This window comes from Vogesella lacus (genome assembly GCF_979366295.1).
The window spans coordinates 1-226,442 of record NZ_CEETQT010000008.1; the positions used below are offsets into that span (position 1 = coordinate 1).

General features: G+C 58.5%; 216 protein-coding genes and 5 tRNA genes (1 of these 221 running past the window's edge). 88 read left to right on the forward strand and 133 right to left on the reverse strand.

Going from position 1 to position 226,442, the window contains the following annotated elements:
* Positions 1–257 precede the first annotated feature (257 nt).
* The 16 genes from ACZ9W6_RS11150 to ACZ9W6_RS11225 all read right to left on the reverse strand — a co-directional run bounded on the left by ACZ9W6_RS11150 (position 258) and on the right by ACZ9W6_RS11225 (position 12,376).
* Positions 258–725: a hypothetical protein gene (locus tag ACZ9W6_RS11150; RefSeq protein ID WP_465191222.1), complete on the reverse strand. Its 468-nt coding sequence runs from the start codon at positions 723–725 to the stop codon at positions 258–260.
* Positions 726–856: 131 nt separating this feature from the next.
* Positions 857–2,341, reverse strand: a complete 1,485-nt coding sequence (locus tag ACZ9W6_RS11155) for a carboxypeptidase M32 (RefSeq protein WP_465191223.1) — start codon at positions 2,339–2,341, stop codon at positions 857–859.
* A 71-nt stretch (positions 2,342–2,412) separates the two neighbouring features.
* Complete coding sequence (locus ACZ9W6_RS11160) at positions 2,413–3,060, reverse strand: hypothetical protein (RefSeq protein ID WP_465191224.1); 648 nt, start codon at positions 3,058–3,060, stop codon at positions 2,413–2,415.
* Positions 3,061–3,082: 22 nt separating this feature from the next.
* Positions 3,083–4,153 carry a malate/lactate/ureidoglycolate dehydrogenase gene (locus tag ACZ9W6_RS11165; protein ID WP_465191225.1) on the reverse strand — a complete coding sequence of 357 codons (1,071 nt, stop codon included), beginning with the start codon at positions 4,151–4,153 and terminating at the stop codon, positions 3,083–3,085.
* A gap of 71 nt (positions 4,154–4,224) precedes the next feature.
* Positions 4,225–5,340 (reverse strand): bifunctional diaminohydroxyphosphoribosylaminopyrimidine deaminase/5-amino-6-(5-phosphoribosylamino)uracil reductase RibD, encoded by a 1,116-nt coding sequence (ribD, locus tag ACZ9W6_RS11170; RefSeq protein WP_465191226.1) that lies wholly within the window; start codon positions 5,338–5,340, stop codon positions 4,225–4,227.
* Positions 5,337–5,867 (reverse strand): GNAT family N-acetyltransferase, encoded by a 531-nt coding sequence (locus ACZ9W6_RS11175; protein WP_465191228.1) that lies wholly within the window; start codon positions 5,865–5,867, stop codon positions 5,337–5,339. Before ACZ9W6_RS11175 ends, ribD begins: the two co-directional genes overlap by 4 nt.
* A complete protein-coding gene (locus tag ACZ9W6_RS11180) occupies positions 5,858–6,400 on the reverse strand; it encodes a GNAT family N-acetyltransferase (protein WP_465191229.1) in 543 nt (180 codons plus the stop codon). Before ACZ9W6_RS11180 ends, ACZ9W6_RS11175 begins: the two co-directional genes overlap by 10 nt.
* A gap of 119 nt (positions 6,401–6,519) precedes the next feature.
* Entirely contained in the window at positions 6,520–6,972 is a 453-nt protein-coding gene (gene nrdR / locus ACZ9W6_RS11185) for a transcriptional regulator NrdR (RefSeq protein WP_465191230.1), read from the reverse strand.
* Positions 6,973–7,113: 141 nt separating this feature from the next.
* On the reverse strand, positions 7,114–8,358 hold the full coding sequence (glyA, locus tag ACZ9W6_RS11190; RefSeq protein WP_465191232.1) for a serine hydroxymethyltransferase: 1,245 nt from the start codon (positions 8,356–8,358) through the stop codon (positions 7,114–7,116).
* 159 nt (positions 8,359–8,517) lie between these two features.
* Positions 8,518–9,624: a hypothetical protein gene (locus ACZ9W6_RS11195; RefSeq protein WP_465191233.1), complete on the reverse strand. Its 1,107-nt coding sequence runs from the start codon at positions 9,622–9,624 to the stop codon at positions 8,518–8,520.
* A 642-nt stretch (positions 9,625–10,266) separates the two neighbouring features.
* Positions 10,267–10,716, reverse strand: a complete 450-nt coding sequence (gene rplI / locus ACZ9W6_RS11200) for a 50S ribosomal protein L9 (protein WP_465191234.1) — start codon at positions 10,714–10,716, stop codon at positions 10,267–10,269.
* A 21-nt stretch (positions 10,717–10,737) separates the two neighbouring features.
* Positions 10,738–10,965, reverse strand: coding sequence for a 30S ribosomal protein S18 (gene rpsR, locus ACZ9W6_RS11205; RefSeq protein ID WP_465191235.1), 228 nt, complete (start codon positions 10,963–10,965; stop codon positions 10,738–10,740).
* A gap of 4 nt (positions 10,966–10,969) precedes the next feature.
* The gene (gene priB / locus ACZ9W6_RS11210; RefSeq protein WP_465191237.1) at positions 10,970–11,269 is read right to left on the reverse strand and encodes a primosomal replication protein N; all 300 of its coding nucleotides are present in this window, start codon (positions 11,267–11,269) and stop codon (positions 10,970–10,972) included.
* 15 nt (positions 11,270–11,284) lie between these two features.
* Complete coding sequence (rpsF, locus tag ACZ9W6_RS11215; protein WP_465191238.1) at positions 11,285–11,659, reverse strand: 30S ribosomal protein S6; 375 nt, start codon at positions 11,657–11,659, stop codon at positions 11,285–11,287.
* 124 nt (positions 11,660–11,783) lie between these two features.
* Positions 11,784–11,984, reverse strand: coding sequence for a heavy-metal-associated domain-containing protein (locus ACZ9W6_RS11220; protein WP_465191239.1), 201 nt, complete (start codon positions 11,982–11,984; stop codon positions 11,784–11,786).
* 23 nt (positions 11,985–12,007) lie between these two features.
* Positions 12,008–12,376, reverse strand: coding sequence for a metal-sensitive transcriptional regulator (locus ACZ9W6_RS11225; RefSeq protein WP_465191240.1), 369 nt, complete (start codon positions 12,374–12,376; stop codon positions 12,008–12,010).
* A 26-nt stretch (positions 12,377–12,402) separates the two neighbouring features.
* Here ACZ9W6_RS11225 and ACZ9W6_RS11230 point away from each other — a divergent pair, with 26 nt between their 5' ends.
* Genes ACZ9W6_RS11230 through ACZ9W6_RS11240 form a run of 3 tightly spaced genes read left to right on the forward strand, consistent with a single transcriptional unit; the run spans position 12,403 to position 15,330 of the window.
* On the forward strand, positions 12,403–13,335 hold the full coding sequence (locus ACZ9W6_RS11230; protein WP_465191241.1) for an alpha/beta fold hydrolase: 933 nt from the start codon (positions 12,403–12,405) through the stop codon (positions 13,333–13,335).
* Positions 13,332–14,420: a pyridoxal phosphate-dependent aminotransferase gene (locus ACZ9W6_RS11235; protein WP_465191242.1), complete on the forward strand. Its 1,089-nt coding sequence runs from the start codon at positions 13,332–13,334 to the stop codon at positions 14,418–14,420. Before ACZ9W6_RS11230 ends, ACZ9W6_RS11235 begins: the two co-directional genes overlap by 4 nt.
* A gap of 55 nt (positions 14,421–14,475) precedes the next feature.
* Positions 14,476–15,330 (forward strand): HDOD domain-containing protein, encoded by an 855-nt coding sequence (locus ACZ9W6_RS11240; protein WP_465191243.1) that lies wholly within the window; start codon positions 14,476–14,478, stop codon positions 15,328–15,330.
* Positions 15,331–15,394: 64 nt separating this feature from the next.
* Here ACZ9W6_RS11240 and hslO read toward each other — a convergent pair whose 3' ends face one another.
* Together hslO and ACZ9W6_RS11250 are read right to left on the reverse strand one after the other, a co-directional pair.
* Positions 15,395–16,267: an Hsp33 family molecular chaperone HslO gene (gene hslO / locus ACZ9W6_RS11245; RefSeq protein ID WP_465191244.1), complete on the reverse strand. Its 873-nt coding sequence runs from the start codon at positions 16,265–16,267 to the stop codon at positions 15,395–15,397.
* A complete protein-coding gene (locus ACZ9W6_RS11250; protein WP_465191245.1) occupies positions 16,267–16,848 on the reverse strand; it encodes an MFS transporter in 582 nt (193 codons plus the stop codon). Before ACZ9W6_RS11250 ends, hslO begins: the two co-directional genes overlap by 1 nt.
* A 141-nt stretch (positions 16,849–16,989) precedes the next feature.
* Here ACZ9W6_RS11250 and ACZ9W6_RS11255 point away from each other — a divergent pair, with 141 nt between their 5' ends.
* On the forward strand, positions 16,990–17,799 hold the full coding sequence (locus tag ACZ9W6_RS11255; RefSeq protein WP_465191246.1) for a class II glutamine amidotransferase: 810 nt from the start codon (positions 16,990–16,992) through the stop codon (positions 17,797–17,799).
* A gap of 61 nt (positions 17,800–17,860) precedes the next feature.
* On the opposite strand, the gene ACZ9W6_RS11260 is transcribed toward ACZ9W6_RS11255, so the two are convergent.
* The 3 genes from ACZ9W6_RS11260 to radC form a co-directional block, all read right to left on the reverse strand.
* Entirely contained in the window at positions 17,861–18,235 is a 375-nt protein-coding gene (locus ACZ9W6_RS11260; RefSeq protein ID WP_465191247.1) for an oxidoreductase, read from the reverse strand.
* Between the two features lie 190 nt (positions 18,236–18,425).
* Positions 18,426–18,677 (reverse strand): hypothetical protein, encoded by a 252-nt coding sequence (locus tag ACZ9W6_RS11265; RefSeq protein WP_465191248.1) that lies wholly within the window; start codon positions 18,675–18,677, stop codon positions 18,426–18,428.
* Between the two features lie 79 nt (positions 18,678–18,756).
* Positions 18,757–19,431 (reverse strand): RadC family protein, encoded by a 675-nt coding sequence (gene radC / locus ACZ9W6_RS11270; RefSeq protein ID WP_465191249.1) that lies wholly within the window; start codon positions 19,429–19,431, stop codon positions 18,757–18,759.
* A 140-nt stretch (positions 19,432–19,571) separates the two neighbouring features.
* On the opposite strand from radC, the gene coaBC reads away from it, so the two are divergent.
* Entirely contained in the window at positions 19,572–20,747 is a 1,176-nt protein-coding gene (coaBC, locus tag ACZ9W6_RS11275) for a bifunctional phosphopantothenoylcysteine decarboxylase/phosphopantothenate--cysteine ligase CoaBC (RefSeq protein ID WP_465191250.1), read from the forward strand.
* A gap of 45 nt (positions 20,748–20,792) precedes the next feature.
* Positions 20,793–21,245: a dUTP diphosphatase gene (dut, locus tag ACZ9W6_RS11280; RefSeq protein WP_465191251.1), complete on the forward strand. Its 453-nt coding sequence runs from the start codon at positions 20,793–20,795 to the stop codon at positions 21,243–21,245.
* Between the two features lie 334 nt (positions 21,246–21,579).
* On the opposite strand, the gene ACZ9W6_RS11285 is transcribed toward dut, so the two are convergent.
* Positions 21,580–22,509: an isoaspartyl peptidase/L-asparaginase family protein gene (locus ACZ9W6_RS11285; RefSeq protein ID WP_465191252.1), complete on the reverse strand. Its 930-nt coding sequence runs from the start codon at positions 22,507–22,509 to the stop codon at positions 21,580–21,582.
* 185 nt (positions 22,510–22,694) lie between these two features.
* Positions 22,695–23,633 (reverse strand): GGDEF domain-containing response regulator, encoded by a 939-nt coding sequence (locus ACZ9W6_RS11290; protein WP_465191253.1) that lies wholly within the window; start codon positions 23,631–23,633, stop codon positions 22,695–22,697.
* Between the two features lie 361 nt (positions 23,634–23,994).
* On the opposite strand from ACZ9W6_RS11290, the gene ACZ9W6_RS11295 reads away from it, so the two are divergent.
* Together ACZ9W6_RS11295 and ACZ9W6_RS11300 are read left to right on the forward strand one after the other, a co-directional pair.
* Entirely contained in the window at positions 23,995–26,469 is a 2,475-nt protein-coding gene (locus tag ACZ9W6_RS11295) for a two-component system response regulator (protein WP_465191254.1), read from the forward strand.
* Positions 26,470–26,486: 17 nt separating this feature from the next.
* Positions 26,487–31,364, forward strand: a complete 4,878-nt coding sequence (locus ACZ9W6_RS11300; RefSeq protein ID WP_465191255.1) for a PAS domain S-box protein — start codon at positions 26,487–26,489, stop codon at positions 31,362–31,364.
* A 142-nt stretch (positions 31,365–31,506) separates the two neighbouring features.
* Here ACZ9W6_RS11300 and ACZ9W6_RS11305 read toward each other — a convergent pair whose 3' ends face one another.
* The 5 genes from ACZ9W6_RS11305 to ACZ9W6_RS11325 all read right to left on the reverse strand — a co-directional run bounded on the left by ACZ9W6_RS11305 (position 31,507) and on the right by ACZ9W6_RS11325 (position 40,999).
* The gene (locus ACZ9W6_RS11305; protein ID WP_465191256.1) at positions 31,507–34,374 is read right to left on the reverse strand and encodes an adenosylcobalamin-dependent ribonucleoside-diphosphate reductase; all 2,868 of its coding nucleotides are present in this window, start codon (positions 34,372–34,374) and stop codon (positions 31,507–31,509) included.
* Between the two features lie 179 nt (positions 34,375–34,553).
* Positions 34,554–35,300: a substrate-binding periplasmic protein gene (locus ACZ9W6_RS11310; protein WP_465191257.1), complete on the reverse strand. Its 747-nt coding sequence runs from the start codon at positions 35,298–35,300 to the stop codon at positions 34,554–34,556.
* A 9-nt stretch (positions 35,301–35,309) separates the two neighbouring features.
* Complete coding sequence (locus ACZ9W6_RS11315) at positions 35,310–36,920, reverse strand: methyl-accepting chemotaxis protein (RefSeq protein ID WP_465191258.1); 1,611 nt, start codon at positions 36,918–36,920, stop codon at positions 35,310–35,312.
* 297 nt (positions 36,921–37,217) lie between these two features.
* Positions 37,218–37,646 carry a GNAT family N-acetyltransferase gene (locus ACZ9W6_RS11320; RefSeq protein WP_465191259.1) on the reverse strand — a complete coding sequence of 143 codons (429 nt, stop codon included), beginning with the start codon at positions 37,644–37,646 and terminating at the stop codon, positions 37,218–37,220.
* Between the two features lie 8 nt (positions 37,647–37,654).
* Complete coding sequence (locus tag ACZ9W6_RS11325; protein WP_465191260.1) at positions 37,655–40,999, reverse strand: DUF748 domain-containing protein; 3,345 nt, start codon at positions 40,997–40,999, stop codon at positions 37,655–37,657.
* 200 nt (positions 41,000–41,199) lie between these two features.
* On the opposite strand from ACZ9W6_RS11325, the gene ACZ9W6_RS11330 reads away from it, so the two are divergent.
* Positions 41,200–41,358 (forward strand): hypothetical protein, encoded by a 159-nt coding sequence (locus ACZ9W6_RS11330; protein ID WP_465191262.1) that lies wholly within the window; start codon positions 41,200–41,202, stop codon positions 41,356–41,358.
* A 9-nt stretch (positions 41,359–41,367) separates the two neighbouring features.
* Positions 41,368–42,708 carry a glutamine synthetase family protein gene (locus ACZ9W6_RS11335; RefSeq protein WP_465191263.1) on the forward strand — a complete coding sequence of 447 codons (1,341 nt, stop codon included), beginning with the start codon at positions 41,368–41,370 and terminating at the stop codon, positions 42,706–42,708.
* Between the two features lie 67 nt (positions 42,709–42,775).
* Here the strand turns inward: ACZ9W6_RS11335 and rimO are convergent, their stop codons facing one another.
* Positions 42,776–44,095 carry a 30S ribosomal protein S12 methylthiotransferase RimO gene (gene rimO, locus ACZ9W6_RS11340; RefSeq protein ID WP_465191264.1) on the reverse strand — a complete coding sequence of 440 codons (1,320 nt, stop codon included), beginning with the start codon at positions 44,093–44,095 and terminating at the stop codon, positions 42,776–42,778.
* Between the two features lie 120 nt (positions 44,096–44,215).
* The gene (gene phaR, locus ACZ9W6_RS11345) at positions 44,216–44,788 is read right to left on the reverse strand and encodes a polyhydroxyalkanoate synthesis repressor PhaR (RefSeq protein ID WP_465191265.1); all 573 of its coding nucleotides are present in this window, start codon (positions 44,786–44,788) and stop codon (positions 44,216–44,218) included.
* 230 nt (positions 44,789–45,018) lie between these two features.
* Between phaR and ACZ9W6_RS11350 the strand changes: the two genes are divergently transcribed.
* Together ACZ9W6_RS11350 and ACZ9W6_RS11355 are read left to right on the forward strand one after the other, a co-directional pair.
* Positions 45,019–45,576, forward strand: coding sequence for a phasin family protein (locus tag ACZ9W6_RS11350; RefSeq protein WP_465191266.1), 558 nt, complete (start codon positions 45,019–45,021; stop codon positions 45,574–45,576).
* Positions 45,577–45,684: 108 nt separating this feature from the next.
* The gene (locus tag ACZ9W6_RS11355) at positions 45,685–46,812 is read left to right on the forward strand and encodes a M14 family metallopeptidase (protein ID WP_465191267.1); all 1,128 of its coding nucleotides are present in this window, start codon (positions 45,685–45,687) and stop codon (positions 46,810–46,812) included.
* 63 nt (positions 46,813–46,875) lie between these two features.
* Here ACZ9W6_RS11355 and ACZ9W6_RS11360 read toward each other — a convergent pair whose 3' ends face one another.
* From ACZ9W6_RS11360 to ygfZ, 3 genes are all read right to left on the reverse strand, one after another.
* Positions 46,876–48,549, reverse strand: a complete 1,674-nt coding sequence (locus ACZ9W6_RS11360; protein ID WP_465191268.1) for a hypothetical protein — start codon at positions 48,547–48,549, stop codon at positions 46,876–46,878.
* 133 nt (positions 48,550–48,682) lie between these two features.
* Entirely contained in the window at positions 48,683–49,012 is a 330-nt protein-coding gene (locus ACZ9W6_RS11365) for an H-NS histone family protein (protein ID WP_465191269.1), read from the reverse strand.
* Between the two features lie 59 nt (positions 49,013–49,071).
* Complete coding sequence (ygfZ, locus tag ACZ9W6_RS11370; protein WP_465191270.1) at positions 49,072–50,058, reverse strand: CAF17-like 4Fe-4S cluster assembly/insertion protein YgfZ; 987 nt, start codon at positions 50,056–50,058, stop codon at positions 49,072–49,074.
* Between the two features lie 61 nt (positions 50,059–50,119).
* Here ygfZ and ACZ9W6_RS11375 point away from each other — a divergent pair, with 61 nt between their 5' ends.
* The gene (locus tag ACZ9W6_RS11375) at positions 50,120–50,953 is read left to right on the forward strand and encodes a DMT family transporter (protein WP_465191271.1); all 834 of its coding nucleotides are present in this window, start codon (positions 50,120–50,122) and stop codon (positions 50,951–50,953) included.
* Positions 50,954–50,966: 13 nt separating this feature from the next.
* Here the strand turns inward: ACZ9W6_RS11375 and ACZ9W6_RS11380 are convergent, their stop codons facing one another.
* Both ACZ9W6_RS11380 and ACZ9W6_RS11385 read right to left on the reverse strand, forming a co-directional pair.
* Entirely contained in the window at positions 50,967–51,413 is a 447-nt protein-coding gene (locus ACZ9W6_RS11380; RefSeq protein ID WP_465191272.1) for a hypothetical protein, read from the reverse strand.
* 41 nt (positions 51,414–51,454) lie between these two features.
* On the reverse strand, positions 51,455–52,333 hold the full coding sequence (locus tag ACZ9W6_RS11385) for a LysR family transcriptional regulator (RefSeq protein ID WP_465191273.1): 879 nt from the start codon (positions 52,331–52,333) through the stop codon (positions 51,455–51,457).
* Positions 52,334–52,634: 301 nt separating this feature from the next.
* On the opposite strand from ACZ9W6_RS11385, the gene ACZ9W6_RS11390 reads away from it, so the two are divergent.
* The 4 genes from ACZ9W6_RS11390 (at position 52,635) to mnmC (ending at position 58,775) form a co-directional block, all read left to right on the forward strand.
* On the forward strand, positions 52,635–52,943 hold the full coding sequence (locus tag ACZ9W6_RS11390) for a DUF485 domain-containing protein (RefSeq protein ID WP_465191274.1): 309 nt from the start codon (positions 52,635–52,637) through the stop codon (positions 52,941–52,943).
* Entirely contained in the window at positions 52,940–54,619 is a 1,680-nt protein-coding gene (locus ACZ9W6_RS11395; protein ID WP_465191275.1) for a cation acetate symporter, read from the forward strand. The genes ACZ9W6_RS11390 and ACZ9W6_RS11395 overlap by 4 nt, the downstream gene beginning before the upstream one ends.
* A gap of 80 nt (positions 54,620–54,699) precedes the next feature.
* Positions 54,700–56,670, forward strand: coding sequence for an acetate--CoA ligase (gene acs, locus ACZ9W6_RS11400; RefSeq protein ID WP_465191276.1), 1,971 nt, complete (start codon positions 54,700–54,702; stop codon positions 56,668–56,670).
* A 101-nt stretch (positions 56,671–56,771) separates the two neighbouring features.
* Positions 56,772–58,775 carry a bifunctional tRNA (5-methylaminomethyl-2-thiouridine)(34)-methyltransferase MnmC2/FAD-dependent 5-carboxymethylaminomethyl-2-thiouridine(34) oxidoreductase MnmC1 gene (gene mnmC, locus ACZ9W6_RS11405; protein ID WP_465191277.1) on the forward strand — a complete coding sequence of 668 codons (2,004 nt, stop codon included), beginning with the start codon at positions 56,772–56,774 and terminating at the stop codon, positions 58,773–58,775.
* Here the strand turns inward: mnmC and ACZ9W6_RS11410 are convergent.
* Entirely contained in the window at positions 58,764–59,552 is a 789-nt protein-coding gene (locus ACZ9W6_RS11410) for an alpha/beta fold hydrolase (RefSeq protein WP_465191278.1), read from the reverse strand. The two genes, mnmC and ACZ9W6_RS11410, sit on opposite strands and share 12 nt — an antisense overlap.
* Before the next feature lie 93 nt (positions 59,553–59,645).
* Between ACZ9W6_RS11410 and dsbD the strand changes: the two genes are divergently transcribed.
* Positions 59,646–61,421, forward strand: coding sequence for a protein-disulfide reductase DsbD (gene dsbD, locus ACZ9W6_RS11415; RefSeq protein WP_465191279.1), 1,776 nt, complete (start codon positions 59,646–59,648; stop codon positions 61,419–61,421).
* Between the two features lie 57 nt (positions 61,422–61,478).
* Here the strand turns inward: dsbD and ACZ9W6_RS11420 are convergent, their stop codons facing one another.
* Complete coding sequence (locus ACZ9W6_RS11420; RefSeq protein WP_465191280.1) at positions 61,479–61,874, reverse strand: RidA family protein; 396 nt, start codon at positions 61,872–61,874, stop codon at positions 61,479–61,481.
* Positions 61,875–62,020: 146 nt separating this feature from the next.
* Between ACZ9W6_RS11420 and ACZ9W6_RS11425 the strand changes: the two genes are divergently transcribed.
* From ACZ9W6_RS11425 to ACZ9W6_RS11465, 9 genes are all read left to right on the forward strand, one after another.
* Positions 62,021–63,574 carry an ABC transporter substrate-binding protein gene (locus ACZ9W6_RS11425; RefSeq protein ID WP_465191281.1) on the forward strand — a complete coding sequence of 518 codons (1,554 nt, stop codon included), beginning with the start codon at positions 62,021–62,023 and terminating at the stop codon, positions 63,572–63,574.
* A gap of 82 nt (positions 63,575–63,656) precedes the next feature.
* Positions 63,657–64,598 (forward strand): ABC transporter permease, encoded by a 942-nt coding sequence (locus ACZ9W6_RS11430; protein WP_465191283.1) that lies wholly within the window; start codon positions 63,657–63,659, stop codon positions 64,596–64,598.
* On the forward strand, positions 64,598–65,431 hold the full coding sequence (locus ACZ9W6_RS11435; RefSeq protein WP_465191284.1) for an ABC transporter permease: 834 nt from the start codon (positions 64,598–64,600) through the stop codon (positions 65,429–65,431). The genes ACZ9W6_RS11430 and ACZ9W6_RS11435 overlap by 1 nt, the downstream gene beginning before the upstream one ends.
* A gap of 10 nt (positions 65,432–65,441) precedes the next feature.
* The gene (locus tag ACZ9W6_RS11440; protein WP_465191285.1) at positions 65,442–66,467 is read left to right on the forward strand and encodes an ABC transporter ATP-binding protein; all 1,026 of its coding nucleotides are present in this window, start codon (positions 65,442–65,444) and stop codon (positions 66,465–66,467) included.
* On the forward strand, positions 66,464–67,432 hold the full coding sequence (locus tag ACZ9W6_RS11445; protein ID WP_465191286.1) for an ABC transporter ATP-binding protein: 969 nt from the start codon (positions 66,464–66,466) through the stop codon (positions 67,430–67,432). Before ACZ9W6_RS11440 ends, ACZ9W6_RS11445 begins: the two co-directional genes overlap by 4 nt.
* Positions 67,429–68,688 (forward strand): alanine racemase, encoded by a 1,260-nt coding sequence (locus ACZ9W6_RS11450; protein ID WP_465191287.1) that lies wholly within the window; start codon positions 67,429–67,431, stop codon positions 68,686–68,688. The genes ACZ9W6_RS11445 and ACZ9W6_RS11450 overlap by 4 nt, the downstream gene beginning before the upstream one ends.
* A gap of 14 nt (positions 68,689–68,702) precedes the next feature.
* Positions 68,703–69,620, forward strand: coding sequence for a MurR/RpiR family transcriptional regulator (locus ACZ9W6_RS11455; protein WP_465191288.1), 918 nt, complete (start codon positions 68,703–68,705; stop codon positions 69,618–69,620).
* Positions 69,617–71,059 carry an N-acyl-D-amino-acid deacylase family protein gene (locus tag ACZ9W6_RS11460; protein ID WP_465191289.1) on the forward strand — a complete coding sequence of 481 codons (1,443 nt, stop codon included), beginning with the start codon at positions 69,617–69,619 and terminating at the stop codon, positions 71,057–71,059. The genes ACZ9W6_RS11455 and ACZ9W6_RS11460 overlap by 4 nt, the downstream gene beginning before the upstream one ends.
* Complete coding sequence (locus ACZ9W6_RS11465; RefSeq protein ID WP_465191290.1) at positions 71,059–71,982, forward strand: sugar kinase; 924 nt, start codon at positions 71,059–71,061, stop codon at positions 71,980–71,982. The genes ACZ9W6_RS11460 and ACZ9W6_RS11465 overlap by 1 nt, the downstream gene beginning before the upstream one ends.
* A 207-nt stretch (positions 71,983–72,189) precedes the next feature.
* Here the strand turns inward: ACZ9W6_RS11465 and rlmD are convergent, their stop codons facing one another.
* Positions 72,190–73,791: a 23S rRNA (uracil(1939)-C(5))-methyltransferase RlmD gene (gene rlmD, locus ACZ9W6_RS11470; RefSeq protein WP_465191292.1), complete on the reverse strand. Its 1,602-nt coding sequence runs from the start codon at positions 73,789–73,791 to the stop codon at positions 72,190–72,192.
* 132 nt (positions 73,792–73,923) lie between these two features.
* Here rlmD and ACZ9W6_RS11475 point away from each other — a divergent pair, with 132 nt between their 5' ends.
* From ACZ9W6_RS11475 to ACZ9W6_RS11490, 4 genes are all read left to right on the forward strand, one after another.
* The gene (locus ACZ9W6_RS11475; RefSeq protein WP_465191293.1) at positions 73,924–74,811 is read left to right on the forward strand and encodes a L,D-transpeptidase; all 888 of its coding nucleotides are present in this window, start codon (positions 73,924–73,926) and stop codon (positions 74,809–74,811) included.
* Positions 74,812–74,857: 46 nt separating this feature from the next.
* Positions 74,858–74,933: transfer RNA gene (locus ACZ9W6_RS11480), tRNA-Ala, on the forward strand.
* A gap of 7 nt (positions 74,934–74,940) precedes the next feature.
* Positions 74,941–75,016: transfer RNA gene (locus ACZ9W6_RS11485), tRNA-Glu, on the forward strand.
* A gap of 6 nt (positions 75,017–75,022) precedes the next feature.
* Positions 75,023–75,098 (forward strand) — tRNA-Ala (locus tag ACZ9W6_RS11490).
* A 65-nt stretch (positions 75,099–75,163) separates the two neighbouring features.
* On the opposite strand, the gene ACZ9W6_RS11495 is transcribed toward ACZ9W6_RS11490, so the two are convergent.
* From ACZ9W6_RS11495 to ACZ9W6_RS11505, 3 genes are all read right to left on the reverse strand, one after another.
* A complete protein-coding gene (locus ACZ9W6_RS11495) occupies positions 75,164–75,670 on the reverse strand; it encodes a hypothetical protein (protein WP_465191294.1) in 507 nt (168 codons plus the stop codon).
* 91 nt (positions 75,671–75,761) lie between these two features.
* Positions 75,762–76,352: a GTP cyclohydrolase II gene (gene ribA / locus ACZ9W6_RS11500; RefSeq protein WP_465191448.1), complete on the reverse strand. Its 591-nt coding sequence runs from the start codon at positions 76,350–76,352 to the stop codon at positions 75,762–75,764.
* Positions 76,353–76,433: 81 nt separating this feature from the next.
* Entirely contained in the window at positions 76,434–77,132 is a 699-nt protein-coding gene (locus ACZ9W6_RS11505; RefSeq protein ID WP_465191295.1) for a GAF domain-containing protein, read from the reverse strand.
* A 100-nt stretch (positions 77,133–77,232) separates the two neighbouring features.
* On the opposite strand from ACZ9W6_RS11505, the gene ACZ9W6_RS11510 reads away from it, so the two are divergent.
* Both ACZ9W6_RS11510 and ACZ9W6_RS11515 read left to right on the forward strand, forming a co-directional pair.
* Positions 77,233–77,901 (forward strand): HD domain-containing protein, encoded by a 669-nt coding sequence (locus ACZ9W6_RS11510; RefSeq protein WP_465191296.1) that lies wholly within the window; start codon positions 77,233–77,235, stop codon positions 77,899–77,901.
* Positions 77,902–77,994: 93 nt separating this feature from the next.
* Positions 77,995–78,906, forward strand: a complete 912-nt coding sequence (locus ACZ9W6_RS11515; RefSeq protein WP_465191297.1) for a glutaminase — start codon at positions 77,995–77,997, stop codon at positions 78,904–78,906.
* Positions 78,907–78,909: 3 nt separating this feature from the next.
* Here ACZ9W6_RS11515 and ACZ9W6_RS11520 read toward each other — a convergent pair whose 3' ends face one another.
* From ACZ9W6_RS11520 to uvrB, 20 genes are all read right to left on the reverse strand, one after another.
* A complete protein-coding gene (locus ACZ9W6_RS11520) occupies positions 78,910–79,587 on the reverse strand; it encodes a substrate-binding periplasmic protein (RefSeq protein WP_465191298.1) in 678 nt (225 codons plus the stop codon).
* A gap of 95 nt (positions 79,588–79,682) precedes the next feature.
* Positions 79,683–80,408, reverse strand: a complete 726-nt coding sequence (locus ACZ9W6_RS11525; protein ID WP_465191300.1) for a YebC/PmpR family DNA-binding transcriptional regulator — start codon at positions 80,406–80,408, stop codon at positions 79,683–79,685.
* A gap of 75 nt (positions 80,409–80,483) precedes the next feature.
* Complete coding sequence (gene fliR / locus ACZ9W6_RS11530) at positions 80,484–81,260, reverse strand: flagellar biosynthetic protein FliR (protein WP_465191301.1); 777 nt, start codon at positions 81,258–81,260, stop codon at positions 80,484–80,486.
* A gap of 1 nt (position 81,261) precedes the next feature.
* Positions 81,262–81,531, reverse strand: a complete 270-nt coding sequence (gene fliQ, locus ACZ9W6_RS11535) for a flagellar biosynthesis protein FliQ (protein WP_465191449.1) — start codon at positions 81,529–81,531, stop codon at positions 81,262–81,264.
* A gap of 5 nt (positions 81,532–81,536) precedes the next feature.
* Entirely contained in the window at positions 81,537–82,205 is a 669-nt protein-coding gene (gene fliP / locus ACZ9W6_RS11540) for a flagellar type III secretion system pore protein FliP (protein ID WP_465191450.1), read from the reverse strand.
* Positions 82,206–82,273: 68 nt separating this feature from the next.
* Positions 82,274–82,708 (reverse strand): flagellar biosynthetic protein FliO, encoded by a 435-nt coding sequence (gene fliO / locus ACZ9W6_RS11545; protein WP_465191302.1) that lies wholly within the window; start codon positions 82,706–82,708, stop codon positions 82,274–82,276.
* Complete coding sequence (gene fliN / locus ACZ9W6_RS11550) at positions 82,705–83,151, reverse strand: flagellar motor switch protein FliN (protein WP_465191303.1); 447 nt, start codon at positions 83,149–83,151, stop codon at positions 82,705–82,707. Before fliN ends, fliO begins: the two co-directional genes overlap by 4 nt.
* On the reverse strand, positions 83,144–84,163 hold the full coding sequence (fliM, locus tag ACZ9W6_RS11555) for a flagellar motor switch protein FliM (protein ID WP_465191304.1): 1,020 nt from the start codon (positions 84,161–84,163) through the stop codon (positions 83,144–83,146). The genes fliN and fliM overlap by 8 nt, the downstream gene beginning before the upstream one ends.
* A gap of 2 nt (positions 84,164–84,165) precedes the next feature.
* Positions 84,166–84,693 (reverse strand): flagellar basal body-associated FliL family protein, encoded by a 528-nt coding sequence (locus ACZ9W6_RS11560; RefSeq protein ID WP_465191306.1) that lies wholly within the window; start codon positions 84,691–84,693, stop codon positions 84,166–84,168.
* A 151-nt stretch (positions 84,694–84,844) separates the two neighbouring features.
* A complete protein-coding gene (locus ACZ9W6_RS11565; RefSeq protein WP_465191307.1) occupies positions 84,845–86,248 on the reverse strand; it encodes a flagellar hook-length control protein FliK in 1,404 nt (467 codons plus the stop codon).
* Between the two features lie 87 nt (positions 86,249–86,335).
* The gene (fliJ, locus tag ACZ9W6_RS11570; RefSeq protein WP_465191308.1) at positions 86,336–86,770 is read right to left on the reverse strand and encodes a flagellar export protein FliJ; all 435 of its coding nucleotides are present in this window, start codon (positions 86,768–86,770) and stop codon (positions 86,336–86,338) included.
* Between the two features lie 10 nt (positions 86,771–86,780).
* The gene (fliI, locus tag ACZ9W6_RS11575) at positions 86,781–88,172 is read right to left on the reverse strand and encodes a flagellar protein export ATPase FliI (RefSeq protein ID WP_465191309.1); all 1,392 of its coding nucleotides are present in this window, start codon (positions 88,170–88,172) and stop codon (positions 86,781–86,783) included.
* Positions 88,165–88,776 (reverse strand): FliH/SctL family protein, encoded by a 612-nt coding sequence (locus ACZ9W6_RS11580; protein WP_465191310.1) that lies wholly within the window; start codon positions 88,774–88,776, stop codon positions 88,165–88,167. Before ACZ9W6_RS11580 ends, fliI begins: the two co-directional genes overlap by 8 nt.
* A 169-nt stretch (positions 88,777–88,945) precedes the next feature.
* A complete protein-coding gene (gene fliG, locus ACZ9W6_RS11585) occupies positions 88,946–89,944 on the reverse strand; it encodes a flagellar motor switch protein FliG (protein ID WP_465191311.1) in 999 nt (332 codons plus the stop codon).
* Positions 89,937–91,667: a flagellar basal-body MS-ring/collar protein FliF gene (fliF, locus tag ACZ9W6_RS11590; protein WP_465191312.1), complete on the reverse strand. Its 1,731-nt coding sequence runs from the start codon at positions 91,665–91,667 to the stop codon at positions 89,937–89,939. Before fliF ends, fliG begins: the two co-directional genes overlap by 8 nt.
* 58 nt (positions 91,668–91,725) lie before the next feature.
* Positions 91,726–92,043, reverse strand: a complete 318-nt coding sequence (fliE, locus tag ACZ9W6_RS11595; protein ID WP_465191313.1) for a flagellar hook-basal body complex protein FliE — start codon at positions 92,041–92,043, stop codon at positions 91,726–91,728.
* A 34-nt stretch (positions 92,044–92,077) separates the two neighbouring features.
* The gene (locus ACZ9W6_RS11600) at positions 92,078–93,415 is read right to left on the reverse strand and encodes a sigma-54-dependent transcriptional regulator (protein ID WP_465191314.1); all 1,338 of its coding nucleotides are present in this window, start codon (positions 93,413–93,415) and stop codon (positions 92,078–92,080) included.
* Positions 93,416–93,440: 25 nt separating this feature from the next.
* A complete protein-coding gene (locus tag ACZ9W6_RS11605) occupies positions 93,441–94,130 on the reverse strand; it encodes a chemotaxis protein CheB (protein ID WP_465191315.1) in 690 nt (229 codons plus the stop codon).
* Between the two features lie 15 nt (positions 94,131–94,145).
* Positions 94,146–94,619: a low molecular weight protein-tyrosine-phosphatase gene (locus ACZ9W6_RS11610; protein ID WP_465191316.1), complete on the reverse strand. Its 474-nt coding sequence runs from the start codon at positions 94,617–94,619 to the stop codon at positions 94,146–94,148.
* 31 nt (positions 94,620–94,650) lie between these two features.
* Entirely contained in the window at positions 94,651–96,663 is a 2,013-nt protein-coding gene (uvrB, locus tag ACZ9W6_RS11615; RefSeq protein WP_465191317.1) for an excinuclease ABC subunit UvrB, read from the reverse strand.
* Positions 96,664–96,810: 147 nt separating this feature from the next.
* Here uvrB and ACZ9W6_RS11620 point away from each other — a divergent pair, with 147 nt between their 5' ends.
* Positions 96,811–97,665, forward strand: a complete 855-nt coding sequence (locus ACZ9W6_RS11620) for a serine hydrolase (RefSeq protein ID WP_465191318.1) — start codon at positions 96,811–96,813, stop codon at positions 97,663–97,665.
* A 63-nt stretch (positions 97,666–97,728) separates the two neighbouring features.
* Here ACZ9W6_RS11620 and ACZ9W6_RS11625 read toward each other — a convergent pair whose 3' ends face one another.
* From ACZ9W6_RS11625 to ACZ9W6_RS11645, 5 genes are all read right to left on the reverse strand, one after another.
* Entirely contained in the window at positions 97,729–98,775 is a 1,047-nt protein-coding gene (locus tag ACZ9W6_RS11625) for an ABC transporter ATP-binding protein (protein WP_465191319.1), read from the reverse strand.
* A complete protein-coding gene (locus ACZ9W6_RS11630; protein ID WP_465191320.1) occupies positions 98,775–100,385 on the reverse strand; it encodes an ABC transporter permease in 1,611 nt (536 codons plus the stop codon). The genes ACZ9W6_RS11625 and ACZ9W6_RS11630 overlap by 1 nt, the downstream gene beginning before the upstream one ends.
* A gap of 129 nt (positions 100,386–100,514) precedes the next feature.
* Positions 100,515–101,510, reverse strand: coding sequence for a Fe(3+) ABC transporter substrate-binding protein (locus ACZ9W6_RS11635; protein ID WP_465191321.1), 996 nt, complete (start codon positions 101,508–101,510; stop codon positions 100,515–100,517).
* A 131-nt stretch (positions 101,511–101,641) separates the two neighbouring features.
* A complete protein-coding gene (locus ACZ9W6_RS11640) occupies positions 101,642–102,904 on the reverse strand; it encodes a flagella assembly protein FlgT middle domain-containing protein (RefSeq protein ID WP_465191322.1) in 1,263 nt (420 codons plus the stop codon).
* Between the two features lie 19 nt (positions 102,905–102,923).
* Positions 102,924–103,655 carry an LPP20 family lipoprotein gene (locus ACZ9W6_RS11645; RefSeq protein WP_465191324.1) on the reverse strand — a complete coding sequence of 244 codons (732 nt, stop codon included), beginning with the start codon at positions 103,653–103,655 and terminating at the stop codon, positions 102,924–102,926.
* Between the two features lie 174 nt (positions 103,656–103,829).
* On the opposite strand from ACZ9W6_RS11645, the gene ACZ9W6_RS11650 reads away from it, so the two are divergent.
* From ACZ9W6_RS11650 to ACZ9W6_RS11665, 4 genes are all read left to right on the forward strand, one after another.
* On the forward strand, positions 103,830–104,393 hold the full coding sequence (locus ACZ9W6_RS11650) for a peptidylprolyl isomerase (protein WP_465191451.1): 564 nt from the start codon (positions 103,830–103,832) through the stop codon (positions 104,391–104,393).
* Between the two features lie 30 nt (positions 104,394–104,423).
* A complete protein-coding gene (locus tag ACZ9W6_RS11655) occupies positions 104,424–104,927 on the forward strand; it encodes a peptidylprolyl isomerase (RefSeq protein ID WP_465191326.1) in 504 nt (167 codons plus the stop codon).
* Between the two features lie 60 nt (positions 104,928–104,987).
* Positions 104,988–105,713, forward strand: coding sequence for a UDP-2,3-diacylglucosamine diphosphatase (locus ACZ9W6_RS11660; protein WP_465191327.1), 726 nt, complete (start codon positions 104,988–104,990; stop codon positions 105,711–105,713).
* Positions 105,714–105,848: 135 nt separating this feature from the next.
* Positions 105,849–107,543, forward strand: a complete 1,695-nt coding sequence (locus ACZ9W6_RS11665; RefSeq protein WP_465191329.1) for an L-lactate permease — start codon at positions 105,849–105,851, stop codon at positions 107,541–107,543.
* 81 nt (positions 107,544–107,624) lie between these two features.
* On the opposite strand, the gene ACZ9W6_RS11670 is transcribed toward ACZ9W6_RS11665, so the two are convergent.
* From ACZ9W6_RS11670 to ACZ9W6_RS11680, 3 genes are read right to left on the reverse strand one after another with little or no spacing between them, the layout of a single operon-like run.
* Positions 107,625–108,086, reverse strand: a complete 462-nt coding sequence (locus ACZ9W6_RS11670) for a SixA phosphatase family protein (protein ID WP_465191330.1) — start codon at positions 108,084–108,086, stop codon at positions 107,625–107,627.
* Between the two features lie 26 nt (positions 108,087–108,112).
* Complete coding sequence (locus tag ACZ9W6_RS11675; RefSeq protein WP_465191333.1) at positions 108,113–108,820, reverse strand: LrgB family protein; 708 nt, start codon at positions 108,818–108,820, stop codon at positions 108,113–108,115.
* Positions 108,813–109,175, reverse strand: a complete 363-nt coding sequence (locus tag ACZ9W6_RS11680) for a CidA/LrgA family protein (protein ID WP_465191335.1) — start codon at positions 109,173–109,175, stop codon at positions 108,813–108,815. The genes ACZ9W6_RS11675 and ACZ9W6_RS11680 overlap by 8 nt, the downstream gene beginning before the upstream one ends.
* Before the next feature lie 73 nt (positions 109,176–109,248).
* On the opposite strand from ACZ9W6_RS11680, the gene ACZ9W6_RS11685 reads away from it, so the two are divergent.
* The 3 genes from ACZ9W6_RS11685 to ACZ9W6_RS11695 are packed head-to-tail and all read left to right on the forward strand — an operon-like array spanning position 109,249 to position 110,991.
* Positions 109,249–109,794: a chorismate--pyruvate lyase family protein gene (locus ACZ9W6_RS11685; protein ID WP_465191337.1), complete on the forward strand. Its 546-nt coding sequence runs from the start codon at positions 109,249–109,251 to the stop codon at positions 109,792–109,794.
* Between the two features lie 8 nt (positions 109,795–109,802).
* Positions 109,803–110,663, forward strand: coding sequence for a 4-hydroxybenzoate octaprenyltransferase (gene ubiA / locus ACZ9W6_RS11690; RefSeq protein WP_465191452.1), 861 nt, complete (start codon positions 109,803–109,805; stop codon positions 110,661–110,663).
* 10 nt (positions 110,664–110,673) lie between these two features.
* A complete protein-coding gene (locus ACZ9W6_RS11695) occupies positions 110,674–110,991 on the forward strand; it encodes a DUF2322 family protein (protein ID WP_465191338.1) in 318 nt (105 codons plus the stop codon).
* Between the two features lie 70 nt (positions 110,992–111,061).
* On the opposite strand, the gene ACZ9W6_RS11700 is transcribed toward ACZ9W6_RS11695, so the two are convergent.
* From ACZ9W6_RS11700 to ACZ9W6_RS11735, 8 genes are all read right to left on the reverse strand, one after another.
* Positions 111,062–112,306, reverse strand: a complete 1,245-nt coding sequence (locus ACZ9W6_RS11700; protein WP_465191339.1) for a uracil-xanthine permease family protein — start codon at positions 112,304–112,306, stop codon at positions 111,062–111,064.
* A 41-nt stretch (positions 112,307–112,347) separates the two neighbouring features.
* Positions 112,348–112,986: a hypothetical protein gene (locus ACZ9W6_RS11705; protein ID WP_465191340.1), complete on the reverse strand. Its 639-nt coding sequence runs from the start codon at positions 112,984–112,986 to the stop codon at positions 112,348–112,350.
* A 55-nt stretch (positions 112,987–113,041) separates the two neighbouring features.
* Complete coding sequence (gene upp / locus ACZ9W6_RS11710; RefSeq protein WP_465191341.1) at positions 113,042–113,674, reverse strand: uracil phosphoribosyltransferase; 633 nt, start codon at positions 113,672–113,674, stop codon at positions 113,042–113,044.
* 201 nt (positions 113,675–113,875) lie between these two features.
* Positions 113,876–114,196 (reverse strand): Grx4 family monothiol glutaredoxin, encoded by a 321-nt coding sequence (gene grxD / locus ACZ9W6_RS11715; protein ID WP_465191342.1) that lies wholly within the window; start codon positions 114,194–114,196, stop codon positions 113,876–113,878.
* Between the two features lie 78 nt (positions 114,197–114,274).
* Positions 114,275–115,525 (reverse strand): RsmB/NOP family class I SAM-dependent RNA methyltransferase, encoded by a 1,251-nt coding sequence (locus tag ACZ9W6_RS11720; protein ID WP_465191453.1) that lies wholly within the window; start codon positions 115,523–115,525, stop codon positions 114,275–114,277.
* A gap of 18 nt (positions 115,526–115,543) precedes the next feature.
* Entirely contained in the window at positions 115,544–116,656 is a 1,113-nt protein-coding gene (locus ACZ9W6_RS11725; RefSeq protein ID WP_465191343.1) for a DUF3108 domain-containing protein, read from the reverse strand.
* Positions 116,657–116,664: 8 nt separating this feature from the next.
* The gene (gene purN / locus ACZ9W6_RS11730) at positions 116,665–117,294 is read right to left on the reverse strand and encodes a phosphoribosylglycinamide formyltransferase (RefSeq protein ID WP_465191344.1); all 630 of its coding nucleotides are present in this window, start codon (positions 117,292–117,294) and stop codon (positions 116,665–116,667) included.
* The gene (locus ACZ9W6_RS11735; RefSeq protein ID WP_465191345.1) at positions 117,291–117,515 is read right to left on the reverse strand and encodes a hypothetical protein; all 225 of its coding nucleotides are present in this window, start codon (positions 117,513–117,515) and stop codon (positions 117,291–117,293) included. Before ACZ9W6_RS11735 ends, purN begins: the two co-directional genes overlap by 4 nt.
* Before the next feature lie 179 nt (positions 117,516–117,694).
* On the opposite strand from ACZ9W6_RS11735, the gene ACZ9W6_RS11740 reads away from it, so the two are divergent.
* The 7 genes from ACZ9W6_RS11740 (at position 117,695) to ACZ9W6_RS11770 (ending at position 123,538) form a co-directional block, all read left to right on the forward strand.
* The gene (locus ACZ9W6_RS11740) at positions 117,695–118,771 is read left to right on the forward strand and encodes an AI-2E family transporter (RefSeq protein ID WP_465191346.1); all 1,077 of its coding nucleotides are present in this window, start codon (positions 117,695–117,697) and stop codon (positions 118,769–118,771) included.
* Between the two features lie 22 nt (positions 118,772–118,793).
* Positions 118,794–119,468 carry a DnaA regulatory inactivator Hda gene (gene hda / locus ACZ9W6_RS11745; protein WP_465191347.1) on the forward strand — a complete coding sequence of 225 codons (675 nt, stop codon included), beginning with the start codon at positions 118,794–118,796 and terminating at the stop codon, positions 119,466–119,468.
* The gene (locus tag ACZ9W6_RS11750) at positions 119,469–120,140 is read left to right on the forward strand and encodes a histidinol-phosphatase (RefSeq protein ID WP_465191348.1); all 672 of its coding nucleotides are present in this window, start codon (positions 119,469–119,471) and stop codon (positions 120,138–120,140) included.
* Positions 120,141–120,176: 36 nt separating this feature from the next.
* Complete coding sequence (locus ACZ9W6_RS11755; RefSeq protein WP_465191349.1) at positions 120,177–121,049, forward strand: ATP-binding protein; 873 nt, start codon at positions 120,177–120,179, stop codon at positions 121,047–121,049.
* A 165-nt stretch (positions 121,050–121,214) separates the two neighbouring features.
* Positions 121,215–122,075, forward strand: a complete 861-nt coding sequence (motA, locus tag ACZ9W6_RS11760) for a flagellar motor stator protein MotA (protein ID WP_465191350.1) — start codon at positions 121,215–121,217, stop codon at positions 122,073–122,075.
* Positions 122,076–122,159: 84 nt separating this feature from the next.
* Positions 122,160–123,104 (forward strand): Nudix family hydrolase, encoded by a 945-nt coding sequence (locus tag ACZ9W6_RS11765; RefSeq protein WP_465191351.1) that lies wholly within the window; start codon positions 122,160–122,162, stop codon positions 123,102–123,104.
* The gene (locus ACZ9W6_RS11770; RefSeq protein ID WP_465191352.1) at positions 123,101–123,538 is read left to right on the forward strand and encodes a hypothetical protein; all 438 of its coding nucleotides are present in this window, start codon (positions 123,101–123,103) and stop codon (positions 123,536–123,538) included. The genes ACZ9W6_RS11765 and ACZ9W6_RS11770 overlap by 4 nt, the downstream gene beginning before the upstream one ends.
* A gap of 384 nt (positions 123,539–123,922) precedes the next feature.
* Here the strand turns inward: ACZ9W6_RS11770 and ACZ9W6_RS11775 are convergent, their stop codons facing one another.
* Entirely contained in the window at positions 123,923–124,474 is a 552-nt protein-coding gene (locus ACZ9W6_RS11775) for a hydrolase (RefSeq protein WP_465191353.1), read from the reverse strand.
* Positions 124,475–124,609: 135 nt separating this feature from the next.
* Here ACZ9W6_RS11775 and ACZ9W6_RS11780 point away from each other — a divergent pair, with 135 nt between their 5' ends.
* Both ACZ9W6_RS11780 and ACZ9W6_RS11785 read left to right on the forward strand, forming a co-directional pair.
* Entirely contained in the window at positions 124,610–127,444 is a 2,835-nt protein-coding gene (locus ACZ9W6_RS11780) for an FAD-binding and (Fe-S)-binding domain-containing protein (protein ID WP_465191354.1), read from the forward strand.
* A 219-nt stretch (positions 127,445–127,663) separates the two neighbouring features.
* The gene (locus ACZ9W6_RS11785) at positions 127,664–128,734 is read left to right on the forward strand and encodes a GNAT family N-acetyltransferase (protein WP_465191355.1); all 1,071 of its coding nucleotides are present in this window, start codon (positions 127,664–127,666) and stop codon (positions 128,732–128,734) included.
* Positions 128,735–128,803: 69 nt separating this feature from the next.
* Here the strand turns inward: ACZ9W6_RS11785 and ACZ9W6_RS11790 are convergent, their stop codons facing one another.
* Genes ACZ9W6_RS11790 through ACZ9W6_RS11835 form a run of 10 tightly spaced genes read right to left on the reverse strand, consistent with a single transcriptional unit; the run spans position 128,804 to position 138,075 of the window.
* Positions 128,804–129,808: a recombination-associated protein RdgC gene (locus tag ACZ9W6_RS11790; RefSeq protein WP_465191356.1), complete on the reverse strand. Its 1,005-nt coding sequence runs from the start codon at positions 129,806–129,808 to the stop codon at positions 128,804–128,806.
* Between the two features lie 32 nt (positions 129,809–129,840).
* A complete protein-coding gene (locus ACZ9W6_RS11795) occupies positions 129,841–130,647 on the reverse strand; it encodes a uracil-DNA glycosylase (RefSeq protein ID WP_465191357.1) in 807 nt (268 codons plus the stop codon).
* Entirely contained in the window at positions 130,640–131,086 is a 447-nt protein-coding gene (gene rimI, locus ACZ9W6_RS11800; protein ID WP_465191358.1) for a ribosomal protein S18-alanine N-acetyltransferase, read from the reverse strand. The genes ACZ9W6_RS11795 and rimI overlap by 8 nt, the downstream gene beginning before the upstream one ends.
* Positions 131,083–131,724, reverse strand: coding sequence for a tRNA (adenosine(37)-N6)-threonylcarbamoyltransferase complex dimerization subunit type 1 TsaB (gene tsaB, locus ACZ9W6_RS11805; protein ID WP_465191359.1), 642 nt, complete (start codon positions 131,722–131,724; stop codon positions 131,083–131,085). The genes rimI and tsaB overlap by 4 nt, the downstream gene beginning before the upstream one ends.
* Positions 131,725–131,740: 16 nt before the next feature.
* Entirely contained in the window at positions 131,741–132,955 is a 1,215-nt protein-coding gene (locus tag ACZ9W6_RS11810; protein ID WP_465191360.1) for an EAL and HDOD domain-containing protein, read from the reverse strand.
* Positions 132,956–132,967: 12 nt separating this feature from the next.
* The gene (locus tag ACZ9W6_RS11815) at positions 132,968–134,890 is read right to left on the reverse strand and encodes a chemotaxis protein CheA (RefSeq protein WP_465191361.1); all 1,923 of its coding nucleotides are present in this window, start codon (positions 134,888–134,890) and stop codon (positions 132,968–132,970) included.
* A gap of 47 nt (positions 134,891–134,937) precedes the next feature.
* Positions 134,938–135,684, reverse strand: coding sequence for a protein phosphatase CheZ (gene cheZ / locus ACZ9W6_RS11820; protein WP_465191362.1), 747 nt, complete (start codon positions 135,682–135,684; stop codon positions 134,938–134,940).
* A 32-nt stretch (positions 135,685–135,716) separates the two neighbouring features.
* A complete protein-coding gene (gene cheY / locus ACZ9W6_RS11825; protein ID WP_465191363.1) occupies positions 135,717–136,112 on the reverse strand; it encodes a chemotaxis response regulator CheY in 396 nt (131 codons plus the stop codon).
* 42 nt (positions 136,113–136,154) lie between these two features.
* Entirely contained in the window at positions 136,155–137,090 is a 936-nt protein-coding gene (locus tag ACZ9W6_RS11830; protein WP_465191365.1) for a chemotaxis protein, read from the reverse strand.
* 43 nt (positions 137,091–137,133) lie between these two features.
* Positions 137,134–138,075: a chemotaxis protein gene (locus tag ACZ9W6_RS11835; RefSeq protein WP_465191366.1), complete on the reverse strand. Its 942-nt coding sequence runs from the start codon at positions 138,073–138,075 to the stop codon at positions 137,134–137,136.
* A 197-nt stretch (positions 138,076–138,272) separates the two neighbouring features.
* Between ACZ9W6_RS11835 and ACZ9W6_RS11840 the strand changes: the two genes are divergently transcribed.
* Genes ACZ9W6_RS11840 through dcd form a run of 3 tightly spaced genes read left to right on the forward strand, consistent with a single transcriptional unit; the run spans position 138,273 to position 140,333 of the window.
* A complete protein-coding gene (locus tag ACZ9W6_RS11840) occupies positions 138,273–139,433 on the forward strand; it encodes a sensor histidine kinase (protein WP_465191367.1) in 1,161 nt (386 codons plus the stop codon).
* 4 nt (positions 139,434–139,437) lie between these two features.
* A complete protein-coding gene (locus tag ACZ9W6_RS11845; protein WP_465191368.1) occupies positions 139,438–139,761 on the forward strand; it encodes an STAS domain-containing protein in 324 nt (107 codons plus the stop codon).
* 2 nt (positions 139,762–139,763) lie between these two features.
* Positions 139,764–140,333 (forward strand): dCTP deaminase, encoded by a 570-nt coding sequence (gene dcd / locus ACZ9W6_RS11850; RefSeq protein ID WP_465191369.1) that lies wholly within the window; start codon positions 139,764–139,766, stop codon positions 140,331–140,333.
* A 74-nt stretch (positions 140,334–140,407) separates the two neighbouring features.
* Here dcd and pabC read toward each other — a convergent pair whose 3' ends face one another.
* The 11 genes from pabC to ACZ9W6_RS11905 form a co-directional block, all read right to left on the reverse strand.
* Positions 140,408–141,211, reverse strand: a complete 804-nt coding sequence (gene pabC / locus ACZ9W6_RS11855) for an aminodeoxychorismate lyase (protein ID WP_465191370.1) — start codon at positions 141,209–141,211, stop codon at positions 140,408–140,410.
* Complete coding sequence (locus ACZ9W6_RS11860) at positions 141,205–141,660, reverse strand: GNAT family N-acetyltransferase (protein ID WP_465191371.1); 456 nt, start codon at positions 141,658–141,660, stop codon at positions 141,205–141,207. Before ACZ9W6_RS11860 ends, pabC begins: the two co-directional genes overlap by 7 nt.
* A gap of 13 nt (positions 141,661–141,673) precedes the next feature.
* Entirely contained in the window at positions 141,674–142,972 is a 1,299-nt protein-coding gene (locus tag ACZ9W6_RS11865) for an aminodeoxychorismate synthase component I (protein WP_465191372.1), read from the reverse strand.
* A 97-nt stretch (positions 142,973–143,069) separates the two neighbouring features.
* Complete coding sequence (fabF, locus tag ACZ9W6_RS11870) at positions 143,070–144,311, reverse strand: beta-ketoacyl-ACP synthase II (protein WP_465191373.1); 1,242 nt, start codon at positions 144,309–144,311, stop codon at positions 143,070–143,072.
* 156 nt (positions 144,312–144,467) lie between these two features.
* The gene (acpP, locus tag ACZ9W6_RS11875) at positions 144,468–144,707 is read right to left on the reverse strand and encodes an acyl carrier protein (protein ID WP_465191374.1); all 240 of its coding nucleotides are present in this window, start codon (positions 144,705–144,707) and stop codon (positions 144,468–144,470) included.
* A gap of 196 nt (positions 144,708–144,903) precedes the next feature.
* Positions 144,904–145,641 carry a 3-oxoacyl-ACP reductase FabG gene (gene fabG, locus ACZ9W6_RS11880; protein WP_465191375.1) on the reverse strand — a complete coding sequence of 246 codons (738 nt, stop codon included), beginning with the start codon at positions 145,639–145,641 and terminating at the stop codon, positions 144,904–144,906.
* A gap of 45 nt (positions 145,642–145,686) precedes the next feature.
* The gene (gene fabD / locus ACZ9W6_RS11885; protein WP_465191376.1) at positions 145,687–146,616 is read right to left on the reverse strand and encodes an ACP S-malonyltransferase; all 930 of its coding nucleotides are present in this window, start codon (positions 146,614–146,616) and stop codon (positions 145,687–145,689) included.
* A 105-nt stretch (positions 146,617–146,721) separates the two neighbouring features.
* Positions 146,722–147,681, reverse strand: coding sequence for a beta-ketoacyl-ACP synthase III (locus ACZ9W6_RS11890; protein WP_465191377.1), 960 nt, complete (start codon positions 147,679–147,681; stop codon positions 146,722–146,724).
* 10 nt (positions 147,682–147,691) lie between these two features.
* A complete protein-coding gene (plsX, locus tag ACZ9W6_RS11895; protein WP_465191378.1) occupies positions 147,692–148,726 on the reverse strand; it encodes a phosphate acyltransferase PlsX in 1,035 nt (344 codons plus the stop codon).
* Positions 148,727–148,789: 63 nt separating this feature from the next.
* The gene (gene rpmF / locus ACZ9W6_RS11900; RefSeq protein WP_465011832.1) at positions 148,790–148,969 is read right to left on the reverse strand and encodes a 50S ribosomal protein L32; all 180 of its coding nucleotides are present in this window, start codon (positions 148,967–148,969) and stop codon (positions 148,790–148,792) included.
* Positions 148,970–149,001: 32 nt separating this feature from the next.
* Positions 149,002–149,502: a YceD family protein gene (locus ACZ9W6_RS11905; protein ID WP_465191379.1), complete on the reverse strand. Its 501-nt coding sequence runs from the start codon at positions 149,500–149,502 to the stop codon at positions 149,002–149,004.
* Positions 149,503–149,626: 124 nt separating this feature from the next.
* On the opposite strand from ACZ9W6_RS11905, the gene ACZ9W6_RS11910 reads away from it, so the two are divergent.
* On the forward strand, positions 149,627–150,205 hold the full coding sequence (locus ACZ9W6_RS11910; protein ID WP_465191380.1) for a Maf family nucleotide pyrophosphatase: 579 nt from the start codon (positions 149,627–149,629) through the stop codon (positions 150,203–150,205).
* Positions 150,205–150,906, forward strand: coding sequence for an SAM-dependent methyltransferase (locus ACZ9W6_RS11915; protein ID WP_465191381.1), 702 nt, complete (start codon positions 150,205–150,207; stop codon positions 150,904–150,906). Before ACZ9W6_RS11910 ends, ACZ9W6_RS11915 begins: the two co-directional genes overlap by 1 nt.
* Positions 150,907–151,010: 104 nt before the next feature.
* Here ACZ9W6_RS11915 and ACZ9W6_RS11920 read toward each other — a convergent pair whose 3' ends face one another.
* The gene (locus ACZ9W6_RS11920; protein WP_465191382.1) at positions 151,011–151,868 is read right to left on the reverse strand and encodes a Rossmann-like and DUF2520 domain-containing protein; all 858 of its coding nucleotides are present in this window, start codon (positions 151,866–151,868) and stop codon (positions 151,011–151,013) included.
* A 69-nt stretch (positions 151,869–151,937) separates the two neighbouring features.
* On the opposite strand from ACZ9W6_RS11920, the gene ACZ9W6_RS11925 reads away from it, so the two are divergent.
* Positions 151,938–152,414 carry a LemA family protein gene (locus tag ACZ9W6_RS11925; RefSeq protein ID WP_465191383.1) on the forward strand — a complete coding sequence of 159 codons (477 nt, stop codon included), beginning with the start codon at positions 151,938–151,940 and terminating at the stop codon, positions 152,412–152,414.
* 9 nt (positions 152,415–152,423) lie between these two features.
* Here the strand turns inward: ACZ9W6_RS11925 and ACZ9W6_RS11930 are convergent, their stop codons facing one another.
* The gene (locus ACZ9W6_RS11930; protein ID WP_465191384.1) at positions 152,424–153,587 is read right to left on the reverse strand and encodes a pyridoxal phosphate-dependent aminotransferase; all 1,164 of its coding nucleotides are present in this window, start codon (positions 153,585–153,587) and stop codon (positions 152,424–152,426) included.
* A gap of 124 nt (positions 153,588–153,711) precedes the next feature.
* On the opposite strand from ACZ9W6_RS11930, the gene ACZ9W6_RS11935 reads away from it, so the two are divergent.
* Together ACZ9W6_RS11935 and ACZ9W6_RS11940 are read left to right on the forward strand one after the other, a co-directional pair.
* A tRNA-Ser gene (locus ACZ9W6_RS11935) sits at positions 153,712–153,801 on the forward strand.
* A 12-nt stretch (positions 153,802–153,813) separates the two neighbouring features.
* Positions 153,814–153,904, forward strand: a tRNA-Ser gene (locus ACZ9W6_RS11940).
* Between the two features lie 353 nt (positions 153,905–154,257).
* Here ACZ9W6_RS11940 and ACZ9W6_RS11945 read toward each other — a convergent pair.
* From ACZ9W6_RS11945 to ACZ9W6_RS11960, 4 genes are all read right to left on the reverse strand, one after another.
* Complete coding sequence (locus tag ACZ9W6_RS11945; RefSeq protein ID WP_465191385.1) at positions 154,258–155,925, reverse strand: ABC-F family ATP-binding cassette domain-containing protein; 1,668 nt, start codon at positions 155,923–155,925, stop codon at positions 154,258–154,260.
* A gap of 312 nt (positions 155,926–156,237) precedes the next feature.
* Positions 156,238–158,889, reverse strand: a complete 2,652-nt coding sequence (locus ACZ9W6_RS11950) for a bifunctional diguanylate cyclase/phosphodiesterase (protein ID WP_465191386.1) — start codon at positions 158,887–158,889, stop codon at positions 156,238–156,240.
* Between the two features lie 3 nt (positions 158,890–158,892).
* Positions 158,893–159,675 (reverse strand): ABC transporter substrate-binding protein, encoded by a 783-nt coding sequence (locus ACZ9W6_RS11955; RefSeq protein WP_465191387.1) that lies wholly within the window; start codon positions 159,673–159,675, stop codon positions 158,893–158,895.
* A 159-nt stretch (positions 159,676–159,834) separates the two neighbouring features.
* Entirely contained in the window at positions 159,835–160,758 is a 924-nt protein-coding gene (locus ACZ9W6_RS11960; RefSeq protein ID WP_465191388.1) for an alpha/beta fold hydrolase, read from the reverse strand.
* A gap of 151 nt (positions 160,759–160,909) precedes the next feature.
* Here ACZ9W6_RS11960 and ACZ9W6_RS11965 point away from each other — a divergent pair, with 151 nt between their 5' ends.
* From ACZ9W6_RS11965 to ACZ9W6_RS11980, 4 genes are all read left to right on the forward strand, one after another.
* Positions 160,910–162,370, forward strand: coding sequence for an AlkA N-terminal domain-containing protein (locus tag ACZ9W6_RS11965; protein ID WP_465191389.1), 1,461 nt, complete (start codon positions 160,910–160,912; stop codon positions 162,368–162,370).
* Positions 162,367–162,882 (forward strand): methylated-DNA--[protein]-cysteine S-methyltransferase, encoded by a 516-nt coding sequence (locus ACZ9W6_RS11970; protein ID WP_465191390.1) that lies wholly within the window; start codon positions 162,367–162,369, stop codon positions 162,880–162,882. The genes ACZ9W6_RS11965 and ACZ9W6_RS11970 overlap by 4 nt, the downstream gene beginning before the upstream one ends.
* Before the next feature lie 39 nt (positions 162,883–162,921).
* Positions 162,922–164,154 carry a DEAD/DEAH box helicase gene (locus ACZ9W6_RS11975; RefSeq protein WP_465191391.1) on the forward strand — a complete coding sequence of 411 codons (1,233 nt, stop codon included), beginning with the start codon at positions 162,922–162,924 and terminating at the stop codon, positions 164,152–164,154.
* Between the two features lie 140 nt (positions 164,155–164,294).
* Positions 164,295–165,560 carry a hypothetical protein gene (locus tag ACZ9W6_RS11980; protein ID WP_465191392.1) on the forward strand — a complete coding sequence of 422 codons (1,266 nt, stop codon included), beginning with the start codon at positions 164,295–164,297 and terminating at the stop codon, positions 165,558–165,560.
* A gap of 91 nt (positions 165,561–165,651) precedes the next feature.
* Here ACZ9W6_RS11980 and rlmF read toward each other — a convergent pair whose 3' ends face one another.
* The 7 genes from rlmF to ACZ9W6_RS12015 all read right to left on the reverse strand — a co-directional run bounded on the left by rlmF (position 165,652) and on the right by ACZ9W6_RS12015 (position 170,280).
* Positions 165,652–166,608, reverse strand: coding sequence for a 23S rRNA (adenine(1618)-N(6))-methyltransferase RlmF (gene rlmF / locus ACZ9W6_RS11985; RefSeq protein WP_465191393.1), 957 nt, complete (start codon positions 166,606–166,608; stop codon positions 165,652–165,654).
* Positions 166,609–166,684: 76 nt separating this feature from the next.
* Positions 166,685–167,623: a GlxA family transcriptional regulator gene (locus ACZ9W6_RS11990; protein WP_465191394.1), complete on the reverse strand. Its 939-nt coding sequence runs from the start codon at positions 167,621–167,623 to the stop codon at positions 166,685–166,687.
* An 18-nt stretch (positions 167,624–167,641) separates the two neighbouring features.
* On the reverse strand, positions 167,642–167,839 hold the full coding sequence (locus ACZ9W6_RS11995) for a DUF1737 domain-containing protein (RefSeq protein ID WP_465191395.1): 198 nt from the start codon (positions 167,837–167,839) through the stop codon (positions 167,642–167,644).
* 9 nt (positions 167,840–167,848) lie between these two features.
* Positions 167,849–168,307 (reverse strand): N-acetyltransferase family protein, encoded by a 459-nt coding sequence (locus ACZ9W6_RS12000; RefSeq protein WP_465191396.1) that lies wholly within the window; start codon positions 168,305–168,307, stop codon positions 167,849–167,851.
* Positions 168,308–168,369: 62 nt separating this feature from the next.
* Complete coding sequence (locus ACZ9W6_RS12005) at positions 168,370–169,263, reverse strand: EamA family transporter (RefSeq protein WP_465191397.1); 894 nt, start codon at positions 169,261–169,263, stop codon at positions 168,370–168,372.
* Between the two features lie 125 nt (positions 169,264–169,388).
* A complete protein-coding gene (locus ACZ9W6_RS12010; protein ID WP_465191398.1) occupies positions 169,389–169,697 on the reverse strand; it encodes a DUF1272 domain-containing protein in 309 nt (102 codons plus the stop codon).
* Between the two features lie 10 nt (positions 169,698–169,707).
* Positions 169,708–170,280 carry an isochorismatase family protein gene (locus ACZ9W6_RS12015; RefSeq protein WP_465191399.1) on the reverse strand — a complete coding sequence of 191 codons (573 nt, stop codon included), beginning with the start codon at positions 170,278–170,280 and terminating at the stop codon, positions 169,708–169,710.
* Positions 170,281–170,466: 186 nt separating this feature from the next.
* On the opposite strand from ACZ9W6_RS12015, the gene ACZ9W6_RS12020 reads away from it, so the two are divergent.
* From ACZ9W6_RS12020 to ACZ9W6_RS12035, 4 genes are all read left to right on the forward strand, one after another.
* Positions 170,467–171,219 carry a response regulator gene (locus tag ACZ9W6_RS12020; RefSeq protein WP_465191400.1) on the forward strand — a complete coding sequence of 251 codons (753 nt, stop codon included), beginning with the start codon at positions 170,467–170,469 and terminating at the stop codon, positions 171,217–171,219.
* A 3-nt stretch (positions 171,220–171,222) separates the two neighbouring features.
* Complete coding sequence (locus tag ACZ9W6_RS12025) at positions 171,223–172,308, forward strand: ATP-binding protein (protein WP_465191401.1); 1,086 nt, start codon at positions 171,223–171,225, stop codon at positions 172,306–172,308.
* A gap of 105 nt (positions 172,309–172,413) precedes the next feature.
* Complete coding sequence (locus tag ACZ9W6_RS12030) at positions 172,414–173,181, forward strand: EF-hand domain-containing protein (RefSeq protein WP_465191402.1); 768 nt, start codon at positions 172,414–172,416, stop codon at positions 173,179–173,181.
* 106 nt (positions 173,182–173,287) lie between these two features.
* Positions 173,288–173,707 carry a DUF411 domain-containing protein gene (locus tag ACZ9W6_RS12035; RefSeq protein WP_465191403.1) on the forward strand — a complete coding sequence of 140 codons (420 nt, stop codon included), beginning with the start codon at positions 173,288–173,290 and terminating at the stop codon, positions 173,705–173,707.
* 203 nt (positions 173,708–173,910) lie between these two features.
* Here ACZ9W6_RS12035 and ACZ9W6_RS12040 read toward each other — a convergent pair whose 3' ends face one another.
* Positions 173,911–175,437 carry a fumarate hydratase gene (locus ACZ9W6_RS12040; RefSeq protein ID WP_465191404.1) on the reverse strand — a complete coding sequence of 509 codons (1,527 nt, stop codon included), beginning with the start codon at positions 175,435–175,437 and terminating at the stop codon, positions 173,911–173,913.
* Positions 175,438–175,641: 204 nt separating this feature from the next.
* On the opposite strand from ACZ9W6_RS12040, the gene ACZ9W6_RS12045 reads away from it, so the two are divergent.
* Positions 175,642–176,484, forward strand: a complete 843-nt coding sequence (locus ACZ9W6_RS12045; RefSeq protein ID WP_465191405.1) for a substrate-binding periplasmic protein — start codon at positions 175,642–175,644, stop codon at positions 176,482–176,484.
* A gap of 24 nt (positions 176,485–176,508) precedes the next feature.
* On the opposite strand, the gene ACZ9W6_RS12050 is transcribed toward ACZ9W6_RS12045, so the two are convergent.
* Both ACZ9W6_RS12050 and ACZ9W6_RS12055 read right to left on the reverse strand, forming a co-directional pair.
* The gene (locus ACZ9W6_RS12050; RefSeq protein ID WP_465191406.1) at positions 176,509–177,633 is read right to left on the reverse strand and encodes a response regulator; all 1,125 of its coding nucleotides are present in this window, start codon (positions 177,631–177,633) and stop codon (positions 176,509–176,511) included.
* A 31-nt stretch (positions 177,634–177,664) separates the two neighbouring features.
* Entirely contained in the window at positions 177,665–182,266 is a 4,602-nt protein-coding gene (locus ACZ9W6_RS12055) for a PAS domain S-box protein (protein ID WP_465191407.1), read from the reverse strand.
* A gap of 157 nt (positions 182,267–182,423) precedes the next feature.
* Between ACZ9W6_RS12055 and ACZ9W6_RS12060 the strand changes: the two genes are divergently transcribed.
* Entirely contained in the window at positions 182,424–183,335 is a 912-nt protein-coding gene (locus tag ACZ9W6_RS12060) for a diacylglycerol/lipid kinase family protein (RefSeq protein WP_465191408.1), read from the forward strand.
* Between the two features lies 1 nt (position 183,336).
* On the opposite strand, the gene ACZ9W6_RS12065 is transcribed toward ACZ9W6_RS12060, so the two are convergent.
* The 8 genes from ACZ9W6_RS12065 to glyQ all read right to left on the reverse strand — a co-directional run bounded on the left by ACZ9W6_RS12065 (position 183,337) and on the right by glyQ (position 190,377).
* Positions 183,337–184,083, reverse strand: a complete 747-nt coding sequence (locus ACZ9W6_RS12065) for a substrate-binding periplasmic protein (RefSeq protein ID WP_465191409.1) — start codon at positions 184,081–184,083, stop codon at positions 183,337–183,339.
* A 154-nt stretch (positions 184,084–184,237) separates the two neighbouring features.
* Entirely contained in the window at positions 184,238–184,642 is a 405-nt protein-coding gene (gene gloA, locus ACZ9W6_RS12070) for a lactoylglutathione lyase (RefSeq protein WP_465191410.1), read from the reverse strand.
* Between the two features lie 205 nt (positions 184,643–184,847).
* Positions 184,848–185,546, reverse strand: coding sequence for a M48 family metallopeptidase (locus tag ACZ9W6_RS12075; protein WP_465191411.1), 699 nt, complete (start codon positions 185,544–185,546; stop codon positions 184,848–184,850).
* Positions 185,524–186,294, reverse strand: coding sequence for a lysophospholipid acyltransferase family protein (locus tag ACZ9W6_RS12080; RefSeq protein ID WP_465191412.1), 771 nt, complete (start codon positions 186,292–186,294; stop codon positions 185,524–185,526). The genes ACZ9W6_RS12075 and ACZ9W6_RS12080 overlap by 23 nt, the downstream gene beginning before the upstream one ends.
* Positions 186,295–186,843, reverse strand: a complete 549-nt coding sequence (gene gmhB / locus ACZ9W6_RS12085; protein ID WP_465191413.1) for a D-glycero-beta-D-manno-heptose 1,7-bisphosphate 7-phosphatase — start codon at positions 186,841–186,843, stop codon at positions 186,295–186,297.
* A gap of 103 nt (positions 186,844–186,946) precedes the next feature.
* Positions 186,947–189,010 (reverse strand): glycine--tRNA ligase subunit beta, encoded by a 2,064-nt coding sequence (gene glyS / locus ACZ9W6_RS12090; RefSeq protein ID WP_465191414.1) that lies wholly within the window; start codon positions 189,008–189,010, stop codon positions 186,947–186,949.
* Positions 189,011–189,012: 2 nt separating this feature from the next.
* Positions 189,013–189,483 (reverse strand): surface-adhesin E family protein, encoded by a 471-nt coding sequence (locus tag ACZ9W6_RS12095; RefSeq protein WP_465191415.1) that lies wholly within the window; start codon positions 189,481–189,483, stop codon positions 189,013–189,015.
* A 3-nt stretch (positions 189,484–189,486) separates the two neighbouring features.
* Complete coding sequence (gene glyQ, locus ACZ9W6_RS12100; protein WP_465191416.1) at positions 189,487–190,377, reverse strand: glycine--tRNA ligase subunit alpha; 891 nt, start codon at positions 190,375–190,377, stop codon at positions 189,487–189,489.
* A 238-nt stretch (positions 190,378–190,615) separates the two neighbouring features.
* On the opposite strand from glyQ, the gene ACZ9W6_RS12105 reads away from it, so the two are divergent.
* The 3 genes from ACZ9W6_RS12105 to ACZ9W6_RS12115 all read left to right on the forward strand — a co-directional run bounded on the left by ACZ9W6_RS12105 (position 190,616) and on the right by ACZ9W6_RS12115 (position 201,813).
* Positions 190,616–193,807, forward strand: a complete 3,192-nt coding sequence (locus ACZ9W6_RS12105) for an NAD(P)-binding protein (RefSeq protein WP_465191417.1) — start codon at positions 190,616–190,618, stop codon at positions 193,805–193,807.
* 82 nt (positions 193,808–193,889) lie between these two features.
* A complete protein-coding gene (locus ACZ9W6_RS12110) occupies positions 193,890–200,894 on the forward strand; it encodes a protein kinase domain-containing protein (protein ID WP_465191418.1) in 7,005 nt (2,334 codons plus the stop codon).
* Positions 200,863–201,813 (forward strand): GGDEF domain-containing protein, encoded by a 951-nt coding sequence (locus tag ACZ9W6_RS12115; RefSeq protein ID WP_465191419.1) that lies wholly within the window; start codon positions 200,863–200,865, stop codon positions 201,811–201,813. Before ACZ9W6_RS12110 ends, ACZ9W6_RS12115 begins: the two co-directional genes overlap by 32 nt.
* 49 nt (positions 201,814–201,862) lie before the next feature.
* Here ACZ9W6_RS12115 and tdh read toward each other — a convergent pair whose 3' ends face one another.
* Positions 201,863–202,891 carry an L-threonine 3-dehydrogenase gene (gene tdh / locus ACZ9W6_RS12120; protein ID WP_465191420.1) on the reverse strand — a complete coding sequence of 343 codons (1,029 nt, stop codon included), beginning with the start codon at positions 202,889–202,891 and terminating at the stop codon, positions 201,863–201,865.
* Positions 202,892–202,937: 46 nt separating this feature from the next.
* Entirely contained in the window at positions 202,938–204,143 is a 1,206-nt protein-coding gene (locus tag ACZ9W6_RS12125) for a glycine C-acetyltransferase (RefSeq protein ID WP_465191421.1), read from the reverse strand.
* Positions 204,144–204,287: 144 nt separating this feature from the next.
* Between ACZ9W6_RS12125 and ACZ9W6_RS12130 the strand changes: the two genes are divergently transcribed.
* A complete protein-coding gene (locus tag ACZ9W6_RS12130; RefSeq protein ID WP_465191422.1) occupies positions 204,288–204,494 on the forward strand; it encodes a hypothetical protein in 207 nt (68 codons plus the stop codon).
* Here ACZ9W6_RS12130 and ACZ9W6_RS12135 read toward each other — a convergent pair.
* The 3 genes from ACZ9W6_RS12135 to ACZ9W6_RS12145 form a co-directional block, all read right to left on the reverse strand.
* Positions 204,473–205,249: a hypothetical protein gene (locus ACZ9W6_RS12135; protein WP_465191423.1), complete on the reverse strand. Its 777-nt coding sequence runs from the start codon at positions 205,247–205,249 to the stop codon at positions 204,473–204,475. The two genes, ACZ9W6_RS12130 and ACZ9W6_RS12135, sit on opposite strands and share 22 nt — an antisense overlap.
* A gap of 118 nt (positions 205,250–205,367) precedes the next feature.
* Positions 205,368–206,324, reverse strand: a complete 957-nt coding sequence (locus ACZ9W6_RS12140; protein ID WP_465191424.1) for a hypothetical protein — start codon at positions 206,322–206,324, stop codon at positions 205,368–205,370.
* Between the two features lie 103 nt (positions 206,325–206,427).
* On the reverse strand, positions 206,428–207,297 hold the full coding sequence (locus ACZ9W6_RS12145) for a DMT family transporter (protein WP_465191425.1): 870 nt from the start codon (positions 207,295–207,297) through the stop codon (positions 206,428–206,430).
* 166 nt (positions 207,298–207,463) lie between these two features.
* Here ACZ9W6_RS12145 and ACZ9W6_RS12150 point away from each other — a divergent pair, with 166 nt between their 5' ends.
* Together ACZ9W6_RS12150 and ACZ9W6_RS12155 are read left to right on the forward strand one after the other, a co-directional pair.
* Positions 207,464–208,381, forward strand: coding sequence for a LysR family transcriptional regulator (locus ACZ9W6_RS12150; protein ID WP_465191426.1), 918 nt, complete (start codon positions 207,464–207,466; stop codon positions 208,379–208,381).
* A 64-nt stretch (positions 208,382–208,445) separates the two neighbouring features.
* Positions 208,446–209,678 carry a UbiH/UbiF/VisC/COQ6 family ubiquinone biosynthesis hydroxylase gene (locus tag ACZ9W6_RS12155; RefSeq protein ID WP_465191427.1) on the forward strand — a complete coding sequence of 411 codons (1,233 nt, stop codon included), beginning with the start codon at positions 208,446–208,448 and terminating at the stop codon, positions 209,676–209,678.
* Positions 209,679–209,781: 103 nt separating this feature from the next.
* Here ACZ9W6_RS12155 and rpmG read toward each other — a convergent pair whose 3' ends face one another.
* Both rpmG and rpmB read right to left on the reverse strand, forming a co-directional pair.
* Positions 209,782–209,937: a 50S ribosomal protein L33 gene (rpmG, locus tag ACZ9W6_RS12160; RefSeq protein WP_465011864.1), complete on the reverse strand. Its 156-nt coding sequence runs from the start codon at positions 209,935–209,937 to the stop codon at positions 209,782–209,784.
* A gap of 40 nt (positions 209,938–209,977) precedes the next feature.
* Positions 209,978–210,211 carry a 50S ribosomal protein L28 gene (gene rpmB, locus ACZ9W6_RS12165; RefSeq protein ID WP_026107616.1) on the reverse strand — a complete coding sequence of 78 codons (234 nt, stop codon included), beginning with the start codon at positions 210,209–210,211 and terminating at the stop codon, positions 209,978–209,980.
* Positions 210,212–210,571: 360 nt separating this feature from the next.
* Here rpmB and ACZ9W6_RS12170 point away from each other — a divergent pair, with 360 nt between their 5' ends.
* From ACZ9W6_RS12170 to ACZ9W6_RS12190, 5 genes are all read left to right on the forward strand, one after another.
* The gene (locus tag ACZ9W6_RS12170) at positions 210,572–212,212 is read left to right on the forward strand and encodes a CTP synthase (RefSeq protein WP_465191428.1); all 1,641 of its coding nucleotides are present in this window, start codon (positions 210,572–210,574) and stop codon (positions 212,210–212,212) included.
* A gap of 57 nt (positions 212,213–212,269) precedes the next feature.
* The gene (kdsA, locus tag ACZ9W6_RS12175; RefSeq protein WP_465191429.1) at positions 212,270–213,121 is read left to right on the forward strand and encodes a 3-deoxy-8-phosphooctulonate synthase; all 852 of its coding nucleotides are present in this window, start codon (positions 212,270–212,272) and stop codon (positions 213,119–213,121) included.
* Positions 213,122–213,208: 87 nt separating this feature from the next.
* Positions 213,209–214,492, forward strand: a complete 1,284-nt coding sequence (eno, locus tag ACZ9W6_RS12180) for a phosphopyruvate hydratase (RefSeq protein ID WP_465191430.1) — start codon at positions 213,209–213,211, stop codon at positions 214,490–214,492.
* Positions 214,493–214,495: 3 nt separating this feature from the next.
* Positions 214,496–214,789: a cell division protein FtsB gene (gene ftsB, locus ACZ9W6_RS12185; protein ID WP_465191431.1), complete on the forward strand. Its 294-nt coding sequence runs from the start codon at positions 214,496–214,498 to the stop codon at positions 214,787–214,789.
* Positions 214,790–214,867: 78 nt separating this feature from the next.
* A complete protein-coding gene (locus ACZ9W6_RS12190) occupies positions 214,868–216,661 on the forward strand; it encodes a GGDEF domain-containing protein (protein ID WP_465191432.1) in 1,794 nt (597 codons plus the stop codon).
* Between the two features lie 111 nt (positions 216,662–216,772).
* Here ACZ9W6_RS12190 and ACZ9W6_RS12195 read toward each other — a convergent pair whose 3' ends face one another.
* Complete coding sequence (locus ACZ9W6_RS12195) at positions 216,773–217,090, reverse strand: RnfH family protein (protein ID WP_465191433.1); 318 nt, start codon at positions 217,088–217,090, stop codon at positions 216,773–216,775.
* A complete protein-coding gene (locus ACZ9W6_RS12200; RefSeq protein WP_465191434.1) occupies positions 217,083–217,520 on the reverse strand; it encodes a type II toxin-antitoxin system RatA family toxin in 438 nt (145 codons plus the stop codon). Before ACZ9W6_RS12200 ends, ACZ9W6_RS12195 begins: the two co-directional genes overlap by 8 nt.
* Positions 217,521–217,651: 131 nt before the next feature.
* Between ACZ9W6_RS12200 and smpB the strand changes: the two genes are divergently transcribed.
* The 3 genes from smpB to guaA are packed head-to-tail and all read left to right on the forward strand — an operon-like array spanning position 217,652 to position 220,084.
* Positions 217,652–218,104: an SsrA-binding protein SmpB gene (gene smpB / locus ACZ9W6_RS12205; RefSeq protein ID WP_465191435.1), complete on the forward strand. Its 453-nt coding sequence runs from the start codon at positions 217,652–217,654 to the stop codon at positions 218,102–218,104.
* Positions 218,101–218,457: a hypothetical protein gene (locus tag ACZ9W6_RS12210; RefSeq protein WP_465191436.1), complete on the forward strand. Its 357-nt coding sequence runs from the start codon at positions 218,101–218,103 to the stop codon at positions 218,455–218,457. The genes smpB and ACZ9W6_RS12210 overlap by 4 nt, the downstream gene beginning before the upstream one ends.
* Positions 218,458–218,506: 49 nt before the next feature.
* Positions 218,507–220,084 (forward strand): glutamine-hydrolyzing GMP synthase, encoded by a 1,578-nt coding sequence (gene guaA / locus ACZ9W6_RS12215; protein WP_465191437.1) that lies wholly within the window; start codon positions 218,507–218,509, stop codon positions 220,082–220,084.
* A 44-nt stretch (positions 220,085–220,128) separates the two neighbouring features.
* Here the strand turns inward: guaA and ACZ9W6_RS12220 are convergent, their stop codons facing one another.
* Positions 220,129–222,792: a cation-translocating P-type ATPase gene (locus ACZ9W6_RS12220; protein WP_465191438.1), complete on the reverse strand. Its 2,664-nt coding sequence runs from the start codon at positions 222,790–222,792 to the stop codon at positions 220,129–220,131.
* Between the two features lie 333 nt (positions 222,793–223,125).
* On the opposite strand from ACZ9W6_RS12220, the gene ACZ9W6_RS12225 reads away from it, so the two are divergent.
* The 6 genes from ACZ9W6_RS12225 to ACZ9W6_RS12250 all read left to right on the forward strand — a co-directional run.
* Positions 223,126–223,380, forward strand: coding sequence for a BufA1 family periplasmic bufferin-type metallophore (locus ACZ9W6_RS12225; RefSeq protein WP_465191439.1), 255 nt, complete (start codon positions 223,126–223,128; stop codon positions 223,378–223,380).
* A 61-nt stretch (positions 223,381–223,441) separates the two neighbouring features.
* Complete coding sequence (gene bufB / locus ACZ9W6_RS12230; protein WP_465191440.1) at positions 223,442–224,281, forward strand: MNIO family bufferin maturase; 840 nt, start codon at positions 223,442–223,444, stop codon at positions 224,279–224,281.
* Positions 224,274–225,014, forward strand: coding sequence for an HvfC/BufC family peptide modification chaperone (locus ACZ9W6_RS12235; RefSeq protein ID WP_465191441.1), 741 nt, complete (start codon positions 224,274–224,276; stop codon positions 225,012–225,014). Before bufB ends, ACZ9W6_RS12235 begins: the two co-directional genes overlap by 8 nt.
* On the forward strand, positions 225,011–225,457 hold the full coding sequence (locus tag ACZ9W6_RS12240) for a DoxX family protein (RefSeq protein WP_465191442.1): 447 nt from the start codon (positions 225,011–225,013) through the stop codon (positions 225,455–225,457). Before ACZ9W6_RS12235 ends, ACZ9W6_RS12240 begins: the two co-directional genes overlap by 4 nt.
* Before the next feature lie 46 nt (positions 225,458–225,503).
* Positions 225,504–226,358, forward strand: a complete 855-nt coding sequence (serB, locus tag ACZ9W6_RS12245) for a phosphoserine phosphatase SerB (protein ID WP_465191443.1) — start codon at positions 225,504–225,506, stop codon at positions 226,356–226,358.
* A gap of 9 nt (positions 226,359–226,367) precedes the next feature.
* On the forward strand, positions 226,368–226,442 hold the start of the coding sequence (locus ACZ9W6_RS12250) for a PilZ domain-containing protein (protein ID WP_465191444.1). 435 nt of this gene lie beyond the right edge of the window; only the first 75 of its 510 coding nucleotides appear in the window; its start codon is at positions 226,368–226,370; the stop codon falls past the right edge of the window.

Here is a 226,442-nt window from a genome sequence, read left to right on the forward strand (position 1 = left end):
CTTGCAGTGCAAGTATTTGGCTTCGCCAGATACTTACACCTATCGGTTATTTGGTCTGTTAAAGAGCGGTGCTGACTGCTTGTTTCGTTTGCGTCGTCAGCTGAGGAGGCGAACTATACCCACCCCGCCCCAACCCGTCAACACCCCAAAACCAAAACAATCACACAAAGTGCACAAGTCTTTGATTACAAAGCACCCACAAATGCAAAAAAGTTGGCCGCAATCACTTGCGACCAACTTTTCATCAAGACAAACCATCAGGGCAAGGCCGGCATGTCGTACAGCATCAGCATGAAGCGGGTAAATACCGGGCTTGATGGCTTGGGCTGGTATTGCGGCCAACGTTTCAGCCAGCCCTGCAGATAGGCTTGCATGCGCCGCTGCGCCACTGCCGAATCGATAGCACCACTATCACGCGCCGCCGCCAGCTGGCGATACTGCCGGAAGACTTCATCATCCACCGGATTGCGGCCAACCATGGCCAGGCTTTTCGCTCGCAAGCGGTCAGCCACTTGCACGCGAGTCAACTCGCCGGCCGCAACCCGGGAGGACAGCTGACGAGCTTCGTCAAACAGCTGGCGCTCATATTGCAGCGAAGCAACTTTGCCTGTAGCCGGGCCTTCCACCTTTGTCCGCCCCCCAGTCCCTTCCAGCAAGGGAGAAACCACCGAGCAGGCCGACAGTGCCAAAGCCAAGGGCAAGAGATAGAGCCGCTTTGCCAACATACACACCTCCGATTACCGGCAGCCAACACTGCCACATGCCGGCAAACTACCAGCCACAAGCACAATGTCAATTACTTTTGCCAAAAACAAGCCCCGAAATCCATATCCCGGGGCTTGTTTTCAATGACGGATCAACCGTAGCGCGCCTGCAGATGCTGGCGGAAGTGCTGCGGGTTCAAGACCTCGCCAGTCGCATCCCGCACCAGCTCGGCCGTGGTCTTGCTGCTGGCCGGCAACCAGATATGCGTCGACAGCCAGTCAAAAATCCCTGCCAGATTACCGGCGGCAATTTGCTGATCCAGATCCGGCTGCTGCTGACGCAAGGTCGCAAAATATTGCGCGGCGTACATCGCACCCAAGGTATAGCTCGGGAAGTAACCGAAGCTGCCGTCCGTCCAGTGAATATCCTGCAGGCAACCATCGCGATAGTTACCACGCGTATCCACATCCAGATAGGCCTGCATCTTTTCATCCCACAATGCCGGAATATCCTCAGCCTCGATCTCGCCATCCATCAGCGCGCGCTCAATCTCGTAGCGCAGGATGACATGAGCCGGATATGTCAGCTCGTCGGCATCCACACGGATAAAGCCCGGTTCGACACGGTTGTACAATCGTGCAAGGTTGGCCGCATCAAAGGCCGACTGTTCGCCAAAATGCTTGCGCACCAACGGGGCAATCAGCTGCAGGAAGGCCGGGCTGCGACCCAGCTGCATTTCGAACGACAGGCTTTGGCTCTCGTGAATGCCCATCGAGCGCGCACGCCCAACCGGCAGATGCAGCCAGTTACGCGGCAAGCCCTGCTCGTAACGGGCATGGCCGGTTTCGTGCACGATGCCCATCAGGCTCTGGGTAAAATCCTGCTCGGTATAACGGGTGGTGATGCGCACATCCTCGGGCACGCCACCGCAGAATGGATGCATCGACACATCGAGTCGGCCGGCATCAAAATCAAAGCCCAGCAGCGCCATGATCTCCAGCCCCAAGGCCTTCTGCTTGTCGATGGCAAAAGTCCCTTCCGGCAGAATGACAGCCTCGCCAGCCTGCTTGTCCATCACCTGACGAATCAGGCCAGGCAGCCAGCTTTTGACGTCGCCGAAAATACGGTCAACTTCGGCGCTATTCATACCCGGCTCGTATTTGTCCATCAGCGCATCGTAAGGCGACACACCCTTGGCATCAGCCAGATAGCGCGCCTCTTCACGCGACAGGCGCACGACTTCGCGGAAGTTCTCCAGAAAGCCAGCCCAATCGTTGGCCGCACGCTGCTTGCGCCAGGCATGCTCGCAACGGCTACCCGCCAGTGCCTTGGCCTCGACCAGCGCCGCCGGCAGCAGATTGGCCGACTCCCAGTCACGACGCATCTCGCGCAGCGAGGCCTGTTGCGCCGGCGTCAGCGCCTCGGTGGCAGCTTGCTGCAAGGCAGCGGCCAGTGACGGCGCAGTCAGCTGCTCATGCATCAGCACCTGCAACTCGGCCAGCGCCGCACCACGCGCATCATTACCGGCCGGCGGCATCATGGTGGCCTGATCCCAGGCGGTAATCGAAAAAAGGTGACCCAGACGATACAGACGGGTGAAGGCCGATTCAGCCTGAAGATATGCTTGAGTGCTCATGATCGCTCGATTCGGTAGAAACAGGGTCGATCATGCCAGAAATTTCATGAAAATCGCAAATATCCGGCGCGCTATTGCGCGGCCAGCTGTTCGCGCTTGTCGGCTGCCGGAAATGTCATCCAGTAGTAGAAGAATTCGCGCGCAATGGTCAGAAAGATTTCACGCGCATAGCTGTCGGTGAGATGCATCAACAAGGCATCGACCGCCGTACGAAAGCTGTCCGGATGATGCTGCTGCTCGTGCAAGAGATAGAGCATGGGGCGCAGCAGCTCGCCCCGCTCGTTGAGCACTTCATCATCCGCACCCAGCTCGTACAGCTTGCCCAGATAAATGTCCAGCGAGGGTGGATAGGCGGTGAATTGCTCCTTGCTCATGCGCTGGCGCAGTTCATCAAACGAGGCCAGCACCGGCAAACGCACATGGTGGGTGGTGAAGCCGGAGCGCGCGTTCATCTCGGCCAGCTTCTGCAAATCCCCCAGCCAGAAATAGTAATACTCGCGCGCCGCCGTCATCGCGCCCGGCCGGTCTCCCGGCGGGCAAATCGACAAGAAGGCATTGATGGCGCTGCGATAGACATCGCGACTGCGCGGCTGGCCACGCAGGATTTGCACCAGCCGGCTCAGCAGACTGCGCCGGTAGGCGATGACCTCGCTGCTGGCACCTTTTTGCTCCAACAGGTGCACATAGGCTTCCAGCGCCTTCGATGCCATATCACTCACAATGTCTATCCTGCCAAACGATTCAAGCGGGCAGCGCCTGTAGCTGCGCCTCGGTCACACCGGCCTGACGGGCCGCTTCAAGAATAGCATGCCACTCGCCATCGGATATCTCGATGCCTGCGGCCAACCTTTGCGCCTCGCGCTGGCGCTCCGGCTCGCCCGCCAGCATCAGTGGCTGCTCACCCTCTGGCGCAGGCGAACTGCGAATGTAGTCGGCCATCGCGTCATACTCGCCGCGCAACCAGTCAACATCCGTCACCGCAGCCGGGTCGATAATGATGGCGGTCAGGTTATTGACGATACCACCCTCGCGCGCATTGCCTGGCTGCAAAGTACCACCCGCCGACAGCAAGCCAGCCAGAAACTCGATGGCCGTAATCAGTCCGCCGCCCTTGTGCAGGGCGATCGGCCGCAAGGCGCCTTTCGGTTCTTCATGCATCACCGCAGGCTGGTCTGTCGGCACGCCACCGGCATCCAGCATAACCTTGTCGTCGAAAGTCTTGCCTGCCAGATAAGCAACCCGCGTCTTGCCGTAAGCCACCATGCTGGTCGCAAAATCCAGAATGAAAGGCGGCTCCTGCTCGCCAGCCGGGAAGGCCACACAGAGAGGGTTGGTACCAAAGCGCGCAGCGGAGCCGCCAAACGGTGCAACCAGCGGCTGCGGAAAGTCGATCACGTTGACGAAGAACAAGCCAACCTTGCCGGCGGCTGCCACCTGCTCGCCATACTGGCCGATACGGCCCATATGGTGGCTGTTACGCACGGTCAGCAGCACAATGCCGGTGTCTTCCACCCGCTGCAGCGCTGCCGAAACCGCCTCGGGCACCACGCGCTGGCCATAGCCACGCTCACCGTCAAACTGCAGGATGGCGCCACTGTCATTCAAGAGCCAGGCTGGCTGATTGGGCTGCAGCGTACCTTGCTGCTTGCTCTGCACATAAAAAGGCAACATGCCGATACCGTGGCTGTCATGCCCCTTGAGGTTGGCCGCAAGCAGATGCTCGCTGACCACATCGGCTTCTTCTGCGGCAGACCCGAGGGCCAATAGCGTCAGGCGGGAAAGTGTACGCAATCGGGTGGCGCTGACCAGCATGCTTGCTCCATTCATGGCGGGATGAGGAGCCACATTCTAATCACGTCGGGCAGGCCTTGCCCATTGCTGGATCAAACTTCCGGCATCTGCGGCCGCAAAACCAGGCGCAGGTCGCGGCCAACCATGCGCGTATCCACAATCTGCAACGCTATCTTGTCCGCCAGTGAGCTTAGGGCCGGCCAGGCAAACAGCCCACGCGCATCCGCGCCGGCCAGCGAGGGTGCGAGGTAAAGCACGATCTCGTCAACGAGGCCTGCCTGCAGCAAAGCGCCATTCAGCCCGGCACCGGCCTCGACCATCAATTCGTTGATGCCCTGCTGCGCCAGTTGCTGCAGCAGACGTGGCAGATCCACCCTGCCCTGCGCATCCGGCAGCAGCGCCGTCTGCACCCCCCTGCCGGCATAGGCCGCCAACCGGTCAGCATCACCACTGGCTGTCGCCAGCAGGCTTGGCGCAGCATCCGTCTGGTAAATCGCCGCGTCAGGCGACGTCTGCAGCTGACCATCCACCACCACGCGCAAGGGCTGGCGCAGCACCGGCAGCTCGCGCACCGTCAGGCGCGAGTTGTCGGCCAACACGGTGCCACTGCCGGTGAGGATGGCATCGTGCGCCGCCCGCAGGTGCTGCACATCCAGTCTGGCTGCATCACCAGTGATCCACTGGCTGACACCGTTATTGAGCGCAGTCTTGCCATCCAGCGTTGCCGCGGCTTTCAGGGTAACGAAAGGTCGGCCGCGGCCAACCCGCGACAGAAAGCCGCGATGCACACGCTGCGCCTCGGCCTGCAGACAACCGGCCTGCGCCGGAATACCCGCAGCATTAAGCATGGCAATGCCGCGTCCGGCGACTTCGTGATACGGGTCCACCATTGCCGCCACTACACGGCCAAGCCTTTCTGCAATCAGCCGCTCGGCGCATGGCGGCGTGCGGCCGTAGTGACTGCAAGGCTCCAAGGTGACATAAGCCGTCGCCCCGACCGGCGTCAGGCCGCGCGCATAGCAGTCCTTGATTGCCTGGATTTCGGCATGATCCTGCCCGACGGCCAAAGTCGCGCCTTCACCGATGACCTCGCCATCCCGCACCAGCACACAGCCCACGCCGGGATTCGGCGTGGCACGGCGGGTGGCGGCTGCGGCCAACCTTAAAGCCTGCTGCATAAAACGGTGATCATCGGCGCTGAAGCTCATGCTTTTGCTTTCCAGTCAGTGGCAAGAAGCGCGAAGCGTGCCACATCCACATAGCCCTGCGCCAGCTTTTGCGCATCACGGGCAATGCCTTCGGCGACAAAACCCAGGCGCTCGGCCAGGGCGAGGCTGCGCTGATTGCTGATCGCCGCCTGCAGCTCGACCCGATGCAGGCCACCCTCACTGAAGGCAAAATCCAGCGCCGCACGCAGCGCCTGCTGCATCACGCCCCGGCCTTCAAACGCTTGCGCCAACCAGAAGCCAAGGTTGGCCGCAGCATTGGCACGATCCAGCGGCAACAGCGAGCAAGTCCCGGCCAGCTCGCCATCGACTTCGATCAACCAGTGATAGCCGCGACCGGTATGACGGGCAACCAGCATCTGCTGCAAGAAAAACTCGGTATCCACCGAGCTTTTGGCCTTGTCTACACTAGGCAACCAGCGGTCCAGCCGCTCGCGATTGGCATCCAGCAGGGCAAACAGGGCATCATTATCGCGCGGCGGGTCTGCCGGCCGTATGGTCACTTGCATGTCAGTTCTCTCCACTCGCTCGCCAACAGGCTGTATTGCCTGCCATCGTAATATTCACCGTGATAGCGCAGATATTGCCGCATTACACCCTCAAACTGGAAACCCAGCCGCTCGGCCACCGCACAACTGCGCAGGTTGGCCGCCGCCGCATCAATCACCACGCGGTTCAGCCCCTGCGGGCCAAAGGCCTCGGCCAGCAACAAGCGCACCGCCGCGCTGATCACGCCCTGCCCTTCAAAACGAGCCGACAGCCAGTAGCCGATGGCGGCACGATTGTTCAGGCGACAGATCGCATGCAGATCCATCACACCGGCAAACTCGCCATCCACCTCGATCAGCCAAACCTGGCTGGCGTTAGCCGCGCGCTGATCAATGGCGAACTGCAGAAAGGTGGCGCTATCAGCCTCGCTCTGGGTTTTGTCTACCCAAGGCAGCCAGCGGCGCAGACGCTCGCGCTCGGCATCAACACAGGCAAACATCTGCGCGGCAGCTGCCAGTGTCGGCAGTACCAGACAAACCGTACGGGAGGTCATGACATTTCTTTCAAATACTTGAAGTGCGGCCTGACAGATTAAGGTTGGCCGCAAAGGCATGTCAAATGCAAAAATGCCCGCAATTGCGGGCATTTAGCATGATTCCGGCAAAGATTCGCTTATTGCTTTTCGATTTCGCGAATAGCGTCAGAAAATTCGGCAATATCCTGAAAGCTCTTGTACACCGAGGCAAAGCGCACGTACGCCACCTTGTCCAGCTTGGCCAGCTCGTTCATCACCATCTCGCCAATCAAGCGACTCGGCACCTCGCGCTCGCCCAGCTGCAACAGACGCTGACAGATACGGTCAATCGCTTCATCCACCAGCGGCGTGGAGACTGGCCGTTTATGCAAGGCACGCATAAAGCTGGTGCGAACTTTCTCTTCGTCGAATTCGGTGCGATGCCCTCCGGACTTCACCACCTGCGGCATGCGCACATCCGCTGTCTCGAAGGTAGTAAAGCGCTTGTCACAACCGGTGCAGCGGCGGCGACGGCGAATGCTGTTGCCGTCCTCGCTGACGCGCGAGTCCACCACCTGGGTATCAACACAACCGCAGAACGGACATTTCATGACTTGGCTTCTGTACAAATGGCAATGCCGCCATGTTATCAGCTAAAACGCTGACGTGCAGCCATGCCACCGACAGCCAAGCCGGTGATCCACAACGCAAAAAAGGCGGCAAACGCCGCCTTTTTCAACCAGACTACCCGCTTACTTCTTGTAAACCGGGAAACGGTGGCACAGCTCGGTCGCCTCTTTGGCCACGCGTGCGAGTACCGCTTCGTCATTCGGGTTATCCAGCACGTCAGCCACCAGGTTGGCCACGATGCGGGCTTCTTCTTCCTTGAAGCCGCGAGTGGTGATCGCTGGCGAACCGATACGAATGCCGGAAGTCACGAACGGGCTTTCCGGGTCATTCGGGATGGCGTTCTTGTTGACCGTGATGTGCGCCTTGCCCAGTGCGGCATCAGCAGCCTTGCCGGTCAGGCCCTTGGCACGCAGATCCACCAGGAACACATGGCTCTCGGTACGGCCGGACACGATGCGCAGACCGCGCTCGATCAGGGTCTTGGCCATCACGTCGGCGTTCTTGATCACCTGAGCCTGGTATTCCTTGAATTCCGGCGTCAGCGCTTCTTTGAACGCAACTGCCTTGGCGGCAATCACGTGCATCAGCGGGCCGCCCTGCAGGGTCGGGAACACATTGCTGTTCAGGGACTTCTCGAACTCGGCCTTGGCCAGAATGATGCCGCCACGCGGACCACGCAGGGTCTTGTGGGTAGTGGAGGTCACGAAGTCGGCGTGTGGTACCGGGTTCGGATACAGGCCGGCAGCCACCAGACCGGCGTAGTGCGCCATGTCGACCATGAAGTAGGCACCGCACTTCTTGGCGATCTGACCCATGCGCTCAAAGTCGAAACGCAGGGCAAAAGCGGAAGCGCCACCGATGATCAGCTTCGGCTTGGTTTCCATCGCTACGCGCTCCATATCGTCGTAGTCGATTTCTTCGTTCTCGTTCAGACCATAAGCCACGATATTGAACAGCTTACCGGACAGGTTGGCCGGGGAACCGTGAGTCAGGTGACCACCATGACCCAGATTCATACCCATCACGGTATCGCCCGGCTTCAGGATGGAGAAGTAAACCGCCTGGTTAGCCTGCGAACCGGAGTGCGGCTGTACGTTGGCGTACTCGGCACCGAACAGCTGCTTCACACGGTCGATAGCCAGTTGCTCGACCACGTCTACATACTCACAGCCACCGTAGAAACGTTTGGCCGGGTAGCCTTCAGCGTACTTGTTGGTCAGCTGGGAGCCTTGCGCCTCCATGACAGCCGGGCTGGTATAGTTTTCCGAAGCGATCAGCTCGATATGATCTTCCTGACGCTGTACTTCGCCGGCAATTGCGGCAGCGAGTTCCGGGTCGTACTGGGCGATATTGATATCAGCAAACATCGTTGACTCTTCCATCTGAAGGGTTTGATTAAGGCTTATGGCGACCTTGGCACGGCCACGGTTTACGCCGACATATTCTAAACCATCCGTCACAAAGTCCGGATGAACAAATGGCAGGCCAACAATGAAGCAAATTCATGTTGCACCTGCCATTCGGGATTACTGTAGGGTTTGCACCTTGGCTGGCCACTCGTCAGCCGTCAGGAACAAGGGAATGCTGCCCACCATTTCCGGCTGGATGGTCGGCACCACTCGCACATCATTCAGTTGGCACTCGGTCATCAGCTGGCGCACAGCGGTTTCGATCTGGGCCACATCATCATGCGCTGCAAGCGGCCAGACAAAACCACCCCAGTCCTTGGCGTTACCATGGGCGGAAATCGTCAGATGCAACTCGTTATTGTCATGCGCCGACAAAATCGCCACCGGCTCCAGCCCCTGGCTACGCAGCTCGCGGATCTGGGTACTGGCAAACACCTGCATCGCCACTTCAAGACGTGCATGGTTGGCCGCAACCATAGCCTGCATCAAGGGCATAGGCGGACGCGGAATCGGGAACAGCGTTACACCATCCACCGCCAGCTGCTCGCCAATGAACTTCATCAATGGCATACCCCAGGCACCGACACTGCCACCAAGTTTGACCGGTGCTGCTGCACCCTCTTCCTGAATTGCCACCCCAAGCAGATAGCGCAAGAAAACGCCCTCGCCCTTGGCAGTAATGGCAGCAGCCGGCAGATTGGCCAGCAAGTCGCCGGCAGCATCCGGTTGACGCGCCTGCTGGAAAAGCTGCGCCGACGAGATATCGACAACGTGATCCGGATGAATCAGTTTGCCCGAGAACAGCACTTCCGCGCCCTCGGCAAACAAGCCATGCTGGCGGAACAAGGCATTCAGGGCAGCCTCATCAGCTATCGTCGCCGGCAAAGTCACCTGATTCTTGCTGCCGACAACCAGTACCAGCGGTACGGCAAAAACAATAGCGTGGCGGCCAACATCTGGTCGCTCGACGGCATCACGCAGCGCACTCCACAACTCACGATACTCGGTACTTGACGTCACCATCGCCAGCGCCACTGATAAAGAGAGCAATTCCTTGCGCTCAAGCATGCCCTGCAGCGCAGCGCGCAAGCCTTCACGCCACATCTGCCTGTCGTCTTCACTGGCAGCCGACAAAATGGACTGAACATGATGAATCAGCATATTGCTGGGGGCCGCCGCCGGATATTGGCGCGGATCAGGCAGAACTAGCGGAAATTGACTCATGGCGGGCAAGGACAGTCTGAGTGAAGCAAAGACGATATTGTCGCACAGCTTGCGACTTCGCGCAGTCTTGAGCGCCAAAGATGATCATCTGATCAAATTCGCGCAGAAATTTTCGATTAGCAACAGTCTGTATTCAAACTGCGACAATATTTTACATATTGCACACTTTGAAGATTGTATACATTGACACTTTTTTGCACAGAGAACATAATTCGCGCCGTTGGGATGCAGTGAATGCCTCTTGATAGTTTCTCCTCTATTTCTCCTTTGTAGACTTGGCGCGGGCATCAAACCCCGCGCATTTTTTTTGATATCATCAAGTTACACCACTCGGCAGCAAACACCTTTGCACGCCACACCAAAATCCCCTCCCGATCCAGCCTGCCAAATCAGCCCGTCCGACACTGCAGATATTTCATTTCAATAAATTTTCACATTCCAACATTTTGAAACAAAAAAAAGCGCCGAAAAATCGGCGCTGCAGCAATGCAAAAGAATCAGAAGAGAAAACGTCAGAACGACGCTTGCTCTGTGTTGGTCAGCAAGGCATGAATAAAGTTCACCTCGCCCGCAAATTAATTAGCTGCATTCCAGACATAAAAAAAGCCGCCCGAAGGCGGCTTTTTTGAGACGCAAGCCTGATTAGGCAGCGGCAACCACAACAATCTTGATTGCCACAACAACGTCGTGATGCAGAGCAACTTCGATGTCGTACTCGCCAGTAGCCTTGAACGGGCCATTTGGCAGACGAACTTCGAAACGCTTAACTTCAACGCCAGTAGCGGTGATAGCTTCAGCGATATCAACGTTGGTAACCGAACCAAACAGACGACCATCAACACCGGCCTTCTGGGAAACGGTGATAACAGCGTCGGTCAGCTTCTCGGCACGAACCTGAGCGTCAGCCAGAATGGCAGCCTGCTTGGCTTCCAGTTCAGCGCGACGAACTTCAAATTCTTTCAGGTTTGCTTCGGTAGCACGCTTGGCTTTGCCCTGAGGAATCAGGAAGTTACGCGCGTAACCGTTTTTAACATTTACCACATCACCCAGGATACCCAGGTTAGCGACTTGTTCGAGCAGAATGATTTGCATCTTGTCAGTCCTTTCCCGGTCTTAGTGCTGGTCGGTGTATGGCAGGAATGCCAGGAAGCGAGCACGCTTGATCGCTTCGGTCAGCTGACGCTGATAGCCAGCCTTGGTACCAGTGATACGAGCCGGGATGATTTTGCCGTTTTCAGCAATGAAGTCTTTCAGCAGGTCGACGGATTTGTAGTCGATGTGCTTGATACCTTCCGCAGTGAAGCGGCAGAACTTCTTGCGCTTGAAGAGTTGACGTGCCATTTGATTAACCTTTTACAAATTCAACGTGTTCGATATGCAGAACCAACCGCGGGTTACGCAAACTGCGCTGACAAAGAAACCCTTTGCAAGCCACCTGCTGCCCTTCGAGTTTTCCCGCCATCAAAGTGGCCAGATCACCCAACAGAACAGCCTGTATCTCGCAAACGACATCACGCTCAAGGCCTGATGATTTTTGCCTGGACTGATGCTTCAGCCAGACTTCAACCACCGCCAGACCAGCTGGCGTCCTGCGCAAAATTTCTTCGCGCTCGACAGTTGCCGTCAGTTCAAGTTGGTTCAGCAAGTAATTGCCCTGTTATCAGGCAGCCACTTCGCCTTCTGCAGCCGGCTGGTTTTCCAGCAGGCTCTTGGCCTTCTCATCCTTCAGCATCGGGGATGCCTCGATTACAGCACGAGTCATCTTGATGGTCAGGTGACGCAGAACGGCGTCGTTGAATTTGAAGGCGTGCTCGATCTCGGCCAGGGTTTCCGGGGTGCACTCAACGTTCATCAGAACGTAGTGAGCCTTGTGAACTTTCTGGATCGGGTAAGCCAGTTGACGACGACCCCAGTCTTCCAGACGGTGGATCTGGCCGCCAGCGTTCAGGACCATGCCCTTGTAACGCTCAACCATGGCGCCAACCTGTTCGCTCTGATCCGGATGGACGATGAACACGATTTCGTAGTGCCGCATGTGAACTCCTTTTGGCTAAAAGCCCTTTGTCATGCGCGATCAAAGGGCAAGGGTTAAAAGCTGAAGATTGTACGGACTAAACCACCCATCCGCAAGTCAATCCGGATCTTTGATAAAAAATGGCTTAGATAACATCAAAGCCAGCCGCTTCGATCGCGGCCCGCAATTGCTCTTCAGCAACAGACTCGTGACTGATTGCCACTTTCTTGGCTACCAGATCCACAGCAACATCCACCACGCCCGGCAAAGCTTTCAGCGCCTTGCTCACACCATTGGCACAACCACCGCAAGTCATGCCATCCACATTCAGTTCGGTCTGTTGCATTTCATTCTCCTATTCGATCCGGCTTAACGCATTTTCTTTAACAGCATCATGACTTCGGCAATGGCATTATCGCTATCGCCTTTAGCCACCGCCTTGGCCACACAACCCTTCAGATGACTCTCCAACAGTTGCTGGGCAACCGCATCAAGCGCAGAGCGCGCCGCCGCAATCTGCGTCAAGATATCCACGCAGTACCTGTCATCCGACACCATGCCTGCAATACCGCGCACTTGCCCTTCCAGCCTGGCCAACCGCTTTTGCAAGGCCTGCTTTTCAGGCTGCACGACCATCTTGTCGCAACACTCCAGCTCTTTCATGGCCAGCCCTCTCATTAATCGAAGTTCATAATACCCCCAAGGGGTATTGATGACAAGAAGGTCAGGCAACACCATGTTGCAAACAACCGGTCAACGCTGCCATGCCATCTCATTCCACCTCTTATCAACCACTGCGCGAGCCACTGAGCCAGCAGCTGACACTCAATAATCATCAGCACCACATCCGAATCTGGCCCAAAGAGCAGGCACCGACGCTGTTCATGCTGCACGGCTGGATGGACTGTGCCGACACCTTCCAGTTTGTCGCCGATCTGCTGCCAGACTGGCAGATCATTGCGCCGGACTGGCGTGGCTTTGGTCAGAGCGCATGGAATAGCGGCAGTTACTACAGCCCAGACTACCTTGCCGATCTTGATGCGCTGCTGGAACACTACTCCCCCGACGAGCCCGCCATGCTGTGCGGCCACAGCATGGGTGCCATGGTTGCAGGGCTATACGCCGGCATTCGCCCCGAACGCATTGCCAGACTGGCTCTGCTCGATGGCTTCGGACTATCCGACTGTCAGGCCGCACTCGCACCCTCTCGCTACGCACGCTGGCTAAATGAAAAACGTCACCAGACTGTCTTTCGCCGCTACCGTACGCCGGAGGAGTTCGCGGCAAAACTGCAAGTCAAAAACCCTGGAATGCCTGCCAGCCATGCCGGCTTTATGGCGCGGCAACTATTGATAGAGACAGGTGATGGCTGGGAGCAACGCGCCGACCCCAAGCACAAGATGGTAAATCCGGTGTTGTACCGGTTGGAAGAAGCTATGGCCTGCTGGCGCAGAATCTGCTGCGAGGTACTATGGGTGATGGCCGAACACCGCCACGAACACCCGTTGACGCAGCAGGTGTATGAAACCCTGCCGCAACGCAGAGCCTGTTTTAAGCGACTGCAGGAAACCACCTTGCCCGACTGTGGTCACATGCTGCAATGGGAGCAAGCCGCAAGGTTGGCCGCAGTGCTGGACAGCTTCTTCAGCACCGACCAATCGCCAGCCAGACAAACAGAACAAAGAGAATCACCATGACCCGATTTGCTTCGCACCTGCAGAAACACGACATCAACAACCCCTTCCCTGGTCTGTATCGACTGGAGAAGAACATCGGCCGGCAAATCGTTTCGCGTATCGGCTCGAATGAAAGCATTCCCGTACCCGCACACCCGATAGCCGGGCTGTCGACCAGCCAGCTGATGGATCTGGCGAGGCTTTACCCTGACCCTTACGCCACAGCCATCCGTCAACGAGCAGCGGCATTGAACCAGGTTGATGAGCAACAGGTGATTGTCGATGCCGGTGCCGACAGTCTGATCGGCCTATTTCTGCGTCTGCGGGTTAACGTTGGCGACAGCGTGGTTTGCACTGCCGGTACCTACCCGACTTTCCGCTATTTTGCCGAAGGCGTTGGTGCCATCGTGCACGAGGTTCCTTATCTGCAATCAGGCGCTGATCTATTCAATGATCTGGAAGCCCTGGCCGCAGCCGCCCGACAGCACAATGCCAGCCTTGTCTATCTGGCCAACCCTGACAACCCGACCGGCACCCTGCTATCGCCATCAGCCCTGGAAGCTTTCCGCGCAAAGCTGCCAGAACAGACTCTGCTGATCCTCGACGAAGCCTATATCGACTTCTGCACAGAACAACAGCCGTTCAAGCTGCTGCCCAATACCGCCCATCTGCGCACCCTGTCCAAGGCCTATGCACTGGCAGGTCTGCGTGTTGGCTATGCCTTGGCCGAGACAGCACTGATCAGCAAGGCAGACCAGATCCGGACCCAATATGGCGTATCCAGCGTCAGCCAGGCCGTTGCCATCGCTGCTCTGGATGATCCGCAATTTGCGGCCAACCTTATCGAGCAGACCCGCGACCTGCGCCTGCAGCTGCAAAACCTGCTCGAGAGCCACGGCCTGCATTGCATGCCCTCGCACACCAACTTCCTGTGCGTTCCGTACCCGAATGCCGAAATCACCTTGCAAATCCAGAAGAATTTGCTGGCTGAAGGCATTGCCGTTCATCGCCCGCCACACCCTGCCATGCAATCTGTTTTGCGTATCTCTGCGCATCCTGATGCGTGTCAAAGCAAGGTTATCGCGGCGCTGACAAATTTCTGCTGAACGATAAACTGTCGTCTAGAATCACTTTGCCAATAAACAAAAAATGAACGCCCCCATGAAGGTACCTCACTTTGATGCCGATACCACGGCGGAGCTGGTCAAGAATCTGGTCATCCCACCCAGACCAACCTTGCTGGACCAGCTGATCACCCTGCGCAGCAATCCTGATCTGAACCTTCAGGACGTCGCGGATCTGATCGCCACCGACCTCGGCCTGTCAGCCGCCATCCTGAAAGCTGCCAACAGCCCGGCTTTTGGTACTTCTCGTCGCCTGACCTCCGTTCAGCAGGCTGTCAGCCTGCTGGGTACCCGCAACATCATTACCCTGGTTACCGGCCTGCTGCTGCGCCTGTCACTGACATCAGAAACACCACCCGCCATCGAGCAGTTCTGGGATCGCACCATGCAGGAAGCTGCCATTGCTGCCGCACTGAGCGAGCAATTGCATATTCCGGGCGAAGAAAGCCAGACCTTTGCCATGTTCCGTAGCTGCGGCATTGCCGTGATGCTGATGCGCTATCCGAAGTACGAGCGCACACTGCGCCTTGCCTCGCAAGCCAAGGACAAGCAGATCAGCAAGATCGAACAGGAACTGCACAGCACCAGCCACGACGTTGTCGGCTATCTGGTTGCCCGCGCCTGGAATATGCCCGAAGAGTTCTGTCAGGCCATCTTGCTGCAACACCATACGGAACTGTTCGAACCAGGCAACAATCTGCTGACTCACGATTACAAGCTGCTGGTAGCGGTTGCCCGCGCCTCGCAATATGTGTGGCGCACCAGCACCGACCATAACGGCGACCCGGCCTGGCGCGACCGTGCCGACGAAATCTGTACCTATATGGGGATGAGCACCACCGAGTTTGATGACTGGGCGGACGAGATGCACAATCGCCTGCACGCCAGCTGAACAGCACCGTCGCGCAATAAAAAACGCCATGCAATGCATGGCGTTTTTTATTTCAGCTTGGCAATCAGTGACGCGACTCGCGCACCGATGTCATCACATCAAAATCGAACAAGCGGTTCACATCGTCCTCGTCGAACACATAACGTTGGCCGCAGTATTCGCAAGCAATCTCGATACTGCCTTGCTCAATCACCACTTCAGCAGCCTCCTGCCCGCCCAGCAACTTCAACATATCACCGACGCGCTCTTCGCTGCAGTTGCAGGCAAAGCTCAGCTGTTGTGGCTCGAAAACCCGCACCTGCAGTTCGTGGAACAGACGATGAAGAATATCCTGCGCCCCAAGACCCAACAATTCATCATCTCGCAGCGTCTCGCCCAGCACCGCTACTTCGTTCCAGCCTTCCGGATCGCCATGACCGTCAGGCAAGCGCTGCAGCAGCATGCCCGCAGACACCTCGTCATTGCAGGCCAGCTTCAGCCGCGTTTCAAGCTGCTCGGAACGCTGCATATAGTTTTCGATGATCTCGGCCACCGTATCGCCTTCCAGCGCCACAATGCCCTGCCACGGATCACCATCACGCGGCTCCAGCGTCAGCACACAGGTACCGCCCTCGCCCAGCAAGGCCGGCAGACCTGCGTCGGTGATGTCCTCATTGAAGCGTGCGGTCGCACGCACGGTACGATCATTGGTGCATTCAGCCACCGCCAGGCGCAAATCACCCTTGCCATGCAACTGCATGATCAGCGTGCCATCAAACTTGAGGTTGGCCGCAAGCAAGGCACAAGCCGCCACCATCTGCCCCAGCACCTGGCGCACCGGTGCCGGATAATTGTGGCGGGCTACCACCTGCTGCCACGCCCCGTCCAGGCGCACCATGGCGCCACGCGCCGGAATGCCGTCAAACAGGAAGCGTTGCAGGGTATCGGTCTCGGTCATTACTTGGAATCCTTCTCTTCAGAAACGGTATAAAGCGTCATCGGCAACGAGGAACTGGCATCAAACTCGCAACCGGCACGAATCGCCGCCTCGGCGATTTCGCGTGCGGACAAATCCTGCTCGTACAGTGCATGCATGGCTCCCATCGCAAACTTGCGACCGGAACCTATCGCCCAGTAGCGCGAAAACTCGTAAACCTCGCGCATCGGATACACCCCGAAAATGCCATGGCGGTTCGCCACCAGCACCATCATCTGGCTGGATTCGTAAGGATCATCCTCCTCTTCCTCAGGCCGTAGAAAGAACTGCTCCTTAAGCTTGGGATGAATCTTGCGAAAGGTCTCGAACAAGCCGGCACGGCTACTGAAGTCACGCGACTTCATGCCCTTGAGTGCCGCTTGCAAAACCAGATCATGCGCAGCCGAACCGGCAATGGCGAGGTGGTTTTCGCCAATACGGAAAATCTTGTCATGAAACACATCATAGGCAGCCGGCAAACGCTGGTCATCGCCAAAGGTGGTCTGGCTATCGGCAGCAATCACTACCTGCCCGTTCTTGCGTACCACTACGATTGTCGTCATGAAAGCTCCTCGCTACCGTAATCGCAAAGGTGGGGATTTTACTGGAAATCAAAAGCTTTGCATTATCTTGCCTTGGCGCAAATCGGCATCACATGAAACAATAAATACATCATCAACCGGACAAGACCAAACGGAATCCACATGTGCCAGCTGCTAGGCATGAACTGCAACACCCCGACCGACATCCTGTTCTCCTTCGAAGGCTTTCATCGCCGCGGCGGCCAGACCGACCATCATGCCGATGGCTGGGGCATTGCCTTTTTTGAAGGCAAAGGGGTTCGGCTGTTCCTTGATGACAAACCATCGGCAGACTCGCCGGTGGCCAACCTGGTGCGTCAATACCCGATCAAGTCAGAAAACGTGATTGCCCACATCCGCAAGGCCACACAAGGCATCGTCAATCTGGCCAACTGCCACCCTTTCCAGCGCGAGATCTGGGGGCAATACTGGATATTCGCCCACAACGGCGACCTGAAAGACTTTGCACCGGAAACCGGCTGTTATTACAACCCGGTAGGCTGCACCGACTCCGAAGCCGCGTTTTGCTATCTGATGGAGCAACTGCGCAAGCGCTGGTGCCAGCCACCCAGCGAGGACGAGCTGTTTGAATCCATCGCCACGCTGGCAGCCGAGCTACACCAGCACGGCACCTTCAATTTCATGCTGTCCAATGGTGACTGGTTGATCGTGCACGGCAGCAGCAATCTGCATTACATCGTGCGTCAGGCACCATTCCCGCAAGCACACTTGGTCGATGATGACGTGACTGTCGATTTCAACACGGTCACCACACCAAACGACCGCGTCGCCGTGATTGCCACCCTGCCACTGACCGATAACGAATGCTGGACAGCGATCCAATGCGGTCAGAGCGTGATGTTTCGCGGCGGCCAGGCTATCCGCAGCCAGCAGGGGCCAGTGCCCGCCCACAAGCAAGCCGAAAACAGTTAGCCCTGTTTCTGCAAATAAAAAAGGCAGCCTACGCTGCCTTTTTTATTTGCACCCAAAGCTGTCAATAACTGAGCTCGTCATGACGAGTCTGAACCAGATGACCAGCCGACAAAGACATCAACAGCAAGGCGATACGCTCGTGCATGATAACCGTGTGAGCATTACCACTGAACTGCATGAAGCGGCGCAGGTCTTCGCGCACCTTACGCGAACCGGTGAGGTCGATAATGATATCGACCGCCTCGCCCTGCTCGGCCAGTTCGATGAAGTTATCGGTTACCGGCACACCCGCTTCTTTCGCCAAGGCTACACCCGGCAGATCGAGATTGAGATCCGCCACCCCGACCAGCTCGACAAACGACGCAGCCAATAATTGTTTCAGCAATGGCGTGCCGGTTTCACCAGCGCCTACCAAGGCAATCTTGATCTTGTCCATACACCCCTCCGATATGGCAATGCTGCCAAATTGAAGAGAGGACTCTAACAACGCAGCCGCTGCGCATTTTTGTTCTGGATCAAATTAGTCATGACAAAAACAAACATGCAAAAACAGAATAAACTGCCAAACAATGACAAACAACAGCAATATCTCGCTGCAGATTCCCAGATGGAATTCCAGCAATCGATCAGTGCAGACTGCGCTCGGAAACAAAGCGGATATAGCCGACACTTTCCAGCCAGTAGCCACCGTCCTGCAGCGGCGTCGCATCTTCCAGTTCGGCTACGGTCAGGCTGAAATCGCTGCCATCCAGCTGGGCCTCCAGCGCGACATCATCCTCATCGGAGTAATCTTCCGAGGCATACATGAATTCGGGTTTGATCAGCTGATTGTTGATCTGGATATAGTCTGCATGATTCATGACACGAAGGATGCTCATGATGATCTCCTTGCTGTTAAGGCTATAGAAAAGCCAACCGTGTACACCATGCTGCTGTACACCGGCTTACAGCAGCAGACTACACCCAGCCACGCTCCGCGAGAGACTCGGCGTGACTGCCGGTCACGACAAAATGATCCAGTAAATTGATATCGACCAGAGCCAGCGCCTGCTTGAGTGTTTGTGTCAGCGCCCGGTCGGCTGCCGATGGCTCGGCGACGCCGGAGGGGTGGTTATGCGCCACAATCACTGCATTGGCATTGTGCTGCAAGGCACGCCGCACGATTTCGCGTGGATAAACCCGTGTTTCGGTCAAGGTGCCGCGAAATAGCTCTTCTGCCGCGAGTACCCGGTTCTGGGCATTCAGAAACAACACTACAAATACCTCTACATCCTTGTTACCGATCGCCAGGCGCAGATACTGCCTGACGGCTTGCGGACTGTTCAGCGTGTCAGCCAGCTGCATCTCCTCAGCCAGTACCCGCCTTGCCAACTCTTTTACAGCCATGAACTGTGCATACTTGGCCGGCCCCATGCCACTACCCTGACGAAAATCACCGGGAGCGGCTGACAGTAACTTGCCCAAGCTGCCAAACCGGCCGATCAACTCGCGCCCCATATCGACTGCCGAACAGCCCTTGATGCCGGTACGTAAAAAGATGGCGAGCAACTCGGCATCCGACAACACCTCGGGGCCGCGCTGGAGCAGCTTTTCACGCGGGCGTTCATTCTCCGGCCACTGGGCAATCGACATCGCAGACTCCTGATTGTGCTATAGCATCATTTTTAGCAGCTTTTTAATGACATATCACTATCTTGCAGATTGCGGCCAACTATCGCCCTGCCTGTTGGCCTCCGTTACAATCTGGGCTTTTCCTGCTGACGGATATTGCGATGCAAGCCAAACGCATTCTGCTGGGCATCACCGGTGGTGTAGCAGCCTACAAGGCAGCCGAACTGACGCGACTGCTGGTCAAGGCCGGCCATCATGTCGAAGTGGTCATGACCGAGGCAGCCACCCGTTTTGTCACGCCGCTGACCTTTCAGGCGCTGTCCGGCCACGCCGTGTTCAGCGATACCTGGGATGCGCGCCCCGACAACGCCATGGCCCATATCGAGATGTCGCGCCGCGCCGATGTATTCGTGATCGTGCCCGCCACCGCCGACATGATCTTCAAACTCGCGCATGGCGCTTGCGATGACCTGATCTCCACCATGGCCTCGGCGCGGACCTGCCCACTGGTAGTAGTGCCGGCGATGAATCGCCAGATGTGGGACAACCCGCCCAATCAGCGCAATATCGCCCAGCTGCAAAGTGATGGCGTGGCCGTCTGGGGCCCGGCACACGGCGTACAGGCCTGCGGCGAGACCGGCCCCGGCCGCATGCTGGAGCCGGAAGAAGTATTCGAGATGCTGCAAGGCTTTTTCGCCGCCAAACTACTGGCCGGCAAACGCGTGCTGCTGACTGCCGGCCCAACTTACGAGCCTATCGACACCGTGCGCGGCATCACCAATATCAGCTCGGGCAAGATGGGCTATGCACTGGCGCGCGCCTGCCGCGATGCCGGTGCCGACGTCACCCTCGTCAGCGGCCCAACCGCGCTGGCCGCGCCGCTGAATGTGCGCACCGTGCCGGTACAGTCTGCCGCCGACATGCAGCAGGCCGTACTGCACGAGGTTGGCCGCAGCGATATCTTCATCAGCGTGGCCGCGGTGGCCGACTATCGCGTGAAAAACCGCAGCGAGCACAAGATCAAGAAAGGCGATGCCGTACCGGTCATCAAGCTGGAAGAAAACCCCGACATCCTCGCCGGCATTGCCAGTCTGCCGGCCGCACCGTTCTGCGTCGGCTTTGCCGCAGAAAGCCAGAACCTGCTGGAGTTTGCCGACCAGAAGCGCCGCCGCAAGAAAGTGCCGCTGCTGGTGGCCAACCTCGCCCAGCACGCGATGGGCGCGGACGACAACGAAGTCATCCTGCTGGACGACCACGGCCAGCACCCGCTACCGCGTCAGGGCAAGGCCGAGATTGCGCGCGCGATTGTCGCCCACCTCGCCAGCCTGCTGCCCTGAACCACCCCGGCTGCCCTGCGGCCAACCCTGTATTGAAAGCCAGACATGAAACCCGTAATCGACGTACAGATCCTCGACACCCGCCTGAAAGACAACCTGCCAGCCTATGCCACCAGTGGCTCGGCCGGCCTCGACCTGCGCGCCTGCATTGATGCCGAGATGACCATCGCCCCCGGCCAGACCGTACTGGTCCCGACCGGCATGGCCATCCACCTGGCCGACCCCGGCCTTGCCGCAATGATCCTGCCGCGCTCCGGCCTCGGTCACAAACACGGCATCGTACTGGGCAACCTCACTGGCCTGATCGACTCCGACTATCAGGGCCAGCTGTTTGTCTCGGTGTGGAACCGTGGCAAGGAAGACTTCGTGCTGAAACCGCTGGAACGCATCGCCCAGATGATCATCGTGCCGGTAGTGCAAGTCGGCTTCAATATCGTTGACAGCTTCGAAAGCTCGGAGCGTGGCGAAGGCGGTTTCGGCAGCACCGGTCGTCAGTAAAACTGACACCGCATACCAAAGCGGGGCATGCCCCGCTTTTTTCAATTACCAGCCATAGTCACCAGCAATAGTCAAAACCAAATACCAATAAAAAAACAATCAATTTCACTACCCGCCAGCGGCCAACCATAATGCAGTCACACCACAGCGAGGACCGCATCATGAAACGATTTCTGCCCGACCGCATTTTGCTGGAAGACATCTGGGCCAATCTGATCTGGCTGCAATAAGCCATTACAGCGGCAGGGCTCAAGGCCGTACCTGCATCACCCAGGCCCGAACAAGAAAAAGGCGCGTCCAAGAACGCGCCTTTTGTCTGTCGCGAATCAGCCGCTTAGTCGCGGTAAATCGCCACCTCACGCCGGCCCGTGCCATCCACCATCGCCCGGTACATGCCTTCGCAATTGAACGGCATCGTCACATTACCCGCCGCATCCAGCGCAATCACGCCACCGGTGCCGCCCATCCGCACCAGCGTTTCGTTCACCACTGCGCCCGCCGCATCGCCGACACTCTGCCCGGCATAAGCCATGCGCGCCGCAATATCGTGCCCCACCGCCGCGCGCACAAAAAACTCGCCATGACCGGTGCCGGACACCGCACAACGCGTATCCGCCCACGTGCCCGCACCAATCACCGGCGTATCGCCAATGCGCCCCGCCCACTTCGCCGTGCGCCCACCGGTACTGGTGGCCGCCGCCAGATCGCCATTTGCATCCAGCGCCACCGCGCCCACCGTGCCATGCTTACGGTCTTCCGGCACATCGGCATCGGTGCCACCTGCGGCCAACCTTGCCTTCTCCAGCTGCAAAGCCTGCCAGCGCGATTCGGTATAAAAATAGTCCGCCTCCATCTGCGGCAAGCCCTGCGCCAGCGCAAACGCATCCGCCGCCGCATAACCCAGCGTCACATGCGGCGTGGCTTCCATCACGCGGCGCGCCACATCGACAGGGTTCTTGCTGCGCGTCAGCCCCGTCACACTACCGGCTGCCTGCTGGCGGCCATCCATCACTGCCGCTTCCAGTTCTTGCGTGCCATCCAGCGTATACACCGCGCCACGACCGGCATTGAACAGCGGATCATCCTCCAGCGCCCGCACCGACGCGCACACCGCATCCAGTGCACTGCCACCGGCCTGTAGAACCTGATAGCCCGCATCCAGCGCGGCATTCAGGCCGGCTGTGATGGCGGCTTCTTTTTCGGGGCTAAGATCAGTGCGGCGAATGGTGCCGGCACCACCGTGAATGGCAATCGCGATAGTCATGCTGTCTCTCATTTTTCGGGTAAATAAAAATGCTTGCGGCCAACCTTTCGATAAAAGGTTGGCCGCAAGCACCATAGCCTTATCGCCTCAGGCAGACAAGACGCCATGACTATGAAAATCGGCAGTACATCAAATAATTGATCAGACTCCACAGCCGCCGGCATTAACAGGCTGGTAATAGCTCACTAAAAACAGACGCAGGATTTTCCTGAATGCTTTGCCTTGTATAACTGCTTGTCAGCCAGCTCCACGAGCATGGTCTCGGTATTGCCATCGACCGGCACAACCGAGCCACAGCCAAGGCTGATGGTCACAATGGATGCAATATCAGAATTGCCATGCGGAATCTGCAACGCCCTGACATCTGCTTCCATACGCCGTGCCACCTGAATCGCACCAGACAGATCCGTATCGGGCAGCAGACAAACAAATTCCTCACCGCCAAACCGGGCAACACAATCATCTGGCCGGCACATATTGCCCCTCAAGGCCATGGCAACCTTTTGCAGGCACTCATCCCCGTGCAAATGACCGTGAAAGTCGTTGTAGCGCTTGAAATTATCCAGATCCACCATGATCACCGACAAGGGCTTCATGTCACGCTTGCAGCGCAACCACATGGCACTCAGACACTGATTAAAGAAGCGTCGGTTATTTACGCCGGTCAAACCATCAATCAATGCAATTTTTCGTAATAAATCATTCTGGAATTTTAATTTCAGATGTGCATTTACCCGATTACGCAAGGTAACCGTATTTACCGGTTTGCTGACAAAATCCACACACCCGGCCTCCCAGCATAAATTCTCATACTCAGGGGACTCATGTCCCGTCACAAAAATAACCGGAATATCCTGATTCACCGCATGCATCTGCATCTGCCGGCAAACCTCCAGTCCGTCCATACCAGGCATCTCGACATCCAGCAAAACCAGGTCAGGAAAAATTTTCCCGCACAAATCCAGCGCCTCCTTGCCGCTCCTGGCCATAAAAATATCATGATCGGCAGAAAAAATATTATGAATCAAATGGATGCTTGCAGGCTGATCATCAACAATCAAAAGTCGCGCCCTGTCCTTCTGCAAACCCAAAAACGGCTCTGCGCCATCAAAAAAGATGCTCATTGACACTCCCCGACTTGAATACAAAAACCATCCAGCGCTTACCCAGCCTAATACCGGATATTCCTGCCTCACAACAAGCTCGACACCCTGTCATTTATCTGTAACTTTAAATACAAACTAACAAATAGCATCAAACATAAAAAATGAAAAACTTTTATTTTCACAGCATTTGCTACGTTACAAAACAATGCATCGACCAACAGCGGGCAAGCATCTTTGACTTGAAATCAGGCCGATATGGCATATACCTTTTTTAGTGCATGTCTAACTTGCTGATATATTGACTAATTATTACCAGTACTTTTATAGCAGCTTCCCCTGCCCTCATCTAGAATGCATTTAACATGCAACGGGTGATGTGATGCTTGACGACTCTCTGATTCGAAAACCGGTCATCCTGATTGTCGATGACCAGACCAGCAATATCCGCATCCTGCGCGAAGCCATCTACGATCTGGGAGATGTGTACTTTGCGGTGGATGGTGATGCTGCTATTCGCCTGGCCCGCGACTGCCTGCCCGACGTTGTATTGCTTGATATCGAAATGCCGGGCATGGATGGTTTTGAGGTCTGCCGGACACTCAAGTCAGACCCCCAGCTCTCGCAAGTTGCCGTCATTTTTGTCACGGCCCACAGCAGCAGCCAGGAGGAGCTTCAGGCGCTGGCTTTTGGCGGTGTAGACTTTCTTTCCAAGCCGATCAATATTCCTGTAGCTCGCGCCCGCATCCAGACTCACCTGGCCCTGCGCCTGGAAACCCGCAAACTGGAACTTGCCCAGCGAGATCTGCAAGATGTACTGCATCACCTGCCCGCCTTTGTCGGCTATTGGCAAACCAATCTGTGCTGCGCCTTCAGCAACGGACAGTCTGCCGAATGGTTCGGCATTGATGCGGCCAACATGATAGGCCAGCAACTGATAGACGTACTCGGCCCGGCCTGTTTCGCCCGTATTGCCGAGCAGCTGAAACTGGTGCTGGCCGGGCAAGCCGTGTCGCAGGACATCGCCCTTGCACGCAACAGGCTGCCAGCAAGAGATGGCCTGCTGACACTGGTGCCACGGCTCATCGACAACCAATGCGCAGGCTTCATGATGTTGCTGGTCGACATTACCGACCGCAAGCGCTATGAAGCCGCCCTGTTTGAAGAAAAAGAACGCATCCGCGTGATGCTCAATTCGATTGGTGATGCCGTTATCGCCACCGATCAGCAGGGTATCGTGACCTTCATGAACCCGATTGCCGAAAGCCTGACCGGCTGGTCTGCACAAGAAGCTCTCGGGAATGCCATTGAACATGTCATGCCATTACGTGATGGCGGCAATGAGTTCACCCTGCAAAATCCGATCCGCCTTGCCTTGCAGGAAAACCGCGTCGTCGGCATGGCACTGAATTGCAAACTGCGCAGCCGTGACGGCATGCTGTTTGACGTTGAAGACTCGGCCTCACCCATCCGCAATCAGGAAGATCAAATCACCGGTGCCATCGTGGTCTTCCACGACGTGTCCGAAGCCCGCGCCATGGCAATCAAGATGACGCATCTGGCCTATCATGATGCCCTGACCAACCTGCCCAACCGCATGCTGCTGCAAGATCGCATTCTGCAAGCCATCCAGCAGTCAATGCGCAGTCAGCGACGAATCGCCATGGTGGTGGTTGATCTGGATAGTTTCAAAAGCATCAACGACACCGCCGGCCATGCGGTTGGCGATGCCTTGCTGCAACAGATTGCCCGCCGGCTCCAGGCAAGCTGCCGCAGTGTAGACACGGTCAGCCGGCAAGGCGGTGACGAGTTTGTCATGCTGCTACCCGAAATCAGCTCGCTGGATCAGGTCAGCGACATGGTTGGCCGCATGCTGGAGTTGATCTCCGAGCCGGTGCCAGTCAACAACACCCGCTACACCTTGAGCGCCTGCATCGGTATCAGCCTGTTTCCGGATGACAGTGACGATGCCGAAATGCTGTACCGGCACGCCGACTCGGCCATGTACACCGCCAAACAGGCTGGCCGCGGACAGTTCCGCTTTTTCTCGCAAGACATCGAGCACAGCATGCGTTCCCGCCATTTGCTGGAACAGCACATGCGTGACGCACTCGAAACACATATTTTCGAAATCCACTATCAGGCAAAGGTCGATGCCCGCCGTCAATGTATCGTCGGCGCTGAGGCACTGATTCGTTTGCGCCAAGACGACGGCAGCCTGATTTCTCCTGCCGATTTCATCCCGCTGGCAGAAGAAACCGGTCTGATTATCCCCATCGGTAAATTCGTCCTGAAACAGGCCTGCCAGGATGCCATGAGATGGCATGCCCTCGGCTACCCGATCAGCATCAGCGTCAATATTTCGGCCGTGCAGTTTGGTGACCCGCAGTTTTTGACCATGGTGCTGAACACGCTTAGCTGCACCGGCATCCGCCACGAGCTGCTGGAGCTCGAAATCACCGAGGGCGTGCTGGCGCAAGACATCAACAACACACAGCGTATCTTGCAGGAGCTGCGCAATCTTGGCGTCAGGATTGCCATTGATGATTTCGGCACCGGTTACTCAAGCCTGTCTTACCTGAAGCGGCTACCACTGGATGTGCTGAAGATAGACCAGAGTTTCGTAAACGATATGCTGCATAACAAGAATGACGAGGCCATTGTTGAAGCCATCATCAAGCTGGGCAGCACGCTGGACCTGGAGCTGGTAGCCGAAGGGGTAGAAAACAACCATCAGGTAGAGGCGCTGCTGGCCGCTGGCTGCCAGATCATGCAAGGCTATCTTTACTCCCGTCCGGTTCCGGCAACGCAGCTGGAACAACGCCTGCTACAAGATCCGCCCAAGCCAGAATATTGAACCTCAAGGGGATGTTCATGCTCAAGCACCCTCATATGACACTTGCCGGCAGGTACGGTGTCATCGTGCTGCTGCTCGGCAGTCTGGCCAGCGCCTTGCTGGCCTGGCAAGTCAATCAGGATAATCAGGCACGACTGACCTCCACCCTGCAGCAGACGCTGGAGAAAATGTCAGATCAGGTGCACGAGCGCTTCATGCAATACCAATACGGCCTGCGCGGCATGCGTGGCGTCGTGCTTACCGCCGGCGACCAATTAAGCTTCAGCAAGATCGAGCACTATATGCAAACCCGGGACCTGGCCAAAGAGTTTCGGGGCGCACGGGGTTTTGGCTACATCAAGCGGGTGCTGCCGAGTAACGAAGCCGCTTTTCTGCAACAGGCTCGGGCCGATCGGCAGCCCGGATTCCAGATCAGGGAGCTGGCACCAAGCAAGGCCGAACGTTTTGTCATCCAGTATATTTTCCCGCTGAGCGTCAACACCAAGGCTGTCGGTCTGGATATTGCCACCGAAGAACACCGGCGGACGGCTGCCATCGCGGCCATGACATCAGGCACACCACAATTGACCGCGCCAATCACCCTGGTGCAAGCCACCGGCAAGCCGATGCAATCCTTTCTGTTCCTGCTACCGGTCTATCGTGACGGTGCCACGCCGGCAACGGTCGAGGCACGCCGGCAAAAAGCCATAGGCTGGAGTTACGCCCCTCTGCTGATGGATGACGTACTGGGAGAGTTGCGCGGCAATCCGGACTATCTTCAACTGCAACTTAGCGACATTACCGACCCACAACAGCCCTTGCCATTCTATCTGCCCCAGCACGCCACCCGTGGCATGCCTTCGGCACAGCTGAGCCGAGCGATTTTTGGGCGCCAGTGGCAGATTCAGCTGTTTGCCGGACCGGCATTCATCCGCCAGCTCAATCTCACCTCACCCTTGCAGGTGTTCATCATCGGCAGTATCGCCAGCACCCTGCTTGCCGCTCTGCTGGCCACCATTCGTCTGAACCGGCTGCGGCGACGCGAATTTCAGGACCAGCAGGCCAGGTTGGCCGCAATTGTCTCCAGTTCGGCCGATGGCATTGTCGGATTCCAGAATGATGGCATCATTACCTCGTGGAACAGTGGCGCCGAAGCCCTGTTCGGTTTCCGGGCTGAGGAAGTCATCGGGCAGCGCGTCTCGGATATCCTGGTACCAGAGGTACTGCAAGCAGAGGAAGCATCCATTCTGCAACACATTCGGCAGGGCAAGCTGTTGCCAGGGCTGGAAACCCGGCGTCGGCACAAGAACGGCCAGTTGCTGGATGTTTCCCTTACCGCATCGCCCATTCTGGATGATCAGGGCAAAGTCATTGGCGGCTCGAAGACGCTGCGCGACATCAGTCGCCAAAAGCTGGCCGAAGCACAGATTCACGAACTCAACAGCAACCTTGAATCACAGGTACAAAACCGCACCCAGGAGCTCGCCCACGTCAACCAGATGCTGGAAAGCGTACTGCGCGCCGCCACCGAGATGGCCATCATCGCCACCGACCCACAGGGCAATATCACCTTGTTTAACCGGGGGGCCGAGCTGATGCTGGGCTATCAGGCGGCGGACGTATTACACAAAGCCAGCCCGACACAGATTCACCTTGCCAGCGAAATCAGCCAGCACAGCAGCATGCTGCAACTCGACCATCTGACGACCGTGTCGGCCTTTGATATCTTGGTCTATCTGGCAGACGTGCAAGGGGCTGAAGTCCGAGAGTGGACGTACTGCCGCAAGGATGGCAGCCAGTTTCCGGTCTCGGTTGCAGCTACGCCGATTCGGGATACGCACGGCCATAGCAGCGGCTACCTGTTCATCGCCATCGACATCAGCCAGCGCCTGCAAGCCCAACACCAGCTGGCGGCCAGCCTTGCCACCACCAAGGCCATTCTGGATACCGCCCCCAATCCGGTCCTCACCATCAATGCCCAGGGCGATATCCAGTCATTCAATCAGGCCGGCGAAGACATCTTCGGCTGGCCCGGTGAAGAGATTATCGGCCAGCCGCTGAATCAGCTGCTGCCGGGATTCTCCACCACAGAATACAGGCAGCTGCTGCAAGTGCTGACTGACAGTCATGCCGAGCATCACGCCCTGCGTCTGGAAGTCGAGGCTCAACGCAAGGATGGCAGCAGCTTTCCGGCTCAACTCAATCTTGGCATACACCTTTCTACCGAGGGGCAGGTTGCCGTCGCCGTTATTACCGACCTCTCTCCACTACGCCAGCAACAGGCCGAAGTACTGGCCACGCGAGATCAGCTGGCCATGGCGGCCAACGTTGCCGAGCTTGGGGTGTGGAGCTGGGTGCTTGCCGACAACAGCCTGCACTGGAATGACCGCATGTACGAAATGTACGGGTGGCCAAACAGCCTGCGGGAAGAAGGCCTCAACTACCAGCACTGGTATAGCCGCGTCCATCCGGACGACATCGCGGCCACCGAAAAATCCCTGCTGGATGCTGTAGCCGGCCATGGCAATTACGACCCGGTATTCCGGGTTGTCCGCCCGGATGGCAGCATCATCCATATCCAGGCTGGCGCGCAGATCGAGCGCGACAGCGAGGGCAATGTCCTGCGCGTTACCGGCATCAATCTGGACATCACCACCCAGCTCTTGCTGGAAGGACATCTGCGCGAGGCCAAGGACCGTGCGGATGCGGCCAGCGCCGCCAAGTCGTCCTTCCTCGCCAATATGAGCCACGAAATTCGTACCCCGATGAATGCCGTACTCGGCATGCTGCAGCTGATGAAGCAAACCCCGCTGTCCGCGCGCCAGCTTGACTACGTCAGCAAGGCCCAAGGGGCTGGCACTGCCCTGCTAGGCCTGCTGAATGACATTCTCGATTACTCCAAGATAGAGGCCGGCAAACTGCAGCTGGATGTGCATGCCTTTGCACTGGACAAGCTGCTGCACGACCTCGCCATCGTGCTGACCGGCAATCAGGGCGACAAAGACGTTGAAATCATGTTCGACGTCGACCCCAAGCTGCCACAACAACTGATGGGGGATGGCCTGCGCCTGCTGCAGATCCTGATCAACCTCACCGGCAATGCGCTCAAGTTCACCAGTCAGGGCGTGGTGCAACTGCAGGTATCGGCGGAGTCACAGGACGATGACAAGTTGCAATTGCGCTTTGCCGTCAAAGACACCGGCATCGGCATCAGTCCCGAGCAACAAACCCGCATCTTCGACGGCTTTACCCAAGCCGAAGCCTCCACCACGCGACGCTATGGCGGCTCCGGTCTGGGGCTGGTCATCAGCCAGCGGCTGGTACAACTGATGGGTGGCCAATTACAGCTGGAAAGCCAGCTGGGCCAAGGTAGCCGCTTCTGGTTTGACATCTGGCTACCGATCGCCGACAGCACGCCGCTGATCGCGCAAGCGCCGCTATCGACTCGAACCTTGCGCGTACTGGTGGTCGAAGACAACCCGCTGGTCGCCGAGCTCATCATCCACACCATTACCTCGCTGGGCTGGCAGACCCAACACATCAAGGGTGGCCTGGCCGCTGTTGGTGCCACGCTCCAGGCACAACAACAAGGCAACGATTTTGATGTCATCCTGATGGACTGGAAAATGCCCGACATGGACGGCCTGACCGCCGCCCGCCTGATCCGCGACAAGCTGCACTCGGACAAGCACCTCCCGCAAATCATCATGCTGACTGCGCACGATAAAGAGGTTTTGTCTACCCACTCGCTGCAGGAGCCTCCGCCCTATACAGACTTGCTGACCAAGCCCGTCACCCCCAGCCAGTTGCTGCAGGCCGTATCGCGAGCCTTGCAGGGTGCCTCGACGCCCCAGGTGGCTCTCCCCCAGCTGCCACAGCAACGCCTGCAAGGCATGCACATCCTGATTGTGGAAGACAATGCGCTGAACCGGCAGATCGCCGCCGAGCTGCTCAGCCATCAGGGCGCACGCATTGCCATGGCCGAGGGCGGGATATCCGGGGTGTCGCAAGTACTGAATGGCAGCGAACCATTCGATGCCGTGTTGATGGATGTGCAGATGCCGGATATTGATGGGCTGGAGGCCACCCGCAGGATTCGTGCCGATGCCCGCTTTGCCACACTACCCATCATCGCCATGACAGCCAATGCCTCGCAATCCGACCGGGCAGCCTGCCTTGATGCCGGCATGAACGAGCACATCGGCAAACCTGTCGATCTGGAACAACTGCTGAACGCCTTGCTGACCCATGGCAACAAGCCGGCAGCCAGCCGAGCCCCCGCAATGCCGCAAAATAACGAAGACAGCCCGCCAGAAGTCGAGCCGCTGGACAGCATCATGCGACGTTTTGGCGGTGCGCAGGAGGTATACCGCTCGGCCCTGAAGCAGTTCCGGCCCGAGCAACAGCAATTGCTCGACTCCCTGCAAAATGCCATCCAGGCTGATGACCTGACGCTTTGCTATCAGGTTTGTCACAGCATTAAAGGCAGCGCCGCAACCATGGGGGCAATCGCGCTGTCACGTCAGGCCGCTCTCTTCGAAAAGCAATGCCGTGCCGCTCAGGCCTTGCCACCCGAGGCCCTCAGCCTGCTGGCCGCGCTACTGCAGAATGCCGATCGTCTGCTGCAAGAGGCCTTACCTGCCAGCTTCGATCTCGACAATCAGGTCGGGCTTGCCTGGGATGACCAGGCGATGCTGCAGCAGCTGCAAACCATGCAGACCCTGCTGGCCCACAACAATATGCAGGTGCTGGATGTTCTCGACGCAATGCCAGAGCAAGCCCCCTCCGCCTATGCCAGCCAATACGAGAACTTGCGCCAGCAAATTCAGTGGCTGGACTTCAAGGCAGCCAGCCAGACCGCCGCAAGTCTGTACCAGACCATGCAAGACCGCCTCTCAGTAGGTGCTGCCAGCTAAAAACTGACAGATAACTGCTATTGCCTGCCTGAATCGACTGTGATCTTCCGGCAAACAAGACTGCGGCCAACCTTGGGTAAAGGTTGGCCGCAGTCGTTTTTACTCCCAGTCAGACTTCCCGACTCGGCAAATCAACCCGCCATCACCCGCACGCCCCCACATGGCCGCAGGCGGTGCAGAACTCGCAGCCGTCTTTCTTGATCACCGCGCGGTTGCCGCATTCGGGGCAGGCTTTGCCGGCCATCGTGCCATTGCCAAGATTCGCCGTAGCGCCATCAAACAGCTGGCCTTGCTCCGGCACCATCACGCCCATGTCTTCTACCGGCACGCCGTCTTCGCCGAGGATGCCCAGCATGGCGTAGCGGTGGATGACGAGGCGGGCGAGGTAGGCTTCGGTCGATGGCCAGCTTTGTGATTTGTCGCTGCCAGGTGTGCGGGCGAAGAAGTCGGCCTGCGGCTCGGCATAGCTCAGCAGTTTGCGCAGCTTCATGCCAATCCACGCCGGGTCGATCACGCGCATGTCGAGGCTGAGCATCTTGCACAGGCCATCGAGTTCGCGCGGGTAGTGACCGGCCAGCCACATCGAGTACGGGCGGCGCTGGCCGTTGGGCAACACCAGCTCCTTGAGGAACAGCACGCAGTCGTCACCGGTTTGCGGGTTTTTCACGTCCACCGACCAGCTGATGGTGCCGTCGGCACCGGATTTCGGCTCCTTGCGCGCAAACAGCGCGTCCATCACCGGCGTGGCCTCGCCTGTTGCCAAGGTCAGTGCGCCAAGTTGCTCGCTGCGAAAGCGCACCACGCGGCCGAGCGCGGCCGCCGCAGCGCTGCTGAAGCTCGCGCCATCGGCCAGCTCCAGCTGGTAGTGGCGGTCGCCACGGGTGGCGATCAGCGCATCGAGCTTGGCAGCAATCCAGCCTCGGTCGCGGCAGCGCATGTCCATCGACAGCGTCTTGGCAATCGCGCCAAGGCCGCGTGGCACGTCGCCGTTGACCCAACACTCGAAGGGCTGGGCGGCTTCGGCCGAGCCAGCTTCGATATGGCCGACCATCACGGCAAAGTCGCCCTCGCCGCCTTCCACCATGAATGTCCACGACGGGTTGCCTTGTTTGAGGCGCGGGCGGTGCGGCCATTTCAGGCTGGCGAGCGCCGGGCTCGGCGCGGTGTTGAGGGTGATGCGGCGGTCCGGGTCGCTCTGGTTGAGGTCTTGCGGCTCGGCAGGGTTGGCCGCAGCTGTTGGCGCAGGCTCGACCGACAGCACCGAACCCAGCACGCTATTGGGGCGGTAGGTGGTGATGCCCTTGAGGCCGGCGCGCCAGGCTTCAAGGTAGAGCGTTTCAAAATCGGCAAACGGGTAATCGGCCGGCACGTTGACGGTCTTGGAAATCGCGGTGTCGATGAAGGGCGCGACGGCGGCGACCATGCGCATGTGATCCAGTGCGCTCATTTGCAGGGCGCTGACAAAGTAATCGGGCAAGGCCTTGGTGTCGCCACCCTGCATGCGCCACACGCGGTAGGCGTGATCCTCGACCAGATATTCCTGCTGGCTGCCATCAGCCATGCGTTTCTTTCGCGTGTAAAACCACGAGAACGGCGGCTCGATGCCGTTGCTGGCGTTGTCGGCAAAGGCGAGCGAAATGGTGCCGGTCGGCGCAATCGACAGCAGGTGCGAGTTGCGGATGCCATGCTGGCGAATGCGCTTTTTGATGCTGTCCGGCAGCCGGCTGGCGCAATGCGGCGCGGCCAGATACTGCTCGGCATCAAACAATGGAAACGCGCCCTTCTCGATGGCCAGATCGACCGAAGCATCGTAAGCCGCATCGCGCATCGCCTCGCTGATGCTGGCGGCCAACCTTCGACCTTCCTCGCTGTCGTAGCGCACTTTCAGCATGATCAGCGCATCACCCAGGCCGGTGAAGCCGAGGCCGATACGGCGCTTGTTTTGCGCTTCCTGTTCCTGCTCCTTGAGCGGCCAGACGGTGAGGTCGAGCACATTGTCCAGCATGCGCACCGAGGCACGCACCACCTTGGCAAAGGCCTTGAAATCGAATGATGGCTTGTCGCCAAAGGGCTGACGCACGAAACGGGTGAGGTTGATCGAGCCCAGATCGCAGCAGCCGTAGTCGGGCAAGGGCTGCTCGCCGCACGGGTTGGTGGACTCGATAACTTCGCAATAAGACAGATTATTGTCGGCGTTGATCTTGCTCATGAACAGCACGCCCGGCTCGGCGTGGTCGTAGGTGCTGTGCATGATCTGCGCCCACAAGTCGCGTGCGCGTACTTTGCGATACACCCACAGGCCATCTGGCTGGCGCTCGCAATCTGGGAACACCTCGGCCGACGGCATCGCGCTGTGCGTCAACGGCCAGTCGCCATCGGCCTCGACTGCCTGCATGAAAGCATCGGACACGCCGACCGAGATATTGAAGTTGCGCAGATCACCCTGGTCTTTGGCGTGGATGAAGTCTTCGATGTCGGGGTGGCTCACGTCCAGCACGCCCATTTGTGCACCGCGGCGCGCCCCAGCCGATTCGACCGTCTCGCAACTGCGGTCAAACACACGCATATACGACACCGGGCCAGAGGCACGGCTATTGGTGCCTTTTACCAGCGCCCCCTTGGGGCGGATGCGGCTGAAGTTGTAGCCGACGCCGCCACCACGGCGCATGGTTTCGGCCGACTGCAACAGCGCCTGATAGATGCCGACCTTGCCGTTTTCGGTGTCGGCTACCGCATCGCCGACCGGCTGCACAAAGCAGTTGATCAGCGTGGCCTTGAGATCGGTGCCGGCAGCCGAGTTGATACGCCCGCCGGGGATGAAGCCGCCTTCGAGTGCCTCGAAGAACAGCGGCTCGAAGCGCGCCGAATCGGCCTCGAGTGCCGCCAGCGCCCGCGCCACGCGCAGTCTTACCTCGGCCACACTCTGCTCGCCGTTCTTGGCGTACTTTTCCAGCAGCACCTCGCGCGAGATGTCTTGCTCCATCCAACCCAAGCTCTTGTCCTGACCCATGCCAGCCTCACAATATCTAGTGAAACAAAAAGGAAATTACACTAGGTATAGATCAGCACAGTGTTGATGGCCATCAACAAATGCCGGCGACTACCTCTTGGGCGACCTCGGCCGCACCGGCACGGACTACCCCGCCAGCTCAGGCTGCTACCGCCATGACAGCAAGCCAGAATACTGCGTCAGGGCAGGTAGAGCGCCTTGAGTTCGTCGTACAAGGCCGACGCACGGATATCGGCGATCTGCCGGTTCCAGCGCTCGACCTCGCTGGCCGGCACGACGTGGGATACCGCGATATAGCTGTCGTTCTCCATCAACACCAGCCCGCTGCTGCGCAACAGCCCTGCCGGCACTTCGGCCACCCTGAGCTTGCCCGGATAGTCGGTGCGAATGATGGCGGCCAACCTTACCCGGCCCGCCTGCAGCATGCGCAGGCAGGCTTCATAACTGTTGCTGAGCTCGACGTGCTGAAAGCCCAGCTCACGCAAACGATGTTCATGCGAGCCGCCCCGCAGTGCGCACACCGGCTGCGGCAAGGCATCCTGCAGTGACTTGGCCCGCGAGGGCCGGTCAACACGCTCGTAAAGCAAGGTCTGGTCGCGAAACAGCGGGCCTATCCACTGGTAACGCCGCTCGCGCTCTGCGGTACGAAACAGGGTAAACAGCATCACCGGTGCATCCGTGGACAGCTGCTGCAAACCCCGTACCAGCGGAATCTCGCGCACCGGCTGCGGCAATGCCATTCTGGCCATCGCGGTTTGCACCAGCGCCAGACTGAAGGCGCGAAAACCACCGTGTGGCTGCGGCTGCAAACTGCCATCGGCCATCCCCCGCACTTCCTTGTCCAGGCTATGGGTATAGACCGCCAGCTCTTCCGCACCGGCAAACGGCACCAGCCACAAGGCCAGCCAGCAAACAAGCTGTTTCATGATGTGGCCTCAAGTCCGGAAGCGGTTAACCGCCTCGCGCAGCTGATTGGCCTGCCCCTGGATGCCATTCATCTGCTCGACGGCGTGCGAGGCCGAGGACAGCGCCTCATGCACCACGCCAGCCACTTGCTCGACACTGCCGGCGATGCTGGTGCCGGCCTTGCTCTGCTCCGACATGGCCTGCGCCACCGAGCGGATGCGATCCAGCGACTGATAAGCCCGTGAATTGATCGCCTGCAAGGCCACCGAACTCTGGTGCACACTGGCCACCCCGTCCTTGACGATGGGCGCGATGCCGGCCACCTGCCCCGTCACCATGCCGGTGTCACCCACCACACCCTGCACGATGGTGCTGATTTCATCGGTAGCGGTGGCCGTACGTTCGGCAAGCTTGCGCACCTCATCAGCCACCACGGCAAAGCCGCGGCCACTCTCGCCGGCACGCGCCGCCTCGATGGCGGCATTCAGCGCCAGCAGATTGGTCTGGTTGGCGATATCACGGATGGTCTCGGCTATGCCGCTGATATGGCGGGTGCGCTCGGACAGCGATTCGACCTGGCCACTGACTTCGCCAATCTCGTCGGCAATTCTTTCGATATGCTGGCTGGCCGCTGCAGTCATGCTGACGCCGCTGGCGGCTTCGTCCACCGTCTGGCGCGCGTCCTGCTCAGTCTCGTGGGCACTGGCGGTGACATGATCGATGCTGACCGACAGTTGTTCGATGGCTGCCGCTGCCGATGCGGTCGACTCACTGGCATGGTGCGACACCTGCTGCAGATGATGCATATGTGACTTGAGCTGCTCGCCGGAATCGGCAATGCGATGGCTGCCCTCGCGGATATCGTGAATGATGCCGGCAAGATTGCGCTGCATTGCGCGCATGCTGCCCAGCAGGCTGTGTTCCGGCCCTTGAACCTCGATGGTTTCGGTCAGATCCCCCTCGGCAATACGCCGTACCACACGCGAGGCATAAGCCGGATCGCCACCGAGCGAGCGCAAGATGCTGCGCGACAACAGCCAGGCCATGATGCCGACAGCGGCTATACCGATGACCACCAGCCCGAGCATCAGCCTCGCTTCAGCCCAGAACGATTCGTCAATGTCGTCAACAAAGAAGCCGGTACCGATCACCCAGCCCCAGGGCTCGGTACGCACTACGCCGTTGAGCTTGGGCACATCGTGATCAACACCGGGCTTGGCCGCGACCACATACACCAGGCCATAATGCTGTTTTTGCAAGGCCTCGGCATAGGTCTCGACCGAGGTACGCCCGTCCGGCCCCTTGCCGCCATCGTCCACCTTGCCGATGCGCTTGGTGGTCGGGTGGTAAAGCATCACATTGCCGCTGTCACGCACAAAGAAATAAATCTGCTTGCTGCGAATCTCGGCCAGGGTGGCCAAGGCCTGCCGTTTGGCCTCGGCTTCCAGCAGCTTGCCTTCCTGCACCAACTGATAACGGCTCTGGACGACATTCTCGGCCAGCTGCAACAGGCCGGTAATCTGGATTTCCTTTTCGCGCAGCAGATCCTGCTTTTTGAAATACAGTGACAAACTACCCAGTAACACCAGCCCGGCAAGGCTGATCAGTGTCAGGATCATCAATCGGGTCGCCAGTTTCATTGCCATATCCTCCCGCCCTAATTTGGCGTTGATTTTTTATGGCCCCTATCAAATCAATAACAACAACACTGCACCATTGGGGAGTTCGCCATCAGGGAAAACCCGATCGACCCTTGTCGGGCTGTTTGTTTACTTGGATATAGCGCAACAAGCCGATTGCGCGAGCAAAACAAAACGGGCCGCGCTGGCGACCCGTTTTGCCTGCATGACTGCGGTACTGATCAGCGACTACCGTCCTCTGGCTTTTATCCGCCGCCCGCATCCGCAGCTCGCGGCACCGGGCACCGTTGGCCGCACTCAGACATTGTCGCCACCGGCATGAATACAGGAATAGCGCCGGATATCCAGCCGCTCTTGCCAGCCTATCTTCTGCCAGAACTGCCGTGCGCCGGCATTATCGTTCAGCACCTCGATATGGCTTTTGGCAATGCCCTGCGCCAGCAGCCCATCCAGACAGGCATTCACCAGCTGACGCGCAATGCCGCGCTGGCGGTAGGCCGGCAATACCAAAAGATGCTGCAGATGACCGCGGCGGCCATCGTGCCCGGCCATCACACAGCCGACCAGCCGACCTTCGTCACAAACCACAAAACTCAGGCAGGGATTGCGCTGCAGATAGCGCTCTGTAGCCGCCGCCGAATCGGCATCACGTACACAGATACCCGGCGTCTGCTGCCACAGTGCCAGTACTGCCGGGTAATCTTTCATCGTCATTTCGCGCAGCATGGTGGCTCCTATTTCAGCTTGAGTTGCAGCGGAATACCGTCTTTCTCGGCCTTGACCTTGTCTGCATCCAGCAGGCTCAGCCTTGCGGCCAACATCGGCTCGCGTGCCAGCATCAGCGCACGCGCCGCCTCGCCACGCGCGGTAGCCAGTGCTGTCAGCTCGGCCGGTGTGACCTTGCCAGCCTGCAGCAGCTCCTTGCGCATCGCCGTCGCCCGTTCGGCCGTATCGGCCTCGGTTGCCACCCGTTTCAGCCAGGCAAAACGGCCAAACTGCGCGGCATAGACATTGCCCACCGCCTTGCGCACGGCAGCATCGGCCATATCGGGCTGCGGCACCGGCTCTTCCGTCTGCAACTTGTAGGCGGCGTCGCGCAAAATGGCGCGATCCACCCGCAAGCGCAGCAACTCGGCACCATCAAGTGCCTCATCATAACTGCCGCCAATGGCGAGACTCAGCTTGGGACGCTTTTGCAGCAGCTCGACCAGCTTTTGCAGTTTTTCCTGCTCGGGCGGCGCAATCCTCGCAAGACCGGCATCGCTATACACCGCATCAAAGCCTTCGCCGCCAAACAAGGCACGGAACGGCGCAGTGACGATCTTGACGAGGATATTGCGCAGCGCCTGCCACACCAGATGGCCATAGCTGAACTCCGGCTCGTCAAGGCTGCCGGCCACCGGCAGGCTCAGGTCAATGCGGCCGTCGCTGTCTTCCAGCAAGGCCACCGCCAGACGCAGCGGCAGCCGTGTACCCTGATAGTCGGCCACTTCCTCGCCCAGCTGGATGTGGTCTATCACCATGCGGTTTTCGCCGTGCAGCTGCCGGTCTTTCAGCACATAGCGCAGCTCGCTGCCCAGCCGGCCATCGGTGATCTGCCAGCCGGCAAAATTCATCGAGTACGGGTTCAGGCTGCCCAGCGGCACATTGCGGAAGTTCAGCGCCATATCCAGATTGCGGGTCGGGTCCAGCGGCGACAACACGCCGCGGATGCGCACATCGCCAAACTCGTCGACCAGCCCGTCCAGCGCCAGCGAGCCGGTGCGGCCCGGCCGGCTGGAGAGGCCCAGCACGCTACCTGACAGGCCGTGAATACGGCTGCCAAAGCTCGGTTTCAAGCCCAGATCGGCAAAGTCCAGCCGGGCATTGCGCACGCGAATCGCCCGGATATCGAACTGCGGCGCTGCCGTTGCGGTGCTCGTCGGCGCAGCCTTGCTGGCGGGCGCGGGAGGCGCTTTCAACAGTCGCGTCAGATTGGGCACGCGCTGCTCGTCGAGAATCAGCCGCAATCTGGGCGTGCGCAGGGTGATGTCAGCAATGCTGATGCGCGCCGGGTCAGCACGCAGGCCAGACACCGACAAGCCCTGCCAGCCCAGCAGCACCTCGCGCTCGTCCGGCTCATACAAGGCCAGCCGCTCGATACCGGCACGGCCATCCAGCCGCCATTTGCCGTCTTGCCAATTAAGCCCGAGATCGGCCGAGGCGCTGCCGCTGCCCATGCGCAGCACAGTCTTGTCCAGCGCATAGGGTGCCAGTGGCAGCAAAGGCAAGGCATCGATGCGCAAGCGACCGTCCAGATCCGACAGATTGGCCGCAAGCTTCAGCTCTGCAGCCAGACTACCCTGCCCCATGCGGGCCGCCACGTTCAGATCAAAACCCTGGCTGGCCGCAGGGGCCAGTTTCACCGCGATATCGTCAAGCGCCAACGCAACCGGCTTGGCCAGTGTGGCATCGCGCCAATCCAGCCGCCCGCCCTGCAGGCTCAGCTGCGGATACTCGAGCTGCCATGCTGGCGCGACTGTCTTTTCTGCTTTGTCTGCTTTGTCTGCTTTGTCTGCTTTGTCTGCTTTGTCTGCTTTGTCTGCTTTGTCTGCTTTGTCTGCTTTGTCTGCTTGGCCGTTGGCCGCAGGTCGTGGTTGCAAGGCTGCCAGCAAAGGCAGGCTGCCATCCGCCAACCGTTGCACACCGACGCGCAGGCCCTCAGCCTCGATATTGCCCGGCTTCAGCGTCAGCTTGCTGCCATCAATATCACTGGCGGCCAACTTGATGCCGGCAAGGTTCAGCCACTCTCCCAAGCCCTGACTGGCCAGACGAATGTCCTTGAAGGCCATGCTTAAGCCCTTGACCGCCCAGCCGCCATCCGCCGCCAGTGCAGCGGCAGCCTGCAGGCTATCGAGCTGCAGCGAGGCTGTCAGTGGCCGGGCAAAGCCGCGATGCTCGGCCTGCAGGCTCACGCCTTGTATCCGGAAGTCCGGCACCGTCACTTGCCAACCCGGCTCGGTCTTGCCGGCCTTGCCGGTAGCCGCTTTGGCAGCCGCCTTTTGCGCACTGGCAGGCGGCAAAGCCTGCAACCAGTCCGACTGACCGTTGGCCGCAATCTGCGTCGAGAGGCTGGCACCATCCAGCAATACTTTGCCCAGCTGCAGCTGGCGCTTGGCCAGATCAAAGCTGCCGTCGCGCAGACTCAGGCTTTGCACACTGAGCCGGCTTTGCCCGCCAGGCGCCTGCAGCAGCAGATGATCAAGGCTGGCAGCAAGGCCTTTGCCATGCAGCTGCCACTGCGCGCCACTGTAGTCAAACTGGTAAGGCAGGGTTAGCGACAGCGTGCCCTGCGGCGGCGTCAGGCGCACAAACGGATGAACATAGCCCCAGATGCTGGCCGGATGAAAGCCTTTTACCTGCAACACGCCCTGCGACTGCAAAGGCTGCAGGCCGATATTGCCACGCCAGTCCAGCCGCGTGCCGTCATCCAGTCGTGCGCTCAAGGCATAGCCGCCCGGCTTGGGCTCGGTACTCAGTTGCTGCAAATGCAGCGACAAGGGCAAGGCCTGCAGGCGGGTGTCTTCGGCCAGCTGGTCTTGCAGCATGATCTGGCCCTCGACAATTCGGATGTATTCCAGCAGCAGGTCGGGCAGCGCTTTGTCTTGCGGCTCGGCTGTTTGTGCCTTGGCCGGGCTGATATCGCTGACAAAGCGCGACCAGTTCCACTGCCCGCTAGCGTCACGCCGCACATTGACGACAGGCTGGCGCAGGCTGAATTCGGCCAGTTGCCAGCGCCCAAGCAGCAAGGCCCACAGTTCAGCATCCAGTGTCAGCCCGCTGGCCTGCAGCAAGGGCTGGCCATTACCTTCTTGTAGCGCAATGCGGCCAACGTCCAGCCGCATCTGCCACGGATTGATGCGCACATCCTGCAATTGCAACTGCCGGCCATGCTGGCGTGCCCAGTCAGCGGCGTGCTGCTGCAGCACGCCCGGTGCAACTGCCCACAGCAACAGCCATAACAGCAAGGTCAGCCCTGCCACCGCCAGTGGCAGCTTGTGCCACCAGCGCCACGACCGGGCTACCGTGGTTTCCTTCATCGAGTCTGTCATGTTTTTTTAAACAAGCCAGCCGGCTTGCTTCCTGAATTCTGTCGCGACATTTCCACAACCCAAGCTAAAAGCCTGATCACCAAACGCGCACTTATTTACCCGCCAGCCTGCGGCCAACTACCATCAGCTGTCAGCACTGACAATATGTTAAACACTTTGCCAGACCTTGTTTAAAGAAAGGAAAGACATTGCTTGCAGTTTTCCGGCAGCTCAAACGCCTGCCACTGCCTATCCGTATTTTTGACGCCCGCCTGGACGAAAACCAGACTTTTCTGATTCTCGCCCGTCGCCGTCACGCCCTGCTTAATCACGAACGCCGCCTGACTAGCTCTGGCGCGCATACCTGAGAGTGTCCCATGCATAATCCGCAATTGATAGAAAACTGGCTTAACGACCATCGCATTACCGAAATCGAATGCCTGATCCCGGACATGACCGGGCTGGCGCGCGGCAAGATCGTACCGCGTCACAAATACAATCCCGCCACCGGCCTGCGCCTGCCCGAGGCCGTGCTGTCGATGACGGTCACCGGCGACTACCCGGAAAAAGACTACACCTCGGTGGCCGATCCGGACATGAAGCTGATTCCGGACGCCAGCACCATCCGCCCGGTACCGTGGGCCAAAGAACCGACCGCCCAGATCATCCACGACTGCGTCAATTTTGACGGCACACCAGCCACCCTGTCGCCACGCAATGTCCTCAAGCGCATCCTGCAGCATTACAGCGATGCCGGCTGGCAAGCGATTGTCGCGCCGGAGATGGAGTTTTATCTGGTTGAAATCGAGCCGGACGAAGACATCCCGCTGCGCCCGCCGGTTGGCCGCACCAAGCGCACCGAGGCCGGCATGCAGAGTTTCAGCATCGACGCGGTCAACGAGTACGACAATATCTTCGACGAGATGTACGACTGGTGCGAAGCGCAAGGCCTGGCGCTTGATACGCTGATCCACGAAATGGGCACCGCGCAGATGGAGATCAATCTCGATCATGGCGAGCCGCTGGCACTGGCCGATCAGGTCTTCCTGTTCAAGCGCACGGTGCGCGAGGTGGCGATACGCCACAATATGTACGCAACCTTCATGGCCAAGCCGATGCAGGGTCAACCCGGCAGCGCCATGCATATTCACCAGAGCATCCTTGACAGCAAAACCGGGCAGAATCTGTTCAGCCTCGAAGACGGTAGCCCCTCACCGGCGTTTTTCCATTTTATCGGCGGCCTGCAAACCTATCTGCCGGCGGCCATGCCCTTCTTTGCGCCCTATGTGAACAGCTATCGCCGCCTGTCACGCTTTACCTCGGCACCGATCAACCTGAGCTGGGGCTACGACAACCGCACCTGCGGCTTGCGCGTACCACACTCCGGGCCGGAGGCACGGCGGGTAGAAAACCGCCTGGCCGGCGTGGATGTGAACCCTTATCTGGCGATTGCGGCCAGCCTCGCCTGCGGCTTTCTCGGCATGCAGGAACAGATCATGCCAAACGAACCGTTGAGTGGCAGTGCCTACGAGCAGCCACACCAGCTGCCGCGCCATCTTGATGACGCGATCGACAAGCTGATGGCCTGCAAACCGCTGGCCTCAATGTTTGGCGAGCATTTCATCGAGACTTACAGCGCAATCAAGGAGGCAGAGTATCGCGAATACTTTGATGTGATCAGCCCGTGGGAGCGCCGCTTCCTGCTGCTGCACGTCTGATTGCCTTGTTTGCAGCCAAGAAAAAAGCCACGCATTGCTGCGTGGCTTTTTTGCAGACAAAACGCGATCAGACGCGCTCGCCCCACAGATCGTGCTCGCTGGCGTCGACGATTTCGACCTCGACAAACTGGCCGGCTTCGAGGCCTTCAGCGTCCTCGATAAACACCAGACCATCAATCTCCGGCGCATCGGCATAGCTGCGGCAGATGGCCGTGCCTTCTTCGTCGATTTCGTCGACCAGCACGGTGTAGCGGCGACCGATACGTGCGGCCAACCTTGCGGCGGAGATTTCCGCCTGCAACTCCATGAAACGCTCTTTGCGCGCTTCCTTGACCTCTTCCGGCACCGGATCGGCCAGCTCGTTAGCCGCCGCGCCTTCGACCGGCGAATAGGTGAAACAGCCGACGCGATCAAGTTGCGCTTCGCGGATGAATTCGAGCAGCTCTTCGAAGTCTTCTTCAGTCTCGCCCGGGAAACCAACGATGAAGGTCGAACGGATTACCAGATCCGGACAGATTTCACGCCACTTCTTGATGCGGCCCAGCACGTTCTCGCTATTGGCCGGACGCTTCATCGCCTTCAGCACTTTCTGGCTGGCGTGCTGGAACGGGATGTCGAGGTAAGGCAGGATCTTGCCTTCTGCCATCAGCGGAATCACCTCGTCCACGCTCGGGTACGGGTAAACATAGTGCAGACGTACCCAGATGCCGTGCTTGCCCAGCTCTTCGCACAGCTCTTTCAGACGGGTCTTGACCGGACGACCGTTGTAGAAGCCCAGCTTGTATTTCTGGTCCACGCCGTAGGCGGAAGTATCCTGCGAAATGATCAGCAGCTCTTTCACACCGGCCTTGGCAAGGTTGGCCGCCTCGGCCAGGATACTTTCGATCGGACGGCTGTCCAGATCACCACGCATCGACGGGATGATGCAGAAGGTGCAACGATGGTTACAGCCTTCGGAAATCTTCACATAGGCGTAGTGCTTGGGCGTCAGGCGTACGCCGATATCGGGTACCAGATCGACAAACGGGTCATGCGGCTTTGGCAGGTACTGGTGCACGTGCTCCATCACTTCGTCGGTGGCGTGCGGGCCGGTAATGGCCAGCACCGACGGGTGTGCCTCTTTCACTACATCGCCCTTGGCACCCAGACAGCCGGTCACGATGACCTTACCGTTTTCGTTCAGTGCTTCGCCAATCGCGTCCAGCGACTCCTGCACGGCTGCATCGATAAAACCACAGGTGTTGACCACCACCAGATCGGCATCATCATAAGTACCGGTAATCTCATACCCCTCGGCGCGCAGACGAGTCAGAATCTGCTCGGAGTCCGAGCCGGCTTTGGGACAGCCGAGAGCGATGAAGCCTACTTTTGGTGCAACATACGACATGTGAGTGCAATCCTGTAAAGAACCATTAAATGCAGAAAGCCGGACGCTGCCCTAGCAACGCCCGGCCCAAATCGACTCGGATTATAGGTAAATCAGCGGCAGAAAAAAACTGCCAAGTCCTTATTTTTTCTCGTCTTGCGGCTTGCCGTCCTGCGCTGGCGGGTAAGCCGGAAAACCGAAACCGCTGAACATGGTGCGCGCCTGCTCCTGCATGCGCTGCTGCATGTCGATGAACATGCTGGTGCTCTGGTCCAGATAGCTGCTCATCATGTTCTGCATGGCTGGCCCCTGAAAGTTCAGGAAATCTCCCCACATCTTGGCATTCACCATCGGGTTGTCGCCATACAGCGTCTTGGCCTGATCCTGCATGCGCGCCTGCAATTGGGTAAACAGCTGCAGGTTTTTCTCGAGGAATGGCCCCATCATGCCCTGCATGGCCTGACCATAGAAACGGATGAACTGGGTCAGCACTTCGTAGCTGAACATCGGCGAGCCGCCGCTCTCCTCTTCCAGAATGATCTGCAGCAATACGCCACGCGTAATGTCATCGTGCGACTTGGCATCGACAACCTGGATATCCACATTATCCAGCACCAGCTGCTTCACATCCCCAAGCGTAATGTAGGAACTGGTCGCCGTATCGTACAAACGGCGATTTGGGTATTTTTTGATTACCCGCTTTTCTGTAGTCATCATCACTCCCGGCATTTTAGTTCTGTTGTGTGCCGCCACATTATCATAAATGCAACACGATAGAGCAAAACTTCTAGCCAGTTCTTTTTGCACTGCAGTAAAATTTCCTCGTCATTGTGCATCGCAGCAAGCAAACGCATTCAGCTGCGTAAAAACAAGCAGTTAACAAACGCCCGCTTGACGTTACACCTGAACCAATCCATCCATCACTAGCAGATGAGGGTAACATCATGATTAATGCAAACGAACAACTGAACAAGCTCGCCCTGAACAACCTGGACATCGTTTTGCGCGCCGCACAACTGTCCATCGACAGCGCCGAGCGTCTGGTCAAACTGAATCTGGAAATCTCCAAGCAGTCGCTGGAAGAAAGCGTGAAGCTGGCTCGCGAACTGCCTGCAGTCAAGACTCCGCAAGAAGCTTTTGCCCAGCTGAACAAGCTGGCGGTACAAGGCATCGAGCAAGCGGTAGCCAATTCCCGCAATGTTTACGAAATCGTGTCCGAAACCCAGACCGAACTGAGCAAGATCACCGAAGGCAACTTCAACGAGTTTCACAAAGCCGTTATCGGCAACATCGACCAGCTGAGCAAGAATGCACCAGCCGGCTCCGAGACTGCCGTTAATGCACTGAAGTCCAGCATTGCCGCCAGCACGGCCGCACTGAGCTCGCTGACCAAGGCTGCCCAACAGGTTGCCGAGTTTGCCGACTCCAGCGTCAAGGCTGCCAACAGCGCCACTGTTGACGCTGTCAAGGCCGCCAGCAAGCGTAGCGCACCAGCTGCCTGATCTGGCTTTCTGTAAAAAACCCGCCAGTCATCACTGGCGGGTTTTCCTTTTTATTGACCGGCAAGCCGCGATACAATAGCGCTTTAGCCTGAGACGGAAGTAAGCAGCATGAAAATCAGCAGCAATTTTGACGCTGGCCACATCGAAGTCGTCGCCATGAACAGCTTTGAGGATATCCAGCTGCGCATCCCCAAAGACAATGCCTCCGATTTTGCACAGTGGTTTTACTTCCGCCTGCAAGGCGCCGCTTACCAGTCCTGCAAACTGCGCTTTCTGAATCTGGCCGAAACTGCCTACCCGAAAAGCTGGGATGGCTATCAGGCGGTTGCTTCCTACGATCGTATCAACTGGTTCCGCGTACCGACCTTTGTGGAGGATGGCGAACTGATCATCGAGCACGTGCCACTGTCCGGCAGCATCTACTACGCCTACTTTGAGCCCTACTCTCACGAGCAACATCTGAATCTGGTCGGCATGGCGCAAAGCTCCGGCCTCTGCCAGGTTTCCGATCTTGGCAGCACAGTGCAGCAACGCGACATCAATCTGCTGACTATCGGCCATGAAGTTGAATCCGACCTGAAAATCTGGATCATCGCCCGCCAGCATCCCGGCGAGACCATGGCCGAGTGGTTTGTCGAAGGCCTGCTGAATCGCCTGCTTGATGCACAAGACCCGACCTCGCGCGCCCTGCTCGACAGAGCAACATTCTATGTTGTGCCCAATATGAACCCGGATGGCTCCATCCTTGGCAATTTGCGCACCAATGCCGCAGGCGCAAACCTCAACCGCGAATGGTTGACGCCATCACTGGAAACCAGTCCCGAAGTATTCCACGTTCGCCAGAAAATGCTGGAAACCGGCGTGGATCTGTTCCTCGACATTCACGGTGACGAAACCATTCCTTATGTCTTCGTGGCCGGCACCGAAGGCGTGCCATCCTACAACGCACACATTGCCGAACTGGAGCACCAGTTCAAGAACAATCTGCAGATTGCCTCCCCTGACTTCCAGGATGAGCATGGCTATGACAAGGATGCCCCTGGCGCAGCCAATCTGAGCATGGCAACCGCGTGGGTCGGCAACCAGTTCAACTGCCTTGCCTACACCCTGGAAATGCCGTTCAAGGATAATGACAACCTGCCGGACGATGACTTTGGCTGGAATGGCCAGCGCAGCCTGCGACTTGGTGAAGCAACTCTGAGTGCCATTTACGCTGTCAGTCACAAACTGCGCTAAATAAAACCAAATAAAAAAGCCCGACAACCGTCGGGCTTTTTTATTTGGTTCTTGCGGCCAACCTCAACTTAAAGAACGAATCAGCTCGATCTCCGCCTGACACCAATCGACCCCCTTGTCGATTACCTTGCCCAAGGCAATCAGAAAACCTTTGTTCTTGGCAAACATCTGCAAATGCTTGCCAGGAGCATAGCTCGACAAAGGAATAATCAAGGTATTGGTTTTAACGCCATTAAGGACAGTAGACACGAAAAGTGCAATCTCACCCTGATTCCACAGCATGGTCTGCGGCAATGTAGGATCAGCATGGCGACCATTTTCCGGACGAATGGAAGCCGCTACCGGCCGCGCCGTCAGCAGTTGCAAGCCAAGGTAAGTCTTGCCACCATCCAGCCTGCGCATACGTCTGACTATGCTCAAACCCCAAGCCAGTTGACCAGCTTCTCTGGTTGCAAGCAGCGTGCCCAGCGTCAACCACTCATCCTGACTGCTCGGTGCGTAAACACCAAAGCCTGTTTCGCTGCGATTATCGATTTCCCAGAGACAGGTATCAACCTGCAAAGCCTGTCTGGTAATGACATCCTGCTGAGGTAGCTTTTCTCTGCGCCGACTGGTAACGAAACCATAAATCCGGATTTCAGCAGCTTCTTCCACATTCGCAGGCGAGTCAGATGGCTTGCCCGACTGCAGGAGTGACTCTTCGTAGTCACGTACCAACTTATGAACACCCGCAAACGTGCGGCCAACCTCTAACTGAAGGTGCACTACCTGTACACGCTCTGCGCGGTCAAAACGGAAAGGCTTGACCGCCCACTCACGAGCAAGAAAACGAAGCAAAGCAACGTCCCCACCGACTGCAAAAAACTGCCTCAGCTGCGGAGGGTTGCTACCACCATCACACACCGCTATCCATACATTCAGCTGATCAATCATGTCCACCGTTGACCAGACACGCACGCCGAGGTGCTGAGGAACACCACGACTCCTTGCCGGCGCAACCGCCTGATGAATGTTGACCATGAAACTGCTCTCCCCATACAAATCCTTGGAAAGCGTCATCCGATTGGAAAGCAGCATGACCAGCTGGTAACCTGCTCGCAACTGTCGAGTCATCAGATTCCCGCTATTGAGCAGGGACATCATCAACAATGACAGATACAGGTCATGAATAGTCGTGACCGGCTCTTCGGGGTAGAGCATCACCGGAACGGCATCAATACCATGCTCTTCCGCGTAACGGAAAAGCTGGTTTACATTCCCCCACATTACTTCATCGAGACTGGCATGCCGGTAGAACTGGAAGATTGCATGCTCAATGAGATAATTCATCATCTTGCCGATGATCAGCGGCAGTTGCGGGCGCAACTTTGGCGCATCATCACCATCCGGATCAAAATTGATAAAGCGCTGCAATGCCGAAATGAATTGCTTGCCGTAAGGCAAGATCTGGCCACGAAGCTGAAACTCCAATCCCCCCTTAGCAGCAAGATACTGCGCACTGAGTTGTTCGTGAGCGGCTCGCCCCAGACGGTCAAGCTCCAGAATTGCCTCAAGTGTCTGCAACTGCGGGTGATCAATCTCGTTATTAAACCCGGCCAGCAAGGTCGTAATACGCTCATGCGCACCAACCCCTGCCTCGCGCACCATACGGGCATGCCAATCAGCAGCTGCTCTCGCATCAGCCAGAGGAGATGCAGGTTGCTTCCCGCCAAAAGAGAACAACTCCAGTTTCACCATAGTCAGCTCAAGAACCGCCCCCAATGCTCACAGCCTAATCATATCATCAGTTTTCAAATACATTGGCAATGAACACTTACCAAAAAAGTAAGGCGCTGCCGAAGCAGCGCCTTACTTTGCAAATCAGATCCGCTTAAACCCGCAATGCATCCAGATCAATACCGGAATCCAGCAAGGCCACAATCCATAGCGGTTTGCGACCACGACCAGTCCAAGTCAAGCTTTCGTCATTTGGATGACGATACTTGACCTCAACGGGCTTACGAGATGCGGCAACAACAACCGGCTTGCCACCCAGAACATCTTCAACGCTGAAGCCGTAAGCTTTCGCAATTTCAAGAATCTGCTTTTTTGCCTTTGCCTTTTCTTCAACTTCACGGCGTTTTACTTCAGCATCAACATCAGTCTTCAACTGCAGCAACTGCGAATAATCCAGATTAGCCAAGTCCATAAATAACTCCATATATAAAATCCTGATTCTGAAACCAAGATAGTCATTTACTTATTACTCGTCAAGCCGTCTTACTCAGACACACCATTATATGGCAGTGGCAACTGGACAAATCCTGCTCGCAATCCTGCCGAATTTATAACGTATGGATCAGCCTCCCAAGCTGCAGTTTGCATAACAAGTAATACCTCCACTCCACTCTTTACCTTGCAAGCCATAAGAATCTTGCCAATCGATTGACCATCAACATTACTGGCGAAAATCTCGTCACCAGCCACTACCGCGACCTCCTTAACCAGTGCACGGAACAGTCTGCGCTTTACCTTACCCAGATACTGGGTACGCGCAACGATTTCCTGCCCTGGATAACAGCCCTTTTTGAAACTGATAGCCCCTCCAAGCAAATCGAAATTTGCCATTTGGGGGACAAATGCCTCAAACGTGGCATCAGTAACCCATGGAATACCTCTATTAATCAAAGCAAGATCCGCCCAGGAACTATTCTTTAGCTCCCCTCCCAACAAAGGAAGTGTTTTACCCCCGCAGTAATCACAACGAAAGCCCAAACCGCCACTCAGGGCAATATCAACATGGCCAGAATCCTGATCAAGGATGGCAAATTCTTCAGCGACATCACCCACATACCAGAACGCCAAGCGAGCACTCTCCAGAGGGGTAATCTTTACCTTGGAGCGCATTACAAACATTGAGAGCCTTTTTACAAAGCGCTCCAGTAAATCTGTTCTGATTACCGCAACAAAGCTGTCACCAGTACGCCATATCAACAGGCTTGCCTGCATGCGCCCCTTGGCATTGGAGTATGTGGAAAGCTGAACATTACTCCCCCCCAAGCCGGCCACATCAGAAGATAGTTGGCCCTGCAGAAAAGCCTGAGCATCATCCCCGGTGATAGACAGTGCAGAAAACTGGGGGGTCAAAGCAAAAGCATTCTTGTCATCATACTCATCTGCATCGCTACCATTAACAAGCACGGTCATTGACTGAAGGTTAAATTCAGCTTGTTTTGCTTGCATGAAGTCACTAATCTCTTGATACATTCAGCAATTCCTTTTTCATAGCCATCTGCACCCCAAATGTCGATGCAATTCAATTTTTATAATGGAAAAGTCAAAAATCTACGCGGTTCTTACCATTTTGCTCTGGTCACTACTCGCTGCACTCGGTGCGTTTACCCAAAAAATTCCAACATTTCAGGTAACGGCTATTGCACTACTGATAGGGAGCTTGGTAAGCATACATAGGCTCAAGGAATGGGCCATTCCACCGACTACACTCCTTGTAGGCATATTTGGCATATTTGGCTATCACTACCTGCTTTTCAGTGCATTCCGAAATGCACCCGCCATGGAAGTGAACCTGCTCAACTATTTATGGCCGCTGCTTATTGTAATCCTCAGCCCATTATTTGGTAATGGCACGCTAAGATTCTCGCACATACTATCTGCAATCCTTGGTCTTTCAGGAGCAGTACTGATTGTTACCAATGGCGCACTTCAGATACCAGATAGCTTCCCATCCGGATACTATCTGGCCATTGCAGCCGCACTGACTTGGGCAGTTTACAGTCTTGCCTGCAAAAAACTGCCACAGTTTCCGGACGCAGCAATCGGCTGCTTTTGTTTTGCGTCAGGTGCCTTATCCCTTGGATTGCATCTGCTCACGGAAGAAACAGTATGGCCCGCACAGAATGAATGGCTTGCTTTGATAGCGATGGGGATTGGCCCGCTAGGACTAGCCTTTTTCTTCTGGAAAAAAGCTATGCAACTAGGGGACCCGAAACAGATCGGTGCCCTAGCCTACCTCGCCCCATTATTGTCGACCGTGATACTTGCACTAAGCGGCCAAGGTACACTTACTACCAACAGTATCCTGGCCGGCATTCTGATTTTATCGGGCGCAATAGGCGGGATGCTGGTGAATGAAAAGAAATGACTCAGACGCCTGCTCAGCGCCCCTGGCAGGCACTACGAGCATCCTTGACTGCCATCAGGGTCGCGTACGAGAAACGCGTCGAGGCAAAGTGACTGATCTGACGCGTCGCCCTTGATGCAATCAGATAGCCGGACATCCCCACGTCGACAGGCACCATACAGGCAGAAAGCGCAACTCCATCAGAAGGGACTTGCTCAATTTGCCTGATGAATCCTTTCTGTTGTGAGCATAACCACTTCTCAATCGCCAGCAGCAGATCAATCTGCGCATCTGCAGAGGCACGTACCAGCGAGAGGCCAGATAGCAGTTTCAGATCTCCCTCCATCCTGCTGTCAGTATCATTCTGAGAGAGTGAAAATGGTGGAAAACAGGATACTTCAAGATATTCCAGCTGCGCCTCATAGATACGGCGCTGACCTGATTGCAGTGCATCAAAACAATTCCAGAAGAGCTCGTTCATCAGCAAATACCATACAAGGATTGATCAGGAATTTGGCTATGCTACTGTTGCCATACCGATAACAATACCTGAAGCAGCGTATTGAGGATAGGATCCTCAGCCCGATCTGCCGGAAACACAAACTGCAGGTCAGCATGCTTCACCACATCAGGCAGCAAATCGACCTCGCCCTTGGCGGCGGCCACAAGCGCATCCTCTTCCCGCATCAAGGCCAGACCAACCCCTGCCTTGACCAACTCAGACGCAGCAAACAGATTGTCGCATTCGGCAACTTTCTTTGGCGCAATGTTCAACTCACGCCATAACTCGGAAACGATTTTGGACAAGCTGGAAAACTGGGAAATGCCCACCCAAGGCAAGCGCCCCAGGTCTTTGCTACTACCTGGTGCCACCCTGGCCATCCAGCCTGGGGGCAAGACAACCCTCAGGGGTAACGAGGTCAGGACGCGAGTATGGACATTGACATACGGATTCTTGCCCAGATAAAAACCCGCATCCAGCTCTTTCTTGCGAACTGCATTGAGGACATCACCGGTCACCCCCTGATGCAAACACACCTCCAGCAAGGGATACAATTCTGCAAGCTTAGCCACCCACGGCCCCACTCTTAATACATCAGGCGTCAAGGCAATGCCTACCTGAACCTTGCCCCCCATCGGACCTTTCAGCGACTTGGCGTGATCCAGCAACTGCCGCGCAGCTGCAAGAATTTCCTGAGCACGAGGAAGCAACTCCTGACCAGCCAAGGTCAGGATTACGCCCCCGGCCGTTCGCTCGAACAATGGCATGCCCACCTCTTCCTCTATAGCCTTGATCTGTGCGGTTACGGCGGGCTGGGATAAATGCAACAACTCTGCGGCTTGGGTCAGATGACCTTGCTGCGCGACCGTTACAAAGGTTCTCAGCTGATAAATTTCCATTCAGATCGATACCTTTCTGCCATCACCATGCAGTGAAAATTGAGTTTTTGCATTGTGTACAAGCACGCCGCCTCCGGCAAGACGCGATATCAATAAATACCAATAAACCATAATTATATGATGCATAAGAAATCCATATGATCACAAGCAACATATTGATGCAAAAGGATTTATCTGCAAAAAAACACGGTTCAAATTATCTGCATCAAAAAAAACGATTAGCCCCCCAGAACACCTCACTCTTAGAGTGCATGACAGCAAATGGCATTTGCCTACGCTATACAAAGGGAGGTTAGAGACAATGAACGACGATGTCCTGCAGAGGGTGCAAAGAAACCCCAAATTCCATGAACTGGTTCAGAAGCGCACCAGCCTGGGCTGGCGACTGAGCTTTGTGATGCTCGCAATCTACTACGGCTTCATCCTGCTGCTGGCCTTCTCGCCGGATACGCTCGGTCAGTCGCTCTCTGGCGGCACTACCACTGTCGGCATCCCTGTCGGCATCGCCATCATTCTCTCCGCATTCGGCCTGACCGGTATCTATGTACACAAGGCCAATACCGAGTTTGACCAGCTGAACCAACAAATCGTGGAAGAGGCCCAGCAATGACCATCAAAATTCAAAGGTTGGCCGCAGCACTGGCCATGACCCTGCCCGCAGCAGCGATGGCAGCTGGTGCGTTTGAAGGCGAAGCCGTAAAGCAAGCCACCAACTGGCATGCAATCATTATGTTCTTCATCTTCGTTGCCTTCACCATGGGCATTACCTACTGGGCATCGCGCCGCACTCGCTCTGCCAGTGACTTTTATACTGCAGGCGGTGGCATCAGCGGCTTCCAGAATGGCCTGGCGATTGCCGGCGACTACATGTCCGCAGCATCCTTCCTGGGTATTTCGGCACTGGTATTCGACAAAGGTTATGACGGCCTGATCTACTCGATCGGCTTCCTCGTTGGCTGGCCTGTCATCCTGTTCCTTGTTGCCGAACGCCTGCGTAACCTTGGCAAATTTACCTTTGCCGACGTTGCATCCTACCGTCTGCAACAGACCCCGGTTCGCACCTTTGCAGCCACCGGCACGCTGGTCGTTGTTGTCCTGTACCTGATTGCACAGATGGTTGGTGCCGGCAAACTGATCCAGTTGCTGTTCGGCATGGACTACTCCAGCGCAGTGGTTCTGGTAGGTGTCCTGATGGTGATGTACGTGACCTTTGGCGGCATGCTGGCCACCACCTGGGTTCAGATCATCAAGGCTATCATCCTGCTGTCGGGCGCGTCCTTCATGGCCTTCATGGTGCTGTCTCATGTCGGTTTCAGCCCAGAGAAAATGTTCCAGGAAGCCGTTGCCATCCACGCCAAAGGCGAAGCCATCATGGCTCCAGGCAAATCCGATCCGATTGATTCGATCTCTCTGGGTCTGGCTCTGATGTTCGGTACCGCCGGCCTGCCACACATTCTGATGCGCTTCTTCACCGTATCTGATGCCAAAGAAGCTCGTAAATCCGTTTTCTATGCAACCGGCTTCATCGGCTACTTCTACATCCTGACCTTCATCATCGGCTTCGGCGCGATCATGCTGCTGCTCAAGGATCCTAGCCTGATGGAAACCGTGACCAAAGGCGGCAAGGAAGTAACCCAGTTGATTGGCGGCAGCAATATGGCTGCGATCCATCTGTCCAAAGCTGTCGGTGGTGACCTGTTCCTCGGCTTTATCTCTGCAGTCGCATTTGCCACCATCCTGGCAGTAGTTGCTGGTCTGGCTCTGTCCGGTGCATCCGCCGTATCTCACGACATCTATGCATCGGTTATCAAGAAGGGCAAAGCCAACGAAGCTAGCGAAATGCGCGTTTCCAAGATCACCACCGTGATTCTGGGCGTACTGGCCATCATCCTGGGTCTGGTATTCGAGAAGCAGAACATTGCCTTCATGGTCGGCCTGGCATTCTCCATCGCCGCCTCGGCCAACTTCCCGGTACTGTTCCTGTCCATGTTCTGGAAAGGTCTGACTACTCGCGGTGCCGTTGTCGGTGGTTCGATTGGCCTGATTTCCGCTGTCGTTCTGATCATTCTTGGCCCAACTGTATGGGTTGACATCCTGAAGCATGAAGCTGCTCTGTTCCCGTACAAGAACCCAGCCATCTTCTCGATCAGCCTGGCCTTCTTCTTCACCTGGTTGATTTCGGTTCTGGACAAGTCCAAAGCTGCCGAAATCGAGAAACAGAAGTTTGATGCTCAGTTCGTTCGCTCCATGACCGGTATCGGTGCTGCAGGTGCTTCGCAACACTAAGCCAAACTAGGGCACAATAGCCGCACCCCATCGGGGTGCGGCTTTCTGCTGCTTGTTGTCATGATTCAGAAGGAAAAGACATGTCCACGCTTGACTCAATCCTGCGCGAAACGCGTAGCTTCCCCCCGGATGACGAGTTTCGCCGCAGAGCGGCGGTATCAGGAGCCGATGCCTACTACACCCTGTGCGAGCAAGCGGATGATCATTACTTGTCGTTCTGGGCAGAGCTGGCAAAAGAGCTGATCAGCTGGCACAAGCCTTTCTCTCGCGTACTGGACGACAGCAAGGCCCCCTTCTTCAAATGGTTCGACGATGGGGAACTAAATGTTTCCTACAACTGCCTTGACCGTCACCTTGCTGTCAACGGCAACAAGATCGCCCTGATTTTCGAAGCTGATGACGGCGAAGTTACCCGTATCACCTACTCCGAACTGCATCGCCGGGTTTGCCAGTTTGCCAACGGCCTGAAGTCACTGGGTATCAGCAAGGGTGATCGCGTCATCATTTACCTGCCTATGGGCATCGAAGCCATTGTCGCCATGCAGGCTTGTGCCCGCATCGGCGCAATTCACTCGGTGGTCTTTGGCGGCTTCTCATCCGGCGCGGTCAGAGACCGCATCATCGATGCCGGCGCCAAAGTCGTCATCACCGCCAATGAAGGACTGCGCGGCGGCAAAGTCATTCCACTGAAGAGCATGGTCGACGAGGCACTGAATAGTGCCAGCTGCAGCTCCGTCATCAATACCATTGTTTACCAGCGCACCAATAATGATGCCAGCCAATGGCATGATCAGCGTGACATCTGGTGGCACAAGCTGATCGCAGATCAGCCCGACCAATGCGAACCGGAATGGATGAATGCCGAAGACCCGCTCTTCATCCTCTACACCTCAGGCTCAACCGGCAAACCCAAAGGCATCCAGCACAGTAGCGCTGGCTATTTGCTGGGTGCGCTGAACAGCTTCCGCTGGGTTTTCGATTACAAGCCCAATGATGTTTTCTGGTGTACTGCCGACGTCGGCTGGGTGACCGGCCATTCCTATGTCTGCTATGGCCCGCTCGGCATGGGAGCCACCCAGCTGATTTATGAAGGCGTACCGACCTATCCGGATGCTGCGCGACTATGGCGCATGATAGACCGCCACAAGGTTTCCATTTTTTATACCGCACCGACTGCCATCCGCACCCTGATCAAGCTCGGGGCCTTCTTGCCGTCTGAGCACGACTTGTCCAGCCTGCGCTTGCTGGGCACCGTCGGTGAGTCCATCAACCCCGAGGCATGGATGTGGTATTACGAGATGGTTGGCCGCAGCCGCTGTCCGATTGTCGACACCTGGTGGCAAACCGAGACCGGCTCCGTGATGATCTCGCCACTACCCGGTGCCATTGCGACCAAGCCAGGCTCGTGCACCCTGCCGCTACCCGGCATCATGGCCGATATCGTTGATGAGTCGGGGGCACCGGTCGAACCTGGCAAGGGCGGTTTTCTGGTTATCAAGAAGCCTTTCCCGTCGCAAGCCAGAACCATCTGGAACGACCCACAGCGCTTCAAATCCACTTACTTTCCCGAAGAGTTCAACGGCAAATACTATCTTTCAGGCGACTCGGCCAATCGCGATGAAAACGGCTATTTCTGGATCATGGGCCGCATCGACGATGTCCTGAATGTCTCCGGCCACCGCCTCGGGACGATGGAGATCGAATCAGCCCTAGTGGCCAACCCGCTGGTCGCCGAAGCTGCCGTTGTCGGCAAGCCGCACGATATCAAGGGCGAGTCCGTTGTTGCCTTCGTGGTGCTCAAAGGAGAAAGACCCCAAGGCGACGAGGCCAAAGCGATTGCCGCCGAACTGAAAAACTGGGTGGCCCACGAGATTGGCAAGCTCGCCATGCCGGACGATATCCGCTTTGGTGAAAATCTGCCCAAAACCCGCTCGGGCAAGATCATGCGTCGCCTCTTGCGGGCAATTGCGCGTGGTGAAGAGATCTCCCAGGATGTTTCCACGCTGGAGAACCCGCAAATCCTTGGCCAGCTGCAGGAAACTTCCAGCTAGAGCCGTACAGATTTGATCTGTCGTCTTGCCAGTAATCGTCTGCTGCCGCAAAATTTTCGTTTTTCCTCCAGCCCCTGCTACGGGGCCAAAGGCTGCAGCAGATGACCCGCATTGCCCAACCCGCCGCCCTTGACTGGCAAGACGGCCAACCCGTTTCCACCACCTATCAGGACGTCTACTTCTCGGTCGCCGGTGGGCTGGATGAAACCCGCCACGTCTTCATCAAGCACAATCAACTCCCCGAGCGTTTTGCCGCCCTGCCTGCGGCGGGTAGTTTCTGCATCGCCGAAACCGGCTTTGGCACCGGCCTCAATTTTCTGCTGACGTGGCAGGTGTTTCTGCAGACTGCCCCCCCCGATGCACGGCTGAACTTTGTCAGCACGGAAAAGCACCCGCTCTCTGCCGAAGACATGCAACGTGCCTTGGCCATGTGGCCGCAGTTGCAGGCGCAAAGCAGCCAGCTACTGGCCCAGTACGATGCGCTTGCCCCCGGCTGGCATCGTTTTGTCCTTGAAAACAGCCGTATCATCCTGACGCTGCTGATCGGCGATGCACTGGAAACCCTGCCACAGCTGCATGCACAGGTCGACGCCTGGTTTCTCGATGGCTTTTCCCCATCCAAAAACCCCGAAATGTGGCAGCCCGAGCTGTTTCAGCAAATGGCCAGACTCGGCCACCACGGCACCACTTTCGCTACCTTCACCTGCGCCGGTGCGGTCAGACGCGGCCTGCAGGCAGCGGGTTTTGCCGTCAGCAAGGTTCCCGGTCACGGCATCAAACGTGAAATGAGTTGCGGCCAACTTGTCCAGTTAGCTGAACAAGGCTGGCAAGCACCCTGGCTGCAGCAGCCTTCGTCGCACAGCGGCGAGCGCAGCGCCATCGTGGTCGGTGCCGGCATTGCCGGTGCCAGCGCCGCCCACAGTCTGGCACTGCGCGGCTGGTCGGTAACCGTCATTGACCGTCACCCATTGCCTGCTCGCGAAGCCTCCGGCAATCCACAAGGCATTCTTTACACCAAGCTGTCTGCCCATCTGACCCCGCTGACCCGATTGGTGCTGTCAGGCTATGCCTACTCCCTGCGCGCACTGGGGCAACACTTGGCAGATGACGGCATCAGCTGGCAGCGCTGCGGCGTGCTGCAGCTGGCAGATAGCGAAGACGAGCTGAAACGCCAGCAAGGTCTGGCTGCACTGGGGCTGCCCACTGACATTCTGCAGGCTGTTGATGCGCAAGAAGCCAGCGAGCTAGCTGGCCTGCCGCTGTCACAGTCCGGCCTGTACTTCCCGCAAGGTGGCTGGCTGAATCCGCCAAGCCTGGTTGGCAAGCTGCTGGATCACCCGAATATCAGTCTGCGACTGGGCAAGACAATCACCGAGCTGAGCCAGAATCATGAAGACGACAGCTGGCTGGCCATGCATCACGACGAAGCGCTGGCCATCGGCAGTATCGTAGTACTGGCTGCGGCCAACGATACCCTTGCGTTTGATGCCACCGCCCATCTGCCGCTCAAACGCATTCGCGGCCAGATCAGTGAAGTGGCTGCCACGGCCGCCAGTAGCCAGCTGAAAACCGTGCTGTGCGGTGAAGGTTATATTGCCCCCGCCCGTCACGATCGCCACACGCTGGGTGCTACCTTCAAGTTTGATCACAACGACTTGCAGACTCATCCGGCCGAACATCGCGAGAACCTCGACATGCTTTCTCGCATGGCACCGGCACTGGCTGCGGGCCTCAGCAATGACGAAGCGGCCTGCCAGGGACGCGCGGCCGAGCGCTGCACCAGCCCCGACTATCTGCCCTTGCTGGGCGGCGTTGCGCGCCGGCAGCAGTTTGTCGAGCACTATCGCGAGTTGAGCCGCGATGCCAGCCTGCAGCTGGATGCCGCCATGCCGTGGATCAAGGGTCTGTATACCAGCACGGCCCACGGCTCGCGCGGCATGGTAACCGCGCCGCTTGCCGGTGAAGTCTTGGCCAGCCTGCTAGAGGGCGAGCCGATGCCGCTACCCACCGACCTGCTCAATGCGCTCAGCCCCAATCGTTTCATGCTGCGCGAGCTGGTCAGACAAAAACGGCAAAAAGCGGACAAGGCCGCGTCAGCGACTTAATAGCTCCTGAATGAAGCTGGCAGTCGCCACTGGCGACTCCAGCGGAAACAGGTGTGAACCGGGAAAGGTATGAATACGCATGCCGAACGCCTTGCGCATGAAGGCCAGATCGCTCGCCTGCAGCACATCGCTGTGTTCGCCGGCCAGAAAATCGGTTGGCACGCGCAGCTTGCCGCGATAGCGCGGGAAGGAGTGCGGCAGGGTGTTGTAGATGGCATTCTCGGCCTGCGGGCGGAACTTCAGCTGGCGATCGCCGTCTGCCATCAGAACCGTGCCGTGGCGCGCATAGTCGGCCAGACAGTCCGGATCGAAACGCGCAAACATTGGCTTGCGCGCGAAGTAGTCGTATACCGCCTGCTCGGATGCCCATCGGTCACGCCGCTTCAGTGTATTACCGCCCGGCGTTACCCTACTGATAAAACCCATACGCTTGGCCAGCCAGATTCCGGCCGAACGCGCCGGCCCCATCAAGGGCGAATCAAGAATGATCAGCCGCGAAAACAACTGCGGCTCGCGAATGGCGGCAAAAAACAGGATGAAACCACCGAGCGAATGACCGACACCGACTACCGGCTGCTGATAGCGGGCACGCAAGTAATCAAGGGTTTCATCGACCAGATGCGGCCAACAGTCCGTCACCGGATAGCGGCTGTCATGGCCGATACAATCGAGATAGCTGACCTGATTGCCTTGCGCCTGCCAGACCTCGAACATCTTGCGATAGATCGAAGCAGGAAAACTGTTAGCATGCGCAAAATGAATGATATGACCTGACATAGTCTCGCTCTTTCAGCCCAAGCCTGATATTCAAGCGTTTGCTTGGTAAGCCAGCATTGTGATGCACTACCCAGCCTAGGACAAGCCGCAACCGTGACACCCTCTTCAATTCGACACCTGTTCCAGCAACTGCTGCTGGTTTTCAGCCTGCTTTTCATCGCCCAAACGGCCAGCGCCCTGAATGCCGAAGATCTGCTGCCACCAGAAAAAGCGTTTGCGCTGCAAGCCGAACGCCAGGGCGGTCAAGTGGTTTTGACGCTGGAGGTGGCTGACGGTTACTACCTGTATCGCGATCGCAGCAAGTTCAGCACTGATCCGGCCGGCCTGCTCAGCGGCTCTCCGCTGCCTCCCGGCAAGATGAAGGATGACCCTTACTTCGGTCGTCTGGCGGTCTATCTGCCGGGCACGACTCAGATCACCCTGCCCTTGCAAGCTACTGCGCCAGAGAAATTCAAGCTCGAAGTAGTGATGCAAGGCTGTGCCGATGCCGGCCTGTGCTATCCGCCCTACACCTATCGCTTTGATATCGGCAGCCGCAGCAGTGCCAGCAACTGGCTGCAGGCACTGGCCCCCTCACCAGCTACACAGACAGACTCGTCACCTGCTGCGGCCAACCTCGCCAGCACCCTGCTGACCTTTTTCGTCGCCGGCCTCGGCCTCGCGTTTACCGCCTGCATGTATCCGCTGCTGCCCATCGTGTCCTCACTGATTGCCGGCCAGGGCCAGCACATCACCCGTCGTCGTGGCTTCATGCTGTCGTTCAGCTATGTGCAGGGTTTGGCGGTCTGCTACACCATTATCGGCATCATCGCCGGCCTCACCGGCAGTCTGCTCAGTGTCTGGCTGCAACAGCCGGTCGTCATCCTGTCCGCCAGTGCCCTGATGGTGGTGCTCGCACTGTCGATGTTCGGCCTGTTCAGCCTGCAGCTGCCGGCCAGCTGGCAAACCCGTATTGCCGACAGCAGCAATCGCCTCAGCGGCGGCAAAATCGCCACCGTCTTCGGCATGGGCGCCTTGTCTGCCCTGCTGATCGGCCCCTGCATCGCGCCGCCACTGGTGGTCGCGCTCGGTTATATCGGCCAGCAAGGCAATGCCGTGCTCGGCGGCCTGGCGCTGTACGCGATGGCACTGGGCCTAGGCACGCCGCTGATCCTGCTTGGCACCCTCGGCGGCCAACTGCTGCCCAAGGCTGGCCAGTGGATGAACCGCATCAAGGCGGTATTCGGCACCATCATGCTGGCCGTCGCCATCTGGTTGGCCGCGCCCTTTGTCCCGGCCTGGCTCGCCATGCTGGCCTGGGCGGCACTGGCGGCCGGCAGCGCCGTCTTTCTGGGGGCTTTCGAACCGCTGCCCGGCAACGCACGCAGCATCCACAAGCTGGCCAAGGCACTGGGCCTGATGCTGGCACTAGCCGCTGCCATCCAGCTGATCGGCATTTTCAGCGGTGCCAGCTCCGCCCGTCAGCCACTGGCGCAGCTATTGGGTAGCAGTGCTGCTGCCGGCAATAGCGAACTGGCCTGGCGCAAGGTAGGCAGCCCCGCCGAATTGCAGCAGGCGCTACAGGCCGCCGCCGGCAAGCCGGTGATGCTGGATTTTTACGCCGACTGGTGCGTAGCCTGTATCGAGATGGAACAAACCACCTTCCGTGACCCGCAAGTGCGCGCTGCCTTTGCCGACATGGTGCTGCTGAAAGCCGATGTCACCGCCAACAACAGCGAACACCAGGCCCTGCTCAAGCAATTCGGCCTCTACGGCCCGCCCGGCATGATTTTCTACAACCGCCAGGGTAAGGAAAGTCACCGCCTGATCGGCTACACCGCGACAGACGAATTCCTGCCGCCACTGCAAAAGCTGCTGAGCGGCGTCTGACGCTAGCAACCAAGGTTGGCCGCAAGCAGCAATGCTTGCGGCCATGCGCTTATCAGATCACGACGATTGACGCGGCTTATACGCTGTCACATCAATCTCGACTCGCGCATCAATCATCAGCCGTGACTCCACGGTTGAGCGCGCCGGCTTGTTGCCGGTGAAATGCTCCATATAGATGCGATTGAAGGTGGGAAAATCCCTGGCATCCTGCAGCCAGACACTCACCTTGCACACATCCGCCAGACTGCAGCCCGCCAAAGCCAGCGCCTTTTCCACATTACGGAAAACCTGACGGGTTTGCGCCTCGATATGACCGGCCACAATTTCCCCCTTTTCATCTACCGGCACCTGGCCGGAAACGAAGACAAAATCACCAGCGCGCACTGCCGGTGACAAAGGGCGTGGCTGCTGATCGGAAGCAAGCGGCGGATTGCCAAGAAACTCTAAAGACATGATGAAACTCCTTCAGGTGACGGTGTTGTAATCATGCCTTTTGTGAAATTTATTTTCAACACAGCATCTTAAAATCCGCTTTACAGTACAAAAAACGCACAATAAGATGAATTTCATGAAAATAAATTCCACAAGGAGAGACCACCATGATGCAGAGCCCAACCACCCGCCGTCACCTTCTCGCTGTCTCGATCGCCGCCTGTAGCCTGCTGGCCTTACCTGCCGGTTCGGTTTTTGCCGCCCCGGGCAGCGCCCTGAATCTGGCCATGGTGGCCGAGCCGCAAACGCTAGATCCGATGGCTTCCACCGCCGACCTGGTGGCCACCATCATGCAGCACGTATACGAGCCGCTGTACACCTTTGACGCCAAGTGGCAGATCGTCCCCCTGCTGGCCGACTCACTGCCCAAGGTCTCGGAAGATGGCAAGCAGTACACCATCACCTTGCGTAAAGGCGTGATGCTGCACAATGGCCGCGAGCTGAATGCTGAAGACGTGATTGCCAGCCTGAAACGCTGGATGGAAATGGCACCGCGCGGCAAGAATGTGGCAGCCGAGCTGGCAAGCCTGAACAGCAAAGGCGATTACAGTATCGAGATTGTGCTGAAGCAGCCTTATGCCCCGTTGCTGGCGCAACTGGCATTGCCTAGTGGCATGGCCGCCATCATGGCCAAAGAAAGCATTGCCAACCCGCTGACCCAGTTTGTCGGCACCGGACCCTACAAGTTTGCCGAACGCAAGCCAGACCAATACGTACTACTGACGCGCTTTGACAAATACAGCGCCCGAAAAGAGGGCGCAAACGGTTATGGCGGCAAACGCAACGCCATGGTTAACGAGCTGCGCTTTATCCCGGTACCGAATGCCAATACCCGGGTAGAGGGTGCACTGGCAGGACAATATCACTTCGCTGACTTGCTGCCGGTTGATGCCCTGCCACGCCTCGAAAAAGCGCGTGACAAGACAGTTCCCGCTCTTAACAAGTCCTTCGGCTTCCCTTATCTGGTACTCAACACCAAAGAAGGCAGCATGGCCAAGCCAGCCGTACGCCAGGCCTTGCAAACTGCACTGAACCAGAGTGATATGTTGGCCGCAGGCTTCGGCAACCCGCAGTTTTACACCGCCGAGGGCAATCACTTCCCCAAAGGCACGCCGTTCTACTCGACAGCCGGTCTTAACAAGTACCGGCAAAACAACCCGGCACAAGCCCGAAGCATGGCCGCTGCTGCCGGCTATCAGGGCGAACCGGTGCGTATCCTGACCAGTCGCCAGTACGACTTTCACTACAATATGGCGCTGATCATGGCGGAGCAGCTGAAAAAGGCCGGCTTCAAGCCTGACCTGAACGTGGTCGACTGGGCGACCCTGGTACAGCGTCGTAACGACAGCAAGCTGTGGGATATCTACATTACCCACTCGCCTCTCTTCCCCGAGCCTATGCTTTCGCCACCACAGCTGGGTAATGGTGCGCCAGGCTGGTGGAGCACCCCGGCCAAGCAAGCCGCGCTGGATACATTCAACGAACAGACCGACCCGGCCAAACGCGCCGCCGCCTGGGGCCGTGTGCAACAGACTGTCTACGACGAAGTGCCTTACATCCAGGTTGGCAAGTTCAGCAGCCTGTCCTCCCGCTCGCCCAAGCTGGAAGGCTTTACCGCCTCCACCTGGCCGTTCTTCTGGAACGTCAAGCTCAAGCCCTGATTTCCCCGACTGACAGACAAACCCGCTGCCCTGCCCGGCAGCGGGCAGGGATTACTTTGCTTGATTTCAGAGGTAGGCAGTAATGCAGCGTTATCTTTTAAGCCGGCTTGTCGGCATGTTCATCGTGATGAGTATTGTCGCGGTGCTGGTTTTCCTGCTGACCCGTGCCGCACCGGGTGACCCGATTGCGGTGTTGCTGGGCGACCAGGCCACCGCCGCGGATATTGACCGGGTACGGCAACAATACGGGCTGGATCAGCCTTTACCGGTGCAGTTTCTGTACTGGTTGAAAGAGCTGTTCAGCGGCAATCTCGGCGATTCCATCTTCTTGCAACGTCCGGTTACCCAGGCACTGTGGGAACGCGCCGAGCCGACCGCCCTGCTGGCACTGATGGGGGTTGGCATTGCCACCTTGATCGGCGTGCCTTGCGGTGTGATTGGTGCGGTGTTCCGTGGCCGTCTGCTTGACCAGTTTTTTACCGCGCTGGCCATGCTGGGCGCCAGTATCCCGAGCTTCTGGCTGGGCATTGTGCTGATTCAGGTTTTTGCCGTGTCGCTGGGCTGGTTTCCGGTATCCGGTTATGGCGAACCCGGCGCGCCACTGGCCGAGCGCATGCACACCCTCATTCTGCCCGCCACGGTACTGGGCTTGCTTAATTCCGCACTGATCATCCGCTTTACCCGCGCCTCGATGCTGGATGTGCTGGGTGAAGACTATGTGCGCACCGCCCGCGCCAAAGGCCTGACCGAGCGCGTAGTCATTCTCAAGCATGCCTTGCGCAATGCCCTGGTGCCGGTGGTCACCGTGATTGGTCTGACGCTGGCGCTGATGATAGGCGGCGCGGTGGTCACCGAGACGGTCTTCGGCCTGCCCGGCGTCGGCAACCTGGTGGTCAATGCCGTACTGCGCCGTGATTACCCGGTAATACAGGGCGCGCTACTGGTGATTGCTGCCATCTATGTGCTGGTGAACTTCATGGTTGACCTGCTTTACACCCTGATCGATCCGCGAGTGAAATACTGATGAAGCTGTTTCTGCAAAAACTGTTCCGGCGGCAGATCGTTCTTCTGGCCAGCGCATTGTTGCTGATCGTGGTGATGACAACGTTGGCCGCACCGTGGCTGACGCCATTTGCCCCGAACGACACCGCCATCCTGTCGCGCCTGCAAAGCGCTGGTGGCGAACACTGGCTGGGCACCGACGAGCTGGGTCGTGATGTGTTCAGCCGTATTGCCTTTGGCGGCCGTTACTCGCTGGGGATTGCGGCGGCCACCGCGCTGCTGGCGATTGCCTTTGGCACGCTGATGGGCTTGCTGGCGGGCTTTTTCCGCCAGCTTGATGCGCCACTGATGCGTCTGGTAGATGCCATGATGTCGCTGCCGGATATTCTGCTGGCGATTGCACTGGTCGCCATTCTGGGGGCGTCTGCGGCCAACGTGGTGCTGGCGCTGGTGATTGTCTACACACCACGCGTGGCACGGGTAGTGCGCGCCTCGACACTGGTATTGCGCGAGCTGCTGTTTGTCGAAGCCGCGCGGGCGCTGGGCATTCCACTGTGGCGCGTGCTGCTGCGCCACATCCTGCCCAATCTGGTATCGCCGATTCTGGTGCAAAGCTCCTTTATCTTTGCCTACGCCATTCTGGCCGAAGCCGCGCTGAGCTTTCTGGGCGTGGGCGTGCCACCGGAAATCCCGACCTGGGGCACCATGGTGGCTGGCAGCCAGCAATATGCGCACCAGACGCTGGGCGTGGTGCTCTACCCCGGCATGGCCATCATCATTACCGCGCTATCGCTACAGATTCTGGGTGACGGCATCCGTGACCTGCTTGATCCGCGCCTGAAAAAGTCGCTGTAAGGAAAGCCCGATGACACACAAACCAAGACTGCAAGTACGCCAGCTGGGCACGGCTTTTCATACCGATGACGGCACCATCCATTCGGTGGCCGATGTCAGCTTTGACATCCAGCCGGGTAAAACCACAGCGCTGGTCGGTGAATCCGGCTCCGGCAAATCCGTGACCAGCCTCACACTGATGCGCCTGCTGCCCAAGAGCGCGCACTTTACCGTGGGCGGCAGCGCGCTGTTCCAGTGCAACGATGGCCGCGAGATTGACCTGCTGCGTGCCAGCGAGGCCGATATGCGCCGCCTGCGCGGCAATGAAGTGGCGATGATTTTTCAGGAGCCGATGACCAGCCTGAATCCGGTATTCCGCATTGGCGAACAGATTGCCGAAAGCGCGCGCCTGCATCTGGGCATGGATCACGCCGCCGCCCAGGCTCACGCCCTGCGTATGCTGGAAATGGTCGAAATTCCCGCCGCCGCCCAGCGCCTGAACGAATACCCGCACCAACTCTCTGGCGGCATGCGCCAGCGGGTGATGATTGCACTGGCCATGGCCTGCAACCCCAGCCTGCTGATTGCCGACGAGCCCACCACCGCGCTGGATGTCACCATTCAGGCGCAGATTCTGGACTTGATGCGCCGCCTGCAGCGCGAAAACGGCATGAGCATCCTGTTCATCACCCATAACCTGGGCGTGGTGGCGCATTACTCGGACGATGTCGCCGTGATGTACGCCGGACGCATTGTCGAAGCCGCGCCGGTGACCGAGCTGTTTGCCCAGCCTCGCCATCCTTACACCCGTGGCCTGCTGGCCTGTCTGCCAGCGAATCAGCGCCAGCGCAGCGGCAATCAGCGCCGCCTGTTTGCGATTCGCGGCCAGGTATCCAGCCCCTTGTCACCACCGCCAGGCTGCGCCTTTGCCCCGCGTTGTGATCAGGCATCCGCCCCCTGTGATAGCCGTGTGCCTGATTTGCTGACAGATGGCCAGCACCAGAGCCGTTGTCTGCTGACTGCGGCCAACCTTGCCGCCACCGGAGCCACGCCATGAGCCAGCCATTGATCGAAATCCGCCAGTTGAAACGCTATTTTGGCGACAGCCAAAAACCGGTACGCGCCGTGGACGATGTGAGCTTTGTTATCCAGCCCGGCGAAACACTAGGGCTGGTGGGCGAATCCGGCTCCGGCAAAAGCACGATCGGCCGCACCCTGCTGCGTCTGCTGGACCCGACCGCCGGTGACATTATTTACCGCCAGCAAAGCATCGCCACCCTGCCGGAGCGCCAGCTGCGCCCGCTGCGGCGCAAGCTGCAAATCATCTTTCAAGACCCGTACGCCAGTCTGAACCCGAAAATGCGTATCGGCGATGTGCTGGACGAAGTGCTGACAGTGCATGGCCTGCATAAAGGCCGCGAGGCACGACAAAAGCGTATCGGCGAGCTGCTGGAGCAAGTCGGCCTGCGCGCCGAACACGCCAGCCGCTACCCGCACGAATTCTCCGGTGGCCAGCGCCAGCGCATCGGCATCGCGCGTGCACTGGCAGTGGAACCAGAGTTCATCGTCGCCGACGAGCCGCTATCGGCGCTGGATGTATCGATTCAGGCTCAAGTGGTCAATCTGCTGTGTGATCTGCGTGAACAGCTGGGGCTGACCATGCTGTTTATTTCACACGATCTGGACGTGGTCGAATACCTGTGCGACCGCGTGGTGGTGCTGTATCTGGGGCAAATCATGGAAATCGCCCCGACTGCCGCGCTGTACGACAAGCCGCTGCACCCGTATACCCGCGCCCTGTTGGCCGCATCGCCCAGCCCCGATCCATCCACACCGCACCAATTCACCGCGCTGAAAGGTGAAATCCCCAGCCCGGTCAACCCGCCATCCGGCTGCGTATTCCGTACCCGCTGCCCGCATGCCGTGCAAGCCTGTAGCGAAACAAGACCACCATTAAGTGATCTGGGCCACGGCCGTTTCAGCGCCTGTATCCGCATCGAAGAACTGGAAAGCACATCATGACCCTGCTCGACCCCATTCTGGACAATACCCACAAGGGCTATCCGCATCAGGCACCGGCCATGCCGCTATCGCATGTCGGCACGCAGAGCTGGTCTTTGTACGCTGATGATCTGCCCCTGCCACTGGCCGTACTGCGCCAGTCGCCGCTACAGCACAATCTGCAGTGGATGCAGCAACTGGCGAACGATGCCGGCATTGCCTTTGCGCCGCATGGCAAAACCACCATGTCGCCACAGCTGTTCCGTCAGCAGCTGGATGCCGGTGCCTGGGGGCTGACACTGGCCAATGTGCAGCAAGTCCGCATTGCGCTGGCCGCCGGTGCCCGCCGCATCATTATTGCCAATCAGGTATTTCAGGCCGGAGATCTGGCCCAGATCAGCCAGTGGCAGACGCAGGATCCATCGCTGCGCATCATGTTCCTGCTGGATTCACACGAGCAGCTGGCACTGATTGCCGAATCCGCACCGCCGAAAAGTAGCCCGTTTGAAGTGCTGCTGGAGGTGGGTGAAACCCGCACCGGCTGCCGCACGCACGAGCAGGCGCTGGCGCTGGCCGAGGCAGCACGCCTGAATCCAAAAGTCAGGCTGGTCGGCGTCGAATGTTATGAAGGGCTGACTGCCAGCGGCGACAGCGCCGCCGATAGCGCCCGCACCGCTGCCCTGCTGGCGCGGCTGCAGCAAGTCGTGCTGGCCGTGCATCAGGCTGGCGGATTTGAGTGTGAGGAGATCATTGTCTCATCCGGTGGCTCTGCACTGTTTGATCTGGTACTGGCCCCGATGCGGATCAGCCTCGACAGGCCGGTGCTGGGCGTTTTGCGCTCCGGCTGCTATCTCACCCACGATCACGGCTTTTATCAGCGGCTGGTGGAGCAGGCCAATGCGCGGCTGGGTTGCCATCATGGCCTGCAAGCCGCGCTGGAAGTCTGGGCGCATGTACAATCGCGCCCCGAGCCGGGCCTGGCCATTCTGGCTGTCGGCAAACGCGATATTTCCTACGATCTGGCCCTGCCGCAACCGGTGGCCTACAGCCCGCGCGGCAGCCGCGCAAGGTTGGCCGCAGCCGCCAGCTGGCAACTCACCGGCCTGAATGACCAGCACGCCTACCTGCAGCTGGGCGCAGATTCGCCTGATCTTGCCGTGGGCGACCGCGTCATGCTGGGCATCTCGCACCCCTGCACTACTTTTGACAAATGGCGCTGGCTACCCGTCATCAATGATGACGCACTGGTAGTCGACGCCGTAAGCACCCGATTCTGACCATGAGCCTATCCATGAGCGTACTCGATCACACCGCCAGCCTGCTGCAAGACGAACAGGCCGGCCTGCCTGCCGGACGCCGGCGCATTCTGGAAGCCCTGCAACAAGACCCGCAGCGTTTTCTGGACGAGAGCTTCGACACCCTGGCCGAACAGATGGACACCTCGGTGCCCAGCATCATGCGCACGGTGCGTGATCTGGGCTTTGCCGGCCTGCGTGACTTCAAACTGGCACTGGCACAAGAGCTGGCTGTCAGCGCCCCGCCGTTGCATCGCCGCGTACAGCGGCAAGACAGCACCGATCAGGTCGTCGACAAAATCACCAAGAGCGCCGCCACTGCCGTCAACAGCGTGAAGGCGACACTGGACGTCAACGCGCTCGAGCAAGCCGCCAAGGCGATTGTCGAGGCTGCGCGTACCGATTGCTGGTGCGTCGGCGCGACATCCAGCTTCATGGCCAATGACTTTCAGGCGCGACTGTTCCGGCTGGGGCTGGTGGCCAATGCCTATCTTGATCCGCATCTGCAGCTGGTATCGGCCGCCACCCTGCAACGTGGCAGCGTCGCCTTTGCCATCTCGCACGTGGGCGGCATGCCTTCGCTGCTGGAGGCAGTCGATGTGGCCCGCGCCCAGGGGGCCACGGTGATTGCGCTGACTCAGGCCGGTACACCACTGGCACAAAAAGCCGACATCGTGCTGGGCATCAATGTGCCGGATGATCCGGTCATGCACGTTGGTACCGAAGCTTATCTGGCCCACCTGACCGTGATTGAAATCCTGACCGTACTGGTGGCGCAGCGCAGTGGCGATACTGCCATCCAGCGTCTGCAAAACGTGCGCCAGATTCTGGGGACGCATGGTGTGGACACTCATCACCAGCCTTTCCATTACTGGCAAGCCCGTGAGGCTAACGGCGGTCAGGACGAGTCATGAAACGATTGCTACGGAACGGACTGATCGTCGACGGCAGCGGCAGCCCCGCCTTCCGTGGCGATCTCTTACTGGAAAACGACCGCATCGTGGCCGTCGGGCCTGATCTGCTGGCCAATCCTGGCTATGCCGATCTGGTCATACGTGATTGCACCAGTCTTGTCATCGCCCCCGGTTTTATCGACGTACACACCCACGACGACGCCATAGTGCTGCAAAAGCCGGCCATGCTGCCCAAGCTGTCGCAGGGCGTCACTACCGTCATTGCCGGCAATTGCGGCATCTCGCTTTTGCCGCTGGCCACCGACAACCCGCAAGCACCGCTGAATCTGCTGGGGGCGCAGTCATTTCGCTACCGCGAATTTGCCCAATACCGCGAGGCATTCGATGCCGCCCGCCCCAGCATCAACACCGCCTTGCTGATTGGCCATACCACGCTGCGCTTTGCGGTAATGGACACGCTGGATCGCGCCGCGACACCAGCAGAAGTCACCCGAATGGCCGAGCTGCTGGCGCAATGTCTGGCAGCAGGTGCCATCGGCCTGTCCAGCGGCCTGTTCTACGAACCGGCATTTGCCGCGCCGGCAACAGAAATTACCGCACTTGCCGGTGTCGTAGCACGCTATGGCGGCGTTTATACCAGCCATCTGCGCAGCGAGATGGCCGACATCATCGACGCCATGCACGAGGCCGCCGACAGCGCGCATGCGGCCAACGTGCCGCTGGTGATCTCGCATCATAAATGCGCCGGCCCCAGTCAGTGGGGACGCTCGGTCGAAACCCTGGCCGTCATGGAAAGTCTGGCCGCACGGCAGGCTTTGGCAATGGATACCTATCCCTACACCGCAGGCTCAACCGTGCTGCGTGAAGATCTGGTCGATGGTGTGATCGACATCCGCATTACCTGGTCAGACAGCCACCCCGACATGGCCGGGCGCTGGCTGGCCGATATCGCCCGCGACTGGCAAGTCAGCCAGCAGGAAGCCTGCCGCCGCCTGCAGCCCGGCGGTGCCTGCTACTTCCAGATGCACGAAGACGACGTGCAACGCATCATGGCGCACCCGCTGACCATGATCGGCTCTGACGGCCTGCCGCATGACCGTCATCCTCACCCGCGCCTGTGGGGGACATTCCCCCGTGTGCTGGGCCACTACCAGCGCGAGCTGAAGCTGTTCACGCTGGAAACCGCCATCCACAAGATGACCGGCCTGTCTGCCGCACAATTCCGCTTACCACACCGTGGCCTGCTCAAGCCCGGCTACTTTGCCGACATCGTGTTGCTGGACCCTGCCCGCGTGCAGGATACGGCCAGTTACGACCAGCCTTGCCAGCCCGCCAGCGGCATTGTCGCCGTGTATGTCAATGGTGAGCTCAGCTATCAGGAAGGCAAACTCTATCCACTGGCCCGCTCTGGCCGCCTGCTGCAAAGGCAAGACACATAATGGAAAAAACACTGGATTTAGTCGCCCTCGGCGAGGCCATGATCGAATTCAACCAGACCGGTGATCTGGACTACCGCCGCGGTTTTGGCGGCGACACCTCCAACGCCGTGATTGCGGCCAGCCGCATGGGCGCACGCTGCGGCTACATCAGCCAGCTGGGTGACGACCGTTTTGGCGAGGCACTACTGGCGCTGTGGCAGCAGGAAAACATCGACATCAGCGGCGTGCGCACACTCAAAGACAGCGCCACCGGCGTGTACTTTGTCGAGCACGACACCAAAGGCCACCATTTCAGCTACTGCCGCAAAGGCAGCGCCGCCAGCCAGATCCGTCCTCAAGACCTGCCGCTGGATGTGATTGCCAGCGCACGCCAGCTGCACGTTTCCGGCATCTCGATGGGTATCAGCCAAAGCGCCTGCGACAGTGTGTTTGCCGCTATCAGACACGCCCGTCAGCATGGCACCCGCGTCAGCCTGGACATGAATTACCGCCCCAGACTGTGGTCGGTCGAACAAGCCCTGCCCCGCTTGCAACAGGCGCTGGCCGACACCGACCTGTTTTTTCCCAGCGTAGACGAATCCCAGCTGCTCACTGGCCTGTCAGACATTGACGACATCCTGCGCTGGTCACATGAGCACGGCGCGCGTCAGGTGGTACTCAAGCTCGGTGCGGATGGCTGCATTGTCTCCGACGGCCAAAGCCGCCAGCACCTGAGCGGCCATCGCGTCAATCCGGTAGATGCCACCGGTGCAGGAGACTGCTTCGCCGGTACCTGCCTTGCCCGCCTGGCCGCCGGCGACAGCCTGATCAACGCCGCCCGCGCCGCCAATATCGCTGCAGCACTCAGCACCACCGGAGTCGGTGCCGTCGCACCACTGCCACGTTGGCCGCAAGTCGCCGCCTTGCTCGATGCGGCAACCTGATATTCAGACATCAGCACTTGCCTGACGGACAGCCACACCACGCGTACCGCTGGCGGTAGCGGTACGCGGTTTTCTGCCGAATGCCTTAGCAAATAAGGCAGCGGACAGCGCTGCCCCCAGCCCAATAAAAAAGGACAACACCTAGTGGTGCTGTCCTTTTTCTTGCGCCTGCCCTTGCCAGGGCTTCAGCCTGGCTTGCGGCCAACCTTACTCGGCGCTGCTGTCGTCTTCTTCCGAAAACTCGCCGGCTGCCTGGCGCTCGGCAAACGCCTGGCGCTTGGCTTCGTTGGCCGCAGTGCGGGCTTCGAATTCGGCGCGGCGCACCGCCTTGGCGGCCTGGCGCTCGGCCACTTCCTGCGCACGCTCTTCGGCCAGCTGCGCTTCGCGAATCTCGCGGGCAGCAATCGCGGCTTCACGGGCCGCGCTGCGGCGTGCTTCTTCTGCCGCCTCGATGGCTTCGATCTCGGCACGGGTCTTGCACGGGCTGGTCTTTTCAAACCAGGCCACCGACTCGACGTGGGCCGTGTGCGGGAACATATTAATGATACCGGCGGTTTTCAGCGTATAGCCCTTGGTGTGCACCAGCACGCCGGCGTCACGCGCCAGTGTCGCCGGGTTACAGGACACGTACACGATGCGTTGCGGCGCGGTTTCTTCGGTAATCGCCTTCAGCAGCTGGATTGCACCATCGCGTGGCGGGTCAACCAGCATCTTGTCGAACTTGCCCAACGCGGCGAAGGATTCTTCGGTCACGTCGAACAGGTTGGCCATTTCATAGCTGACACGATCTTGCAGACCGTTGTGCGTGGCGTTTTCCACTGCGCGTTTGACCAGCGCCTCGCTGCCTTCCATGCCGTGCACAGTCGCGCCGCTACGGGCGATCGGCAGGGTAAAGTTGCCGATGCCGCAGAACATGTCGGCGATGCGCTCGCTGGCCTGCGGGTCGAGCAGGCGCAGGGCGCGGCTGACCATCACATTATTGATGTCCGGATTCACCTGGGTGAATTCGGTCGGGTAGTAAGGCATTTCCAGATCGAAATCGGGGATGCGGTAGGTCAGGCGCGGCGCGTCCAGCGGGTAGATCGGATAACAGGTTTCCGGGCCTACCGGCTGCAGCCAGATCTGTACCTTGCGCTTGATTTGCGAGTGCGTATCGGAGAATGCCTTCAGCAGCGCGAAGTCGGCTTCGGTGATGTCATCCATATTGCGGAACACCAGAATATCGACCTCGGCTCCAACAGCTACTTCGACTTGCGGCATGCGGTTGTAGATGGACAGCTTGCTGACCAGCTCGCGCAGCGGCACGATCAGCGCCGAAATATGCGCCGGCAGGATGCGGCACTCGGTCATGTCGGCAATGAAAGTCGAGCGCTTCTCGCGGAAGCCGACCAGCGCACCGCCCTTTTTTTCGACAAAACGGGCAGACAGGCGGGCTCGGTGACGGTAGCCCCAAGGACTGCCGGCAATCGGTGGCGAGATGGTCTGTGCCTTCACATTGCCGATATGGGCAAGATTGTCTTCGAGCAGGCGCTGCTTGACCGCGACCTGGGCCGAGAATTCGACATGCTGCATCGAACAGCCGCCACAGTTGCCGAAGTGTTTGCACTGCGGCTCGGTGCGCATGAAGCTTTTCTTGAACACCTGCACCACGTCGGCACTCTCGTAGCTCTTCTTGATGCGATAGCTCTTGAAGCTGACTTGTTCGTAAGGCAAGGCGCCATCAATGAAAATGGCCTTGCCATCAACACGGGCTACGCCGCGACCTTCATGGTCCAGCGATTCGACATGGGCTACAGGGTTCTGAGTCATTGTTTATACGGGTGAAATGCAAAAGACAAAGGCGGGAATTGTCGCAGAATCCGCGGCAAAAATCACGGCATCTTGCACCGTTTGACAGGCCATCTGCTACTATCGGGCGATTACTTAACCGGTATGCATCCGATGTTGGCCGCCTTGCGACTTTCCCTGCTGATTCTGCTCCCTGTCACTGCTGTTGCGGCCAACCCTGTGCCCGAGCCCGATGTACTCGTCAGCAGCGCCGGCAAGCACGTGGTCGTCAACCTGCCGCAGACCCGCGCTTTCCTGTACGAGGATGGCGAGCTGGTGGGCAGTTATCCGGTGGCGGTCGGCAAGATGATTACCAATACCCCGACCGGCAATTACGCGATTACCGGCATTTACCGCAACCCGGTCTGGCATGTGCCCAAGTCCATCCAGGAAGAAATGGCCAAACAGGGCAAGCCAGTGCAAACCACCGTGCCCCCTGGGCCGGACAATCCGCTGGGTCCGGTTTTCATCCGCTTTGGCGAGGCAAAACTCGGACTCGGCTTTCATGGCACGACCCAGCCGGGCAGCGTACCGGGCTTTCGCAGCCACGGCTGCGTAAGGCTGCGCAATGAAAATGCAGTGGCGCTGTCGAATTGGGTCGATATCGGCTCGGCGGTGACCATCAGCTATCAGAGCACTTTGCTGCACGAAGACGATCAGGGCGAGCTGTGGCTGCACGCCTATCGCGATGCCTATCAGCGCAAGGATCTGCAGGCTGAAAGGTTGGCCGCAACCCTGCTGGACTGGCAGGCCAATCGCCAGCGCGCGATTTTCGGCAAACGCGTTGACGAGGCGCTGCGCCTGCGCAATGGCAAACCCGTTTGCCTGACCTGCACCGACAAGGTCAGCAGTATCAGTGGCCGCCTGGTGCCGCTGCGCTGGCTGTCACCGCCACAAGAAATCACACCCGACAGCTCGATGCCCAGCATCAGTCAGCTTCCCAAGCGAGCGCTGTTACAAATTGTTGAAAAAACGCTTGACGTAGATTTTCCTGCACGTTAAAGTGCGCACCTCTTCGCGATGCAGCAAACGCAACGCGAAGTCCCGTGGGGGTATAGCTCAGCTGGGAGAGCGCTTGCATGGCATGCAAGAGGTCAGCGGTTCGATCCCGCTTATCTCCACCACAATTTAGTCCCCATCGTCTAGAGGCCTAGGACACCGCCCTTTCACGGCGATAACCGGGGTTCGACTCCCCGTGGGGACGCCAGCATTCGGGGGTATAGCTCAGCTGGGAGAGCGCTTGCATGGCATGCAAGAGGTCAGCGGTTCGATCCCGCTTATCTCCACCAGAACAAACCGGATTACCGCAAGGTAATCCGGTTTTTCTTTATGTACTCACCCTCATCACAGTGCTTCAGGACAGCTGCCGCTGATGCGCCTGCAAAGCATCATGCAGATCTTGCCACTCATGTGGCTCGCCCGCCCGACGCACCGCCTGCAGGACAAACTGGCAAGCCGCAAAAATCAGTACCAGCCTTGGCCGCGCCACCTCATGCAGCGACTGCAACTGCGGATGTCGCCATAGCGGCACCAGCCGCTTGAATACCTCATCCACCTGCCACAACTCGCCCATCAGACCGTGCGACGCATGGCCGGCACTCTGCAAGGCATGTTCGCGCATGGCACGCACGCGCTCGTCCAGCAACTGCAGCAGATGCAGCAAGGCCTGCGACAGCTCATGCTGCTCGGCATCAGCCCCATGCTGATCATCCGGATCCAGCTGTTGCGCATACTGCCCGAGCAGACTGGCCTGAAACACCTCCACCTGCCCCTGCCGCCCGGCCGGCGAATGCTGCTCTTGCCTGGCTGCCGTACGGCCATGCATGGGCGATGCTGCCGAAACCGGTTCAATCTTGTCCATACACCCCTCGCCTGGCAAAAGTAAAGGCCGGACCGTCACTAACGGCCCGGCCCTTATCCTGTTATCGACCGACAACAAACATTACTTGATGTCAGTCACCAAGCATATGACCCAGCTTGGCCTGTTTGGTTGCAAGGTAGTGGTCATTGTAATCATTGCGGCCAACCTGCAAGGGCACGCGCTCGACAATCTCGATGCCCGCCTGCTGCAAGGTTGCCACCTTGCGCGGATTGTTGGTCATGATGCGCACGGCACTGACGCCGAGATGTGCCAGCATCTCGCGAGCGATGCGAAAGTCGCGCATATCGGCCGGAAACCCCAGCTGCTCGTTAGCTTCGACCGTATCCGCACCACCATCCTGCAGCTTGTAGGCACGGATCTTGTTGAGCAGGCCGATACCGCGCCCCTCTTGACGCAGATAAACCAGTGCACCGCGCCCTTCGGCGGCGATAGCCGCAAGTGCCGCTTCGAGCTGAAAACCGCAATCGCAGCGTAAGGAGAACAAGGCATCGCCGGTCAGGCATTCCGAATGCACGCGCGCCAGCGGCGCCCCTTGCTGCACATCGCCCAGCGTCAACACCACATGCTCGCGGCCACCCATCTCCTCGAAGCCATGCATGTCAAAAACACCCCATTGCGTCGGGAGCTTGCAGGTCGCCACATAGTTCACGGTTGGGTTCACAGTTGGCGCATCAGTTTTAGCCGTCACGGTTTTTCCACAATTCATTGCATCAGAGGCCTAGCTTGGGGCAAGACCCAGCTTTTAAAGCCCCGACAGGACTTCGTTCATCTCGCGCATCGGCACCGCCAGAATGCGCGCCAGCGCTACCAGCACCGCCTGTTTGTCTTGGGAGAAGAAGCCCGCCTGCGCCGATTCGGCATCGAGTATCCCCAACACCTCGCCACGCTCACCCAGCACCGGCAAGCAAACCTCGCTCTTCACCTTGGGGTCGCACTCGTAATAAGGCTGGCCCGACTGCACCCAGGCGGCAACATCATTGATTACCACCGCCTGCGCATTGCGGCCAACCTTGCTGTTATTGCTGAGCACGGCAAACTCTTCGGTCAGCGGGAATACCGCCCGGCTAGGCAGGCCGCGATAAGCCAGCTTCAGCAACGCCGGCTGGCGATTGACCGTGACGCGCAGATAAAAGCCCAGCCAGTCTGCCGGCACCAGTGCCAGCGTGGCATCCAGCCAGGCCTGCAGCTGCAGCAGCTGGCGTGTCATGGCCACATTCTCGCCACCCAGCAGCGGCGCAATATCAAACGGCACCGGCTCAAGCTCATCCACCAGCGAGCAACTGCCGCCCTCACCCAGTTTCGGTACCGGATAGCGATACAATTGCTCGACCGTCCACTTGCCGGCCGCCGGCTCGGCAAAACGGCTGCGCAACACCAGCCCCGCACCACGAATGGCCGCCTCATCCAGATTCAGGCCGGTTTTTTCCAGATACTTTTCCATTTACGCCCCCTTGGCATCGTCGACACGCTTACTTTACAGAATATCAAGCTGCGCGCATTATGCCCCGCTCCTGTTAAGCCCCCAAGATGCAAGGTGCCCCATGACACAGACTTTGGCCCACTGGCAGGCATACTGCCGCGACATGCTGTCCGCCAGCCCCGAACATCAACAGGATGCGGCACACGACCTCAATCATTTCGAGCGGGTCTGGGCCACTGCACAGCAATTACTGAAGGCCCATCCCGAGGCCAATACCCTGCAAGTCATGCTGGCCTGCTATCTGCATGATCTGGTGAATCTGCCAAAAAACCACCCCGACCGCAGCCAGGGCTCGCGCATGGCAGCCGATCTTGCCTGTGAAAGGTTGGCCGCAGCCGGGCTGGATGTCTCGCTCTTGCCCGGCCTGCACCACGCCATTATCGCGCACAGCTTTTCGGCCAATGTCGCCCCGCAAAGTATCGAAGCACAAATTGTGCAGGATGCCGATCGGCTGGATGCACTGGGTGCCATCGGCTTGGCCCGGCTGTTTTATATCGCAGGCAAGATGGACAGCCGCCTCGCCCACCCCAGCGACCCGCTCGCCCAGGCGCGACCGCTTGACGATCGCCACTATGCACTGGATCACATCATGGTAAAGCTGGCCAAACTGCCCGCCAGTATGCAGACCAGCGCCGGCCGCCAGCTTGGTGAAGAAAGGCTGCAACAGATGCTGGCCTTCCGTGACTGCTTTGTCAGCGAATGGTGCGGCACAGTTGGCATTCAGGGATAATGTCGGCCCGGCCACGGCCGGGGCCTGCCTGTACGAGACAACAAAGAGTGTCCGGCAGCCGGCCTGATCAACGACACCTGCCCATAAAAAACCATGACTATCGAATCCCTGCTGTCGCAGATTCACCGTGACATCCAGCCCTACCTGGGCCAAGGCAAACCCGCCGACTACATTCCCGCCCTAGCCGCCGAAGACCCGCAACGCTTTGCCATGGCCATCGCCACCCTGGATGGAGAGTTGCACTTCTGCGGCGATGCCGACTATCGCTTTTCGATCCAGAGCATCTCCAAGACCTTCACCCTGGCGCGCGTACTGGCCAATCAAGGCGACAGCATCTGGCAAAGGGTTGGCCGCGAGCCTTCCGGCAATCCGTTCAACTCGCTGGTGCAACTGGAGTACGAACACGGCATCCCGCGCAATCCTTTCATCAATGCCGGCGCCCTGGTCACCACCGATCTGGCCATCGGCCAGTTTGGCTGCTCGGCCATGGGCCTGCGCGATTTTCTGCGCGAAGAATGCGGCGGCGACATCCAGATCGACGAGGACATTGCCCGCTCCGAAGCAGAACACGGCCATCGCAATGCCGCACTCGCCCACTTCATGAAAAGCTGCGGCAATCTGCAGCACCCGGTGGATATCGTGCTGTACGAGTATTTCCGCGCCTGCAGCCTGCGCATGAATGTGTGCGAGCTGGCGCGCGCCGGCCTGTTTCTCGCCAATCACGGCCAATCACCGGTCAGCGGCCACAACCGCCTGAGCCGCAGTCAGGCCAAGCAGATCAACGCCATCATGCTGACCTGCGGCACTTACGATGCGGCCGGCGAATTTGCCTACCGCGTCGGCCTGCCGTGCAAGAGTGGTGTCGGCGGCGGGATTCTCGCCATTCTGCCGGGCAAGATGAGTATTGCCGTGTGGAGCCCGGGGCTTGACCGGCACGGCAACTCGCTGGCCGGCCTCGAAGCGCTGGACAGATTGACCACGCTGAGCGGCCAATCGGTTTTCTGATGATCAGTATTGCTGGCGGTAGTGTTCCAGCAGACGTGGCAAGCTGCGGTCGGCATTCATTTCGCCGATGGTGGTATTGATACGCTGCAGGATCTCCAGCGCGTGCGGGTGACTCTTGGGAATCGCAAAGTAGTTCGGATCCAGCAACAAGGGGGATTTCACGATGTGCAGCCGCGACAGCGGAATCCCCGCCAGCCGCGCGTTATAACGCACGGCATGTACCCCGCCGGCAACAACGGCAACGTCGATACGCCCCGCCAGCAACATGGCGAGTCGCTGCTGCGGCTCGCCGTCTTCATTGATCTGCATGAAGGGCATCACCGCATTGAACTGCGGTGAAAAGCGTGAGGCACGCGTCGTACCCACCCGCTTGCCACGCAGATCATCTACCGTGCGATAAACAAACTGCCGATCCGCCGCCTGCACCAGCACCACCTCGTCATCCATGACCCGCTCGCTGAAATAGAACAGCGCCTCGCGGGCTGGCGTACGCGAGAACACCGGAGCCATGATGCCGACTCCCGACTCCCCCTCACGGATGGCCCGCGCCCACGGCAAGGCTCTGGCCTGCGGCACATAACCCGCCCGGCGCAAGATCTCCTTGCCCACATCAACGGCATAGCCACTGGCCATCCCGCCACGGGCAAAATGCTTCGGCACCGTATGCGAGCTACTCAGCATCTGCAATGACTCGGCACGTACCGGCATTAGCGGCAATAAAAACAAAAAGACCCACAGCCATAGCACTGCGGGTCTCTTGCCAGTCATCCTCAACATCAATCTGCGATGACTGCCGAAGTGTAGACGTTTTGCACGTCATCCAAATCTTCCAGCGCATCAAGCAGCTTCTGCATCTTGATCGCTTCGTCACCGATCAGCTCGGTCTCGTTTTGAGGACGCATGGTGACTTCGCCCAGCTCGGCCTTGAAGCCAGCCGCCTCGAGTGCCGCCTTGATGGTGCTGAATTCGTAAGGCGGGGTAATCACCTCAAACGAACCGTCATCATTGGCCAGCACATCCTCTGCACCCGCCTCAAGGGCAGCCTCCATCAGGCCGTCTTCATCCACGCCCGGCGCGAATACCAGAAAGCCGCAATGCGTGAACTGGAAGGCTACGCAGCCATCGGTACCCATATTGCCGCCGTACTTGGAGAAAGCATGGCGCACATCGGCCACGGTACGGGTCTTGTTGTCGGTCAGGCAGTCAACCATCACTGCTGCACCAGCAATACCGTAACCTTCATAGCGACATTCGATGTAATCCACCCCTTCGAGCGTACCGGCACCGCGGTCAATCGCGCGCTGCACGTTATCCTTGGGCATATTGGCATCCCAAGCTTTTTCTACTGCCAGACGCAGACGCGGGTTGGAATCCAGATCGGCACCACCAAGCTTGGCCGCCACGGTGATTTCCTTGATCAGTCGGGTGAAAATCTTGCCGCGTTTGGCATCAGCACGTTCTTTCTTGTGCTTGATGTTTGCCCATTTGCTGTGACCAGCCATAACAACCTCTCGGAAAATGCGACATGCCCGGCGGCATGCCCTGAATTATCAATAACGCGACATTCTAGCAAAAAGCTATGCCGGCTTCAGCAGCTTGATACTGAAGTCAAAGCCGTTGCGGTAAAGCTCGGCAATCGGCCCCTGCAACAAAGGCAGCATCAGATACACCGTGATAAAGCCAACCATAAGCGTCAGTGGAAAACCGAATGAGAACACGTTGAACTGCGGTGCGGCCCGCGTCATCACGCCAATTGCCAGGTTGGTCACCAGCAGACTGCCAACTACCGGCATGGCCAGCCAAAGCCCCCAGGTAAACAGATTGCCCCCCCACTCGGCCAGCAGACGGAAACTCACCACCGGCATCATGCTGCCGATAGGCAAGGTCTGAAAACTGTCGAGCAAAATGCGCAATAACACTTGGTGACCATCCATCGCCAGAAACATCAGCGTGGTGAACACCGTCAGCACCCGCGACAGCGCAGGCACCTGTGCCGAATGCTGCGGGTCGAAGAACATGGCAAAGCCCAGACCCATCTGCGAGGCCATGATGAAACCAGCCATCTCCACCCCTGTAATCACCACCCGCATCGAAAACCCGATACAGATACCGATCAGCAGTTGCTGCAACAGGATCAACAGCCCATCCGCCGATACCAGCGGCACTTGCGGCAAGGGTGGCAGCAATGGCGCCAGCATGATGGTCAGAATCAGGGCAAAGCCCGCCTTGAAACGACGCGGAATACTGCGCGAAGCAAACAACGGGTCAGCCATGAAGACGCCCATGATACGGGCAAACGGCCAGACAAAATAAGCGACCAGAAGATTGATCTGGGCGTCAGTGATCGGCAGCATATCAACCGATTACCATCGGGATACTCTGATACAAGCGCGTGAAGTAATCCATCAGCGTACTCAGCATCCACGGACCTGCCAGCACCAGTACCAGAAACATGGCCAGCAACTTCGGAATGAAAGTCAGCGTCATCTCGTTGATCTGGGTGGCGGCCTGCAAGATACTGACCAGCAAACCAACCAGCAGAGAAACGGCAAGAGGCGGTGCCGATACCAGAATCAGCATGTAAAGCCCCTCCTGCACCAGGGTAATGACCGTCTCGGGCGTCATCATCGTTATCGCACTCCGAAGCTCTGCACCAGCGAACCCAACAGCAAAGTCCAGCCATCCACCAGCACAAACAGCATGATCTTGAACGGCAAGGAAATGATGACCGGCGACACCATCATCATACCCATGGCCATCAAAATACTGGCCACCACCAGGTCGATAATCAGGAAGGGAATAAACACCATGAAACCGATCTGGAAAGCGGTTTTCACTTCGCTGATGATGAATGCCGGAATCAGCGTTTTCATCGACACCTCAGCCGGTGTCGCCGGTGCCGGTGAGCGGGAAATCTCGATAAAGAATGCCAAATCCTTCTCGCGCGTTTGCGCCAGCATGAATTCCTTCATCGGTTTGGCCGCCTCATCGGCTGCCTGCATCATATTGATGCGATTTTCAGCCAAAGGCACCCATGCCTTGCTGTAGACCTGATCCAGTGTCGGCGACATGATGAAAATACTAAGGAAGAGACTCAGGCCGATCAGCACCTGGTTGGGCGGCGACTGCATGGTACCCATCGCCTGCCTGAGCAAAGACAGCACGATGATGATGCGGGTAAATGAAGTCATCATCAGAACCATCGCCGGAATGAAAGTCAGCGAGGTCATGAACAACAGCATTTGCAGGCTGAGCGAGTAACTCTGGCCGCCACCACCGGCCGGTGTACTGGTCATCATCGGCAAACCTTCTGCCCATGCCAGCACAGGCAACAGCAAGACAGCGCTTAACAACACCTTGGACAATTTCACTCCTTGCCCCCAGTCTTGTCACTCCCCTGTCGGAGCAATGCGGCCAACCTTTGGGCAAATTGCGGCATCTCCGCCGCCTCGGCTTGGCCTGATGGCTGATCCGGTTTGGCCATGGTCGTCAGCAGATTGACCTGATGGGAGGTCACTCCCAGCACCAGCCATTGCCCCTCAAGCTCCACCACCACCACGCGCTCGGATGGGCCGACCATCACGCCACTGACGACCTTGGCGACCTGCCAACGGCCCAGCACGCGCCCCATGCCGATACGCTTCACGCCCCACGCCAAACCTACGATCACGGCCAGGACGATCAACAGGGCCAGCATCACCTGCAGCAAGCCCCAGAACGGCGAAGTGCCTGCTTGAGCAGGCACTTCGGCCAATGCCGGCATTGGCAATGCCAGCAATAGCGCAAAGATGTAATTCATCATTTCTGCAATCGTCTGATACGCTCAGCCGGCGTAATGATATCCGTCAGGCGAATACCAAAGCGGTCATTCACCACCACTACCTCACCCTGAGCAATCAGGCAACCATTCACCAGCACATCCATCGGCTCACCCGCCAGGCCATCCAGTTCAACCACCGAACCCTGGGCAAGTTGCAACAGGTTACGGATGGCAATCTTGGTGCGCCCCAGCTCAACTGTCAGCTGAACCGGAATATCCAGAATCATGTCCAGATTCTGCGGCACCGCCCCCTGACTGGCGCTGCCACCCAGATCCTGAAACAGGTTACTGGCCGGCTTGACCTCGGCTGCCGCAGCATCGGCAACCTCCTGCTCGGCCATGGCTGCCGCCCAGTCATCCATGGAGACTTCATCATCAACAGCTCCGGCCACGGAGTCCGGATCAAAAGCCTGCTCGTCACTCATCCTGCTGTTCCTCTTCACTTAACATGGGCTTCTCATACAACTCATGAGCCCCGGCCAGAATTTTCTCTACCTTCAAGGCATAGTTGCCTGACACCGTGCCATAAGTGCACTCCAGCACGGGAATGCCCGAAACATCGGCCACGATCCGCTCCGGCACATCAACCATGACCACATCACCAACCTTGAGATTAAGGATATCGCCCAGTGAAATCTTGGTCTCTGCCAAAGTCGCTACCAACTGAACTTCAGCAGCCTGCACCTGATGCTGCATCAGGTTTACCCAACGATTATCCACCTCGGTTCGGTCAGCCTGCATACTACTTGCCAGCAGGTCACGCAGCGGCTCGACCATCGAGTACGGCAGGCAAACGTGAAAATCACCGCCACCAGCACCCAATTCGATATGAAAAGTTGCCGCCACGACAACCTCTGTCGGGGTTGCGATGTTGGCGAACTGAGTGTTCATCTCTGAACGGATATAAACAAACTCCAGCGGATACACTGGCTCCCATGCCTTTTCGTACTCAACGAATACGACTTCCAGCATCTTGCGAATGATACGCTGCTCGGTTGGGGTGAAGTCTCTACCTTCTACCCGCACATGAAAACGACCATCACTGCCAAACAGGTTATCCACAACCAGAAAAACCAGATCGGGATCAAAAATCAGCAGCCCTGTTCCGCGCAAGGGTTTGACGTGCACAAGATTGAGGTTGGTCGGCACGACCAGGTTCCGGATGAACTCGCTGTACTTGAGTACCCGAACAGGGCCAACCGAGATTTCCGCATTCCGCCGCAGGAAGTTGAAGAAGCCGATCCGCAAATTACGTGCAAAACGCTCGTTGATGATCTCGAGCGTTGGCATACGACCACGGACAATACGCTCTTGGCGGCCGATATCGTAGGAGCGGACTCCGCTCCCATCGCCATCGGCACCGTCAGCGTCTTCTTCCCCGGTCACCCCTCTTAAAAGGGCATCGACCTCTTCCTGGGAAAGGATTTCATCAGCCATGATTACTGCAACTGAATGATAAAGGAGGTGAACAGGACATTTTCAACCGGCTCGGTTTCAGCCGCATCCATTGCCTCGTTCATGATTTTTTTGACTTGCGCCTTCAGTTTGATCTTGCCATCTGCAGACTGAAGCTCTTCTTCGGTTTTCGAAGACAACAGCAGGATCATCGCGCTACGTATCTTGGGCAAATAAGCCTTGAGCTGGGCCTGGGCCTCGGCATCAGCCACTTCTGCCTGCAACTCGATCTGCAGCATGGCCGAGCCACCCGCAAGATTGACAACAAAGGGCTCCAGCTTTTCGAATACCGGTGGACCTTCCTTCTTTTTCTTCTTCTCTTCCTTGACCGTTTCTTCTGCGTGGGCAGCATCAGCCGGTTTGTGGGAGTTACTCATGAAGACATAAGCCCCGAGACCTACCACGGCCAGCAATACCAATACCAGTAGAATGACAACAACCAGCATCAGCTTGTTTCCACCACCTGACGGTTTGGCTTCTTTGGTTTCTTCTTTCTTTTCTTTTTCGGCCATGCTCGCTCCAAAGCTGTTAGGGGTTAGATTGGCTATTTTCCCCTATTTCCATCCGGATTGAACAGTCATTCCGCAGAAATCCATGCCGACAAAATGCCAGACCCACGCCCACTATCATAATTGGCAGATGAAATAATCACTGGAAACCAGCTTATGCCTTGATTGCCAAGCCACCAGCCACAAGGTCCGGCTGATCATCCACTTGCGCACTCAGCTCTGCCACCGGCTCACGATGCTGCTGGGCAGCGCGCCGCCCCTGCTCTTGCCCCTGATTCTGGCCCTGCTGCTGACTGGAAACCTGGGCATCTGCCAACTGCAGACCTGCCTGCTCCATCATGCGCGACAAGGCGGGCAGATGATGCTCGACAATATCGCGGGCCTGCGGGTTGGCCGCAATCACCATCACCTGTGCTTGTTCCTTGTTCATGGTGATAGAGATTTCAAGTGGCCCCAGATGTTCGGGATTAACCTGAATAGTTGTCTGCTCAAGGCCTGCGGCTGCATTACTCATCAGCTGCTTGCCAAAGGCGGCTCCCCAGGCATCAGACTTGGCCATCGGCTCTGCAATGACGGCATCACTTGCTGCAGGAACTGTCTGTGCAAGCGACTGCGGCAAAGTCGGTGTTTGCAACATCATCGGCACCAGCCCGTCTTTGCCTGCAGCAGACAAGGCCATATCAGCCTCTATACGAACGGCAAAGCCTTTATCCTTGAGCCCTCCCGCCACGGCAAACTCAGCAGCACCAAGCTGACGCCCAATGACAGGTAGCACTTTAGCATCAGCCATTTCCTTGATCGGCTTATCACCCTGAGCCGATGCCACCATCGACACCAGTTCTTTCACAGAGGCAGGGAGTTTGATGTCTATTGCCTTGTCAGCCTTGGCAACTGCATTCTCCTTGAGCATTGGAGCAATCAAAGAAAACTTACCTTCAGACGAGGCCACCGCCATCGCATTCGATCCCTGCAGAGCGAGTGCTCCTGGCTCTTGGCCTTTTAGCTGCATAAGTTGATCATCGACTTGTGGCGCAGCCAACCTTATTGATGAGGCAGAGTCATCAGCTACGGTATTCCGCCCACCACCAACAAGCAATTCTGGCCTCAGTTGACCTTGGGCAGCCCCCATTACTTGAGCGGTGCCCATTACTGGAGTGGCGCCCACCACCTGAGAGGCATCCACCACCGTAGCCGCTCCCAACAACCAAGTGGAAGCAGATTCTCCATCCGCCTGAGCCTGCTGTGCACTGTCAGCATCAGTACGCAGAGCTGGAAACTTGGCATCAAGTAATGTCGGCATGCCTTGCGAACCAGATGGCTGTAAACCAAGAATATCGGCTTGCGCTCGTCCAGCAGACTCTAGCAGAGACTCATCAATCAGCTCCGCGTTCGGCAAGTCAGAAGGGGCAGTCGTTACCGGCAGCATGCTGGATACTTGCAACTGTGCAGCTAGCAAACCGGCAAAAGGGTTTGCCATATCAACCGCAGTAGTTTCGTCTGCCAATTGCACATTATGGCGGGCCGAACCGGCAAACAGGGGATTAAGGCTGATAGTCATGGCGCAACTCCAATAATTGCCGACTCTTAGCAGGAATCGTGCCACGCTCAGACATCGCAAAAAGGGTGATGTGCGCAACCTTGGCGTTCATTCCTGCCGAGTTCTTGCCGCTCTGGCGGCAAAATCATCCATGAGCTTCTGCTCCTGCTTTGCCTGTTTCTGCTGCAGACGGATCACCTCTCGCTGCTGCAAGGCTTCATAGGATTTGAGTTGACGCCTGGCCTGCTGCCACGCCTGTTTCTCCAGCATGCTGCGCTGCATGCTGCGCTCGACTTCTTTCTGCTGCTGCTCCCGCGCCTCATCCAGCTTCAGCATGAATAGCCTGGCATCCTGCCAGCTGGCAATACCCATCCCAGCCTGCCCCATGGCCAGAATCCGCTGTTGATAGTCGCGCACAAACTGATCAACCTGCGCAAAGGTTGATTCCGCTTGCTGCTGGGCCAGCTGAGCCTGCTGCAGGCGCTTGGCAGCAGCATCAAGCTTGTCATTCGCCAGACGAAGCAAGATATCAAACTTGCTCATGATTTATTACCTAACTCGTCAGCACCTGCTGCAATTGCTGCACGGTATCAGCAAAGCCATGCTGCTCCCGCATGGGCTGCGTCAAGAAACCCACCATTGAAACATGACGGCGCAGGGCTTCGTCCAATGTCGGATCAGACCCTGCCACATAAGCACCAACGCTGATCAGATCACGGCTACGCTGATAGCTTGAGAACAATTGTTTGAAACGACGCGCCAGATTCACATGCTCTTGCGAAGTCACATCGACCATCACCCGTGAAATCGATTGTTCGATATCAATGGCTGGATAATGCCCCGCCTCAGCCAGCTGACGAGTCAATACGAAGTGGCCATCCAGAATCGCACGTGCTGAATCAGCTACCGGATCCTGCTGATCATCGCCCTCCGACAGCACTGTATAGAATGCCGTGATCGAGCCAGCACCTGCCTCGGCATTACCAGCCCGCTCGATCAGCTGCGGCAATTTGGCAAATACCGAGGGCGGATAGCCCTTGCTTACCGGCGGCTCGCCAATGGCCAATGCAATTTCGCGCTGCGCCATCGCATAACGCGTCACCGAGTCCATTAGCAGCAGAACGTCCATACCCTGGTCGCGATAATACTCAGCCAAAGCAGTCGCATAGGCCGCGCCATGCAAGCGCATCAAAGGTGGAGAGTCGGCCGGCGCAGCAACCACCACTGAACGCGCCATCCCCTCTTCACCCAGAATGTGATCAATGAAGTCTTTGACTTCACGTCCTCGCTCGCCAATCAACCCGACAACCACAATATCGGCACGTGTAAACTTGGCCATCATGCCAAGCAAGACCGACTTGCCTACGCCGGAGCCGGCAAAAAGCCCCAGACGTTGGCCGCGGCCAACCGTAAGCAGACCATTGATCGCCTTGACACCCACATCCAGCACATCGCGCACCGGTGTTCTGCGTAACGGGTTCAATGGCTGGCTATACAGTGGATAACTGGCCTCCACCTGAATCTCGCCCAGACCATCAAGGGGCCGGCCCAGTGAATCAACAATGCGGCCAAGCATGGACATGCCAACCGGCACCAGTCGACCAGGCGCGATGACCGACTCACTTCGGGCCAGTGGCGGATAAGCAGGTGGAAAGCAGGATTGAAACGCGCGCACCGACAAGCCCGGCTGCAGCCCTTGCACATTACTGAGTGGCATCAGATACAGCTTATCCCCGGAAAAGCCGACAACCTCAGCCTCAACCTGATAGCCAGGCAGAACATCAATCTGGCAGGCACTGCCGACTGGCAGCCGCAAGCCGACAGCCTCCATCACCAGCCCGGTCACCCGCGTGAGGCAACCTTCAGGCTGCCAGGTCACACACTGGCGAACCTGCTGTTGGCAATCCTGCAAAAACTGCTTTTGCCTTGCAAGCATGTCATGCATCTGCCGACACCCCGATAGCCGCCCGCAAGCGCCTCATCCGCTCAGGCAAGGTCAAGTCAACGCGACCAAGCTGGGTCTGAATCAGGCAACCACCACGCGCAATCGACGGATCTGCCACCCATTGCAAACGCAAGCCTGAGGCCCCATCAGCCCAAAACGCCTGCAAGGTCGCCATATCTTCAGGATTGACGGCAATACGTGCTTGCGACAACTCCTGCGAAAGCCCTTCAAGCACATCCGAAATCAGCAAACGCAAGATACCAGGATCATGCTGAATAACATGGCCAACAATTTTCTCGGCCAGCTGGACAGACAGCATCCGCAATTGCTCTGCCAACTCGGCTTCCATTGCGGCCAACTCCGTCGCATAGCTTTGTTGCAGCTCTTCCAGCGGCTGCCAGAAAGATTCAAACTGCTCGGCAGCCTGCGCGAGCGCCTGCTGCGCACCTTCGGCACGTCCCTGTTCTTCACCAGCCTGACGGCCAGCCTCAAAACCCGCGTGCCAGGCTTCCTGATGGATTGCCTCCAGCTCCGCAGCCGTCGGAAAAGCCGTTGCCATTGGCACAAGCTCAGTCTCCTCCAGCACATCACTATCTTCCTGCACTGGCGGCTCCATAACAAAAGCCCCCTCTGCAGGGGGCTCTGGTGCCTGGCTTGCATCAGGCTGGCTTGGCTGCAGATCAGCCTCAGCCGGCGGCGCTGCAGCAGTATTCCCGATTTCCCCCATTGTCCAACTTCGCCATTGGCCAACCGCTTCGGCGGGAATTACATTGTTATTCGACAAGTCCTTCGTCTCCACCTTTGCTTGCTAGAACGATCTGACCTTCGTCCGCCAGCTTGCGAACGATCTTGAGAATCTCTTTTTGCTCCGCCTCGACTTCGGACAGCTTGACTGGCCCTTTGGACTCGAGGTCATCCCGCAGCATTTCTGCTGCGCGAGAAGACATATTGCGGAAAATCTTGTCTTTCAATTCCTGACTGGTGCCCTTCAAAGCAACAACCAGCGAATCAGAAGCCACCTCACGCAAAATAGTCTGAATTGAACGATCATCAATTTCAATGATGTTATCAAAGACAAACATTTTGTCCTGAATCCGCTGAGCCAACTCCGGATCATACTCACGAATGTAGGAGAGTGCCGAAGCTTCAATATTGGAGCCAAGGAAGTTAAGAATCTCGGCAGTCATGCCCACACCACCAGCCGCACTCTTCTTGACACGATCAGAGCCAGACAGCAACTGAGTCAACACATCATTCAGTTCACGCAATGCCTGTGGCTGAACACCTTCAAGCGTAGCGGTACGAATCAGCACCTCGTTACGCATACGCTCCGGGAAATAAGCCAGAATGGCACTCGACAAGTCCGGGTCCAAGTGGACCATGATGGTAGCGATAATCTGCGGATGCTCGTTACGGATAAGGTCTGCCGCTGACTGCGGGTCCATCCACTTGAGGCTTTCGATGCCGCTGTGGTCATTACCCTGCAGAATCTTGTCAAGCAGGTTGGCCGCCTTATCCGGGCCAAGCGCCTCCATCAGCACTGTTCGCAGATACTCGTCAGTGGCACCAAAGTTGGCCCGCGCAGCAAACTCGTCCTTGAACTGGCCAACAACTGTTTCGACTTCCTCATGACTCAGATTACTCAGACTGGCCATAGCCAAACTGAGCTTCTGCACTTCTTTGGGCCCGAGGTACTTGAAAACCTCGATAGCCTCAGCCTGTCCCAAGGTAAAAAGAAATACCGAGCTACGACGGATGCCTGCATCACTCATCAGAACTTATCCACTCTTTGATAATCTGTGCGGCCATGCGCGGATCAGATTTAACCAGCTCTCGCACTTCTTGCATGGTAGCCTCAAAGGTCCGTTTCTGCTGCTCCTTCGGCGACAGCTGATCAGCAGCAGCACCTTCTGTGCTTTGCTCATCCTCTTCGCTTTCCTCGCCCGCAACAGCTAGCAAGCGACCGCTTGCAGCCTGCTCATCATCCGGCTCAGGCGCAGGTGGCGGCGGCGGATTGATCACATCTCGCATTACCGGACGGATGACACCGAATACCAGATAGAGGATTGCAATCAACAGCAGACCATACTTGAACAGCTCGGCCGCATTATTGACTGCAAAATCCAGCGCTTTGTCCTGCACTGTCAAGACAGGCGCCGCATCGGCAAAGCTGGCATTAACTACATTGACCGAATCACCGCGCTCCTGATTGAAACCAATTGCCTCCCTCACCAGATTATTGATCTGGGAAGACTCCTTCTCGGTCAAGGGCGTGGGCTTTAATACACCTTCCGCATCCGGCACCAGCTTGTAATTCACCACTACTGCCGCAGTTAGCCGCTTGATCACACCCTTCTGGGCTTTTACGTGCTGAATAGTCTTATCAACTTCATAATTGGTAGTTACCTGTCGACTCAAGGCACCAGCTGATGCATCCAGCGGCACGCCGGACAAGGTCGCCGTTCCAGGTGCAGCGCCAGGCGGCAGTGTCAACGGCGCCGACGCTGCAGAAGGCGGTTGATTAGTTAATGCACCAGGCACGCCGGAAGGGAAAGTGGCATTCCGATTCAGCGTTTCATTGATCTGCTGACTACGTGTAGCAGAGGGATTTGGTGTTGAATTAGGGCGGAAGGTTTCTGAAGTTTGCTCCGACTCTGAAAAGTCAACATTAGCAGTCACTTGAGCCTTGGCATTACCCTTGCCAAAAATCGGCTCGAGAATGCTTTCCACCCGCTTGGTGTAATCGCCCTCAATCTGTCTTACATAATCAAGCTGGCGGCGATCAAGCGAACCATTATTCTGCTCTGGCACTGCAGAAAGCAGATTGCCGTCCTGATCAACAATCGATACGTTCTTCAGCGGCAAATTAGGCACCGAGCTCGACACCAAGTGCATAATGCCCGCAATCTGGCCTGCATCCAGAATTCTGCCCGGCAGCATACTCAGCATTACTGATGCGGTAGGTTGTTGCTGATCCCGCAAAAATACAGTCTGTTTCGGCATCGCCAGATGCACACGGGCACTTTCTACCACCCCTACGGATTCAATCGTACGAGCGAGTTCACCTTCGATAGAACGCTGATAGTTGACCTGCTCGGCAAACTGGCTGATACCGAACTTCTGCTTGTCCATCAGCTCGAAACCGACTCCTGCCGTCTTGGGCAACCCTTGGCTCGCCAACTTCAGCCTGATGTCGTAGACCTGATCACCAGGCACAGACAAGACTCCCCCCTGACCAATCTGGTAAGGCACGTTCATCTGCTGCAAAGCAGCGGTAATCTGACCACCATCCCGATCAGACAAGCCGGAAAACAGAATTTTATAGGCAGGCTCGCGATTAAAGACCAGCAAGGCGAGTGCAATGGAAATGACTGCGGCGATTGCGCTGAAAAACAATATTTTTTTGTTTGCCGGAAGCGCATTAAAGCGTGCCAATAGTCCATTGGCACGCTCTTTCAATCCCGGTGAAGCATTATTCTCGACCAGATCAGCCATACAGTGGTTATTTGATTATTGATCTTACCGCCGCAGGCCAGAGTTCAGGCAAACGACGCTACACTTGCGTATTCATGATTTCCTGGTAGGCCGTTACCAGCTTGTTTCGCGCCTGCACCATAGTCTGGAAGCTCAGGCTAGCTTTCTGCATTGAAACCATGACATCCTGAATGTTAACGCCTTCCTCCCCCAGCTCAAACTTCTTTTGCAGCTCAAGAGAAGTGGTCTGAACCTGATTGACCTGTTCGAGTGTTGATTTCAAAACATCGGAAAAATCAACCTGAGGCGTAGACTCAGCAGCTGTGGATTTGCCCGCAGCCATTGATGACATGGCGCGCAGTTCGCCCAATAACTGATTAATACCCTGCGTGGACATAGTAACCTCTCGAAAAAATTCAGACCTCTAGCAACTATAGGTCACCATCTTCTTCGCGATACCGTTGCAATTTATACCTCAGCGTACGCTCACTCATCCCGAGCATTTCAGCAGCCAGCTTTTTTACACCACCAGCTGCCTGTAAAGCCTCGAGAATATGGCGTTTTTCCAGCGACTTGATATCCAAAGAGTGTGGTTCGTATTCTGAATCAGCACCCTTCACTTCGATTTCGGCACGAGAAACAGCACCAAGATTCAGCATCAAGTCAGCGGCAGAAACCTCCTGCCCTGCGGCAAGAATTGCCGCCCGCTGCATTACATTGTCCAGTTCGCGGATGTTACCCCCCCAGTCATAGGCCGTCAATTCACGCTCGGCCTCACCGCCCAAAGCCAAGCGACCTTTATCCAAAGGGGTTGCGTGCTTTTCAAGCAATTTTCGCGCCAAAGGCAAAATATCCTCTGGCCGTTCACGCAGGGCAGGTACATTCAGAGGAAAAACATTCAGGCGGAAGTACAAATCTTCCCGAAAATTACCCGCTTGCACTTCCTTCAAAACATCGCGATTACTGGTTGCCAATACCCGGATATCCAGCTTGATAACTTTGGTACCACCCACCCTTTCAACTTCACGCTCCTGCAAGACCCGCAGCAACTTTGCCTGCAAGGCCAGGGGCATCTCCGTCACCTCATCCAGCAGGATGGTCCCCCCCTGCGCCTGCTCGAACTTGCCCGGCAATGCCGCTGCCGCACCGGTAAACGCACCTTTCTCATGCCCGAAAAGGGTGGACTCAAGCAGATTCTCGGGTATCGCAGCGCAGTTAACGGCAATGAAAGGGCCGGTCTTGCGGCGAGAGTGGCGGTGCATATAACGCGCCAACACTTCCTTGCCGGCACCGCTCGGGCCACTGATCAGCACAGAAGCATCACTGGGTGCCACTTGACTTGCAATCGCCAGCAGTCGTTTCATCGCCGGGGAAAACGCAATCAAACCCTCATCGGCCTGTGGCTCGGGCAGCAGGAATTTCTGAACCTCATTGATCAGCTGATCCGGCTCGAATGGCTTGAGCAAATAATGACTCGCGCCCGCGCGCAGCAAAGCAATCGCCCGCTCAATCACGCCATACGCGGTCATCAATACAAATGGCAATGAGGGATATAACGATCTGACTCGCTCAAACAGGGTGTAACCATCCATCGGTTGCATCTGGGCGTCTGACACGATCAAACCGACCGGATGCTGTGACAATACCGTCAGTGCCTGCTCTCCATCCCCCGCTTCCAGCACCTCATATCCAGCTAGCAACAGGGTATCGACCAGCGCCTCACGCAAGTCTGCATCATCTTCAACAACCAGAACCGGTAGATATTTCATTGTTACTTATATTCTTTGAAAACGACTATTCGGCAGCATGATTAGTCAATGCGGCCAACCTTGATGCAATAGAAGCGAGCGGCAACACCTCATGCACTCCACCAAGTGCAATTGCCTCTTTCGGCATACCGAATACCACACAGGATGCTTCATCCTGAGCGATATTTCGCGCACCCACTTCCTTCAACTCAGCCATACCGGCCGCCCCATCGCGCCCCATGCCGGTCAGGATGACACCAATGGTATTTTTGCCGGCAACGTTGGCCGCAGCTCGAAACATTACATCGACTGATGGCTTGTGCCGATTGACCGGTGGCCCCTGATGCAAGCCAATAACATAGCCCAGTGAAGCATGAGGCTTGATCAGCAGATGCGAATGCCCTGGTGCGATATAGACCGTACCGGCATGGAGGCGCTCCCCATCCTCCGCCTCCTTGACCGTCAGCTTGCACAAGGAGTCTAGCCGCTGGGCAAAAGACTTGGTGAACATCTCCGGCATGTGCTGGGTGATGACAATAGGTGGCATATTGGCAGGCAGCGCCGTCAACAGCACTCGCAAAGCCTCGGTACCGCCAGTCGACGAACCAATGGCAATCAAAGGCTGACGGCCGATGACAGCACGCCCTTGCTGTTTCGCCAGAATGGTATCCGCAGTATAGCTAGGCGTAATCTCGACCGGCTTGGCCGGCGGCCTGTCTGTGCGTGGCGGTATCATGACCACACTCCGATCTTATTCTTTAATCGATTCAAGCTGACCCAATCGTCTCTCTATATACTGCAGCCACTGCTCGCAAGCACGCTGCAACAATCCGAAAACCTCGTCAAAACCCGCCTGCCCACCGTAGTAAGGATCCGGCACATCCCCATCAGGCAATATCATGGCCAGCTCACCCTGCCATTGCCCGGGCATTTTCTTTTGCAAAAACAGATAGTGCTCAGCACCTGCAAGCAGGATCAAATCTGCCTGCCAGTCATCAGTGACAAACTGCCGGGCACGCAAATCCTGCATCAACACACCATGACGACTTGCCGTCACGATGGTGCGTGCATCCGCACTTTCGCCCACATGATATGCCGTTGTACCAGCCGAATCGACCTTGACAGCATCATTCAAGCCTCGCTGCCGCACCATATCACGCAAAATGGCATGGGCAGTGGGCGATCGGCAGATATTGCCGGTACAGACAAACAGCACGCGAAACATATTAGCAGCCCCATTTTTCTGCATATTGGTCTTAGTCAGGGTTTACCCAGGCCTGCTCTTTCAGCTGCCGCAACTCGTCGCGCAACTTGGCCGCACGTTCGAATTCCAGATTTCGCGCGGCATCCAGCATGTCTTTTTCCAGCCGCTTGATTTCCTTGGCCAAGGATTTTTCGTCCTTCAAGACATTGGCAGACGATTTGCCGCGTGAGGTTTTGTCCGACTCCGCCGCATAAACGCCATCAATCATGTCGCGGATCTTCTTGCTGACGCCACGCGGCACAATGCCATGCTCGGCATTGAATGCTTCCTGCTTGGCACGACGACGCTCGGTTTCGGCAATGGCGCGCTGCATGCTGTTGGTAATTCTGTCTGCGTACAACAAGGCACAACCCTGCAGATTGCGTGCCGCACGGCCTATGGTCTGAATCAGACTGCGCTCGCTACGCAAGAAGCCCTCCTTGTCCGCATCCAGAATCGCCACCAGCGACACCTCCGGAATATCCAGGCCTTCACGCAGCAAGTTAATCCCGATCAGCACATCAAACATACCGAGTCGTAGATCACGAATAATTTCCACCCGCTCCACGGTATCGATATCGGAATGCAGGTAACGTACCTTGATGTCATGTTCGGTATAGTATTCCGCCAGCTGCTCAGCCATGCGCTTGGTCAGCGTAGTCACCAGCACCCGTTCGTTTCGCTGGGTACGTATCCGGATTTCAGACAGCAGGTCATCCACCTGGGTCGCCACCGGCCTGATCTCGATCAGCGGATCAAGCAGACCGGTTGGCCGCACCACTTGCTCGACCACCTGACCGGCATGCTGGTTTTCATAATCGGCAGGCGTAGCCGAGACAAACACCGTCTGCGGCATCAATCGTTCGAACTCGTGAAACTTCAGCGGCCGGTTATCCACGGCAGAAGGCAGACGGAAGCCGTAATCGACCAGATTCAGCTTGCGTGCCGCATCACCTTTATACATCGCCCCCACCTGCGGCACGGTGACATGGCTCTCATCGATGAACATCAGGCTGTTTTTGGGCAGATAGTCAATCAGCGTCGGCGGCGCTTCGCCGGGCAGACGGCCGGAGAAGTGGCGCGAGTAGTTTTCGATGCCCTTGCAAAAGCCCATTTCATACAGCATTTCAAGGTCAAAGCGTGTGCGCTGCTCGATACGCTGCGCCTCGACCAGCTTGCCTTCTTTCTGATACCACTCGATACGATCCCGCAGCTCGACCTTGATCTGCTCGCAAGCCCGCAGCACGGTATCGCGCGGCGTGACATAGTGACTACCCGGAAACACGGTAAAACGTCCCACCCGTTGCTGGGTTTTGCCGGTCAGCGGATCGAACAGTGTCAGATTCTCGATTTCGTCATCAAACAGACTGACACGGATAGCCAGCTCGGCACTCTCGGCGGGGAAGATATCAATTACATCGCCGCGCACCCGGAAGCTGCCACGCGCGAAATCCATCTCGGCGCGGTCATATTGCATCGCCACCAGCCGCGAAATCATTTCGCGCTGCGGCAAGCTATCGCCTTCTTTCAGATGCAGAATCATCTGGTGATATTCAGACGGGTCACCGATACCGTAAATCGCCGACACCGTCGCAACGATGATGCAATCCGGCCGTTCGAGAATGGACTTGGTGGCAGACAGACGCATCTGCTCGATATGCTCGTTAATACTCGAGTCTTTTTCGATAAAAAGATCCCGACTAGGCACATAGGCCTCGGGCTGATAGTAGTCGTAATAAGAAACGAAATACTCGACGGCATTATGCGGAAAGAATTCCCGCATTTCAGAATATAACTGTGCGGCCAACGTTTTATTGTGCGCCATGATGATGGCCGGCCTGCCACTGCGTGCAATCACATTGGCCATGGTATAGGTTTTACCCGAGCCGGTTACCCCAAGCAGCGTCTGATATGACAAACCATCCTCCAGCCCGCCCAGAAGAGATTCGATCGCAGCCGGCTGGTCACCAGCGGGTGGAAAGGGCTGATTCAGCCTGAATGGACTGCCCGGAAAATCAATTAGCATTTCAGCTGCCTTGTTTCGAGATTATTACCACAAAAACACCCGGAATTATCCGTATAAACCTACATAAACTTCAGACAAATCTCAGGCTGCCGATTTAAAATGTAATGTAAATGTTCGTCAACTAATCATGCATCGGAGCCATTCGAGATGCTGAGAAATATCATTCTGGCAAGCGTGCTTGCCATTGGCTGCAATTTTGCCAATGCCACCCAGACCGCCAGCTATCACCCCATTACCGCCGACCAGCCGCATCTGAGTTCCCACTCGGTTGCCGTGGTCGACAGTCAGACCGGCAAAGTGCTCTTTCAGAAGAATGCACTGCAAAAACTGCCGATTGCCTCGATTACCAAGCTGATGACTGCCATGGTCATTCTGGATTCAGGTTTACCGCTGGATGTGCCGATTACCATCAGTGACCAGGAAATCGACAAGCTAAAAAACACCAGCTCGAGACTGTCCGTCGGCTCGACCCTCACCCGTCGCGATATGCTGCTACTGGCCCTGATGTCTTCGGAAAATCGCGCCTCGGCCTCCTTGGCCCGCACCTATCCCGGCGGCACCGAGGCCTTCATCGCCCAGATGAATCGCAAGGCGCGCGCCATCGGCATGCAGCAAGCGAGCTTCCATGATGCCACCGGCCTGGACATGCGCAATAGTGCCACCGCTGTCGATCTGGCCCGCATGGTCAAGGCGGCATCGCAATATCCGCTGATCAAGCACTTCAGCACCACGCACGAGTATACGGTACAGCCACTGCCGGGCCGCGTACTGCATTACAAGAACAGCAATCCGCTGGTGCGTGAAGGTGAGTGGGATATCGGTCTGTCCAAGACCGGCTATATCCAGGAAGCCGGCCGCTGTCTGGTAATGCAGGCCGGCGTAGGCAGCCAGCGTCTGATCTTCGTGATGTTGGCCGCAAACGGCAGCGCCGCCCGCGTCAACGATGCCAAGAACATCAAGAACTGGCTGGAGTCGCATCCGCAGACCTGGCTGGCCGGCTAATCCAGCACATGCTCATCTGATAAAAAAGCCTCCGTTACGGAGGCTTTTTTTACGTCCCGACTGTCAGGCTTGCGCAAAAGCAATCAGATGATCGAGCTCCAGCCGGATGCCGATTGCCTCGCCCACTGCATGATCATGGTGACTCGGCACCAGTGCCAGCACCTCTTGCCCGGAAGGCAGGCTCAGGGTGTACATGAAGTCCGAGCCCTGGAATACCTTGTGCCGGATGACAGCCGTCAAGGCACTGTGATCATCGTGAACCACATCATCAGGTCGCAACAACACCCTCACCTTGTCGCCAATCCTAAACGGCAGCGGCTCGACACTGCAGTACTCGCCCACCTCCAGCTCGACACAACGCTCGCCGCTGATGATTGCCGGCACGAAAGCCCCCTGGCCAATGAAGTCAGCCACATAGGGCGTAGCCGGCACATGATACAGCTCGTAGGGCGCCGCCCATTGCTCGAGCCGACCTTGGTGCATGATGCCGACCTTGTCCGCCATGGCAAAAGCCTCTTGCTGATCGTGCGTCACCAGAATCGCTGTCATACCCTGTGACTTCAGGATATTGCGCACCTCTTGCGACAAGCGCTGGCGCAAGTCCACATCCAGATTGGAAAACGGCTCGTCCAGCAACAGCAAGCGCGGCTTCGGCGCCAGTGCGCGCGCAAGCGCTACCCGCTGCTGTTGACCGCCGGACAGCTCGTGCGGATAGGCATTGGCATACTGCGCAAGGCCCACCACCTCCAGCATCTGCATCACCCTCGCCTTGCGCTCGGCCGAGGACAAACCATGCAAACCGAACGCCACGTTGGCCGCAACGTCCAGATGCGGGAACAAGGCATAGTCCTGAAACACCATGCCGACCTGACGCAAGTGCGCCGCCTTGCTGAAATCACGACTGGCGATGACCTCGCCAGCCAAGCGAATTTCGCCACCGGACAGCTTTTCGAAACCGGCAATACAACGCAAAACCGTGGTCTTGCCACATCCCGAGCTCCCCAGCAGGCAGGCAATCTCGCCCTCCTGCAGAGAAAAGCTCATTTCCTGCACCACCTGGCGCGCACCATATGATTGGGCGATTCGACCCAGTTCCAGCAAAACACCCATCACGAATAATCCTTCTGGCGGGAAAGCAAAAGTGTCGGTATCAGCCCGACAAGCACCAGCACAATCGCCGGCAAGGCCGCCTGATCGTAAACCCCTTCCGAGGTCAGACCGAAAATGCGTACCGACAAGGTGTCCCAGCCAAACGGGCGGGTCATCATGGTGATCGGCATTTCCTTCATCACATCGACAAAGACCATCAGCGCACCGACAAACAGGCCGCCACGCAACAGCGGCAGATGCACGCGACGCAAAAGCTGGAAGCCGGACAAGCCCAGATTCCGCGCCGCCTCTTCCTGACTGCGGGTAATGCGGTTCATCGCGGCATCGACCGCCGAGTGCCCTACAGCCAGGAAGCGCGCTGCATAAGCGAGCAGCATCACCAGCAAGGTGCCTTTCAGCACTGCTGTGGTTTCGGTGCCCTGATAAAACAGCTCAATCAGCTGATTATCCAGCCAGGCAATCGGCACAAATACGCCAACAGCCAGCACCGTTCCCGGCACGGCATAACCCAGCGTCGCCAACTTGGCCACCACCAGCATGGCACGACTCTCGTCACGACGACGCGCATAAGACAGCAACAAGGCCAGCACCACGACCACCCCCGCTGCCATCAGCGACAGCAATACCGAGCGCCAGGTGTAGCCAAACAGATCGGCATTCCACTCCAGATCCCACAGCTGCCATGACCACCAGCCCAACTGCACCATCGGGAACACGAAAGCGAGACACAGCACCAAACCCGCAAACAGCGATGCCGCCATGGCCTGCCAGCCCTGCAAGGCCAGGCGTGGCATCGGTGCCGAACGGCCAGACTGGGCATACTTGCGGCGACCACGCGCATACTGCTCGAACACGATCAGCACAAACACCAGCAACACCAGCAAGGAAGCAAGCTGCTTGGCAGTATCGATTGAGAACAGCGAGAACCAGGCCTTGTAGATTGCACTGGTAAACGCGTCAAAGTTGAAAATGGCGACGGTGCCGAAATCCGCCAGCGTCTCCATCAGGGCCAGCATCAGGCCGCCAGCAATCCACGGCCGCGCGCCCGGCAAGGCAATTCGCCAGAAACCCTGGGCACGCGACAAGCCTAACGACTGCCCGACTTCAAGCGCACGACGGCCCATGGTGGTGAAGGCATTTCGCGCCAAAAGATAGACATAGGGGTAGAAGGCCAGACTCATGACCAGCACCATCCCCTTGTCGGAACGGATGGCCGGAAACCATGCCGAGCTGCCGGTATGCAATCGTAACCAGCTTTGCACCGGCCCCGAAAAATCGAAAATACCGACCTGGGTAAAGGCCATCACATAAGCTGGCACCGCCAGCGGCAGCATCAGCGCCCAGCTGAAGATACGACGCCCCGGAAAGTCATACACTGCCACCAACCAGGCCAGCGGCACGCCAAGCAACAGGACGCCCGTCCCGACACCCAGCACCATGAACAAGGTATTTTTCAGCAGACTGGGCAAGAGATAATCCAGCAGGTGCTGCCAGATTTGCGGATCGGGTTGCAGCGAGGTCAACGCGATAACGGCCAGAGGAATCAGTGTCAGCAGACTGATGGCGACAGCCAAGCCCAGCCAGAGCTTGCGCCCGAACAAAGTGCTCATGTAATCACTACGTTGAAAAACAATATGCGGATTATCCGCATTTAGTGCCTTTGTCTCAATTGCCATTCTGCACCATGCAAACAGGGGTGCCGCAGCACCCCTGTTCCGGATCAGCCTTGCGGCCAACGTTTACTTGTAACCGACACGATCCATCAGCATCACTGCCTGAGCCTGGTTGCTACCGGCAACTTTCAGGTTGATCAGGTTCTGCTTGAAGGAACCCCACGAAGCAACCAGCGGATCAGCTTTCACTTTCGGGTTAACCGGGTACTCGAAGTTCACGTCGGCGAACAGGTTCTGTGCTTTTTCGGAAGACAGCCATTCCAGCAGCTTCACCGCACCTTTCACGTTCTTGGCATGCTTGACTACACCAGCACCGGAAATATTCACGTGAGTGCCCTTGCCTGCCTGGTTAGCCCAGAACGGAGCCACCGGGAAGCCCGGATTCTTGCTGACAATACGGCCGTAGTAGTAGGTATTGGTGACGCCGACATCGCACTGACCGGCAGCGATAGCCTCCAGTACTGCAGTGTCATTCGGGAAGGAAGGCGCTGCCAGGTTGGCAACCCAGCCCTTGACGATCTGTTCGGTCTTCACCGGACCCAGATCCGCAATCATGGTGGCAACCAGCGACTGGTTGTAGATGTTCTTGGCGGAGCGCAGGCACAGCTTGCCTTTCCACTTCGGATCAGCCAGATCTTCGTAGGACGACAGCTGCGACGGCTTGACGGTGTTCTTATTGTAGAAAATGGTACGAGCACGAACCGACAGGCCATACCAGTAGTTGTCCGGGTCACGCAGGTGAGCCGGCACATTGCTGCTCAGGGTCGCGGACTTGATTGGCTGGAACAGGCCGTTGTTTTCGGCAGTCCACAGATTGCCGGCATCCACGGTCAGCAGGATATCCGCCGGAGTATTGCTGCCCTCGGCCTTGATGCGCTCCATCAGCGGGCCTTCCTTGTCGGAAATCACGCGAATCTGCACGCCGGTTTCCTTGCTGTAGGCATCAAACAGCGGCTTGATCAACTGCTCGGCACGGGCGCTGTAAACAGTGACAACTTCCTGGGCAAAGGCGGAACCGGCAAAGGCTGCCAGCAAAGAGGCCAACAATACTTTCTTGCTCACAATGACTCTCCAGAGGGGAATACATCCGACGGATGAAATTTCAATGCGAATAGTCTAATCTAGACAGGAATTATTATCAATAGTCTTTTCAGTTGCAAGTTGCTGATAATAAAAACCATTTTGCATGATCATCATCGCACCGGAAAGCGCACCCAATCCCCCACCTCAACCTTGCCACGACTATTACGCATGACCGCAATAGCAAAGCGCGACTGCACCTGAATCAACTCCAGATCACCGATGATACGCTCCGGCACGCCCAATACCTCTCCATCGCCTCGACGAATCTCGGTAGAGGGCTGCTGCTTGTAGACAATCAAGCGATCAGTCTCGGCCAGACCATCCAGCGCGCCTGCCGACAAATAGACCCGATCCCCCTCAACCCGCACCACACGGCTGGCAAATGGCAGGCACGCGGCTTCTGCGGCCAACCTGCGGGCAATCTCGCTTAGCTGACCATCAATCAAGCGCCCGTAATCAGTCTGGAACAAATTGGCGACATCAAACAGCCTTGGTGTTTCCTGACTGACACTGCCGCGGGCCACACCATCGACCGTGCCACGACTCAAGACGCCACCACTCAGTCCATCATACAACCAGTACTCGACAGCGAAGCGACGCTCGACCGGCACCGTTCTGGCCGCAATCCCCAGAAAACCTGCCATCGGCCCGATATAGTAAGCGCCTTGCTCATTCGGCTCGGAATTGCCGAATATCTGCATACGCGGCTCCTTGCGGGTCACGCCGCTATCCAGCACACGACCTGCCAGAATCAGCTGCACGCCTTCGCGCCGGCCCAGCTCACGCGCCACCGTCACCGCCTGCCACGGGTCCATTACCTTGCCATCGGGAAACAGTGAAACGGTACTGGCATCCAGTCCGCGCACCTCTCGATGCTGCCCCATCTTTGCGGCCAACCTTGCCGGCAGCCAGGTCGCCAGATTGCCAAGATCCCCTGCATCCTGTGGCTTGGGTACCTCGAAATAAGTTACCAGCATGGCGCGCTGCAAGGCACGGCCACCAGACAAGGCCGGCTTGGGGCAGGCGTTGACCGGGCCGTCTTGCGGTGCCGCCGTATCCAGCTCGACCGTGACCATCAGCAGGCCATCCTGCACCCGCTCGGCGATGACCTTGGTGCGCCCTTTCAGCATCTCAGGCCCAGCCATCAAGGCCTCGGCCAGATCGCCATTCTGGCTGATGGATGCCGCCCGCAGCTGACCACCCTGGGTCATCGAAATCCAGCGCACGGCATCATCGATGGCCGCTTGCCTTGCCGCTACCCGCCCCATTTCCAGCGACGCAACCCCTTCACCGCGATAAATCGCCGCGCTGACCGTTGCCGACATGAAAAACGCCGCCACAAGGGCGGCGATACCACGCAGGAAAATTCTCATGAAATCCTTTGAGCCAATGCTAGTGCGACGGGGCACCATGCCCGCTCTCGCTGACACAACCATTACCGGTACAACCAAGCGCCATACCATTTTCATCACGCATCATGCCGGCTGCCATCGCCACATTGCCACTGCTGGTCAGCGCCGTGCGATAGGCCTTGAAGAAGGACTCGTCCAGAACCACCTCGGCAATGCTCTCGCTGCTGCCGTCAGGTTTGAACTCGGTAGACAGCACCCGTACACCACGCAGATAAGCGTCGACAAATACTCGGAAACTGTCATTGGTAGCGACCATATTGCCTACCGAGCTGTTACCCGACAAGCGAAAACCCTGCACCTGCTCGGCCACGGCCCGATAGGCATCGAGCTGCGAGGCGCGCATCGCCAGCAGACGACGCTGCACCGGCGTCAGGCTGCGGTTATTAGGTGGCGCACCGTAGCCAACCACCCTTACACGCAAGGCGTTGTACTTCTCTTCGGCCTTGTGGGGCTCTTCAGGCACTGGGCCGATATAACCGCCCCCCATCATCACGCCTGTATTCGACATCACCGGTTGACGCGAAATACCCAGTTGCTCGTGAGAGCCGCCCACCGCCGGTGCAGCAGCCACCACCATCCAGCCGCCATCATGGCCGGAAGCTGTCGCCGGAGCCACGCTGGTTACCGTATACGGCGTTGGCGCACTGGACGAGGCGCAAGCCGTCAGGGAGGCCAGCGCCAGCACTCCGGTCATTACCGTTGAAATCTTCATTTTCTTCTCCAGCTACCGTATGCCATTCATTTTATCGCTTCCTCGCCTTATCGGCCGGACTCATATCAACTTTAACTGAAAATACGCCCGCTCCCCGAAAGCAGTTCCGCATCAGCCTTTTTTTGCATGATAAACTCGGGACTTTCATTCAGCACACCATCCAACAAGATCATGATGAAAAAACTGCTCGCCAGCGCCATGCTGTTGCTGCCAATGCTTGCCAATGCCGGCCCCAGTGTCGAGCTGCAAACCAACAAGGGGCTGATCACTATCGAACTGGATGCACAAAAAGCACCCAAGTCGGTTGAAAACTTTGTCAGCTACGTCAAAAGCGGGCATTACAGCAATACCGTATTTCATCGCGTAATTGATGGCTTCATGATCCAGGGTGGCGGCTTTACCGTCCAGCAAGGCGGTCTGGTACAAAAACCGACCCGCGCCCCGATTGCCAACGAGGCCGACAACGGCCTGAAAAACGTGATCGGCAGCATTGCCATGGCACGTACCAATGATCCGAATTCGGCGACCTCACAGTTTTTCATCAATCTGGTGAACAACGACTTCCTCGACTTCCGCAGCAAGACGACCGCCGGCTGGGGCTATGCCGTTTTCGGCAAGGTGACCGCCGGCATGGATGTGGTCAACCGCATCGGCAAATCACGCACAGGCTTTATTGCCGGCATGCAGGACGTGCCGCTGGAGCCAATCGTGATTACCAAGGCCACTTACAAACCCTGATACCGACTCAACCCCTGACAGGATACGAATATGATCAAGCTCAGCACCAATTTTGGCGACATCACCCTGGAACTGTTTGCCGACAAGGCGCCGAAGACCGTTGCCAACTTTGAACAGTACGTTCTGGATGGCCACTACGATGGCACCATCTTCCACCGTGTAATCAACGGCTTCATGATCCAGGGCGGCGGCTTCACCGCTGACATGGATCAGAAAGAAACCCGCGACACTATCGTCAACGAAGCCAACAACGGCCTGTCCAACAAGACCTACACCATCGCCATGGCGCGCACCCCGGATCCGCACTCCGCCAGCGCCCAGTTCTTCATCAATGTGTCCGACAACGACTTCCTCGACTTCCGCTCCGAGACCATGCAGGGCTGGGGTTATGCCGTATTCGGCCAGGTTGTTGCCGGCCAGGACGTGGTTGACCGCATCAAGGCCGTGAAGACCGGCCGCGCAGGTGGCCATCAGGATGTGCCGGTCGAGCCGGTCATCATCGAAAAAGCCGCGGTTGTCGGCGCTGCCGAATAATCAGCAGCAAGCGTTTCATGGCTGTGCCCTTGGCACAGCCATTTTCATTCTGGCGAACACATGGCTATCCATTTCATTTCCGACCTGCACCTGAACGAAGATCAACCCTGGCTGGGCGAGTTGTTTGCCCACTGCCTGCACGACTGGGTTGGCCGCATCGACGCGCTGTACATCCTCGGCGATCTGTTCGAGTACTGGGTTGGCGATGATGACGACAATAGCTTTCATCAGCAGATGTTGCAGCTGATGCAGGACTTCAGCCGGCAGACGCCGCTGTATGTCATGCATGGCAATCGCGACTTCCTGCTGGGCAAGGGCTTCGAACAGCTTAGCGGCGCGCGCCTGCTGCCGGCGCAGCATCAACTAAGCGCTTATGGCCACGACTACCTGCTGCTGCACGGTGACGAGTTGTGCACCGATGACCTGCCTTACCAGCAATTTCGCCAGATGGTGCGCCAGAACGCATGGCAACAAGCCTTTCTGGCCAAGCCGCTGGCTGAACGTCACGCCATCGCCCGGCAGATTCGCCAGCAAAGCGAAGCGCGCAAACAGGCTGACGGCCCGAGCGAAATCAGCGATGTCAGCCCCGAAGCCGTGCTGCAAACGTTGGCCGCATACCCCGATTGCACTCTGATCCACGGTCACACCCACCGTCCGGCCTGCCACGACTACCAGCTGACCGGCCAGATGCGCCAGCGCTGGGTGATTCGCGACTGGCATGATGGCCAGGGAGGTTATCTGCGCCTTGACGCGCAGGGTCTGAGCGCCCATCTGCTGGGCCTGTAAATACGGCACAAAGCAAGCCGGCAAGGGTTTTCCCGCAAGGGCAAGCCCCAAATGACGTAGCTGCCCGCAAAAAATAGAATTCCGCCCTTCCTGGCAAGACCGGGAATATAAACACTACACAACGGAGTTCTATTAATGTCTATGGGATTGCAAGCCTTGCTGGCTTTCATGCCAATTCTGCTGGCGGCCATCTTGCTGGTCGGGCTGAACTGGCCGGCCAAGCGCGCCATGCCGGCAGTGTTCATCGCTACCGCACTCATCGCCCTGTTTGCCTGGGAAATGAGCTTTAACCGCATTCTGGCCTCTACCGTACAAGGCTTTCTGATTACCGCCTCGGTATTGTGGATCATCTTCGGCGCGATCCTGCTGCTGAACACCCTCAAACACTCCGGCGGCATCAGTGCCATTCGCGAAGGCTTTGCCAATATCACGCCTGACCGCCGCATTCAGGCGCTGATCATCGGCTGGCTGTTTGGCTGCTTCATCGAAGGCGCTTCCGGCTTTGGCACCCCCGCCGCCATCGCCGCACCACTGCTGGTAGCCATGGGCTTCCCTGCCATGGCCGCCGTCCTGCTCGGCATGATGGTGCAATCTACCCCCGTTTCTTTCGGCGCGGTCGGCACCCCGATTCTGGTTGGTCTGAACACCGGTATGGACAGCAACGCCATCGGCGCACAGTTGGCCGCAAACGGCAGCAGCTGGACCGCCTACCTGGCGCAGATTACCTCCAGTGTTGCCATCATCCACGCCCTGGTTGGCGTGCTGATGCCGCTGTTCATGGTGGCGATGATGACCCGCTTCTTCGGTCGCAACCGCTCGTGGAAAGAAGGCCTCGAAACCGCACCTTTCGCACTGTTGACCGGCGTCGCCTTTACCGTACCTTATGCCCTGACCGGCATCTTCCTTGGCCCGGAATTCCCGTCCATCATCGGCAGCCTGGTTGGCTTGCCCATCGTGATTCTGGCGGCGAAAAAACGCTTCCTCACGCCCAAACAGCACTGGGACTTTGCCCCGGCCAATGAGTGGCCAAGCGAGTGGCTGGGCAGCGTCGAAATCAAACTGGACAATATGGCCGGCAAGGCCAGCCTGCCAATCTGGAAGGCCTGGCTGCCTTACCTGCTGGTTGCCGGCCTGCTGATCCTCAGCCGCACCAATGACAGCGTGAAGAGCGCATTCAAGTCTGTGGTTTACAACAGTGGCGACTTGTTCGGCGAAAAAGGCATCACCGCTGCCATCGACCCGCTGTATCTGCCTGGCGGCATTCTGGTGATGGTGGTGATGGCCACCTATTTCCTGCATCGCATGCAATGGAAAGAAATGCAGAAAGCCATCGGCGAATCCGGCAAGGTGCTGCTGGGTGCCGGCTTTGTACTGATGTTCACTGTGCCGATGGTGCGCATCATGATCAACTCCGGCGTCAACCTGGCTGGCCTGGAAAGCATGCCGATTGCGATGGCACGCTTTGTAGCCGACAGCTTTGGTGGTGTTTATGCCTTCATGGCTCCGACTGTAGGTGCGATGGGTGCTTTCATCGCCGGCTCGAATACCGTCAGCAATATGATGCTGGCACAGTACCAGTTCAGCGTGGCCGAAACCCTGGGCATCACCACTTCGCTGGTTGTTGCCTCCCAGGCCATCGGCGCGGCTGCCGGTAATATGGTGGCAATTCACAATGTCGTGGCCGCCTCGGCCACCGTTGGCCTGCTGGGCAAGGAAGGCACAACCCTGCGCCGCACCGCCCTGCCGACGCTGTACTACCTGGTGATGACCGGCTTGCTGAGCACCATCGGCATCTACGTACTGGGCATTACTGATGCGCTGAGCAAATAAGATTTGCTGTCAGGCTGCATGCCGATAAAAAAGCCACCCCAAGCGGGTGGCTTTTTTGTTGCTGTCAGCAATCGAAACAGCTTATTCGATGCCCAGCATGCTCGGGGTTACCATGGCCTTCAGACGGATCTGCTCAAGGCCATGGCGTTCACGATGGCTAAGCCACCAGATCGCCCCCTTCTTGACACTCCACAGCAAGGGTTGCTCGCTCATCAGGCTGGCCGCAATGCGCCCGATATAAGGCTGATGCCCGACCAATACAATCGTCTTGCCTTGCGCCGGCCAATCCAGCGCTTTCAGCACCTGCTCGACCGAGGCATCCGGATTGAACGCCGGCATGATTTCGTAGCTCTTGGCCAGAAAAGCCGCCGTCTGCTGCGCGCGCTTCGCTTCCGACACCCAGAAAGAGTAATCATCCGGCAGCCGCTTGCTCAGCCACGAAGCCATGGCACTGGCCTGCTTCTGGCCGCGCCTCGTCAGCGCGCGGTCCAGATCATCAGAGCCCTCTTCAGCCTCGGCGTGACGCCATAAAATCAGATCCATTTTTTGTCTTCCTCGTTATTTTCTTTTTAAAGCAGCCAGCCCACTACCAGCGGTGCCAGCAAAGCCGTAAACAGCCCGGTAAAACCCATCGCCAGCCCGGCAAACGCCCCGGCACTTTCCGAAATCTGGAATACCCTTGCCGTACCGATACCGTGCGCGGCAATGCCGGTTGCCACGCCCAGCACCATCTCGTTGCGAATACGCAAGAGATCAAACAAGGGCTTGACCGCGACCGCGCCGATAATGCCGGTCACAATCACAAAGGCCGCGGCCAAGGCCGGAATGCCACCAATCTGCTCGGCCACACCCATCGCAATCGGCGTGGTCGCCGAACGCGGCGCCAGGCTCAGCAGCAAGGCCCGATCAAAGCCTGCCAGCTGTGCGCATAAAACGGCCAGCGCCACACCAGCCAGTGACCCGAAAAGTATCGTCAGCAAGACCGGCAGACCATGGCTGCGCAATCGCGCCAGATTGTTGTAAAGCGGAATCGCCAGCGCCACCGTTACCGGCCCCAGCAAGAATTGCAGATAACTGGCGCCACGAAAATACTGCTCGAAATTCATGTCCAGCAACAAGAGCACACTGATCAGCATGCAACTGGCCAAAAGCACGGTATTGGCCAATGGATGACCGTGATACCGCCGGCAAATCTTCAATGCCAGCTGATAGCACAACAGCGTCAGCAAAATACCGGTCAAAGGGCTGCCACGCAGCCATAGCAAGGCCTCAGTCATGATGCTTCACCTTGCCCGGTCGCAGATACAGATAACAGCACATGAAGCCGGCACTTGCCAGCAAGGTGCCCAGCGTGGCCACCAGCAACACCACGACCATTTTCCACGAGTATTGTGACAATTGCGGCCAGTAGGCCATCACCCCCACGCCCGCCGGAATAAACAACAGCGACATATGCGTCATCAGATTCGGTACGTGCTCGCGCATCGGTGCTGGCACCCCCTTGCGGACACACAGCCAGAAAAACAGCAGCACCATGCCGATGACGGCGCCCGGCACCGGCAAACCCGCCAGTCTCGCCAGGACTTCACCCAGAAACTGGAAGCCCAGCAAATACAGAAAAGTTTCTATCATCTGATCAACAACACTTGTACAAGCAATAAAAGATATACAAAGCAGGCGGCAAGGCCATGCCGGATTTGGCATAATGCGCGGCATGAAGGATTTTACCGACTGGGGACTTTGCCCCCCGCCCTTGCCTGATAAATTGCTGCGCTGCATTAGCACCAATGGCTCGCTGACCGAATACCTGCAGGCGACAGGTCGCCGCTTCGAAGTTTCGGTCTTGTCCCAAGGCACAAGCCCTGCCCTGCCTGATGAGCAAACCGTCTTGCAGGTTACCGCAAAGCAGGCGCTTTATGCCAGACACGTCTGCCTGTCGCTGGACGGCGAGCCGGTCGTACTGGCCCGCAGCGCCTGCCTGCAGGACTGTCCGCAGTGGCAAAGCGTGCTCGACCGTGGCAACCGCTCGCTGGGTCTGTCGCTGTTTGGCGGCCTCGAGCAGCTGCAACGTGACGCACTGCAATATGCACAGCTTTCATCGTCAGCCCCGCTATACCAGCAACTGATTGCCACAGCCTGCGCGACGCCTTCTGTGCAGGCGCTGCCTGCACGCCGATGCACTTTCTGGCTGGCATCGCGACCACTGCTGGTATGTGAAACCTTTCTGCCCAATCTGGAGTCGCTGCTGTGAGCCGTGCCATGCTATCCCCCGCCAAGCTGCAAGCCTATGGCCAGCTGATGCGCGTAGACAAACCGATCGGCACCCTGCTCTTGCTGTGGCCAACCTTGTGGGCGCTGTGGATTGCCAGCAAGGGTCAGCCAAGCTGGCACATCCTGTTCATCTTTGTGGCCGGCACTTTCATGATGCGTAGCGCCGGTTGCGTGATCAACGACTACGCCGACCGCAACTTCGATGGCCTGGTCGAGCGCACCAGCCAGCGGCCATTTGCGCGTGGTGCGGTCACCGGCAAGGAAGCGCTGCTGCTGGCTGCCATCCTGGCGCTGCTCAGCCTGCTGATCGCCCTGCCGCTGAATGCGCTGGCCCTGCAGCTGAGCATCCCGGCAGTACTGTTGGCCGCAAGCTATCCGTTCACCAAGCGATTTTTCCCGCTGCCGCAGGCTTATCTGGGGCTGGCGTTTTCCTTTGGCATTCCGATGGCTTTTGCCGCCGAAACCGGCAGCGTACCCGCCATTGCCATCTGGCTGATGGCCGCCAATGCGCTGTGGACGGTGGCCTACGACACCGCCTATGCCATGGCCGACAAACCCGACGATCTCAAGATCGGCATCAAAACCTCTGCCATCACCTTTGGCGACCACGACATCAGCGCCATCATGCTGTGCCATGCGGCGTTCTTGCTGATCATGGGTTTTATCGGGCAACAGCTGGCATTTGGCCTACCCTATTATCTGAGCCTGCTGGTCTCGCTGCTGCTGATCCTGCAGCAATACCGCGAAATTCGCGGTCGTGATCGCAAGCTGTGCTTCAAGGCTTTTTTGGACAATAACCGCGTCGGGCTGGTGATCTTTGCCGGCCTGTTTGTGCAATATCTGCTGTAACGGAAACACTATGCAATTCAAGGAAATCCTGGCCACGCTGCCAACTTGCGAAGATATCAGCGAACTGCTGTTGACCAACGAAGCCGGCGAAGAATGCGGCCGTCTCGCCAACCAGCCGGGCACTGCCGGCTCGGTGCGCGTCTATCACGCCCTGCTGCAAAAACACGGCAGCCTGAACGCTGCCGCCGCAAGCGAAGGCCTGGCGATTTACGCCGAGCACACTGCCGATGCGCGCGAGTTTCCGGGTAAACACCCGAATATCGACCGCCTGCTGGCCATTGCCGAACAAGGCGCGCCAGCGCTGCAGATAAAGCCGCTCAAGGCCTGAAACCGCGCCTGAGGCGCATGAAAAAAGCCGCCAACGTCTGGCGGCCTTTTCTTTGCCTTGCGGCCAACCTTTACACGTCCTGCCCTTCGACAATGCCGTCATGACTGGCTGACTGCTTCGGCAAGATCAGGTTCAGGATAATCGCCAGCACCGAGCACAGGCCGACCCCCACCAGGCTGAAGCTGCCGAAAGCCAGCTCCAGACCACCGATACCGGCAGTCAGCACCACCGAGATGATCACCAGATTGCGCGGCTCCATCAGGTCTACCTTGGCTTCGATCAGCGTTTTCAGGCCGATAGACGCAATGGTGCCGAACAGCAGCACCATGATGCCGCCCATTACCGGCATCGGGATGGACTGCAGCAGCGCATTGAATTTGCCGAAGAAGGCCATGCAGATCGCAAAAACCGCCGCCCAGGTCATCACTACCGGGTTGAAGTTGCGGGTAATCATCACCGCACCGGTCACCTCGGCATAGGTGGTCACTGGCGGGCCGCCAATCAGGCCGGCCACGCACACGCCGAGGCCATCACCCGCCAGCGTGCGATGCAGACCCGGTGTCTTGGTGTAGTCCTTGCCGGTCACACCACCAATGGCCATCACGCCGCCGATATGTTCAATCGCCGGGGCAATGGCTACCGGCAGCATGAACAGCGCCGCCGCCCAGTTGACTTCCGGGCTATGGAAGGTCGGCACCACAAACCATGGCGCGTTGATCACCTTGGCAAAATCAAGCACGCCAAGGAAGGCCGCCAGCAGATAGCCGGCCACCACACCCGCCAGAATCGGCACCAGCTTGAACATGCCGCGCGCAAAAACCGATACCACGATGGTGGTTGCCAGCGACACGGCGGCCAACAGCAGCGATGTCTCGTACGGCATTACCTGATTGCCGCCGGCACGACCCATGGCCATATTCGAGGCCGCCGATGCCACCGACAGACCGATGATCATGATCACCGGCCCGATCACCACCGGTGGCAGCAGACGGTTGACCAGCGCCATGCCGCGCCATTTGACGATGGCGGCAAACACGAAATACATGAAGCCGGCGCAAAACAGGCCAAACATGGTGGCACCCTGGCCCCAGGTCTGGATCGAGTAAATGATGGGGCCGATAAAGGCAAAGGATGAGCCGAGGAAGATCGGCACCTTGAAGCCGGTCAGCGCCTGGAACAGCAAGGTGCCGATACCGGCACCCAGCAAGGCCATGGCCGGATTGAGACCGGTAAGCAAAGGCACCAGCACCAGTGCACCGAAGGCGACAAACAGGATTTGCGCCCCGGATACCGCCGTTTTGATTTGTTGGAACATTCGTTCTCCTTATTGTCGTGACACGCGAAAAATCCCGGCCATCAAACCGTGCAATACATGATGGCCTGGGTAATGATGTTGTTTTGCCCTGCTGCCAGGTGGCTGTGCGCCTTGAAGGCCGCCACCATGTCCTGCACCCGCCGGTAAGTCTCGTAATTGGGCTGGGCCTGATACGCGATATCGACCTCCAGCCTTGCGGCCAACTTGCGTACGGTAGTTGGCTTGATGCAGACATGACGCTGTGAATCGCTATACGCCAGAAAACAGGTCAGCAGCGGCCATTTGGCGGCATTGGCATTGCCGTCATGCCGGCACAGCTGCAAGGTTTCGACAAAGGCGGTGAAGCTGGCCGCATCAAAGCGATGCAGCACATCATGCAAGGCCAGAACGAAAGGAATGTGCACATCGCTGTAAGACAGGTAGTTGCGAAAGGCGATGCGCTCGAAAGTGCTGACCGTGGTGCACTTGGCCACCATCTGGCGGCACGTCTCGATTACTGCCGCAATATTGCCGCTGGCAATGGCCGCCTGCATCACCTCGGCCTGCAAGCCCTCTTGCGCCAGCGTAATCACCTTGGCGACACTGCGATGCTTCCTGCCCAAGGCCAGCCACGCCTCATCATCCAGCCCTTGCGGGAAGCGCAACAGAAAGTCCTGCTCGATTTGCTGCCAGACGTTCATGGCTATTCCTTGTGCGCAGATGGCAAAACGCCGCTGACAGGCAGCGGCGCGGGGATCAGGCGTGTTTGGTACCGAAAATCTTGTCACCGGCGTCCCCCAGACCCGGGATGATGTAACCGTGTTCGTTCAGATGGCTGTCCAGCGAAGCCGCGACAATCTGCACATCCGGATGCGCATCATTGACCGCTTTCACGCCCTCCGGTGCCGCCACCATGACTACCGCCTTGATCTGCTTGCAACCATTGCGCTTGAGCAGGTCGATAGTGGCAATCAGCGAGCCGCCGGTAGCCAGCATCGGGTCGATGATCATGGCGATGCGCTCGTCGAGGTTGCCGACAAACTTCTCGAAATAGGACACCGGCTCCAGCGTCTCTTCATTACGTGCAAGGCCGACCACGCTGATCTTGGCCGATGGCACCAGATCAAGCACGCCATCCAGCATGCCGATGCCGGCGCGCAGGATAGGCACCACCGTCACCTTCTTGCCCTTGATCTGCTGCACTTCCATCGGGCCACACCAGCCCTCGATGGTTACCGTCTCCAGTTCGAAGTCACGGGTCGCCTCATAAGCCAGCAGACGCGCCAGCTCTTGCGTCAGCTGGCGGAATTTCATGGTGCTGATATCGCCCTCGCGCAGCAAGCCCAGTTTGTGCTGCACCAGCGGATGATTGACTACGGTAATGTTCATGATTTGGCTTCCCGGCTTGGCAAAAAGCGGCTGATGCCGTGGCATCAAACCGCTTCCTGCCGAATTCGACACGCCCCGCATACGATGCGGCGGGGCAAACTGACTGGGGCGGCATTATACAGTTATTTAGACTGATTATAAGAATATGCATATCGAAGCTTTGACGGGCGTAAAAAAACCCGCCGGAGCGGGTTTTTCAGATCAGGCATCGCTGTAAGGCTTCAGCAGCTCTTGCAGTTCGCCAGCCTGGTACATCTCGTACATGATGTCCGAGCCACCGAGGAACTCGCCATTCACGTACAGCTGCGGAATGGTTGGCCAGTTGGCGTATTCCTTGATGCCCTGACGGACTTCGGCGTCGGCCAGTACGTCAACGGTCACGATCTTGCTGACACCACAAGCCTTGAGAATCTGCACGGCACGGCCGGAAAAGCCGCACTGCGGAAACTGGGCAGTGCCCTTCATGTACAGCACAACCGGGTTTTCGGTCACGGTCTGGCGAATAACGTCCTGAATAGACATGGCATTCCTTTTCTGTAACACGCCGGGCGATACCCGACTAAATCAATAGGCTATTGTAGCGCCGGGCAGCCGGGCTTCTCAAGCACTCTTGCGTTGCAGCACGGCGGCAAAGAAGCCATCGCTGTTGTGCAGGTGCGGACGCAGCGCCAGATAATCGCCGGTATCCAGCTCGATCTTCTGTTCGGCCAGCAGCTTGTTTGCCGGCACCAGCTCGAAATCAGCGTTGGCCGCAAGGAAGGCCTCGACGATCTGCTGGTTTTCCTGCGGCAGGATACTGCAAGTCGCATAAACCAGACGGCCACCAGCTTTCACCAGACGCGCGGCCGAGGCCAGAATCGCAGCCTGCTTGATATTGAGTTCGGCCACGCTCTCTGGGCTCTGACGGTATTTCAGATCCGGATTGCGGCGCAGGGTACCCAGGCCTGAGCATGGTGCATCGACCAGCACGCGGTCGGCCTTGCCGGCCAGACGCTTGACCTTGGTGTCGTTCTCGTGGGCAATCAGCGTGCTGTTGACGTTGGACAGGCCGGAGCGCGCCAGACGCGGCTTCAGATTGGCCAGACGCTTTTCCGAAATATCGAACGCATACAGACGGCCGGTCGAGGCCATCTGCGCGCCCAGCAACAGGGTCTTGCCACCGGCACCGGCGCAGAAATCCACCACCATCTCGCCACGACGCGCACCGGTCAGCAGACCCAGCAGCTGGCTGCCTTCATCCTGCACTTCGATGGCACCGCCGATGAACAGCGGGTGACGATTCAGCGACGGCTTGCCTTTCAGGCGGATACCCAGCGGCGAGAACGGCGTCGGTTCGCAGGCGACACCGCTGTCCTGCAATTGCACCAGCGCATCGTCACGACGCATTTTCAGGCTGTTGACGCGAATATCCAGCGGTGCAGCCGACGACAGGCCCTTGCCGGTTGCAATCAGCTCGGCCTCGTCCATGCCCGGCAGCAGGTCGATGACCCACTGCGGCAGACCGCTTCTGGCGCTCAGGCTGTCCGGCATTTCGGCGCCCTTGACGCCGCCCAGCCACTCGCGCTCGGTCTCCTTCAGGATGCCGTCGAGTTCGCGCAGGTTGGCGCCACCGATACGCACCAGCGTGGCCAGTGCCAAGCGGCGGGTGTTGATGCGCGGCGCGCACAGCGCACGCATCAGCTCCATATGGCGCAGGCAGGCAAAGGCGGTTTCGGCGATCAGATGGCGATCGGTGCTGCCCAGCTTGGTGTTGGCGCGAAAATGCGCGGTCAGTACGGCATCGGCCGGACGGTCAAACTTGACCATGGCGAACAGCACCTGCTCGATATGATTGAACTGGTTTACATTGATTTTCATAGTTTTTCCTGTCTACGGCAGCCGCCAGGCCACCGTACCATTGATTTCGATTCTGCTGGCGCGCAAGGACAAGGTGCGATCCTCGTCCTGCTTGCTGATCCGGACCGGCAGATTGGCAAATGCCGGTGCCAGCCAGATTTCGATCATTTCCTTGTCCTTGCGGGCCTGCACGATTTGCGCCTGCCCTTCTTCATGCCTGGGGTCAAACTCGTCCTGCCCCCTGGGCAGCACGTTGAAGGCATACACCTTCTTGCCGGTTGTAATCTGCTTGGCCAGCGCCTTGTTGCCGAGGCCGCGCGCGGCCAGGTCAAATGACAACGACAGCCAGTCCACCGCCCCACCTTGCAGGGCAACCGTCTTTTCTTCGCCCTCGCCATAACGCAGCAGCTTGGCCTGCCAGTCAAAACGCGCCCACTCGCGCGCCTTGCCATTGCGGGTCGCGGTGAAGTTCTCCGGCAGCAAGCCGCGGGCGAGCACCTTGCCGCTGCTTTCATACTGCAAGCCCGGGCCGATCAACGGACTCAACTCCACACTCAGACGATATTTGCCAGCCGTCTGCTGCCACAGCATGCGGCCAGTACCCAGCCGGGTACCGTAAGCAAACAAGGCATAGTCAATCTGAGCCTGCTGCGGCAAACGACTGGCCAGCAGCAACTGCGCCTCTGTCGCGTCAGCCGGCGGCTCATCTGTCAGCGGTGTTGCAGCGGTCGGCGCCGAGGCCAGTACTTCAGCCTTGGCAACCTCGGCCTGAGGCAACACGGTTGCTGCAAGGTTGGCCGCAAGCGCGCTACTGGCTGTCTGCGGCCTGCCAGCCAACGCTTCCGAAGCGACCAACTTGTCAGCCGTATCAGCCGGCACAAGCGGCAATGCCACCGCCTTCACGGCAGGCTCGCTCGGCTGCGTGAGCTGCTCAGGCAATGCCGCATTGGCGGGCTGCTGGGCATCGGCATGTCGGACTTCCTCGACGGCGGGCGTCTCGACAGCCGGCATGACCATTTCGAGCACGGCATCACCAAACTCGGGCATGGTAACTGCCGGCAACCAGCTATCACGTGTCAGCAAGAAGGCATGCAAGCCTAGTGACAGCAGGATGGCAAACAATAGCGGCCGCGGCAGCACATACATCCCCGGGTTCAAAGTACGCGCAAGGCCTGTTCAGCCAGCGCGGCGTCGGTGCCGACTACCTTGCCATCACGCAACTGCAGCTCGCCGCTGATAAAACGACGGACGGCTGCCGGGTAAACCTGGTGCTCCTGACGCAAGACGCGTGCGGCCAACGTTGCCTCACTGTCATCATCCAGCACCGGTACTACCGCCTGCGCCACGATAGGGCCGTGATCAAGCTCGGCCGTCACGAAGTGCACAGTACAACCAGCCACCTTGCAGCCCATGTCGATGGCTCGCTGGTGGGTATGCAGACCGGTAAACGACGGCAGCAGCGAAGGATGAATGTTCAGCATGCGACCCTCGTAACGGCTGGTGAAACCGGCCGTCAGGATGCGCATGAAGCCGGCCAGCACCACCAGATCCGGTGCAAAGGCATCGATTTCGGTGGCCAGCTGCGCGTCAAAAGCTTCACGGCTGGCAAACTGCTTGTGATCTAGCGCCACAGTGGCAATGCCACGTTCGGCAGCCCAGGCGAGGCCTGCGGCATCCGGCCGGTTGGCAATCACCGCGGCGATCTTCGCGCCCGGCACACCGGCCTCGACAATGGCCTGCATATTGGAACCGCGCCCGGAAATCAGGATCACGATGTTTTTCATGGTTGTAGCCCTGCTGCGGCCTTGCCGGCCAGATAACGCTGCCACTCTGCCTGATCGCGAATGCAGTACCCTGCTTCGTGATGCCAGCCACCTCCCTGATCCAGGCAGGTATCCTGTGCCAGCCAGAGTGTCATGCGCGGATAAATGACAAACGCCGCCAGCACAGCCAGCGGCGCCATGATCAGCCAAAGACTCAGTACGGATTTGCGGCCCTGCTTCACCTGTCAACATCCTGTTTTGGCGTAATGGTTAATTCCGTCAGGCACGAGCCACAGCCCATCGTCATCAAAAACCAGGCCTGCCATTCAAGTCAGACCGACTTTCTGCTAACGTAGCCGCTTTACAGCTCGGGGTGCCAGGCACCCTCACCCGAAGCGGCTGTATTTTAACTGAAAAGATCATGGAACGCTCCCGCTCGAACTATCTTATTTGGCTCATCGTCGTTTTCGGCGTGATTGGCAGCATCTGGCTGGTCGGGCGACTCTCCACCGTTCTCACCCCTTTCATTACGGCGGCCGTACTCGCCTACATCCTTGACCCGCTGGTCGACAAGCTCGAAACCCACGGTCTGCGCCGCATTACCGCGCTGTCCGTCGTCATGCTGGGCGGCACCCTGATGATAGCCACGCTGCTGCTGATCGTGGTACCGATGCTGGTCACCCAGGGCCAGGCCATGGCCGAGCGCCTGCCGGCGCTGATCGACACCTTGCAGCATCGTCTGCTGCCCTGGCTCAACAGCACCTTGGGTATCCAGCTCAATATTGATCTGCAAAGCTGGCGCGAAACCCTGCATAACAATGCCGGCAATCTGCGCCAGCTGCTGTCACGCTACGCGCCGCAAATCAGCCAGAGCGGCGCGCTGTTGCTGACCGTCATTGCCAATATCTCGCTGCTGCCGGTGCTGCTGTTCTACTTCCTGCACGACTGGGACACCATGGTCGAGAAAGTCGGCACGCTGGTGCCGCGGCGCTGGTATGACGAAGTGGCGATGATTGCGCGCGAGCTGGACGAAATGCTCGGCCAGTTCCTGCGCGGCCAATTGTCGGTGATGCTGCTGATGGCCATGATTTACGGCGGCGGCCTTGCGCTGGTCGGCCTGCATTCCGGCCTCGCCATCGGCATCATCGCCGGCCTGCTGGTTTTCATTCCTTATGTCGGCGCCTTCATCGGCCTGCTGCTGGCCACCTTGGCCGCGATTCTGCAATTCGACAGTTTTACCGGCATCCTGCTGGTCTGGGGCGTGTTCTTCATCGGCCAGATGCTGGAAAGTTTCCTGATTACGCCCTATCTGGTTGGCGAACGTATCGGCCTGTCACCGGTTGCCGTGATATTCTCGCTGATGGCTTTTGGCGAACTGATGGGCTTTGTCGGCGTACTGCTGGCGCTGCCGCTGGCCGCCATCACGCTGGTAATTGCCCGCCATCTCGTCACGCGATATTTCAATAGCAGCTTTTATCAGCGTAAAATCGACCCCTGAACCCATTTGACCGCATCCCGTTTTGGACCAGCTCGTACTAGACCTCAGCCCGACACCGCACCCGGGCTTCGACAATTTCCTGGCGCGTCACAACCGCGAAATCACCGCGGCGCTGAATGACGAGCAAGGCGAACGCTTTATTTATCTGTGGGGCGAGCCCGGCTGCGGCAAAACCCATCTGCTGCAGGCATGGATTGCCCACGCCGAAATGCTGGGCCGCGCCTCCATCTATCTGGATGGCAAGATCGACCACCTGCCCGACTTCGCCCGCGAGGCCAGCTTCATTGCCGTCGACCATGTTGACGAACTCGCGCCGGACGACCAGATCATGTTGTTTTCCATCTACAACTCGCTGAAGGAAAGCGGCGAAGGCCGCCTGCTGATGGCCGGTCGCCAGCCACCGATGTTGGCACAAGTGCGCGATGACCTCCGCACCCGCCTCGGCTGGGGCCTGGTGTTCGAGGTCAAGGCACTGTCTGATGACGACAAGTTGGCCGCACTGCGCCAGCACGCCGCCGAACGCCAGCTCTCCATCGGCGATGATGTTTTCCGCTACCTGCTTACCCACTGGCGGCGCGACCTTTCCAGCCTGATCGCCATGCTCGACATGCTGGATCGCTACTCGCTGGCCTTGCGCCGGCCGATTACCGTGCCGCTGGTCAAGAACGTACTCCATACTGCCCCTGACGAAAGCTGAATGATGAATCTAGCCCTGTTTGACCTGGACAATACCTTGCTGATTGGCGACTCCGATTACCAGTGGAATGCCTTCCTGATCAAACATGGCGTGGTGGACCAAGCCTATTGCGACCAGCGCAATGACTACTTTTACGAGCAGTACAAGGCCGGCACTCTCGACATTCTTGAATACGTGCGCTTTGCCGCCGAGCCACTGAGCCGCCTGCCGCGCCAGCAGCTGGACAGCCTGCATGCCGAGTTCATGCAACAGCACATCAAGCCCATCATTCCGCAAAAAGCGCGCAATCTGCTGGCGGCGCATCAGGCACAAGGCGATGTGGTGATGATCATCACCGCCACCAACCGTTTCATTACCGGCCCGATTGCCACCGAACTGGGTGTAGAACACCTGATCGCGGTCGAGCTCGAAACCACGCCCGACGGCAACTTCACCGGCGAGCCAAGCGGCACGCCTAGCTTCCAGCAAGGCAAGATCACCCGCCTGAACGAATGGTTGGCCGCACGCGGCGAAACGCTGCAAAGCTATGCGCAAACCTTCTTCTACAGCGACTCGCACAATGACCTGCCGCTGCTGTCCATCGTCAGCCATCCGGTAGCGGTCGATGCCGACGACAAGTTGCGCGCCGAAGCCGAAGCCCGTGGCTGGCCACTGATCACCCTGCGCGATTGATCCCGGCCTTGCGGCCAACCCTTGCCGGAGTCTGCCATGCAAAATCTCGACGCCTTTCTTGCCCGCGCCGAAGCACTGATGTCACGCCTCGAGCCACTGCTGCCACCGGCCATACCCGAGCCAGACTGGCAGGCACCGGCCTTTCGCTGGCGGCGCGCCGGCATCAGCGGCTGGCTGGAAGCCATCCATGCGCCGCACAGCGTGAAACTCGACGAGCTGACCGGCATCGCGCGCCAGAAAAAACTGGTGATCCGCAATACCGAACAGTTTCTGGCCGGCAAACCCGCCAATAATGTGCTGCTGACCGGCTCGCGCGGCACCGGCAAGTCCTCGCTGATCAAGGCGCTGCTGGCAACTTATGCCGGCCAGGGCCTGCGCGTGATCGAGGTCGACAAACAACACCTGCCGGATCTGGACCAGATTGTCAGCCTGATTGCCAAGCGCCATGAACGCTTCATCCTGTTCTGCGATGATCTGTCATTCGAGGAAGGCGAAGACAGCTACAAGGCGCTGAAATCGGCGCTGGACGGAGGCCTCGCACAGCGTGCGGCCAACCTGCTGGTCTACGCCACCTCCAACCGTCGCCACCTGATGCCGGAAAAAAGCAGCGAAAACCGCGAAGGCTGGGTGCGTGATGGCGAGATCCACCCCGGTGAAACCACCGAGGAAAAAGTCTCGCTGTCAGATCGTTTCGGCCTGTGGCTATCGTTCTACCCGTTTGACCAGCAGGCCTATCTGGATGCGGCGCAAGGCTGGCTTGCGCATTTCGGCCTACCTTTTGATGAGGTCGCGGAACGTGCAGCCCTGCTGTGGAGCCAGCTGCGTGGCAGCCGCTCCGGCCGCACCGCCTGGCAATTTGCCTGCGACTGGGCCGGCCGCGATGAATCCGAAAGACATTTGCACGACTGATTTTGCGGGCAAATTTATTAAAACCTGCCACTTGAGAGAGGCAGCAAAAATTCCTGCACCAGACAAAATGCCCTATGATGTCAAATTATCAGCTGTTAACACTGTCATTACTTAATGATTGACAGCAAACATTAATAATCCGAAGAAAAACGGAAAGCTTCGCTTATGAATGTACTCATTGGTTATGCGGTAGCCATCGGCTGTATTTTTGGCGCCTACATCATTCACGGCGGTGACATGATGGTAATCATTCATGCACTGCCAACAGAAATGATGGCGATTCTGGGTGGCGCCATCGGTGCATTCATTGTCAGCAATCAGGGCAAGGTCATCAAAGGCGTCAAGGCCGCGCTGCCCACGCTGTTCAAGGGCTCGCCCTATACCAAGGCGCGCTATATGGAGCTGTTGTCGCTGCTGTACGAGATCCTCGTCAAGATCCGCAAGGAAGGCCTGATGTCGATCGAGAACGACGTCGAAGACCCGCACAACAGCGCGCTGTTCAGCAAGTATCCGAATATTTCGCACGATCACCACGTCACCGAATTCATGACCGACTACCTGCGCATCATGGTGTCGGGCAACCTCAATGCCTTTGAAATTGAAAACCTGATGGACATCGAAATCGAGACCCATCACCACGAGGCCGCCGCGCCGGGCGAAGCGATCACCCGTCTTGGCGATGCCCTGCCGGCCTTCGGTATCGTGGCGGCGGTACTCGGTGTAGTGAACACCATGGGCTCGGTAGGCCAGCCGCCTGCGGTACTAGGCGGCATGATCGGTAGTGCGCTGGTGGGTACCTTCCTCGGTATTTTGCTGGCCTACGGTATCGTGGCCCCGCTGGGCACGCTGATGGCGCAGAAAGTCGATGACAGCACCAAGGAATACCAGTGCATCAAGACTACCCTGCTGGCCAGCCTGCAAGGTTATGCGCCGCAGTCGGCCATCGAATTCGGCCGCAAGGTGCTGTACTCGACCGAGCGCCCGACCTTCAGCGAGCTGGAACAGCACGTCAAGGGCGCCAAGTAATCTGCCGTTTTTTTCACGCCGCCGCTGCACTTCAGCGGCGGCGTTTTGTCTTTTCAGCATCACCATTGCTATTGAATGAGTCATATGGCAAACGAGCACAAAATCGTTTCGGTTGTTGCCGGTGCGCTGATGCGCGCTGACGGCAGCTTCATGCTGGGCAGCCGCCCCGAAGGCAAGCCCTACCCCGGCTACTGGGAGTTTCCCGGTGGCAAGGTCGAGGCCGGCGAAACCCCTCAACAGGCCCTGCGCCGTGAGTTCCACGAAGAAATGGGCATTGATGTCCTGCATGCCACGCCATGGCTGACCCGCGTGCATCATTACGAGCATGCATCGGTACACCTGCGCTTTTTCCGCATCTGGGACTGGCAAGGCACACCAGCCCCACACGAAGGCCAGGAGTTTGCCTGGCAACAGCCCGGCCACACCGATGTCCAACCCATGCTGCCGGCCAACGGCCCCATCCTGCGCTCGCTGCAATTACCCGACGTGCTGCAACTGAGCTGCAGCAGCGAAGTTGGCCGCGGTACCATCCTGGATAAACTGGCCGCCAGCGACAAGCCCGGCTGGGTAATCGTGCGCGAACCGCAAATGGATCGCGAGCAGCTGGCGGCCCTCATCGGTGCACTCTCCGACATCGTCCACCCCAAAGGCGGCAAGCTGCTTGTCAATGCAGAGCCTGACTGGGTGAAAGGCTGGCCGGTCGATGGCCTGCATCTGAGCGCCCAAAGGTTGGCCGCACTAGACGGTCGCCCGGTGCATTTCGCCTGGGTTGGCGCATCCTGCCACCAAGCGCATGAACTGGTCCGCGCCGCCGAACTCGGGCTGGATTACGCCCTGCTCGGCCATGTCAACGCCACTGCCAGCCACCCCGGTCAAGCACCGCTGGGCTGGGATGGCTTTGCCGCCATGCTGGCCAAGGACACGCCCTTGCCGGTGTTTGCCATTGGCGGCCTGCAAATGAACGACCTTGCGCAAGCGCGTGCAAGCGGTGCACACGGTATCGCGCTGATGCGGGGGGCCTGGCAATGAAGTGGCTGGAAAAACTCAACCGCGGCCAACTAGTGTTGCTGGCCTGTGCACTGCTGGGTTTTGCTGCACTAAAAGGCGGCATGATCTACTGGTATCTGCATCAACAGCCAGCCCAATCCGGCCCGATGCAAGTCAGCTGCGACAATCTGCAACAAGGTTGCCAACTGCCCAATGGCAGCATCTTGCGTGTCGATAGCGCACCTCGCCATAGCCAGCCGTTCAACATCCTGATCGACAAGGCTGACCAGCCACCATCGGCCGAATTCAGCATGGCCGATATGGACATGGGTTTTAACCGCTACCGTTTTGTTGCGGCCAACGCTGGCTGGCAAGCGCGCGTAACCTTGCCTGTTTGTGTCACCGGTAGCCAGTCGTGGCTGATGGATATCGAACTGGATCAGCAACGCTATCGCATTGCGTTCAAGACACTGTAAAGCGCACAAACCACCCCGCGTCAAAAAAGGCTGCTACCTTCATGGCAGCCTTTTTTATTGCCAGCAATATTTGGCACAATATTTGCTAACATCTCTGTGGCTCTTAGGAGCGACAGGTGTTGTACTTCACCAATCCGGCTGTCAGATCGATTTCCGGATCATCCCGGTGAGGATTTTGCACAAAGATGGTGCAGCAAAGCATCCCGAATTGGTGCAATGCTCCAATTCGGGGCTTCTTTTTTCGAATAGACCAGGGCGCGCAGACGACCGGGACAAGTTTGATAGAGGGAGAACCAGAACGGCTCAGCCGTCATCTCGACAGGAAAGGTTGGCCGCCATGCGGCCAACCTTTTCCTTTTACAGCTAGGGCCAGATGCAAACGACTCAGGGCTGCGCGCCGACCAGATAGCGCTTGCTCATCTGGCGGAACAAATCTGTCCCCGACACCCGCAAGCATTCAAACAACACCATCTCGCGCGTCACCAGCACGGCACCGGCATCGCGCATGCGTTGCAGGCCGGCCGCCATATCTTGTGCACTGCGACTGGAAACCGCATCGCTTACCACGAATACCTGCTTGCCCGCCTGCAGCAGCTCGAGCACGGTCTGCATCACGCAAACGTGGGCCTCCATGCCGCAGACAATCACTTGCGGCCTCGCCAACAGCGAGGGCGGCAGGCAATCAGCCGCCACACAAGAAAAATGCAGCTTTTCGACCACCTCGGCCTGAGGCACCTCCGCCAGCAAAGGCGCAACAGTCCCGCCCAACCCTTGCGGATACTGCTCGGAAAACACCACCGGCAAACCGACATCCCGCGCCACGCCCAGCAGCCAGCGACAGCGCGCCAACATACCCTCTGCATCCTGCACAGCTGGCAACAGCTTTTGCTGAATATCCACCACCAGCAAAGTGGCCTGATCCTTGTTCATCAACATGGGTCTCTCCCGCTTGATCCAGCAAACAGCATAAACGCATGACATAAACAAGGGCAAACCCCAGCTGGGAAAGCGTGACAATTATGGCAAGATGAATCATCCCCTCATAAAAACGCGCCGACGGAGAGTCCAGCCATGCTGCAAGGCAACTATCGCGAATTCCAGCAACGTATCCTGCAAAGCATGCCGTCGCGGCGCGTCTTTAGCGACCCGCTGTCCACCCTCGCCTACGGCACCGACGCCTCCTGTTACAGGCTGACACCCAAGATCGTCATCAAGACCGAAAACGAAGACGAAGTGCGCACCATCCTGCGCGAGGCAGCCAGCTTGCAGCTGCCGGTCACCTTCCGCGCCGCCGGCACCTCGCTGTCCGGCCAGGCAGTCAGCGATTCGATTCTGGTGGTGGCCAGCCACGGCTGGAAAAAACTGCAGGTACTGGACAATGGCCTGGCCATCCGCTTGCAACCCGGTGTAATCGGTGCCGAGGCTAACGCCGCGTTGCTGCCCTTCGGCCGCAAAATCGGCCCGGACCCGGCTACCATCAACTCGGCGATGATAGGCGGCATCGTCAATAACAACTCCAGCGGCATGTGTTGCGGCACAGCCGAAAACACCTACCAGACGCTGAAATCGCTGCGCATGGTACTGGCTGACGGCACTGTGCTGGATACTGCGGATGCGGCCAACGTTGCCGCCTTCCGCGCGAGCCACGCCGGCCTGTTGGCGCAGCTGGCAGCACTGCGGGCGCGGGTACTGGCCGACGACACCCTGGCCGCGCGCATCCGCCGCAAGTACAAGATGAAGAACACCACCGGCTACAGCCTGAATGCGCTGCTGGATTTTGCCGACCCGGTGGACATGCTGGCGCACCTGATCGTCGGTAGCGAAGGCACACTGGCTTTTGTGTCCGAGGTGACTTACCAAACCGTGGTAGAGCACCCGCACAAGGCATCAAGCCTAGTGTTCTACCCCGACATCAAGGCCGCCTGCGACGCCATCCAGATTCTGGCGCAGCACAAGGACGTGGTGTCGTCGGCCGAGCTGCTGGACCGCGCCAGCCTGAAGTCGGTCGAGAACAAGGCCGGCGTGCCGGACTTCATCAAGACGCTGGGGCCGGACGCTGCTGCCATCCTGATCGAAACCCGCGCCGAGAGCCCGGACGCCATTGCGGCCAACGTGGCGGCCATCGAAGGCTTTATTGGCCATATCGCCACCGAAACCGGCATCCGCTTTACCAGCGATGTGGCCGAATACACCCAGTACTGGAACATCCGCAAAGGCATGTTCCCCAGCGTGGGGGCGATGCGCGCCGCCGAAACTACGGTGATCATCGAAGACGTCGCCTTCCCCATCGAGCATCTGGCCGAGGGCACGCTGAAGCTGCAGGCGCTGTTCCGCCAGTTCCATTACGACGAGGCCATCATTTTCGGGCACGCGCTGGAAGGCAATCTGCACTTTGTATTTACCCCCAACTTCAGCGGCCCGGCCGAGATCGCCCGCTACGAGGCGTTTATCGAGGCGGTGTGCCAGCTGGTGGCAGTGGAGTACGAAGGCGCGCTGAAGGCAGAACACGGTACCGGCCGCAATATGGCACCGTTCGTGGAAATGGAATGGGGCCCGGCCGCCTATCGCCTGATGCAGGAAATCAAGGCGCTGTTCGACCCGCAAGGCATTCTGAACCCGGATGTGATCATCACCCACGACAAACTGCTGCACGTGCGTGATCTCAAACCGATCCCTGCGGCCAACCCGCTGATCGACAAGTGCATCGAGTGCGGCTTCTGCGAAGTAATGTGCCCCAGCCGCGCCATTACCCTCACCCCGCGCCAGCGCATCGTGGCCAACCGTGAAATGGCGCTGCTGGAAAAACAAGGCGACAGTCAACGCTTGGGCGAGATTCGCGCCGCCTACCAGTACGCCGGCGACGAGACCTGCACCACCTGTGGCCTGTGCGAAACCGCCTGTCCGGTCGGCATCAATACCGGCAGCCTCACCAGCCTGATCCGCCAGGCCAGCCTCAGCGATGTCGGCTGGGCTGCGGCCAACACGCTGGCTGACAACTTTGCCACCGCCACCACGGGTGCCAAGCTGGGGCTGAAAGCATTGGACCTGGTACACGCGGTAGCTGGCGACGGCGCCACCGGCGGCGTGATGCGTGTGCTACGCAAGGTAGTTGGCCGCAAGATTCCGCGCTGGAACCGCTACTTCCCGCGTGCCGCCGGCAAGATGAAAACGCTGGGCGTCAACGCGCACAGCCCGCGCCAAGTGGTGTACCTGCCATCCTGCCTCACCCGCACCTTCGTACCGTCGCGCCACATGCCAGACCAGCGCCCGCTGAACGAAGTGGTGGCCTCGGTGCTGGGCAAAGCCGGCTACGGCATTGTCTACCCGGACGGCCTCGCCAATCTGTGCTGCGGCACGCCGTTCAAGTCCAAAGGTGCGCAGGACGCTGCCGACAAAAAAGTGAGCGAGCTGGAAGCCGCACTACTGGCCGTCAGCGACAATGGCCGCCTGCCGGTGATCATCGACAATGGCGTCTGCACCGCGGCCATTCTTGATGGCATCAATGACCCGCGCCTGCAGGTGATGGACGTCACCAGCTTTGTGCACGAAGTCGCTGCCGAACATCTGCACTTCACCCCGCAAGACGAACAGGTGGCGCTGCATGTGGTGTGCAGCATGCGCAAGAAGGGACAGGCCGGCATGCTCAACGCGCTGGCACGTCGCTGCGCGACGCAAGTGCTGGAACCGAAGGGCATCACCTGCTGCGGCTTTGCCGGCGACAAGGGCTTTTCGCACCCGGAGCTGAACGAAAGCGCCCTCACCGGTCTGCGCGAGCAGGTACGCGACTGCGGTAGCGGTTTCTCCACCAGTGCGACTTGCGAAATCGGCCTGTCGGAACACGGCGGCATTCCCTACCAGCATCTGATGGTACTGGTGGACCGCGCCAGTCAGCCGCGCCGCCACTGAGCTCAGCCAAACCCTGATGCCTTGCCCGCGAGTCTATCCGGGCAAGGCATGAGCACGATCTGCCAGCCATGATGGCGCAATCATGGCTCTCTCCCTCACACGACCCCATCGCGCCAAATTTATTGCCATGCATATTGCAAAGCAGCATATTGATATGCCATTCTGTTGATTCGGGTGCTGCCTACCCTGCAGCGGCCCATCAACTCGAAAGGACAGACCATGTCATATCCCATCCGCCGCGCCACCCCGGCCGATGCCGATGCCTTGCACCGCATTCTCACCAGCCCCGGCGTGGTGCCCAATACGCTGCAACGCCCGTTCAAGGCGCGTGCCGAAACCCGGCAGCGTCTTGCCAGCACACCCGACAATATCCATTCGCTGGTCGCCATCAGCCCGCAAGGCGAGGTGATCGGCAATGCCGGCCTGATCGTCAACACCCGTCCACGCCTGCGCCACAGCGCCGATTTGTTCATGCTGATTCGTGATGACTGGCAAGGCAAAGGCGTGGGTAGCGCATTGATGAAGGCGGTACTGGATCTGGCCGACAACTGGCTGGGACTCAAGCGCATCGAGCTGGGCGTCATGACTGACAATCTCCACGCCCAGGCGCTGTATGAAAAGTTCGGCTTTGTGCAAGAAGGTATTGCCCGCCGCGATGCCTTACAGTTCGGCCGCCATGTCGATACCATGCGCATGGCACGGCTACGCTTTGCCGCTGGCGAGCTCGCGCATAACGCGCTGGATGAGCCTGCCGCCAAACCAACAAGCAAATCACCTCGCCCTGCCGGCGAATACCGGCTGCGCAGCGCCGAGCCGGAAGACGCGGCCGGTTTTGCGGCCAACATGGCGTATGAAAGCTGCTACGGCAACACGCTGCAACTGCCCTACCCAAGCACGGCTATCTGGGAAAAGCGACTGGCAGAAGTCGCCAAAGGAGATCGCACGCTGATTATTGCCGAGCACGAAAGCGGCGAGCTGATCGGCTCCTGTAGCGCCTTCCAGACTGCGGCCAACCCGCGCCTGGCGCATAACGTCAGCATCGGCATCACCATCAACCCGGCGTGGCAAGGGCATGGCATTGGTAGCGCGCTGATGAAGGCTCTGCTGGACGAACTGCGCCACTGGCACCCGTACCGCCGTGTCGAGCTGCATGTCTACGCCGACAATGCACCGGCTATCGCGCTGTATCGCAAGTTTGGTTTCGAGCAGGAGGCGCTGCTAAAAGGCCATGGCTTCCGTGACGGCCGCTTTCACGACACGCTGCAGATGTCTTTGTGGCTGGATAGTTAAGCAATTTTCATCGCACGTAAAAAAGCCGTCCATGACCATGGACGGCTTTTTTCATGCGCCTGCTCGGGTTTATTCCCAGGGCGGCGTATCGCCTGATTCGGCAGGCCCGCTTGCGGGGACTGCACCAGCCGGCTGCACAGTTGGCGAGGGCAGCGGCGCAGCAGTCGCAGCACCCTCTTCCTGCAAGCCTCCCAGAGCCTCAACCAGATCAGCCAGCAGCTGGCCCAGCTCCTCGCTCATCAACAGGAATGTCGCCTCGAACAGACTGGCCATATCATCACCGGCCTGACTGGCTTCCTCCTGCAACACATCCAGAAACTGCAGACGCTTGAGCTGCAAGGTATCGGTCAGGGTAAAGCGGATACGCTCGCGCCAGATCAGGCCCAGGCGCGTCACCTGACGGCCAGCGGCGATATGCTGGCGCAGCTCGTCGGCGGTCAGGTCCATGCGCGTGCAGCGAATCACTGCGCCGTTATCGCCGCTTTCCTTCAGCTCGCAATCGGCATCCAGCTCGAATACGCCATTGGCTTCGCCGGCGGCCAACCAGTCGGTCATCACCACGGTTGGCGACAACTGGGTGCGAGGCAGACTGGCCGGGAACGGTGGCAGGGCTTCACGCAGGGCAGTCAGCAGGCTCTCGCTGCGTGAGGCGGTACCGCTATCCACTACCAGCCACTGCCCTGTCAGATCCAGATAGGCATTGGTGCGCGAAGAGCGGGTAAAGGCGCGCGGCAGCAGATCGTCGGTAATCTGCTCCTTGAGCGCCAGTTTTTCCTTGCGGCCAACCTTGCGCAGCTCCTGCTGCTCGATCTCGCTGATCTTGCCGTCCAGCTGATCGCGAATCACGCCGGATGGCAATACCTTGTCTTCGCGGCGCATGCTGAACAGCACCTTGCCTTGTTGCGAGAAAACCGGCTGATCCAGATGGCCGGCAGGGGCGACCCAGCCTTCACTGAACCATTCGAGGCCACTGCAGCGATTGAATGGCCTCTTGTGCAAGGCATCGTTCAGACGGTCGATATCGGGCAGGTTGTTATCAGGCAGGCGATAGAAAGTCAGCTGGCGAAACCACATTGATTATTTTGCTCCACAGGGGCGAGACGGGCTTAATGGCCCGCCTGCAGGGTTTTCTTGACGGCAAGCAAGTCTTGCCAGGCCTTGGCTTTTTCGTTCGGGCTACGCAAGAGATAGGCCGGATGGAAGGTCACGTGCAGAGGAATGCCCTGATAGTCATGCTGGCGGCGGCGCAGGCTGCCGATAGCCTCTTCACTTTGCAACAGGCTGTGCGCAGCAAAACGACCCAGCGCCAGAATCACATCCGGCTTGATCATCGCGATCTGCGCCTGCAGGTAATCACTGCAGGCCAGCACTTCATCAGGGGCCGGATTACGGTTACCCGGCGGGCGGCACTTGAGCACATTGGCGATGTAACAGGATTCGAGATCCATGCCGATGGCTTGCAGCATATTATCCAGCAATTGCCCGGCCTTGCCGACAAAAGGCAGGCCCTGCCTGTCCTCTTCCGCGCCAGGTGCTTCGCCAATCAACAGCAGTCGAGAAGCACGATTACCCTTGCCGAATACGGTTTGTGTACGGGTCTCGCACAACTTGCACTGCCGACAGACACTGACTTCGTGCTGCAAGGCTTCCCAGCTGGAAAATGCACGCATCGGCCGGTTGATCTCCGACTGATTCGAAGGTAACGCCACGACTTCTTGTGGTGCGATAAAGTCGGCTTTGACTGCACCAGCTTCTGCAGCAACAAGGTTGGCCGCAAGACTGGGTGATGCGGCCACTGTTAGTTCCTGATGGCCGCCGTCATCAACATTGCTCATCGCCTGCCAGTCGACATTGCGGCGTAGCCATACAGGGGCCAACCCCAACTCGCTTAGCTGCAGCATTTGCCTAGTCATGCACAAACTCCATCAGGATCGCATCCTCGCGGCCGTTTTCGGCACGATAATAGCCCTTGCGCAAACCGCTCTGCTGGAATCCTGCTTGTTGGTAAAGCCTGATTGCCGCTTCATTGCTTGCCCGTACTTCGAGCAGGATGCGCCAGTCGGCTGCGGCCTTGCTTTGCTCACACAACTGTTGCAGGCACTTTGTGGCCAGACCTTGCCGCTGAAAGGCTCGGACAACAAACAGGTTCTGGATGGTCAACTCGTCCAGCACCCTCTCCAGCACCAGCACACAGCTGATAGCTTCACTCTGTACGCCATACCAGATTGATACGGTCGCGCTCTCCAGTGCCGAGCGATACATACCGGCTGTCCACGGAAATGCGGTGACTTCGCTTTCCAGCAGGGCCAGCTCATCCGCCAGGGTCACATCTTGCAGCAAGGCCAGCTTCATGCCTTGCGTGCCAATTGCTCGGCAGCTGTCAATGCCACCTTGTCGCGCACATAGACGAGGCCAGCTTGCTCGGGCGGCACCGCAGTCAGCAATCCGGCATGAGCCATGCGGATAAAGCTTTCGGCATCAGGACGAGCTTCCAGCACCTGACACTCGATGGACAGGGACAGCATTTGCGGCGCATCACTGACAAGTACGTCACAGCCATCAGGTAACGCCAATGCCTCGCCAGTGCACAAGCTGATCTCGCCCACTCGCTTGCCACGCTGGTAGTGGGCGCAGTAGAACTCTCCCATTCTGGCATCAAGCGCTACCAGTAACTGCGGCTGTCCCGCCGCGAAGGCAACTGCATCCAGTGTAATCACCGGCAGCAGGGGTAGCTCATGCGACAAAGCCAGTCCTTGGGCCACACCACAAGCAATACGCAGGCCGGTAAAAGCGCCCGGCCCTTGGCCATAAGCAATCGCATCAAGCTGGGACAGACTGATACCTGCTTCGAGCAATAGCACCTGGATAAGTGGCAGCAATTCATCAGAGTGACCGTGGTCTACCCTTTGATTTCTGGAATAAAAACGGTCGCCGACATTGCAGGCGACCGACAGGTAGGCGTTTGATGTATCCAGCGCCAGAATATTCATTTGATTTTCCGTATTTTTACAAGCCCAGTTCTTCTACCCAAGCCAAGGCTTCTGTCTGTATCAGGTTAAGCTGCTCGGCGCTGACACCAACCTTGAACGCCAGTGTGGATATATCTGCTTGCTCTTGCTCGATTGCCAAGACCAATTGCAGCACACTTCCCAAGCGACCATCCTTGCTGACCAGCGCGGCACAGACATCATCCGGCAGATTCAGATGGGCAAGTGCCATTTCCATCGGCATATCAAAAATAGCATCCAGCAAGGAGAACATGCCGGTAATGAAATAGCTGTCAGCAGCCTCACCATCGGCAACACTCTGCGCCAACAGCTCCATCAGGCGCGCGCGCGTTACTGCCGTTTTCTGCAAGGCAGGAGACATCAGGCCCGACTCGGAGCTGGTAACCAGCAAGAGAGTCAACCAGCGATAAAGTCGCTTGTAACCCAGCACCGTCAAGGCATGAGAAAACGAACTGATAGTCGTATTAAGCCCAGCGGCTGCAGAGTTGACGTAGCGTAGCAACTTGAATGTCATCGCTACATCAAGCTTCAACACAGCCTCGACATCACGCAAAGGCGCATCTTGCCGTAGCAGATTCAGTAACTTCAGCGTATTGGTAAAGGCTGGGTGAATAACCTTGGCAGACAGGGTCTCAGGGCGGGCAAAATAGTAACCCTGATAACCATCCAGTCCTAAATCCCGAGACAAATGAAATTGCTCGTATGTTTCGACACGCTCGGCAATGCGAATAACCGGATAGCTGCGCAAACGTACTGCCAACGCCTGGAATGCGGCGCTCTCCATTGCCTGAACATCCAGCTTCACGTAGCTAGCAAGGTCAAGAAAAGCACATGAGGGTGAGTCAAAACTGAAACCATCCAGCGCAAGGCCAAAGCCCAATGAACGCAAATGCCGGATTCTCGACAGCAACTCGTTGCTTGGATTCAGGTTTGGTGCAAGTTCCAGCACCACTCTTCTGGGCGGCAGCAGCTCAAGAAAATCACTGCTGATCATGGACTCTCCGACATTGATAAATGCCAGCTTGTTTCCGACCAGCCAACCAGTACCCATATGATTCAGGGTATTGACCAGTACTTCGGTATCAGCATCCAGCTCGGCATGACTACCGATTTCTGTAGAGGATTCATTCTGACGAAAAAGCAGCTCATATCCTATGAGCTGCTGATTCCGGTTCAATACAGGCTGTCGCCCTAAAAAAGCACAAACAGTCATTTAATATCTTGCTCAGTAAGTGAAATGATCGGCACTGCGTGTAATCTGAGCATTGTTCACCACATCCCCCTGGCCCGAAAGCAAATCTTCCATATCCAGCACCAGCACCACCGAACCATCTCCAGACAAGGTCGCACCAGCAACGCCTTTAGGCCTGATATTTTGCAGTGGCTTGATCACGACATCATCCCTGCCAACAAACGAGTCAACCGCAAGGATGAAAGACTTTTCTGCAGACTGCATCAGCACACCAAACTGAGGCTTCTGCGTAGGCTCCCAGTTCAACAAGCCTGAAAGTGTGCGCAAAGGCAGAATCTCATCACGGACAACGATAGTCGGCCGACCAGAAACCTCCTGAATTGCACTGACATCAATCGGAATGATTTCACGAACCATCGCCAAAGGAACCGCAAATGGCTGGTTACAAGCTCGAACAACCAGTACAGGCAAGATGGCCAAGGTCAGTGGCAAGGAAATACTGATCCGGGTGCCTTCACCTTGAATCGAATTAATGTCGATACGGCCATTCAGCTTCTGAATATTGGTACGAACCACATCCATGCCGACGCCACGACCCGACACATTCGAAATCTGGTCTTTAGTCGAGAACCCTGGCAAGAAAATCAACTGCAGACACTGCTTCTCATCCAGGCCATTTGCCGTTTCTGCATCAATCAATCCCTTTTCGATCGCCTTGCGACGCAGGGATTCAGGATTCATTCCCTTACCATCATCGGCAATTTCGATGACGATATGATCACCGACCTGCTCTGCCGACAACTGCACAACTGACTGCGGCTTTTTACCGACGCTAACGCGCTCTTCCGGCGATTCAACACCATGATCGACAGCATTGCGCACCAAGTGAACCAGCGGATCGTTCAAATCCTCGATCATGGTCTTGTCCAGCTCGGTTTCTTCACCGGTAATAACCAGCTCAACCTCTTTACCCAACTGACGAGCCAAATCACGCGCCAGACGTGGATACTTCTGGAACAAGCGACCAATCGGCTGCATGCGGGTCTTCATCACCGCATTCTGCAAATCACCGACCAGCAAATCCAGCTGACTGATTGCTTCATCAAGAGAGCGCAGGGTATGAGTCTCCATGTTCCCCTGCAGAATCTCGGTACGCAGCGTAGTGAGCCGGTTTTTGGTCAGGCCAATTTCACCGGACAGATTCAATACCTGGTCAAGTCGGACCGTATCGATACGGATGGTATTTTCTTGCGGCGCGCTGGCGACAGCCTGGCTTGGTGTCGGTTTGTTCGCAGGCGGTTTCGGCTGATTCTTCGCAACAGCTGGGACTGGCGCAGGTGTGGCAGGCGCAGGAGTCGGTGCAGACATAGCCTCAGGTACCGCCTCATGCTGACTAAGCTTCTCCACCCTTTCAGACTGGGTGGAGCCAGCAGTTCCGTTCACAGCCGAATGTAGCAATTCCCAATCAGGTCCAGAAGAATCATTGGCATTAGTCTGAGCAGCTGTCGGTGCCTGGACTGGTTTTACCGCCTCAATAGCAGGTGCTGCCGAAACTGCTCCCAGATTCCCGGCCAAGGCATTATCCAATGCATCAAGTAAACCTTGATCTGGCGCTGCCGGCGATAGCCCTTGAGACAAAGTTGTGAACATATCGCGCACAACACCTGTTGCGTCCAGGATGACGTCCATCAGTTCAGAAGACAGTGGCAATTCGCCATTGCGCAGTTTGTCAAAAAGATTTTCCGTGCGATGACAAATGGTTACCATCGAAGTGACATTCAGAAAGCCAGCACCACCCTTGATGGTGTGAAAGCCTCGGAAAATATCATTCAGCAGTGCTTTGTCATTAGGACGTTTTTCAAGCTCGACAAGCTTGTTATCAACATCAGACAGCAGCTCCGTGGACTCCATAAGGAAGTCCTGCATCAGATCTTCCATTCCAGCAAAGTCACTCATTTCGACTTCCTCATTCTCATCGGCCTATGGGCTGAAATAACGACAGCTTAAAAGCCCAAGCTCTCTAGCAAATCATCCACTTGTTGCTGATTCGTCACCACATCAGAGCGGCCGTCCGGATTAACAACAGGTCCTTGAAGAAGATCAGGTTTGATATCGCCTTTGCGCTCCGCAGGCAAATACTCAATCAACACCGTCAGCAATTCGCTTTCCAGTGTTTTGACCATCTCCATTACTTTCTTGATGACTTGCCCAGTCAAATCCTGAAAATCCTGCGCCATCACGATTTCCATCAACTGCGCATTCGTCGCTGCCGTACTGGCCTTGGCTGTATCAAGGAAAGACCTGGTTTCTTCGGCAAGCTGCTTGAATTCGACAGTAGATAGCTTGTTTGCAAATGCCAAACTCCATCTTGCAGACAGTTCGGATGATTTTGCCTGCACCTCATCCTGAAGCGGCTTAGCAATATCAGTTGCATTCAGAACACGCTCTGCAGCATTTGCTGTCAGCGTTGCGATATAGCTCAGTCTGTCTTTAGCATCAGGGATTGCATCCGCAACCTTCTCGAGCGACTTGTCATACCCAAGCTCGCGAAGCGCATCATGCAGTTTTCTTGTCATCTGCCCAATCTGCGCATACATGGCAAGCGCTTTTTCTGGGCTTGGTACCGGAAACCCTTCAATGGAACTGCCAGCACCCTCAACATTTGATACGGATGCTTGTTGACGGGCAATACTGTCAAAAAGGTCTTCCAACTCTGGAGAATCGCCACTTTCAAGTACGTGATCTGGCACGACTATCCCTCCCTGTGATTTACAATCGCTATTTACTTATTAAGATTCAGATTCTGAAAAATCTTCCCCATTTTTTCTTCTAGCGTTGCAGCAGTAAATGGTTTGACAATGTAGCCGTTCGCACCTGCAGTCGCAGCTTCAATAATATTTTCTCTCTTCGCTTCTGCAGTAATCATCAGAAAAGGCAAATGCTTTATTTGACCATCTGCCCGAACTGCTCGTAGCAACTCGATACCGGTCATATTCGGCATATTCCAGTCAGACACAACAAAGTCAAAGTGCTGTGTCTTCAGCTTATGCAATGCAACCTGACCATCCTCAGCTTCATCAACATTGGTGAAGCCAAGCTCTTTCAACAAGTTGCGCACAATCCGTCTCATGGTCGAAAAGTCATCCACGACCAGAAACCGAAGATTTTTATCTGCCATTGGCGTAGTCCTGACCAAATATATTTATCAATTCATTGCTTCTTATCGCTGCAGAAACGGAATCATCGTATCTGCAAGCACTGCGGGGTCAAATTTTGCCACATAGGCATCAACGCCTACGCTAGCCCCCATCGCACGGTTGGCATTTGACGACAAGGAGGAATGCATTACAACCGGTATGCCATTAAATCTTGCATCTGACTTGATCAGTTTGGTCAAAACGTAACCATCCATCTCAGGCATCTCAGCATCCACCAGAATCAACTTCAGATTGTCGTGAAGGCTTTCAGAGTCAGACCACGTCCGATTAGCCAGAACCTGGAGCTTATCCCATGCTTCCTTGCCGTTATTAGCTTGGTGGTACTTAAGACCCATTTTGTCCATTACGCTGGAAATTTCTTTCCTGGCAACGACAGAGTCGTCCACAAAGAAAACATACTGATCTTGTTCGAGCTGAGCTTGGGGAATATCAGGAACCCGGGTCTCACCGACAACGCTGGCTAGAATCTGTTCCACATCCAGTATGGACACCAACTTGCCATCTTCCAGCTCAGTCACCGCAGTTATCAACGTCTGCTGTGATGCATTCATTACATTTTCTGGGGCACGAACCTTGTCCCAGTCGACCCGGATAATCCGGTCAACTGAATCCACCAAAAACGCCTGCGTACTCTTGTTAAACTCGGTCACAATCATTGTGCCGTAACCACCCTCAGCCAACTGGCAACCAATAAACTTGGCCAGAGAGATGACCGGGATGATGTTGCCGCGCAAGGACAACACACCCTCAACACCAAACGGCATATTCGGCGTTTTGGTGACAAAAGGTGTCTGCGAAACCTCCCGCACTTTGAAAACATTGATACCAAACGTTTCACGGGTCCCAAGCGAGAAAAGCAAGATTTCCATCTTGTTGGAACCGGCTAACTTTGTTCGCGCATCGACAGTGGCAAGCAGAGAAGCATCAGATGCAGACATGGTACGCCCTCACGACTCGTATAAAAAATTATTATTGAACAGATCAGAGCTTAAGCATTTCTCGAATCTTCATCGACAGCTTCTGTGGCTCGAACTTGGAAACATAAGCATCCACGCCAACCGACTCGCCCAGCTTCTGGTTTGACTGACCCGACAAAGAGGAGTGCATCAGAACAGGAATCCCCTGAAAGCGCGGATCAGACTTGATCATTTTGGTCAGCATGTAACCGTCCATCTCGGGCATTTCAACGTCGGTAAGCACAAGGTGCAGGATTTCATTCAATTTGCGGCCAGCCAACTCAGCTTGAGCTGCCATTCTTTGCAACTCGTCCCATGCACGCATACCGTTAATAGCCGAACCGTACTTGACATTCATCGCTTCAAAAGTTTGCTGAATCTGCTTTCTGGCCACTGCAGAGTCATCTGCAAAATAAACCATGCGCGACTCTTTCAGTGGTTCGATACCGATGAACTGATGCTCGTCACCATACATGGCTGTTTCGGCCAGTACTTTCTCGACATCCATCATCATTACCAGCGTTCCACCCTCAAGCTCGGTAACCGCAGTAACCAGACCACCCATACGGTTGGTGATCATTTCCGGAGGAACGCGCATCGCCGCCCAGTCAAGACGCAAGATCGTATCAACTGCCTCAACAAGGAAACCTTGGGTATGTCCATTGTACTCGGTGACAATCATGATCTCAGGGCGCTTCTCACCCACGATACCGGCATATCGAGCCAAATCGATGACTGGTACCAAGCTTCCGCGCAAACTTACCATCCCCTCAACCGAGGAGGGCATTTCAGGCGCAGACGTAATCTCAGGCGTGCGCATTACCTCGCGCACCTTGAATACGTTGATACCGAAGGTTTCCTTACGCCCGGTTCTTTGATCAACCCCAAGGGAGAACAACAGGATCTCAAGCTTGTTGGTTCCGGCCAACTTGGTACGGGCATCAATCTTTTTCAGTAACTCAGACACGGAAACCTCCGAAAGTAAAATCTCACACCTATTACACTACACCTTAGCCATTAAACGAGCCGACTTCCAAGTAGCTTTAGCGAAGCGGACGCTAGTATCACCTCTGCCCTTGTCCTGAGTCCAGTACCACGGCTGCAAGAAAAGCTATACAGAGATTATCATACTGACCAACAGTACTTACAAATGGCGTTTGACTAATGTCTAATATCCTATCAACAAACACCGATGAAGAGGCATTGAAAGCTGCATTTGCCCACTTCAATCAGGTAAGTGACGAGCTGATAAAGGCATACCAGCTACTTGAACTCAAAGCCGAGAAGCTCGGTGTCGAGCTACAAAAAGCCAATGATGAGCTGGTCAGCAAGTCAAAAACCAATGCAGAGCTGGCCCAAAAACTATCAACTGTGCTGGATGCCATGCCCGCTGCCGTTATCGAAATAGATGCAGCCGAGAAAATTGTCTCGATGAACCGATCAGCAAGCGCAATACTGCCCGCCACAACCACAACAGGTGATCTCCTTGATCTGAGCTTTGCCGGAGAAATGGCAAATGACGCTACTTTGCAGCTAACGACAACAAACGGGCAGGTTCGGTATTTTTCACAGCAGTGCTGTGAGCTGAGCATGGGGCATCGCTTGCTGTTGCTGTTCGATATCACCATGATCAAGGATCTGAGCGAGCAACTGGCTCACCGCAAGAAGTTGGCCGCCATGGGTGAAATGACTGCATCATTGGCACACCAACTCAGAACACCACTCTCGACGGCTCTTCTTTATACAAAGAATCTGGAAAAGGAAAACCTGTCACCCGATGACAGAAAGAAATTCACGGGCAAGATTGTCAATCGACTCAAAGCACTGGAATCGCTGGTCCAGAGCATGCTGACATTCGTCAGGCAAGAACGCGAACAAACAGTCTCAACCCACATCCAGATTGAAGATCTTAAATCTGAAATCGAACAGATTTTCCTGCCCCAATGCGAACTCAAGCAGGTCAGCCTGAATGTTGAAATCAAACACCATAACCAGCAGTCCTTCAGTGTCCCGCAAAAAATTTCACCCATACTGCTTAACTTGGTCGAAAATGCAGTCATTCATTCGCCAAACGCTCAGGCGATAGATATATATTTATTAAAAGAAGGGGTGGACTTCATTGCAGAAGTTCACGACAAAGGGCCCGGCGTCCCTGCTGAACACCTAGATCGCATCTTTGAGCCTTTTTTCACTACCCGTGCCAGTGGTACAGGTCTTGGTTTGTCAATGGCATCAATGATGGCGGAAGAACTTGGTGGCAAGCTGACTTATAATCGCCGTGACGACACAACCGTTTTCTCAATCACGATTCCTGAAAAGGAGTAGGAAAATGAGTACACCCAGCATCATGAAGCCTATCGTCAAGACCCGCGACAACATTGGTATCATCTACCTGATCGGCCAGTTCGACTTCAATGCCCACAAGGCATTCCGCCAGGCGAGCCAGGAACTGCTGGATAACGGTGACATTTCCGAAATCCAGGTGGATTTCGAACAGGTTCCCTACCTCGACAGCTCTGCACTTGGCATGCTGCTGCTGCTGAAAGAACGTGCTGCCAGTGCCGGCAAGGCCTTGGCACTGGTCAATTGCAAGGAAACGGTTCGCCAGGTCCTTGAAATTGCCTGCTTTAACAAACTTTTTAATATTTCCTGAACATGACCATCAAGTCCGACCGCTGGATCAAGCGCATGGCAGAGCAACAAGCCATGATTTCCCCATTCGAGCCAAATCAGGTGAAAACACTAAACGGGGAGAAGGTCATTTCCTTTGGCACTTCAAGCTACGGTTATGACATTCGCTGCGCCGATGAATTCAAGGTCTTCACCAATATCAACAACACCGTTGTTGACCCGAAGAATTTTGATCCGGGCTCCTTTGTTGAAGTCTCAGGCAAAGGCTATTGCATTATCCCGCCCAACTCGTTTGCCTTGGGTCGTACTGTCGAGTACTTCAAGATCCCGCGCTCGGTGCTGACTGTTTGCCTCGGCAAGTCCACCTATGCGCGTTGCGGCATCATCGTGAACGTCACCCCGTTCGAGCCCGAATGGGAAGGCTTTGTCACGCTGGAGTTTTCCAACACGACGCCACTGCCTGCCAAGATTTATGCCAATGAAGGCGTGGCACAGGTGCTGTTTTTCGAGTCTGACGAAGAGTGCGAAGTGTCGTACAAGGATCGTGCCGGCAAGTACATGGGACAAAGCGGCGTAACCCTGCCAAAGCCTTAATCAAACCGGTTGCACAAAATAATGCGGCCAACCTTTTCGGGTTGGCCGCATTATTTTTTACCAAGGCAGTGCGCTCAAATACCAGACTGTTCCTGCTGCAGCCTTCTCGTCAACGTACCGATTTGCCATGTTCGTTCAGGCAGGCTGACTACCGGCCAAATGCCTGCCAGACTATTGCAGATAAACACCTCATCCGCCTGTAACAGCTGCGCCCTGCTCAAGCGCACCTCCTGCACTGGCAAGCCAAGCCTTGCAGCTGTATCCATTACCCACGCCCGCATCGCGCCCGCCACACCACAACGATCCAGCAGCGGTGTCTGTAATACACCATGACTTAACAGAAACAGATTGCTCATGGTGCCTTCAGTGACAAAGCCATCACTATCGCACATCAGACCTTCGGCAATCGCAGCATCCTGCCACTCGCTGCGTGCCAATACATTCTCCAGCCGGTTCAGATGCTTGATGCCGGCAAGTCTAGGCTGGATACCGAGGCGCGTTTCGCACCAGCACAGCTGCACGCCCTGTTCCGCCCGTTCGGCCGGGTAACCTGCCCAAGGGCTGGCACTGACAATCCGGGTCACATCCGGCGTACTCGGCATGGCATAACCGCGCTGGCCTGCGCCGCGCGTCAGCGTAATCTTGGCCACAGCCCGCTCATGACACAAACCGACCTGCAGCAACTCATCCAGTAATAAATGCTGATCCGGGCAGGGCAGCTGCAAGGCTGCGCAGTCTGCGGCCAACCTTTGCCAATGCCAGCACCACAATCGGGGCTGACCATTCAGCAACTCTACGGTACGAAAAATCCCGTCACCGTAAGCCAGGCCCCGGTCTGTCGCCGGCAGCAAATCCGTCACCACTCCGTTGATCAGCATGTCAGCGCCTTGCCGAAACACACAGCTTCTGGCCGGCCAATATAACGACCATAATTGTCGATCACGCGATAGCCCTGCTTCAGGTAAAAATTGACCGCACGCTTATTCAGTTGCCGTGTTTCCAGCCACACGGCTCGATAGCCGAGTTTCTTTGCTTGCCATTCCAATTCGGTCAGCACCCTGGCTCCCAGCCCGCGGCTGCCTGGCGCCGCGTACATGCGCTTAATCTCGGCGACGCCATCATGCAGCGGTCGCAAGGCACCGCAAGCACAAGCCACGCCGTGCTCGTCATAAGCCAGCAAGAAAACAGCGCCTTCTACCCGTACATCATCCAGCGAAAACGATGCTTCGCCGCTACTACCTGTAATCGCAGCCAGTGCTGCCGATAGCGCCGTCAGCACGGGCAGTGCATCAGGATGAGCAGGATCAGTCGCGACAATGCGGTACATTCAGCCTCCAGACTCAGGCCTGTTCCACACCCAGCGCGCGTAGCAGTCCGCGTGCCTTGTGGCGGGTTTCCTGCAGTTCACGTTCGGGGTCGGAGTCGGCAACAATGCCACCTCCAGCGCGGAAGCGCAGCTGTTCGCCTTGCTGCATGAAGGTACGGATCAGGATATTCAGATCCATACTGCCATCACGGTTCAGGTAACCAAGGCTGCCGGTATAGGCGCGGCGCGCACTGTTTTCGAGCTCGCGGATGATCTGCATGGTGCGCACTTTAGGGCAGCCGGTGATGGTGCCACCGGGGAACAGCGCACGGAACACATCCACGGTGTCCACGCCATCGCGGATACGGCCACGAACATTGGATTCGATATGGTGGACGTAAGCGTAGCTGGCCACCGCCATCAATTCATTCACCTCGACCGTACCTGGCTGGCAGATGCGGCCAAGATCATTACGCTCCAGGTCAATCAGCATGACATGCTCGGCACGCTCCTTGATGCTGGAAATCAGCCGTTGCTTGAGTGCCGCATCCTCATCCGGATCTTTCGAACGCGGATGGGTGCCAGCAATCGGACGGGTGTCGACCCAGCCATCATGCACGCGCACCAGCCGCTCGGGCGAAGAGCTGACAATCTGCGCAGCACCGAAATCCGCCAGCGCAGAGAAGGGTGCCGGGTTGGCGCGGCGCAAGGCGGCAAACAGATCGACCGGCCGCACATCTGCCGCCAGTGTGGCTTGCCAGCCGCGCGAGATATTTACCTGAAACACATCACCTTCGTAGATGTAGTCTTTCAGCTTGACTACCGCATCGGTATACCAGTGCGGCGGATCTTCTTGCAGGCTTTGCAAATTCACAGGGTTGGCCGCAAACGGCTCGGCCGCTACCATGGCCTGCTTGAGCGCATCCAGTTGCGCTTCCGTTTCTGCCAGCAACCAGCTTTCCTGCCGGCTGCGGTCATGAATCACTGCCGCCGGTATGCGCGTTAACGCGGCCAGCGGGAAGCTGTCGCTGATCGCGGCCGGAACGGTCGGCTCGAACTCGGACAACAAGTCATACGCCATGTAGACAAACCAACCACCGGAAAACGGCAGGCTATGCGGGTTGGCAACCGCCTGCGGTGCCGGCAAGGCGCGCACATCATCAAGGAAGCGACCACCTTCACCTTCGTGATAAATGCGGGTTTCCTGCGGCAGCGCCATCAGGATGTCCCAGCCATGATCGCCGGAAGACTGCATCAGATAAGGAAAGCGCTGGCGATCCGCCGCGTGCAGCGCCAGCAGATCCGGCGTGAAATTCAGCAATTCGTAATGCATGATGTGGGCCCGCCAAGGTTGGCCGCAAAAGAAAAAGACCGCGCGAGTTTATCGCAGCGATCTTCGGTGTCAATGACGGCATGGCCGCTGTCGTGATTTACACGCGCTTGAACACCAGGGTGCCGTTGGTACCGCCAAAACCGAAGGAGTTGGAGATCGCCACATCGATCTTCATATCCCGTGCGGTGTTTGCACAGTAGTCCAGATCGCAACCGCCTTCGATATCCTGTTCGAACAGGTTGATGGTCGGTGGCGACACCTGATTGTGCACAGCCAGAATCGAGTAGATCGCCTCGACACCGCCTGCCGCACCCAAAAGGTGACCGGTCATGGACTTGGTCGAGTTCACCACCAGACTCTTGGCGTGATCACCAAAGGCCAGCTTCAAGGCGCCGGTCTCGTTGGCATCACCCAACGGAGTCGAGGTACCGTGAGCATTCACATAGTGCACCTGATCCGGATTGATACCGGCATCGCGCAGAGCGTTCTTCACACCGCGCGCCGGACCTTCCATGCTCGGAGCAGTAATGTGATGCGCGTCGGAGCTCATGCCAAAGCCAGCCAGTTCGGCGTAGATCTTGGCGCCACGCTTGACCGCGTGTTCGTACTCTTCCAGCACCACGACACCGGCACCCTCACCCATCACGAAGCCGTCACGGCCCTTGTCCCACGGGCGGGACGAGGTGGCCGGATCATCATTGCGGGTAGACATCGCCTTCATGGCCGAAAAGCCCCCCACAGCCAGGCTGCAAATGGTGCTTTCGGTACCGCCGGCCACCATGATGTCGGCGTCGCCGTACTGGATCAGACGCGCGGCGTCACCGATACAGTGCGCACCGGTCGTGCACGCCGAAACGATGCTGTAGCTCGGGCCCTGGAAGCCCTTCAGGATGGACACCTGGCCGGACACCATATTGATCAGCGAACCCGGGATGAAGAACGGGCCGATCTTGCGGATACCGCCATCGTAGCGTGCCACACCGGTTTCCTCGATCAGTGGCAAACCACCGATACCGGAGCCGATGTTCACCCCAACGCGGGTCTTGTCGAGATCAGGAATATCATCCAGACCGGCATCAGCGACCGCCTGGAATGCCGCCGCGATGCCGAAATGGATGAAAGTATCCATGCGGCGCGCTTCCTTGGCGGAAATATACTGGCCAATGTCAAAGCCCTTGACCTCACCGGCCACCTGGCAAGCAATATCACTGGCATCGAATTTGGTAATGGCAGTGATGCCGCTCTTTCCGGCCAGGAGATTGGCCCAGCCACTGCTCACATCGTTGCCGACCGGGGAAATATGCCCGAGGCCGGTCACTACTACTCTGCGTTTTGACACAGGGTATCTCCATCGTAAAAGGGAGGCTGGCTCCCGAAGTCCTGTCGTACGCTGCCACAATGGCAAGAATCAAACGCACGTTTCAGGGCTCTACAGCAAAAGACCTCTGCAGGCGAAATCACACCGGCAGAGGTCCTAAGTAAGCCCGGATAGGGATTACTTGCTCAGGTGAGCCTTGACGTAGTCAACGGCTTGCTGAACGTTGGTGATCTTCTCGGCTTCTTCATCCGGAATCTCGCACTCGAACTCTTCTTCCAGAGCCATAACCAGCTCAACGGTGTCCAGAGAGTCAGCGCCCAGATCGTCGACGAAGGAAGAGTCGATCTTCACTTCGGCTTCGTTTACGCCCAGTTGCTCGGCAACGATCTTTTTAACGCGCGCTTCGATGTTTTCCATGTTTTTTAATCCTTACCTTTCTGTAAGCGGGATATAAAACCCCGCCATTCTACAAAAAAAACCGCCAATAGCCTACCGCAGCCAACAACCCGCAGGAATATGTACCGCAGCAAAGCCTGTCATACAAGTCTGCAAATCTGCCAAATGACTGATCTGCTTATGAAAAATGGCGGGCTGTTGCAATTCCCCGACTTAATCAGGGCATCAACATACCACCATTCACATGCAGTGTCTGGCCGGTAATGTAATTGGCTTTATCGGATGCCAGAAACAGCACGGCATCAGCGATATCCTGGGCATCGCCGAGGCGACCCAGAGAAATCTTGTTGACCAGCGCTTCACGCTGGGCTTCCGGCAGCGCACGGGTCATATCGGTATCGATAAAGCCTGGTGCCACGCAGTTGACGGTAATACCACGGCTGCCGACTTCCTGCGCCATCGACTTCGAAAAGCCGATAATGCCGGCCTTGGCCGCACAGTAATTGGTCTGACCAGGATTGCCGGATACGCCTACGATGGACGCAATATTGATGATGCGGCCGCTGCGGGCCTTCATCATGCTGCGCAATACCGCCTTGGATGCCTTGTAAACCGACTTGAGGTTGGTTTCCATGATGGCATCCCAGTCTTCATCCTTCATGCGCATCAGCAAGCCGTCACGGGTAATGCCCGCATTATTGACGAGAATCGCCACGTCACCGTGCTCTTTGGCGATGGTATCAATCAAGGCCTCTACTGCGCCGGCTTCGCCGACGTTCAGCACCATGCCAACGCCGCCCCACTGGGCCAGACGCTCGCCAATGGCAGCTGCACCGCTTTCCGAAGTGGCAGTGCCGATGACTTTCGCACCAGCCGCCGCCAGCGTATCGGCAATTGCCGCACCGATGCCGCGCGATGCGCCAGTCACCAGTGCTACTTTACCTTGCAGATTCATTCTTGCTCTCCAGAGTTGGCCGCAAGCGGCCAAAACTTGCTTTGATCAGGCCAGCTCGGCACGCGCAGCGTCGAGCTTGGCGGCATCGGTCAGCGCATGGCAAACCACATTGCCATCAATGCGCTTGGCCAGACCGGCCAACACCTTACCCGGTCCACACTCGGCCATCAGCAGCACACCATCACCGGCCAGCTTTTGTACGGTTTCGGTCCAGCGCACCGGACGATACAGCTGACGTGTCAGCGCATCACGGATCTGCTCGGCATTGTCGTAGCTGGCAACGTCGGCATTGTGCAATACCGGCACTTGCGGCGCCTTGATCTCAATCTCGGCCAATGCTGCGGCCAACCTTTCGGCGGCCGGCTTCATCAGCGTACAGTGCGACGGCACGGATACCGGCAAAGGCAAGGCACGCTTGGCGCCCTTGGCCTTGCACAGCTCCATCGCGCGCTCGACAGCAGCCTTGCTACCGGCAATCACCACCTGGCCTGGCGAATTGAAATTCACCGGCTCGACGATTTCGCCTTGGGCAGCTTCTTCACATGCAGCACGAATGTCATCATCCGACAGGTTCAGAATCGCAGCCATCGCGCCTTCACCAGCAGGTACCGCCTGCTGCATGGCTTCCGCACGCAGACGCACCAGACGCACGGCATCGGCAAAAGCCAGACTACCGGCAGCAACCAGCGCCGAGTATTCGCCAAGGCTATGACCAGCCAAGGCTGCAGGTACGGCACCGCCCTGTGCCAGCCAGGCGCGATAAGTCGCTACGCCTGCCGCCAGCATCAGTGGCTGGGTATTTACGGTGGCATTGATGGCATCGGCCGATTCGGCCTGCAACATCGCCCACAAATCTTCGCCCAATACGGCCGAAGCTTCATCAAATGTCTGTTTGACCACTGGCAGATCAGCAAAACCATCCATCATTTTCAGGCTTTGCGAACCCTGACCAGGGAAGAGAAAGGCAAACGCCATAAGGGTCTCCTTTTTGAAACGGGGTGAATGATGACTGTTTGCGCTGATTAATGCAAAAAATCAGCCGAACGAGCGTTTGATTCGACAAACAGTCAACAAGATGGCTCAGTAACGCAGCAGTAGTGCGCCCCAGGCAAAGCCGCCGCCAATACCTTCCAGCAGCACGGTCTGGCCACGCTGCAGCTTGCCGGCACGAACGGCATGATCGAAGGCCAGCGGAATCGAGGCAGCCGAAGTATTACCCTGCTCCGGCAAGGTAACGATTACCTTGTCCATTGACAGATTCAGATGCTTGGCCGTTGCCTCGATGATGCGCACATTGGCCTGGTGCGGTACCAGCCAGTCCACATCGTCTTGCGCCACACCGGCTTCGCTCAGGGTTTTCTCGGCAATATCGGACAGTGCCTTGACGGCAAACTTGAATACCGCCGGACCATCCATATGCAGGTATGGCGTCCCCTCGACCTCGCCACCCGCAATCTGGGCCTCGGTCTTGAGAATGTCGCGGTAGCGGCCATCTGCGGCCAACTTGGCATGCAGGATACCGGGCTCTTCACCCGCCCCCACCACCATGGCACCGGCACCATCGCCAAACAGTACGCAGGTACGACGGTCATTCCAGTCCAGCAGGCGACTCATCACCTCGGCACCGACCACCAACACCTTTTGCGCCATGCCGCTCTTGATGTAGCCATTGGCAGTCGCCAGCGCATAGACAAAGCCAGCGCAAACCGCCTGCACATCAAATGCCGGCACGCCCGGAATACCCAGCTTCTCTTGCAGGATGCTGGCCGTACTCGGGAATTGCATGTCGGGAGTCGTGGTGGCGACGATGATCAGATCAAGATCAGCCGCGGTGAGACCTGCGCTTTCCAGCGCCCGGCAAGCCGCCAGATACGCCAGATCGCTGGTTTTTTGTTCTGCAGACGCGATATGGCGCGCACGAATACCAGTGCGAGAGGTAATCCACTCGTCACTGGTATCGATTTGTTCCGCCAGCATCGCATTCGTCAGGATGGTTTCCGGCAGATAACTGCCGGTACCCAGAATGCGTGAATAGGTCATTTAGCTAACTTTACGCTTCAGACTCGGAACGCTTGATGATTTGTAATTGGGAAGCGACCCGGTCTGCAATGTGACCAATTACATTGGCTCGGACTTCCTCGCAAGCCTGTTCCAATGCAATACGGAATCCCAGCGCGTCCGTCCCGCCATGGCTCTTGACCACAATGCCACGCAAACCAAGGAAGCTGGCGCCATTGTACTGGCGCGGATCAGCCCGTCCCTTGAAGCGCTTCAGCACCGGCATCGCTACCAGCGCAATCAGCTTGGTCCACCATGTGCGGGAGAATTCCTCGCGCAGGAATGTTGCAATCATTTGCGCCAGCCCCTCGGAGGCTTTCAGCGCAACATTGCCGGTAAATCCGTCGCAGACTACCACATCCACTGTCGATTTGAAGATGTCGTTGCCTTCGACGTTACCGAAGAAATTCAGACCGGAAGCACGCAGCAACTCTGCTGCACGCTTGATGGATTCGGTACCCTTGATATCTTCCGAGCCTATATTGAGCAAACCCACGGTGGGATTAGCCCTGTGCTCGAGACTGGCCACCAGCTCGGAACCCATGATGCCAAACTGCAACAATTGCTCGGGCGAGCAATCGACATTGGCACCCAGATCCAGCACGCAGGTATTGCCTTTGATGCCAGGCATCATTTTGGCAATCGCCGGCCGGTCGATACCGGGAATGGTTTTCAGGACAAACTTGGCCGTTGCCATCAGCGCACCGGTATTACCGGCAGAAACTGCCGCCTGCGCCAGGCCTTCCTTGACCAGATTGATCGCCACCCGCATGGACGAGTCTTTCTTGTTCTTCAGCGCAAGTTGCGGCGCTTCGTCCATGCCGACCACTTCGGAGGCATGCCGAACCACAATACGCGCAAGAAGCCCTTCCGGCACAGCGGCAAGCTCGGCGTTAATCGCCTGCTCGTCACCCACCAGAATCAGACTGACATCGGGAGTATTTTTTAGGAGTTGGACAGATGCAGGGACAGTGACCTTGAGGCCAACGTCACCGCCCATTGCATCGACCGCTACGGTGATAGTCATCAACGTGAAACGGTAGTGAACCTACCTGTAGTTATGAAGGTAAGAATCAGATCGGTACGAATATTATTCGCCCTTGGCCTTCACAACCTGACGGCCACGGTAGAAGCCGTTCGGGCTGATGTGGTGGCGCAGGTGAGCCTCACCGGTAGTCGGCTCTTTAGCGAGCGACGGAGCGGTCAGGAAATCGTGGGCACGATGCATGCCACGCTTGGACGGGGACTTTTTGTTCTGTTGAACAGCCATGGTCGACTCCTAGGGATTCAGGTTAAACGTTTTCAGGACCCGGATTTTTTCAGCGCAGCCAGCACCGCGAACGGATTTGGCTTGTCTGACTTGGCCTTGGCCAATTCATCCGAACCGCAGTCTTCATGTTTGGCAGACAGCGGCAGGCCCATGATGATCTCGTCTTCGATCAGCGCGATGACGTCAAAGCTTTCTTCGGCCATGATGGCATCCAGCATCTCGTCTGCCTCAACCGCAGCTTCCAGCTTTTGCTCGCTGGAAAACAGGGTAATCACACCTTCAGCCTTGAGACTGAACGGCATGCCTTGCAGGCAACGTTGACACTCGACATCCAGACCGGCTTCCAGCTCGAAGCGCAATGCCGGACGCAGCAGGCGATCCTGGAATCCCTGCACACGGTACGACACCACGCCGGCAGTGCTTGCCAGCATCTCGCGCACGCGCTCGTCAAGACTCGCTACGGGCCGTTCGCCTTTCAGCTCGGCACCGTCGCGTGCGAAGGCGAGCGGATCAATCAAAATCGGGTTAGACATAAACGTGGCATGATATTATCAGCGACCTGACCTTGTCAAAACAAACATGCACTTGGCCCGCACTGCCGTTCGCAGGCAAACCCTTGATACAACAGGCCAAGGCAAAACGGAACAAAAACCAGCCATGCAGCTCATTCTTGCCTCCACTTCGCCTTATCGCCGCGAGATTGTCGAACGCCTGGGCCTGCCCCTGCAGGCCGTCGCCCCGATCTGCGACGAAACGCCACTCGCGGGCGAATCCGCGCTCGATACCGCCATCCGCCTCGCCCGTACCAAGGCGATGTCGCTGGCCAGCCAGTTTCCGGATGCTCTGATTATCGGTGGCGATCAGGTCGCCCTGCTGGACGGCCAACAGATCGGCAAACCCGGCAGTTTTGAAAACGGCGTCAAAATGCTGCAATGGATGAGCGGCCGCACCGTGATTTTCCACTCCGCCCTCGCCCTCTATAACAGCAAGAGCGGCCAGCTGCAGGAAGAAGTCGGTATAACCAAAGTCACCTTGCGCACCCTGACCGAACAACAGATCCGCAACTATCTGGAACGCGAACCCGATGCCCTGCACTGCGCCGGCAGCGCCAAGAGCGAGACGCTCGGCGGCGCGCTGATGCAGAAAGTCGAAGCTGACGACCCCAACTCGCTGATCGGCGTACCACTATTCGCCCTGGTCAGCATGCTGCAAAACGAAGGCGTGGAGATTCTGTAATGGCCGGCACACTCTATCTGATTCCGACACCACTGAACGAAGGCGACAGCCACTGGCTGCCCGAGGGCGAGCGCGCACGCGTCACCCATATCACGCACTTTGTGGTCGAGGCGGAAAAAACCGCACGCAAACACCTGAAGCAACTGGGCGTCACCACGCCGATCCGCGAATTGACCATGCACACGCTGAACGAGCACACCAAGCCCGCCGACGTAGCCGCCCTGCTGGCACCGCTGGCCGCAGGCGAGGACGTCGGCCTGGTATCCGAAGCCGGCTGCCCGGCCGTGGCTGACCCCGGCGCACAGCTGGTGGCGCTGGCGCATGAAAAAGGCTATCGCGTCGAGCCGCTGATCGGCCCTTCGTCAATTCTGCTGGCGATGATGGCCAGCGGTGCCAACGGCCAGTGCTTTGCCTTTCATGGCTATCTGCCGGTGGATGCTGCCGAACGCGCCAAGGCCATCAAGGCACTCGAGGCCCGCTCGCGCCAGAATAACGAAACGCAGCTGTTCATCGAGACGCCTTACCGCAACAACGCTCTGCTGCAACAGCTGCGCGAAACACTGGCCACCAGCACCCGCCTGTGCGTAGCCGCCGACCTGACTGCGCCGACCCAGACCATCGTCAGCCGACTGGTCAAGGACTGGCCAAAGGAGGCACCGGACTTTCACAAGCGCCCGGCGATTTTCGTGATCCACGCCTGATCCACCCGTGTCAAAAAAGGTTGGCCGCAATGTTTGCGGCCAACCTTTTTTATTTCTGTACTCAACGCTGCTGCCAAACTGACTAATTCAGTAAAATCCGCCACTCAATCACGCGGCAACAGCAAGGCCTCGCGCACGGCCTGCAACTGTTCCGCACTCAGTCGCGATGCAGCCAAAGTAGCCGTCGCCTGCCCGAGCACACAATACAAAGCATCATCCGCCGTCGTCAGCACCGCGCGATGCCGCGCCAGCGTACCAACATCAGCGCGTGAAATCGGCCCGGTCAATGCCGCCTGCGGCCCCAGCGCCAGGGTATTTTCCAGCGTCTGCCGCATCAGGCTGCCCAACACCGCCTGCGCCACCTCATCACTCATACCGGCCTGACCGGCCAGCCGCTGCGCTAGATCATGCAGCGTCACCAGATAATTGGAGGCCACACACAAGGCGGCGTGATAAGCCGCCTTGCCACCGGGCGCGAGCCGGAATGGCACCGCGCCCAGAGCGGTAGAAAACGCCTCAAGCAATGGCAACGCCGCCTCGTCACCCTCCAGCGCACAACGGGTACCGGTAAACGCCGCCACCGAGCGCGCCGGCTCGGCAAACGAAAACGCCGGATGCCAGCTGGCACAATGCAGTCGACCGGCCAGTGGCGACAACAACGCCGCCTCGGCCACACCACTGGCGTGGAACGCCAGACTCCCTGCCTGCAGATAAGCGCCCGCGGCCAGCGTTTGCGCCAGTGAGGCAATGGCCGCATCCGGCACCGACAGCAGATTCAATTCGGCCGGCGGCAATGCTGCCAGATCGCACAGCGGCAAACCGTCGCCAATGAAAGCTGCCGCCTGCTGCGCATGGGCCAGATCCCGACAATACACCGCAGCAATGCGATAACCGGCCTTGCGCGCCAGATGGCCGATCGCCATGCCGAGGCGACCGCCACCAATAATGTTCAAACTCTGCATGAGCCTGCTTTCTTGACATGGCTGCCGGTGCTGGCGACGATACAACAGACATCCAACCGGAATACGCCGATGCCTCTCGTTCTGCTACTGGCCGCACTGGCCGCCTTTGTTTTCTATCTGATCAGCCTCTACAACCATCTCCTGCGCCTGCAATACCTTGCCAAGTCGCAATGGGATGCCGTACAGGCCGCCTTGCAGCAACAACAAGAGCAACTGGCACTCTGCCTGCCGCACGCACACGAACAGCGCGAAACGCTGATCGGCCTGCGCGCCAGCCTCGCCGAAGCCAGCCGTGTCGGCAACGTTGGCCGCATCCGCGAACTGCATGGCGAATGGCAACAGCAACTGGCATTACTGGCTGCGCTGCCGGCCAATTTGCAGCAAGCGCTGCAGAGCAGCGAAACATCCCTGCTGGCTGCCGCCGCCGCTTATGACGAGGCCGCCACCGGCTACAATCTGCGCCTCGCGCAATTCCCCGGCAATCTGCTGGCCGGGCTGTTCGGCCTCGTTTACTGCCCCTTGCTGCATCTGGGCCGTCCGCACTGAAAACCGCGCTCAGCCCTGTGCCAGCGCAGCGATGCGCGCAATAGCCTCTGCCAGCCGCGGAATCTCCGTGGTGTAGGCAATGCGCACATACTGCCCGGCTCGATGGCTGCCAAAATCCGCGCCCGGCGTAATCGCCACCTGCACCTCGTCCAGCAGGCGCTGGCAATAGGCAAAGCTGTCATCACATACCGCCGACACATCGGCGTACACATAAAACGCGCCCTGCGGCTCGCTATCGATCCGCCAGCCCAGTGACGGCAAATGCGCCAGCAGATAATCGCGCCGCCGGGCAAACTCGGCACGGCGGCTTTCCAGCTCGTCCAGCACCGCCGGAGTAAAGGCAGCCAGCGCCGCCTGCTGGGCGATGGACGACGGACACAGATACAGATTCTGCGCGAGGCGGATGGCCGGCTCGACAAAATCCTCCGGCACCACCAGCCAGCCCAGCCGCCAGCCCGTCATCTGGAAATATTTGGAAAAACTGCTGATCACGAAAGCATCATCCGCCACCGACAGCACCGACAAGGGCTGCACCCCGTAATTCAGCCCCTGATAAATCTCGTCCACCAGCAAGCTGCCGCCGCGCTCGCGGCAAACCGCCGCCAAGGCGAGCAACTCTTCGGCCGACAGCACCGTGCCGGTCGGATTGGCCGGCGTCGCCACCATCGCGGCGACCGTATTATCCTGCCAGTTGGCCGCAGCCTGCGACGCCAGTAGCTGATAGCGACTTGCCGCATCCACCGCCACGGCTTGCGGCTGCCCGCCCAGCAGGCTGACAAAATGGCGATTGCACGGATAAGTCGGATCCGCCATCAGCACGCCATCGCCCTCACCCAGCAACAAGGCCAGCGCAATCTGCAAGGCACCGGAGGCACCGGGCGTCACAATGATGCGCTGCGGCGAAACATCCACCTTAAAGTGACTGCGGTAAAACGCGGCAATCGCCTCGCGCAGCGCCGGCAAACCCTGCGCCGGCGTATAGAAGGTCTGTCCCTCGGCCAGCGCCGCCTGCCCCGCCGCCACAATCGCGGCCGGCGTGGCAAAGTCCGGCTCGCCGACTTCCAGATGAATCACATCCTTGCCGGCAGCCTGCAAGGCACGGGCCTTCTCGAGAATCGCCATCACCTGGAATGGCGCAATATGCTGCAGCCGCGCTGCCAATTTGCTGTTCATGTCTTGCCCTGGTCATTTAGCTGTTTTGTGCTGGCAGTATGCCGCAGAAGCCCCGCAAAGACGAAATGCACAAAACGCTTGACGCCCATGACGAGTCTACCTATACTTCGCGTCCTGTCGTCGCGGAGAGGTGGCAGAGTGGTTGAATGTACCTGACTCGAAATCAGGCGTAGGTGCAAGCCTACCGAGGGTTCGAATCCCTCTCTCTCCGCCAGCAAGACCATCTAGAGAGGTGGATGAGTGGTTTAAGTCGCACGCCTGGAAAGCGTGTTCAGGGTAATACCCTGACGGGGGTTCGAATCCCCCTCTCTCTGCCAGATTCAAAAAGCCCTGATTATTCAGGGCTTTTTTCATTTCAGCACACCAAAAATCATACATACCCTACTGGGGCATATCTTTTGACTGCGTGATAATTGACGCCAGAGTTGCACACCTTGCTCGGCCGCCCCCTCTTCACGACAGAGCATCACCACTGTTCGCTAGTTTCTACAAAAATCAGCAAGCTTCTACAAAAACCGCATTGCGCTCTCGCCTCAGCCTGCTTCAAGCCGCCGCAGTAGCCAGCACATTCTTGACGAGAATGCGCACCACCCCCTGACGGATCAACCACCCGCCCGGACTGCCTCTACAGACAGCCCAGGCATAAGGTTGGCCGCAAGACCGGGTCGGCTTAGCGCTTGCCGGCCGCTTCCTCGCGGCGGCGCTTGGCTTCTTCCAACAGGTAAACCTGGTAATCGTCCAGATCGCCGGTGAAATCGCTGACACCGCCACGCGACACCATCCAGAATTCGTCGCACACCGAGCGCAGCAGCGCACGATCATGGCTGACCAGCATCACCGAGCCTTCAAACTCGTTCAGCGCCACGCTCAACGCCTCGCGGGTGGCGAGGTCCAGATGGTTGGTCGGCTCGTCCAGCAGCAGCAGGTTCGGGCGTTGCCACACCAGCATGCACAGCACCAGTCGCGCCTTTTCGCCGCCGCTCATGCTGCCAACCGCCTGCTTCACCATATCGCCGCTGAAATTGAAGGTGCCAAGGAAATTACGCAGCCCCTGCTCGCGGCAATCATTGGCCGATGGCCGCATCGCTGCCGGCGTATCACGCACCAGACGGAACATATGCTGCAGCGGATCGTCCTCCGGCCGCAGCACGTCCAGCTCCTGCTGCGAGAAGTAGCCGATATTCAGCCCCTTGCCGCGCACGATTTCGCCACCGACCGGACACAGCGCCTCGGCCACGGTTTTCACCAGCGTGGATTTACCCTGACCGTTCGCGCCCAGAATGCCGATGCGCTGACCGGCCAGAACCGAGCGGTTGATGTTCTGCACGATTACCGTTGGCGGCGTGCCTTCCGCCGCGCTCTCCGCTGCCGGATAACCGCAAGCCGCCGCCGTCATCGACAGCATCGAGTTCGGCAGGCTCATCGGCTCCTTGAATTCGAACTGGAACTCGGCATCAGCCAGCACCGGCGCGATCTTCTCCATCCGCTCCAGCGCCTTGACGCGGCTTTGCGCCTGCTTGGCCTTGCTGGCCTTGGCCTTGAAGCGGTCAATAAACTTCTGCAGATGCGCCATCTTTTCCTGCTGCTTGGCCTGGGCGGCTTGCTGCAGGATCAGCTGTTCGGCGCGCATGTCTTCAAACTTGCTGTAATTGCCGCCGTAGCGCACCAGTCTGGCGTTGTCGATGTGCAGCGTCACATTGGTGATGGCGTCGAGGAATTCGCGGTCATGGCTGATCACCACAATGGTGCCGGCGTATTGCTTGAGCCACGCTTCCAGCCACACCAGCGCGTCCAGATCCAGGTGGTTGGTCGGCTCGTCCAGCAGCAGCAGGTCGGACGGACACATCAGCGCACGCGCCAGTTGCAAACGCATGCGCCAGCCGCCGGAAAAACTGTTTACCGGCTGATTCAGCTCGGCCACGCTGAAGCCCAGGCCCAGAATCAGCGCCTGTGCGCGAGCTGGCGCATCATGCGCGCCGGCGTCGTTGAGCGCGGTATAGGCGTGCGCCATGCGCATATAGTCATCACCGGCCTCGGCTTCGGCCACCTCTTTCTGTGCCGCCATCAGCGTGGTGTCGCCCTCGACCACAAACTCGGTCGCGGTCTGCGAGGTTTCCGGCATGTCCTGCGCCACCTGCGACATACGCCACTGTGACGGGATGGACACATCGCCGCCGTCTTCGTGCAGACTGCCGTTCAGCACCGCAAACAGGGACGACTTGCCCGCGCCATTGCGGCCAACCAGACCGACTTTCTCGCCGGGGTTCAGCGTGACGGAGGCGTTTTCGAGCAGGACTTTGGTACCGCGGCGCAAGGCCACGTTTTTCAGAATAATCATGGAATCATCGCCGCGCGGCGGCAGGATCAGGTTAAGCCGCGACCGGCGATCAGGCGGGAAGACGACAGAAAAGGCGGCCAAGCTTGGCCGCATCATGGCAAGGGTGTCGATGCATGCTGCGAAGCAATAAACAACACGGCGCAGATGGTAACACGCCACTGTGAAAGAACGCTGAGCTTCGCCGGCATGGCCCCGATAGCTGGGCTTTGGCGATCAATGCCGCAGCCTGCGCGCATCAGCAGAAACAACAAAGCCGATCATCCCGATCGGCTTTGTTGTTTCTGCCAGCCGGCAATGTCACAGCCGGCGCGCTTACTGCACAAGGTTGGCCGCATCGGCAGCCAGCAAGCTCGCACGCATTTGCTGCTCCAGCACCGCCAGTGGCTGCGGCCGGCCAAACAGATAGCCCTGATACGCATCGCAGCCCTGGCCGGCGAGAAACTGCTGCTGGCCGGCGGTCTCCACGCCTTCCGCCAGCACCGTCAGCCCCAGACTATGTGCAAGGCCGATGATGGAGCGGGCAATTGCCGCCGCGTTGCCATCCTCCAGAACTTCGTTGACAAAGGATTTGTCGATTTTCAGCTGCGACAGCGGCAGGCGCTTCAGGTAGGCGAGCGAGGAGTAACCGGTGCCAAAGTCATCCAGCGCAAAGCCGATGCCCAGCGCGCGCAACTCGCTCATCTTGATAATGGTGTCTTCGACATGATCCAGCAGCATGCTTTCGGTCAGCTCCAGCTCGAGCTTGCAGGCGCGGGTAGCGTGTTTTTGCAGGCAAGCCGTCAGCCGGCCGACAAAATCCGGCTCGGACAATTGTCGCGCACTGACGTTGACGGCGATATGCAGCGAGTGAAACTGGGGATCATCCTGCCAGCGACGCAAGACCTGGCAGACCGAATCAATCACCCACCAGCCCACCGGGATGATCAGCCCGCTCTCTTCCAGCTGCGGGATAAACTCGGCCGGCGACACCATGCCGCGTTCGGGATGACGCCAGCGCAACAGCACTTCCGCGCCGAGCGGCTTGCCGTGGCTATCGCTCTGCTGCTGGTAATACAACTCGAATTCGCCCAGCTCCCATGCGCGGCGCAGCTCGCTCTCGAGGCGGGTGCGCTGGCTGGCTGCCGCCTGCATTGCCGGGTCAAAAAACACGATGCAGTTGCGCCCTGCCGCCTTGGCACTGTAAAGCGCCAGATCGGCATGTTTCAGCAGCTCGTCAGCCCCGGCGATATCCTCTGAAAACAGCGCAATGCCGATGCTCGGCGTACAGATATATTCATGGCCGGCCAGATCATAACGCTCGCCCAGCAACAGCCGGATGCGCTCGGCAATCAGCCACGACTCGCGTGCGGCCAACTCGCTGCGATTGCCCAGACTGTCGAGCAACACCACAAACTCGTCGCCACCCTGACGCGATACGGTGTCGTCTTCACGCACACAGGTCAGCAGCCGCTGCGCCACCTGTTGCAGCAGCAAATCACCCTTGTCGTGCCCAAGGGTGTCGTTCAGATTCTTGAAATTATCCAGATCCAGAAACAACAAGGCGCCGCCGCGCTGATGCTGCCTTGCATGCTGCAAAGCCTGTTGCAGACGATCGCGTAGCAGACGGCGGTTAGGCAGATTGGTCAGCGGGTCGTAAAAAGCCAGATGGCGGATTTCATCCTCGGCCTGCTTGCGCTGGGTGATGTCCATCAGGGTGGACACATAGTGGCTGACCTCGCCCTGCGCATCGCGCACCGCGGTAATCGTCAGCCATTCGGGGTAAATCTCGCCGGACTTGCGGCGGTTCCAGATTTCGCCCTGCCAGACACCATGGCGGGCAATGGCCAGCCACATCGCCTGATAAAAGGCCGCATCATGCCGGCCAGAGCTGAACAATTTCGGGCTGCGGCCAACCACCTCTTGCGCCTCATAGCCGGTGATTTTGCAAAAGGCCCGATTCACACGCAGGATTTTGCCCTGCACGTCGGTGATGAACATCCCTTCTTGCGCCTCGAATGCCGCCGCCGCAATGCGCAGGTCGGCCGCATCCTGCTCGCGCATACGGCTGATGCGCTCGTAATGCCAGTAATACCAGCTGGCCAATGCCAGCATCAGCAGCAGCAACAGCGCCACAGTCCAGCCGGTGCTGTGCATTTCATTGCGCCAGGCACGCAGCGCATAGGCTTCGTCCAGCGACACCACCAGCACAAAGGGGTAGTTGGCCGAGGCGCGATAGGCCACCAGTCTGGCGTCCGCCATACCCGATGTCCCCAGCCGGAATGCACCGGCTTCGCTTTGTTCCAGCTGGCGAATCACCTCGCTGAAGTCGCTCTTGCCGTCGCGCGTGCTGAACAGCACGCTGCCATCAAAGCGCAACAAGGCCACCTGGCCGCGCGCCTCGCTGATATGGCTGGAATAGAAATTAAGGAAGTAATCGGTATTCAGTGTCGCCAGCACTGTCAGCCAGCGGCCATCCGGGCGCAAGACATCACGCGCCAGCGGCAAAAAAGCCACCGGCGGCATTGCCTCACCTTCATTTAGTGGCCGCGCCTGAAACAGGTCACGCCCGTCCTGCAGGCGGCCAACCCGCAAGGCCTCCACCGGTGGTGGTGCATCGGGCCAGAAGGGCGCACGCGCCACAACAGTACCCAGATTGCTGTCGTTCGAGCTGGCAAACACCCTGCCCTGCATGTCTGCCAGCGATAACGAGCGCACAAATGGCGTCTGCCGCATAAACAGCGGCAACCACTCGCTGCCCTGATATTGCTCGGCCGCCATCAGCATGCTGCGATCAGCCACACTCAGCGAATAAGTCAGATGATCTTCCAGCGTACGCGCCGTCAGGCTGGCGACATTGGCCTCGCGGTGCAGGGTTTCGCTACGCAAACGCCACAGCAGATACGCGGTACTGGCCACGGTGGCAGCCACCATGACCAGCATCAGCGTGATAAAAATTGCCCGGCGAAAGCTGCGCGTACTCTGCATGGTTTAGCTGCCGGTCGCGATAGGCGAAAGCTTGTGCCGGTCGATCGCCTGCTTGAGCGAACCATCCTTGCGGCGACTCTCGACAAAGCGGTTCACATAGTTCAGCCACGCCTCATCACCCTGGCGCATGGCCCAGGCATAAGGTGTCAGGTGATATTTCGTCGGTGGCGAGATCAGTCGCGCCCAGTCTTTGGTCTCCAGCATGCGGCGGCTGAACGGATAGTCGGTCATGAAGACATCGGCGCGGCCGGCAATCACCTCCTGCTCGCGCCCCTGCGGGGTATCTGTTACCAGCAGCGTCGCCTTGCGCAGACGCTCGCGCATGACAGGCTCGTGCAGCGTGCCCTTGGCGACGGCGACCACAACACCGGGCTGGTCGATATCGGCCCAGCCCTGAATGCGGCGGTTGCTCTTGGTGGTAATGGCATAGATATCGCTGACCAGATGCGGCGTGGTGAAGGCCAGTTTTTCCTGTCGCGCCGGCGTCATGCCGATGGCGAACATCGCGATATCGCAGCGGTTTTCGGTGACGTCGGCAATCAGGGTGGCAAAAGAGCTGTCAACAAAGCGCACCGGCACCGACAAGCTGGCAGCCAGCGATTTGGCCATATCAACATCGACACCCGTCAGCTGCAGCGAGCGCGGATCGCGCCAGGAGATACCGTAATAGTCTGGCCAAACGCACACCCGCAGCTGTTTACTCTGGCGAATATCATCAAGCTGGCCGGCCTGCGCCAGCGCGGACATACCCAGCAAGACGGCAGGAAGCACGATTCGTTTGAACATGGTCATTTCTCCAGTCAGCCAAAAAGAACTGCAAGACCATATCACCCGGGCTCAAACCCTCACCCGCTCAAGATCAAACTTTGTCGTTAAACAGAAGCGCCGGCTGACAGAAGTTCCCGTCGCGGCATGGGCATTATTGATGCTGGTCAAATGCCATTATCAATAATTTTCGATGATCATGCCATAGCGACCGGCCAACCACTCCAGCAGCAGCGGAAAGTGATCCCGCACCGCATCGGGGTGCGTCAGCAGGCTGACATGGTTGTAATCCTGCAGATGGCCGCTGCGCCGGGCCAACAGATGAACGCGCGAGACATGGCGGCCAGATTCGTCACGAAAGCGCTTCACGTCATCGCGATGGCCGCGACAGGGGTCGTTCCACGCCGCGAAATACAGCGCCGGCGGCAGGCTGTGCTGGCGCGCGGCGGCAGCGTAATCAAAGCCGTCTTCGTTATCCACCCACGGCAAGGGCTTGGCCCACAGCTTGCTCTGGTAATGGCTGCGCAGGCTCTCGTTGTCCGCCCCAAGCCGGATCTGCCGCGCCGGCAGATAGCCCCAGCCGCGGCAAATCAGCCGCGCCAACCCATTCCACATCAGGTCAACCTCAAGCCGCTTGCGCCAGTTGCGCACCTGCACGCTGCGCTTGCTGCCGAAGTACACCAGGCTTTGCACGCTGGCTATCAGCTCGGGCTGGCGCAGCAGGCAGCTGCTCATATGCACGCCGCCCCAGGAATGCGCCATCCAGTGCACCTTGTCATGCGTGCTGCGCGCCAGAATCGCCGCCTGCAGCGCCGGCAGGTCTTCGCGGATGATCTCGGTCTGGCCGTGACGGCTGTGGCGGCTGATGGCCGGCGTGCTGAAACCGCGTCCGCGCAAGTCGGCCACAAACACGTCATAACCATGCCGCGCCAGAAAATGCGCCAGCCCCTTGCCCTTGTCGGAATAAAACACGCGGCCATTGCCCATCACGCCGTGCACCAGCAACACCGGCTCGCCATCTTTTTGCGGATGGCTGATGCGCTTCACAAACAGCTGCTCGGTAGCCGAGACCGGCACCATGAAAGACGACTCGCGGTTTTGCATGACAGCATTCCAATTCAAACAATCGCTTGAATCATCCTCGCTATAGAATGCCGCCGTCAACCATACTCGCGCGACACCCACGGCAAGACTGCGGCCAACCTCATGTCCGAAAACGGCGAGTCAGCCAGCGTCAATCACGCATAATGCAGGCATGGACAGCGAACACGATTCCCTCTACCGCGCGCTCTGTGCACGAGACCGCCGCTTTGACGGGCGCTTTTTTGTCGGTGTTACCAGCACCGGCATCTACTGCCGCCCGGTCTGCCGCGTGCGCACGCCCAAGGCCGCCAACTGCCGCTTTTTCGCCCACGCCGCCGCGGCCGAAGCCGCCGGCTTTCGCCCCTGCCTGCTGTGCCGGCCAGAGCTGGCACCCGGTCTGTCGCGGCTGGACATGCCATCCAGCCTCGCATGGCGGGCGGCGCGGCTGATCGACAGCGGCTTTCTAGATGAACACGACGAAGAAAGGTTGGCCGCACGCATCGGCATCAGCAGCCGCCACCTGCGCCGTATTTTTGCCGAGGCCATCGGCGTCAGCCCGCTGGCTTACGCGCAGACCCGCCGCTTGCTGACGGCCAAACGGCTGCTGACCGAAACCAGCCTGCCGCTGACCGAAGTCGCGCTGGCGGCCGGCTTTGGCAGCGTGCGCCGTTTCAATGCGCTGTGGCAGCAACATTACCGGCTGACGCCGGGCCAGCTGCGCCGCAATACCCGGCTCACGCCAGCCAGCGAGGCGCTGACCCTGCGCCTTGCCTACCGCCCGCCGCTGGACTGGCCACGGTTATTGGCCTTTCTCGCCACCCGCAGCATTCGCGGCGTCGAGAGCGTCGCCGATGGCGAATACCGCCGCAGCGTACAGCTGACCCACGGCGAAGACACCTTGCAAGGCTGGCTGAGCCTGCGCGCCAGCGACAAGGACAAGCCCGAGCTGCTATTGACCGTCGCACCAAGCCTGTTGCCGGCGCTGCCGGCCATCCTCGCCCGCGTCAGCCATTTGTGTGACCTGAGTGCCGAGCCGCAGCTGATTGCCGATGCACTCGGCGATTTGGCCGCGGATGCACCCGGCCTGCGCGTGCCCGGCTGTGTCGATGGTTTTGAAATGGCCATCCGCGCGATACTCGGCCAGCAGGTCACGGTAAAGGCCGCACATACACTGGCCGGCCGCGTCGTTGCCGCGCTGGGCACGCCGATTGCCACGCCGTTTAGCGAGATCAGCCATCTGTTTCCAACCCCGGCCCAGCTGCTGGCCAGCAGTGTCGATCAGCTGGGCAGCCTCGGCATCGTGCGCCAGCGTGGCGGCGCGATGCTGGCACTGGCGCAGGCGGTGCAGGACGGCCTGCCGCTGACACCCGGCGCGGACGCTGCCGATACCATCGCCCGGCTCGAAGCCCTGCCCGGCATCGGCCGCTGGACAGCGCAATACATCGCCCTGCGCGCACTGGGCGAGCCGGACGCCTGGCCCAGCGGCGATGTCGCACTGATGAAGGCGCTAGGTTGCAGCAAGGCACGCGAGGCCGACGAACTGGCCCGCCAGTGGCAACCGTGGCGCGCCTACGCCACCTTGCACCTGTGGCGGCAACTTGGCGAAAACGCCAACAAGGAGAAAGAAAAATGAGCATCTACTGGATGAGCGCGCCCACCCCGCTGGGCGAGATGATTCTGGCGGCCAACCCTGAGGGCCTGATCGGCGCGTGGTTTGAAGGCCAGGCGCACTTTGCCGGCATCCAGCCCGACTGGCAGCACGATGCGCAACACGCCGTACTGTTGGCCGCGGCCGCCCAGCTGGCCGAATGGTTTGCCGGCCAGCGCCAGGTTTTCGAGCTGCCGCTCGCGCCGCAAGGCACCGCCTTCCAGCACGCGGTGTGGGCGCAGCTGCGCCAGATCGGCTTTGGCCACACCGCCAGCTACGGCGAGTTGGCCGCAAGCTTGGGCAAACCATCGGCCGCCCGCGCCGTCGGTGCCGCCACCGGTCGCAACCCGCTGACCATCATCGTGCCCTGCCATCGCCTCTTGTCCAGCAATGGCGCGCTGACCGGCTTTGCCGGCGGCATCCCGCGCAAACAATGGCTGCTCGCGCACGAACAGCAAGGCCTGCCGCTGCTGGCCGAAGCCGGCGAAAGCCCGTAAACTTGCCGGCTTGTTTTTTCAGCGACGGTCTGCCTCACCATGTCTTTTTCCGAACTCGCGCTTGACCCGGCGCTGCTGCGCGGCCTTGCTGCTGCCGGCTTCACCACGCCCACCCCTATCCAGCAAGCCGCGATTCCCGCCGTCCTCGGCGGCCAAGACCTGCTGGCCTGCGCCAGCACCGGCTCGGGCAAGACCGCCGCCTACTGCCTGCCGCTGCTGCATCAAGCCATCAGCCAGGTTGGCCGCAAGGCCTGCACGCTGATCCTGCTGCCCACGCGCGAGCTGGCGCAGCAAGTCGGCAGCACCCTGCTGCAGTTCGCGCCAGTCGAAGCGAAGCTCAAGATCGTCGTCGCCTACGGTGGCGTGTCGATCAACCCGCAGCTGATGGCGCTGCGCGGCGGGGCCGATTTCATCGTCGCCACGCCCGGCCGTCTGCTCGACCTCATCGCCAACAACGCCGTCAATCTGTCCTCGCTGCAAACCCTGGTGCTGGACGAAGCCGACCGCCTGCTGGCACTCGGCTTTGCCGACGAGCTGCAAGCGATTCTCGAACAGCTGCCGGCCAAACGGCAGACGCTGCTGTTCTCCGCCACCTTTGCGGCCAACGTGCAGAAGCTGGCACGCAGCCTGCTGAGTTCACCCAAGGAAATCCGGCTCGAAGCCGCCGCCACGCCGGCCATCAGCCAGCGCGCCATCGACATCAATGCTGCCGACCGCCACGCCGTGCTCAAGCATCTGCTGGATAGCGAAAGTTGGCCGCAACTGCTGGTATTCATCAACAGCAAGCACGACGCGGCAAAACTGGCCGAATGGCTGCAACGCGAAGGCATCCGCGCCGCCGCGCTGCATGGCGAGCTAGCGCAAGGCCGCCGCGAGCGCGTGCTCGACAATCTGAAAAACGGCACCCTGCGCGTGCTGGTAGCCACCGACCTCGCCGCCCGTGGCATCGACATCCCGGCGCTGCCGGTCGTCATCAATCTGGAGCTACCGCGCTCGCCGCAAGACTACACCCACCGCATCGGCCGCACCGGCCGCGCCGGCGAAACGGGCCTGGCCATCAGCCTGATCGACGCCGACAGCCGCGCCCACATGCGCCTGATCGAAAAGCGACTGGGGCTACGCATCACACGCGAACAGCTGCCAGCCTTCCCCGCCACCGACACCCCGGAACCAAGGTTGGCCGCAGCCGACGACAACGGCGGCATCAAGGGCAAGCGCATGAGCAAGAAAGACAAACTGCGCGCAGCCGCAGCGAAGGCCGCGGGCGAGTAAGCTCCGCCACGCTCAAACACGCGCAAGGGCCGGTCAACAGACCGGCCCTTGTCACGTCTGTGCCAGCCATACCCGGCAAACCTGAACGGGCTGTTACAATGCGATGCGCATTTTCATCTATCGCCATCAAGCACAACCCCATGAACGACATCGCCAACGCCACAGCGCTATCCGTCACCGAACGCCTCACCACCCTGCCGCCAGAAGTGCAGGAGTTATTTACCAACCCTGAAAATGGCACCCCTGACAACATCAGCAAAGCCGGATGTCTGGCGCTGGCACGACTAGGGAAAGATGCGTGGAATGCCTGGCGGGAGGCGTTTCCGGTGACAGGTGAATTACCTTGGTTTAGGAATTCTGCTGATTTTTCCGGTGTGGATTTTCGGGAAAGCCCGGTAGACTTTTCGGGATTTGTGTTTGGGAATTATGCTGACTTTAGCCATGCCCAGTGGGGTTATGAGGCTGATTTACAAGGTGCTCAGTGGGGTAATTGGGCTAGATTCCAAGGTGCCAGTTGGGCAGCGTGTCAACCGTATTACCGGGATGACGAACATTATCAGGCAGCCAAAAAATGGGCTGAAGATAGAGGGCTAACCCCGGATAGTTTCCAGCAGGTCAACTTCGCTGGTGCGCACTTTTCTGGCGAGGTCAATTTTTCCAGTCGCAAATTCACCGGTCACACTAACTTCGGCAAACTTCTAGCTGACTATCAAAGAAAGCGTGTGCAGCGAGACGAGCACGGACGGGCACAGTTTGATGAAAAGGGTGAATTGCTATGGGAAAACGATCCCGAACCTCGCCGCCACGTGCAGTTTGACCAAGCCCCGAAATTCCACGGCTGCGAGTTGCATCAGGATACGACTTTTGATGGTGCGGTGTTCCCGCCTGCCAGCGGCAGCGACGAAGCTGCCCGTGCTTATCGCACCCTGAAGCTGGCTTTCAACAAGCAGCAAGCGCTGCGCGAAGAGCAACTTTTCTTCAAGCTGGAAATGGCAGAAGAGGCAAAGCGTTTGCCTTGGTTTCAATATAAATGGCCAGTATTGGGCGCTAGGTGGCCTTACTGGCTATATAAAATTTTTAGCGATTACGGCTTTAGCCTGTGGCGTCCTTTGGCTGGGTATTTACTGCTGCTGATCATTTTTGCCTTTGTTTATGGCAGCTACAGCCAAGGCGCAGAAGCGATGACTTACTGCATTTCCCCCTTGCCGGATTGTCAGGTGCAATGGCACTGGCTGGATCTCAGCTTCGCTCAATCCCTGCCGCTGACCGGTTTCGACAAGCTCAAATCCTTCGAGACATTAAAAGAAAAAATACCGGCCACTTTGCTGGCTGCGCACAAGCTTTTGACGCTGGCCTGCCTATTCTTCGCAGGTCTGGCTTTGCGTAATCTGTTCCGCCTCAAATAAGCCAAGCTCGCAAGGGACTCAAGCTCCGCTTCAACCATAAAAAAAGCCGGTCAGATATCTGACCGGCTTTCTTTCGTCGCAAGCTAAAGGCTTACGCCTCCCAGCGGCTTTCTGCCCATGCCTGCAGCGCTTCCTTGTCCATGAAGGTCCAGGCGATGATGCGGCTGGCTTTCTGGCCTTGCGCCATCGGCAGCACTACCACATGCGTAGCACCGCACATTTCCAGCTCGCGCTGCATGCCCTTGAGGTTTTGCTGGCGGGAAACCAGGCTGCTGAACCACGCCACGCGCTTGCCGTGGCGTTCGCTCTGGCGCGCCATGGTGGCGAGGAAGACTTCTTCGCCACCTTCGCACCACAGTTCGTTGTGCTGGCCGGCAAAGTTCGGGTTCAGCTCGGCCGGCTTCTGCCCGGTCAGCTTGGCTACCTTGCGGCGATTGGTTTCGGCGGCTTCTTCGGCCGAGCTGTGGAATGGCGGGTTGCAGATGGTGAGGTCAAAACGCTCGTCACGCTTGATGATGCCGTCGAAGATATCGCCTTCGTGCGTCTGCTGGCGCAGCTGCACGCTGCCCTTCAGCAGCGGGTTGGCGTCGATGATCAGCTTGGCCATGCGCAAGGCGCCGGCGTCGATATCGGCACCGACAAAACGCCAGCCGTAGGCGCTGCGGCCAACGATGGGGTAGATGCAGTTGGCACCGACGCCGATATCCAGCACGGTGACGCGCTTGGGGATGGTGCCCTTGTTGCTCTTGGCCAGGAGGTCGGCAATGTGGTGCAGATAGTCGGCGCGGCCGGGTACCGGCGGGCACAGATAGCCGGGCGGGATGTCCCAGAACACCACGCCATAGTGGTGCATCAGCAAGGCACGGTTCAGCGCCTTGACGGCGGCCGGGTCGTGAAAGTCGACGGTCTCGATGCCGTGCTCGTTCAGGCGCACGTAATCGGCCAGCTCGGGGTTGGCCGCAATCAGCGCGGCAAAGTCGTAACGCTCGCGGTGTTTGCTGCGAAAGTGCAGGCCGGGCTTGGCTTCGGCTTCAGAAAAACGTGTCATGGCAGGCACCACTAAAAACAATCGGCAATTGTACGATTTTTAGCAGCTTTGCGGCCAACCTTTGCAAGTAGCGTGTTCAGACTGTGCTGAAACGGCCCGGTGGCGTCTGCTCGAATTTTTGCCACACCCGCCGCATATCGCGCGCCGAGGCAAAGCCTGCGCCCTCGGCCGCACGCTCGACCGGCGTGCCCTGCTGCAACAGCTGGCGCACCACCGCCACGCGCAGGCGCTGCTGGTATTCGACGATGCCGATGCCGGCCTGCTCGCGAAACAGCCGCGTCAGGTGGCGCGCGCTGAGGTGAACGTTGGCCGCCAGCGCATCGACGGCCCAGTGTTGCGCCGGGTCGCGCGCAATCAGGTCTTGCGCGCGGTGCACGGCCGGATGCAGATGGTTGCGAAACGCCAGCCACGGTGACTGCTGCGGATCATCGCCGGCGCGGCGGCTGTACAGCACCATGCGCCGCGCCACGCGGGCGGCGACATCGGGGCCGGCGTGACGCTCGATCAGCGCCAGCGCCAGATCCATGCCGGTGGTGATGCCGGCCGAAGTGGCGATATGGCCATCCTCGACAAAGATGCGGTTATCGACCACCCGCGCCGCTGGGGCCGTCGCCGCCAGCTTGGCGGTAATGCTGTGATGCGTGGTGCAGGCGCGGCCATCGAGCAAGCCGGCCATGCCGGCCAACAGCGCGCCGGAACAGACCGTAGCGAGGCTGACCTCGGCCGTGATGTGCTGGCGCAGCCACGCCACCAGCTGTCGCGCCGCCGGCGTGGCGTAGTCTTCGTCTTCATTCACCGTGCCGACCAGAATCACCAGACTGCCTGCGGCCAAGGTTTCCGGCAGCGGATCGATGCGCGACAACATGCCGAGCGAACTCACGCATTCGGTGTCCGGCCCGGCGATATGCAGGCGAAACGGCGCACCTTCGTCCAGCGCCATGCGAAAGGCTTCGGCCGGGCCGACGAAATCCAGCGCGAGATAACGCGGGGTGAGCAGGAAATAAACGTCTTTCATGCGGCCAACCTTGCGTGCTTACAGCTCGCCCAGCTTGATGTCGGGGTGGTAGTCGCCGTCGACTTCCTTGACGATGGCCTGACCGGCGATCACCGTGTCGCCGTTGAAAGTCAGCGTCGGGTTGCCGTGCAGCTGCCAGCCACGGTTCAGAGCCGCGCTGATGCGGTGGCAGAAAGTAGCATCGTCAGGGCCGGTAATCAGGCGGTAGAGTTTCATGCTTGTCCTTTACAAAGTCTTGCGATACAGCACAAAGCCGCTATGGCTGGCGACCTTGTCGTACAGCTGCATTGCGGTGTGATTGGTGTGATGGGTGTGCCAGTACACGCAGGGGCTGCCGGCCGCACGCGCCGCGCTGGCGACGGCCTCGATCAGCTGTCTGGCCACACCCTGCCCGCGCGCTGCCGGCACGGTGTAGAGGTCCTGCAGATAGCAGGCGTAGTCGCGCATGGTGGTATTGCGGTGGAACAGATAATGCACGATGCCCAGCAGCTGGCCATCGCGTTCGGCCAGCAAGGCGTGCATCGGTTCGGCGGCATCGAGAAAGCGCTGCCAGGTCAGCTGGGTGATGTCTTCGGCCAGTGCGGTGTCGCCGCTGCGGCCGTAAAAGGCGTTATAGCCATCCCACAGCGGCCGCCAGGCGGCGTAGTCGGCGGCGCTGGCCGCCCGGATGATCAGCTCTGTCATGTTTCTCTTCTGCTTTGCGGCCAACCCTGACCTAGTCCGGCCAAGGCTGGCTATTCATTGATTCAGGCCGGCACCGGTTTGCGCCAGCGTGACAGCAGGCGCGGGCCGAACACATTCACGGCAAGACCAGCCAGCAGCAGCGCACCGCCAGCCAGTTGCCAGAAACTCAGGCGCTCGCCCAGCACCAGCGCTGCCGACAGCACACCGAAAAACGGCACCAGCAAGGAGAACGGCGCCACCACGTTGGCCGCATGGCGACTCAACAGCTTGCTCCACTGGCCGTAGCCGAACAAGGTGGCAATCAGCGCAAGATAAGCAATCGCAAACAGGCTTTGCGGCGTGGCGACCAGCGCCCAGTCTATCTTGTCGCTTTCAAACAGTGCCGACAGCGTGAGGAAAGGCACAATCGGAATCAGGCTGCTCCACACCACCAGGCCCAGCATATCGGGCTTGTAGCCGGCGCTGACAATGCGCCGCACCACCACATTCGACAGCGCCCAGCACACCGCCCCACACAGTGTCAGCACGAAGCCCAACAGCGGCAGGTTGGCCGCCCCCAAGCCACCAATCAGGTACAGACCGCCACTGCCGATGACGAGGCCGGCCAGCTGCCAGCCGGTAAAGCTCTCGCGCAGCCACAGCATGCCGATCAGCAAGGTAAAGAAGGCCTGCGATTGCAAGACGATAGAGGCAAGACCCGCCGGCATGCCCAGCTTGATGGCGGTAAACAGACAAGCAAACTGGCCAAAGCCGACCGCCAGCCCGTACAGCGCCAGCCAGCGCCACGGCAAGGCCGGACGGCGCACAAACAAGAGGCCGATGCCGGCCGCCGCGGCAAAGCGCAAACCGCCGAGCAGGAAGGGCGGCACGCCGGCCACACCCCATTTGATCACCACAAAGTTGAATCCCCACACCGCCACGATGGCGAGTGCGATCAGTCTGTCCTGCCAGTTCATGCCTGACTCCTTGTCGGTTTGACTGCGCTACGTTGGCCGCAAGCCGGATGCTGCCAGATTAACCATTTGTCCTGTCCGCCGACAGCAACAGTGTGTTCGCATTTCTGCCGCACAGTCGCCAGGCCTTAACGCAAGGCGGCTGGCCGCCCGGCCTGCGCCGCCAGCAGGCGTGCATGTGCATCCAGATCTACCGGCCGGTACACCACAGCGAGGCTGGGCGGATGCGCCCCCAGCCAGTTGCCGCCGACCCAGTGCTGCGCCGGCCGTATCGGCCGCGGCACAAAACCGCCGCCGCAATTGGGACAGGTATTGGCCAGCAGGCGCTCGGCACAGTCGGCGCAGAAGGTGCATTCATAGCTGCAGATGCGCGCCTCGGACGAGTCGGGCGGCAGGGGCTTGTTGCAGTGTTCACAAGTCGGACGCAAGGCCAGCATGCTGTTCTCCTCAGGCGACAGATTCGCTGTCCAGCCGCGCCAGCACGCTGGCTACGGTGTGAATTTCGGCAAAGCGGCCGGCCAGCACCAACTCGGTTTTTTCGATGATCTGCTGCGGGCTGTACACGCGGCCGCTTACGGGGTGGGTCATGGCAAAGGTCAGCGTCGCCTCGCTGACATAATCGACCTGATAACCGAGATCGCTGCCGACACGGCTGGTAGTTTCGCAGCATTGCTCGCTGCGGATGCCGCTGATGATCAGCCGCGTGATGCCGCGCGCATCAAGCCAGGCTTGCAAGCCGGTGTCGGTGAATGCGTTGTGGACATGCTTGATGAAGGTCACGTTGGCCGCATCGGCCGGCATCCAGTCCATCAGCCGCACATGGCCGCTGGCCGCGCTGAACGGGCCATCGCCGTCTGGGTTCTGGTGCAGGATGTAAACGATGGGCACGCCGCGCGCCTTTGCGCCGGCAATCAGCGCCAGCTGCTGCTGGCGATAAGCCGGCAGATCGGCCTCGTCCCAGAACTCGCGGTGCTGGAAGGACTGCTGGACATCAATAACGATCAGGGCAGATTGCGACATGGCGGCGTCTCCGTCAGGTGGTTAGTGCAGCCATTGTCGGCCAGCCAGCGCTGCACGACGATGCCTGCCTGCGCCAGCTTGCGGACAAATCCGGCCATCCTAGCCACCCTTTGTATCAAGCCTGGTACACAAGTGACACGCCAGTGATACAGCAGCACGGCATTGTTGCCGCTGGCGGCTGACGATATGCTGCCCACACTGTTTGCCATCTCAGCCGACGACACCATGCCCGATACCCTGCCCCGCCTTTTGCTGGTGGACGATGACCCCGAAATCCGCAGCCTGCTGGCCGATTATCTGCAGGGTTTTGCCCTGCACTGCGACACCGTACCGGACGGTCGCGGCATGCGCGCGGCAATGCTGGCCAACGCCTACGACCTGGTGATTCTGGATCTGATGCTGCCGGGCGAGGACGGCCTGTCGCTGTGCCGCCAGCTGCGCCAGCACAGCGATATACCGGTGATCATGCTGACCGCACGCGGCGAGGCGGTAGACAAGATTGTCGGGCTGGAGCTGGGGGCCGATGATTATGTGGTGAAGCCGTTTGACCCGCGCGAGCTTCTGGCGCGCATCCACAGTGTGTTGCGCCGCCTGCGCCGCAGCCCTGCGGCCAACCTTGCGCCGCCCGACATCGTGCGCTTTGCCGGCTGGTCGCTGCATCACGTCAAACGCGAAGTCACCACCCCGGACGCGGTGCTGGTGCCGCTGTCACATGCCGAATACCGCCTGCTGTGCGCCTTTCTCGAACGGCCGCAACGGGTGCTGAGCCGCGAGCAGCTGCTGGATGCCGCACGCGGGCGCAGCATGGAGGTATTTGATCGCAGCATAGATTTGCTGGTGTCGCGGCTACGGCAAAAGCTGGGGGACGACCCCAAGGCCCCGCGCCTGCTGAAAACCGTGCGGGGCGAGGGCTATCTGCTCGATTGCGTGAAGGAGTAAGCCATGCGAGGGCGCATTCCCGACACCATGTTTACCCGCCTGTTCGGCCTGGCCATGGCGGTATTGCTGATCAGCCATCTGGTGACTACCAGCCTGTTCATGATTTTCGGCCCCGGCCGTGAACACCGGCCGCCACCACCGCCGCCACCGCGCTACGAAGCTGGCGTCAACCCGCCTCCCGAGGGCCATCGCCCGCCGGAACGTCGCCTGCGCTTTCCGCCCGAATTCTGGTGGGCACAGCTGTTGACCGTGGTGCTGGTCAGCCTGCTGGCGCTGTATGGCGCACGTCGCCTCGCCCAGCCAATTACCCGGCTGACGGCCGCCGCCAGGCTGCTTGGCAATAATCTGCAGGCCCCGCCGCTGGCCGAGCAAGGTCCGGCCGAAACCCGCGAGGCTGCACGACTGTTTAACCAGATGCAGCAAAAACTGCGCCGCCAGCTGGAAGAACGCAGCCGCTTTCTGGCGGCAGTATCGCATGATTTGCGCACGCCGCTGACACGCATCCGCCTGCGCAGCCTGCAGATCGACGACGATGCGCTACAGCAGAAAATGGCAAAAGACATCCACGATATGGCGCAGATGCTGGATGCCACCCTCGCCTATCTGCGCGACGATGCCCATGCCGGCAAATGGCAATGGCTGGATGTCGATGCCCTGCTGGAAGTACTGGCCGAAGATTGGGCCGAGCAGCAATTGCAGCTACACATCAGCGGCGAGGCCGGCCGCCTGTTTACCCAGCCGGAAAGCCTGCGCCGCTGTCTGGATAACCTGCTGGAAAACGTGCTGCGCTACGGCGGCGGCAAGGCCACGCTGAGCCTGCAACTGCACGAAGAACAGCTGTGGCTGAACCTGCACGATGCGGGGCCGGGCATTCCGGACGAACAGCTGGCCCAGGTCTTCGAGCCGTTTTACCGGCTGGAAGACTCGCGCAACCGCCATAGCGGCGGCACCGGCCTCGGCCTGACCATCGCCCGCGATATCGCCCACCGCCTGGGTGGCGAACTGCTGCTGGCAAACCACCCGGAAGGTGGCCTCCAAGCCAGCCTCAGGCTGCCACGACTGCCGGCCGGCAGCGTGTATCCGTCCTGATACAAAGCCGACACACCAGCCTGACACCCGGATGTCAGCATGTCTTACCGGTTACAGGAGCGTCTTCCTGCCCCCGGTATAGCCATCAACTCTGGGAGATTGATCATGAGCAGTGCAATCAGTAATGTCGGGAGTTATGCCTCGGCCATGATGCCGCACGGCATGCAGGGCGGACCTCGAGGCATGAAGCGGCCGGATGCCACGGAAATGACCGAAGACCTGTTCAGCAAGCTGGACACCAGTCAGCAAGGCTTTTTGCAGGCCTCGGATCTGGGGGACAACGGTGAAGCCTTGGTCAGCGCGCTGGATAGCGACAGCGACGGCAAGGTGACCCGCAGCGAAATGAGCGAGCGCCTGCGGCAGATCCAAAGCGAGCTGGACAGCCAGTTTCAGGCCATGCGCACCCGTCAGGGCATGGGCGAGCAACAAGGCATGGGCGGCATGGAAGGCGGCGGCATGGGTGGGATGGGTGGCCCGCAGGGCATGGGCGGTGGCGGCATGCGTCCACCGCCACCCGATGGCGAAGATCAGGGCCTGAGTCAGGATCAGCTCAGCGCCATGGCCACTAGCGCCAGCGAAAATGGCGATGATGCCGCGGCCGAACTGTTCTCGCAGGTAGCCAGCAATTTCTCGGCGGCGGATACCAATGGCGACGGCAAGGTGACCTTCCAGGAAAGCCAGGCCTATCGCGAGTCGCAACAAGCCAGCCAGAGTAGCGACAGCAGCACCAGCAGCACCAGCAGTGCCAGCACAGCTACCAGCGAAACCAGCCAGGACAACCGCCGCATCATGCATCAGCTGATGTCGCTGATGCGTACCTATGGCGAGGGAGAAAGCACTACCTCCTCCGGCCAGTACAGCGTGGCAGCCTGACTTGATGGTTTGAGCCAAATCAAATCAAGCCGGATACCGGCAAGTTTGCGGAACTTGCCGGCGGCAAACCGTTCTATTCTGCAGTTTTCCTGATGTGAGAAATGCAATGAAAGCGTTTGCCCTGTTATTCATGCTTGCCAGCCTGCCAGCCATGGCCGCGCCGGCCGGCACCATGTTCAAAGACCCGCACTGCGGCTGTTGCGGCAAGTGGGCAGATCACCTTGCGGCCAACCAGCTGGAACTCAAATCCGATGCCAGCCAGCAGATGAGCGCGCTGAAGGACAGGCTGAAAGTGCCGGCCGCCCTGCGCTCCTGCCACACTGCCGTCATCAACGGCTATGTTTTCGAGGGCCATGTACCGGCTGACCTCGTGAAAAAAGTACTGAAAGAAAAACCTGCCATCGTCGGACTGGCCGTACCCGGCATGCCGCAGGGCAGCCCGGGCATGGAAACCGGCGTCAAGCAGCCTTATCAGGTTGTCGCGTTTGACCGCGCCGGCAAGCAATTCGTCTACGCCAGCAGGTAAGCCACGCCATGAGCATCAAGAAGAAATTGTTTTTCATGGCTGCCGGCTGGCTGGGCAAGCTGCTGATGAATGCCATCAAGCACAAGATGCGCAGCAAGTTTCGCCGCTAGCACAGCAGCCTGACAGACGCATGATCAGCAAAACAAAACCCCGGCATTGCCGGGGTTTTGTTTTCACAGCCAGGGTTGGCCGCAAGGGATGGCTTAGCCGGCATTGACCGGGATCTTGCCAATCTTCACACGCCACTCGGCCGGGCCGGTGTTGTGTACCGAAGTACCACAGGAATCCACCGCCACGGTAACCGGCATGTCTTTCACTTCAAACTCGTAGATCGCTTCCATGCCCAGGTCTTCAAAGCCGACCACCTTGGACGCCTTGATCGCCTTGGAAACGAGGTAAGCCGAACCGCCAACTGCCATCAGATACACGGCCTTGTTGTCACGGATCGCGTCGATCGCCGCCGGGCCACGCTCGGCCTTGCCGATCATGCCCAAGAGGCCAGTCTGTTCCAGCATCTGGCGGGTGAACTTGTCCATACGGGTCGCGGTAGTCGGGCCTGCCGGGCCAACCACTTCGTCACGTACCGGATCAACCGGGCCTACGTAGTAGATGAAGCGGTTGGTAAAGTCCACCGGCAGCTTCTCGCCCTTGTTCAGCATGTCGATCATGCGCTTGTGCGCAGCATCGCGGCCGGTCAGGATCTTGCCGTTCAAGAGCAGCACATCGCCCGGCTGCCAGCTGGCCACTTCTTCCTTGCTGATGTTGTCCAGATCGACACGCTTGCCATTGCTGGTGTCGTAGGTGATTTCCGGCCAGTCTTCCAGGCTTGGCGGGTCGAGACGGGCCGGGCCGTTGCCATCCAGATGGAAGTGGATGTGACGGGTGGCGGCACAGTTCGGGATCATCGCAACCGGCAGCGAGGCGGCATGAGTCGGGTAATCCAGAATCTTCACGTCCAGCACGGTGGTCAGACCACCCAGACCCTGTGCGCCGATACCCAGCGCATTCACTTTTTCGAAGATTTCCAGACGCAGCGCTTCAACGCGGCTCAGCTCGGCGCCGCTGTCGGCCTTGGCCTTCAGCTCGTGGATGTCCACGTGGTCCATCAGCGATTCTTTGGCCAGCAACATGGCTTTTTCCGGCGTGCCGCCGATACCGATGCCGAGGATGCCTGGCGGACACCAGCCGGCGCCCATGGTCGGTACGGTCTTGATCACCCAGTCAACGATGCTGTCGGACGGGTTCAGTGCGTAGAACTTGGATTTGTTCTCGGAGCCACCGCCCTTGGCTGCACAGATCACTTCCACGCCGTCACCTTCGACGATCTCGAAGTGCACCACGGCCGGGGTGTTGTCCTTGGAGTTCTGGCGCTTGCCGGCCGGATCCAGCAGCACGGAGGCGCGCAGCTTGTTGTCCGGGTTGTTGTAGGCACGGCGCACGCCTTCGTTGACCATTTCCTGCACGGAGAGAGTGCTGTCCCACTGCACTTTCATGCCGACTTTGAGGAATACCACGGCAATACCGGTATCCTGACAGATCGGGCGGCGGCCTTCGGCACACATGCGGCTGTTGATCAGGATCTGCGCCATCGCATCTTTGGCGGCCGGGCTTTCTTCGTGCTGATACGCCTTGTACAGCGCGTCGATGTAATCTTTTGGGTGGTAGCAGCTGATGTACTGAAAGGCATCAGCAATGCTCTGAATGAAATCTTCCTGACGGATGATGGCCATTGAGGTTCTCTCCAGCGTAGGGGCTGTGTTGGGGATAAGCCGGACTATTTTAGGGCCTTACGCTGCACTGCGCCACGAACTTGTAATCATGGCAGCAGCAAATCAGCGCAGGCTGTGTACACTGGGAAATGGCTAGTCTTTGCTGCCCTGCGGGCGCGGCAAGAAGATACCGCCCAAAGTGCAACCTTCCGGACAAGGCATCCGATGACAAGACCCCTCACCACCTTCCGATCTGCCCTGCTGGTTGCCGGCCTGCTACTGTTGGCAACGGCCAGCCTGGCGGCTTGCCCGCGAAACGGACTGCGCATCGGCTATCTGAACCTGGGCGGCAATTATCAGGATGGCGCGGGCATCGACGTGGATATCATCAAAGAGCTCAGCAAGCGCAGTGGCTGTGCCATCAGCCGTGCCGAGGAAATGCCCAGGCTGCGCTCCATCAAGATGCTGGCTACCGGCGATCTGAATCTCCTGCCATCGCTGGCACTGACGCCGGAAAGAGCCGCACTGGGATATGCCCTGCACTATGAGGTTTCCAAAAATCTGGTGGTGATGGACAAGAAGATTCCGCCAAAGTCTATCGAGGCTCTGGCCAGCATGCCGAATCTGCTGTGGGGCGTGGTACGCGGCTATGCCTATTCACCACGCCAGGCAGAGTTCATCCAGCAGCAACGCGCGATGAACAAGGTGCTGGATGCAAACGATACCGAAGACCTGTTTCAGCTCCTGGACAAGGGGCTGGTGCATGCCGTACTGGCTCATCCACTGGCCTTTTCAAAAAACCTGCAACGCATGCCCGTCAGCCAACGGCCACAGATTTTTGACGCCTTTCCTGATGATCCGCCACTGGAGGGCGTGATCCTGCTCTCCAGACTGGACTTTACCGAGCAGGATGCCCTGCGCTGGCATGTGATGCTGCAACAGATGAAAGACGATGGCACCTTGCTGGCCATCATGGCACGGCATACCGATGCCAATATCGCCACTCATCTGCTCCCGGCCCGGATAGGCCTACGCCCGGGCCAGCCATCATTGATCCCAGCCAGATAACCTCTGATACCCGGCCCGGAATGATCAGGAATCCTTGAGCTGGCTGACAACCTCGGTCAGCTGATTCTGGAAGTGCTCTTGCGCCAGTTGCACGTTGTAGATGTCTTCCATGCCATCTTTCACCAGATGCAACAACGCATGCTCCTGCCGGTCTGTCAGCTGCAGACCAACCAGCGCCTCTTCAAAGCGGCGGATCACACTGTTAAGCACGGTAATCGAGTCGGCGCGGGTCTTGCGCTGGGCGGCATCGATATTGCCCAGTACCGCCACCAGCCGCCTGACGGTGTCGTCAATCACCTCGCCGCGCTGGTGTAACTTCTGCTCGTTGTAGATAGCATGCAGCCGCTCGTTGGCAGCCTCGACCAGAATGGCCAGATGATCGCGCAAGCGGCCACAACGGTCAGGGTCATCCAGCGGCATATCCAGCACCACCATCCTGACTTGCGGATAGCTGATAGCCAGACGGTTGCGGAACTGGGTAATCCGGTCCATGGTCGCCATATGATGCATGACCGAGATTTCAAGCTCGCTGGCAGGCCCCTTGCCATTCAGCGCAATAGACTGGCCATCCTGCTGGATCAGCTGAGTCACGCCATTTAGGCCAAACAAGGCCAGCGCCTCCAGCACCGCCCGACCCAGCTCAAGCAAATCGGCGCTATGGCCGAATTTTTTCAATGCCTCGATCAGCATGCCGGTTTCGCTCATGCTGGTCATCGCCACCATCGCCGTGCTGGTGGCGTAACTGGCCTGAGCGCGCAAGGCATTGCGCTCGTCCTGCAGCTGTAGCACCCGGCTGATTTTGGCCTGCAACACCTTGGGGCTGACCGGCTTGGTGACAAAGTCTTCGCCACCGACCTCAAAACCGCGCAAGCGGTCTTCGATGCCGTCAAGTGCGGACAAAAACAGTACCGGGATATCCGAAAGGTCAAAGTCTTCCTTCAGCGCGGCGCAAAACTGGTAGCCATCCATGTCGGGCATCTGCACATCCGCCAGGATCAGGGCCGGCCGGCTAGTGCCGGCCTGGGCCAGCCCCACAGCCGCACTTTCCGCGCACAAGACTTCATAATCATCACCCAGGTTATCGGCAATGAAATCGCGGATAAACTCGTCATCATCAACAATCAGCACGCGCGCCTTGTCTGTATCCATGTCTGTGCACCGTAGTTCTATTGAAAGATGATTACCCCAGCCCCGCTGTCAGCCGTTGTTGCTTCAAGAGCAACTGACAGCAGGCATCAAACTGTTGCCTCAACTGAGCCAGCAATGACGATGAAAGCAGCTCGCCACTTTTGGCCTCCATCTCCAGCGCATCCAGCAGATTTCCCAGCTGCATCGCCCCGACAGTGCGGGCAACCGATTTCATGCGATGGCATTCGCCTGCCACCGTGACTGCATCATCACTGGCCCAAGCCTCTTCCACCACTGGCAAGCCTTGGCTCAATACCTGACGGAACTTGTCGAAGTAGCGTCGCTGCCGTTCGAGGTTGGTCCCCAGCATGGTCTTGACGACTTCCTCGTCGATACAGTCTGCGGTAAGCAGTATTTCATTAGCGACTGACACCTCGGCCACCTCAACTACCGCCTCAACATGCTCTTCATGCTTGCGGCCAACCCTGCCCAGCCAGGCGGCCAGTACCTTGTACAGTCGTTCCGGCTCTATCGGTTTGACCACAAAATCGTTCATGCCGGCAGCAAAGCATCGTTCACGGTCATCAGTCGAGGCATTGGCTGTCATCGCGATAATCGGCAGGCCGTTCAGCTCTGGCATCGCCCGCAACTGCTCGGTCGCCTGCACCCCATCCAGATTGGGCATCTGCATGTCCATCAGGATCAGGTCATAGCTTGAGCCGCTGGCCATCGCCACTGCCTGCCTGCCACTGTCGGCGATATCCACGCTGATGCCGACATTTTCCAGCAGCTCGGTGCCCACTTGCTGGTTGAAGGGGTGATCATCCGCCAGCAGTATCCGCCGGCCAGCCAGAGTCTGCCGGTAGTCGAGAATGACTTCCGCCTGGCTGCTGTCAACCGGGGCACTGCCTGCCGCCATTTCAAGAATGAACGAGAAGGTACTGCCTTTGCCCGGCTGACTCGCCACCGTCAACTCGCCGCCCATATGCTGCACCAGCTGGTAGCTGATGGTCAGACCCAGACCGGTACCGCCATATTTGCGCGCGGTAGAGTTATCCGCCTGCTGAAACGACTGGAACAGCTTTTTCTGTGCCTGCCGGTCTATGCCTATGCCGGTATCACTGACCGCAAACTGCACACGGGGCTGATTTTCACCGCCCCCCGCCAGCGAAATGGCCAGTGTGACAGCCCCTTTTTCGGTGAACTTCACCGCGTTACCCAGCAGGTTCAGCAAGATCTGCCTTAAGCGTAGAACATCGCCAAGCAGATATCTTGGAATACGCGGGTCAAGCATGACTTTGTATTCAAGGCCTTGCATTCTGACCTTGTCTTCCATCAGATTGGCCAGCTCCTGCAGCAAGACCGTCAGATCAAAATCATGAATATCCAATTCCAGCTTGCCGGCTTCGATTTTCGAGAAGTCGAGAATATCGTTGATCAGCGCCAGCAAATGGGTGCCGGAGACACTGATTTTCTGCAGATAATCGCGCTGCTTGTCATCCAGCCGGGTCTGCATGGTCAGGTGTGCCATGCCCAGCACGCTGTTTAATGGTGTGCGGATTTCATGACTCATCGCAGCCAGAAAAGCACTCTTGGCACGGTTGGCCGCTTCGGCCTGCATACGCGCTTCGTCCAGCTCGCCGGTTCTTTCCGCCACCCGCTTTTCCAGCGTGGCGGTAAAGCGTCTGGCCTCTTCTTCGGCCGCCTTGCGCTCGGTGATATCGCGGATCATGGCAGTGTAGATGGGCTCGCCATAATTGGTGGAATAGGAAATCGACACCTCGACCGGAAACTCGCTGCCGTCAGAACGGAAACCGCTGACCTGCCGCCCGGCTGCCAGACTGCGCATCTTGCGGGTAGCGCCGTCATGCAGGGCAAAGTTGCGCATCATGTCACCATGCCCCGGCACCTTGTCTTCCGGCAGCAGCCGGGACATGGGCTGGCCCAGCATTTCGCGCGCACGATAGCCAAACATCTGCTCGGCCGCCGGATTGAATACGATGATGCGAAAGTCGGCATCGGTCGTCACGATTGCATCCATTGCCGCATCAATCATGCTGGCCAGACGCGACTGGTTGGCCTGCAAGGCCTGCTCGGTGTGCTTGCTGATACTGATATCGGTCAGCGTGCCGATAATGCGCATCGCACCATGTTCCTTGTCACGGGGCATCAGCATGCCGCGACCGGACACCCACTTGTAACTGCCATCCTGGCAACGCAGACGGTGCTCGACACTATAGTACGGCGTCTCGCCACACATATGCCGGCTCAGCGCTTGCGAGAAAGCCTCGCGGTCTTCAGGGTGAATACTCTCGCGCCAGTGCTGCTCATCTCCGGACAAGGTGCCGGGCTCATAACCGAGCATCCGCTCCCAGGTATCCGAATACACAATCTCGCCATTGTCCAGATTCCAGTCCCACACGCCGTGGCCGGCACCTTCGATGGCGAATTTCCAGCGCTGCTCGGCCTGCACCAGCGCGGCACTGGCTTTACGGAATGCCTCGCGCGTGCGCAATACCTGGATTACCTGGCCATAAGTCACCAGCACCGGCTCCAGCTCTTTCGCCAGTGCCGGTGAATACCCGTCGACACGATTGGCTATGCCGACCAGCCCGACCATATCATCACCACGCATCACCGGTAGTGCCATGAAGGAACTCAGCGCCGGGTGACCAGCCGGCAGACCGCCACGGCGCGGGTCGGTCTGCGGCGAATTGGCAATCACCACCTCCTTGCTGGTGAGAGCCACGCCGAACAGCGTATCCAGATTGCGGAACTCGACCCCATCGCGCATGCCGCGCTGGTACAGCAGCCGCGATGCGCTGTCCCAGGCAATATTGCTCAACGCCTGTGTCTTCAGATAAGGCTTGCCCGCCGCATCATGCAGCACCTCGCCAACAAAGCCGAATTTGCTGCCGGTCAGCTCCAGCAACTGGGCCAGCACCATTTCGAAGGTGCTTTGCGCATTGTGGTGCTCAATGAATTCGGCCTGAATGCGGGTCACCGCGCTAAGCTCGGCACTCTTGGCGGCCAACATCTGCTTGGCGAGCCGACGCTGGGTAATGTCCTGCTGGGAGGTCACCCACAGTTTGCCCAGCCGCGTATGTTCGAGCGTCGCCACATTGGCGCGCGTCCAGAACATCTCGCCATTCTTGCGGACATTGCGCAGCTCGCCATGCCAGCTGCCGCTACGCTCGACTTCGGCCAGAATTTCGGCCACCACATCGCCCTGCCCAGGCTGATTCAACTGAGCAACCTGCATGCCCAGCATCTCGGACTGGCTGTAACCGAACATCTGCGCCATGCGCGGATTGGCATAGACGATGCAGCCAGTCTCGGCACTGACCAGATGCACACCTTCAAGCATGTTTTCGAGAATCAGGCTGTGCAGGCGCAAGTCGTTTTCGAGGTCGGTAATATCGGTGAGATCCAGCACGCTGGCCGGCACGCTGAGCGCCTCGGCACCCGATTGCGGAATCGGCAGCGACACGACCACCCGCACCGGATTGCCACGCCGGGTCTGCAAGGTCACTTCAGCGCGATAAAAACGCTCGCCAGCCCAGAATGCCTGCAAGAGGTTGACCGCAAAGCCCGCCTGATCTTGCTGCGGAAACAGCATGGTTACGCTAGGTAAGGTAGCGGGTGCCAGCTCGAACAGTGACAGGGTACGGGCATTCACGTTTTCGACACGCACCAGCGCCAGCAGGCTCTCGCTGCTGGCCGGCTCATTAGCCAGATAGCGGCCCAGATCGCTGATGCCCTGCTTGCGCAGCCCCTGCAAGGCATCGAACAAGGCGCTGCAGTCGAGATTCCACAACGAAACCTCGGCGTGATCAAACAGCAGACGATAACGCAGCTCGCGCATGGCAATATCGCATTGCTGCTGCCGCAGATCGGTCAGATCTACCATGCTGGACAGGAACAGGCCGTCGTAAGGCGCTTTCAGCGCCACGCGCTGGCAGTGGACGATGCGATCCTCGCCATTCTTGCAGCGCACCCGCAATTCGAGCTCGTGCGCCAGTTGTGGCGAGCGCAGCAGATGCTCGCGGATACGCACGATAGACTGACGGTAATCCGGATCGGGAAAGGCCTGCTCCCACCAGCGGGCGAGTGTCGGCAGCTCGGCGATGTCATAGCCGAATTGCCGGACAAAGGCCTTGTTGATGTAGTGGAAATGACCATGCGCATCGTAAATGGCGGTCGACACCGGCAGGTTGTCGATCACGGCATTAAAGTCGCCAAGCGCATCACGCTCGTTGCGCACCCAGTCCTGGAAGGTCAGCCCGCCCGCGCGCTGCACGCGGCCGCTATAGTAGTCGCCCGGCGGCAAGGGATAAGCACGGATAAACACCCGCTGCCCGTCAGTCAGCGTGCAGGTACACGAAAAATCAGCCGCCTCGGCCACCGTCTGCAGCCACAACTGCTGCACACCGTGGCGCTCGGTTTCGATGACCCGCTCAAGCCAGCCCAGGCCGCTGGCCTCGTCCGGCTGCAGATCAAACAAGCCCTGCCACGCCGGATTGGCATAACAAAGCTTGCCGTCACGGCTGGCCACGAAGGCCGGCAGCGGCTGCTCGGCAAGCAGGATATGCCACCACTGAGCCAGCTCAGGGTTGGCCGCAGGCATTGCGTGCCTATCGCTTTCGGCTGGCATTCGCCCATCCTCTGAAAATGGTCTGCTTAACTTTAGGAAAGATGCATGACCAGTGCCAGCCGGCAACAGCATTTATCGAATGCCGTGCCGACAACTCGCCATTTGTGAGCCGGCATTTCAGGCGCATAATGACATCCTTGTCACGCCAAGCCTGCCCATGAGCCATACCGATCGCATCACCTTCATCCTACACGGCCGCCACTGCCCGAACGGACTGCCAGAACATCTGCTGGCGCCATTTCGCGACCATTTCGACATCGACATCATGCTGACCACCACGGCGGACAGTGCCACGCGTTTTGCGCGCGAAGCAACGCTGGCCGGCACCCGCTGGCTGATAGCGGTCGGCGGCGACGGCACGGTGCACGAGGTGATCAACGGCATGATGAGCGTGCCGGCCGAGGCCAGACAGCACACCGTGCTTGGCGTTTTGCCCAGCGGTACCGGTAATGATTTCTTTCGCAGCCTGAACAGCAGCGCCGATATCAGCCAGCTGCCGGCGATGATGGCGGCGGGCCATTACCACCCGACCGACCTGATTCGTGTAGAGAGTAGCGATGGCACATTACGCTGGTGCAACAATATCGCCTCGATCGGCATAAGCAGCGATATTGTCCGCCGGGTCAAGCGTCTGCCGGCCTGGCTGCCGGCAAGTGTGAGCTTCAATCTGGCGGTGATCAGCGCGCTATTGCGCTACAAACCCGAAGCGATGCAATTGACACTGGATGGCGAAGAGATAAGCGGGGAGTTTCTGTGCGTGTCAGTGGCCAATGGCCGCTTTTTCGGCAGCGGGCTGGGCATCGCACCGCATGCCAGCCTCGATGACGGCCTGTTCGAACTGATCATGATTTCTCGTGCCAACAGCCTCGACTTTGTCAGGATGCTGCCGCAATTGCGCCAGGCAAAGCAGCTGGATGATCCGCGCATCCGCTATCTGCGCGGGCGCGAACTCGGCATCAGCGGCATCGGCCGGCAGTGCGCGCTGGAACTGGATGGAGAATTGTGCGGCGAAACGCCGGTGACTTTCAGTATGGAGCGTGGCGCGATCCAGTGCCTGCGCCTCGTCTGAATCAGGGCTTTGCAGCCGGCAACCATTGCTGCTTGATAGCAGCCAGCCGGCCACTCTTGCTCAGCCAGGCCATGCCTTTATCGAACTGCTGCACCAGCGCCTGCCCACCAGGATAATCTCGGGCAAACGACACATCTATCTGCCCTTCCGGCAGATGGCCAACGACTGCAACGCGACTGGCCAGTTCGGCATCTTGCGCCAGAATGCGCCTGGCCGTGCCCTCCCAGGCAACGACATAAAGCGTGCGGCCAACCCGCAGCTTGCGAAAAGCTTGTACTTCGGTGACAGACTCATCCTTGATGATCTTGTCGTTATCATCAAATGCCCGGCCAAATGTGTAACCACGCGCAATACCGACCCGCTTGCCCTCAAGATCTTTCACCGTCAACGGTGTTTCTGGCTGCTGGAAACTCAGGGCATAAATATGGACGCTGCCCATCAGCAGCGGCGTGTTGGCGTAGCGGTAATAAGGTTCGTAAGACGGGGTACGCTGGGTATTGAAACAGCCGGCTACTTTGGAAACCCGTGCCAGCTCCATACAGCGTGCATACGGGTAAGCTTCGAAGCGCACCTGCACCCCCTGACTGGCCAGTGCCTCGCGCAGGATGTCTACCGTCAGGCCGACACTGCGCCCGCCGCTGACTCCGGTATACGGCATCCAGTCATCCTCGGCGGCAAACACCACCTCGGCCATCGCTGGTGTCGCGCTCAGCAATAGCAGTATTTTTCCCAGCGCCAGCAGCTTCATGGCAGCCCCCATCCCGTGTCGCGGCAATCAGCAGACAAGCGCATTCTAGACAGCACAAGACTGGCTTGCCTGATTCTGCGCGAAAACATCTGCCCTGCCGCGAGGCAAATCCCGGCCGGCTGGCCATGCGCTAGCTGAGCGGCCGGGCGGATACTCAGTCCTTCTCGCCCTGACGGCTGCCCTTCTGGATGAATTCGATCTTGTAGCCATCCGGGTCTTCGACAAAGGCAATCACGGTCGTGCCGTGCTTCATCGGGCCGGCTTCGCGCACCACCTTGCCGCCCTTGGCACGCACGGCATCACAGGTGGCGTAGGCATCTTCCACCTCGATGGCCAGATGGCCGAAGGCATTACCCAGCTCGTAGCTTGCGGTATCCCAGTTGTGGGTAAGCTCGATCACGGTGTGCTCGGACTCCTCGCCATAACCGATAAAGGCCAGGGTGAAGCGGCCATCCGGATAATCGCTCTGGCGCAGCAGGCGCATGCCGAGAACTTCGGTGTAAAAAGCAATGGAACGTTCGAGATTGCCCACGCGGAGCATGGTATGCAGAAGACGCATCGGAATACCTTTCAAAGGTTGGCCGCAAACTGCGGCAGTCTATCGGCAGATGGGGGCCTGCTCGGCAAAATCCAGTACGGGAAAGCCTTGGAGCCTGTTCAATGCCTGCGGCGTTCAGAAGATATGGTGTTGAAGTGCCTTGTCTCTCGCCAACACGCATACTTCGGACCGGCTCTTGCCACCGGCAGACAGAAACCTTGCGCCGTCAACCGAGGGCAAACAAGGTGTGGCCGTGCTGTTTCAACCAGCGCCTGGCGGTCTGCCAGTCAGGATACAGCCGGCTGACTTCCGCCCAGAAATCGGCGGAATGATTCATGTGTAGCAGATGGGCGAGCTCGTGCGCGATCACATAATCGAGTATCGCCGGCGGTGCCTGCAGCAAGCGCCAGTTGAGACGGATGCTGCCATCGGCGCTGCAGCTGCCCCAGCGCGTGCGCGCCGACGACAGCGCCCAGCTGCGTAGCGGCCGTGCCGCACGCGTGGCCAACAGCGCCAGCCGCTCGCCGATCAGCACCTTGGCCTGCTGTTTTTGCCATTGCTGCAGCCTTGCGGCCAACGTGGCCTCGTCATCCAGCTGCGGCCCGCTCACGGCAATCACGCCATCCTGCAGCGCGATACGCCAGCGTGCAGCCGCTTGCAACTGCAAGGGCCAGACCTCGCCGCGCCACAATATCTGCTGCACAAGCCTGGCCGCCGGGAGGTCGCGCTGTGCCTGCTGCTGCAGCCAGTGCTTGCGCAGCCAGTCACGTTTTTGCAGCAGGATTTCTTGCAAGCGTGCCAGCGGCACTTGTGGCGGCGCGATCAGCTCGATCTCGCCGTCCTTGATCTTCAGGCCTATGCTGCGCCGGGCGCGCCGCGTCAGCCTGACCGGCAAGTCACCCTCAGGCAGAGACAGTGTCAGCACGACGCTGCTTGCGCTGTTCCGGGTGGGCAAACGGGCCCACACCACCAATCTCGGCCTGACGCGCCTCGATCCAGGCTTCGGCCGCCTTCATCATCGCCTCGGGGCCGGCATAATCCGCCGGACGAATAGCTGGGCCGATCACCACGGTGATTTCACCCGGGTACTTGAGGAAGGCATTGCGCGGCCAGAATTCGCCAGCATTGTGCGCCACCGGCACCAGCGGCATATCGAGCTGCTTGGCCATGCGTGCCGCGCCGAGCTTGTATTTGCCGGCGAGGCCTGGCCGGATGCGGGTGCCTTCGGGGAAGATGCTGATCCAGAAACCGTGTTTCTTGCGGTTGATGCCCTGCTCCATCAGCAGACGGTTGGCCGTGGCACGATCAGAACGGTTGATGGTAATCGGGTTCATCAGCGCCAGACCCCAGCCAAAGAACGGGATCAGCAGCAGCTCGCGTTTGGCGACAAAAATCTGCGAGGGGAAAATCTTCTGCAGGGACAGCGTTTCCCAGCCGGACTGGTGCTTGGCGCAGATGATGGCCGGCTCGTTGATGATGTTTTCGCGGCCAATCACCTTGTAGCGCAGGCCGACCACATGCCACAGCAGCCAGGTCAGCATTTGCGCCCAGCTCTCGCCGACGATGTGGCGCTTGCGGCGCGGCAGCGGTGCGGCAATGAACAGCGCCAGGAAAAACAGCGGGGTCAGCAGAATCAGCAACAGCCAGTAGATCAGGTTTCGCAGCAGCAACATCTAGTCTTGTTCTTCCAGATTGATCAGGTAATCGGCGGCATCGAACAGATCGTCGAAAATCAGCGTGCCCTCGGGCAAGCCGCCCTTTTCCAGCGTGCGCGGGCCTTTGCCGGTACGCACCAGCAAAGGTTGGCCGCCAACTGCAACGATGGCTTCAAGGTCGCGCAGGCTGTCGCCGATCAGCGGCAGCTTGTCACCACGCACATTGAAGCGCGCCATGATGTCCTCGACCATGCCGGCCTTCGGTTTGCGGCAATCACACTCGTCGACTGCGGTATGCGGGCAGAACACCACGGCATCAATACGGCCACCAGCCTGATTCACCAGCCGGTGCATCTTTTCGTGCATGGCATTCAAGGCATGCATGTCGAACAGGCCACGGCCGATGCCGCTCTGGTTGGTCGCCACCACCACACGCCAGCCGGCCTGGGTCAGGTTGGCAATCGCCTCCAGACTGCGCGGCAGCGGCTGCCATTCCATGGTGTTTTTGACGAAATCGTCGCGATCAGCGTTGATCACGCCGTCACGGTCGAGAATGACGAGTTTCATGATTCCCTTTGCGCCTTGTCAGGCAGCGAGTTTCGCCAAATCACGAAGGGCAAGCCGGAAGCCGGCTTGCCTGTTCGTGTTACGGCCTTGAGTAGTGAGGCGTTCAGTCCGCCAGCAGCGAGATATCCGCTACGCGGTTGAACAGTGCGGCCAACTGTGCCAGCAGTGCGATGCGGTTGCCACGCACGGCCAGATCGTCTGCCATCACCATCACGCCGTCAAAGAAGGCGTCAACCGGTGCACGCAGCGAAGCCAGCTGGGTCAGCGCGCCGGCAAAGTCGTGGGCGGCAAACTTGGCTTCCACCGCCGGTGCCAGCTCACTGATCGCGGCAAACAGTGCGCGCTCGGCATCCTCGGCAAACAGCGCCGGATTGACCGCAGCGATATCGCCTTCGGCCTTTTTCAGGATGTTTTTCACGCGCTTGTTGGCTGCGGCCAACGTTGCCGCCTCCGGCAGTGCCTTGAACTGAGCCACGGCGGCCAGTACGGCAGCGACCTCATTCAGCTGGCTAGGTACCTGCGCCAGCACGGCGTCGATCTCGTCGGCCTTGTAGTCGTTGGCGAGGTAGTTCTTCAGGCGTTCCAGCGCGAAGGTGTACACCTCGTCGACCACATTGGCGGACAACAGGCCGGCCGGGAAGGCGGCTGCGGCGTCAGCGATCAGCGCCTTCAGATCCAGAGGTTGCTCCAGCACCATGCGCAATACACCCAGCGCGGCGCGGCGCAGCGCGAACGGATCCTTGTCACCGGTCGGAATCAGGCCGATGCCCCAGATGCCGACGATGGTTTCCAGCTTGTCGGCCAGTGCCACAGCAGTGGCGATCGCACCTTGCGGCAGGCTGTCGCCGGCAAAACGCGGGTGGTAATGGCCTTCGATAGCATCCGCCACCACCGCGTCTTCACCGTCCAGACGTGCGTAGTAACGGCCCATGATGCCTTGCAGCTCGGGGAACTCGCCAACCATGTCAGACACGAGATCAGCCTTGGCCAGATACGCTGCGCGTGCGGCCAACGCCTGATCCGCACCGAGCTTGCCGGCGATGGCAGCGGCGATGGTCTGCAGACGCTCGACGCGCTCCAGCTGGCTGCCGATCTTGTTGTGGTAAACCACGCCGGCCAGACGTGCCAGACGGCTGTCCAGACGCTGCTTCTGGTCCTGTTCGTAGAAGAACTTGGCATCGGACAGACGCGCGCGCAGTACGCGCTCGTTGCCGCCGACGATGTAACGCGGATCTTCGGTCTGCAGGTTGGACACCAGCAGGAAGCGGTTCATCAATTTGCCTTGCGCATCCAGCAGCGGGAAGTATTTCTGGTTCTGCTGCATGGTCAGGATCAGGCATTCCTGCGGCACGTTCAGGAACTCGGCTTCGAAGCCGGCTTCCAGTACTACCGGCCATTCAACGAGGCCAGTCACCTCGTCAAACAACGCGTCCGGCGCCGCGATGGTGGCGTTCAGACGGGCAGCCGCTTCGGCCAGCTTGTGGCGGATCAGCTCGCGGCGGGCAGTGAAGCTGGCAACCACCTTGCCTTCTTCAGCCAGGGTACGGGCGTAGGCATCGGCATTGGCCACGGTGACATCGCCAGCCGACAGGAAGCGGTGGCCACGGGTGATATTGCGGCTGGAGAGACCTAGCACCTCGCCGGCAATCACCTGCTCGCCGTGCAGCATCATCAGGCCGTGTACCGGACGCACAAACTGTACGTCCAGATCAGCCCAGCGCATCAGCTTCGGTGCCGGCAGCTTTTTCAGTGCCGTCGCCACGATGCCGGACAGTACTGCGGACAGTGCCTCGCCGGCCTTGGTGGATTCGTAGGCAAATACATCCTGCTTGCCGTCATGGGTGGTGGTCAGCGCCGATACGTCCACGCCGCAGGAGCGAGCAAAGCCTGCCAGTGCCGGGGACGGCTGGCCATCCTTCATGCCGGCGGAGACTGCCGGGCCGCGACGCACGATGTGCTGGTCGGGCTGAATGGCGGCAACGGCCGGAATCTGCACCGCCAGACGGCGCGGGCTGGCGTAAACGTTGGCCGCCACGTCAGCAGCGACAAACTGCAGTTTTTTCAGTTCGTCAGTAATGGTGTCGGCAAAGCTGTTGGCCAGCTTTTCCAGTGCCTTTGGCGGCAGCTCCTCGGTGAGGAGTTCGATCAGCAGGGTCTGTTGAGTCATGATCATTCGATATCAAGGCTGGTGGCGTTAGGGGCGAGACGGCACACGATGCGCATCATGGCATCAGCCACGGAATCGGGCTCGACAGCGGAGAACTCCCAGTTATAGCGCTGCAACTGGAACATCTGGGTGTACAGATGCTTGCCGCCGGCCGTCCAGTAGGAGGCATTGACAAAGGCGTACTGCTGCTTCTGGCAGTCGGCACGGCCTTCGAGACGGCGGATGCGGTAGTCGATGTCGAGCTTGTCTTCGTGCTTGGTCTCGCTGTAACGCTCCTGATTGGTGAAGCGGACGAAACCGTCCCTTACATTGGCGATAGACGCCAGATCGATGGACAGCTCCAGCGCTGCGCCGGACTGGTAAACCTGGAAATCACCTTCCATCGCCGGCTTCTCGCGCTGACTGGTCAGATACCAGGTCAGCCCGGCCAGCGTGGCGATAATCAAGGCAAATGCCGCTGCCCACGTCTTCATGGCTTAGTCTTTCTTGCACATCGGGAAGCCCAGAGCCTCCCGCGCGTCGTAATAAGCCTGTGCCACGCCACGCGCCAGATTGCGGATGCGGCCAATGTAGGCCGCACGTTCGGTCACCGAAATGGCACCACGCGCATCCAGCAGGTTGAAGGTGTGGCCGGCTTTCAGGATCATCTCGTAGCCCGGCAGCGGCAAGCCGGCATCCAGCAGGCGCTTGGCCTCGCCCTCGTAATCGGCAAACTGCTTGAACAGCAGCTCGACATTGCTGTGCTCGAAGGCAAAACGCGACTGTTCGACTTCGTTCTGGAAGAACACATCGCCGTAGGTTACCGGCGTGCCGTCCGGCAGACGGGTCCAGATCAGCTCGTAGACGTTTTCGATGTCCTGCAGATACATCGCCAGACGCTCAAGACCATAGGTGATCTCGCCCAGTACCGGCTTGCAATCGAGGCCGCCGACTTGCTGGAAATAGGTGAACTGGGTCACTTCCATGCCGTTCAGCCAGACTTCCCAGCCCAGACCCCAGGCGCCCAGCGTCGGGTTTTCCCAGTCGTCTTCGACAAAGCGGATATCGTGAATCGCCGGGTCAATACCCAGTTCGCGCAACGAACCCAGGTACAGATCCTGAATATTCGGTGGCGACGGCTTCAGCACGACCTGGAACTGGTGATGCTGGAACAGGCGGTTCGGGTTTTCGCCATAACGGCCGTCTTTCGGGCGGCGGCTAGGCTGGACATAAGCAGCGTTCCACGGCTCCGGGCCGAGGGCGCGCAAGAAGGTCGCGGTATGCGAGGTGCCTGCGCCCACTTCGGTATCGTACGGCTGGAGCAAGGCGCAGCCCTGACGGTTCCAGTAGTGCTGCAGGGTAAGAATGATTTCCTGAAAAGTGAGCATGTGGCTTTAACAATCAATTAAGGAATTGGCAACAGTCTTGAATTCTACCCGTATCGGCAAGTCAGGGGGAAGCGACAGCCGGGCTTTCCCTGCCTGCCAGCGCCGGATGGCGAAGCTGGCAGGCATCCATACGACATTGACAAGCCGGCAGCGGAGATTTATTTGCATTCATTCGTAATTATTCAATAAAAATACCCGACAATCATGACGCGCCTGTCAGATAACAGAGGGGATGTGAATGCTGCCTTATATTGCCGATCAGGTCGGTTTGCCGATTGCCTGCCAGCCCTACCCGCTAGACGATGCCGACATGGCCGTATTCCTGCTGCCGGCTGGCCGCAGCGAGTTGGCCGCACTGCTGGATACCTACCTTAACCAGCCCTCGCAAGGCGTATACGACTATCGCCTGCTGCTGCCGGACAACAAGCCGCTGGTGACCATGATCATGGCGCAGATGACAGCGCAATGTAATGATCTGCAAGGCCAGCCTTGGGGGCAGGATCGCTATTCCGAGCTGTCGTTCTGGATTCCGTGCTACGACCACAATGCTCTGCTGCACGGCGAATTCCGCCCGGCCCTGTTTCTGCCCTATCTGTTTCCTGACAGTTTTACCGCCGTCACCACCGGCCGCGAAATGTTCGGCTTTCGCAAGCAGCAGGCCAGCTTCCACTACCCTGCCGGCAAGCTGGATGTCTATCACCCGCAATTCAGCGGCAAGGTACAGGCCTTCCGCAGCCTGGGGCTGAATAGCCAGGCCAGCGACTGCGAACTGCTGAAACTGGAAAACGGCGGCGGCGATATCCCGGCCGCGATCTGGGATGATCTCGAAGGCGCAGCCGCCCGGCTGGTCGAAACCTTTATAGGCAAGCAGTGGTTCTGCGGCGAAACCGGCCAGCTGCTGGGCGACATCGCCAATGATTTTCTGGCGCACTGCCCTGCCGTTTTCATCAAGCAGTTCCCCGACATCAGCAATGCGGCAGCCGCCGAAAGTCGCAGCATCACCAGCACCACCTTCAGCCTGAAGCGATTCAAGGGTGCCTTCCCGTGGCTGGCGGATGGCAAGCTCAAAACGCAAGAATTGCAGTTTGCCAGGCTGGCAAGCCACCCGCTTGCGGCCAACCTTGGTCTGCAGATCAGCAACAGCGCCGCCGAATTCGACACCGTGCCGGCCACCGGCTTCTGGTGCAAAGTCGATTTCGCGCTGGAGACCGGCAAGACCCAGCTGCCGGTCAATCCGCCCAAACAGAAGATTGCGGTACTCGGTGGCGGCATCGGTTCGCTGGCTACTGTCTATGCGCTGACCAAGGAGCCGGGCTGGCAACAGAAATACGACATCACCCTGTACCAGATGGGCTGGCGACTGGGTGGCAAGGGCGCCAGCGGTCGCAATCCGGAAATCGGCGACCGTATTGAAGAGCACGGCCTGCATATCTGGCTGGGTTATTACGACAACGCCTTCCGCGTGATGCAGGATTGCTACGCCGAGCTGGCGCGCCCGGCCAACAGCCCGCTGGCCACCTGGGATGCCGCCTTCAAGAAGCACAGCACCATCGTGCTGGAAGAATACTTTGGCGGCCGCTGGCATCACTGGCCGCTGCAATTCCGCCCCAATCAGGAAGTGCCGGGCCAGGGCGAGGCGCACAGCGACCACCCGGCCCGCTTCTTCACCCAGCTGCGCAGCCTGCTCGACAATCTGCACAGCGAGTTGAGCCAGCATATAGACAAGCAGCAAGGCGTCCAGCAACAGCTGCTGACGCGCTGCCAGCAGGCCAGCCACGATTCGCCACTGCATCAACTGCTGGGCAAGCTGCTGGCCCCGGTCGGCCAGGCGATCGAGCTGGGCACCGAACATCTGCTGGGCAAATTGCTGGATCGTCTTGCCAGCCACAAAGCTGTTTTCCCGAGTGCGGAAGACGACGCCATCAAGCTGCTGTCGGCACTCAGCGGCGAGTCGGTTCAGCACTGGCTGGATGTACTGGCCGAGCTGCGCGACCTGCTCGAACAGATGCTGGCGCCGTTCGGCGAGGTCATCGACACGATCCGCCGCATGCTGACCATGCTGGACATCAGCCTCGCCATCGCCAAAGGCGTGCTCAGTGATGGCGTGTTGCTGCATGGCTATCAGGCCATCAACCAGTATGATTTTACCGAATGGCTGATCCGCCACGGTGCCAGCCAGGCAGCGGCCAACTCGGCACCGATCCGTGCCTTCTATGACCTGTGCCTTGCCTTCCCGAACGGCCAGAACGTGATTGCCCCGGGCGATGTCGGCATCGGCGGCAATGTCTCGGCCGGCGAGTTGCTGCATGCCTATATCCTGGTTTCACTGTGCTACAAGGGCGCGGTGATGTGGAAGATGCAGGCCGGCATGGGCGATACGGTGATGACGCCGCTGTATCAGCTGCTGAAACAGCGCGGGGTGAAGTTCGAGTTCTTCCACAAAGTCAGCAATCTCGGAGTTGCCGCCGACGGCAAGACCATCAGCCACATCGATATCGACGTACAGGCCACGCTCAAGCCTGGCCTTGCCTGCTACAACCCGCTGTATGACGTCAAAGGCCTGCCGTGCTGGCCGTCAGTGCCGCTGTACGCCCAGCTGCAGCAAGGCCAGCAGCTGAAAGCCGAAGGCATCGATCTGGAATCCTCCTGGAGCCCGTGGCAGCCGGTGGCGCGCAAGCGCCTGCAACTGGGCACGGATTTCGACCGGGTGGTGCTCGGCATTTCTGTGGCGGCGCTGCACGACATCACGCCAGAGCTGGCTGCGGCCAACCCGCGCTGGCGCGACATGCTGGCCCACAGCAACACCAGCCAGAGCATGGCGATGCAGCTGTGGCTGAACGTCAACCTAGAAGAAACCGGTTGGAACAGCGCCAGCCCGGTGCTGGATGGCTATGCCGAGCCGTTCAATACCTGGGCAGCGATGGACCAGACGCTGGACAAGGAAAACTGGCCGCTGTCGGCACAGCCTTTCGGCATTGCCTACTTCTGCAACAACCTCAAACAGGTCGATCCGATTCCGCCTTATAGCGACCATGACTATCCGGCACGCGAAAAGGCGCGGGTGCGCGAGATGGCCGGCCAGTGGCTGAAGCAGTACGCCGGCCACCTGTGGCCGTTTGCCACCCAGGCCGACGGCAAGGCGCTGGACTGGAATGTACTGGTCGATCTGGACGAACAGGCCGGCGAGGCGCGTCTTGACAGCCAGTACTTCCGCGCCAATGTCGAGCCGACCGAGCGCTATGTCTGCAATGCCGCCGGCACCAACCAGTACCGGCTGAAAGCAGGCGACACCGGCTTTGCCAATTTGCTGATTGCCGGCGACTGGATTGATAACGGCTCGCTGAATATGGGTTGCGTGGAGTCCACCGTGATTTCTGGCCTGCAGGCCGCCGCCGCCATCAGTGGCGTGTCCTGCCAGATCAAGCGCTAAACCCGTCGTCCCCATGCCACCCGCTGTCATTTGCGGGTGGCATACTGCATACTCGGCACGTACCAAAAAGAGAGTGGAAATCATGATTGTCTTGCCCGGATACGATATCAGCGAGGTTTTGTACCAAGGCAGCCGCAGCCTCGTCTGTCGCGCCATCAGGCAGCAGGACAATCTTGCCGTCGTACTGAAGATATTGTCGGCCCCCGGCGACACCACTTTGCTGCTGGAGCAGTTCCGCCGCGAGTTCCGCCTTGCCAACCAGCTTGAGCATCCTGGCATCGTGCGGGCACTCGAGCTGCAGCAGCTGTCGCTGTACTGGGTACTGAGCATGGAAGACAGCGAGGCGGTCTCGCTTGATCGCCTGCTGACTGAAGGCAGCATAGCTGGTGACGACACCCTGTGGTGCCGCATCGCCATCCAGGCTGCCGAGGCGCTAAACTACCTGCACCAGCAAGGCATCACCCACAAGGACATCAACCCCGCCAACCTGATCTGGAGCCCGCAGCGCAAACAGCTGCAGCTGATTGACTTCGGCATCTCCAGCGAGCTGCAGCAGGAAGTGCCCACCATGCAGAGTCTGGCACTGCTGGAAGGCACCCTCAATTATCTGGCACCGGAACAAAGCGGCCGCATGAACCGCACACTCGATTACCGTGCCGACTTTTACTCGCTTGGTGCCACGCTGTACGAGCTGTGGTGCGGCCAACCTCCCTTCTGTAAGGCTGACCCGGTCGAGCTGGTGCATTGCCATATGGCTGAGGCCGTGTCTTTCGAGCATCCGCGTTTTGCCGATGCCCCCCTGATGCTGAAAGCGATTCTGGCCAAGCTGCTGGCCAAAAACCCGGAAGATCGCTATCAGCATGCCGCGACCCTGCAGCACGATCTGCAGCAATGCCTGGCCGTGCTGGCGCACAAGCTGGCCGACAGCGAACAGCTGCTGGAAGAGCACAATACTCGCCTGCAATTGCCGCAGTATCTGTTCGGTCGCGACCGCGAAACCGCCGAGCTGCTGCAGGCCTACGCCGGCATTCGCCACGGCCGGGCCGGGCTGGTACTGATTACCGGCCAATCCGGCATGGGCAAGACCGCCCTCGTGCACGAAGTGCATAAGCCGATGACGGCGCAGCACGGCTATTACACCGCCGGCAAATGCGACCAGTACAAACGCAACCAGCCCTACGCCGCGCTGGTGATGGCGCTGGGCGACCTGCTCGGACAACTGCTGACCGAGCCGGCCGAAAAGCTGGCCGAACTCGGCCGTGAACTCAGGAAAAAACTCGGCGACTACACCGCCGAACTGTGCAGCCTGCTGCCCGAGCTACCCTTGCTGATCGGCGAAGGCCACAGTGCGCAGGCGCTCTCGGCCCAGGAAGGCCAGAATCGCCTGCATCGCCAGATAGAACAACTGATTGCCACCATTGCCACGCCGGCTCACCCGCTGGTGATGTTTCTGGATGATCTGCAATGGGCTGACAGCCCGACTCTGCAACTGATGGAAAAACTGCTGACCAGCCCGCAAGGCATGCCCTTGCTGCTGATCGGTGCCTACCGCGACAACGAGCTGGAACCCGGTCACGGCATCCATGCGCTGACCGAAAAACTGCAGCAGGCTGGTGTGCCCGTCAATTGCCTCGCACTGTCACCACTGAGTCTGGAAGACATCAGCCAGCTACTGGCTGCCGCACTCGATCAGCCGGTTGCCAGCTGCCGGCCGCTGGCCGAATGCTGCCTGAACAAGACCGCCGGCAATCCGTTTTTCCTGTCGCAGTTCCTGCACACCATTCACGACAATGGCCTGCTGCTGTACCGGCACGAGCTGCAAAGCTGGTCATGGTCCTTGCAGGCAATTGACGATGCCGGCTTTGCCGACAATGTAGTCGACCTGATGGTCGAAAAAATCCGCAAGCTGCCGGCACTGACGCAAACCCTGATGCAGTTGGCCGCAAGCCTCGGTAACCGCTTTGATCTCGAGACCCTGGCAGTGATTGCCAATCTGTCGGCCTACGCCATCCATCATGGCCTGTGGCCGGCCCTGCAGCAGGATCTGCTGCGTCCGCAAGATGGCCGCTACAAATACCTGTCGGAAGATCATCTGCTGCCGATGAGCTATCGCTTCCTGCATGATCGCGTCCAGCAGGCTGCATATGCGCTGTCCTCGGCCAGCGAACAGCAAAAACAGCATCTGCACATTGGCCGCTGCCTGCTGGCCAGCTATGCCGAGCGTGAGGACAAGCTGTTTGCCATCACCGAGCAACTGAATGCCGCCCACCCGCTGATCAGCGATCCGGCCGAGCGCATCAGCCTTGCCCGGCTGAATCTGCAGGCCGGCCGCAAGGCCAAGGAGGCCGCGGCCTATCTTGCGGCCAACCGTCACATGCAACAGGCCATGAGCATGCTGCCGACAGATGCGGACCAGACCTTGCGCCGTGACATCCTGCTGGGGCTGGCAGAAACCTCTTATCTTTGCGGCCTGTTCGAGCAAGCCGAGGCGCTATACCCGGCCGCGCTAGCCTGCTGCCAAAGCCCGCTGCAGCAGGCCGAATGCCATCTGCTGCACAGCAGCCAGCTGCTGTTGCAGGGCCGCAATCATGAAGCAATCGCCATCCAGCACCTTGGCCTGAGCCTCCTGGGCATGCCGCTGCCACAAGATGAACAAGCCATGCAAAGCGGCATCCAGCAAGACTTTGCCACGCTGGCTGACACCCTGTTCTCGATGGACGAGACCTGGCTGCTGTCCCGCCCGGAAATGCGCGACCCGGCGTCCATCCTTGCCATGCAGTTGCTGCTGGGCATGTGCCAGGCGACTTATCTGTCCGGCCAGCTGACGCCTTATATGGTTTCGGCACTGGCCATGGTCAAAACCTCGCTCGCGCATGGCCATAGCGACCTGTCACCGCTTGGTTATGTGCTGCATGCTTTTCTGGTTGGCGCGCTGTTCGGCCAGTTCAAGGAGGGCGACAAGGTTGGCCGCAGCGCGGTATTGCTGGCTGATCAGCGTGGCAATCCGTCGGTACGCGGCAACACCCATTTCTTGTATGCGGTATTCACCAGTCACTGGAATCGTCATCTGTCGCACTCGCTGAACTGCTACGACAAGGCCCTCAACTGGAGCCTCGAAGGCGGCGATCTAGTCACCGTCGGCTATCTGCTGGCAGTACGCGCCTCGGACCGCATGATTGCCGGCCACTTCCTGCCCGATGTCGTGCGCCAGTGCGAAGACGACATCAAGCTGCTGCACCACACCGGCCAGCGCGATATGGCCGATGCCGTGCGCTGGGGCAGCCTGCAGCCGGCTCGCCAGTTACTGGGCGAGGAGCACGACAGCGAAGCCGAAACCGAATTTCTGCAACGCTATCAGGCGCACCCCCTGCATCTGGCCTACTACTACCAGGCCAAGCTGCGCACCGCCTGCCTGCTGCGCGAGCCTGATGCCCTGTCACATTGCCAGCAGTTGCCACTGATTGCGATCTCCATTGCCGGGCAATGCAAGGTTGCCGAGGCCTATACCTATGCCGGTCTGATCATTGCTGCCGCGCTGCGCGAATCGACACCCGCGGATGACACCGCCGCGCTGGCCGCCCAACTGGATTCGATACTCAGCCAGCTGCAGACTTGGGCACATCACTGCCCGGAAAACTACCAGCATCGCCAGCTGTTGCTTGAAGCCGAAATCGCCCGCAATGCCGGCGACTGGCACAACGCGATGGCGCTTTACAAGCAGGCGATCGAGCTGGCCGCCAGACACGGCTACACCCAGTTGCAAGCGCTGGCTTGCGAGCGCTTTGCCGAGCTGTGGCTGAGCATGGCACAGAACGATATTGCCGAACTTTATCTGGGCAAGGCCAAAACGGCCTATCAGGCCTGGGGCGCCAGCGCCAAAGTCCGCGAACTGGAAACCCGTTATCCGCAACTGGCACCACGCGTGGCCAACAAGCTCGCAACGCGCCAGCCGGCTACCGGCATGCATGCCAATACCACCCTGCTGTCGCTGGACCTGTCCTCAATCCTGAAGGCCAGCCTCGCCCTGTCCAGCGAGCTGGGCATGCAGCGCGTACTGTCGCGCCTGCTGGATATCGTGCTGGAAAATGCCGGAGCAGAACACGTGACCCTGCTGCTTCAGCACGAGCAGCAATGGCAGTTGGCCGCACGCGGTCAGGGCAAGCAGATTCAGGTGCTTGGTCAAACGATTTCGCTGGATACAGCGACTGACATAGGCCTGCCGCTCAGCGCGCTACGTTATGTCAATCGCACCGGCCAGGTGCTGGTCGAGGCCGACCTGGCCAATAGCGAGCGCTTTGCCGGCGATGCCTATTGCCAGAGCCGCAAGCCGCGCTCGGTGCTGATCATGCCCATCCTGCGTTTCGGCCAGGTTGCCGGCTTGCTGTATCTGGAAAACAATCTGATGCGCAATGCCTTCAGCCACGAACGCGTCGAGTTCCTGCGCGTACTGGCGATGCAGGCACTGATTGCCATCGATAACGCCCGCCTCTACGACCAGCTGGAAGAACAGGTCAACGAACGTACCGCCCACCTCGAGACTATTCGCCGCGAGCAGCAAGCCACGCTGGACAATGCGCTGATGGGGATTGCCTTTATCCGCCAGCGCCGCATTATCCGCTGCAACCCGGGCTTTGCCGGCATGTTCGGCTACCAGCAGAGCGAGCTGGCGAATCAGTCCACACGGGTTTTCTATCCGGATGAGGAGAGCTACCAGCAAGGCGAGCAATATCTGGCACGCGAGTTTGACGGCCATGCGCTAGACCGCAGCTTCCGCCACCGCAGTGGTCACGACATCTGGTGCGCGGTGCAGATCAAGTATCTGGATCCTGACAAAGCCGACAGCGGCATCGTGATTGTCTGCATGGATATCACCGCGCGCAAGGAGGCCGAAAACCGGATGGAAGAGGCGCGCATTCGCGCCGAGGATGCCACCCAGACCAAGTCGCTGTTCCTGGCAAACATGAGCCACGAAATCCGCACGCCGATGAATGCCATCCTCGGCATGGCGCAACTGGCGATGCAGCATCAGCCCACCCCCCGTCAGGCCGGCTATCTGAAAAAAATCCTGCAGGCCGGCGAGTCGCTGCAAAGCCTGCTCAATGACATTCTGGATCTGTCCAAGATCGAGTCCGGCAAGCTGAGCCTCGAATTGATGCCGCTGGAAACCGACGAGTTGATCAACCAGGTCAGTGATCTGCTGGTGTTGCGCACCAAGGACAAGGCGGTGACGCCGATTCTGGAAATCGACCCGCAACTGCCGGCCGTGATCGAAGGCGATCGCCTGCGTATCGAGCAGATCCTGAACAACCTTGTCAGCAATGCGGCCAAGTTTACCGATCAGGGCCAGGTCGCCATTCGCATCAGTGTCACCGAGACTCAGGCTGACAAATGCCGCTTGCGCTTCAGTGTGCAGGATAGCGGTATCGGTATCAGCGCCGAACAATGCGCCAAGCTGTTCCAGCCATTCCAGCAAGCCGACAGCTCTATTACCCGCCGTTTTGGCGGCACCGGCCTGGGGCTTGCCATCTGCAAACAGCTGGTCGAGCTGATGGGTGGAGAAATCGGGGTGGAAAGCCTGCCGGGGCAAGGCAGCTGTTTCAGCTTCAGCGCCTGGTTCCCGGTATTGCGCGAGCGCGAACTGCCTGCCCTGCCTGCTGCAACGCGAGTGCTGCTGGTCGATGACAACGAGCACAACCGCGAGGCAGCCCGATCCGCCCTGGCAGCTATCGGCATTGCGTTTGAAGAGGCCAGCAGCGGGCTGGAGGCGCTGATCTGCCTGCAAGGACAGAGCCGGAATAACGCTCCGTTCAGCCTCATGCTGATCAATCAGGACATGAGCGGCTGGAACGGCTGCGAAACACTGGCGCAGATAGAATCCGCCGGACTGTCCTGCCCCAGCCTGCTTATCAGCGCCAAAGGGCTGCAAAACCTGCCCGATAACTGGCAAGCGCCAGCACAATGCCAGCTTGGCGACAAACCGCTTAGCAGCCTGTCGCTGTATCAGGCTCTGATCGAGGCCCAACAAAGCAGCGGGCAACCTTTACGCGAGCAGCCCACGCTGGCACCAGCATCCAGTGATCATGCCGGCTGGCATGATCTGCGACTACTGCTGGTAGACGATAACGATATCAATCGTGAAGTGGTGCTGGGCATGCTGGAAGACTCGGGCCTTGTCATCGATATCGCACAAAACGGTAAAGAGGCCTTGGCGATTGCCGGTGATGGCCATTTCGACATCATCCTGATGGACGTTCAGATGCCGGAGATGGACGGCCTCGAGGCCACCTGCCACCTCAGAGCCAATCCGCGCTATCAATCCACACCCATCATCGCCCTGACCGCCAATGCGATGGAAAGTGACCGGCAAAGCAGCCTGGCCGCCGGCATGAATGACCACCTGAGCAAGCCGGTCAGCCATCGCGAGCTGACCAGCGTACTCGAGCGCTGGCTGCCGGCCGCCCGGGCTGTCGAGGCCCTGCCAGCCGTCAACACCAGCGTGAATACCGAGCAACAGCAAAGACTGCTTCGCCATTTCCTGCACTTTTACCAGGACATGCCGGCAACCCTGAGTGCCCTTTGCCTGCAACGCGAGGCGGATACCATTGCTTTTCACATGCACGGTCTGAAATCTGCCGCTGCCTATATCGGCGAACAGCGACTCGCCAACGCTGCCAGCCGCATCGAAAATGCCATTCATCAAGCAACAGCAGACGAAGCCGCCGCTTTGCTGCCGGATTTAATACAAGAGCTGACGAAAGTTATTGCGAATCTGGCCGATACACTGGCCATGACAAATGACAAGCCATACACTGGCCATGTCGAAACCCTATCGGTAACAGGGTCAGCGAAACTGGCCTCGCTGTTATTGCATTTTCTGGCACAGGCTGATTCGCGAGCGGGTGATTGCCTGCAACAGCTGAAAAAAACGCTGCCGCCTGCCCTGCACCCGGACTGCGAGCAGATTGCCAGCTTGCTGGATGAAATCGAGTACGAAACCGCCCTGCAGTATGCACAAAACCTGGTGTCGAGATTAAGCTCGGCCGCGGACAATGCCGATGAGCCCACTACACAAAATACTGATTATTGATGATGCTGCCATCAATCTTCACTTGCTGGACGGCGTACTCAAACCCGAGTACAGCGTGCTGATGGCCAAGAATGGCCAGCAGGGTCTGAAGCTCGCACGTGAGCAGACACCTGACCTGATCTTGCTTGATGTCGTGATGCCCGAGATGGATGGCTATCGCGTACTGCATCGGCTGCAGGCCGACCGCCGCACCAAGGATATCCCGGTGATTTTCATTACCGGCAAGGACACGCCGGAAGATGAGGCCCGAGGCCTGCAATACGGTGCGGTGGATTACATCACCAAGCCCTTGCATGAAGTCATCGTCAAGGCGCGGGTGGCTACCCATCTGAAACTCGCGCGCCAGCGGCACATGCTGGAAATTCTGGCCAATATTGATGGCCTGACCGAGCTGCCAAACCGCCGGCAACTCGACAAGACGCTGGAGCGTGAAATCGAACGCAGCAAACGCTCCGGCTTGCCGCTGTCGCTGGCGATTATCGACGTCGATTGTTTCAAGCAGTTCAACGACCATTTCGGTCATGCCCACGGCGACAAGGCGCTGCAATCGGTTGCCCGTCTGCTGGCCAACAATCTGTGTCGTCCGGGCGATATGGTGGCCAGATACGGCGGGGAAGAATTTGTCCTGCTGTTGCCGGACACTACCGAACAGGGCGCATGGTTGCTGGTCGATACCATACGCAAACGACTGGAAGAAAGCCGCCTGCCCCACCCGGCATCCTGTACCGGGCCGTGGCTGACCATCAGTGCCGGCATCGCCACTTCGGCAGGGACACCTGACTGCGATGCCGAAAAACTGTTGCAGCAGGCTGACCAGCGCCTTTACCAGGCCAAGCGCAATGGCCGCAATGCCGTGATATCCGGCAGCAAAGCCATGCAGCTTGCCGACCCGCTATCCTCACTGGGCCAAAGTGCCTGAAAGTAAAAACCCATGTCCTTCACGGCGATGAAGAACATGGGTCGTGTCATCAGGACTGCCAGTCGAGAATGACCTTGCCACTCTGGCCGGACAACATCGCGGCAAAACCTGCCTCGAAATCATCCACCTTGAAGTGATGCGTAATGATAGGCGAGATATCGAGGCCGGACTGGATCAGCGCCACCATCTTGTACCAGGTTTCAAACATCTCGCGACCATAGATACCCTTAATCTCCAGACCCTTGAAGATCACGTGATTCCAGTCGATGGCCGTATCCGCCGGTGGAATACCCAGCAAGGCAATCTTGCCGCCGTGATTCATGGTGTCCAGCATCTGGCGGAAGGCATGCGGGTTGCCCGACATTTCCAGACCAACGTCAAAGCCCTCGGTCATGCCCAGTTCGGTCATCACGGTTTTCAGGTCTTCGCGGCCAACGTTGACGGCACGGGTCGCGCCCATCTTGCGTGCCAGATCCAGACGGTAATCGTTGACATCAGTAATCACCACATGACGTGCACCCACATGCTTGGCAATCGCCACCGCTATGATGCCGATCGGGCCTGCGCCGGTAATCAGCACATCCTCGCCGACCAGATTGAACGACAACGCGGTATGCACGGCATTACCGAACGGGTCGAAGATCGATGCCAGATCGTCGGACACATCATCCGGAATCGGGAAGGCATTGAAGGCCGGAATCACCAGATACTCGGCAAACGAGCCTTCACGATTGACACCCACGCCGGTGGTGTTGCGGCACAGGTGGCGGCGGCCGGCACGACAGTTACGGCAGTAGCCGCAAGTGATGTGGCCTTCGCCGGAAACACGCTGACCGATCTTGAAGCCCTGCACTTCCGAACCCATGCCGGCGACCACGCCCACGTACTCGTGGCCTACGTGCATCGGTACCGGAATCGTCTTCTGTGCCCAGTCATCCCAGTTCCAGATATGGATGTCTGTGCCGCAGATCGCGGTCTTGGTGATCTTGATCAGCAGATCGTTGTGGCCGACTTCCGGCATCGGGACATCGGTCATCGACAGGCCCGGAGCCGCTTGCAGTTTTGCTAGTGCTTTCATGCTTTGTTGCATCCTTAATACCAGGTTGGCCGCAGCCAACCGACAATCATTTGGAGATAACACCCAGCTCGCGGCCAACCTTGATAAAGGCCGCCACGGTATGTTTGACCTGTTCCAGCGTGTGGCCTGCCGACATCTGGGTGCGGATGCGTGCCTTGCCCTTCGGTACCACCGGATAGGAGAAGCCGGTCACGAACACGCCTTCAGCCAGCAGCGCCGCCGCCATCTCGCCTGCCAGCTTGGCATCGCCCAGCATCACCGGAATGATAGGGTGTTGACCCGGCACCAGGGTAAAGCCCGCTTCGCTCATTGCGCTGCGGAAGTAGTCGGCATTGCGCTTCAGATTGGCGCGCAGCGTGGCGCCTTCTTCGGTAGCAAGAATCTGCAGCACCTTCAGGCTGGCCGCAGTAATGGCCGGTGCCAGCGTGTTGGAGAACAGATACGGACGCGAACGCTGACGCAGCAGGTCGATGATGGCCTGACGACCCGAGACATAACCACCCGACGCGCCGCCCAAGGCCTTGCCCAGTGTGCCGGTATAGATATCAACACGGTCGGAGACGCCGCACAATTCCGGCGTGCCGGCACCTTTTTCGCCGATGAAACCGACAGCGTGCGAGTCATCCACCATCACGATGGCACCGTGACGCTCGGCCACATCGCACAGGGTTTTCAGGTCGGCAATGATGCCGTCCATCGAGAACACGCCATCGGTCACGATCAGCTTGAAGCGCGCACCGGCTGATTCGGCAGCAATCAGTTGCGCTTCCAGATCGGCCATATCGTTGTTCTTGTAACGGAAACGCTTGGCCTTGCACAAGCGCACGCCATCGATGATGGAGGCGTGGTTCAGCTCGTCGGAGATCACTGCGTCTTCTTCGGTCAGCAGGGTCTCGAATACGCCGCCATTGGCATCGAAGCAGCTGGAATACAGAATGGTGTCGTCAGTGCCGAGGAAGCCGGAAACCGCGGCTTCCAGATCCTTGTGTACTTGCTGGGTACCGCAAATGAAGCGCACCGAAGCGCAGCCGTAACCGTAATCATCCAGGCCCTTCTTCGCCGCTTCGATCAGGCGCGCATCGTCAGCCAGACCCAGATAGTTGTTGGCGCAGAAGTTCAACACATCACGGCCACCGCTGAGGGTGATGCCGGCACGTTGTGGCGTGGCAATCACGCGTTCCGGCTTTTCAAAACCGTCAGCGCGGATCTGGTTGAGCGTGGCTTGCAGGTGGGCAAGATAGGTATGATTCATGGCAAGTATTCCTGACACGGTAGGCTCATGCTGCAGTGGAAAGCATGAGCTGATAAAATTGTCACCATTGTAAGTACTGACCAGATAATTTATCAGGAACAGTTACCCGCTTTTTTTGACTGCCAGCTGTGCCTGCCCGACAACATGTCCGAATCCAGCACCACCCGGCCTAAACGCCAGCCCTGCCTCGACTGCCGCTATTTCCAGATCAGTCACGACGCAAGCTTCCCTTATGCCTGCCAGGCCATGCAGTTCAAGAGCCGCAACCTGCCCTGCCTCGATGTGCAAAGACACAGCGGCCAATCCTGCCAATGGTTTGCCGTCAAGATTCAGCGCAAACGGATTTCATGACGCCTGGCCATCTCGAGCTGGCCAAGCACCTTGCCGTAGTGCTCGACAAACAATCGATGGCGCAAACCGGACTTCTCTGCCTGTAATAATTGTGTCTGCAGCCAGCGCTGCAGCTCGGGCTTGCGCGGTGACACATAAAAATAGAAATCCCCCGGATAACTGAGCACCAGCCCGGGAACCGGCTTGAGCCCAGCCCAGATCGCCTGTTCCGGCATCACCTCGATACTGCCACGCGCAAAGTAATCACTGCCGCGTATACCCGAAGCCACCTGACGATAAAGCTCGGGGGTTGTCATCACCTGCTCGCGCACCGCAAGACCCGCCTCACGCCAGATGGCGATATCCGCCCAGCCACCACCCATCAATGCTGTCAGACCCGACTCACGCAGCTGATCCAGCGTACGGATATTGGCAAAGCGCGGCAGCAAATCCGGGCGTGTCATCAGGATGCGCCGGCCGATGAAACCCTCGGTCAACGGCACATCTACCAGCAAAAAGCGCTGGTCGCGTTGCGGGGTACGGATATACCAGTAAACGTCCAGCTCGCCACGCTCCAGCATCACATCAGCACGACGGTTCGGCATTTCGGGGAAAAACTGCAGATGCTGGCCCTGGCCCCCCTCCTTGGCCAAGACTTCAAGCAAGGACTGAAAGTAGCGGGAGTCGCCACCGCCACGCAGCGGAATGCGCAAATCTGCAGCATGCAAGACGCTGATCAGCAGGCTGCTGATCAGCAATAACAGGAAGCGCACCATGATAGACCTCGCCCGGTAAGGGCCATCATTCATAGTGGCAAAGGAATGGCGTACAAACAATGTTGGCCGCAAGATCGTCTGGTCTTGCGGCCAACATGATTAAAACAACAAACCGAATCTAGTGACCGCCAGCAGCAGGCTTGCCTTCTGCATGTGTATCCAGCAGCAGCGGAGCCGTCATGCCAGTTGCGGCATTCGACAGATTATGGCGTGCCAGCAAACGTGAAATCTCCTTGCGCTCTTTCTCGCCATTCAGATTAGCCACTACCAGTCGCCCCTTGCCCTGCCCCAGCGCGCCGCTGACATCATAGTAGGCACCGACAATTGCCAGCCGGCCGCTTTCGACCTCGCCGCCAAAACTCAGCATGGCCGCCTCAACCTGATTGTCCAGATTCTGCAGCTGTGCCTCGTTATTGCTGACATCCTTGTCGATAAACAGCGTAGACAACTGCTTTTGCAGCTCGGCTGGCGCGCGCGAGTAATCGGAACGCGCCATATCGACAGCCTTGCAACCGGGCCTTGCCGTAATCAGCAGCACGGGGACATTCAGCTGGCGCACCGCATAGGTCAGCGCCGCGTCACCACTGGCCAGCTGGTTACCCGGATTCTGCACCACGTAATAAGCACGCTTGCCACGCTCGAGCAGGCGGTTCCTGTTGCTGTCGTCACAACTCAGAATCGCACCGGCCGCCTCGCCATGCTTGCCACCCAGCTTGCCCAGCATAATCACCGCCGCATCCAGTGCCCGGCTGGATTCATCGGCAGCTACGTGCGCCTTGGCCGCATGTGATGACTTGCTTGCCTTTTTGTGAACGGCCGGCTTGGCATAAGGTGAAACCGGATGAATCGCCTTGCGTGGCGGGTGAATCGCAGTAGACAGCGGACGGATGGACGGTGCCAGTTCTTCCGGTTTTTTCTCGGCCACCGGCGCATGGGCAGCCGGCGCGGCCGGTGCTGGCACCGGCTTGGCAGGCGCATGTGCGGCCGCAGGCGCGGCATGCGCCGGGGCGGGAGCGGGGGCATGCGCCGGCGCAGGTGCAGCGTGCGGGTCTCCTGATGCAAAAGCTTGAGACATTGCCGCCAACAAGATCAGACCGACATGCCGATTAATAGTCATTGTTTTCCCTGGGAGCATAATTACGGGCAATGCTTATACTATCGGCGAGATGACAGCAAACTCAAGCCTGCTGCGGTCGCTGGCTGATGAAAACCCCGAGCAAAACCAGCGCGCAGGCAATCCACTGCACGCCTTCAAGGTGCTCGCCGAGGAATATCGCGGCCAGAACCAGTGTGAAGACCGGGATCAGATTGATAAAGGCCGCCGCCATTGCCACCGGCACCTTGCTGACTGACCACGTATACAAGGCATAAGCCCCCAAGGTGATGCAGGCCCCCAGATAGAACACCCACAGCATCGCATCCGGCGGGAAGTGTTGCGGCCAACTGGCGTAAGGCGTCAGCAAGCCGGTACCAAACCACAAGCACCCCATCAAGGTCTGGACGGCCGTAATTGCCAATGCCGAGTAGCGCCCGGACAGTTTTTTGGCAATCAGCACATAGCCAGTTGCACAGATCATGGCGATGAACTCGAGCAGATTGCCGAGAAAGGGATTCGGTGCCGAGGCGCTGCGCTCGCTACTGACGGTCAGCCAGATAATGCCTGCCATCGACAGCGCGATACCGGACAAGGCAGTAGCGGTGAGCCTCTCGCGCAAAAACCACCAGGCACCGATTGCCGCCAGAGCCGGCAAGGTTGCCGTAATCAGCCCTGCTTGCGAAGCACTGGTGTAGAGCAAGGCTTGTGCCTCGAACAGGAAATACAGGCATGGCTCACACAAGCCCAGCAGCAGCAGCCACTTCCAGTCACCCTTGCGATAGCGCCAGCGACTACCACGCCAGTACAGCAAGGGCAGCAGCAAGACCAAAGCAATCACCATGCGGCAGAACAGCACGAACACCGGATCGAACACCTGAAAGACGGTTTTCAGCGCGATAAAAGAACTGGCCCACAACAGCATGGCCACACTCAGTGCGAGATAAGGCAACATCGAAACACCAAAGAATAAAAAATGGCCGACATTATGCCGGCCGCAGGTCACACTGGAGTGCATCAACCATCGCAAATCACTATCGAGATGACAGCGAGGTGATAAATAGCTTAAACCCGCGTTACACTATCGAACACCCACCAGAAGCTAAACAGATTGTTCTGCAATGAAAACAACGCCTGCTTTATCCCCCGATGCCCTGCTCGCCTTTGATGCCCTAGCCCGTCACGGCAGCTTTACTGCTGCGGCTGAAGCCCTGCACTGCGCCAAAAGTCGTATCAGCCAGCTGATCAAGGAACTCGAACAGGAACTGGGCACTGTCCTCGTGCTGCGCAACACCCGCCGCGTCGCGCTGACCGAAAGCGGTCACAGGTTGGCCGCACACGCTACCCGCCTGCGCGAACTGCTGGACAATGTCCGCAATGATATCGAGCAGGCACGCGACAGCGTAGAGGGCAATCTGCGCATCGGCTGCTCGGCCGGCCTGGCCCAGCAGCTGGTCGGCCCGCTACTGGCCGAACTGGCCATGCTCTACCCGGCACTCAATATCGAATTGCAAGTTGAAAACCGGATCCAGGACCCGGTCAGCGAAGGCCTGGACTTTACCCTGCGCACCCGCAATGTCCACGATGACCGCCTGGTCGCCCGCCCGGTGGGCCTGGTCTGGGAAACGCTGTACGCCAGCCCTGACTATCTGGCCAAGCATCCTGCACCACAAACCCCTGCCGAACTGGCGGACCACCAGTTGATCAGCAACAGTTTTTACAGCCAGCTGGGCCGCGAGTGGCGACTGGCTTGCGAGGAAACCACGGCCACCGTCATTGTCGAACCCAAGCTGACCGTTAACCAGTACTCGGTGGTGGCCAACATCCTGCAAGAACATCACGGCATTGGTCTGCTGCCCAGCTATATGGCCAAACCGCTGGTCGAACGCGGCCTGATTGCCCCGGTACTGCCTCAGTGGCGTGCGGCCGGCTGGCCGGTGTTTCTGGTCTTTGCCTATCACCAGCCCATGCCGCGCAAGTATCAGGCCTTCATGTCCTTCATCATCCCGCGCCTGCAAGCTGCGCTGGACAGCATTTGACCCAGACCAAGAAAGCAAGACGGGCTGGCTGTTACAGTCAGGGCCATTTTCTGACCGGTGAGGCATGATGATGCTCGAATACAGTGATCTGTTTATCGTGGGTGGCGGCATGGTCGGTGCGGCGCTGGCGGCGGCCTGTGCCGCCAGCCACTATCGCATCCACGTTCTGGAAACCAGTCTGCCGGATGAGTTCGCAGCAGACAGCCCGCCTGATTTGCGCGTCTCGGCCATCAGCCCCGCCTCGCGCCAGCTGCTGGAAAGCATCGGCGCCTGGTCTGCGATTAGTGCCATGCGTACAGCTCCCTATCAGCGCATGCTGGTCTGGGAAGGTCAGGAAAGTAACGGCACAATGTTCAGTGCCGATGAAATCGGCGAATCCGAACTAGGCCACATCATCGAAAACCGCATTGTCCAGCTGGGCTGCTTGCAGGCCATGCAACAGCACAACAATATCGAATTGATCAGTGGCGATGCGCTGGCCTCTTTCAGCCAGCACGATGATTACTGCCAGATCAGACTGCAAAGCGGCCGCGAATTCCGCGCCAAGCTGCTGGTAGCCGCTGATGGTGCCAACTCGCAGACACGCAGACTGGCCGGCATTGGCCTGGATGCGCATGATTACCCCATGCATGCCTTTGTTGCGACCGTGGCGATTGAAGGTGGCGAACGTGACATTACCTGGCAACGCTTTACCCCGCACGGCCCGCAAAGCCTGCTGCCACTGCCTGGCGACTACGCCTCGCTGGTCTGGTATGAGCGCCCGGAGGTCGTGCGCGAGTTTGAGCAGATGGACGAACAGGCACTGCTTACCGCCTTTACCCGCCAGTTTCCCGATCGCCTGCCCCGGCTGACATCACTGGTATCCCGTGGCAGCTTCGCCCTGACGCGCCGCCACGCCCAGCATTACTTCCGCGGGCGTGTGGTGCTGGCCGGTGATGCCGCCCACACCATCCATCCGCTCGCCGGCCAAGGGGTCAATCTCGGCTTTCAGGATGTGAAATGCCTGGCAGCCTTGATCAACGAAGCGGCCAGACAGCAGCAGGATCAAGGAAGCGAAGCACTATTACGCCAGTACCAGCGCCAGCGCACCGCACCCAACCATGCCATGCAGAGGCTGATGGATGCGTTCTGCTACGGTTTCAGCAACGAAGTCACTCCGCTACGCCTACTACGCCAGTTTTCATTGAAACTGGCCAACCGCCCCAGCCCGCTGAAACGTGAAATCGTGCGCTATGCCTTGGGCTTTTCGCCACTGGCCAAAGGCATTGCCCTGCCTGGCTTGCCCGGCCTGCGCTAACAGCGACCTCTTGCGGCCAACCTGATGTTGGCCGCAACAACATAGCAGAAAAACAAAAAGCCCCTTGGAGATCAAGGGGCTTTTTGCTGGATATCTTGCCGAATTACTTCAGCTTGATTTCCTTGTAAATCACGTGCTTGCGAGCAACAGGATCAAATTTTTTGATCTCCATTTTCTCAGGCATAGTACGCTTGTTTTTGGTGGTGGTGTAGAAATGACCGGTACCAGCGGTCGATTCCAGTTTGATCTTGTCGCGCATGGCTATTCCTTAAAGTCTTCGGTTTCGACGGACGAATTAATTACAGTTCGCCGCGAGCACGCAGGTCAGCCAGAACGGCGTCGATACCCACCTTGTCGATGGTACGCAGAGCTGCGTTAGAAATACGCAGACGTACCCAGCGGTTTTCGCTTTCTACCCAGAACTTGCGATATTGCAGGTTCGGCAAGAAACGACGTTTAGTCTTGTTGTTGGCGTGGGACACATTGTTCCCGGTCATCGGACGCTTGCCGGTGACTTTGCAAACACGCGCCATGGTTAATCACTCCCAAAAGCCGGTATAAAGGTCGATTTATACCATATTAAGCAGCCACTCGACAAGACGATCCCGCACTCTCACATCGAAGGAAGATTGCAGCGATTCGCCATGTAGCATCGGCCAATAAAAGAAGAATCCGCGATAATACCCGAGACTTGCCGAATGTGCAGCAATGACTTGCAATTAGTCATTGATACTGAGGCAAACATACATCACCAGTCCGCAAAAACAGGCTGATTACGAGTGCTTTGTCAACACGCCGCAGTACTAAAAAAATCACCCCGCATCGTGCTTAGCCCATTTCAAAAACAGCAAAAAATCGGTTAAAATCAACGATTCCAACTGAGTTGCAATCCCATGACCAAGTACATCTTCGTTACCGGTGGTGTGGTGTCCTCCCTGGGCAAGGGCATCGCTGCCGCGTCTATCGCCGCCATTCTTGAGTCTCGCGGGCTGAAAGTCACCATGCTTAAGCTCGACCCATATATCAACGTCGATCCGGGCACAATGAGCCCGTTCCAGCACGGTGAAGTCTTTGTAACCGAAGACGGCGCCGAGACCGACCTTGACCTGGGCCACTACGAGCGCTTCATCAAGGCCAAGATGAAGAAGAGCAACAACTTCACTACCGGCCAGGTGTACGAGTCCGTGATCACCAAGGAGCGCCGTGGCGACTACCTAGGTGGCACCGTGCAGGTTATCCCGCACATCACCGACGAAATCAAGCTGAAAGTTCGCGAAGGCGCCGGCGAAGCTGATGTTGCCATCGTCGAAATCGGCGGCACAGTCGGCGATATCGAATCGCTGCCATTCCTCGAAGCCATCCGCCAGATGCGCTCGGGTCTGGGTCGCAAGAACACCCTGTTCGTGCACCTGTCCTACGTACCGTATATTGCTGCTGCCGGCGAAATCAAGACCAAGCCGACCCAGCACTCGGTAAAGGAAATGCGCGAAATCGGCATCCAGCCGGACATCCTGCTGTGCCGTATGGACCGTGAGCTGCCGGAAGACGAAAAGCGCAAGATCGCCCTGTTCTGTAATGTCGAAGAAAATGCCGTTATCGGCTGCTACGACGCGGACTCGATCTACAAGGTACCTGCCATGCTGCATGGCCAGGGCATCGACCAGATCATCTGCGAACAGCTACAGCTTGAGCTGCCACCGGCCGACCTGTCGACCTGGGATCGCATCATCGATGCCATCGAGCATCCGGACAACACTGTCAATATCGCCATGGTCGGCAAGTACGTTGACCTGACCGAGTCGTACAAATCGCTGTCCGAAGCACTGAAGCACGCCGGCGTACACACACGCACCAACGTCAACATCATCTATGTTGACTCGGAAGAGATCGAGCGTGATGGTGCCGAGTCGCTGCGCGACATGGATGCCATCCTGGTACCGGGCGGCTTCGGCAAGCGTGGCGTGGAAGGCAAGATCAAGGCTGTCAAGTTCGCCCGCGAAAACAACATCCCTTACCTGGGCATCTGCCTGGGCATGCAGATCGCACTGATCGAATACGCACGCGACGTTGCCGGCATGACTGGTGCCAACTCTACCGAGTTTGATCTGGAAACCGACTACCCGGTCGTTGCCCTGATCGACGAGTGGGTCAACCACGACGGCAAGATCGAAACCCGTGACGAGAACTCCAATCTGGGCGGCACCATGCGCCTGGGCAGCCAGCAGTGCGACCTCAACGAAGGTTCGCTGGCCGCACGTGTTTACGGCAATACCGTGATTACCGAGCGTCACCGTCACCGCTACGAAGTGAACAATCACTACGTACAGCGCCTGAAAGACGCCGGCCTGACCATCAGTGGCGTCTCTGCCGGTCACGAGAAACTGGTCGAAACCATCGAGCTGGACAAGCACCGCTGGTTCTTTGCCTGCCAGTTCCACCCGGAATTCACCTCGACCCCGCGTGACGGCCATCCGCTGTTTATTGCCTACGTGAAAGCCGCGTTGGCGTATCAAGCAGACAAGACCCAAGCCTGATCCTGACAAGGTTGGCCGCAAATGCGGCCAACCTTGTTTTTGCCTGAGGAAAACATCATGAAACTTGCCGGATTCAACATCGGTATCGACCAGCCCCTGTTCCTGATTGCCGGCCCGTGCGTGATCGAAAGCGAGCAAATGGCGCTCGACACCGCCGGCCAGCTCAAGGAAATCACCAGCGAACTGGGCATCCCCTTCATCTACAAGTCCAGCTTCGACAAGGCCAACCGCTCTTCCGGCAAATCCTTCCGCGGCTTCGGCATGGAAGAAGGCCTGCGCATTCTGGACAAGGTACGCAGCCAGATCGGCGTACCGGTGCTGACCGATGTACACACCGAAGAACAGGTGCCACACGTTGCTGCTGTAGTTGACGCACTACAAACCCCTGCTTTTCTGGCACGCCAGACCGATTTCATCCGTGCCGTTGCCGTTTGCGGCAAGCCGGTGAACATCAAGAAAGGCCAGTTCATGGCACCGGGCGACATGAAGCACGTGATCGACAAGGCGCGCGAAGCCGCCCTCGAAGCCGGCCTCGACCCGAACAGCTTCATGGCCTGCGAGCGCGGTGCCTCCTTCGGCTACAACAATCTGGTTTCCGACATGCGCAGCCTCGCCATCATGCGAGAAACCGGCTGCCCGGTCGTGTATGACGCCACTCACTCGGTACAACTGCCAGGCGGCCAGGGCACCAGCTCCGGCGGCCAGCGCGAATTCGTACCGGTACTGGCACGTGCAGCCGTAGCAACCGGCATCGCCGGCCTGTTCATGGAAACCCACCCGAATCCGCCATGCGCCCTGTCCGATGGCCCGAATGCCTGGCCACTGGGACGCATGAAAGAATTGCTGCAAACCCTCAAGCAAATTGACGCGCTGGTCAAGGGACAGCCGCTTGCCGAGACTTTGCTGTAACTCATTGACTCCGCGGCCAAGCTGCTACAAGGTTGGCCGCACCGAATTCACGGTTTTGATTGATTTACTTTCTGCAAGGAAGATGCAATGAGCGCAATCATCGACGTAATCGCCCGCGAGATCCTCGACTCTCGTGGCAACCCGACTGTTGAAGCAGACGTACTGCTGGAATCCGGCGTAATGGGCCGTGCGGCTGTACCGTCCGGCGCCTCCACCGGCGAAAAAGAAGCACTGGAACTGCGTGACGGCGACAAATCCCGCTATCTGGGTAAAGGCGTCCTGAAGGCTGTTGAAAACATCAACACCGAAATCTGCGAAGCCATCGTTGGCCTCGACGCCTCCGACCAGGCCTTCATCGACAAGACCATGATCGAGCTGGACGGCACCGAGACCAAGTCCCGCCTGGGCGCCAATGCCCTGCTGGCCGTATCCATGGCCGTTGCCCGCGCAGCTGCCGAAGATGCCGGTCTGCCACTGTATCGCTACCTCGGTGGTGCCGGCCCGATGTCGCTGCCAGTGCCGATGATGAACGTGATCAATGGTGGCGAGCACGCCAACAACACCCTGGATATCCAGGAATTCATGATCATCCCGGTTGGCGCACCAACCTTCCGCGAAGCACTGCGCTGTGGCGCCGAAATCTTCCACGCACTGAAGAAACTGTGCGACAGCAAAGGCTACGCCACCACCGTTGGTGACGAAGGCGGCTTCGCCCCTAACCTGAAGAGCCACGAAGAAGCCATCACCCTGATCCTCGAAGCCATCGACGCTGCCGGCTACGTTGCCGGTCAGGACGTGATGCTGGCACTGGATTGCGCCTCTTCCGAGTTCTATAAGGATGGCAAGTACCACCTGACCGCCGAAGGTCTGGCACTGACTTCCGAGCAGTTCGCCGACTACCTGGAGACTCTGGTCAACAAGTACCCGATCATCTCCATCGAAGACGGCATGAGCGAGCACGACTGGGCTGGCTGGAAACTGCTGACCGATCGTCTGGGCGACCGCGTGCAGATCGTCGGCGACGACCTGTTCGTGACCAATCCGAAGATCCTGGCTCAAGGCATCGAAGGCGGCCTCGCCAACTCGCTGCTGGTTAAAGTGAACCAGATCGGCACCCTGTCCGAGACCCTGAAAGCCGTTGACCTGGCCAAGCGTAACCGCTACACCAGCGTAATGAGCCATCGTTCCGGCGAAACCGAAGACAGCACCATTGCTGACCTGGCCGTTGCGACCAACTGCATGCAGATCAAGACCGGCTCGCTGTCGCGTTCCGACCGCATGGCCAAGTACAACCAGCTGCTGCGTATCGAAGAAGAGCTGGGTGATGCTGCCGTTTATCCGGGCCGTTCCGCCTTTTACCACCTGAAGTAAGTCATGCGCTGGTTGACCCTGACACTGATCATCCTGATCACTGCCCTGCAATGGCCCCTGTGGCTAGGCAAGGGCAGTTGGGTCAGGGTCTGGCAGCTGGACACCCAGGTTGAAGAACAGCATGCGGCCAACACCGTTCTGGTTGGCCGCAATGCTGCTCTCGAAGCCGAAATCCAGGACCTGAAACAAGGCTCGGCAGCCATAGAGGAACGTGCCCGCAACGAGCTGGGCATGATTCGTGAAGACGAAGTTTTCTTTCAGCTACTGGACAAAACTACGGTTCGCAATACACCATAATCAAATCGGCACTTGGTTATTTGCAACCGGCTCCCACAAAATCAGATGGCAAGTCATAAAAGTTACAGGGTCTGGTCCATGACGACGCACAATCCTATCGACACCGCCCGAGAAACGCTGAAGCAACTCACGTTACGCAAATTGTTGCCGACACCGGACAATTTCGAACGCGTTTTCTACGAGCTGATAGGAGAGCCTGTCAACGGCCGCAACAAGCTGGCCGAGTTGCTGCTCAGAGCTTACGAAAGCCTGCCGGCCGAAGATCCGAGCGCCAAGATTGCCATGGCCAAGCTGCGCCGTGCCATCGATGACGAAAAGTGGGAGCTCGTTCCGCAGCTCACTATCGAGCTGACCAAACTCAGCACCCGCCGCCAACAGCAAACCCAGAGCTGGGGCGAGCTGATCATGAACCTGATCAAGGCGTGGGAAGTCCGTACGCCTGGCATCAATCAACAATACAAGCAGACCGCGCTGGATCGCGTGCTGCTGACATTCGGCAATAGCCCGGATGACCTGGCCGAAAAGCTTGGCAATCTGGTGAATGGCTGGCTGCAGCCTGGCGCCGCCAGCACGGTAGAAACCGCCGAACCGCCAGCACCGGCAAACAGCCCGGTGACGACTGCCGACAATGGCAGTGTGGTGACACAAAGCGTCAGCAACCAATGGCGCACCTGGGCTGAGGTTCTCGATTACACGCTGAAGTTCGGCATCGAACCACGTCTGGTGCACTATCCGGAGCTGGCCCAGCACTTCAGCGACGTGCGTACCAGCCTGTCGTCCATCCAGCTGGAACACGAGATTGACGGCTTCTTCCCGCAATTGCGCAGCTTCCTGATTCGCCTCGAAATGCAGTCGCATGACGAAGAGCGTCTGGTAACCGGCCTGTCGAATCTGATGCAGCTGATGCTGCAGAATGTCGCCGAACTCAACCGCAGCGACAGTTATCTGGTCGGCCAGATCAGCAATCTGCAGCAGCTGCTGTCGCAGCCGCACATCTCGGTGCAGCACATCTATCAGCTGGAAGCCAGCCTCAAGGATGTGATTTACAAGCAAGGCACGCTGAAAAACTCGCTGGACGAGGCGACCAACTCGCTGCGCGCCCTGCTGGACACCTTCCTTGCCAAGCTGTCGACCATGGCCGACAGTACCGGCGACTTCCACCAGAAGATCAGCAATCACAGCGACCGTATCCGCAACACCACCGATGTGCAGGAAATCAACGGCATCCTGCAATCTTTGCTGGCCGACACCGCCAGCATGCAGACCGACCTCAGCAGTTCACGCGAAGAGCTTTTGTCAGCGCGTGACGAGGTGCAAAGTGCCCAGCAGCGTATCCGCGAACTGGAAACCGCCCTCGAAACTGCCAGTATCAAGAACAAGGAAGACCAGCTGACCGGCGCTTACAACCGCCGCGGCCTGGAAGAATACTTCGAACGTGAAATCAGCCGCGCCGAGCGCAATGGCCAGCCGCTGTCAGTTGCCCTGATCGACGTCGACAACTTCAAGCAGCTGAATGATCGCTATGGCCACCTGACTGGTGACGAGGTGCTGAAATTCCTGGTCGACATGATGCATCGCAGCCTGCGCACCTCTGACGTGGTGGCACGTTTCGGCGGCGAAGAGTTTGTCGTGCTGCTGCCGGACACCCCGTGGCTGGAAGGTGTCGAGCTGATCCAGCGCCTGCAGCGCGAGCTGACCAAGAACTTCTATCTGGCCAATCAGGACAGACTGGTGGTGACCTTCAGCGCCGGCGTCGCACAATGGCATCTGGGCGAACGCGATACCGATGTAATCGAACGCGCCGACCGCGCCATGTATCAGGCCAAGCTGGCCGGCAAAAACCGCACCCTGTCAGCCGAACAGGCTGGTTGATCCTCTCTGCGGCCAACCTTTCCTGCTAACGTTGGCCGCAAAGCAGACCCACTCGCCCCTGCCAATACCACCTAGCCGTCAGGCCGGCATCACACCGTCAAGCCTGATGCATCAAGCCAGATCGGCACCACCACCCTTTTTCATCGCTTTGCCGGCTTCGGCGCGCTGACGACGCACAGCTTTCGGGTCGGCAATCAGCGGACGATAAATCTCGACCCTGTCCTGCTGGCGCAGAACTTGGCTATCAGCCACCGCCTTGCCGAAAATGCCGAGCTTGAGCGGCTGCTCACTGATTTCAGAAAAGTGCCCACTGATACCCGACAAGCTCACCGCCTCGGCGGCCGTCGTACCCTGCGGCACCCGACATGAAAGTATCAACTGCTTGTCGGGCCGCGCGTAGGCGACCTCGATATCCAGCCACTCAGTCATCGCCGTAAACCCTGTCTGCCTCCTTGATGAAGGCGTCAACCAGCGTACCGGAAATGTGGCCGAAAACCGGGCCGATCAGCGTCTCGAGAATGCGGCTGGAAAACTGGTAAGTCAGGCGGAACTCGATCTTGCAGCCGAAATCGCCAAGCGGATGAAAGTGCCAACGCCCTTGCAGACTCTCGAACGGCCCATCCACCAGCTCCATCAGGATTTCACTCGGCTCGGTATTGATATTGCGGGTAGTGAAGTGCTGCTTCACTTTCAGGTAATCGATGTGCAGGCTGGCCACCAGCTGCGCCCCTTCACGGCTGTGCTCTTCGGCACGCGCGCACCAGGGCAGGAAGCGCGGGTAATGGCTGACCTCATCCACCAACCGGAACATCTGCTCCGGCGTATGCGCCACCAGGACGCTTTTTTCCACAACTTGCATGCTTTGAATCTTGTCCGTTCGCCCTGCTGCAAGGTTGGCCGCAGCAAGGTCATGAATTTACGCCACTTTGGCTTATTCCTGTCTTCTGGTAGAATGCGCGGTTTACCGCACTTGCCTGGTTCTGCCACGACATGAGCATCATCGATAACCGCAAAGCCTTTCACGATTATTTCATCGAGGAAAAACTCGAAGCCGGTCTGGTACTGGAAGGCTGGGAAGTCAAATCCATTCGCGCCGGCCGTGTACAGCTCAAGGAAAGCTATGTGATGTTCCGCAGCGGGGCATTCTACCTCGTTGGCTGCCATATTACCGCATTGCAATCCGCCTCTACCCATATTCACCCCGATCCGACGCGTGACCGCAAACTGCTGCTCAAGCAGGAAGAAACCAACCGTCTGATCGGCAAGGTCGAGCGTGCCGGCTACACCATGGTGGCGCTGAACCTGCACTTCAGCAAAGGTCGCGTGAAGGCCGATATCGGCCTGGCCAAAGGCAAGAAGCAGCACGACAAGCGCCAGAGCGAAAAAGAACGCGAATGGCAGCGTGAAAAGCAGCGCCTGATCCGCGACAAAGGGCAAGCATGAAGCCCGGTGCCGCCCTGCCGCTGGTCCTGATTACCCTGGGCCTGCTCTGGTTTCTCAAATCGAGCAATCTCCTGCCCGACACCACCACCCTGCTCGCCATTTTGCTGGCCATTAGCGGGGTGGTTTTGCTTTTGCTCGATGGTATAACCAAGTCATCCATCGTCTCCAGCCCGATGCTGGTTTATGCCGGTGCCTGTGTTTACCTGCTGGACGAAGACGTGCTGCGGCTGAGTCACGGTCTGTCGCTGGGCATGGTGCTGCTGGGCATACTGATGCTGATCGCCCGCAGCGACCGCATCCCGCTGCAACGACGCCGTCCGCCACTCGCCGAAAACGAGCCGGACCGCTACTGAACGAATTTGCATTGCCGGCCACCGCCGGTGTTTACCCTCAAGGAAAGTCATGGACAAAATCCTCATCCTCGATTTCGGCTCCCAGGTCAGCCAGCTGATCGCCCGCCGTGTACGTGAAGCGCATGTCTACTGCGAACTGCACCCGTTCGACATGCCCATAGACGAGATCCGTGCCTTCAACCCGAAAGCCATCATCCTGTCCGGTGGCCCCAATTCGGTGTACGAATCCGATTACCAGGCCGACCCTGCCCTGTTCACCCTGGGTGTACCGGTACTGGGTATTTGCTACGGCATGCAGTTCATGGCGCAAAGCCTGGGCGGCAAGGTCGAGGCCGGTGACAAGCGCGAATTCGGCTACGCCGAAATCCAGGCACGCCATCACTCCAAGCTGCTGGAAGGCCTGCAGGATCGCGTAGACGACGCCGGCAACGGCTTCCTCGACGTGTGGATGAGCCACGGCGACAAGGTTACCGCCATGCCGGCCGGCTTCAACGTGATTGCCGAAACTCCGTCCTGCCCGATCGCCGCAATGGCCGACGAGGCTCGCGGTTTCTACGCCGTGCAGTTCCATCCGGAAGTGACTCACACCAAGCGCGGCACCGAAATGCTGCACCGCTTCGTGCTGTACATCGCCGGTGCCAAGCCGTCGTGGACCATGCCGAACTACATCGAAGAAGCGATCCAGAAAATCCGCGAACAGGTGGGTGACGAAGAAGTCATCCTCGGCCTGTCCGGCGGTGTGGATTCTTCCGTTGCTGCGGCGCTGATCCACCGCGCCATCGGTAGCCAGCTGACCTGCGTCTTCGTTGACCACGGTCTGTTGCGCCTGAACGAAGGCGATATGGTGATGGAGATGTTCGCGCGCAATATGGGCGTGAAAGTGATCCGTGTTGATGCTTCCGAACAGTTCATGAGCAAGCTGGCTGGCGAATCCGATCCGGAGAAGAAGCGCAAGATCATCGGCGCCGAATTCGTCGAGGTGTTCCAGCAGGAATCCGGCAAGCTGACCAATGCCAAGTGGCTGGCACAAGGCACCATCTATCCGGACGTGATCGAATCGGCCGGTGCCAAGACCAAGAAAGCCCATGCGATCAAGAGCCACCACAATGTGGGCGGCCTGCCGGAAGACATGGACCTCAAGCTCTTGGAGCCACTGCGCGACCTGTTCAAGGACGAAGTCCGCCAGCTGGGCGTGGCGCTGGGCCTGCCGCACGATATGGTTTATCGTCACCCCTTCCCGGGCCCAGGCTTGGGCGTGCGCATCCTTGGCGAAGTGAAAATGGACTACGCCGACCTGCTGCGTCGTGCCGATGCCATCTTCATCGAAGAGCTGCGTAACACCGTGGACGAGAAAACCGGCAAGAACTGGTACGAGCTGACCAGCCAGGCTTTCGCCGTGTTCCTGCCGGTAAAATCCGTCGGCGTGATGGGCGATGGCCGCACTTACGACTATGTCGTGGCACTGCGCGCCGTGATCACCAGCGACTTCATGACCGCACACTGGGCCGAGCTGCCGTACAGCCTGCTGGGCAAGGTATCCAACCGCATCATCAACGAAGTACGCGGCATCAACCGCGTGGTCTACGATGTAAGCGGCAAGCCGCCAGCGACGATCGAGTGGGAATAATCCCCCGCCCATGAAAAATGGCCAGCTTAGCTGGCCATTTTTCTTTAGCCGCGCATCAACAGGCGCTGCAGCAACTTCCTCGCTTCATCCAGCAGCAGCACGCTACTGGCCAGCCCCGCGGCCGTCAACCAGCCTTGTGCCTGCAAGTCCACGGTATCAAACACCGCCTGCGCCGGTGCCCAGTGCACCACCAGCACCTGCAGACCGACCACACCCAGCAGCGCCAGCCACAACTTGCCGTTGGCAAAGAACTGGCTGTTGAATGCGCTGCCATGCTCGGCGCGCGCATTGAAGATATTGAAGAACTGGCACAACACAAAAGTGGTGAAAGCCATGGTCAGTGCGTAGGCCTCACCCTGAGCCTGCCCCAGCCCGTATGCGGCCAACGTTGCCGCCGCCATCGTCGCGCCATAAGCCAGCAAGCGCAGCAGGCGCTGGCCGGTCAGGATATTGCTGTTGGCCGCCCGCGGTTTGTCCTGCATGATGCCGGGCCGCGCCTGCTCGACCCCCAGCGTCATCGCCGGCGGGCCATCCATGATGATGTTGACCCACAAGATCTGAATCGCCGTGAACGGCGTCGGGAAGCCGAACAGCGGCGCGCCGAGCACCGTCAGGATCGCGCCGATATTGGTCGACAGCTGAAAGCGCACGAACTTGACGATATTGTCGTAAATCGTGCGCCCCTCGCGTACCGCGCCGACGATGCTGGCGAAGTTGTCGTCAGTCAGCACCAGCGTCGCCGCCTCCTTGCTGACCTCGGTACCAGTAATGCCCATCGCCACGCCGATGTCGGCGGTTTTCAGCGCCGGCGCATCGTTGACACCATCGCCGGTCATCGCCACCACCTCGCCCTGCTGGCGCAGAGCGGCGACGATTTGCAGCTTGTGCGTCGGTGACACGCGGGCAAACACCGCCGTGCGCGCCACCATCGCGGCCAGGCTGGCCTCGTCAAGGCCATCCAGCTCGCGCCCTTCGTGCACTTCGCCTGTCAGGCCCAGATCGCGCGCGATGGCAGCGGCGGTTGCCGCGTGATCGCCGGTAATCATCTTCACCGCGATGCCGGCACGATGGCACTGCGCAATCGCCTCGCGCGCCTCCGGCCGTGGCGGGTCGATGATGCCGATCAGCCCCAGCAACACCAGCTGCTCGGCAAACACAGTCAGATCGGTCGCGGCCTCGAATTCGGCGCGTGTCAGCAGCCGGGTCGCCAGCGCCAGCACACGCATCGCCTCGCCGGCCATGGCCTGGTTCTCGGCGACAAAGGCAGCACGCTGCGCTTCATCCAGCGGCGCGACACCATCCGGCTGCAGGCTGGCCGTCGCCCGTGCCAGCAGCACATCCGGCGCGCCCTTCAGCCAGATTCGCACGCCATCGCCTTCGGCATGAAAGGTCGCCATGAATTTGTGCGCCGAATCAAACGGAATCTCGGCCAGACGCGGCATATTGGCCGCAGGCAAACCGGTTTTGGCCGCCAGCGCCAGCAAAGCACCTTCGGTCGGATCACCGATCAGCTCGCCATTCTGCAAGCGCGCATCGCTACACAAGGTAGCGGCCAACTGCAGCGGGCTAAAATCGACACCGCCCGCCAGCGCCGTCGCCGCGATAATTTCGCCGCCCTCGTCGTACCCCTCGCCGCTGACACGGAAAGGTTGGCCGCAATAATAGAGCTTGCGCGCCGTCATCTGGTTCAGCGTCAGCGTGCCGGTCTTGTCCGAGCAGATCACCGTGGTGCAACCCAGCGTCTCGACTGCGGCCAACCTTTTCACAATGGCATTGCGCCCGGCCATGCGATGCATGCCCAGAGCCAGCGTCACCGTCACCACCGCCGGCAAGCCCTCCGGAATCGCCGCTACCGCCAGTGCGATCGCGGTCATGATGGTCTGCACCAAGTCATCGCCACGCGCGATGCCAACCACAAAGATGATACCAACCACCAGCGCGGCAATCAGTGCCAGCCGCTTGCCCAGCGCATCGAGCTGGATCTGCAGCGGCGTGGCAGATTCGGCCGCCTCGGCCAGCAGGCCGGCCAGCCGGCCCATTTCGGTCTGCATGCCGGTGGCGGTTACCACCGCCTCCAGCCGGCCACGCGTCACCACGGTATTCATGTACAGCATGCAAAAACGCTCGGCCAGCACGCTATCGGCCGCCACGCTGCCGGCCTGCTTGGCCACGGCGTGCGACTCGCCGGTCAGCGCCGCCTCGGCGACTTCGGCCGACACCGCCAGCAATACACGCGCATCGGCCGGAATGCGATCGCCCGCCTCCAGCAGCAGGATATCGCCCGGCACCAGCTCGCTGGCCGCCACTAGCTGCACCTCACCACCGCGCCGCACCCGTGCCTGCGGCGCCAGCATGCCCTTGAGCGCCGCCAGTGCTGCCTCGGCGCGATGCTCCTGCACAAAGCCCAGTGTGGCATTCAGCAATACCACGATGACGATCACCACCGAGTCCTTGATATCGCCGACCACGCCGGCCAGCACCGCCGCCGCCAGCAACACCAGCACCAGCACATTGCGAAACTGGTCGACAAACTTCAGCCAGGCGGGGCGGGATGGCCGGCTGGCCAGCACATTCTCGCCATGCGCAAGCAAACGCTGGCGCGCGTTGGCCGCATCCAGCCCCGCCGCCTCGCTAGCCAGTCGCGCCAACACCGACTCTGCCGGCATGGCATGACTGTCATCTGCCACTCCTGTTTTTTCCTGCGCCATCTGCCTGCCTTCCACTGCCTGTCCTCTCTTGCTTTCATGGCGGCATCGCCACGATTTCGCATGCAAAATGCTACAGCCGACAGTCTACTCCTGCCGGCCCACACCATGACAAGTGGCAGACAAATGATGCCGGCAAGCGTTCCATCGACTTTATTGCGCATCATCAAGCAAGCCGCTGCAAAGGCCACACCAACAGGCTTGCCGTCGCCCCTTACAATTACTCGAAATTTTTCTGTTTGCACTGTAAGAAGTCGCCAGCACACTGCGACCAAGGGTCGTAACATGCAATCAGGCATGTTAGCTAAACCACAATATCGAATCAGGAGATCAACCATGAACGCATCCAAGACCTTGCTGTTGTCCGCCCTCACTGCCGCGGTTGCACTGAGCGCCGCCGCACCGGCCGTCGCTGCCGCCAAGGAAAAATGCTACGGCGTAGCCGCAGCCGGCAAAAACGACTGTGCGGCCAACGGCCATAGCTGTGCCGGCCAGTCCAAGGTAGACAAAGACCCATCCGAGTGGAAGTACGTTGCGGCCGGCACCTGCAAGTCCATGGGTGGCACGCTCGAGCCGATGATGAAGAAGTAATTCGCCTCATCGACCGTCACGGGGCTACGGCCCCGTTTTTCATTCGCGCGAAAGATTCCTCATGAGCCTGCCTGTCCCCTTGCGCTGCGGCATCGGCCTGCGTCATCCGCACTACGCCGAAGTACTGACCGAGCGCCCGCCGCTTGGCTGGATCGAAGTCCACAGCGAAAACTTCATCGCCGGCGGCCAGCCGCTGGCCATGCTGCACACGCTGGCCGAACACTATCCGCTATCGCTGCATGGCGTCGGTCTGGGCCTGGGTTCGGCCGCCGAGCCGGACCCGGCACACCTGGCCGCGATTGCCGCGCTGCATCGAGACATCTCCCCGGCGCTGGTTTCAGAGCATTTGTCCTTCAATCACGACATCACGCAGCGTTTCGCCAATGACTTGCTGCCGATTCCCTATACGCGCGAGCTGCTGGCCCAGGTTGGCCGCAATATCGACGCGGTGCAGCAGGCACTGCAGCGCCCCATCCTGATCGAAAACCTGTCCAGCTATCTGGCCTACCCGCATAACGAGATGAGCGAGGCCGAGTTTCTGGCCGAGCTGCATCGCCAGACCGGCTGCGGCCTCTTGCTGGATATCAACAATCTCTACGTCAATCACATCAATCTGGGGGAGGACTGCAGCGCTTTTCTGGCTGCCTTGCCGGCAGACGCGATAGGCGAAATTCACCTTGCCGGCTACTCGACCCGCCAGTTTGCCGACGGCAGCCAGCTCTTGGTCGATACCCACAGCCAGGCAGTGCACGATGGTGTGTGGGCGCTGTATCGCGAGGCGATTGCCCGCTTCGGCCCGCGGCCAACCCTGATCGAGTGGGATATCGACATTCCGCCACTGGCCGTACTTCAAGCCGAGGCCGCCAAGGCTAACCAGATCATGGAGGTGTGCGATGTCTGATGCCACCCGCTGGCAGCAAAGTCTGCTTGATGCCATCACCACGCCAGACTGGGAGAATGACCCGCGTTTTGCGGCCAACCCATTGGCGGTGTATCGCAATAACTACCGGGTCGGCCTGATGGCACTACTGCAACAGGTCTACCCGCTGTTGGGCGAGTTGCTGGGCAAGGATTTCTTCGAGGCCGTCTGCCGCGAATATGTGCGCGCCACCCCGTCGCGCAGCGGCAATGTGCACGAATACGGCGCGACGCTGGCCGACTTTCTCACCAGCTTTCCGCATACGCAGCCATGGCCGTATCTGCCGGATGTCGCCCGTTGGGAGTGGGCATGGCACCGTGGCTATTATGCGGCCAACCTGGCACCGTTCAGTCTGGCCGAACTTGCCAGTATCGCGCCGGAGCAATGGCTGGAACTGACATTGTCGCCGCTGCCGTCCTCGACGCTGCTGCACAGCCCATGGGCGCTGTCTGCCATCTACCGCCTGCATCGTGACAACGGCCCGGCCGACTTCACCCTGGCGCAAGACGAGTGGCTGCTGATCTGGCGTGACGACGGTGAGATGCGCTACGAAACACTGTCAGCCGCCGCCTACGCCTGGCTGGCCGCCCTGCAACAAGGCCATACGCTGTTGGCCGCACTGGATGCTGCGCTGGCCATCGACGCCGCTTTCGACTTCCAGCCCCTGCTGCTGCAAGCGCTGCAGCAAGGCTGGCTCTACCGCAAGGAATCATGATGAAAAACCTGATACGTCGCAGCCACGCGCTATGCACACAGTTCTCGCCCCCCCTGCAGGACCTCGCCTTGCTGGCGCTGCGCCTGTGGCTGGCCATGGTGTTTTTCAAATCCGGCCTGACCAAGATAGCCGACTGGGAAACCACGGTCTTCCTGTTTACCGAGGAATACCATGTGCCCATCCTGCCACCGGCCATCGCTGCCCTGCTGGCTACCGCAGCCGAGCTCGCCCTGCCGGTCTTGCTGGTGCTGGGCCTGGCCGGCCGCTTTGCCGCGCTGGGGCTGTTTGTGCTTAACGCCGTCGCGGTAATCAGCTATGCCGCGCTGGAGGGCACGGCGCTCGACTTTCATTACCAGTGGGGGCTGATGCTGTTCTGCCTGATCGCGTTCGGCATGGGAAGGTTGGCCGCAGACCCGCTGCTGGTGCGCCGCATCTTGCGCTGACATGGCATAATCGGCATGCCAAATACTTCCAGCCTATGAAACCGAAATGATGACAGCTGCCACTACCCTGGTGCTGCAGGCCCCAGGCCTCAGCGATGCCGCCGTGCAAGAACTTTACCGACTGGCCGATGGCCAGGGTGCAATCGAAAATGTCGCGGCCAACGTGGTACGCCTGCGCATCGGCAGCGGCTGTCAGCACGAACAACTGCAGGTACGCGCCGACGCACTGCAGACTGATGCCAATCTGGTCGACGACAGCAAGCTGTTTGCCGACATCGGCCTTTTGGTTTCCGATATGGACTCCACGCTGATTACCATCGAATGCATCGATGAAATCGCCGATATGCAGGGCCTGAAAGCCGAAGTCGCGGCGATTACCGCCCGTTCGATGCGTGGCGAGCTGGATTTTTCCGAATCGCTGCGCGCACGGGTCGCCTTGCTGGCTGGCCTGCCGGAGTCTGCTCTTGCTCGCGTCTACGAAGAACGCCTGCAACTGATGGCCGGGGCCGACAGCCTGCTGGCCGATTGCAAGGCACACGGCGTGAAGTTCATGCTGGTTTCCGGCGGTTTTACCTTCTTCACCGAAAGACTGAAACAGCAGCTGGGGCTGGATTACACCTTTGCCAACGAGCTGGAAATTGCCGATGGCAAGCTGACCGGCCGGGTCAAGGGCGACATTGTGGATGCCGCGGCCAAACAGCGTCTGCTGATCGACACCCGCGAGGCACTGGGCTTGCGCCCGGATCAGGTTATTGCGATGGGCGACGGGGCCAATGATTTGCTGATGCTGGCCGAAGCCGGCTTTGGTGTGGCCGTTCACGCCAAGCCGCTGGTACGCGCCCAGGCCAGCTATCGCATTACTTACAGCGGGCTGGACGGCGTACGCCAGCTGTTCCGCTAGTAGCCGGCAATGCTGCCCCCACTTGCCACCGTCTCGGCGGATCTGTCGCTGCCGCTTGCCTGGTCGGACATCCATAGCGACAGC

Excerpts from the sequence above, each read along its gene's own strand:
- kdsA (WP_465191429.1), top strand. The coding sequence starts at position 212,270 with ATGAAACTTGCCGGATTCAACATCGGTATCGACCAGCCCCTGTTCCTG.
- ACZ9W6_RS11240 (WP_465191243.1), top strand. The coding sequence starts at position 14,476 with ATGAAGGTACCTCACTTTGATGCCGATACCACGGCGGAGCTGGTCAAG.
- ACZ9W6_RS12200 (WP_465191434.1), bottom strand. The coding sequence starts at position 217,520 with ATGCAAGTTGTGGAAAAAAGCGTCCTGGTGGCGCATACGCCGGAGCAG.
- ACZ9W6_RS11220 (WP_465191239.1), bottom strand. The coding sequence starts at position 11,984 with ATGCAACAGACCGAACTGAATGTGGATGGCATGACTTGCGGTGGTTGT.
- rpmF (WP_465011832.1), bottom strand. The coding sequence starts at position 148,969 with ATGGCTGTTCAACAGAACAAAAAGTCCCCGTCCAAGCGTGGCATGCAT.
- ACZ9W6_RS11525 (WP_465191300.1), bottom strand. The coding sequence starts at position 80,408 with ATGGCTGGTCACAGCAAATGGGCAAACATCAAGCACAAGAAAGAACGT.
- ftsB (WP_465191431.1), top strand. The coding sequence starts at position 214,496 with ATGCGCTGGTTGACCCTGACACTGATCATCCTGATCACTGCCCTGCAA.
- purN (WP_465191344.1), bottom strand. The coding sequence starts at position 117,294 with ATGAAAAACATCGTGATCCTGATTTCCGGGCGCGGTTCCAATATGCAG.
- rpmB (WP_026107616.1), bottom strand. The coding sequence starts at position 210,211 with ATGGCGCGTGTTTGCAAAGTCACCGGCAAGCGTCCGATGACCGGGAAC.
- eno (WP_465191430.1), top strand. The coding sequence starts at position 213,209 with ATGAGCGCAATCATCGACGTAATCGCCCGCGAGATCCTCGACTCTCGT.
- ACZ9W6_RS11385 (WP_465191273.1), bottom strand. The coding sequence starts at position 52,333 with ATGGAAATTTATCAGCTGAGAACCTTTGTAACGGTCGCGCAGCAAGGT.
- ACZ9W6_RS11960 (WP_465191388.1), bottom strand. The coding sequence starts at position 160,758 with ATGCAAAACCGCGAGTCGTCTTTCATGGTGCCGGTCTCGGCTACCGAG.
- motA (WP_465191350.1), top strand. The coding sequence starts at position 121,215 with ATGAATGTACTCATTGGTTATGCGGTAGCCATCGGCTGTATTTTTGGC.
- ACZ9W6_RS12240 (WP_465191442.1), top strand. The coding sequence starts at position 225,011 with ATGATGAAAAACCTGATACGTCGCAGCCACGCGCTATGCACACAGTTC.
- ACZ9W6_RS12110 (WP_465191418.1), top strand. The coding sequence starts at position 193,890 with ATGATTGTCTTGCCCGGATACGATATCAGCGAGGTTTTGTACCAAGGC.
- ACZ9W6_RS12190 (WP_465191432.1), top strand. The coding sequence starts at position 214,868 with ATGACGACGCACAATCCTATCGACACCGCCCGAGAAACGCTGAAGCAA.
- nrdR (WP_465191230.1), bottom strand. The coding sequence starts at position 6,972 with ATGAAATGTCCGTTCTGCGGTTGTGTTGATACCCAGGTGGTGGACTCG.
- fliE (WP_465191313.1), bottom strand. The coding sequence starts at position 92,043 with ATGTCCACGCAGGGTATTAATCAGTTATTGGGCGAACTGCGCGCCATG.
- ACZ9W6_RS12010 (WP_465191398.1), bottom strand. The coding sequence starts at position 169,697 with ATGCTGGCCTTGCGTCCGACTTGTGAACACTGCAACAAGCCCCTGCCG.
- ACZ9W6_RS11860 (WP_465191371.1), bottom strand. The coding sequence starts at position 141,660 with ATGTACCGCATTGTCGCGACTGATCCTGCTCATCCTGATGCACTGCCC.
- ACZ9W6_RS11475 (WP_465191293.1), top strand. The coding sequence starts at position 73,924 with ATGTTGGCCGCCTTGCGACTTTCCCTGCTGATTCTGCTCCCTGTCACT.
- ACZ9W6_RS12220 (WP_465191438.1), bottom strand. The coding sequence starts at position 222,792 with ATGGCGCAGGAAAAAACAGGAGTGGCAGATGACAGTCATGCCATGCCG.
- ACZ9W6_RS11460 (WP_465191289.1), top strand. The coding sequence starts at position 69,617 with ATGAAACGATTGCTACGGAACGGACTGATCGTCGACGGCAGCGGCAGC.
- ACZ9W6_RS11495 (WP_465191294.1), bottom strand. The coding sequence starts at position 75,670 with ATGGACAAGATTGAACCGGTTTCGGCAGCATCGCCCATGCATGGCCGT.
- ACZ9W6_RS12080 (WP_465191412.1), bottom strand. The coding sequence starts at position 186,294 with ATGTTGCTGCTGCGAAACCTGATCTACTGGCTGTTGCTGATTCTGCTG.
- bufB (WP_465191440.1), top strand. The coding sequence starts at position 223,442 with ATGAGCCTGCCTGTCCCCTTGCGCTGCGGCATCGGCCTGCGTCATCCG.
- ACZ9W6_RS11660 (WP_465191327.1), top strand. The coding sequence starts at position 104,988 with ATGGCTATCCATTTCATTTCCGACCTGCACCTGAACGAAGATCAACCC.
- cheY (WP_465191363.1), bottom strand. The coding sequence starts at position 136,112 with ATGGCAGATAAAAATCTTCGGTTTCTGGTCGTGGATGACTTTTCGACC.
- ACZ9W6_RS11815 (WP_465191361.1), bottom strand. The coding sequence starts at position 134,890 with ATGAGTGACTTTGCTGGAATGGAAGATCTGATGCAGGACTTCCTTATG.
- rpsF (WP_465191238.1), bottom strand. The coding sequence starts at position 11,659 with ATGCGGCACTACGAAATCGTGTTCATCGTCCATCCGGATCAGAGCGAA.
- glyA (WP_465191232.1), bottom strand. The coding sequence starts at position 8,358 with ATGTTTGCTGATATCAATATCGCCCAGTACGACCCGGAACTCGCTGCC.
- ACZ9W6_RS11510 (WP_465191296.1), top strand. The coding sequence starts at position 77,233 with ATGACACAGACTTTGGCCCACTGGCAGGCATACTGCCGCGACATGCTG.
- gloA (WP_465191410.1), bottom strand. The coding sequence starts at position 184,642 with ATGCGTCTTCTGCATACCATGCTCCGCGTGGGCAATCTCGAACGTTCC.
- ACZ9W6_RS11630 (WP_465191320.1), bottom strand. The coding sequence starts at position 100,385 with ATGAGCACTTTGTTCGGGCGCAAGCTCTGGCTGGGCTTGGCTGTCGCC.
- ACZ9W6_RS12145 (WP_465191425.1), bottom strand. The coding sequence starts at position 207,297 with ATGTTGCCTTATCTCGCACTGAGTGTGGCCATGCTGTTGTGGGCCAGT.
- ACZ9W6_RS11295 (WP_465191254.1), top strand. The coding sequence starts at position 23,995 with ATGCTTGACGACTCTCTGATTCGAAAACCGGTCATCCTGATTGTCGAT.
- gmhB (WP_465191413.1), bottom strand. The coding sequence starts at position 186,843 with ATGAAACTCGTCATTCTCGACCGTGACGGCGTGATCAACGCTGATCGC.
- ACZ9W6_RS11395 (WP_465191275.1), top strand. The coding sequence starts at position 52,940 with ATGACCATCAAAATTCAAAGGTTGGCCGCAGCACTGGCCATGACCCTG.
- guaA (WP_465191437.1), top strand. The coding sequence starts at position 218,507 with ATGGACAAAATCCTCATCCTCGATTTCGGCTCCCAGGTCAGCCAGCTG.
- mnmC (WP_465191277.1), top strand. The coding sequence starts at position 56,772 with ATGACCCGCATTGCCCAACCCGCCGCCCTTGACTGGCAAGACGGCCAA.
- ACZ9W6_RS11865 (WP_465191372.1), bottom strand. The coding sequence starts at position 142,972 with ATGCATTACGAATTGCTGAATTTCACGCCGGATCTGCTGGCGCTGCAC.
- fliQ (WP_465191449.1), bottom strand. The coding sequence starts at position 81,531 with ATGACGCCCGAGACGGTCATTACCCTGGTGCAGGAGGGGCTTTACATG.
- ACZ9W6_RS11600 (WP_465191314.1), bottom strand. The coding sequence starts at position 93,415 with ATGAAATATCTACCGGTTCTGGTTGTTGAAGATGATGCAGACTTGCGT.
- ACZ9W6_RS11305 (WP_465191256.1), bottom strand. The coding sequence starts at position 34,374 with ATGGGTCAGGACAAGAGCTTGGGTTGGATGGAGCAAGACATCTCGCGC.
- ACZ9W6_RS12135 (WP_465191423.1), bottom strand. The coding sequence starts at position 205,249 with ATGGTGCGCTTCCTGTTATTGCTGATCAGCAGCCTGCTGATCAGCGTC.
- fliP (WP_465191450.1), bottom strand. The coding sequence starts at position 82,205 with ATGATGACCAGTACACCGGCCGGTGGTGGCGGCCAGAGTTACTCGCTC.
- ACZ9W6_RS12195 (WP_465191433.1), bottom strand. The coding sequence starts at position 217,090 with ATGACTGAGTGGCTGGATATCGAGGTCGCCTACGCGCGGCCCGACAAG.
- ACZ9W6_RS11565 (WP_465191307.1), bottom strand. The coding sequence starts at position 86,248 with ATGACTATCAGCCTTAATCCCCTGTTTGCCGGTTCGGCCCGCCATAAT.
- ACZ9W6_RS11350 (WP_465191266.1), top strand. The coding sequence starts at position 45,019 with ATGATTAATGCAAACGAACAACTGAACAAGCTCGCCCTGAACAACCTG.
- ACZ9W6_RS11410 (WP_465191278.1), bottom strand. The coding sequence starts at position 59,552 with ATGTCAGGTCATATCATTCATTTTGCGCATGCTAACAGTTTTCCTGCT.
- ACZ9W6_RS11670 (WP_465191330.1), bottom strand. The coding sequence starts at position 108,086 with ATGGATCTGATTTTATGGCGTCACGCCGAGGCTGAAGAGGGCTCTGAT.
- ACZ9W6_RS11320 (WP_465191259.1), bottom strand. The coding sequence starts at position 37,646 with ATGCTGCGCGAAATGACGATGAAAGATTACCCGGCAGTACTGGCACTG.
- ACZ9W6_RS11355 (WP_465191267.1), top strand. The coding sequence starts at position 45,685 with ATGAAAATCAGCAGCAATTTTGACGCTGGCCACATCGAAGTCGTCGCC.
- ACZ9W6_RS11700 (WP_465191339.1), bottom strand. The coding sequence starts at position 112,306 with ATGTTCCAACAAATCAAAACGGCGGTATCCGGGGCGCAAATCCTGTTT.
- ACZ9W6_RS11430 (WP_465191283.1), top strand. The coding sequence starts at position 63,657 with ATGCAGCGTTATCTTTTAAGCCGGCTTGTCGGCATGTTCATCGTGATG.
- ACZ9W6_RS12015 (WP_465191399.1), bottom strand. The coding sequence starts at position 170,280 with ATGTCGCAATCTGCCCTGATCGTTATTGATGTCCAGCAGTCCTTCCAG.
- ACZ9W6_RS11770 (WP_465191352.1), top strand. The coding sequence starts at position 123,101 with ATGAAGTGGCTGGAAAAACTCAACCGCGGCCAACTAGTGTTGCTGGCC.
- ACZ9W6_RS11390 (WP_465191274.1), top strand. The coding sequence starts at position 52,635 with ATGAACGACGATGTCCTGCAGAGGGTGCAAAGAAACCCCAAATTCCAT.
- ACZ9W6_RS12150 (WP_465191426.1), top strand. The coding sequence starts at position 207,464 with ATGAAAACAACGCCTGCTTTATCCCCCGATGCCCTGCTCGCCTTTGAT.
- ACZ9W6_RS11725 (WP_465191343.1), bottom strand. The coding sequence starts at position 116,656 with ATGTATGTGCTGCCGCGGCCGCTATTGTTTGCCATCCTGCTGTCACTA.
- ACZ9W6_RS11990 (WP_465191394.1), bottom strand. The coding sequence starts at position 167,623 with ATGAAAGACGTTTATTTCCTGCTCACCCCGCGTTATCTCGCGCTGGAT.
- dcd (WP_465191369.1), top strand. The coding sequence starts at position 139,764 with ATGACCATCAAGTCCGACCGCTGGATCAAGCGCATGGCAGAGCAACAA.
- ACZ9W6_RS11195 (WP_465191233.1), bottom strand. The coding sequence starts at position 9,624 with ATGAGTCAATTTCCGCTAGTTCTGCCTGATCCGCGCCAATATCCGGCG.
- dut (WP_465191251.1), top strand. The coding sequence starts at position 20,793 with ATGAAACCCGTAATCGACGTACAGATCCTCGACACCCGCCTGAAAGAC.
- ACZ9W6_RS11465 (WP_465191290.1), top strand. The coding sequence starts at position 71,059 with ATGGAAAAAACACTGGATTTAGTCGCCCTCGGCGAGGCCATGATCGAA.
- glyS (WP_465191414.1), bottom strand. The coding sequence starts at position 189,010 with ATGACTCAACAGACCCTGCTGATCGAACTCCTCACCGAGGAGCTGCCG.
- ACZ9W6_RS11515 (WP_465191297.1), top strand. The coding sequence starts at position 77,995 with ATGACTATCGAATCCCTGCTGTCGCAGATTCACCGTGACATCCAGCCC.
- ACZ9W6_RS11225 (WP_465191240.1), bottom strand. The coding sequence starts at position 12,376 with ATGGTGTTGCCTGACCTTCTTGTCATCAATACCCCTTGGGGGTATTAT.
- ribD (WP_465191226.1), bottom strand. The coding sequence starts at position 5,340 with ATGAGCTTCAGCGCCGATGATCACCGTTTTATGCAGCAGGCTTTAAGG.
- serB (WP_465191443.1), top strand. The coding sequence starts at position 225,504 with ATGATGACAGCTGCCACTACCCTGGTGCTGCAGGCCCCAGGCCTCAGC.
- ACZ9W6_RS11420 (WP_465191280.1), bottom strand. The coding sequence starts at position 61,874 with ATGTCTTTAGAGTTTCTTGGCAATCCGCCGCTTGCTTCCGATCAGCAG.
- ACZ9W6_RS12030 (WP_465191402.1), top strand. The coding sequence starts at position 172,414 with ATGAGCAGTGCAATCAGTAATGTCGGGAGTTATGCCTCGGCCATGATG.
- ACZ9W6_RS11505 (WP_465191295.1), bottom strand. The coding sequence starts at position 77,132 with ATGGAAAAGTATCTGGAAAAAACCGGCCTGAATCTGGATGAGGCGGCC.
- tdh (WP_465191420.1), bottom strand. The coding sequence starts at position 202,891 with ATGAAAGCACTAGCAAAACTGCAAGCGGCTCCGGGCCTGTCGATGACC.
- ACZ9W6_RS12040 (WP_465191404.1), bottom strand. The coding sequence starts at position 175,437 with ATGGCCATCATCCGTCAGGAAGATTTCATTCAGAGCATTGCTGATGCC.
- ACZ9W6_RS11440 (WP_465191285.1), top strand. The coding sequence starts at position 65,442 with ATGACACACAAACCAAGACTGCAAGTACGCCAGCTGGGCACGGCTTTT.
- ACZ9W6_RS11360 (WP_465191268.1), bottom strand. The coding sequence starts at position 48,549 with ATGGTGAAACTGGAGTTGTTCTCTTTTGGCGGGAAGCAACCTGCATCT.
- ACZ9W6_RS11655 (WP_465191326.1), top strand. The coding sequence starts at position 104,424 with ATGATCAAGCTCAGCACCAATTTTGGCGACATCACCCTGGAACTGTTT.
- ACZ9W6_RS12005 (WP_465191397.1), bottom strand. The coding sequence starts at position 169,263 with ATGAACTGGCAGGACAGACTGATCGCACTCGCCATCGTGGCGGTGTGG.
- ACZ9W6_RS11230 (WP_465191241.1), top strand. The coding sequence starts at position 12,403 with ATGCCATCTCATTCCACCTCTTATCAACCACTGCGCGAGCCACTGAGC.
- ACZ9W6_RS11840 (WP_465191367.1), top strand. The coding sequence starts at position 138,273 with ATGTCTAATATCCTATCAACAAACACCGATGAAGAGGCATTGAAAGCT.
- ACZ9W6_RS11965 (WP_465191389.1), top strand. The coding sequence starts at position 160,910 with ATGGACAGCGAACACGATTCCCTCTACCGCGCGCTCTGTGCACGAGAC.
- fliF (WP_465191312.1), bottom strand. The coding sequence starts at position 91,667 with ATGGCTGATCTGGTCGAGAATAATGCTTCACCGGGATTGAAAGAGCGT.
- ACZ9W6_RS11920 (WP_465191382.1), bottom strand. The coding sequence starts at position 151,868 with ATGCAGAGTTTGAACATTATTGGTGGCGGTCGCCTCGGCATGGCGATC.
- fabG (WP_465191375.1), bottom strand. The coding sequence starts at position 145,641 with ATGAATCTGCAAGGTAAAGTAGCACTGGTGACTGGCGCATCGCGCGGC.
- ACZ9W6_RS11995 (WP_465191395.1), bottom strand. The coding sequence starts at position 167,839 with ATGAAACTCTACCGCCTGATTACCGGCCCTGACGATGCTACTTTCTGC.
- ACZ9W6_RS11315 (WP_465191258.1), bottom strand. The coding sequence starts at position 36,920 with ATGAAACTGGCGACCCGATTGATGATCCTGACACTGATCAGCCTTGCC.
- ACZ9W6_RS11605 (WP_465191315.1), bottom strand. The coding sequence starts at position 94,130 with ATGATACCGCCACGCACAGACAGGCCGCCGGCCAAGCCGGTCGAGATT.
- rlmF (WP_465191393.1), bottom strand. The coding sequence starts at position 166,608 with ATGACACGTTTTTCTGAAGCCGAAGCCAAGCCCGGCCTGCACTTTCGC.
- ACZ9W6_RS11775 (WP_465191353.1), bottom strand. The coding sequence starts at position 124,474 with ATGTTGATGAACAAGGATCAGGCCACTTTGCTGGTGGTGGATATTCAG.
- ACZ9W6_RS11620 (WP_465191318.1), top strand. The coding sequence starts at position 96,811 with ATGCTGAGAAATATCATTCTGGCAAGCGTGCTTGCCATTGGCTGCAAT.
- ACZ9W6_RS11950 (WP_465191386.1), bottom strand. The coding sequence starts at position 158,889 with ATGCAGAGTACGCGCAGCTTTCGCCGGGCAATTTTTATCACGCTGATG.
- smpB (WP_465191435.1), top strand. The coding sequence starts at position 217,652 with ATGAGCATCATCGATAACCGCAAAGCCTTTCACGATTATTTCATCGAG.
- ACZ9W6_RS11250 (WP_465191245.1), bottom strand. The coding sequence starts at position 16,848 with ATGACGACAATCGTAGTGGTACGCAAGAACGGGCAGGTAGTGATTGCT.
- ACZ9W6_RS12125 (WP_465191421.1), bottom strand. The coding sequence starts at position 204,143 with ATGAATCATACCTATCTTGCCCACCTGCAAGCCACGCTCAACCAGATC.
- fliR (WP_465191301.1), bottom strand. The coding sequence starts at position 81,260 with ATGCTGCCGATCACTGACGCCCAGATCAATCTTCTGGTCGCTTATTTT.
- hslO (WP_465191244.1), bottom strand. The coding sequence starts at position 16,267 with ATGACCGAGACCGATACCCTGCAACGCTTCCTGTTTGACGGCATTCCG.
- ACZ9W6_RS11765 (WP_465191351.1), top strand. The coding sequence starts at position 122,160 with ATGGCAAACGAGCACAAAATCGTTTCGGTTGTTGCCGGTGCGCTGATG.
- ACZ9W6_RS12060 (WP_465191408.1), top strand. The coding sequence starts at position 182,424 with ATGAGCCATACCGATCGCATCACCTTCATCCTACACGGCCGCCACTGC.
- uvrB (WP_465191317.1), bottom strand. The coding sequence starts at position 96,663 with ATGCTAATTGATTTTCCGGGCAGTCCATTCAGGCTGAATCAGCCCTTT.
- ACZ9W6_RS11175 (WP_465191228.1), bottom strand. The coding sequence starts at position 5,867 with ATGCAAGTGACCATACGGCCGGCAGACCCGCCGCGCGATAATGATGCC.
- ACZ9W6_RS11905 (WP_465191379.1), bottom strand. The coding sequence starts at position 149,502 with ATGTCTAACCCGATTTTGATTGATCCGCTCGCCTTCGCACGCGACGGT.
- ACZ9W6_RS11750 (WP_465191348.1), top strand. The coding sequence starts at position 119,469 with ATGATGAATCTAGCCCTGTTTGACCTGGACAATACCTTGCTGATTGGC.
- ACZ9W6_RS11625 (WP_465191319.1), bottom strand. The coding sequence starts at position 98,775 with ATGGGTGTTTTGCTGGAACTGGGTCGAATCGCCCAATCATATGGTGCG.
- ACZ9W6_RS12000 (WP_465191396.1), bottom strand. The coding sequence starts at position 168,307 with ATGACAGAGCTGATCATCCGGGCGGCCAGCGCCGCCGACTACGCCGCC.
- ACZ9W6_RS11845 (WP_465191368.1), top strand. The coding sequence starts at position 139,438 with ATGAGTACACCCAGCATCATGAAGCCTATCGTCAAGACCCGCGACAAC.
- ubiA (WP_465191452.1), top strand. The coding sequence starts at position 109,803 with ATGCTATCCCCCGCCAAGCTGCAAGCCTATGGCCAGCTGATGCGCGTA.
- ACZ9W6_RS11155 (WP_465191223.1), bottom strand. The coding sequence starts at position 2,341 with ATGAGCACTCAAGCATATCTTCAGGCTGAATCGGCCTTCACCCGTCTG.
- ACZ9W6_RS11930 (WP_465191384.1), bottom strand. The coding sequence starts at position 153,587 with ATGAACAGCAAATTGGCAGCGCGGCTGCAGCATATTGCGCCATTCCAG.
- ACZ9W6_RS11890 (WP_465191377.1), bottom strand. The coding sequence starts at position 147,681 with ATGACCTATTCACGCATTCTGGGTACCGGCAGTTATCTGCCGGAAACC.
- rimI (WP_465191358.1), bottom strand. The coding sequence starts at position 131,086 with ATGAAGCTGGCCTTGCTGCAAGATGTGACCCTGGCGGATGAGCTGGCC.
- fliI (WP_465191309.1), bottom strand. The coding sequence starts at position 88,172 with ATGCATGACATGCTTGCAAGGCAAAAGCAGTTTTTGCAGGATTGCCAA.
- ACZ9W6_RS11945 (WP_465191385.1), bottom strand. The coding sequence starts at position 155,925 with ATGATTATTCTGAAAAACGTGGCCTTGCGCCGCGGTACCAAAGTCCTG.
- ACZ9W6_RS11310 (WP_465191257.1), bottom strand. The coding sequence starts at position 35,300 with ATGAAACAGCTTGTTTGCTGGCTGGCCTTGTGGCTGGTGCCGTTTGCC.
- fliN (WP_465191303.1), bottom strand. The coding sequence starts at position 83,151 with ATGAGTGACGAGCAGGCTTTTGATCCGGACTCCGTGGCCGGAGCTGTT.
- ACZ9W6_RS12210 (WP_465191436.1), top strand. The coding sequence starts at position 218,101 with ATGAAGCCCGGTGCCGCCCTGCCGCTGGTCCTGATTACCCTGGGCCTG.
- glyQ (WP_465191416.1), bottom strand. The coding sequence starts at position 190,377 with ATGCTCACTTTTCAGGAAATCATTCTTACCCTGCAGCACTACTGGAAC.
- ACZ9W6_RS11450 (WP_465191287.1), top strand. The coding sequence starts at position 67,429 with ATGACCCTGCTCGACCCCATTCTGGACAATACCCACAAGGGCTATCCG.
- ACZ9W6_RS11755 (WP_465191349.1), top strand. The coding sequence starts at position 120,177 with ATGCAAAATCTCGACGCCTTTCTTGCCCGCGCCGAAGCACTGATGTCA.
- ACZ9W6_RS11970 (WP_465191390.1), top strand. The coding sequence starts at position 162,367 with ATGAGCATCTACTGGATGAGCGCGCCCACCCCGCTGGGCGAGATGATT.
- ACZ9W6_RS11680 (WP_465191335.1), bottom strand. The coding sequence starts at position 109,175 with ATGATAGAAACTTTTCTGTATTTGCTGGGCTTCCAGTTTCTGGGTGAA.
- ACZ9W6_RS11150 (WP_465191222.1), bottom strand. The coding sequence starts at position 725 with ATGTTGGCAAAGCGGCTCTATCTCTTGCCCTTGGCTTTGGCACTGTCG.
- ACZ9W6_RS11695 (WP_465191338.1), top strand. The coding sequence starts at position 110,674 with ATGCAATTCAAGGAAATCCTGGCCACGCTGCCAACTTGCGAAGATATC.
- ACZ9W6_RS11180 (WP_465191229.1), bottom strand. The coding sequence starts at position 6,400 with ATGACCTCCCGTACGGTTTGTCTGGTACTGCCGACACTGGCAGCTGCC.
- ACZ9W6_RS11435 (WP_465191284.1), top strand. The coding sequence starts at position 64,598 with ATGAAGCTGTTTCTGCAAAAACTGTTCCGGCGGCAGATCGTTCTTCTG.
- ACZ9W6_RS12155 (WP_465191427.1), top strand. The coding sequence starts at position 208,446 with ATGATGATGCTCGAATACAGTGATCTGTTTATCGTGGGTGGCGGCATG.
- ACZ9W6_RS11300 (WP_465191255.1), top strand. The coding sequence starts at position 26,487 with ATGCTCAAGCACCCTCATATGACACTTGCCGGCAGGTACGGTGTCATC.
- rpmG (WP_465011864.1), bottom strand. The coding sequence starts at position 209,937 with ATGCGCGACAAGATCAAACTGGAATCGACCGCTGGTACCGGTCATTTC.
- ACZ9W6_RS11365 (WP_465191269.1), bottom strand. The coding sequence starts at position 49,012 with ATGGAGTTATTTATGGACTTGGCTAATCTGGATTATTCGCAGTTGCTG.
- ACZ9W6_RS11290 (WP_465191253.1), bottom strand. The coding sequence starts at position 23,633 with ATGAGCATCTTTTTTGATGGCGCAGAGCCGTTTTTGGGTTTGCAGAAG.
- ACZ9W6_RS12105 (WP_465191417.1), top strand. The coding sequence starts at position 190,616 with ATGCTGCCTTATATTGCCGATCAGGTCGGTTTGCCGATTGCCTGCCAG.
- fabD (WP_465191376.1), bottom strand. The coding sequence starts at position 146,616 with ATGGCGTTTGCCTTTCTCTTCCCTGGTCAGGGTTCGCAAAGCCTGAAA.
- ACZ9W6_RS11785 (WP_465191355.1), top strand. The coding sequence starts at position 127,664 with ATGTCATATCCCATCCGCCGCGCCACCCCGGCCGATGCCGATGCCTTG.
- ACZ9W6_RS11425 (WP_465191281.1), top strand. The coding sequence starts at position 62,021 with ATGATGCAGAGCCCAACCACCCGCCGTCACCTTCTCGCTGTCTCGATC.
- grxD (WP_465191342.1), bottom strand. The coding sequence starts at position 114,196 with ATGTCTATTCAGGACGTTATTCGCCAGACCGTGACCGAAAACCCGGTT.
- ACZ9W6_RS11645 (WP_465191324.1), bottom strand. The coding sequence starts at position 103,655 with ATGAAGATTTCAACGGTAATGACCGGAGTGCTGGCGCTGGCCTCCCTG.
- ACZ9W6_RS11980 (WP_465191392.1), top strand. The coding sequence starts at position 164,295 with ATGAACGACATCGCCAACGCCACAGCGCTATCCGTCACCGAACGCCTC.
- acs (WP_465191276.1), top strand. The coding sequence starts at position 54,700 with ATGTCCACGCTTGACTCAATCCTGCGCGAAACGCGTAGCTTCCCCCCG.
- ACZ9W6_RS11445 (WP_465191286.1), top strand. The coding sequence starts at position 66,464 with ATGAGCCAGCCATTGATCGAAATCCGCCAGTTGAAACGCTATTTTGGC.
- ACZ9W6_RS12095 (WP_465191415.1), bottom strand. The coding sequence starts at position 189,483 with ATGAAGACGTGGGCAGCGGCATTTGCCTTGATTATCGCCACGCTGGCC.
- ACZ9W6_RS11975 (WP_465191391.1), top strand. The coding sequence starts at position 162,922 with ATGTCTTTTTCCGAACTCGCGCTTGACCCGGCGCTGCTGCGCGGCCTT.
- acpP (WP_465191374.1), bottom strand. The coding sequence starts at position 144,707 with ATGGAAAACATCGAAGCGCGCGTTAAAAAGATCGTTGCCGAGCAACTG.
- ACZ9W6_RS11325 (WP_465191260.1), bottom strand. The coding sequence starts at position 40,999 with ATGAAGGAAACCACGGTAGCCCGGTCGTGGCGCTGGTGGCACAAGCTG.
- ACZ9W6_RS11830 (WP_465191365.1), bottom strand. The coding sequence starts at position 137,090 with ATGTCTGCATCTGATGCTTCTCTGCTTGCCACTGTCGATGCGCGAACA.
- ACZ9W6_RS11520 (WP_465191298.1), bottom strand. The coding sequence starts at position 79,587 with ATGCTGAGTAGCTCGCATACGGTGCCGAAGCATTTTGCCCGTGGCGGG.
- rlmD (WP_465191292.1), bottom strand. The coding sequence starts at position 73,791 with ATGACTCAGAACCCTGTAGCCCATGTCGAATCGCTGGACCATGAAGGT.
- ACZ9W6_RS11740 (WP_465191346.1), top strand. The coding sequence starts at position 117,695 with ATGGAACGCTCCCGCTCGAACTATCTTATTTGGCTCATCGTCGTTTTC.
- rpsR (WP_465191235.1), bottom strand. The coding sequence starts at position 10,965 with ATGGCACGTCAACTCTTCAAGCGCAAGAAGTTCTGCCGCTTCACTGCG.
- ACZ9W6_RS12025 (WP_465191401.1), top strand. The coding sequence starts at position 171,223 with ATGCGAGGGCGCATTCCCGACACCATGTTTACCCGCCTGTTCGGCCTG.
- ACZ9W6_RS11925 (WP_465191383.1), top strand. The coding sequence starts at position 151,938 with ATGCCTCTCGTTCTGCTACTGGCCGCACTGGCCGCCTTTGTTTTCTAT.
- ACZ9W6_RS12130 (WP_465191422.1), top strand. The coding sequence starts at position 204,288 with ATGTCCGAATCCAGCACCACCCGGCCTAAACGCCAGCCCTGCCTCGAC.
- ACZ9W6_RS11640 (WP_465191322.1), bottom strand. The coding sequence starts at position 102,904 with ATGAGAATTTTCCTGCGTGGTATCGCCGCCCTTGTGGCGGCGTTTTTC.
- plsX (WP_465191378.1), bottom strand. The coding sequence starts at position 148,726 with ATGACTATCACCGTAGCGGTCGATGCAATGGGCGGTGACGTTGGCCTC.
- ACZ9W6_RS11380 (WP_465191272.1), bottom strand. The coding sequence starts at position 51,413 with ATGAACGAGCTCTTCTGGAATTGTTTTGATGCACTGCAATCAGGTCAG.
- ACZ9W6_RS11650 (WP_465191451.1), top strand. The coding sequence starts at position 103,830 with ATGAAAAAACTGCTCGCCAGCGCCATGCTGTTGCTGCCAATGCTTGCC.
- ACZ9W6_RS11335 (WP_465191263.1), top strand. The coding sequence starts at position 41,368 with ATGCATAATCCGCAATTGATAGAAAACTGGCTTAACGACCATCGCATT.
- upp (WP_465191341.1), bottom strand. The coding sequence starts at position 113,674 with ATGAACATTACCGTAGTCAATCATCCGCTGGTGCAGCACAAACTGGGC.
- ACZ9W6_RS12055 (WP_465191407.1), bottom strand. The coding sequence starts at position 182,266 with ATGCCAGCCGAAAGCGATAGGCACGCAATGCCTGCGGCCAACCCTGAG.
- ACZ9W6_RS11810 (WP_465191360.1), bottom strand. The coding sequence starts at position 132,955 with ATGACTGTTTGTGCTTTTTTAGGGCGACAGCCTGTATTGAACCGGAAT.
- ACZ9W6_RS12065 (WP_465191409.1), bottom strand. The coding sequence starts at position 184,083 with ATGAAGCTGCTGGCGCTGGGAAAAATACTGCTATTGCTGAGCGCGACA.
- ygfZ (WP_465191270.1), bottom strand. The coding sequence starts at position 50,058 with ATGTATCAAGAGATTAGTGACTTCATGCAAGCAAAACAAGCTGAATTT.
- ACZ9W6_RS11235 (WP_465191242.1), top strand. The coding sequence starts at position 13,332 with ATGACCCGATTTGCTTCGCACCTGCAGAAACACGACATCAACAACCCC.
- ACZ9W6_RS12225 (WP_465191439.1), top strand. The coding sequence starts at position 223,126 with ATGAACGCATCCAAGACCTTGCTGTTGTCCGCCCTCACTGCCGCGGTT.
- ACZ9W6_RS11705 (WP_465191340.1), bottom strand. The coding sequence starts at position 112,986 with ATGAACGTCTGGCAGCAAATCGAGCAGGACTTTCTGTTGCGCTTCCCG.
- fliM (WP_465191304.1), bottom strand. The coding sequence starts at position 84,163 with ATGGCTGATGAAATCCTTTCCCAGGAAGAGGTCGATGCCCTTTTAAGA.
- ACZ9W6_RS11780 (WP_465191354.1), top strand. The coding sequence starts at position 124,610 with ATGCTGCAAGGCAACTATCGCGAATTCCAGCAACGTATCCTGCAAAGC.
- ACZ9W6_RS12020 (WP_465191400.1), top strand. The coding sequence starts at position 170,467 with ATGCTGCCCACACTGTTTGCCATCTCAGCCGACGACACCATGCCCGAT.
- fliO (WP_465191302.1), bottom strand. The coding sequence starts at position 82,708 with ATGATGAATTACATCTTTGCGCTATTGCTGGCATTGCCAATGCCGGCA.
- ACZ9W6_RS11790 (WP_465191356.1), bottom strand. The coding sequence starts at position 129,808 with ATGTGGTTTCGCCAGCTGACTTTCTATCGCCTGCCTGATAACAACCTG.
- fliJ (WP_465191308.1), bottom strand. The coding sequence starts at position 86,770 with ATGAGCAAGTTTGATATCTTGCTTCGTCTGGCGAATGACAAGCTTGAT.
- tsaB (WP_465191359.1), bottom strand. The coding sequence starts at position 131,724 with ATGAATATTCTGGCGCTGGATACATCAAACGCCTACCTGTCGGTCGCC.
- ACZ9W6_RS12115 (WP_465191419.1), top strand. The coding sequence starts at position 200,863 with ATGAGCCCACTACACAAAATACTGATTATTGATGATGCTGCCATCAAT.
- ACZ9W6_RS11165 (WP_465191225.1), bottom strand. The coding sequence starts at position 4,153 with ATGCTGGTCAGCGCCACCCGATTGCGTACACTTTCCCGCCTGACGCTA.
- ACZ9W6_RS11455 (WP_465191288.1), top strand. The coding sequence starts at position 68,703 with ATGAGCGTACTCGATCACACCGCCAGCCTGCTGCAAGACGAACAGGCC.
- rplI (WP_465191234.1), bottom strand. The coding sequence starts at position 10,716 with ATGCAAATCATTCTGCTCGAACAAGTCGCTAACCTGGGTATCCTGGGT.
- ACZ9W6_RS11685 (WP_465191337.1), top strand. The coding sequence starts at position 109,249 with ATGCGCGGCATGAAGGATTTTACCGACTGGGGACTTTGCCCCCCGCCC.
- radC (WP_465191249.1), bottom strand. The coding sequence starts at position 19,431 with ATGTCGATTGCCCAGTGGCCGGAGAATGAACGCCCGCGTGAAAAGCTG.
- ACZ9W6_RS11910 (WP_465191380.1), top strand. The coding sequence starts at position 149,627 with ATGCAGCTCATTCTTGCCTCCACTTCGCCTTATCGCCGCGAGATTGTC.
- ACZ9W6_RS11675 (WP_465191333.1), bottom strand. The coding sequence starts at position 108,820 with ATGACTGAGGCCTTGCTATGGCTGCGTGGCAGCCCTTTGACCGGTATT.
- phaR (WP_465191265.1), bottom strand. The coding sequence starts at position 44,788 with ATGACTACAGAAAAGCGGGTAATCAAAAAATACCCAAATCGCCGTTTG.
- ACZ9W6_RS11255 (WP_465191246.1), top strand. The coding sequence starts at position 16,990 with ATGTGCCAGCTGCTAGGCATGAACTGCAACACCCCGACCGACATCCTG.
- ACZ9W6_RS11915 (WP_465191381.1), top strand. The coding sequence starts at position 150,205 with ATGGCCGGCACACTCTATCTGATTCCGACACCACTGAACGAAGGCGAC.
- ACZ9W6_RS11285 (WP_465191252.1), bottom strand. The coding sequence starts at position 22,509 with ATGACTATCGCGATTGCCATTCACGGTGGTGCCGGCACCATTCGCCGC.
- ACZ9W6_RS11955 (WP_465191387.1), bottom strand. The coding sequence starts at position 159,675 with ATGTTCAAACGAATCGTGCTTCCTGCCGTCTTGCTGGGTATGTCCGCG.
- pabC (WP_465191370.1), bottom strand. The coding sequence starts at position 141,211 with ATGCTGATCAACGGAGTGGTGACGGATTTGCTGCCGGCGACAGACCGG.
- ACZ9W6_RS12140 (WP_465191424.1), bottom strand. The coding sequence starts at position 206,324 with ATGTCTCAAGCTTTTGCATCAGGAGACCCGCACGCTGCACCTGCGCCG.
- rimO (WP_465191264.1), bottom strand. The coding sequence starts at position 44,095 with ATGTCGTATGTTGCACCAAAAGTAGGCTTCATCGCTCTCGGCTGTCCC.
- ACZ9W6_RS11560 (WP_465191306.1), bottom strand. The coding sequence starts at position 84,693 with ATGGCCGAAAAAGAAAAGAAAGAAGAAACCAAAGAAGCCAAACCGTCA.
- coaBC (WP_465191250.1), top strand. The coding sequence starts at position 19,572 with ATGCAAGCCAAACGCATTCTGCTGGGCATCACCGGTGGTGTAGCAGCC.
- ACZ9W6_RS11665 (WP_465191329.1), top strand. The coding sequence starts at position 105,849 with ATGTCTATGGGATTGCAAGCCTTGCTGGCTTTCATGCCAATTCTGCTG.
- ACZ9W6_RS12170 (WP_465191428.1), top strand. The coding sequence starts at position 210,572 with ATGACCAAGTACATCTTCGTTACCGGTGGTGTGGTGTCCTCCCTGGGC.
- ACZ9W6_RS12035 (WP_465191403.1), top strand. The coding sequence starts at position 173,288 with ATGAAAGCGTTTGCCCTGTTATTCATGCTTGCCAGCCTGCCAGCCATG.
- fliG (WP_465191311.1), bottom strand. The coding sequence starts at position 89,944 with ATGAGTGATGCAGGCATCCGTCGTAGCTCGGTATTTCTTTTTACCTTG.
- ACZ9W6_RS11260 (WP_465191247.1), bottom strand. The coding sequence starts at position 18,235 with ATGGACAAGATCAAGATTGCCTTGGTAGGCGCTGGTGAAACCGGCACG.
- ACZ9W6_RS12235 (WP_465191441.1), top strand. The coding sequence starts at position 224,274 with ATGTCTGATGCCACCCGCTGGCAGCAAAGTCTGCTTGATGCCATCACC.
- ACZ9W6_RS12050 (WP_465191406.1), bottom strand. The coding sequence starts at position 177,633 with ATGGATACAGACAAGGCGCGCGTGCTGATTGTTGATGATGACGAGTTT.
- ACZ9W6_RS11375 (WP_465191271.1), top strand. The coding sequence starts at position 50,120 with ATGGAAAAGTCAAAAATCTACGCGGTTCTTACCATTTTGCTCTGGTCA.
- ACZ9W6_RS12045 (WP_465191405.1), top strand. The coding sequence starts at position 175,642 with ATGACAAGACCCCTCACCACCTTCCGATCTGCCCTGCTGGTTGCCGGC.
- ACZ9W6_RS11610 (WP_465191316.1), bottom strand. The coding sequence starts at position 94,619 with ATGTTTCGCGTGCTGTTTGTCTGTACCGGCAATATCTGCCGATCGCCC.
- ACZ9W6_RS11795 (WP_465191357.1), bottom strand. The coding sequence starts at position 130,647 with ATGACTAGGCAAATGCTGCAGCTAAGCGAGTTGGGGTTGGCCCCTGTA.
- ACZ9W6_RS11265 (WP_465191248.1), bottom strand. The coding sequence starts at position 18,677 with ATGAGCATCCTTCGTGTCATGAATCATGCAGACTATATCCAGATCAAC.